The 225,322-nt window shown below is 65.2% G+C and carries 218 protein-coding genes and 1 pseudogene (1 of these 219 only partly in view); 111 read left to right on the top strand and 108 right to left on the bottom strand.

Features of this window, described 5'->3' with window-relative positions:
* Positions 1–140 precede the first annotated feature (140 nt).
* The 4 genes from flgA (at position 141) to V3B64_RS02290 (ending at position 2,825) form a co-directional block, all read left to right on the top strand.
* Positions 141–797, top strand: coding sequence for a flagellar basal body P-ring formation chaperone FlgA (flgA, locus tag V3B64_RS02305; RefSeq protein WP_329913551.1), 657 nt, complete (start codon positions 141–143; stop codon positions 795–797).
* 75 nt (positions 798–872) lie between these two features.
* Positions 873–1,178: a flagellar biosynthesis anti-sigma factor FlgM gene (gene flgM / locus V3B64_RS02300; protein WP_132810066.1), complete on the top strand. Its 306-nt coding sequence runs from the start codon at positions 873–875 to the stop codon at positions 1,176–1,178.
* On the top strand, positions 1,175–1,513 hold the full coding sequence (locus tag V3B64_RS02295) for a flagella protein (protein ID WP_049399388.1): 339 nt from the start codon (positions 1,175–1,177) through the stop codon (positions 1,511–1,513). The genes flgM and V3B64_RS02295 overlap by 4 nt, the downstream gene beginning before the upstream one ends.
* A gap of 91 nt (positions 1,514–1,604) precedes the next feature.
* Complete coding sequence (locus V3B64_RS02290) at positions 1,605–2,825, top strand: ATP-binding protein (RefSeq protein ID WP_019337422.1); 1,221 nt, start codon at positions 1,605–1,607, stop codon at positions 2,823–2,825.
* A gap of 199 nt (positions 2,826–3,024) precedes the next feature.
* On the opposite strand, the gene V3B64_RS02285 is transcribed toward V3B64_RS02290, so the two are convergent.
* Both V3B64_RS02285 and V3B64_RS02280 read right to left on the bottom strand, forming a co-directional pair.
* The gene (locus tag V3B64_RS02285) at positions 3,025–4,797 is read right to left on the bottom strand and encodes an EAL domain-containing protein (RefSeq protein WP_032127372.1); all 1,773 of its coding nucleotides are present in this window, start codon (positions 4,795–4,797) and stop codon (positions 3,025–3,027) included.
* Between the two features lie 4 nt (positions 4,798–4,801).
* Positions 4,802–6,904 (bottom strand): PAS domain S-box protein, encoded by a 2,103-nt coding sequence (locus V3B64_RS02280; protein ID WP_329913550.1) that lies wholly within the window; start codon positions 6,902–6,904, stop codon positions 4,802–4,804.
* 131 nt (positions 6,905–7,035) lie between these two features.
* On the opposite strand from V3B64_RS02280, the gene V3B64_RS02275 reads away from it, so the two are divergent.
* Positions 7,036–9,795: an EAL domain-containing protein gene (locus tag V3B64_RS02275; protein WP_329913549.1), complete on the top strand. Its 2,760-nt coding sequence runs from the start codon at positions 7,036–7,038 to the stop codon at positions 9,793–9,795.
* Between the two features lie 117 nt (positions 9,796–9,912).
* Here the strand turns inward: V3B64_RS02275 and V3B64_RS02270 are convergent, their stop codons facing one another.
* The 9 genes from V3B64_RS02270 to V3B64_RS02230 all read right to left on the bottom strand — a co-directional run bounded on the left by V3B64_RS02270 (position 9,913) and on the right by V3B64_RS02230 (position 15,957).
* Complete coding sequence (locus V3B64_RS02270) at positions 9,913–10,440, bottom strand: hypothetical protein (protein WP_121503218.1); 528 nt, start codon at positions 10,438–10,440, stop codon at positions 9,913–9,915.
* A 139-nt stretch (positions 10,441–10,579) separates the two neighbouring features.
* Positions 10,580–11,044 (bottom strand): hypothetical protein, encoded by a 465-nt coding sequence (locus V3B64_RS02265; RefSeq protein ID WP_121503219.1) that lies wholly within the window; start codon positions 11,042–11,044, stop codon positions 10,580–10,582.
* Between the two features lie 112 nt (positions 11,045–11,156).
* A complete protein-coding gene (locus tag V3B64_RS02260) occupies positions 11,157–11,504 on the bottom strand; it encodes a hypothetical protein (RefSeq protein WP_121503220.1) in 348 nt (115 codons plus the stop codon).
* Between the two features lie 97 nt (positions 11,505–11,601).
* Complete coding sequence (locus V3B64_RS02255) at positions 11,602–11,817, bottom strand: hypothetical protein (RefSeq protein WP_049399379.1); 216 nt, start codon at positions 11,815–11,817, stop codon at positions 11,602–11,604.
* A gap of 98 nt (positions 11,818–11,915) precedes the next feature.
* Positions 11,916–13,106 (bottom strand): methyl-accepting chemotaxis protein, encoded by a 1,191-nt coding sequence (locus V3B64_RS02250; protein ID WP_121503221.1) that lies wholly within the window; start codon positions 13,104–13,106, stop codon positions 11,916–11,918.
* A 164-nt stretch (positions 13,107–13,270) separates the two neighbouring features.
* Complete coding sequence (gene hflD, locus V3B64_RS02245) at positions 13,271–13,885, bottom strand: high frequency lysogenization protein HflD (protein ID WP_032127363.1); 615 nt, start codon at positions 13,883–13,885, stop codon at positions 13,271–13,273.
* Positions 13,882–15,024 (bottom strand): tRNA 2-thiouridine(34) synthase MnmA, encoded by a 1,143-nt coding sequence (gene mnmA / locus V3B64_RS02240; protein ID WP_329913548.1) that lies wholly within the window; start codon positions 15,022–15,024, stop codon positions 13,882–13,884. The genes hflD and mnmA overlap by 4 nt, the downstream gene beginning before the upstream one ends.
* Positions 15,021–15,482, bottom strand: a complete 462-nt coding sequence (locus tag V3B64_RS02235) for an NUDIX hydrolase (RefSeq protein WP_071227431.1) — start codon at positions 15,480–15,482, stop codon at positions 15,021–15,023. The genes mnmA and V3B64_RS02235 overlap by 4 nt, the downstream gene beginning before the upstream one ends.
* A 1-nt stretch (position 15,483) precedes the next feature.
* On the bottom strand, positions 15,484–15,957 hold the full coding sequence (locus tag V3B64_RS02230; protein ID WP_032127360.1) for a hypothetical protein: 474 nt from the start codon (positions 15,955–15,957) through the stop codon (positions 15,484–15,486).
* Positions 15,958–16,069: 112 nt separating this feature from the next.
* Here V3B64_RS02230 and clpS point away from each other — a divergent pair, with 112 nt between their 5' ends.
* Positions 16,070–16,396 carry an ATP-dependent Clp protease adapter ClpS gene (clpS, locus tag V3B64_RS02225; protein ID WP_006444529.1) on the top strand — a complete coding sequence of 109 codons (327 nt, stop codon included), beginning with the start codon at positions 16,070–16,072 and terminating at the stop codon, positions 16,394–16,396.
* Between the two features lie 138 nt (positions 16,397–16,534).
* On the opposite strand, the gene V3B64_RS02220 is transcribed toward clpS, so the two are convergent.
* Positions 16,535–17,347 carry an APH(6) family putative aminoglycoside O-phosphotransferase gene (locus V3B64_RS02220; RefSeq protein ID WP_329913547.1) on the bottom strand — a complete coding sequence of 271 codons (813 nt, stop codon included), beginning with the start codon at positions 17,345–17,347 and terminating at the stop codon, positions 16,535–16,537.
* A 138-nt stretch (positions 17,348–17,485) separates the two neighbouring features.
* On the opposite strand from V3B64_RS02220, the gene clpA reads away from it, so the two are divergent.
* The 3 genes from clpA to V3B64_RS02205 all read left to right on the top strand — a co-directional run bounded on the left by clpA (position 17,486) and on the right by V3B64_RS02205 (position 20,529).
* Entirely contained in the window at positions 17,486–19,771 is a 2,286-nt protein-coding gene (gene clpA, locus V3B64_RS02215; RefSeq protein ID WP_049421950.1) for an ATP-dependent Clp protease ATP-binding subunit ClpA, read from the top strand.
* 183 nt (positions 19,772–19,954) lie between these two features.
* Entirely contained in the window at positions 19,955–20,233 is a 279-nt protein-coding gene (locus V3B64_RS02210) for a type II toxin-antitoxin system RelE/ParE family toxin (RefSeq protein ID WP_125895706.1), read from the top strand.
* Between the two features lie 8 nt (positions 20,234–20,241).
* A complete protein-coding gene (locus V3B64_RS02205) occupies positions 20,242–20,529 on the top strand; it encodes a HigA family addiction module antitoxin (protein ID WP_032127356.1) in 288 nt (95 codons plus the stop codon).
* A gap of 48 nt (positions 20,530–20,577) precedes the next feature.
* On the opposite strand, the gene V3B64_RS02200 is transcribed toward V3B64_RS02205, so the two are convergent.
* The 4 genes from V3B64_RS02200 to aat form a co-directional block, all read right to left on the bottom strand.
* Positions 20,578–20,955, bottom strand: a complete 378-nt coding sequence (locus V3B64_RS02200; protein WP_032127355.1) for a hypothetical protein — start codon at positions 20,953–20,955, stop codon at positions 20,578–20,580.
* A 129-nt stretch (positions 20,956–21,084) separates the two neighbouring features.
* A complete protein-coding gene (locus V3B64_RS02195) occupies positions 21,085–21,357 on the bottom strand; it encodes a hypothetical protein (protein WP_049399363.1) in 273 nt (90 codons plus the stop codon).
* 171 nt (positions 21,358–21,528) lie between these two features.
* A complete protein-coding gene (gene infA / locus V3B64_RS02190) occupies positions 21,529–21,747 on the bottom strand; it encodes a translation initiation factor IF-1 (RefSeq protein ID WP_005409596.1) in 219 nt (72 codons plus the stop codon).
* Positions 21,748–21,833: 86 nt separating this feature from the next.
* Positions 21,834–22,574, bottom strand: a complete 741-nt coding sequence (gene aat, locus V3B64_RS02185) for a leucyl/phenylalanyl-tRNA--protein transferase (protein ID WP_329913546.1) — start codon at positions 22,572–22,574, stop codon at positions 21,834–21,836.
* 72 nt (positions 22,575–22,646) lie between these two features.
* On the opposite strand from aat, the gene V3B64_RS02180 reads away from it, so the two are divergent.
* Positions 22,647–23,915, top strand: a complete 1,269-nt coding sequence (locus V3B64_RS02180; RefSeq protein WP_329913545.1) for a hypothetical protein — start codon at positions 22,647–22,649, stop codon at positions 23,913–23,915.
* A gap of 85 nt (positions 23,916–24,000) precedes the next feature.
* Here V3B64_RS02180 and V3B64_RS02175 read toward each other — a convergent pair whose 3' ends face one another.
* Positions 24,001–25,125: a GNAT family N-acetyltransferase gene (locus tag V3B64_RS02175; protein WP_329913544.1), complete on the bottom strand. Its 1,125-nt coding sequence runs from the start codon at positions 25,123–25,125 to the stop codon at positions 24,001–24,003.
* A gap of 101 nt (positions 25,126–25,226) precedes the next feature.
* Positions 25,227–26,198 carry a thioredoxin-disulfide reductase gene (gene trxB, locus V3B64_RS02170; protein ID WP_014037154.1) on the bottom strand — a complete coding sequence of 324 codons (972 nt, stop codon included), beginning with the start codon at positions 26,196–26,198 and terminating at the stop codon, positions 25,227–25,229.
* A 233-nt stretch (positions 26,199–26,431) separates the two neighbouring features.
* Between trxB and V3B64_RS02165 the strand changes: the two genes are divergently transcribed.
* The 5 genes from V3B64_RS02165 to V3B64_RS02145 all read left to right on the top strand — a co-directional run bounded on the left by V3B64_RS02165 (position 26,432) and on the right by V3B64_RS02145 (position 33,612).
* Positions 26,432–28,792, top strand: a complete 2,361-nt coding sequence (locus V3B64_RS02165) for a DNA translocase FtsK (RefSeq protein ID WP_032127351.1) — start codon at positions 26,432–26,434, stop codon at positions 28,790–28,792.
* A gap of 39 nt (positions 28,793–28,831) precedes the next feature.
* Positions 28,832–30,775, top strand: a complete 1,944-nt coding sequence (locus V3B64_RS02160; protein WP_121503226.1) for a DUF3857 domain-containing protein — start codon at positions 28,832–28,834, stop codon at positions 30,773–30,775.
* Positions 30,776–30,886: 111 nt separating this feature from the next.
* Positions 30,887–31,525 carry an outer membrane lipoprotein chaperone LolA gene (gene lolA, locus V3B64_RS02155; RefSeq protein WP_049452651.1) on the top strand — a complete coding sequence of 213 codons (639 nt, stop codon included), beginning with the start codon at positions 30,887–30,889 and terminating at the stop codon, positions 31,523–31,525.
* Positions 31,526–31,755: 230 nt separating this feature from the next.
* Positions 31,756–33,033, top strand: coding sequence for a replication-associated recombination protein A (locus V3B64_RS02150; RefSeq protein WP_329913543.1), 1,278 nt, complete (start codon positions 31,756–31,758; stop codon positions 33,031–33,033).
* Between the two features lie 189 nt (positions 33,034–33,222).
* Positions 33,223–33,612, top strand: coding sequence for a DUF805 domain-containing protein (locus V3B64_RS02145; RefSeq protein WP_121503228.1), 390 nt, complete (start codon positions 33,223–33,225; stop codon positions 33,610–33,612).
* 126 nt (positions 33,613–33,738) lie between these two features.
* On the opposite strand, the gene V3B64_RS02140 is transcribed toward V3B64_RS02145, so the two are convergent.
* Positions 33,739–34,509 (bottom strand): methyltransferase domain-containing protein, encoded by a 771-nt coding sequence (locus V3B64_RS02140; RefSeq protein WP_329913542.1) that lies wholly within the window; start codon positions 34,507–34,509, stop codon positions 33,739–33,741.
* A gap of 278 nt (positions 34,510–34,787) precedes the next feature.
* On the opposite strand from V3B64_RS02140, the gene V3B64_RS02135 reads away from it, so the two are divergent.
* The 10 genes from V3B64_RS02135 to V3B64_RS02090 all read left to right on the top strand — a co-directional run bounded on the left by V3B64_RS02135 (position 34,788) and on the right by V3B64_RS02090 (position 45,551).
* Positions 34,788–35,816, top strand: a complete 1,029-nt coding sequence (locus V3B64_RS02135) for an alpha/beta hydrolase-fold protein (protein ID WP_329913541.1) — start codon at positions 34,788–34,790, stop codon at positions 35,814–35,816.
* Between the two features lie 122 nt (positions 35,817–35,938).
* Entirely contained in the window at positions 35,939–37,315 is a 1,377-nt protein-coding gene (locus tag V3B64_RS02130; protein ID WP_329913540.1) for a YncE family protein, read from the top strand.
* Between the two features lie 51 nt (positions 37,316–37,366).
* Positions 37,367–38,413: an ABC transporter substrate-binding protein gene (locus V3B64_RS02125; RefSeq protein WP_329913539.1), complete on the top strand. Its 1,047-nt coding sequence runs from the start codon at positions 37,367–37,369 to the stop codon at positions 38,411–38,413.
* On the top strand, positions 38,410–39,453 hold the full coding sequence (locus V3B64_RS02120; protein ID WP_329913538.1) for an iron ABC transporter permease: 1,044 nt from the start codon (positions 38,410–38,412) through the stop codon (positions 39,451–39,453). Before V3B64_RS02125 ends, V3B64_RS02120 begins: the two co-directional genes overlap by 4 nt.
* On the top strand, positions 39,450–40,211 hold the full coding sequence (locus V3B64_RS02115; RefSeq protein ID WP_329913537.1) for a heme ABC transporter ATP-binding protein: 762 nt from the start codon (positions 39,450–39,452) through the stop codon (positions 40,209–40,211). Before V3B64_RS02120 ends, V3B64_RS02115 begins: the two co-directional genes overlap by 4 nt.
* A 148-nt stretch (positions 40,212–40,359) precedes the next feature.
* Entirely contained in the window at positions 40,360–40,845 is a 486-nt protein-coding gene (locus V3B64_RS02110; protein ID WP_329913566.1) for a hypothetical protein, read from the top strand.
* Between the two features lie 74 nt (positions 40,846–40,919).
* The gene (locus V3B64_RS02105; RefSeq protein ID WP_329913536.1) at positions 40,920–41,669 is read left to right on the top strand and encodes a hypothetical protein; all 750 of its coding nucleotides are present in this window, start codon (positions 40,920–40,922) and stop codon (positions 41,667–41,669) included.
* A gap of 453 nt (positions 41,670–42,122) precedes the next feature.
* Positions 42,123–44,159: an elongation factor G gene (gene fusA / locus V3B64_RS02100; protein WP_329913535.1), complete on the top strand. Its 2,037-nt coding sequence runs from the start codon at positions 42,123–42,125 to the stop codon at positions 44,157–44,159.
* A 253-nt stretch (positions 44,160–44,412) separates the two neighbouring features.
* Positions 44,413–44,685 carry a hypothetical protein gene (locus V3B64_RS02095; protein ID WP_005409616.1) on the top strand — a complete coding sequence of 91 codons (273 nt, stop codon included), beginning with the start codon at positions 44,413–44,415 and terminating at the stop codon, positions 44,683–44,685.
* A 110-nt stretch (positions 44,686–44,795) separates the two neighbouring features.
* Entirely contained in the window at positions 44,796–45,551 is a 756-nt protein-coding gene (locus V3B64_RS02090; RefSeq protein WP_279911945.1) for a SapC family protein, read from the top strand.
* Here V3B64_RS02090 and V3B64_RS02085 read toward each other — a convergent pair whose 3' ends face one another.
* From V3B64_RS02085 to V3B64_RS02030, 12 genes are all read right to left on the bottom strand, one after another.
* A complete protein-coding gene (locus V3B64_RS02085) occupies positions 45,552–47,876 on the bottom strand; it encodes an ATP-binding protein (protein WP_329913534.1) in 2,325 nt (774 codons plus the stop codon).
* Complete coding sequence (locus V3B64_RS02080) at positions 47,873–48,499, bottom strand: response regulator transcription factor (RefSeq protein WP_125894067.1); 627 nt, start codon at positions 48,497–48,499, stop codon at positions 47,873–47,875. Before V3B64_RS02080 ends, V3B64_RS02085 begins: the two co-directional genes overlap by 4 nt.
* Positions 48,500–48,663: 164 nt before the next feature.
* Positions 48,664–49,191 (bottom strand): GNAT family N-acetyltransferase, encoded by a 528-nt coding sequence (locus V3B64_RS02075; RefSeq protein WP_032127338.1) that lies wholly within the window; start codon positions 49,189–49,191, stop codon positions 48,664–48,666.
* 135 nt (positions 49,192–49,326) lie between these two features.
* Complete coding sequence (locus V3B64_RS02070; protein WP_329913533.1) at positions 49,327–49,860, bottom strand: lipocalin family protein; 534 nt, start codon at positions 49,858–49,860, stop codon at positions 49,327–49,329.
* A gap of 8 nt (positions 49,861–49,868) precedes the next feature.
* Complete coding sequence (locus V3B64_RS02065) at positions 49,869–50,942, bottom strand: class I SAM-dependent methyltransferase (protein ID WP_121503239.1); 1,074 nt, start codon at positions 50,940–50,942, stop codon at positions 49,869–49,871.
* Positions 50,939–51,724 carry a DUF1295 domain-containing protein gene (locus V3B64_RS02060; protein WP_329913532.1) on the bottom strand — a complete coding sequence of 262 codons (786 nt, stop codon included), beginning with the start codon at positions 51,722–51,724 and terminating at the stop codon, positions 50,939–50,941. Before V3B64_RS02060 ends, V3B64_RS02065 begins: the two co-directional genes overlap by 4 nt.
* Positions 51,721–52,266, bottom strand: coding sequence for a DUF2878 domain-containing protein (locus V3B64_RS02055; RefSeq protein WP_329913531.1), 546 nt, complete (start codon positions 52,264–52,266; stop codon positions 51,721–51,723). Before V3B64_RS02055 ends, V3B64_RS02060 begins: the two co-directional genes overlap by 4 nt.
* 1 nt (position 52,267) lies before the next feature.
* Entirely contained in the window at positions 52,268–53,527 is a 1,260-nt protein-coding gene (locus V3B64_RS02050; RefSeq protein ID WP_329913530.1) for a cyclopropane-fatty-acyl-phospholipid synthase family protein, read from the bottom strand.
* Entirely contained in the window at positions 53,524–54,291 is a 768-nt protein-coding gene (locus V3B64_RS02045) for a DUF1365 domain-containing protein (protein WP_329913529.1), read from the bottom strand. Before V3B64_RS02045 ends, V3B64_RS02050 begins: the two co-directional genes overlap by 4 nt.
* Positions 54,288–55,565 carry an FAD-dependent oxidoreductase gene (locus tag V3B64_RS02040; RefSeq protein WP_329913528.1) on the bottom strand — a complete coding sequence of 426 codons (1,278 nt, stop codon included), beginning with the start codon at positions 55,563–55,565 and terminating at the stop codon, positions 54,288–54,290. The genes V3B64_RS02045 and V3B64_RS02040 overlap by 4 nt, the downstream gene beginning before the upstream one ends.
* A gap of 1 nt (position 55,566) precedes the next feature.
* Positions 55,567–56,517 (bottom strand): acyl-CoA desaturase, encoded by a 951-nt coding sequence (locus V3B64_RS02035; protein WP_329913527.1) that lies wholly within the window; start codon positions 56,515–56,517, stop codon positions 55,567–55,569.
* Between the two features lie 82 nt (positions 56,518–56,599).
* Entirely contained in the window at positions 56,600–57,367 is a 768-nt protein-coding gene (locus tag V3B64_RS02030; RefSeq protein WP_329913526.1) for a hypothetical protein, read from the bottom strand.
* Between the two features lie 135 nt (positions 57,368–57,502).
* Between V3B64_RS02030 and V3B64_RS02025 the strand changes: the two genes are divergently transcribed.
* Genes V3B64_RS02025 through V3B64_RS02015 form a run of 3 tightly spaced genes read left to right on the top strand, consistent with a single transcriptional unit; the run spans position 57,503 to position 59,503 of the window.
* Complete coding sequence (locus V3B64_RS02025; protein WP_285302503.1) at positions 57,503–58,126, top strand: sigma-70 family RNA polymerase sigma factor; 624 nt, start codon at positions 57,503–57,505, stop codon at positions 58,124–58,126.
* Positions 58,123–58,797: a ChrR family anti-sigma-E factor gene (locus V3B64_RS02020; RefSeq protein WP_329913525.1), complete on the top strand. Its 675-nt coding sequence runs from the start codon at positions 58,123–58,125 to the stop codon at positions 58,795–58,797. The genes V3B64_RS02025 and V3B64_RS02020 overlap by 4 nt, the downstream gene beginning before the upstream one ends.
* A 13-nt stretch (positions 58,798–58,810) precedes the next feature.
* Entirely contained in the window at positions 58,811–59,503 is a 693-nt protein-coding gene (locus tag V3B64_RS02015) for an oxidoreductase (RefSeq protein ID WP_121503622.1), read from the top strand.
* A 2-nt stretch (positions 59,504–59,505) separates the two neighbouring features.
* On the opposite strand, the gene V3B64_RS02010 is transcribed toward V3B64_RS02015, so the two are convergent.
* The 3 genes from V3B64_RS02010 to V3B64_RS02000 are packed head-to-tail and all read right to left on the bottom strand — an operon-like array spanning position 59,506 to position 64,599.
* Complete coding sequence (locus V3B64_RS02010) at positions 59,506–61,905, bottom strand: response regulator (RefSeq protein ID WP_125894041.1); 2,400 nt, start codon at positions 61,903–61,905, stop codon at positions 59,506–59,508.
* On the bottom strand, positions 61,898–62,365 hold the full coding sequence (locus V3B64_RS02005; protein WP_032127326.1) for a response regulator: 468 nt from the start codon (positions 62,363–62,365) through the stop codon (positions 61,898–61,900). The genes V3B64_RS02010 and V3B64_RS02005 overlap by 8 nt, the downstream gene beginning before the upstream one ends.
* On the bottom strand, positions 62,362–64,599 hold the full coding sequence (locus V3B64_RS02000; RefSeq protein WP_329913524.1) for an ATP-binding protein: 2,238 nt from the start codon (positions 64,597–64,599) through the stop codon (positions 62,362–62,364). Before V3B64_RS02000 ends, V3B64_RS02005 begins: the two co-directional genes overlap by 4 nt.
* A gap of 252 nt (positions 64,600–64,851) precedes the next feature.
* Here V3B64_RS02000 and V3B64_RS01995 point away from each other — a divergent pair, with 252 nt between their 5' ends.
* Positions 64,852–65,145, top strand: coding sequence for a hypothetical protein (locus V3B64_RS01995; RefSeq protein ID WP_121503249.1), 294 nt, complete (start codon positions 64,852–64,854; stop codon positions 65,143–65,145).
* A gap of 16 nt (positions 65,146–65,161) precedes the next feature.
* On the opposite strand, the gene V3B64_RS01990 is transcribed toward V3B64_RS01995, so the two are convergent.
* Entirely contained in the window at positions 65,162–65,647 is a 486-nt protein-coding gene (locus V3B64_RS01990; RefSeq protein ID WP_121503250.1) for a TspO/MBR family protein, read from the bottom strand.
* A 70-nt stretch (positions 65,648–65,717) separates the two neighbouring features.
* A complete protein-coding gene (locus V3B64_RS01985; RefSeq protein WP_329913523.1) occupies positions 65,718–67,859 on the bottom strand; it encodes a hypothetical protein in 2,142 nt (713 codons plus the stop codon).
* Between the two features lie 260 nt (positions 67,860–68,119).
* On the opposite strand from V3B64_RS01985, the gene V3B64_RS01980 reads away from it, so the two are divergent.
* A complete protein-coding gene (locus V3B64_RS01980; protein ID WP_180854411.1) occupies positions 68,120–69,058 on the top strand; it encodes an alpha/beta hydrolase in 939 nt (312 codons plus the stop codon).
* Between the two features lie 66 nt (positions 69,059–69,124).
* On the opposite strand, the gene V3B64_RS01975 is transcribed toward V3B64_RS01980, so the two are convergent.
* Both V3B64_RS01975 and V3B64_RS01970 read right to left on the bottom strand, forming a co-directional pair.
* Complete coding sequence (locus V3B64_RS01975; RefSeq protein ID WP_329913522.1) at positions 69,125–69,994, bottom strand: oxidoreductase; 870 nt, start codon at positions 69,992–69,994, stop codon at positions 69,125–69,127.
* A 34-nt stretch (positions 69,995–70,028) separates the two neighbouring features.
* The gene (locus V3B64_RS01970) at positions 70,029–70,802 is read right to left on the bottom strand and encodes an SDR family oxidoreductase (protein WP_329913521.1); all 774 of its coding nucleotides are present in this window, start codon (positions 70,800–70,802) and stop codon (positions 70,029–70,031) included.
* Positions 70,803–70,924: 122 nt separating this feature from the next.
* Between V3B64_RS01970 and V3B64_RS01965 the strand changes: the two genes are divergently transcribed.
* Entirely contained in the window at positions 70,925–71,851 is a 927-nt protein-coding gene (locus tag V3B64_RS01965; protein WP_329913520.1) for an AraC family transcriptional regulator, read from the top strand.
* Between the two features lie 6 nt (positions 71,852–71,857).
* Here the strand turns inward: V3B64_RS01965 and V3B64_RS01960 are convergent, their stop codons facing one another.
* Entirely contained in the window at positions 71,858–72,835 is a 978-nt protein-coding gene (locus V3B64_RS01960) for a LysR family transcriptional regulator (RefSeq protein WP_110712296.1), read from the bottom strand.
* On the opposite strand from V3B64_RS01960, the gene V3B64_RS01955 reads away from it, so the two are divergent.
* From V3B64_RS01955 to V3B64_RS01925, 7 genes are all read left to right on the top strand, one after another.
* Complete coding sequence (locus V3B64_RS01955; protein WP_329913519.1) at positions 72,821–73,864, top strand: alpha/beta hydrolase; 1,044 nt, start codon at positions 72,821–72,823, stop codon at positions 73,862–73,864. The genes V3B64_RS01960 and V3B64_RS01955 overlap by 15 nt on opposite strands.
* Positions 73,865–73,908: 44 nt before the next feature.
* A complete protein-coding gene (locus V3B64_RS01950; RefSeq protein WP_329913518.1) occupies positions 73,909–74,952 on the top strand; it encodes an NAD(P)-dependent alcohol dehydrogenase in 1,044 nt (347 codons plus the stop codon).
* Between the two features lie 32 nt (positions 74,953–74,984).
* Positions 74,985–76,088 (top strand): FAD-dependent monooxygenase, encoded by a 1,104-nt coding sequence (locus V3B64_RS01945; RefSeq protein ID WP_329913517.1) that lies wholly within the window; start codon positions 74,985–74,987, stop codon positions 76,086–76,088.
* A 25-nt stretch (positions 76,089–76,113) separates the two neighbouring features.
* Positions 76,114–76,539 carry a VOC family protein gene (locus tag V3B64_RS01940; RefSeq protein ID WP_329913516.1) on the top strand — a complete coding sequence of 142 codons (426 nt, stop codon included), beginning with the start codon at positions 76,114–76,116 and terminating at the stop codon, positions 76,537–76,539.
* Positions 76,539–77,513 carry an SDR family NAD(P)-dependent oxidoreductase gene (locus V3B64_RS01935; protein ID WP_329913515.1) on the top strand — a complete coding sequence of 325 codons (975 nt, stop codon included), beginning with the start codon at positions 76,539–76,541 and terminating at the stop codon, positions 77,511–77,513. The genes V3B64_RS01940 and V3B64_RS01935 overlap by 1 nt, the downstream gene beginning before the upstream one ends.
* Positions 77,513–78,574: an AAA family ATPase gene (locus V3B64_RS01930; protein WP_121503258.1), complete on the top strand. Its 1,062-nt coding sequence runs from the start codon at positions 77,513–77,515 to the stop codon at positions 78,572–78,574. The genes V3B64_RS01935 and V3B64_RS01930 overlap by 1 nt, the downstream gene beginning before the upstream one ends.
* A gap of 149 nt (positions 78,575–78,723) precedes the next feature.
* The gene (locus tag V3B64_RS01925; RefSeq protein WP_049399295.1) at positions 78,724–79,521 is read left to right on the top strand and encodes an SDR family oxidoreductase; all 798 of its coding nucleotides are present in this window, start codon (positions 78,724–78,726) and stop codon (positions 79,519–79,521) included.
* Positions 79,522–79,539: 18 nt separating this feature from the next.
* Here the strand turns inward: V3B64_RS01925 and V3B64_RS01920 are convergent, their stop codons facing one another.
* Positions 79,540–80,469, bottom strand: coding sequence for an AraC family transcriptional regulator (locus V3B64_RS01920; protein WP_183080166.1), 930 nt, complete (start codon positions 80,467–80,469; stop codon positions 79,540–79,542).
* A gap of 263 nt (positions 80,470–80,732) precedes the next feature.
* Between V3B64_RS01920 and V3B64_RS01915 the strand changes: the two genes are divergently transcribed.
* Genes V3B64_RS01915 through V3B64_RS01900 form a run of 4 tightly spaced genes read left to right on the top strand, consistent with a single transcriptional unit; the run spans position 80,733 to position 85,118 of the window.
* Complete coding sequence (locus V3B64_RS01915; protein WP_329913514.1) at positions 80,733–82,583, top strand: FUSC family protein; 1,851 nt, start codon at positions 80,733–80,735, stop codon at positions 82,581–82,583.
* Positions 82,580–82,798 carry a DUF1656 domain-containing protein gene (locus V3B64_RS01910; protein ID WP_107431840.1) on the top strand — a complete coding sequence of 73 codons (219 nt, stop codon included), beginning with the start codon at positions 82,580–82,582 and terminating at the stop codon, positions 82,796–82,798. Before V3B64_RS01915 ends, V3B64_RS01910 begins: the two co-directional genes overlap by 4 nt.
* Positions 82,795–83,694, top strand: coding sequence for an HlyD family secretion protein (locus V3B64_RS01905; protein ID WP_121503260.1), 900 nt, complete (start codon positions 82,795–82,797; stop codon positions 83,692–83,694). The genes V3B64_RS01910 and V3B64_RS01905 overlap by 4 nt, the downstream gene beginning before the upstream one ends.
* Positions 83,691–85,118, top strand: coding sequence for an efflux transporter outer membrane subunit (locus V3B64_RS01900; protein WP_121503261.1), 1,428 nt, complete (start codon positions 83,691–83,693; stop codon positions 85,116–85,118). Before V3B64_RS01905 ends, V3B64_RS01900 begins: the two co-directional genes overlap by 4 nt.
* 55 nt (positions 85,119–85,173) lie before the next feature.
* Here V3B64_RS01900 and V3B64_RS01895 read toward each other — a convergent pair whose 3' ends face one another.
* Both V3B64_RS01895 and V3B64_RS01890 read right to left on the bottom strand, forming a co-directional pair.
* A complete protein-coding gene (locus tag V3B64_RS01895) occupies positions 85,174–86,466 on the bottom strand; it encodes an FAD-dependent oxidoreductase (RefSeq protein WP_121503262.1) in 1,293 nt (430 codons plus the stop codon).
* 49 nt (positions 86,467–86,515) lie between these two features.
* Positions 86,516–87,274 (bottom strand): SDR family oxidoreductase, encoded by a 759-nt coding sequence (locus V3B64_RS01890; protein ID WP_071227386.1) that lies wholly within the window; start codon positions 87,272–87,274, stop codon positions 86,516–86,518.
* A gap of 200 nt (positions 87,275–87,474) precedes the next feature.
* Here V3B64_RS01890 and V3B64_RS01885 point away from each other — a divergent pair, with 200 nt between their 5' ends.
* Positions 87,475–87,954 carry a GNAT family N-acetyltransferase gene (locus tag V3B64_RS01885; protein WP_121503263.1) on the top strand — a complete coding sequence of 160 codons (480 nt, stop codon included), beginning with the start codon at positions 87,475–87,477 and terminating at the stop codon, positions 87,952–87,954.
* Positions 87,955–87,974: 20 nt separating this feature from the next.
* Here V3B64_RS01885 and V3B64_RS01880 read toward each other — a convergent pair whose 3' ends face one another.
* Positions 87,975–88,823, bottom strand: coding sequence for a helix-turn-helix transcriptional regulator (locus tag V3B64_RS01880; protein WP_329913513.1), 849 nt, complete (start codon positions 88,821–88,823; stop codon positions 87,975–87,977).
* An 89-nt stretch (positions 88,824–88,912) separates the two neighbouring features.
* Here V3B64_RS01880 and V3B64_RS01875 point away from each other — a divergent pair, with 89 nt between their 5' ends.
* Positions 88,913–89,374: a DUF6265 family protein gene (locus V3B64_RS01875; protein ID WP_329913512.1), complete on the top strand. Its 462-nt coding sequence runs from the start codon at positions 88,913–88,915 to the stop codon at positions 89,372–89,374.
* Between the two features lie 25 nt (positions 89,375–89,399).
* Here the strand turns inward: V3B64_RS01875 and V3B64_RS01870 are convergent, their stop codons facing one another.
* Together V3B64_RS01870 and V3B64_RS01865 are read right to left on the bottom strand one after the other, a co-directional pair.
* A complete protein-coding gene (locus tag V3B64_RS01870) occupies positions 89,400–89,837 on the bottom strand; it encodes a DUF3693 domain-containing protein (protein WP_329913511.1) in 438 nt (145 codons plus the stop codon).
* A gap of 127 nt (positions 89,838–89,964) precedes the next feature.
* On the bottom strand, positions 89,965–90,672 hold the full coding sequence (locus tag V3B64_RS01865; protein WP_329913510.1) for a hypothetical protein: 708 nt from the start codon (positions 90,670–90,672) through the stop codon (positions 89,965–89,967).
* Positions 90,673–90,710: 38 nt separating this feature from the next.
* Between V3B64_RS01865 and V3B64_RS01860 the strand changes: the two genes are divergently transcribed.
* The 11 genes from V3B64_RS01860 to V3B64_RS01810 all read left to right on the top strand — a co-directional run bounded on the left by V3B64_RS01860 (position 90,711) and on the right by V3B64_RS01810 (position 97,269).
* Positions 90,711–90,986, top strand: a complete 276-nt coding sequence (locus tag V3B64_RS01860) for a hypothetical protein (RefSeq protein ID WP_329913509.1) — start codon at positions 90,711–90,713, stop codon at positions 90,984–90,986.
* 70 nt (positions 90,987–91,056) lie between these two features.
* Complete coding sequence (locus tag V3B64_RS01855; RefSeq protein WP_329913508.1) at positions 91,057–91,668, top strand: hypothetical protein; 612 nt, start codon at positions 91,057–91,059, stop codon at positions 91,666–91,668.
* The gene (locus tag V3B64_RS01850; protein ID WP_329913507.1) at positions 91,668–92,756 is read left to right on the top strand and encodes a replication initiation factor domain-containing protein; all 1,089 of its coding nucleotides are present in this window, start codon (positions 91,668–91,670) and stop codon (positions 92,754–92,756) included. The genes V3B64_RS01855 and V3B64_RS01850 overlap by 1 nt, the downstream gene beginning before the upstream one ends.
* Before the next feature lie 6 nt (positions 92,757–92,762).
* Positions 92,763–93,065 (top strand): single-stranded DNA-binding protein, encoded by a 303-nt coding sequence (locus V3B64_RS01845; protein WP_049450729.1) that lies wholly within the window; start codon positions 92,763–92,765, stop codon positions 93,063–93,065.
* A gap of 81 nt (positions 93,066–93,146) precedes the next feature.
* Positions 93,147–93,326, top strand: coding sequence for a hypothetical protein (locus tag V3B64_RS01840; protein ID WP_258011534.1), 180 nt, complete (start codon positions 93,147–93,149; stop codon positions 93,324–93,326).
* 47 nt (positions 93,327–93,373) lie between these two features.
* Positions 93,374–93,508, top strand: coding sequence for a capsid protein (locus V3B64_RS01835; protein WP_329913506.1), 135 nt, complete (start codon positions 93,374–93,376; stop codon positions 93,506–93,508).
* 50 nt (positions 93,509–93,558) lie between these two features.
* Positions 93,559–93,696: a hypothetical protein gene (locus V3B64_RS01830; RefSeq protein ID WP_329913505.1), complete on the top strand. Its 138-nt coding sequence runs from the start codon at positions 93,559–93,561 to the stop codon at positions 93,694–93,696.
* 9 nt (positions 93,697–93,705) lie between these two features.
* Positions 93,706–93,975, top strand: a complete 270-nt coding sequence (locus V3B64_RS01825; RefSeq protein WP_329913504.1) for a hypothetical protein — start codon at positions 93,706–93,708, stop codon at positions 93,973–93,975.
* Between the two features lie 1,020 nt (positions 93,976–94,995).
* Positions 94,996–95,394 carry a hypothetical protein gene (locus V3B64_RS01820; RefSeq protein WP_329913503.1) on the top strand — a complete coding sequence of 133 codons (399 nt, stop codon included), beginning with the start codon at positions 94,996–94,998 and terminating at the stop codon, positions 95,392–95,394.
* A 4-nt stretch (positions 95,395–95,398) separates the two neighbouring features.
* Positions 95,399–96,694 (top strand): zonular occludens toxin domain-containing protein, encoded by a 1,296-nt coding sequence (locus tag V3B64_RS01815; RefSeq protein WP_329913502.1) that lies wholly within the window; start codon positions 95,399–95,401, stop codon positions 96,692–96,694.
* Between the two features lie 89 nt (positions 96,695–96,783).
* Positions 96,784–97,269 carry a hypothetical protein gene (locus V3B64_RS01810; RefSeq protein ID WP_329913501.1) on the top strand — a complete coding sequence of 162 codons (486 nt, stop codon included), beginning with the start codon at positions 96,784–96,786 and terminating at the stop codon, positions 97,267–97,269.
* A gap of 43 nt (positions 97,270–97,312) precedes the next feature.
* Here the strand turns inward: V3B64_RS01810 and V3B64_RS01805 are convergent, their stop codons facing one another.
* Positions 97,313–97,636, bottom strand: a complete 324-nt coding sequence (locus tag V3B64_RS01805) for a DUF3653 domain-containing protein (RefSeq protein ID WP_329913500.1) — start codon at positions 97,634–97,636, stop codon at positions 97,313–97,315.
* 205 nt (positions 97,637–97,841) lie between these two features.
* On the opposite strand from V3B64_RS01805, the gene V3B64_RS01800 reads away from it, so the two are divergent.
* Positions 97,842–98,222, top strand: a complete 381-nt coding sequence (locus tag V3B64_RS01800; protein WP_329913499.1) for a DUF3653 domain-containing protein — start codon at positions 97,842–97,844, stop codon at positions 98,220–98,222.
* A 35-nt stretch (positions 98,223–98,257) separates the two neighbouring features.
* Here the strand turns inward: V3B64_RS01800 and V3B64_RS01795 are convergent, their stop codons facing one another.
* From V3B64_RS01795 to V3B64_RS01745, 11 genes and pseudogenes are all read right to left on the bottom strand, one after another.
* A complete protein-coding gene (locus tag V3B64_RS01795) occupies positions 98,258–98,683 on the bottom strand; it encodes a hypothetical protein (RefSeq protein ID WP_329913498.1) in 426 nt (141 codons plus the stop codon).
* A gap of 20 nt (positions 98,684–98,703) precedes the next feature.
* Positions 98,704–99,390 (bottom strand): TraX family protein, encoded by a 687-nt coding sequence (locus tag V3B64_RS01790; RefSeq protein WP_329913497.1) that lies wholly within the window; start codon positions 99,388–99,390, stop codon positions 98,704–98,706.
* Positions 99,387–100,571: a zonular occludens toxin domain-containing protein gene (locus tag V3B64_RS01785; protein WP_329913496.1), complete on the bottom strand. Its 1,185-nt coding sequence runs from the start codon at positions 100,569–100,571 to the stop codon at positions 99,387–99,389. The genes V3B64_RS01790 and V3B64_RS01785 overlap by 4 nt, the downstream gene beginning before the upstream one ends.
* Entirely contained in the window at positions 100,568–100,879 is a 312-nt protein-coding gene (locus tag V3B64_RS01780; protein WP_329913495.1) for a DUF2523 family protein, read from the bottom strand. The genes V3B64_RS01785 and V3B64_RS01780 overlap by 4 nt, the downstream gene beginning before the upstream one ends.
* 8 nt (positions 100,880–100,887) lie before the next feature.
* Positions 100,888–102,174 (bottom strand): virulence factor TspB C-terminal domain-related protein, encoded by a 1,287-nt coding sequence (locus V3B64_RS01775; protein ID WP_329913494.1) that lies wholly within the window; start codon positions 102,172–102,174, stop codon positions 100,888–100,890.
* A 229-nt stretch (positions 102,175–102,403) separates the two neighbouring features.
* Complete coding sequence (locus V3B64_RS01770) at positions 102,404–102,646, bottom strand: hypothetical protein (RefSeq protein WP_329913493.1); 243 nt, start codon at positions 102,644–102,646, stop codon at positions 102,404–102,406.
* Between the two features lie 240 nt (positions 102,647–102,886).
* The gene (locus V3B64_RS01765) at positions 102,887–103,183 is read right to left on the bottom strand and encodes a hypothetical protein (protein WP_107432616.1); all 297 of its coding nucleotides are present in this window, start codon (positions 103,181–103,183) and stop codon (positions 102,887–102,889) included.
* 230 nt (positions 103,184–103,413) lie between these two features.
* Positions 103,414–104,007: pseudogene (locus tag V3B64_RS01760) on the bottom strand (hypothetical protein); the annotation flags it as partial.
* On the bottom strand, positions 103,997–104,326 hold the full coding sequence (locus V3B64_RS01755) for a hypothetical protein (protein WP_329913492.1): 330 nt from the start codon (positions 104,324–104,326) through the stop codon (positions 103,997–103,999). The gene V3B64_RS01755 and the pseudogene V3B64_RS01760, both read right to left, overlap by 11 nt.
* Complete coding sequence (locus V3B64_RS01750; protein ID WP_329913491.1) at positions 104,323–104,493, bottom strand: hypothetical protein; 171 nt, start codon at positions 104,491–104,493, stop codon at positions 104,323–104,325. The genes V3B64_RS01755 and V3B64_RS01750 overlap by 4 nt, the downstream gene beginning before the upstream one ends.
* Positions 104,490–104,729 (bottom strand): hypothetical protein, encoded by a 240-nt coding sequence (locus V3B64_RS01745; protein WP_329913490.1) that lies wholly within the window; start codon positions 104,727–104,729, stop codon positions 104,490–104,492. The genes V3B64_RS01750 and V3B64_RS01745 overlap by 4 nt, the downstream gene beginning before the upstream one ends.
* A gap of 163 nt (positions 104,730–104,892) precedes the next feature.
* Between V3B64_RS01745 and V3B64_RS01740 the strand changes: the two genes are divergently transcribed.
* A complete protein-coding gene (locus tag V3B64_RS01740; protein WP_329913489.1) occupies positions 104,893–105,255 on the top strand; it encodes a DUF3693 domain-containing protein in 363 nt (120 codons plus the stop codon).
* A 201-nt stretch (positions 105,256–105,456) separates the two neighbouring features.
* Positions 105,457–106,443 carry a CBS domain-containing protein gene (locus tag V3B64_RS01735; protein WP_329913488.1) on the top strand — a complete coding sequence of 329 codons (987 nt, stop codon included), beginning with the start codon at positions 105,457–105,459 and terminating at the stop codon, positions 106,441–106,443.
* Positions 106,444–106,924: 481 nt separating this feature from the next.
* Here V3B64_RS01735 and V3B64_RS01730 read toward each other — a convergent pair whose 3' ends face one another.
* From V3B64_RS01730 to V3B64_RS01720, 3 genes are all read right to left on the bottom strand, one after another.
* Positions 106,925–108,412 (bottom strand): hypothetical protein, encoded by a 1,488-nt coding sequence (locus V3B64_RS01730; protein WP_329913487.1) that lies wholly within the window; start codon positions 108,410–108,412, stop codon positions 106,925–106,927.
* Positions 108,409–108,696 carry a hypothetical protein gene (locus V3B64_RS01725; protein ID WP_329913486.1) on the bottom strand — a complete coding sequence of 96 codons (288 nt, stop codon included), beginning with the start codon at positions 108,694–108,696 and terminating at the stop codon, positions 108,409–108,411. The genes V3B64_RS01730 and V3B64_RS01725 overlap by 4 nt, the downstream gene beginning before the upstream one ends.
* 559 nt (positions 108,697–109,255) lie before the next feature.
* Complete coding sequence (locus tag V3B64_RS01720) at positions 109,256–109,966, bottom strand: hypothetical protein (protein ID WP_329913485.1); 711 nt, start codon at positions 109,964–109,966, stop codon at positions 109,256–109,258.
* A gap of 167 nt (positions 109,967–110,133) precedes the next feature.
* Here V3B64_RS01720 and V3B64_RS01715 point away from each other — a divergent pair, with 167 nt between their 5' ends.
* From V3B64_RS01715 to V3B64_RS01705, 3 genes are all read left to right on the top strand, one after another.
* On the top strand, positions 110,134–110,889 hold the full coding sequence (locus V3B64_RS01715; protein WP_329913484.1) for a tetratricopeptide repeat protein: 756 nt from the start codon (positions 110,134–110,136) through the stop codon (positions 110,887–110,889).
* Between the two features lie 458 nt (positions 110,890–111,347).
* On the top strand, positions 111,348–111,704 hold the full coding sequence (locus V3B64_RS01710; RefSeq protein ID WP_329913483.1) for a hypothetical protein: 357 nt from the start codon (positions 111,348–111,350) through the stop codon (positions 111,702–111,704).
* Entirely contained in the window at positions 111,705–112,175 is a 471-nt protein-coding gene (locus V3B64_RS01705) for a hypothetical protein (RefSeq protein WP_329913482.1), read from the top strand.
* A gap of 17 nt (positions 112,176–112,192) precedes the next feature.
* On the opposite strand, the gene V3B64_RS01700 is transcribed toward V3B64_RS01705, so the two are convergent.
* The 5 genes from V3B64_RS01700 to V3B64_RS01680 all read right to left on the bottom strand — a co-directional run bounded on the left by V3B64_RS01700 (position 112,193) and on the right by V3B64_RS01680 (position 115,823).
* A complete protein-coding gene (locus V3B64_RS01700; protein ID WP_329913481.1) occupies positions 112,193–113,044 on the bottom strand; it encodes a hypothetical protein in 852 nt (283 codons plus the stop codon).
* 9 nt (positions 113,045–113,053) lie between these two features.
* Complete coding sequence (locus V3B64_RS01695; protein ID WP_329913480.1) at positions 113,054–113,569, bottom strand: Ohr family peroxiredoxin; 516 nt, start codon at positions 113,567–113,569, stop codon at positions 113,054–113,056.
* Positions 113,570–113,590: 21 nt separating this feature from the next.
* On the bottom strand, positions 113,591–114,358 hold the full coding sequence (locus tag V3B64_RS01690) for an SDR family oxidoreductase (RefSeq protein ID WP_329913479.1): 768 nt from the start codon (positions 114,356–114,358) through the stop codon (positions 113,591–113,593).
* A 128-nt stretch (positions 114,359–114,486) separates the two neighbouring features.
* The gene (locus tag V3B64_RS01685; protein WP_329913478.1) at positions 114,487–115,518 is read right to left on the bottom strand and encodes a LysR family transcriptional regulator; all 1,032 of its coding nucleotides are present in this window, start codon (positions 115,516–115,518) and stop codon (positions 114,487–114,489) included.
* Positions 115,515–115,823 (bottom strand): sigma factor-like helix-turn-helix DNA-binding protein, encoded by a 309-nt coding sequence (locus V3B64_RS01680; RefSeq protein WP_087922603.1) that lies wholly within the window; start codon positions 115,821–115,823, stop codon positions 115,515–115,517. Before V3B64_RS01680 ends, V3B64_RS01685 begins: the two co-directional genes overlap by 4 nt.
* Before the next feature lie 89 nt (positions 115,824–115,912).
* Here V3B64_RS01680 and V3B64_RS01675 point away from each other — a divergent pair, with 89 nt between their 5' ends.
* From V3B64_RS01675 to V3B64_RS01665, 3 genes are all read left to right on the top strand, one after another.
* A complete protein-coding gene (locus V3B64_RS01675) occupies positions 115,913–116,392 on the top strand; it encodes a carboxymuconolactone decarboxylase family protein (protein WP_043033451.1) in 480 nt (159 codons plus the stop codon).
* 55 nt (positions 116,393–116,447) lie between these two features.
* Complete coding sequence (locus tag V3B64_RS01670; RefSeq protein ID WP_329913477.1) at positions 116,448–116,852, top strand: cupin domain-containing protein; 405 nt, start codon at positions 116,448–116,450, stop codon at positions 116,850–116,852.
* A gap of 75 nt (positions 116,853–116,927) precedes the next feature.
* A complete protein-coding gene (locus tag V3B64_RS01665) occupies positions 116,928–117,809 on the top strand; it encodes an RNA polymerase sigma-70 factor (RefSeq protein WP_329913476.1) in 882 nt (293 codons plus the stop codon).
* A 114-nt stretch (positions 117,810–117,923) separates the two neighbouring features.
* On the opposite strand, the gene V3B64_RS01660 is transcribed toward V3B64_RS01665, so the two are convergent.
* The 3 genes from V3B64_RS01660 to V3B64_RS01650 form a co-directional block, all read right to left on the bottom strand.
* Positions 117,924–118,844: an MBL fold metallo-hydrolase gene (locus tag V3B64_RS01660; RefSeq protein ID WP_032127294.1), complete on the bottom strand. Its 921-nt coding sequence runs from the start codon at positions 118,842–118,844 to the stop codon at positions 117,924–117,926.
* Positions 118,845–119,116: 272 nt separating this feature from the next.
* Complete coding sequence (locus V3B64_RS01655; RefSeq protein ID WP_329913475.1) at positions 119,117–119,593, bottom strand: nuclear transport factor 2 family protein; 477 nt, start codon at positions 119,591–119,593, stop codon at positions 119,117–119,119.
* Positions 119,594–119,654: 61 nt separating this feature from the next.
* Positions 119,655–120,224 carry a TetR family transcriptional regulator gene (locus V3B64_RS01650; RefSeq protein ID WP_329913565.1) on the bottom strand — a complete coding sequence of 190 codons (570 nt, stop codon included), beginning with the start codon at positions 120,222–120,224 and terminating at the stop codon, positions 119,655–119,657.
* A 169-nt stretch (positions 120,225–120,393) separates the two neighbouring features.
* On the opposite strand from V3B64_RS01650, the gene V3B64_RS01645 reads away from it, so the two are divergent.
* Positions 120,394–121,347, top strand: coding sequence for an alpha/beta hydrolase (locus tag V3B64_RS01645; RefSeq protein ID WP_329913474.1), 954 nt, complete (start codon positions 120,394–120,396; stop codon positions 121,345–121,347).
* A gap of 828 nt (positions 121,348–122,175) precedes the next feature.
* Complete coding sequence (locus tag V3B64_RS01640; protein ID WP_329913473.1) at positions 122,176–123,684, top strand: S1 family peptidase; 1,509 nt, start codon at positions 122,176–122,178, stop codon at positions 123,682–123,684.
* A 72-nt stretch (positions 123,685–123,756) separates the two neighbouring features.
* On the opposite strand, the gene V3B64_RS01635 is transcribed toward V3B64_RS01640, so the two are convergent.
* The 10 genes from V3B64_RS01635 to V3B64_RS01590 all read right to left on the bottom strand — a co-directional run bounded on the left by V3B64_RS01635 (position 123,757) and on the right by V3B64_RS01590 (position 138,583).
* Positions 123,757–126,405 (bottom strand): excinuclease ABC subunit UvrA, encoded by a 2,649-nt coding sequence (locus V3B64_RS01635; RefSeq protein ID WP_329913472.1) that lies wholly within the window; start codon positions 126,403–126,405, stop codon positions 123,757–123,759.
* A 196-nt stretch (positions 126,406–126,601) separates the two neighbouring features.
* Positions 126,602–128,212: a PepSY-associated TM helix domain-containing protein gene (locus V3B64_RS01630; protein ID WP_329913471.1), complete on the bottom strand. Its 1,611-nt coding sequence runs from the start codon at positions 128,210–128,212 to the stop codon at positions 126,602–126,604.
* A gap of 11 nt (positions 128,213–128,223) precedes the next feature.
* Positions 128,224–128,523, bottom strand: coding sequence for a hypothetical protein (locus V3B64_RS01625; protein WP_107433257.1), 300 nt, complete (start codon positions 128,521–128,523; stop codon positions 128,224–128,226).
* Positions 128,510–128,794 (bottom strand): hypothetical protein, encoded by a 285-nt coding sequence (locus V3B64_RS01620; RefSeq protein ID WP_329913470.1) that lies wholly within the window; start codon positions 128,792–128,794, stop codon positions 128,510–128,512. Before V3B64_RS01620 ends, V3B64_RS01625 begins: the two co-directional genes overlap by 14 nt.
* A 67-nt stretch (positions 128,795–128,861) precedes the next feature.
* Positions 128,862–131,042 carry a TonB-dependent siderophore receptor gene (locus tag V3B64_RS01615; protein ID WP_329913564.1) on the bottom strand — a complete coding sequence of 727 codons (2,181 nt, stop codon included), beginning with the start codon at positions 131,040–131,042 and terminating at the stop codon, positions 128,862–128,864.
* A 178-nt stretch (positions 131,043–131,220) separates the two neighbouring features.
* The gene (locus tag V3B64_RS01610) at positions 131,221–133,104 is read right to left on the bottom strand and encodes a PepSY-associated TM helix domain-containing protein (protein WP_329913469.1); all 1,884 of its coding nucleotides are present in this window, start codon (positions 133,102–133,104) and stop codon (positions 131,221–131,223) included.
* 46 nt (positions 133,105–133,150) lie between these two features.
* The gene (locus tag V3B64_RS01605) at positions 133,151–135,607 is read right to left on the bottom strand and encodes a TonB-dependent siderophore receptor (RefSeq protein WP_329913468.1); all 2,457 of its coding nucleotides are present in this window, start codon (positions 135,605–135,607) and stop codon (positions 133,151–133,153) included.
* Between the two features lie 108 nt (positions 135,608–135,715).
* A complete protein-coding gene (locus V3B64_RS01600) occupies positions 135,716–136,759 on the bottom strand; it encodes a FecR domain-containing protein (RefSeq protein WP_329913467.1) in 1,044 nt (347 codons plus the stop codon).
* On the bottom strand, positions 136,756–137,358 hold the full coding sequence (locus V3B64_RS01595) for a sigma-70 family RNA polymerase sigma factor (RefSeq protein WP_071228350.1): 603 nt from the start codon (positions 137,356–137,358) through the stop codon (positions 136,756–136,758). Before V3B64_RS01595 ends, V3B64_RS01600 begins: the two co-directional genes overlap by 4 nt.
* Before the next feature lie 343 nt (positions 137,359–137,701).
* Positions 137,702–138,583: a LysR family transcriptional regulator gene (locus V3B64_RS01590; RefSeq protein WP_329913466.1), complete on the bottom strand. Its 882-nt coding sequence runs from the start codon at positions 138,581–138,583 to the stop codon at positions 137,702–137,704.
* Between the two features lie 151 nt (positions 138,584–138,734).
* Here V3B64_RS01590 and V3B64_RS01585 point away from each other — a divergent pair, with 151 nt between their 5' ends.
* Positions 138,735–140,282, top strand: coding sequence for an MFS transporter (locus V3B64_RS01585; protein WP_329913465.1), 1,548 nt, complete (start codon positions 138,735–138,737; stop codon positions 140,280–140,282).
* Positions 140,283–140,321: 39 nt separating this feature from the next.
* Here the strand turns inward: V3B64_RS01585 and V3B64_RS01580 are convergent, their stop codons facing one another.
* Positions 140,322–140,849, bottom strand: coding sequence for a DUF6622 family protein (locus V3B64_RS01580; RefSeq protein ID WP_329913464.1), 528 nt, complete (start codon positions 140,847–140,849; stop codon positions 140,322–140,324).
* A gap of 88 nt (positions 140,850–140,937) precedes the next feature.
* Positions 140,938–141,771 carry a trypsin-like serine protease gene (locus V3B64_RS01575; RefSeq protein ID WP_329913463.1) on the bottom strand — a complete coding sequence of 278 codons (834 nt, stop codon included), beginning with the start codon at positions 141,769–141,771 and terminating at the stop codon, positions 140,938–140,940.
* A gap of 189 nt (positions 141,772–141,960) precedes the next feature.
* On the opposite strand from V3B64_RS01575, the gene V3B64_RS01570 reads away from it, so the two are divergent.
* Entirely contained in the window at positions 141,961–142,239 is a 279-nt protein-coding gene (locus V3B64_RS01570) for a hypothetical protein (protein ID WP_329913462.1), read from the top strand.
* Positions 142,240–142,270: 31 nt separating this feature from the next.
* On the opposite strand, the gene V3B64_RS01565 is transcribed toward V3B64_RS01570, so the two are convergent.
* Both V3B64_RS01565 and V3B64_RS01560 read right to left on the bottom strand, forming a co-directional pair.
* Positions 142,271–143,140: a methylenetetrahydrofolate reductase gene (locus V3B64_RS01565; RefSeq protein ID WP_329913461.1), complete on the bottom strand. Its 870-nt coding sequence runs from the start codon at positions 143,138–143,140 to the stop codon at positions 142,271–142,273.
* Complete coding sequence (locus V3B64_RS01560; protein ID WP_032127269.1) at positions 143,140–144,054, bottom strand: LysR family transcriptional regulator; 915 nt, start codon at positions 144,052–144,054, stop codon at positions 143,140–143,142. The genes V3B64_RS01565 and V3B64_RS01560 overlap by 1 nt, the downstream gene beginning before the upstream one ends.
* Before the next feature lie 175 nt (positions 144,055–144,229).
* Between V3B64_RS01560 and msuE the strand changes: the two genes are divergently transcribed.
* The 3 genes from msuE to V3B64_RS01545 are packed head-to-tail and all read left to right on the top strand — an operon-like array spanning position 144,230 to position 146,920.
* Positions 144,230–144,811 carry an FMN reductase gene (gene msuE, locus V3B64_RS01555; RefSeq protein ID WP_329913460.1) on the top strand — a complete coding sequence of 194 codons (582 nt, stop codon included), beginning with the start codon at positions 144,230–144,232 and terminating at the stop codon, positions 144,809–144,811.
* A gap of 58 nt (positions 144,812–144,869) precedes the next feature.
* Positions 144,870–145,847 (top strand): DUF1852 domain-containing protein, encoded by a 978-nt coding sequence (locus V3B64_RS01550; protein ID WP_329913459.1) that lies wholly within the window; start codon positions 144,870–144,872, stop codon positions 145,845–145,847.
* 38 nt (positions 145,848–145,885) lie between these two features.
* Complete coding sequence (locus tag V3B64_RS01545; RefSeq protein WP_329913458.1) at positions 145,886–146,920, top strand: methionine synthase; 1,035 nt, start codon at positions 145,886–145,888, stop codon at positions 146,918–146,920.
* A 55-nt stretch (positions 146,921–146,975) separates the two neighbouring features.
* Here the strand turns inward: V3B64_RS01545 and V3B64_RS01540 are convergent, their stop codons facing one another.
* The 3 genes from V3B64_RS01540 to V3B64_RS01530 form a co-directional block, all read right to left on the bottom strand.
* Positions 146,976–148,004 (bottom strand): tetratricopeptide repeat protein, encoded by a 1,029-nt coding sequence (locus V3B64_RS01540; protein ID WP_329913457.1) that lies wholly within the window; start codon positions 148,002–148,004, stop codon positions 146,976–146,978.
* A 114-nt stretch (positions 148,005–148,118) separates the two neighbouring features.
* Complete coding sequence (locus V3B64_RS01535) at positions 148,119–148,574, bottom strand: hypothetical protein (RefSeq protein ID WP_164160391.1); 456 nt, start codon at positions 148,572–148,574, stop codon at positions 148,119–148,121.
* Positions 148,575–148,665: 91 nt separating this feature from the next.
* On the bottom strand, positions 148,666–148,878 hold the full coding sequence (locus tag V3B64_RS01530; RefSeq protein WP_121503314.1) for a hypothetical protein: 213 nt from the start codon (positions 148,876–148,878) through the stop codon (positions 148,666–148,668).
* Positions 148,879–149,129: 251 nt separating this feature from the next.
* Between V3B64_RS01530 and V3B64_RS01525 the strand changes: the two genes are divergently transcribed.
* The gene (locus V3B64_RS01525) at positions 149,130–150,377 is read left to right on the top strand and encodes an arsenic transporter (RefSeq protein ID WP_329913456.1); all 1,248 of its coding nucleotides are present in this window, start codon (positions 149,130–149,132) and stop codon (positions 150,375–150,377) included.
* A 26-nt stretch (positions 150,378–150,403) separates the two neighbouring features.
* Here V3B64_RS01525 and V3B64_RS01520 read toward each other — a convergent pair whose 3' ends face one another.
* Together V3B64_RS01520 and V3B64_RS01515 are read right to left on the bottom strand one after the other, a co-directional pair.
* Positions 150,404–151,555 carry a serine hydrolase domain-containing protein gene (locus tag V3B64_RS01520; protein WP_329913455.1) on the bottom strand — a complete coding sequence of 384 codons (1,152 nt, stop codon included), beginning with the start codon at positions 151,553–151,555 and terminating at the stop codon, positions 150,404–150,406.
* 104 nt (positions 151,556–151,659) lie between these two features.
* The gene (locus V3B64_RS01515) at positions 151,660–153,312 is read right to left on the bottom strand and encodes an ABC transporter ATP-binding protein (RefSeq protein WP_329913454.1); all 1,653 of its coding nucleotides are present in this window, start codon (positions 153,310–153,312) and stop codon (positions 151,660–151,662) included.
* 113 nt (positions 153,313–153,425) lie between these two features.
* On the opposite strand from V3B64_RS01515, the gene V3B64_RS01510 reads away from it, so the two are divergent.
* Genes V3B64_RS01510 through V3B64_RS01495 form a run of 4 tightly spaced genes read left to right on the top strand, consistent with a single transcriptional unit; the run spans position 153,426 to position 159,361 of the window.
* The gene (locus V3B64_RS01510) at positions 153,426–155,816 is read left to right on the top strand and encodes a TonB-dependent receptor (RefSeq protein ID WP_329913453.1); all 2,391 of its coding nucleotides are present in this window, start codon (positions 153,426–153,428) and stop codon (positions 155,814–155,816) included.
* A gap of 27 nt (positions 155,817–155,843) precedes the next feature.
* Positions 155,844–157,286, top strand: a complete 1,443-nt coding sequence (locus tag V3B64_RS01505; protein ID WP_329913452.1) for a DUF3526 domain-containing protein — start codon at positions 155,844–155,846, stop codon at positions 157,284–157,286.
* A complete protein-coding gene (locus tag V3B64_RS01500; protein ID WP_329913451.1) occupies positions 157,283–158,638 on the top strand; it encodes an ABC transporter permease subunit in 1,356 nt (451 codons plus the stop codon). The genes V3B64_RS01505 and V3B64_RS01500 overlap by 4 nt, the downstream gene beginning before the upstream one ends.
* A 12-nt stretch (positions 158,639–158,650) precedes the next feature.
* The gene (locus V3B64_RS01495) at positions 158,651–159,361 is read left to right on the top strand and encodes an ABC transporter ATP-binding protein (protein WP_329913450.1); all 711 of its coding nucleotides are present in this window, start codon (positions 158,651–158,653) and stop codon (positions 159,359–159,361) included.
* Here the strand turns inward: V3B64_RS01495 and V3B64_RS01490 are convergent.
* The 3 genes from V3B64_RS01490 to V3B64_RS01480 all read right to left on the bottom strand — a co-directional run bounded on the left by V3B64_RS01490 (position 159,358) and on the right by V3B64_RS01480 (position 162,149).
* Entirely contained in the window at positions 159,358–161,199 is a 1,842-nt protein-coding gene (locus tag V3B64_RS01490; RefSeq protein ID WP_329913449.1) for an asparagine synthase-related protein, read from the bottom strand. The two genes, V3B64_RS01495 and V3B64_RS01490, sit on opposite strands and share 4 nt — an antisense overlap.
* Before the next feature lie 11 nt (positions 161,200–161,210).
* Positions 161,211–161,912 (bottom strand): lasso peptide biosynthesis B2 protein, encoded by a 702-nt coding sequence (locus V3B64_RS01485; RefSeq protein WP_182266094.1) that lies wholly within the window; start codon positions 161,910–161,912, stop codon positions 161,211–161,213.
* A 75-nt stretch (positions 161,913–161,987) separates the two neighbouring features.
* Positions 161,988–162,149: a hypothetical protein gene (locus V3B64_RS01480; protein WP_162292259.1), complete on the bottom strand. Its 162-nt coding sequence runs from the start codon at positions 162,147–162,149 to the stop codon at positions 161,988–161,990.
* A gap of 205 nt (positions 162,150–162,354) precedes the next feature.
* On the opposite strand from V3B64_RS01480, the gene V3B64_RS01475 reads away from it, so the two are divergent.
* Both V3B64_RS01475 and V3B64_RS01470 read left to right on the top strand, forming a co-directional pair.
* The gene (locus V3B64_RS01475) at positions 162,355–163,281 is read left to right on the top strand and encodes a hypothetical protein (RefSeq protein WP_329913448.1); all 927 of its coding nucleotides are present in this window, start codon (positions 162,355–162,357) and stop codon (positions 163,279–163,281) included.
* A gap of 374 nt (positions 163,282–163,655) precedes the next feature.
* Positions 163,656–164,435 (top strand): helix-turn-helix transcriptional regulator, encoded by a 780-nt coding sequence (locus V3B64_RS01470; protein ID WP_329913447.1) that lies wholly within the window; start codon positions 163,656–163,658, stop codon positions 164,433–164,435.
* 49 nt (positions 164,436–164,484) lie between these two features.
* Here the strand turns inward: V3B64_RS01470 and V3B64_RS01465 are convergent, their stop codons facing one another.
* A complete protein-coding gene (locus V3B64_RS01465) occupies positions 164,485–165,489 on the bottom strand; it encodes a PHB depolymerase family esterase (protein WP_329913446.1) in 1,005 nt (334 codons plus the stop codon).
* A gap of 221 nt (positions 165,490–165,710) precedes the next feature.
* Here V3B64_RS01465 and V3B64_RS01460 point away from each other — a divergent pair, with 221 nt between their 5' ends.
* The 4 genes from V3B64_RS01460 to V3B64_RS01445 are packed head-to-tail and all read left to right on the top strand — an operon-like array spanning position 165,711 to position 172,623.
* Positions 165,711–167,873, top strand: coding sequence for a TonB-dependent receptor (locus V3B64_RS01460; RefSeq protein WP_329913563.1), 2,163 nt, complete (start codon positions 165,711–165,713; stop codon positions 167,871–167,873).
* A gap of 32 nt (positions 167,874–167,905) precedes the next feature.
* Entirely contained in the window at positions 167,906–168,784 is an 879-nt protein-coding gene (locus tag V3B64_RS01455) for an alpha/beta hydrolase (RefSeq protein WP_329913445.1), read from the top strand.
* Positions 168,781–169,257: a MaoC family dehydratase gene (locus V3B64_RS01450; RefSeq protein ID WP_329913444.1), complete on the top strand. Its 477-nt coding sequence runs from the start codon at positions 168,781–168,783 to the stop codon at positions 169,255–169,257. The genes V3B64_RS01455 and V3B64_RS01450 overlap by 4 nt, the downstream gene beginning before the upstream one ends.
* Positions 169,258–169,293: 36 nt before the next feature.
* On the top strand, positions 169,294–172,623 hold the full coding sequence (locus V3B64_RS01445) for a PAS-domain containing protein (RefSeq protein WP_329913443.1): 3,330 nt from the start codon (positions 169,294–169,296) through the stop codon (positions 172,621–172,623).
* Between the two features lie 4 nt (positions 172,624–172,627).
* On the opposite strand, the gene V3B64_RS01440 is transcribed toward V3B64_RS01445, so the two are convergent.
* Positions 172,628–173,302 carry a response regulator transcription factor gene (locus V3B64_RS01440; RefSeq protein ID WP_032127250.1) on the bottom strand — a complete coding sequence of 225 codons (675 nt, stop codon included), beginning with the start codon at positions 173,300–173,302 and terminating at the stop codon, positions 172,628–172,630.
* Positions 173,303–173,431: 129 nt separating this feature from the next.
* Here V3B64_RS01440 and V3B64_RS01435 point away from each other — a divergent pair, with 129 nt between their 5' ends.
* Positions 173,432–175,078 (top strand): fatty acid--CoA ligase, encoded by a 1,647-nt coding sequence (locus V3B64_RS01435; RefSeq protein WP_329913442.1) that lies wholly within the window; start codon positions 173,432–173,434, stop codon positions 175,076–175,078.
* Positions 175,079–175,222: 144 nt separating this feature from the next.
* Here the strand turns inward: V3B64_RS01435 and V3B64_RS01430 are convergent, their stop codons facing one another.
* The 3 genes from V3B64_RS01430 to V3B64_RS01420 all read right to left on the bottom strand — a co-directional run bounded on the left by V3B64_RS01430 (position 175,223) and on the right by V3B64_RS01420 (position 179,630).
* Complete coding sequence (locus V3B64_RS01430; RefSeq protein WP_329913441.1) at positions 175,223–175,714, bottom strand: hypothetical protein; 492 nt, start codon at positions 175,712–175,714, stop codon at positions 175,223–175,225.
* A gap of 178 nt (positions 175,715–175,892) precedes the next feature.
* A complete protein-coding gene (locus V3B64_RS01425) occupies positions 175,893–176,636 on the bottom strand; it encodes a FadR/GntR family transcriptional regulator (protein WP_049401514.1) in 744 nt (247 codons plus the stop codon).
* A gap of 102 nt (positions 176,637–176,738) precedes the next feature.
* A complete protein-coding gene (locus tag V3B64_RS01420) occupies positions 176,739–179,630 on the bottom strand; it encodes a TonB-dependent receptor (protein ID WP_329913440.1) in 2,892 nt (963 codons plus the stop codon).
* A 241-nt stretch (positions 179,631–179,871) separates the two neighbouring features.
* Here V3B64_RS01420 and V3B64_RS01415 point away from each other — a divergent pair, with 241 nt between their 5' ends.
* The 6 genes from V3B64_RS01415 to V3B64_RS01390 are packed head-to-tail and all read left to right on the top strand — an operon-like array spanning position 179,872 to position 187,882.
* The gene (locus V3B64_RS01415) at positions 179,872–181,311 is read left to right on the top strand and encodes a polysaccharide lyase 6 family protein (RefSeq protein WP_121503334.1); all 1,440 of its coding nucleotides are present in this window, start codon (positions 179,872–179,874) and stop codon (positions 181,309–181,311) included.
* Positions 181,308–183,536, top strand: a complete 2,229-nt coding sequence (locus V3B64_RS01410) for an oligoalginate lyase (protein ID WP_329913439.1) — start codon at positions 181,308–181,310, stop codon at positions 183,534–183,536. The genes V3B64_RS01415 and V3B64_RS01410 overlap by 4 nt, the downstream gene beginning before the upstream one ends.
* Positions 183,533–184,837 carry an MFS transporter gene (locus tag V3B64_RS01405; RefSeq protein WP_329913438.1) on the top strand — a complete coding sequence of 435 codons (1,305 nt, stop codon included), beginning with the start codon at positions 183,533–183,535 and terminating at the stop codon, positions 184,835–184,837. The genes V3B64_RS01410 and V3B64_RS01405 overlap by 4 nt, the downstream gene beginning before the upstream one ends.
* A gap of 60 nt (positions 184,838–184,897) precedes the next feature.
* Positions 184,898–185,650 carry a glucose 1-dehydrogenase gene (locus V3B64_RS01400; RefSeq protein ID WP_180837175.1) on the top strand — a complete coding sequence of 251 codons (753 nt, stop codon included), beginning with the start codon at positions 184,898–184,900 and terminating at the stop codon, positions 185,648–185,650.
* A gap of 14 nt (positions 185,651–185,664) precedes the next feature.
* On the top strand, positions 185,665–186,852 hold the full coding sequence (locus V3B64_RS01395; protein ID WP_329913437.1) for a GDSL-type esterase/lipase family protein: 1,188 nt from the start codon (positions 185,665–185,667) through the stop codon (positions 186,850–186,852).
* Between the two features lie 10 nt (positions 186,853–186,862).
* Positions 186,863–187,882 (top strand): sugar kinase, encoded by a 1,020-nt coding sequence (locus V3B64_RS01390; RefSeq protein ID WP_329913436.1) that lies wholly within the window; start codon positions 186,863–186,865, stop codon positions 187,880–187,882.
* A 213-nt stretch (positions 187,883–188,095) separates the two neighbouring features.
* Here V3B64_RS01390 and V3B64_RS01385 read toward each other — a convergent pair whose 3' ends face one another.
* On the bottom strand, positions 188,096–189,547 hold the full coding sequence (locus tag V3B64_RS01385; protein WP_329913435.1) for a hypothetical protein: 1,452 nt from the start codon (positions 189,545–189,547) through the stop codon (positions 188,096–188,098).
* An 86-nt stretch (positions 189,548–189,633) separates the two neighbouring features.
* Positions 189,634–191,208: an alpha/beta fold hydrolase gene (locus V3B64_RS01380; protein ID WP_121503340.1), complete on the bottom strand. Its 1,575-nt coding sequence runs from the start codon at positions 191,206–191,208 to the stop codon at positions 189,634–189,636.
* A gap of 143 nt (positions 191,209–191,351) precedes the next feature.
* Here V3B64_RS01380 and V3B64_RS01375 point away from each other — a divergent pair, with 143 nt between their 5' ends.
* A complete protein-coding gene (locus V3B64_RS01375; protein WP_329913434.1) occupies positions 191,352–192,665 on the top strand; it encodes a hypothetical protein in 1,314 nt (437 codons plus the stop codon).
* Between the two features lie 289 nt (positions 192,666–192,954).
* Complete coding sequence (locus V3B64_RS01370) at positions 192,955–193,695, top strand: DNA/RNA non-specific endonuclease (RefSeq protein WP_121503342.1); 741 nt, start codon at positions 192,955–192,957, stop codon at positions 193,693–193,695.
* 77 nt (positions 193,696–193,772) lie between these two features.
* Here the strand turns inward: V3B64_RS01370 and V3B64_RS01365 are convergent, their stop codons facing one another.
* The gene (locus tag V3B64_RS01365; protein ID WP_329913433.1) at positions 193,773–194,795 is read right to left on the bottom strand and encodes an NAD(P)-dependent alcohol dehydrogenase; all 1,023 of its coding nucleotides are present in this window, start codon (positions 194,793–194,795) and stop codon (positions 193,773–193,775) included.
* Between the two features lie 131 nt (positions 194,796–194,926).
* Here V3B64_RS01365 and V3B64_RS01360 point away from each other — a divergent pair, with 131 nt between their 5' ends.
* Both V3B64_RS01360 and V3B64_RS01355 read left to right on the top strand, forming a co-directional pair.
* Entirely contained in the window at positions 194,927–195,856 is a 930-nt protein-coding gene (locus V3B64_RS01360) for a LysR substrate-binding domain-containing protein (RefSeq protein ID WP_329913432.1), read from the top strand.
* 34 nt (positions 195,857–195,890) lie between these two features.
* The gene (locus tag V3B64_RS01355) at positions 195,891–196,586 is read left to right on the top strand and encodes an HAD family phosphatase (protein WP_049401501.1); all 696 of its coding nucleotides are present in this window, start codon (positions 195,891–195,893) and stop codon (positions 196,584–196,586) included.
* Positions 196,587–196,593: 7 nt separating this feature from the next.
* Here the strand turns inward: V3B64_RS01355 and V3B64_RS01350 are convergent, their stop codons facing one another.
* From V3B64_RS01350 to V3B64_RS01335, 4 genes are read right to left on the bottom strand one after another with little or no spacing between them, the layout of a single operon-like run.
* Entirely contained in the window at positions 196,594–196,824 is a 231-nt protein-coding gene (locus tag V3B64_RS01350; protein ID WP_329913431.1) for a hypothetical protein, read from the bottom strand.
* On the bottom strand, positions 196,821–197,246 hold the full coding sequence (locus tag V3B64_RS01345) for a VOC family protein (protein WP_329913430.1): 426 nt from the start codon (positions 197,244–197,246) through the stop codon (positions 196,821–196,823). The genes V3B64_RS01350 and V3B64_RS01345 overlap by 4 nt, the downstream gene beginning before the upstream one ends.
* A gap of 10 nt (positions 197,247–197,256) precedes the next feature.
* Positions 197,257–197,718 (bottom strand): AraC family transcriptional regulator, encoded by a 462-nt coding sequence (locus tag V3B64_RS01340; RefSeq protein ID WP_329913429.1) that lies wholly within the window; start codon positions 197,716–197,718, stop codon positions 197,257–197,259.
* Positions 197,715–198,641, bottom strand: a complete 927-nt coding sequence (locus V3B64_RS01335; RefSeq protein WP_329913428.1) for a LysR substrate-binding domain-containing protein — start codon at positions 198,639–198,641, stop codon at positions 197,715–197,717. The genes V3B64_RS01340 and V3B64_RS01335 overlap by 4 nt, the downstream gene beginning before the upstream one ends.
* A 91-nt stretch (positions 198,642–198,732) precedes the next feature.
* Here V3B64_RS01335 and V3B64_RS01330 point away from each other — a divergent pair, with 91 nt between their 5' ends.
* The 4 genes from V3B64_RS01330 to V3B64_RS01315 all read left to right on the top strand — a co-directional run bounded on the left by V3B64_RS01330 (position 198,733) and on the right by V3B64_RS01315 (position 201,557).
* Complete coding sequence (locus V3B64_RS01330; protein ID WP_329913427.1) at positions 198,733–199,773, top strand: hypothetical protein; 1,041 nt, start codon at positions 198,733–198,735, stop codon at positions 199,771–199,773.
* A complete protein-coding gene (locus tag V3B64_RS01325; RefSeq protein ID WP_121503350.1) occupies positions 199,770–200,651 on the top strand; it encodes a PD40 domain-containing protein in 882 nt (293 codons plus the stop codon). Before V3B64_RS01330 ends, V3B64_RS01325 begins: the two co-directional genes overlap by 4 nt.
* Positions 200,652–200,833: 182 nt before the next feature.
* A complete protein-coding gene (locus V3B64_RS01320) occupies positions 200,834–201,256 on the top strand; it encodes a hypothetical protein (protein WP_329913426.1) in 423 nt (140 codons plus the stop codon).
* Positions 201,249–201,557, top strand: coding sequence for a hypothetical protein (locus V3B64_RS01315; protein ID WP_329913425.1), 309 nt, complete (start codon positions 201,249–201,251; stop codon positions 201,555–201,557). Before V3B64_RS01320 ends, V3B64_RS01315 begins: the two co-directional genes overlap by 8 nt.
* Here the strand turns inward: V3B64_RS01315 and V3B64_RS01310 are convergent, their stop codons facing one another.
* Complete coding sequence (locus V3B64_RS01310) at positions 201,558–202,913, bottom strand: sigma-54 dependent transcriptional regulator (protein ID WP_107431931.1); 1,356 nt, start codon at positions 202,911–202,913, stop codon at positions 201,558–201,560. It abuts the gene before it with no gap.
* A 396-nt stretch (positions 202,914–203,309) separates the two neighbouring features.
* Between V3B64_RS01310 and V3B64_RS01305 the strand changes: the two genes are divergently transcribed.
* The 6 genes from V3B64_RS01305 (at position 203,310) to V3B64_RS01280 (ending at position 208,720) form a co-directional block, all read left to right on the top strand.
* Entirely contained in the window at positions 203,310–203,840 is a 531-nt protein-coding gene (locus V3B64_RS01305; protein ID WP_164079503.1) for a hypothetical protein, read from the top strand.
* Positions 203,837–204,454, top strand: a complete 618-nt coding sequence (locus tag V3B64_RS01300; RefSeq protein WP_329913424.1) for a hypothetical protein — start codon at positions 203,837–203,839, stop codon at positions 204,452–204,454. The genes V3B64_RS01305 and V3B64_RS01300 overlap by 4 nt, the downstream gene beginning before the upstream one ends.
* A gap of 43 nt (positions 204,455–204,497) precedes the next feature.
* The gene (locus tag V3B64_RS01295) at positions 204,498–205,814 is read left to right on the top strand and encodes a hypothetical protein (RefSeq protein WP_012511147.1); all 1,317 of its coding nucleotides are present in this window, start codon (positions 204,498–204,500) and stop codon (positions 205,812–205,814) included.
* Between the two features lie 99 nt (positions 205,815–205,913).
* Positions 205,914–206,618: a C39 family peptidase gene (locus tag V3B64_RS01290; protein ID WP_032127221.1), complete on the top strand. Its 705-nt coding sequence runs from the start codon at positions 205,914–205,916 to the stop codon at positions 206,616–206,618.
* Positions 206,619–206,631: 13 nt separating this feature from the next.
* Positions 206,632–207,381 (top strand): hypothetical protein, encoded by a 750-nt coding sequence (locus V3B64_RS01285; RefSeq protein ID WP_125894789.1) that lies wholly within the window; start codon positions 206,632–206,634, stop codon positions 207,379–207,381.
* Positions 207,382–207,427: 46 nt separating this feature from the next.
* Positions 207,428–208,720 carry a transporter gene (locus tag V3B64_RS01280; RefSeq protein WP_329913423.1) on the top strand — a complete coding sequence of 431 codons (1,293 nt, stop codon included), beginning with the start codon at positions 207,428–207,430 and terminating at the stop codon, positions 208,718–208,720.
* Between the two features lie 12 nt (positions 208,721–208,732).
* On the opposite strand, the gene V3B64_RS01275 is transcribed toward V3B64_RS01280, so the two are convergent.
* Positions 208,733–210,088: a hypothetical protein gene (locus V3B64_RS01275; RefSeq protein ID WP_197615903.1), complete on the bottom strand. Its 1,356-nt coding sequence runs from the start codon at positions 210,086–210,088 to the stop codon at positions 208,733–208,735.
* Positions 210,089–210,310: 222 nt separating this feature from the next.
* Between V3B64_RS01275 and V3B64_RS01270 the strand changes: the two genes are divergently transcribed.
* The 4 genes from V3B64_RS01270 (at position 210,311) to V3B64_RS01255 (ending at position 215,018) form a co-directional block, all read left to right on the top strand.
* Positions 210,311–211,450: an SPFH domain-containing protein gene (locus V3B64_RS01270; RefSeq protein WP_049401484.1), complete on the top strand. Its 1,140-nt coding sequence runs from the start codon at positions 210,311–210,313 to the stop codon at positions 211,448–211,450.
* 20 nt (positions 211,451–211,470) lie between these two features.
* Positions 211,471–212,823: a membrane protein gene (locus tag V3B64_RS01265; RefSeq protein WP_049461047.1), complete on the top strand. Its 1,353-nt coding sequence runs from the start codon at positions 211,471–211,473 to the stop codon at positions 212,821–212,823.
* Positions 212,820–213,077, top strand: a complete 258-nt coding sequence (locus V3B64_RS01260; RefSeq protein WP_032127215.1) for a hypothetical protein — start codon at positions 212,820–212,822, stop codon at positions 213,075–213,077. The genes V3B64_RS01265 and V3B64_RS01260 overlap by 4 nt, the downstream gene beginning before the upstream one ends.
* 276 nt (positions 213,078–213,353) lie before the next feature.
* Positions 213,354–215,018, top strand: a complete 1,665-nt coding sequence (locus tag V3B64_RS01255) for a tyrosinase family protein (RefSeq protein WP_329913422.1) — start codon at positions 213,354–213,356, stop codon at positions 215,016–215,018.
* Between the two features lie 54 nt (positions 215,019–215,072).
* On the opposite strand, the gene V3B64_RS01250 is transcribed toward V3B64_RS01255, so the two are convergent.
* Together V3B64_RS01250 and V3B64_RS01245 are read right to left on the bottom strand one after the other, a co-directional pair.
* Positions 215,073–215,978, bottom strand: coding sequence for a tyrosine-protein phosphatase (locus tag V3B64_RS01250; RefSeq protein WP_329913421.1), 906 nt, complete (start codon positions 215,976–215,978; stop codon positions 215,073–215,075).
* Between the two features lie 17 nt (positions 215,979–215,995).
* On the bottom strand, positions 215,996–218,284 hold the full coding sequence (locus V3B64_RS01245; RefSeq protein WP_329913420.1) for a TonB-dependent receptor: 2,289 nt from the start codon (positions 218,282–218,284) through the stop codon (positions 215,996–215,998).
* 123 nt (positions 218,285–218,407) lie between these two features.
* Here V3B64_RS01245 and V3B64_RS01240 point away from each other — a divergent pair, with 123 nt between their 5' ends.
* Together V3B64_RS01240 and V3B64_RS01235 are read left to right on the top strand one after the other, a co-directional pair.
* Positions 218,408–219,049, top strand: coding sequence for a helix-turn-helix domain-containing protein (locus tag V3B64_RS01240; RefSeq protein WP_329913419.1), 642 nt, complete (start codon positions 218,408–218,410; stop codon positions 219,047–219,049).
* A 323-nt stretch (positions 219,050–219,372) separates the two neighbouring features.
* On the top strand, positions 219,373–221,082 hold the full coding sequence (locus tag V3B64_RS01235) for a PAS domain S-box protein (protein WP_329913418.1): 1,710 nt from the start codon (positions 219,373–219,375) through the stop codon (positions 221,080–221,082).
* Positions 221,083–221,159: 77 nt separating this feature from the next.
* Here the strand turns inward: V3B64_RS01235 and V3B64_RS01230 are convergent, their stop codons facing one another.
* Both V3B64_RS01230 and V3B64_RS01225 read right to left on the bottom strand, forming a co-directional pair.
* Positions 221,160–223,103 carry a MacB family efflux pump subunit gene (locus V3B64_RS01230; protein WP_121503361.1) on the bottom strand — a complete coding sequence of 648 codons (1,944 nt, stop codon included), beginning with the start codon at positions 223,101–223,103 and terminating at the stop codon, positions 221,160–221,162.
* 2 nt (positions 223,104–223,105) lie between these two features.
* Complete coding sequence (locus V3B64_RS01225) at positions 223,106–224,287, bottom strand: efflux RND transporter periplasmic adaptor subunit (RefSeq protein WP_121503628.1); 1,182 nt, start codon at positions 224,285–224,287, stop codon at positions 223,106–223,108.
* Between the two features lie 236 nt (positions 224,288–224,523).
* Between V3B64_RS01225 and V3B64_RS01220 the strand changes: the two genes are divergently transcribed.
* Positions 224,524–225,090 carry a hypothetical protein gene (locus tag V3B64_RS01220; protein WP_329913417.1) on the top strand — a complete coding sequence of 189 codons (567 nt, stop codon included), beginning with the start codon at positions 224,524–224,526 and terminating at the stop codon, positions 225,088–225,090.
* A 53-nt stretch (positions 225,091–225,143) separates the two neighbouring features.
* Positions 225,144–225,322 carry the beginning of a response regulator gene (locus V3B64_RS01215; RefSeq protein ID WP_253143204.1) on the top strand. 535 nt of this gene lie beyond the right edge of the window, so only the first 179 of its 714 coding nucleotides appear in the window; it begins with the start codon at positions 225,144–225,146; its stop codon lies off the right edge, out of view.

Genomic DNA, 225,322 nt, shown 5'->3' with positions numbered 1-225,322 from the left:
CCCGCCCCCCCCCCCGCCCTTCCCACGCGCGCCCCCCCCCCCCCCCCCCACACCCCCCCCCCCCCCCCCCGACTCTACACAAGCCCCTCTGGCACACCCCTTGCACGCACCTGGGCCAGATCCCATCGACAGGAGGCGCCATGCGCCGGGTCACATCGCTCTTCGCCATCGCGCTGGCCCTGGCCTCGCCGTGGGCGGTTGCCGCCGACTGGCAGCCGGTGGCCAGTATCCGCACCGCCGCGTTGTCGACGCTGCCGGCAGGCAGCGAGGGCGAGGCCCAGGTGGCCGATGCGCTGCGCTTGCCCAGGTGTGGTGGCGCGCTACAGGTGCAGCCCACCGCCAACACCACGGTTGAAGTCAGCTGCCCGGATGCCGGCGGGTGGCGCCTGTTCGTGCCAGTAAAGGTGCGGCGCAACCAGACCGTGCTGGTGCTGAACCGTGGAATCGGTACTGGAGAAACCCTCACCGCCGCCGATATCACCACTGCCCAGCGTGATGCCGCCCGGATTGCCGGTGCGGTGCTGGCCGATCCGAATGCAGCGATCGGTCGCATCGCCCGCCGTCCGTTGCAGGCCGGAGCCCTGCTGTCGAGCAACGATCTGGTGGTGCAGCGTCTCATCAAGCGAGGAGACAATGTGGCCCTGGTTTCGCGTCGCGGCTCGGTCGAGGTCCGTATTGCAGGCCGTGCGATGGGCGATGCCGGTGAAAACGAACGGGTCTCGGTGGAGAACCTGTCCTCGCGGCGGATTGTGCAGGGCACGGTCGATGCCGCCGGTGACGTAATCGTGGCGCGTTGATTTACCGCAAAATATCCCTAAAGATCACGGCCCTGCGGCCGTTATCCCTTGTGAACGGCAACTCCAGGACACCCCATGAGCCAGAAAATCGACGGCAACCTGCAGGTCCCCCAGGCACTGCGCAGCGTGACGACCACGGCCAACAAGCCCGGCGTCAGCACCGATGCGGCGGCGCGCCCGGTCGAAGCGGCCGACAGCCTGCGCCTGACCGGCGAGGCCACCAATCTGCAGGCCATCGAGCGTGAGCTGACCACCGCCCCGGCAATTGACGCCCAGCGTGTGGCCGCAGTGCGCGAGTCGCTGCAGAACGGCACCTACAAGATCAATCCGGACGCGATCGCATCGCGCATGCTTGAGCTGGATCAGCAGCTGCACGGATGACCGCGCCGATGAGCGAACAACTGCAGCGGCTGGCCCAGGCGCTTGACGTTGAACGTCAGGCGCTGGTCGATCATGACGTACACGCGCTGATCCGGGCGACCGGTGCCAAGCTGGAGGCGCTGCGTGCACTGGAAGGCACGCCGCCGCTTGGTGAGGGGGATCACCTCCAGGAACTGGCCGAACGCAACCGAGCCAATGGCGTGCTGCTGTCGCGCCGGCGCCGCGAGGTCGATTGGGCGCTGCGCCAGCTCGGGCGTACCGAGGCCTCCTCCTCCTATGATGCCAAGGGCCAGTCGCATACGGTCACTGCGCGGCGCCCACTCGCCATCGCCTGACGCGACGGCGGTCGCACATCCCACCCCCGCGGGCTGAAGCCCGCCGCACGACCGCGTATATTGGGCGCCTGTTCGAATGCCCCGAGTCGCCGTGTCCGCTGCCAACGCCCTGGTTACCGCCCCCCTTCCGCCGCAGCCGGTGCTGCAGGCGCTGCTTGAGCGCCTGCGCGAAGGGCTGCTGCTGTTCACCGAAGACGGGCAGGTGGCCCTGGCCAACCCGGCCGCGCAGAACCTGCTGGCCAGCGGTGAGGGCGGCGGCCTGCCACCGCCGCAGCGCCTGCGTGAACTGCTGCCGCCTGATGCATTGGAGCAGGCGCGCCAGCATGGTCACTGGAACGGCAGCCTGCCGCTGGGCGAGGGCGTGGTCATCGCCCATCTGTATCACCACGGCCCGGTGGGCCAGGGGCACTTCCTGGCGTTGTTCCGCCATATCGAAGGCCAGGAAGACTACGAACGCGAATTGCAGCAGCGTCATGCAGAGCTGCGGCAGGCCTACCTGCGCCTCAACGGTACCCAGGAAAAACTGCTGCAGTCGGAGAAAATGGCCTCGATCGGCCAGCTCGCCGCAGGCGTCGCGCACGAGATCAACAACCCGATCGGCTACGTGCACTCCAACCTGGGCAGCCTGCAGGAGTACCTGCGCAGCCTGTTCACCGTGATCGAAGCCTACGAGCGCGCATTGCGGGCGCCGGACCCGAAGGCGCTGATCCCGGAGATCGACGATATCCGTGACCGCCTGGACATCGATTTCATCAGCCGCGACCTGCCGCAGCTGATGGCCGAGTCGCGCGAAGGCATCGAGCGGGTGACGCGCATCGTGCGTGATCTGAAGGACTTCTCGTATTCCGGCCGCGACGAGTCGTGGAAGCTGGTCGACCTGCACGCGGGCCTGGAATCGACCATCAACATCATCTGGAACGAGCTGAAGTACAAGGTCACCCTGGTGCGGGAGTTCGGCCAGTTGCCGTTGGTGGAGTGCCTGCCGTCGGAATTGAACCAGGTCTACATGAACCTGCTGCTCAACGCCGGCCACGCCATCGCCGAGCGCGGCACGATTACGGTGCGCACCGGCGTTGATGGCGATCATGTGTGGGTCGAGTTTGAAGACACCGGCGGTGGCATCTCGCCGGAACTGCGCCAGCGCATCTTCGATCCGTTCTTCACCACCAAGCCGGTCGGCAGCGGTACCGGCCTGGGCCTGTCGATCTCCTACAGCATCATCAACAAGCACCACGGCCGCATCGACCTGGACAGCACCCCAGGCGTGGGTTCGCGTTTCCGCGTGGTGCTGCCGGTGAAGCAGCCGCGCTGACTGCTCAGGGTAGTGCCGGCCGCTGGCCGGCAACCTCATTGAACCCGGCATCGAGAGCAGCCGGCCAGCGACCGGCTCTACCAGGGCTTGTCCCCGACCTGGATTCGCGCTTCGGGTAGTGCCGGCCGCTGGCCGGCAACCTCATTGAACCGGGCATCGAGAGCAGCCGGTCAGCGGCCGGCGCTACCAGAGGGGATCGTTACCGCAATGGGCGATCCTCCCCGCCATCTCCGCTTTCCACCGGCGCCGGACCGGCGTTGCTGCGGCGCTGCTCCTCGTAGGTGCGGAACGCCTGGTGGATGTGCTTGCGCAGCTCGTCGTCGTTCCACGGCTTGGTCAGGAAGCGATAGATCGCACCGCGGTTGATCGCGTCGGTCACGGTGTTCAGATCGGTGTAACCGGACAGCACCAGGCGGATCGTGTCCGGGTACAGCATCTTCACCCGGCCCAGGAACTCGGTGCCGCTCATGTCGCTCATGCGCTGGTCGGACAGGATCACCTGCACGTCATTGATTGCCAGCAGGTCGAACGCATCGCGCACGTTGCCGGCGGCCAGGATGCGGTAGCCGTCGCGACGGAACAGACGCACCAGCGAGCGCAGTACGTTCTCTTCGTCGTCCAGCAATAGCAGCGTGCGGTCGGGACGGGTCTCGGCAAAGGCTTCCGGACGCAGGTAGCGGCGGCGCAGGGTCATGCCGGCGGCATCGGCCGACATCGGTTCGCCGAACAGATAGCCCTGGAACACATCGCAGTCGTTGCGGCGCAGGAAGCCCAGCTGGGCCTGCGATTCCACACCGTTGGCGATCACGGTCATGCCCAGCTGGTGGCCCATGGCGATGATCGCGCGGGCGATGGCCGCCTCACGGTTGCCGGCCGGCGCGCTCTTGATGAAGCTGCGGTCGATCTTGAGCTTGTCCACCGGGTAGCGGACCAGTGCACTCAGGCTGGAATCACCGGTGCCGAAATTGTCCAGGCTCAGGCTGATGCCTTCGTTGCGCAGATTGGCCAGCGTCTCGTGCACGAAGTTGACGTTGTTGGTCAGCGCGCTTTCGTTGATCTCCAGCGTCAGCATCTGTGCCGGCACGCCCGCGGCCTGGATCAGGCCCATGACTTCAGCGAAGAAGTTGGGCCGCAGCAGCTGCAGGGTGGAGACATTCACCGCGATGGTGAAGTCGTCGAAGCCCTGGTCGCGCCACAGGCGGGCCTGCTTCAGTGCGCCTTCCAGCACCCAGGTGCCGATCTGCACGATGATGCCCAGCCGCTCGGCGGTGCGCATGAAGCGCTCCGGCACCAGCATGCCAAGCGTCGGCGACTGCCAGCGCAGCAGCGCTTCCATGCCGACCACGTGGCCATCGCGGGCGCTGACCAGCGGCTGGTAACGCAGTTTCAGTTCGCCGTTGGGAATGGCGTCCACGATCTGGCGGGCGATGATGCTTTCGCTGTGCGCGCTCGGTGGCGTATCCACGGCGTGGATGCGCACCGCGTTGCCGCCTTCGCGGGCCGCCTGGTACAGCGCATCCTCGGCGTGATCGAGCAGGCGCGAGGTGCTGCTGGCATGGTCCGGGCACAGGCTGACGCCCAGCTTGCCGGTCATGAACAAGGTGTACGGCAGCACCGACAGCGGCAGCTCCATCTGCTGCCGGATCTCCTCTGCGAAGTCCTCCGGCAATGGCACGTCGGCAGTGCGTGGCACTGCGATCAGGAACTCATCGCTGCCGTGGCGCCACAGCTTGCCGCGACCACGCAGGTAGGACTGCAACCGCTGCGCCACCAGCACCAGGGCCTGGTCACCCACCTCGGCGCTCATGTTTTCGTTGACCGAGGCGAAGTGGTCGATGTCCACGTGCATCAACATCAGTGCGGTGCCGCCCGAGGCCGCCTCGGCGACCATCGCCTGCAGCTCGGGGTTGCCGGCGCCAAGGCGATCAGGCGCATCATCGATGCTGACCGGGGGCTGGTTGGGATTCCACATAGGCTCAGTAGTCCGGTGACTCAACGGCGGCCATGCTGGCCGCCTGGTAGGGGAGGTGTACGTCGATCAGGGTGCCTTCGCCGTGTGCGGATTCGATCCGCACATGGCCACCGACGCTCTGCGCACGCTCACGCATCACGATCAGGCCCAGCCCGCGCGGACCGTCCGGGTCGAAGCCCTCGCCATCATCACGGATCTGCAGGTGCAGGCCGCGCTGGCCGACATCGCGCAGCTGCAGCAGGACCTGGCTGGCGCGGGCATGGCGCAGGGCATTGGTCAGGCTCTCCTGCGCGATGCGGAAGCAGGCCTGCTCGATGCTGTTGTCAGGACGTTGTGGCAGCGGTTCGATCTCGGCCAGCAGTTCCACCGGCGAGGAACGGAACAGCACCCGTGCCTGCCAGCTCAGTGCGGCCTCCAGGCCCAGGGCATCCAGCTGCGGCGGGCGCAGCAGCGTGGAGATGTCGCGCAGCTTGGCCACGGTGGTGTCGGCCAGGCTGACGATCTGCGCCAGATCCTCGGCGCGGCGCTGTGGATCATGCTCGTCCTGCGCAGCATGGGCGGACAGCTTGATTGCGGTGATCGCCTGGCCGATGTCGTCGTGCAGGTCGCGCGAGATCGCGCGGCGTTCGTCTTCCTGCAGCGAGAACAGTCGGCCGGCCATCGCCTGCAGCTCACGGTTGCTGGTTTCCAGTGCAGTGCGGGTGCGTTCGGAATCGCTCAGGTCGCGCACGATCAGCAGCTTGCAGTCGCGTCCGCCATAACGCACTTCGCCCACCGCCAGGCCGGCATGGAAGCTGCGGCCATCCGCGCGCTGCATCGCCACCACGCTGCTGTGACCGGGCCCCAGGTGTGGTTGGCCTGCACGCAATTGGCTGCGCACGCGGGCCAGATCGGCGCTGTCCACCAGTGCTGACAGGGGTTCGCCCAGCAGGGTGTGGCTGCCATAGCCGAACAGGCTGGCGGCCCAGGCGTTGGCGTACAGCACGTGTTCGTCGGAGAGGATGACCACGCCGTCGGGCAGTACCCGTACCAGCTCGCGGAACTGTTCCTCGCGCTCGCGCAGCAGGCGTCGCGACTGCTCGCGCTCGGTCACGTCCTGCAGGGTGCCCAGCACGCGGTTGCGGCCGGCCTCGTCGATGCCGCTGGCCGCACGCAGATGCACCATCAAGGCGCGCCCATCCATCGACAGCAACGGCAACAGCACGTCCACCTGGACCGGCTCGCCGGAGCAGAGCTCGGCCAGCAGCTGTTCGGTCTGGGTGGCGGTGGCCGGGTCGGCCGGCACCAGCAGTTCGTCGAAGCGATGCCAGCGCCGCGCCTCGGGCGGGCGGCGACCGAGCAGGCGATAGACCTGGTTCGAATAGCGGCCAAGTCCCGTGGAGGGGTCCAGCTCCCAGGCGCCGATGCGTGCCAGCTCGTGGGCTTCTTCGACCCGCGCCAGCGCCTGGTCACGGCGCAGCTGGGCCAGGTCTTCGGCGGTGCGGTCGATGGCAATCAGCAGGCGGGCGTTGTGGCCGTCATAGCTGATGGCGTTGGAGCGAAGTTCCATCTGACGCAGGGAGCCGTCGCGCAGCTGCAGCTGGGTACGCAGGATGCATAGTTCCTCCGGTGCCTCGCGGATCGCCTCCAGCTTGGTCTGCAGTGCCTGGTCCTGGCCTGGCGGCCACAGCGAATCGATGGTCTGCTCCAGCAGTTCGTCACGGTCCCAGCCGAAGGCCGTACAGGCCGCCGGATTGGCATCGAGGATCGCCAGTGTGTCCAGGTCGTAGACCAGGATCGGGCCGGGGTTGCCTTCGAACATCTGCCGCAGGCGCAGCTCGGAGGCCTGCTGGCGTGCATGGGTGTGCAGCACATGCTCGGCCAGCGGGCGCAGCAGCAGATACAGCAGGCCGGCGCTGGCAAGGGCGAAGAACGAGCCCTTCAGGCCCTGCCACAAGGCCGCCTGCTGCGGGTCGGGCACCAGTGCCTGCACTGCAGTGTCGGTGGAGATCATCCAGGCCAGCGCCATCGCCAGGTAGCTCAGCACCACCCGGCGCCGGTCGCGGCTCAGCGCCTGCGCCATCCGCGGGTCGGGAACTGGGGCGTTGCCGGTCGGTTCTGCGGGCATGGACAGGGCGGAAGAAAGGGGCGCCGGCCATCTTACCGCGCAGGTGCGCCCAGACCACTCAATTATCCGCCGCAGGCGCCGTTAACCACTGCGTGCCCCGCTGACGGGCGTGTCATCCGGAGCAAGATCGCGTGGACCAAGGGATCATCGCCAGCCTGCTGCAGCACCCGCTTGCGTCGGCGCTGGTCATCGTCGACCGCACGGGCCGCCCGCTGGCGGCCAATCCAGCTGCGCGCGAGCATGGCCTGCCGGCGACCGTGGCTGCGTATGCGCCGATGCTGGAAGATCTGCGCCTGATGGCCGCCGATGGCGGCATCGTGGCCTGCACGCTGCCGGGTGGCCCGCACGGCCACTACGACGGCCACCTGCGCGCCGTGCATGATGGCGCCGGCAACCTGCTGGCCTTCACGCTGAGCATTCCAGAGCCGGTGCCGCTCGGCGGCGGTGGGCGCTGGGAGCTGGCGCTGGACAGCGCCGGGCACAGCCTCTGGGACTGGGACATTCCCAGCGACCGTGTGGTGCGCACCCCGGCACTGGGCGATGAAACCGCTACCGAGATTCTGGCCCGCGTGCACAGCGAGGACATCGCACAGGTGCGGGCTGCACTGGATGAGCATCTGCGTGGCTTGAGCGAACAGTACAGCGCACAGTTCCGTTTCCGCCAGGGCGACGGCCAGTGGCGTTGGGTACTGGACCGCGGCCGCGTGATCGCGCGCACCGCAGATGGTCAGCCGCTGCGCATGGTCGGCACGCATACCGATATCGAACAACAGAAGCAGCTGGAAGGGCTGCTTCAGGAGCAGCAGCTGCACCTGAGCGAGGCCCAGCGCATCGCCAGCATGGGCAGCTGGTCGTTCGACCCCAACAGCGGTCATTTCTGGTGGTCGCCGGAGCTGCGTTCGCTGCTGGCGTTGGAGCAGGGGGCCGTACCCGGCCAGCGGCGCTGGCTGAAGCAGCTGCATCCGCGCTCGCGTGGTGCGCTACGCGCAGCATGGCGACGCTTGTGGCGCGATGGCCGGGCCGCCAACATCGAACTGGAACTGACCCGGGGCAACGAACCGTCGCAGCATCTGCGGCTATGGATGCAGCCGCTGCTGGACATGGATGGCCAGCCCAAGCGACTGCTCGGCCAGGTGCAGAACATCACCGAGCAGCACCAGACCGATGCACTGATCCGCTGGCGTACAGAACTGCTCAACCGCGTGTCCGCGCTGGGCCGCATCGGCGGCTGCGAGATCGAAGTGCAGACCCGGCACATGCAGTGGACCGAGGAGTGCTACCGCATCCACGGCCTGCGCAAGGAGCCGATCACCCTCGACCAGGCACTGGCGCTGTACACCGAGGATTCGCGCAATGCCTTCGACGCCGCGTTGGTCCGGATTGCCGGCGGCGGGCTGCCCGAACAGTTGGACCTGTGCTTCTACCGCCAGTCCGGCCTGCGCGTGTGGGTGCAGGTATTGATCGAGCTGGATCGTCGCGATGGCCTGCCGCCGCGCTTCGTGGTGCTGTTCCGTGACATCACCCGCGAGCGCGAGGCCAACGAGCGCATCGAGCTGCTGGCCCACTACGACCTGCTGACCGGCCTGCCCAATCGCGTGCTGCTCGGCGAACAGACCGCCGAAGCCATCGAGGAAGCGCGCGACCGCGGCACCTCGCTGGCGATGTTGTTCATCGACCTGGACGGCTTCAAGACCATCAACGACAGCTTCGGTCATGCCACCGGTGATGCGCTGCTGAAGGCCGCCGCCACCCGCCTGCACCAGAACCTTCGCAACAACGACCTGTTCGGCCGCTTCAGTGGCGACGAGTTCATCGTCGTGCTGCGCGACCTGGCCGAGCCGGAAGACGCCGGCCACGTGGCGCGGAAGCTGATCGCTTCGCTGGCCGAGCCATTGCGCCGTGGCGAGACCACGTTGAAGGTCGGTGCCAGCGTCGGCATCGCGATGCTGGGCGATGCGCAGACCGATTTCGATTCACTGCTGCGTGCCGCCGACGCCGCGATGTACGCGGCCAAGGAAGCGGGGCGCAACACCTACCAGTACTACAGCCAGGACGCATTGGCCCGCATCCAGCGCAAGCTCGAGTTGGAGCATGCCCTGCACGGCGCGATCGAACGCGAAGAGTTCAGCCTGGCCTACCAGCCGCTGCTGCATGCGCACCAGGGCGAGCCACCGGCGATCGAGGCACTGCTGCGCTGGCATCGGCCCGGCATCGGCTACTGCAGCCCGGCCGAGTTCATCCCCATCGCCGAGAAGTGCGGCGAGATCGTGCGGATCGGCGACTGGGTACTGAATGAGGCCTGCCGCCAGGCGATCGCCTGGGACCGGGCTGGCCTGTGTTTCGACCGCATCGCGGTCAATGTGTCGGCGGTGCAGTTGCGTGATCGTGGCTTTGCCGAGCGGGTGATCGAGATCTGCCATGCCCACGGCTGGCCGCCGCAGCGGCTGGAGCTCGAGCTGACCGAGTCGGCGTTGATCCGTGACACCGACATCCTGCGTCACTGCTTCGACGTGCTGGAACGGCATGGCGTGCCGCTGGCGGTGGATGACTTCGGTACCGGCTTCTCGAACCTCAATTATCTCAACCGCTTCCCGGTGGGCCGCCTGAAGATCGACCGCAGTTTCGTGCAGGGCATGCTGCATGACTCGGGCACGGCCGAAGTGACCCAGGCCATCGTGCACCTGGGCCACGCGCTGGGCATGAAAGTGGTGGCCGAGGGCGTGGAAACGCACCAGGAAGAAGACATGCTGCGTCGCCAGGGCTGCGACGAGATCCAGGGCTACCTGTACTCGCGCCCGCTCAGCCCGCGCGACCTTGCGCAGTGGCTGCGCCAGCAGCACGCCGCGCCCGGGCGCACCGACGCTGCCAGCGAGGTCGTGCTGGCACGCTGAAGTTGGCGCCGGGCCTTGCCCGGCGGGATCGCCGTACGCCGACGCACCGCTCTGGTAGGTGTCGACCTTGGTCGACACGGATGCCGGTGCTCGCGATCATCCACGCATGGCGTGGATCTACTGCGATGCGGCAACCATTCGCTGCGGAAATTCGGAGCGAAGCCGTGCGCGCACTGCTTCCACTACATGTGCATAGCGTCGGCGCTGGATGAAATAGCCCATGTAGAACAGCAGCAGGGCCACCAGCATCGGCGACGCAGCCGGGCGGACCAGGATGATGGGCACCAGCATCAGTGTCAGGCCCAGCGCGAACCAGCTGCACCGCCCGACCACCCGCACCTCCCTGCGTTGCGCGTCGATCATCACCCGCCCGCGCATCAGCGGAAAGTAGCGACCGGCAAAGCTCGGCGTGAAGCTCTCGCGAAAGGCGACACTGCCGTCCGGCAGCGCGCGGAATACCAGGCGCAGCCAGGTATCGGCCGGCAGATCATGCTCCAATCCGGCTAGCGAAAGCTGCGCCAGCTCTGCGGGCGTAGCGGCGATGCGCTGATTGAACAGGACGATGCCTGTGCGGAAGAAGAACGGCGCCCACAGCACAAGCAGCAGGACTTCGATCAACAGCACGGCGATCAGGGCGATGGCCATCGGTCTTCCATGAACGGGACCGGGGCATCATGCCATAGCGAATACGCCACGCCAGTAGATCCACGCCGTGCGTGGATGTTGCCCGGAACCAGCTACCGTCCTCGCGGGGCGGTCCAGTGAATCGAGCAGTCTCCTGGATTCAATCGTCTTCCACCAGATCGCTGAGATCCAGAATCTGTGGATCAACACTGTGCGCGACGATGCTTCGGAGCATTCCAGCCTTTGGCCGTAGGGCGTAGCAATGCATCGTATGGATGGGATTGAATTCCAGCCACGGGCAGGACGAGTGCCCCACGATAACCGGCATGTTGAAATTGATGTCTTTTGGATCATCCAGTGGAAGGGTCCATTTGCCGCCGTGATGCTCCCACACTACATCGCCCAGATATCGTGCAAACACAATCCTCAGGCCATCCTGTTCGTCCTCCGACAACGTTGCAGCCATCGTCGTGTACAGCGTCTCCAGGCGATCAAGGCTCTCCAGGCTGCCGTCAAGGTCGACGCCGCGGAGCTGTGCTTGTTCGATCAGCCATTCAATCTGATCGTCCATGATGATCAGAAACTGTTCGAAGGTTTCTCGCGCTTCTTCCGGATTGAATGCCATGCGGCCACCAGGGAGGGAGAGCGACGAGTGTGCCCCGGGCCTGTGATCCACACCATGCAACAAGTCCGAAAGGGTGGAGGGGCGATCGCATGCACCCACGCATGGCGTGGATCTACCGTTTCATCAATGCGATGCCTGCAATGGAATAGCTGGCGATCAACAGCCCGAACACGTACTCCGCGACGATGATCAGCCAGAAGGTCATCGGCTCGATGTCCCGCCATGCATCAATGGTGCCGGAGCGGTGATGGCTCAGATGAACATGCCCGGTGTTGATGGCAGTTGCCGGCGCCCAGGCAAATAGAAAGGCCATCAGCATGAAGAGCAGGCTGCCGAACAGGAATGCGACAGGTCTATGCCGGGGTGGCCGCAAAGTGGCGTAGGCGGGGCGCCAGGTGAAGGTGACCGCGATGAGCACCATCACAGCAAATCCCAGCCAGGTCATGAACGTGGTGCTCATGCGACGACACTCCGTGTCCAGCCGTAGGTGGCATGGGCGGATCATGCCATGGGTTTGGAGCGGGTGGTGGTGAAGACCATCCACGCATGGCGTGGATCTACCTCAAGGCTTCCCCATCCAACCCCAGGTCCCACGCCAGACCCAGCAGCGCGTCGTCCGTGCGGGACAGGGCAGGGCGCGCATCGGCCAGCTGCTGCAGTTCGCGGATCTCCTCGCGGGCCACCTCTTCCAGCTGCTGCAGCTGCTCACGCACGCTCGCGTTGCGCGGGCGCTCGGTGTCGGCGAGGGAGGGCAGGGCGCGGATCAGGGTCATGGTGCGTGTACAGGATGCATCCAACGGCGGGTTACAGGCAAAGGCCCCGGACGAACCGGGGCCTTGCGGGCTGCCGGCGGCGGCAGCGGACATCAGGATCAGAACAGCTCGACGGTGCCGGCGCCCATGCTCTGCTGGGCAACCGGCTTGTGCGGCGGGCGTTCCCATTCGCTGCGCAGTTCGCGCAGGCGGCTGCCGGTGCGCTGCAGGGCGGTGGCGATCTCTTCGTCGAACACGCCGCCATTGCGGTGCAGCAGTTCCTGCAGGGCCACTGCCTCGCGGTTGATCGCGGTCAGGCGGTCCAGGTGGGTGTGCACGCCGCCCAGCGCCTGGGTGGCGATGTCTTCGAACTGCAGGGCGCGCACGGCTTCGGCCACGCTGCCATCGATCGAACGGGCGCAGTCGGAGACTTCGCGCATGCCATCACCCAGCGACGCATTGATCTGCGCGACGTTGTCGAGCATCGCCGCCGCTTCCTGGCGCGCTTCGCGGGAGCGGTCCATGTCACGCGAGGCCATGTGCGAGACCGTCTCGCGCACCTTGGCAATGGCGTCCTTGGAGCTGTGCGCCAGCTTGCGGATCTGCTCGTTGAAGGTGGTCGAGCGCTCGGACAGGTTGCGCACTTCGTCGGCGACCACCGCGAAGCCACGACCGGCTTCACCGGCACGCGCGGCTTCGATGGCGGCGTTCAGCGCCAGCAGGTTGGTCTGGTCCGCGATCGACTTGACGTCTTCCAACAGCGCGAAGATGCCATCCAGGTGCTGCGCCATCTGGTCGATGTGCTGCACGGTGGTGCTGCTCTGGCCGCTCACCTGTTCCAGTGCTTCCACCAGCTGTTCCATGCGGTTGCTGGCGTGCTGGGCGAAACGGGCAACGTCGAGGCCGGCATTGCCTTCATCACCGGCGCGGTCGACGATGCGCGACAGGGCCTGGCTCTGCTGGCGCGACTTGCGGTTCATGGCGTCGAAGCTGCCGCCCAGGCTGGACACCGCCTGGCGGATCAGGTCACGGGCGCGTTCCACTTCGCCGCGCGAGCCGTCGATCTCGTTGCCGACGAAGTTGCGCAGTTCGGTCAGCAGCTGGTCCTGCTCACGCAGGACACGGGCGTGTTCCGGGGAACGGTGCGCCTGGGCGCGGGTGGTCCACCACGCAAAGCCGAGCCAGCTCAGCGTCATCGTGGTCAGGATCGCCCAGCGCAGGGCGGCCGGCCATTCGAAACCGATGGCGAAGGGGAGCAGCAGGGTCAGAGCCAGGGGGGCGGCCAGACGGATGAAAATGCGTGAGTACATGGACGTTCTCGGGAGGTGCACGGAGGATGTATCGGCCGTACCCCCTTTCTCTTTAACGTCGAAATGCCTCGAAGTGCATTCTGAATGCGCCGGTTTTCCGACGCCTCGGCGGCTTCGGGGTCAGAGCCCTTTCCTTGCCGGAAAGGGATCCGACCCCATGGGGCTCAGGCCAGCTGCCGGTCCACGGCCTCGATCATTGCCTTGCGGCTGAACAGGAAGTCCCAGTAGCTGCCGCCCAGCTGGCGCCACAGCACCGCTGAACGCACCGCGGCCAGCAGCAGGGCGCGGATCTCGGCGACCACACCGGCCTGGCCCAGGTAATGCGGGTTGCCCTGCACCATCACCCGCGGCTTCAGGTGGCTGATGGTGTCGGCGTACAGGCCACCCAGGTTGGCCAGCACGTCCGGGTGCCCACTGTCGCCCAGCTCGACGGCCTGGCGCTGGGCGCGTTCGATGCCCGAGGCGACCTTGTTCACGGTGGCGCCGTCCTGCACGAAGCGGCGCTCCAGCTGCAGCACCGACAGGGCCAGCTTGGGCAGGATCGGGTCCTGGCCCTGGCTGCGGAAGTAGTTGTGCAGCAGGCGCAGCCCAGCCTTCAATGCATGGCGGTCACCGAACACCTCCTGCGGCGAAGACGCATCGACGCGGAACACGCTGTCCACGGCGGTGCGCACGGCGGCGGCGTCGGAATGGCCGGTATCGGCGATGCGGCGTACCTGCTGCAGGGCCTGGGCAATGCCGGCCAAAGCCAGGACGCGGTCGTCGACAGTGAAACTCATGCAGCGATTACCTCAAAAGGGGAAGGGGTGGTGCGCAGGCGCTGTTCCAGCGGCGCATCGGTGGCGGCGATCACCGCGCCACCCAGGCACACATCACCGTCATACAGCACCAGTGATTGACCGGGAGTAACGGCGCGCTGCGGGCGCGCAAAGGTGACCAGCACGCTGCCATCGTCCAGCACCTCGACCGTACACGGCTCGTCGGGCTGGCGGTAGCGGGTCTGCGCGGTGCATTCGAAGCGCCGTGCCGGCGGCGCGCCGGCAATCCAGTGCGCGGTTTCCGAACGCAGGCGGTCGGACAGCATCCACTTGCTGTCGCGGTCCTGGTCCACGTACAGCACGTTGCTGGCCACATCCTTGCCGACCACGTACCACGGCGCGGCCGGGCGGCCGCGCACGCCGCCGATGTTCAGGCCCTCGCGCTGGCCCAGGGTGAAATAGAACACGCCTGGGTGCTCGGCGATCACACTGCCGTCGGCCGGGTCGAGGATCTGGCCGGGTTTGGCCGGCAGGTAACGGCCGAGGAATTCACGGAAGTCGCGCTCACCGATGAAGCAGATGCCGGTGGAGTCCTTCTTGGCGTGGGTCGGCAGGCTGACGTCACGCGCGATCCGGCGCAGGTCGGTCTTTTCCAGGTCGCCGATCGGGAACAGGGTGGCCGCCAGCTGCGCCTGACCCAGCTGGTGCAGGAAGTAGCTCTGGTCCTTGGAACGGTCGGCGCCACGCAGCAGCAGCCACTGGTGGCCGCGCTGGGTCACCCGCGCGTAGTGGCCGGTGGCAATGCGCTCGGCGCCCAGCTCGCGGGCGGCATCCAGGAAGTGCTTGAACTTCACTTCGCGGTTGCACAGCACGTCCGGGTTCGGGGTGCGGCCGGCCGCGTACTCGGCCAGGAAGTGCTCGAACACCCCCTGCCAGTACTCGCTGGAGAAATCACGGAAGTGGAACGGGATACCGAGCAGGCCGCAGATGGCCACCGCATCGCGGCGGTCGTCCTCGGCGCGGCAGTCGCCGCTGCCGTCGTCGGCCCAGTTCTGCATGAACAGACCGGCTACGGCCTCGCCCTGCTGCACCAGCCGCCAGGCGGCGACCGAGGAGTCGACGCCACCGGAGACGCCCACCATCACGCGCGGAGTGCTCATGCGACCTCCCGGACCAGCGAAAGCGGATGGCGCTGGCCACCCAGGAAATCAGCCACCACCTGCCAGACCAGTGGGCTGCGCAGTCGCTCCGTGGCGGCCTGCAGCTCGGCCGGGGTCAGCCACAGCGCGCGATCGATGCCGGTGTCCAGCGGCTGCGCCGGGTCGTGCGAGACCGGACGCGCCGCATAGCAGAAGCGCAGGAAGGTGGTGCCGTCGCCGGCCGTCCACTGGTAGCAGCCGATGAAATGGGTCAGCTGCACCGTCCAGCCGGTTTCCTCGCGGGTCTCGCGCAGGGCTGCCTCGGCCAGGCTTTCGCCCGGCTCGAGGTGGCCTGCCGGCTGGTTCAGCACCTGGCGGCCGTCGATGGTCTCCTCGACCAGCAGCACGCGGCCACCGTCGACCACCACGGTGGCGACAGTGGCGTGCGGTGCCCAGCGCGGGTCCGGCGTGGTGTTCAACTCAGAACTCGTCCTTCTTGGTCAGTTCCAGCTCCATGGCGTCGGCGGTGCGGATGGCCGCATCGATGGCGTCGCTGAGCTGGTCGGCCGTGGCATCGGCGTCGATCTTGACCACGAACATGGCGGTGGTGTCCTGTTTCACCCAGCCGCCCATCTTGGCGTCCTGCGAATCTTCCAGCAGGCGGTTGGCTACGGCCACCGGGAACTGCTTGGTCTTGGCGTTGTAGGCCGGCGACCAGATCTCGCGGATGTTGTGGGTGCCGAAATCTTCCACCGACGAGCGCACGTAGACCATCTGGGTGCGATCACCCTCGACGTCGAACACCATGCGGTAGTCGCCGTCCTCGTCGACCTCGTAGGTATAGCCCAGCTTGTCCAGGTGGCGGGCCACGGCCTTGTCGGCCTGGGTCTCGGCGGCGGCGGAGCCGGCGGCGGCCAGGGCGATCAGCAGGGCGGGAAGAAGGGTCCTTTTCATGAAGATCCTGTGAAACAGTGTTGAGAGAGGGTGCAATTGTGACGGTGGGCGTGCGTGCCGTCCAATCTGCGGCAGGCCGACGCAGGCTGGCCCGTGCCTCTATAATGGGCAGATGCCCCATGAGTCTTCCCCCGATTCCCATCACGAGCACGGCGTTGCCGTGGAGCCCGCGCGCCCGGAAGTGGCGCCGCCGCCGTTCTACCAGGTGATGCTGCTCAACGACGACTACACCCCGATGGATTTCGTGGTGGACGTGCTGCAGCAGTTCTTCAGCATGGACCTGGACAAGGCCACGCAGGTGATGCTGCACGTCCATACCCGTGGCCGCGGCGTGTGCGGGGTGTTCACCCGCGAAGTGGCCGAGACCAAGGTCGCCCAGGTCAACGAGTACTCGCGGATGAACCAGCACCCGCTGCTGTGCACGATGGAAAAGGCCTGACCGGCTGCCGGTTTTCGTCCGGGCACATCGACTCCGGACCCGGTGTGCCCACCAAGGTGGGCACCTACCAAGGCAGGGGCCTGTATCGATAGTGGATGGGGCGTGCCCACCAAGGTGGGCATCTACCAGAGCGCGGGATCAGCCCTCCGCCAACGCCTCCAGCGCCATCCGCGCCACCGCCTCGTCGACTTCGGCGGGGTCGCCATCATCCCGGAACCACACCGCTGACAGCCCCGCGCTGGCTGCGATCCAGCGCAGCAGGCGCGTGCGTTCCAGGCCCGCCAGCGCGCCGACCTGTTCCAGCCGGGTGGCAAACCGCTCGGGTCGGGTGGCCACATGGATGCCGGGGCCGCACAGGTCCGGATTGCTGAACATCGTCGTGTAATCGAACGCGCGGTCGCCCAGCAGCCGCTTCGGGTCGATCGCCAACCAGCCGCGCGCGCCGAAATCCAGCACGTTGTCGTGGTGCAGGTCGCCGTGCAGCGGCCGGATCTCCTGTTCCTGCTGCAGCAGTCCCTCCGCCAGTGATCTGCACTGTTCCAGCAGTGTCGGCAGCGCAGCCCTTGGCTGCAGCAGGTCGGCGAACCATGTTCGCAGGCAGACCAGTTCCGCTGGCGGCGCGCCCCGTGGCCGGTGCAGCCGTTGCAGGACCTGGCACAGGACCGTGGTGCAGGTGTCATCGTCGCCCTTGATCGAGCGTTGCCGCAGTGAGTCGCCGCCGGCACGTTCGATCAGGATCGCCGGCCCCTCGTGGGCCAGCAGGCGGGCGGCGCCGTCACCGTCCCACCAACGCAGCAGGCGATGGCTGTTCTGCTCTTCGGTTTCGCTGCTGATCTTCAGCATGGCCGGCTCGCCGGTGGCGGTCAGCACCGGCCAGAGCCGGGCATGGGGCGTTTCGATGGCTGCGCCATCACGCCGCAATCGCCAGCGGCTCAGGTAGGGTTCGCTCATGCTGGGTGGGCTGTCCTGGAGTGAATGAAGATCAAGCGATTCGCACTGATAACGCCATCTGAACGCAGCAATCCGCTAGGGTGATGGAAATCGCGTAGTCAGGCCGCATATTGTCCCCATCTGCCGCCGGAGTAATCCATGTTCAGCAAAGACCTCGAACACACCATCGGCCAGTGCTACAAGCGCGCCCGTGAGGCCCGGCATGAGTTCATGACGGTCGAACACCTGCTGTTGGCACTGCTCGACAACCCGTCCGCCCAGGCCGTACTGAAGGCCTGTGGCGCCGACGCCGAACGCCTGCGCCAGGAGCTGGAGCAGGCCATCGAGGCCTCCGTGTCCCGCCTGGCCGAAGATGACGGCCGCGATACCCAGCCGACCCTGGGCTTCCAGCGCGTGTTGCAGCGGGCCGTTTACCACGTGCAGTCCTCGGGCAAGAAGGAGGTCACCGGCGCCAATGTGCTGGTCGCCATCTTCGGCGAGAAGGACTCGCACGCCGTCTACTACCTCAACCAGCAGGATGTCACCCGGCTGGATGTGGTCAATTACCTGTCCCACGGCATCGCCAAGCTGGGCGAGGAAGGCGAGCAGCCGTCGTCCTCCTCCGAGGGCGAAGGCCGCATCGAAGGCGGGGAGGGCGAGCCGAAGGGTGATGCCCTGACCGAGTTCGCCAGCAACCTCAACGAACAGGCCCGGGCCGGTCGCATCGACCCGCTGGTCGGCCGTGCCGACGAGATCGAGCGCACCATCCAGGTCCTGTGCCGCCGCCGCAAGAACAACCCGCTGTACGTGGGTGAGGCGGGCGTAGGCAAGACCGCCATCGCCGAGGGCCTGGCCCGCCGCATCGTCGAGGGCTCGGTGCCCGACGTTCTGGCCGATGCGGTGATCTATTCGCTCGACCTGGGCGCGCTGGTGGCCGGCACCAAGTACCGCGGCGACTTCGAGAAGCGCCTGAAGAGCGTGCTGACCGCGCTGAAGAAGGTGCCCAATGCGGTGCTGTTCATCGATGAGATCCACACCATCATCGGTGCTGGCTCGGCGTCGGGCGGCACCATGGATGCCTCCAACCTGATCAAGCCGGCGCTGGCGTCCGGAGAGCTGCGCTGCATCGGCTCGACCACCTTCCAGGAGTACCGTGGCATCTTCGAGAAGGACCGGGCGCTGGCCCGCCGCTTCCAGAAGATCGACATCGTCGAGCCGACCGTCGGCGAGACCTACGAGATCCTGCAGGGCCTGAAGTCCAAGTACGAGCTGCACCACGGTGTGACCTATTCCGACGAGGCTCTGCAGGCGGCGGTGGACCTGTCGGTGAAGCACATCGGCGACCGCCTGCTGCCGGACAAGGCCATCGACGTGATCGACGAGGCAGGCGCCCGCCAGCGCCTGCTGCCGGAAGGCCAGCGCAAGGAACTGATCGACGTCGAGGAAGTGGAGGCGATCGTCGCCAAGATGGCGCGTATCCCGACCAAGCAGGTCAGCGCCACCGACAAGGATGTGCTGCAGCACCTGGAGCGCAACCTGAAGATGGTGATCTTCGGCCAGGACCCGGCCATCGAGACGCTGTCCTCGGCGATCAAGCTGGCCCGTTCGGGCCTGGGCAACCCGGAAAAGCCGATCGGCAACTTCCTGTTCGCCGGTCCGACCGGTGTCGGCAAGACCGAGGTGACCAAGCAGCTGGCGCTGCAGCTGGGCATCGAACTGGTCCGCTTCGACATGTCCGAGTACATGGAGCCGCATTCGATCAGCCGCCTGATCGGTGCGCCTCCGGGCTACGTCGGCTTTGACCAGGGTGGCCTGTTGACCGAGAAGATCGTCAAGACGCCGCACTGCGTGCTGCTGCTGGATGAGATCGAGAAGGCGCACCCGGACATCTTCAACATCCTGTTGCAGGTGATGGACCGCGGCGTGCTGACCGATACCAACGGTCGCGAGGCCAACTTCAAGAACGTCGTGCTGGTGATGACCACCAATGCCGGTGCGGCGCAGGCCTCGCGGCGTTCGATCGGCTTCACCAAGCAGGACCATGCCACCGACGCGATGGAGACCATCCGCCGCAGCTTCACCCCGGAATTCCGCAACCGCCTCGACGCGGTGGTGCAGTTCCAGGCGCTGGGCTTCGAGCACATCCTGCGCGTGGTCGACAAGTTCCTGATCGAGCTGGAGATGCTGCTGCAGGACAAGCACGTCAGCCTGTCGGCCACCCCGACCGCGCGCGACTGGCTGGCCCACCATGGTTTCGACCCGCTGATGGGTGCCCGCCCGATGGCCCGCGTGATCCAGGACAAGATCAAGCGTCCGCTGGCCGACGAGCTGTTGTTCGGCAAGCTGGTCAACGGTGGCAAGGTCAGCATCGATGTCCGCGATGACGAGCTGGTGGTCGAGACCCAGGCTGAGCCGGAGCGGCTGCTGCCGGTCACGGTGGAGTGAGCTGATGCCATAGGCTTGGCGTGAAAGACTGGAAATGACAAGGGCGGCTTCGGCCGCCCTTGTTGTTTCCAGTGGGGCTGTCGTCCGCGGCCTTGCTTGAACGGAACGGAGGTGCCAATGCTGTCTTCTGGTCGCGATGGGGTGTTGTCCTGTTTGTATCGCGAAACGATACAGGATACAGTGATGATCATCGGTTTTCGCCACAGGGGCCTCGAGCGGCTCTACCGTTCCGGCAGTAGTAGTGGAATCCGCCACAGTCACGCCAGCAAGGTGTTGTTGATCCTGTCGATCCTGGATGTTGCTTCGGGTCCTGAGGATCTGGCCATGCCTGGATTGCGTTTGCATAAGCTCCGGGGCGGCCTGAAAGGGCATTGGTCTGTATGGGTCAATGGAAACTGGCGGATTACCTTCCGTTTCGCCGGCAGCGACGTGGAGCTGCTGGATTACCTGGACTATCACTGAGGCCGCGCATGATTCATCACCATCCGCATCCCGGGCAGGCGATCAAGGCAATGGTCTTTGATCCAATGGATCTGTCTGTGACCGAAGCAGCCGAGCGCCTGGCAATGTCGCGGGTAGCCCTTTCGCGGGTTCTGAACGGCAAGGCGGGCATCAGTCCTGACCTGGCCATCCGCCTTGAGATGGCGGGGGTGAGTACTGCGGTTTTCTGGATGGGGCTGCAATCCAGCTACGATCTCTGGTTGGCACGGCAGCGCGCGCAACCGAGAGTGTTGTCGCTGGTTGCCGCGACGCGTTGACGTATATCGCGACAAGGGCGGCTTCGGCCGCCCTTGTCCTGTCTGGGCTCAGCGGCTGCGGCGGCGCGCCTCACGCTTGAATCGCTCGGCATCGATCGGCTCGATGCGTGCAACCTCGCAGCTGCCGCGACCTGTGTCCAGTGCGCTTCGGCCCTCGCTGCAGAGCTCGTCAGCTTCTTTGCCGTCGGTCTTGAAGCCGAGGCGGGTGGCCAGTACGGCAGAAGGGCAGCTGTTGCGGAAATGCACAACATAGTGGTCTTCGCCGGAGCGAAGCAGGATGTTCTTGTCGGCGCCGGCGCGAACGATCTGCTGTTCGCCGGTCAGTGATACGCACTGTGCCGGCGCGGTGTCGGCGGCATGGGCGGACGACGCCAGCAGGGTGACGGCAGACAAAGCCAGGGGGATGAGCAGGGAAGACAGGTTCATGGCGGGGCAGGGGGCAGCGATCCGGACTGGATCGGATCCCAAGATGCCGCCGCCGCTGCAAATGCGAATCTGCCGCAAGCAGGGCTGACCGACGCCACGGTGAGATCGGTCACGATGACCTTTGGCGCCTCAGGCCGCGATCGAACGGAATCCCTGCTGGCGCCCCTGGTCGCCGCCGTCTTCGATGACAAAGGCGACCGCCTCGTGCGGAATGTGCAGGCGCTGCTTGAGGGTGCTGCCCATATGCGGAATCTCGCGCTGCACGGCCAGGTACAGCGGGTGCGAGGCGTCCATGCTGGTGCAGACCAGGCAGGGCTGGCCGAACCAGGTGCCGTCCGGGCCCTTGCTGGCGTAGCAGCGGCTGGTGACGGACTGGGGGTCCAGGACGATCAGGTAGGTCATGCGCGCAACGCCTTCTGTGAAGAACGCATTGAGTCTAGAGTCGCGGCGCGATGCGGTATTTCGGACAGGGACGAAAATCGAGCGGTCCCGGTGCCGGTCGCTTTCTTCCGCGCACGACAAAGGGCCAGCAGCGAGGCCGGCCCTGTCGGAGTGGCGCAATGCGCCGACCGCTTACTTCATGCGGTAGGTGATACGACCCTTGGTCAGGTCGTACGGGGTCATTTCAACTTTGACCCGGTCACCGGTGAGGATGCGGATGTAGTTCTTGCGCATGCGGCCGGAGATGTGGGCGATGATTTCGTGCCCATTTTCCAGACGAACGCGGAAAGTGGTGTTCGGCAGCGTCTCGCTGACGGTGCCCTCGAACTCGATGGAATCGTCTTTCGACATGTAGTCCTGTGCGGTTCAGAAAACGGCCACGCTGGGCCTAAGGCGCGGTATTTTACGCGTGATGGGCCCGGCTTGCAAAGTTTGTGTTAACCCCCGGCCAAACGCTGTGCTGGCAAGCGTCCTACCGCCTGGGTCCAGGGGCCTTCACGGCCGTCACGGTGGACGGCCTGGCGGACGTGTTCCAGAAAGTCCGCGCGCGGCAGGTGCTCGGCGCCCATCCGCAGCAGGTGCGGATTCTCCACCTGGGCATCGATCAGTTCCCAGCCCCAGCCACACAGGGTGGCTGCCAACGCGGCCAGGGCGATCTTGGAGCCGCCACTGGCGCCACTGAACATGCTCTCGCCGAAGAACATGGCGCCGATCGCGACGCCGTAGATGCCGCCGACCAGTGTCTGCCGATCCCAGACTTCGAAGGAATGGGCGAAGCCAAGGTCGTGCAGTTGGCTGTAGGCCTCGACCATCGCCGGGCTGATCCACGTACCGTCCTGGCCAGGGCGTGGTGCGGCGGCGCAGGCGCGCATCACCTGGCTGAAGGCGGTGTCGGCGGTGACCTCCCACGTGCTGCTGCGCAACTGGCGGCGGAAGCGGCTGGACAGGTGCACGCCATCGGTGCGGAACACCATGCGCGGGTCCGGCGACCACCACAGGATTGGCTCGCCCTCGCTGAACCACGGAAAGATTCCGCCGGCGTAGGCATTGAGCAGACGCACCGGATGCAGGTCGCCGCCCACCGCCAGCAGGCCATCGGGCTGGCGCAGTGCGGTCTCGGCCGGAGGGAAGGGGGCGTCCGGCGCATCCGCCAGGCGCCAGGGCAGCTGGCGGGTCATGGGGCCATTGTATTCGTCGTGGTGATTCGTGATGTCTGGCACCATCACTGTTCACCGGCAAGGAGCCTCCGAATGAGTGACTCGATCAGCGCCATCCTCGACCTGCATGACGCCCCGCGCACGCGCAACGACAGCCAAGGCATGCTGCTGTCACTGGCCACTGAACAGCCGCGTCAGCTGGGAGAGTTGATGCTGCAGGCGCTGGCGCGGCCTTCGCCGGGCTCGGCCTTCCTCGACATGGCACTGGACCTGCTGCCGGATGACGCGGTGCCCGCGGTCGCGGCCGATGCGTGGCGCCGCTATCGCGCGGGCGAGCGCGGTGACGTGTTGACGAGCGTGATGGAGTTCGCCAGCTATCAGGCGCCGCAGGTGCTGCAGGGCGATTGGGAGGCATTGCTGGCGGTCGCCAGTGAGGATGAGGTGCAGTTGGCCGCGCAGGTCTGGCAGGGCCTGCCCAGCGCGACGGCCGCGCATTGGGCGCAGATCCTGGCCGAAGCCGATGACGATCGCGAAATGGCGCGGGCCAGGGCGCTGCTGCTCGCCGCCCAGTCCGAGACCTACGCCATTGCTCGCGGCTACCTGGTCGACTGGGGGCGGTTGGATGCCGAGGTCTGGGCGCACTGGGCCGGCGTCGCCGAAGGTCCGCAGCCGCGTCGCCTGCATGGCGAGCGGCCATTGCACTTCCGCTTTGGCCGCGAACAGCATCGCGCGCAGCAGGCGGACGAGCCGAGCTGGCGCAGGCGCATCTGGCGGCTGCACCCGACCTGGAATGGTGGGCAGGTGCATCACGCCGGGCACATGGGAGGACCACTGGAAGCGCTGTGTGGCAGCTGCCATGCGCCGCTGCAGCGCCTGCTGCGGACCGATGCTGCCGCGCTGCAGCCGGGCGCGTCGGGCGAGATCACGCTGGGGCTGTGTCTGGACTGCTGCGGCTGGGAAGACCCGCCCGTGCGTTTCTATCGCCATGATGCGGCCGGCCTGCCCAGCTGCCACCCCAGCCAGCACCGTGAGGTACCGAACACACCCACCGACAGTGGCGACCTGATGCAGGCCGAGGTGGGCCTGGTGGCGCTCGAAAGCGCGCGCTGGCAGCAACAGGACTGGGGCCAGTCCAATCATCGGCAGAACCTGTCGCGCGTGGGCGGCGCGCCGAGCTGGGTGCAGAGTGCCTGGTACCCGGCGTGCATCGATTGCGGCGAAGAGATGCCGTTCGTGATGCAGCTGGATTCGACACTGCCGACCACGGGTGAGGGCACGCTGCTGTGGGGCAGCGGCGGCATGCTCTATACGTTCTGGTGTGCAAAGTGCCGGGTGAGCGGGCACTTCTGGCAGTGCACCTGAGCACAGCGCCCTCGCTATTGCCTTGGTAGGTGCCAACCTTGGTTGGCACGCTTTTCGGCACCGCGCCAATCGAGCAAGCGCGCCTCTACGGTTCTACGCGGAACGGCCCATGCCCCTGCAGCTCCTGCTGGTAGCGCCGCACACTCTGTCGCTCCTGCCGGCACCACTCCTGCAGCGCTTCCGCGAAGTCCGGATCGGCCACCCAGTGCCGGCTGTGCACCTGCGTCGGCAGGAAACCGCGTGCCAGCTTGTGCTCGCCCTGTGCGCCCGGCTCGAAGCGGGTCAGCCCTTCGCGCAGGCAATACTCGATGCCTTGGTAGTAGCAGGCCTCGAAGTGCAGGCCGGGCAGGGTGGCGCCGCCCCAGTAACGGCCGTACAGGGTGTCGCCACCGCGCAAGCACAGCGCGCCGGCAATCGGCTCGCCGTCCTGTTCGGCCAGGAACAGCACCAGCTGGCGGCCCAATGAAATGGCCAGATGGCGCAGGAAGGCCTCGGTCAGCGCCGGGGCGTTGCCGTACTCGAGGAACGTCTGCAGGTAGAAGCGATACATCGCCTGCAGGTCGGCACGGCTGGCTTCATCGCCGTGCACCACGCGGAAGGTGATGCCCTGGCGGGTGACCTTGGCCCGTTCCTGGCGGATGTTCTTGCGATGCTTGTGGTCCATCGCGCCGAGGAACTGCTCGAACGTGGCCCAGTCGCCCGGGTTCTGCCACTGGAACTGCACATCCTCGCGCAGCAGCCAGTCATCGCCGAACAACGCCTCGTCACCTGCGGTGTGGAAGTTGATGTGGGCCGACGACACCCCCAGTGGCGGCAGTGCGTCGCGCAATGCCGACAGCAATGCGGCGCGCTCTGAATCGTGACGGGCCAGCAACCGCGGGCCAGTGACCGGCGAGTACGGCACGGCACCCAGCCACTTCGGGTAGTAGTCGCGGCCGTGGCGGGCATAGGCGTTGGCCCAGGCGTGGTCGAACACGAACTCGCCGTGCGAGTTGGTCTTCAGGTAGCCCGGAATGGCGCCGACCAGAGTGTCCCCCTCCCACAGAGTGAAATGCTGCGACTGCCAGCCCCAGTCCTCGCGCAGGCAGCCATGTTGTTCCAGGCCCGAGAGGAAGGCGTGGCTGACGAAAGGGTTGCGGCCGTCGTGCAGGGCATCCCAGTCGGTGGCGGAAACGGACTGCAGGGAGTCGAGGAAACGGGGGGAGGGCATGAGGAAAGGATAGGGCAGATGAAACAGAAAGGCCGACGCACTGGCGTCGGCCTTTTGCCTGAGTCGAACCTGGCTCGACGCTACAGCAGCGGGTTCGCCTCTCAGCTGGCCTTGCCCTGTGCGTCCAGGTAGCGCTCGGCGTCCAGTGCGGCCATGCAGCCGAAACCGGCCGAGGTGATCGCCTGGCGGTAGTGCTGGTCGGCCACGTCGCCGGCGGCGAACACGCCTTCCACCGAGGTCTGGGTGGCGTTGCCGCCCAGGCCCGAGCGGATTTCCAGGTAGCCGTTGTTCATCGCCAGCTGGCCGTCGAACAGGGTGGTGTTCGGGTGGTGGCCGATGGCCACGAAGAAGCCGTGGGCGTCGATGTCGCGGGTGCTGCCGTCCAGCGTGGACTTCACGCGCACGCCGGTCACGCCGGCATCATTGCCCAGCACTTCTTCAACCTGATGGTGCCAGACGGTCTCGATCTTGCCTTCGGCGACCTTCTTGAACAGCTTGTCCTGCATGATCTTTTCCGCCTTCAGGGTGTCGCGGCGGTGGACCAGGTAGACCTTGCGGGCGATGTTGGACAGGTACAGGGCCTCTTCCACGGCGGTGTTGCCGCCACCGACCACGACCACGTCCTGGTCGCGGTAGAAGAAGCCGTCACAGGTGGCGCAGGCGGACACACCGCGGCCCTTGAACTCGTCTTCGGTCGGGATGCCCAGGTACTTGGCGGTGGCGCCGGTGGCGATGATCAGCGCATCGCAGGTGTACTCGTGGCTGTCGCCGATCAGCTTGAACGGGCGCTGCGACACGTCGGCGGTGTGGATGTGGTCGAAAATGACCTCGGTCTCGAAGCGCTCGGCATGGGCCTGCATGCGCGCCATCAGGTCCGGGCCCATCAGGCCGTGGGCGTCACCCGGCCAGTTGTCCACCTCGGTGGTGGTCATCAGCTGGCCGCCCTGCTGCAGGCCGGTGATGACGACCGGCTTCAGGTTGGCGCGGGCGGCGTAGACGGCGGCGGTCCAACCGGCCGGGCCGGAACCGAGGATGACGAGGCGCTGGTGGCGGGAGGGCAGGCTGGTGCTCATGTAAACTCGCGAAAAGGTAGATGGGACAAGGCGCTGGCGATGTTTGCGCAGCATCCTTGGCTGGTCATAGAGTGGCGGCTGGGGCAGGGCGATTCAAGCCGATGAACGGAACGCCGTCATCCAGTAGTGGTTTCGGCCCTCGGATTGCCCTGTCAGATGTCGCATAACTGAAAACTGACGCCGTCTCATTTATTATCAATCACTAACAGCGCATTCCAAAGGTATGGTCTAAGGTGGCGAAGCAGGTCCCCGAACGCTCCAAGTCCGACGACAGCAAGGCGTCACGTCGCACGGCCGCGGCGGCGACGACCGACAATCCACGCCGCCAACGCCTCTGGCGCGACCTTGGCCTGATCGCCATCGCGCCGGCGCTGCTGTATCTGGCGGCCAGTCTGTTCACCTATTCAGCGACCGACCCGGGCTGGTCGCACACCGGCAGCGTGGTCGCGCCGGTGCACAACCTCGGCGGTCGCGCCGGCGCCTGGATCGCCGACGTGCTGCTGCAGCTGTTCGGCTACATCGCCTTCCTGCTGCCGGTGGTGCTGGGCGCGCTGGCGTGGATCGCCATGTTCGGCCTCAAGCGCGAGAGCAAGGGCGAGAACGATCTGGACCCGGCGCTGCGCCTGGTCGGCCTGGTCGGCTTCCTGATCGCCGGCACCGGCTTCCTGCATGTGCGCCTGTTCAGTGGCGATGTCTCCAGTGCTGGCGGCATCCTCGGCAAGCTGGTCGGCAATTCGCTCACTGTGGGCTTCGGCGCGCTGGGGGCGAACCTGTTCGTGCTGGTGCTGCTGCTGGCCTCGATCACCCTGGCCACCGGGCTGTCCTGGTTCACGGTGATGGAGAAGATCGGCCGCGGCGTGATGTCGCTGGCGCCGTTGCTGGCGCGCAAGAAGGAAGAAGTCACCGAGTGGCAGCAGACCCGGGTGATGCGCGAGGAACGCCAGGAGGTACGCAAGGCCGATGCCGAGGTGCGCGCCAAGCGCGAGCCGGTGAAGATCGAGCCGCGCCCGGAACCGGTGATCGAGAAGAGTGACCGGGCCAAGCGCGACACGCAGATCCCGATGTTCCGTGGCGTCAACGGGGATGGCTCGGACCTGCCGCCGCTCGCGCTGCTGGACGACCCCAAGCCGCAGCCGGTGGGCTACGACAAGGAAACCCTGGACGCGCTGTCGCGGCAGATCGAGTTCAAGCTGAAGGATTTCCGCATCGACGCCCAGGTGGTCGGAGCCAACCCTGGTCCGGTCATCACCCGCTTCGAGATCGAGCCGGCGCCGGGCATCAAGGTCAGCCAGATCAGTTCGCTGGACAAGGACATCGCGCGCGGCCTGTCGGTGAAGTCGGTGCGCGTGGTCGACGTCATTCCGGGCAAATCGGTGATCGGCCTGGAAATTCCCAACGTCACCCGCGAGATGATCTACCTCTCCGAGCTGCTGCGTTCGAAGGAATACGACAAGTCGGCCAGCGTGCTGACCCTGGCGCTGGGCAAGGACATCGCTGGCCGCTCGACCGTGGCCGACCTGGCGCGCATGCCGCACCTGCTGGTGGCCGGTACCACCGGTTCGGGCAAGTCGGTGGCGGTCAACGCGATGGTGCTGAGCCTGCTGTTCAAGGCCTCGCCGAAAGACCTGCGGATGCTGATGATCGACCCGAAGATGCTCGAACTGAGCGTCTACCAGGGCATCCCGCACCTGCTGGCGCCGGTGGTCACCGACATGAAGGAGGCCGCCAACGGCCTGCGCTGGTGCGTGGCCGAGATGGAGCGCCGCTACAAGCTGATGAGCGCGGTGGGCGTGCGCAACCTGGCCGGCTTCAACAAGAAGGTGAAGGAAGCCCAGGACGCCGGCCAGCCGCTGATGGACCCGCTGTTCAAGCCGAACCCGGAACTGGGTGAGGCGCCGCGTCCGCTGGAGACGCTGCCGTTCATCGTCATCTTCATCGACGAATTCGCCGACATGATGATGATCGTCGGCAAGAAGGTGGAAGAGCTGATCGCGCGCCTGGCACAGAAGGCGCGTGCGGCGGGCATCCACCTGATCCTGGCCACGCAGCGCCCGTCGGTGGACGTGATCACCGGCCTGATCAAGGCCAACATCCCGACCCGCATCGCCTTCCAGGTCAGTTCCAAGATCGACTCGCGCACCATCCTCGACCAGTCCGGCGCAGAAACCCTGCTGGGCCACGGCGACATGCTGTACCTGCCGCCGGGCACGGCCATGCCCGAGCGCGTACACGGCGCCTTCGTCTCCGACGAGGAAGTGCATCGCGTGGTTGAACACCTCAAGGCGATGGGCCCGGCCGACTATGTCGATGGCGTGCTGGACGAAGTGCAGACGATGGGCGACGGCGTGGTCGTCGGCGCCACCGGCCTGCCCGAGAACAGCTCTGCCGGCGATGAGTCCGACCCGTTGTATGACGAAGCGCTGCGGGTGGTCACCGAGACCCGCCGTGCCTCGATTTCCGGCGTGCAGCGCCGGCTGAAGATCGGCTACAACCGTGCAGCGCGATTGATCGAGGCCATGGAAGCGGCCGGCGTGGTCAGTCCGCCCGAGCACAACGGCGACCGCACGGTGCTGGCACCGCCGCCGCCGAAGTAAGACCCGACGTATCCCCCACGACGTCCAAGGAACCGACGCATGCTTCACCCCGTACCAAGCGCGCTGGCACTGGCGCTGGCAGCCTTCCTGGCTGCCGGCCCGGCACTGGCAGACACCGCCACCTCCGCGCCCGCCACGGCGCCGCCTTCCACCAGCGGCGATACCGAAGCCAGCAATAATTTCAGCATTGTCCGTTACCGCGCCGACTACCAGGTGCGGCCGGATGCGGGCAATGTGCAGACCGAAACCTACGAAGTCCTGCTCAAGACCAAGGCCTCGGTCGAGCAGTTCAGCCAGGTGCGGCTGAGCTACAGCGAGAAGATGGAGACGCTGGAAGTACTCGGCGCCTACACCATCACCGCCGACGGCCAGCGCCGCGACGTGCCGGCCGACCGCATCTACACCCAGGAGAGCTATTCCAGCGCCTCGGCGGCGATGTATGCCGACCGCAAGGTGCGGGTGATCGTGTTCCCGAACCTGGCCCCGGGCACGCGCCTGTTCTACCAGGTACGCCGCATCCAAGCCACGCCGTACTTCCCCGGCTACTTCGGCCTGTGGGAGACCTTCAACGTCTTCACCGAGTACGAGGACGCCGAGGTCACCCTGAGTGCGCCGGCCAACCTGCCGATGTTCGTCGACAGCCGCGGCGTGCAGGGCAGTGATCGCCCCACGGTGAAGAACGGACAGGCACAGTGGCGCTGGCGCTACCAGCGTCGCGAAGCCATGCCAGCACAGAACTGGTCGGCGGCGGGCTGGGAGTTCGGCCCGAACATCATGGCCAGCACCTATCGTGACTGGTCGCAGATGGGCCGTGCCTACCAGCTCAAGGCCGGCCCGGCGGCACAGGTCACGCCGGAGCTGCAGGCGCTGGCCGATGAGATCACCGCTGGCATCAGCGACCGCCGCGAGCAGGCCGACGCGTTGTACCGCTGGGTGGCGCAGAACATCCGCTACGTGGCCGTGTACCTGGGCAATGGCGGCCTGGAGCCGAACAGTGCGCAGAGCATCCTCGACAACCACTATGGCGACTGCAAGGACCACGTGACGATCCTGGAGGCGCTGCTGGCGGCCAAGGGTATCGCCAGTTCGCCGGTGCTGATCGGTGCCGGTGGCGGGCCGACGCTGCCGAAGATTCCGGTGCTGGGCCGCTTCAACCACGCCATCACCTACATTCCCGAATTCGATCTGTACCTGGACTCGACCACCGCTTGGGCGCGCTTCGGTCAGTTGCCGGAAGGTGACCTGGGTGCGCCGGTGATGCGTACCCGCGACGCCACGCTGGCACGCACCCCGGCCAACACGCCGGAGCGTAACGCCACCTCGATGGAGGTGCGTTTCACCTTCGACGCCAACGGCAACCTGCGCGGCGAGACGATTCCGAGGCTGGGCGAGAACGCCGAGATCGGCATGCGCGCCCAGTTCTCCCAGCTCAACGCGCAGAACCGTGCGCGCGCTGAAGAGCAGATCATGGCTGCGTCCGGTTTCGATGGGCGAGGGCAGCTGCAGATCCAGGGCGTGCCGGTGGACCTGACCCGGCCGTTTGGCTACCGCATGGCGTTCCAGGCCGAGGACTACGCCGACTTCAGCGTGGCCGGAGGCATGGCCGTGCCGGACCCGCCGGGTGGTGAATCGGTGCGCGGCCTGTACGCCACCGCCTCGGCGCCGGCCAACGAGACGCCGTTCTACTGCAATGCCAGCCTGCGCGAGGAAACCTATCGCCTGCAGTTCCCGGCCAATGCGCCGATCATCGCCATCCCGGCCAGCCAGCGTTTCACCAACGCCGCCGGCGAGTATCGCGTGGACTGGAGCCGCGAGGGCCAGGACGTGATCGTGCATCACCGCCTGCAGCAGAACGCGGTGCGTGGACCAGAGGCGCTGTGCCAGCCGCAGGACTATCCGGCGTTCCGCGCGCTGTACCGCGAAGTGCGTCGTGGCTTCCGTGGGCAGGTGCTGTACGGCAAGCTGCCCGGCTCGGGTGGCTGAATCGCCGATGGACGTTCGGGGCGGCATAATGTCGCCCTGATCGCCCATTCATCTTTGTCCGGGCACACTGGCAACCACCTTTCCTGGCGCCCGCGCCCACAGGATTCCCGCATGAACTTCCGCTTCCGCCGTTTCCTTGCCACCACCACCCTGGCCGTGGCCTGCGCCGCCGCCGGCAGCGCCTGGGCAGGCGCCCGCGATGACCTGAAGACCTTCACCAGTGGCCTGAAGGGCCTGGATGGCCAGTTCAGCCAGCAGGTGTTCGACAGCCGCGGCAAGGTCAAGGAATCGACCAGCGGCCGCGTGGCGCTGTCGGCGCCGCGGCTGTTCCGTTGGGAGTATGTACGCCCGCACGAACAGCTGATCGTGGCCGACGGCAGGAAGGTCTGGATGTACGAGCCGGACCTGGAACAGGCCACCGTGCGCGAGCAGGGCAAGGAAGAGCAGAACAGCCCGCTCACCGCGCTGATCAACCCGGCGCTGCTGGAGCAGCAGTACGACGTCAGCGAAGAGGCCGCGCAGCGCGACGGCCTGCAGTGGCTGTCGCTGTCGCCGAAGCGCGAGACCGAAGCCAGCTTCCAGTACGCCGCGCTGGGCTTCAATGCCCAGGGCCTGGCCAAGATGGAGATCACCGATGCCGTCGGCCAGCGTACCGTGATCACCTTCAGTGGCTGGAAGCGCAACCCGGGCTTCGCGGCGGGCACCTTCAGCTTTACCCCGCCGAAGGGCACCGACGTCATCGGTAACTGATCTCTGGGCGGAAACGCCTTGGTGGGTGTCAACCTTGGTTGACACGCTTTTGATCTGCCGGCCAGCGGCCGGCACTACCGGTTCCTGTGGCCTGGCGCTGGTGGGTGCCAACCTTGGTTGGCACGCTCTCGCGGTACAATGAGCGTGTGGCAAGACATCGTTCAACTTCCTTCCCCGGCCCCGATCTGCTGAGCGTCGATCGGGAACATCTGCGCCCGCTGGCCGAGCGCATGCGCCCACGCACCCTCGACGAAATGGTCGGGCAGAAGCGCCTGCTGGCGCCGGACAGCGCGCTGCGTCGCGCGGTCGAGTCCGGTCGCGTGCACTCGATGATCCTGTGGGGGCCGCCGGGCTGCGGCAAGACCACGCTGGCGCTGCTGTTGGCCGAATATTCCGACGCCGAGTTCCGTGCGATCTCCGCCGTGCTGTCCGGCCTGCCGGAAGTGCGCCAGGTGCTGGCCGAGGCGGCGCAACGGTTCGCCGAAGGCCGGCGCACCGTGTTGTTCGTCGATGAGGTGCATCGCTTCAACAAGGCGCAGCAGGATGCGTTCCTGCCTCACATCGAGCGCGGCACCATCCTGTTCGTCGGTGCCACGACCGAGAACCCATCCTTCGAACTGAATTCCGCACTGCTGTCGCGCTGCCGCGTGCATGTGCTGGAGGGCGTCTCGCCCACCGACATCGTCGAGGCGCTGGAACGTGCGCTGGGTGATCGCGAGCGCGGCCTGGGCGAGGAGGGCATCGAGGTCGCTCCCGAACTACTGCTGGAAATCGCCACCGCCGCCGATGGTGACGTGCGTCGTGCGCTGACCCTGTTGGAAATCGCTGCCGAGCTGGCGGGCGGGGAGGGTGGTCGCATCACCCCGCAGACCCTGACCCAGGTGCTGGCCGATCGCACCCGTCGCTTCGACAAGGGCGGCGAGCAGTTCTACGACCAGATCTCAGCGCTGCACAAGTCGGTTCGCAGTTCCAACCCGGATGCCGCGCTGTACTGGCTGACCCGGATGCTCGATGGCGGCTGCGATCCGTCCTACCTGGCCCGCCGGCTGACCCGCATGGCCATCGAGGACATCGGTCTGGCCGATCCGCGCGCGCAGAGCATGGCGCTGGAAGCCTGGGACATCTACGAGCGGCTGGGTAGTCCGGAAGGCGAGCTCGCCTTTGCTCAGCTGGTGCTGTACCTGGCCAGCACCGCCAAGTCGAATGCAGGCTATGCGGCCTTCAACCAGGCCAAGGCCGATGTGCGCGAGAGCGGTACCGAAGAAGTACCTCTGCACCTGCGTAATGCGCCGACCAAGCTGATGAAGGAGTTGGGCTACGGTGCCGAGTACCAGTATGACCATGATGCCGAAGGCGGTATCGCACTGGACCAGACCGGCTTCCCGGATGCGATGGGCGAGCGCGTGTATTACAACCCGGTGCCGCGCGGCCTGGAAATCAAGCTGAAGGAAAAGCTGGACCGGCTGCGCGCCGAGCGTGAGGCGGCGCGGGCCGTGAAGGGCCGCTGAGCCGGCTAATGTAGCGTCGAGCCATGCTCGACTTCGCTCTTTGACGGACTGCGGGTGCCTTCTGGAACAGCAGCCGAGCATGGCTCGGCTCTACAGGGGGCAATGGCAGTCGAGCATGGTTCGTCGCCACATTGTCCTGTGCGCCTGCATTTGGCACACTGCGCGGCTACTTTTTCAAGGATTGATGCCGTGCAGGAAATGATTCTGCCGTTGAAGCGTTACGCCCAGTTCGAGGGCCGCGCCAACCGCCGCGAATACTGGATGTACCAGCTGTTCCTGTTCCTGGTGGCAACGGCAGTGATGCTGCTGGCCGGTGTGCTGGCGATCCTCCTGCGCAACAATGCTGATGCGCTGGCCGGCATTCTGATCGGCATGGTGGTACTGCTGTGCGTGATGTGGCTGGCCACGATCGTGCCGCTGATTGCCGTGACCGTGCGCCGCCTGCATGACTGCAACCAGTCGGGCTGGCTGTTCCTGCTGGCGCTGGTGCCGGGCGGTGGGATCGTGATCATGATCTTCTCGCTGCTGCCGGGCACGCCGCAGGAGAATGTTTACGGTCCGGTGCCCACGGGGCCGTGAGGCTGCGGGAGTCGAGCATGGCTCGACTCTACCAGGGCAATGAACTGAAGCCGGCGTTTCGCCGGCTTCGTCATTTCCATGGGGGTGCCGGTTGCGCGAGGGAGGATGCCGGAGGGGGCTGACGGCCTATGCGGCGCGTGCCGTGATGGGCAAGCCCAGCAGGCTGTCGTGGATGATGCCCCATTGCGGGTACTGGCTATCGTGCAGCTTGACGTCAACAAAGCCGGCTTCCCCCAGCAATCGCACCAGGTGAGGATACGAATAGATCCTCAGTTCCAGAGTTGAGCCGTCACCACCATGGAAGGATAGGTCAGAAAATCGTTGCTCCCTGCCATCACTGGTGATGTTGACAAGAACCCGATCCGCACCTTCGCCCTCGATCCGGTAGTCATTGAGCTCAGGGAAGTGCTCAATCGTGACCTCGTGAAATCCATAGGGAACGGTGAGTACAAGCAGCCCACCCGGCTTCAGCAATGCACGCAGGTTTCCGAGCGTGCGCTCGCAGGGCCCATCCACGTGTTCCAGCACATCTGAGCTGACAACAAAGTCATATTTTCCCAGGTAGTGTGCGGCTGGGTGACGGATGTCCAGCATGGGGCGCTTGTGGAAGTAGGTATTGATGTAATCGAACTTGCGCCGCAGGGCATTAGTGTAGATATGGGCGTCGGTCATGCCGATTCCCTTGATCTGTCCGCGCCTGGGGATCCGCTCAAGCACGCGGATCTCCCGCGCTTGGTCCATCTCCGACTGCAGGGCTGCCATGAGGGCACGGAAGCGCAGAGTGGATCCGCAGCCAATACAGCTGCGGGCTTCCCTTTCGGCGATGGCTTCGCGGGATGCTCGCAGGCGGAAACCGCAGATGTTGCACGCGGGCCTCTCGGTGGTCGGGATGCTCACGGGGAAGATGTGTGGGCGAATCGTGTCGAGCCCTTTTCGGGCAAGGCTGCGGCAAATGGCGTACACGCTATGACAGTCCCTGTTCTTGTTGATACCGCTTAGCTTGCCGTATGGCCGTCGCGCGAATCCAGCCTGCCCATTGCCTCGTTCCGTGCCGAAGGCCCTCATGCGCGCGTGATACACAGTGTGACGTTCGATCGATGTGATAATCATTCGCGTTTAAGGTAGACTGCGGTCCCTTGTGAACCGGCGGCCGTGAGCCGCTTCTGCCGCCGCTGATGAAGCATTTCGTCCCGCCTTCGCGCCGTGGTCCACTGGCCCGCGGCCTGGTCGCCTTGATGATGGGTCTGCTCCTGGCCACCCCGTACGCCCATGCCCAGCAGCGCAATCCGCTGCAGAAGATCGGCCACACCGTGCTCGACGAGCCGGCGGCGAGCTATCGCTTCGAGCAGTTCGTGGTGGACAGCCCTGACCAGCAACGCCGCTGGCGGGTGAATGTGGCGATCCCGGCCAAGGCCGGCAAGGCGCCGCTGCCGGTGTTGTACGCGCTGGATGGCAATGCGGTGGCGATGGTGCTGGATCAGCCGTTGCTGGCCGAGCTGGCGGCACGCAAGGCGCCACCGGTACTGGTGCTGATCGGCTACGACAACGACCTGCGCATCGATTCCAAGGCGCGCACCCGCGACTACACCGCGTGGATTGACCGCGCCGACGACGAGAGCGGTACGACCCAGGCGGTCGGTGGCGGTGCTGCCGCGTTCCTGGATGTGATCGAACGCCGCATCAAGCCGGAAGTCGAGCGCCGCGCACGCATTGATACGCAGCAGCAAGCACTCTGGGGCCACTCGCTGGGTGGGTTGTTCGTGCTCAATGCGCTGTACACCCGTCCCGCCGCCTTCCAGTCCTATCTGGCGGCCAGTCCGTCGCTGTGGTGGAGCCAGGGCGCGGCGCTGGGTGATCCGGAACAGCAGTTCGTGCAGAACGTGTATGGCCAGCCAGCAACGCTCTGGCTGATGCTGGGCGGTGCCGAGCGTGTCGGTGATCGCGGCAAGCGCGACATGAACAATCCGCGCGTGGTCGCGCACCTGCGCCGCATCGGTGGTGCCACCCCGGATGCGGCGATGCAGCTGTCCGAGCGGTTGGCCAAGGTGCCGGGCATGCGCGTGCAGTACCGCGAGTTCGATGGCCTCGGCCACGGCCCGATGCTGCCTGCGTCGTTCCATGCCGCGCTTCATGAACTGTACGGCGTGACCGACCGCAGTGCCGGTGACGGCGCGCCCAATAGCGGTGACAACGCCGCCGAATGAATCCCTTCGCATGCCAAGGCGTGCGACCCCACTACCCAGGCGAGGCTGCCGATGTGCAGCGGCCCAGGCAACCGATGAATCCCGCGTCACGTGGCGCGGCCTACGTGTGCAAGGAGCCTTCCATGTCGTTCCGTCCGTCTTTCCGTCTCACCTCTCTCGCCGCTGGCCTGTTGCTGGCCGTGACCGCCACCGCACAGCCGGTGTTCGATCAGCCGGCCAACGCCACCTTCAAGGGCGAGGTCGTCTCGCGCGGTGAGAACGTGGTTCCCGGCAGCATTGCCGACGTGGTCGGTCGCGGTTTCGTGCCGGGCCAGAAAGTCAGCCTGCTGCGTGGCGACAGCGTGCTCAACACGCAGCCGCTGGTGGTCGATGCCGATGGCAACTTCAAGACCCAGCTGAGCATTCCGGCCGACGCGGTGCCGGGCACCCACCCGGTGGTGGTGCGCGCCAGCCAGCCGGCTGCAGCCACCGTGCTGAAGCTGCGCGTCTCGCCGCAGCTGCCGCTGTCCGGCCAGGCGCAGTTCGCCACCCAGTCCAACAAGCTGGTGCCGGGCCTGTACCAGTCCGCCTACAGCGCCGCCAGCAACGCGGTGTTCGTGACCTCGGCCGTGGGCCGCCCGCCGGTGACCCAGTCGCAGCTGTTGAAGCTGGACCCGAAGTCGCTGAAGGTGACCAAGGCGATCACCCCGGCGCAGGTGCCGGGCAGCACCAATGGTGCGGTGTACGCGGTCTACGGCGTCGGCGTGGATGACACCAACGGCAACGTGTGGGTCACCAACACCCGCCAGAACTCCATCGCGGTCTACCGCCAGAAGGACCTGTCGCTGGTCCATCAGTTCCCGGTCGATGCCGTGCCGCACGCGCGCGACGTGGTGGTTGATGGCACCCACGGCAAGGTGTTTGCCTCGGCCACGGGTGAGGACCACCTGTCGGTGTTCGACGCCAAGACCCTCAAGGAACTGCCGGCGGTGACGCTGGAGTCCGGCGTGGACGACGGCAAGTTCACCCCGATGAGCCTGGTGCTGGACGAGAAGGGCGGCAAGCTGTTCACCGTCAGCATCGGCACCCCGGAAGCGGCAGTGATCGACGTGGCCAGCGGCAAGGTCGAGAAGGTCATCGACCTGGGCAATTCGATCAGCGCCTCGGGCGTGGCCTTCGACGCAGCGCGCAACCGCCTGTACGTGGCCTCGCAGGGCACCGACAACCTGCTGATCGTCGATGTGGCCGCCGGCAAGGTGCTGCACGATGTGCCAGTCGGCGCCGGCGCGCTGAACGTCGCCTTCGATGATGCCTCCGGCCTGGCCTACGTCAGCAACCGTGGCGCTGGCACGGTCACCGTGGTGAACGGTGACGGCAAGGTGGTCGCCAACCTCGACGGCGGCACGCTGCCGAACCACGTCCGTGCCGATGGCAAGGGCAACGTGTTCGCGGTGAACAAGTCGCGTGGCGCCGAAGACCCGAAGGGTGACCGCATCACCCGCATCACCCCGAAGCAGTAAGTCACACGGCGGGGCGGCGTGCGCATCGCCCCGCCAGCAAGGAGAACAAGCATGAACATCGCGTCCCGTCTGCGCCTGTGTGCGCTTCCATTGGCTGTCTCGCTGGCACTGGCTGCCTGTGGCGGTTCATCGACGCCCTCGGACACTGGCAAGCTGGCTGAGCCTGCCGCCGCGACCGCGGCTGGCGAAGCCGCGTTGCCTGCAGGCTGGCAGCGCGTGGCCGGCACCGACATGCCGGCCGTGCGCGACCAGAAGGCAGTGCTGCCAGCCAAGGTGCATTCCGATGACGGCGCCGACGTCGAGGTGGCCGATACCAGCCGCATCATCGCCGGTGGTGACGACGTGATCGCGGTGATCGAGGCGCTGGGACTGGACAAGCAGGTGTTCGCCGCGCCGACCAATACCACCACCCAGGCCGGCCTGGCTGCCCCGCACCAGTTCCTGTTCAACCGCACCACGGGCGTGGAGGGCGTGCTGAGCCTGCAGGGCTCGCTGTTCCTCGGCAACAGCCTGCGCCGCCACACCGAACTGGCGAAGAAGCTGCGTGAGGTGGGTGAACCGGCGGTGGTCATCGATGACCTGCAGCCGGCGCCGGACAAGGTGCGCAAGGTCGCCGCCGCACTAGGGCTGGCCGAGGCAGGGCAGGCACTTGCCACGCAGGTGCAGCGCCAGCTCGATGAGGCTGCAGCGATTGGCAAGGGCCTGGGCCATGCGCCACGACTGATCCACGTGTCGGCTACCGGCGCCGGTGGCTCACCCACCGTTGCGGGTGCCGACAGTGCGTCGGCGCAACTGATCGCACTGGCGGGCGGCATCAACATCGGTACCGAAGCGGGAGTGAAGAACTACTCGCAGCTGAGCAATGAGGGCGTGGTCGCGGCGGCACCGGAAGTGATCCTGGTGACCGAGCATGACCTGCAGCTGTTCGGCGGTGCCGAAGGCCTGTGGAAGGCGTACCCGACGCTGAAGCAGACGCCGGCCGGGCAGGCCAATCGGGTCTGGGTGATGCCGGATGTGCAGCTGAAGTACACCAGCGTCGGTTCCGGTGCTGGTGCGCTGGCGCTGGCCAAGGCCCTGGCGGCGTTGCCGAAGGCATGAGTCCGGCGGATCGGCGCCGCCGTCGCGGGCGGACGATGCTGCTGGTGGCGTTGCTGGCACTGCTGGGGGCAGTGCTGGCCTCGTTCGCCGTGGGCCCGCTGCGGCTGCCGCCGATGGAGGTGATGCAGGCGTTGGCGGTGAAGCTGGGTCTGCTCGATCCACACGCGGTCAGCAGCCGCGACCTCGCTGTGGTCTGGCAGCTGCGTATTCCGCGTGCCCTGTTGGGCGCGATGGTCGGTGCGTCGCTGGCGATGGCCGGTGCCAGTCTGCAGGGTCTGTTCGGCAATCCGCTGGCCGATCCCGGCATTGTCGGTGTCAGCCAAGGCGCCGCACTGGGTGCAGTTGCCGCCATCGTGCTGGGTGCTGCGGGCGCGGCCGGTTGGCTGGTGCCGGTGGCCGCGTTCGCTGGCGGCGCACTGGCCATCGGCCTGACCTACGCATTGGCTCGGCCCGGCAAGGGCTCGGGCAACGCCACGCTGCTGCTGGTCGGTATCGCGATGGCCGCGTTCTGCTCGGCGTTGATCGGTTTCCTCACATATATCGCCAGCGAAAGCGAGCTGCAGTCGCTGGTGTTCTGGCAGATGGGCTCGCTGGCGCGCGCCAACTGGGCCGATGTGGCGGCCGTGGTGCCGTTGTTCGCCATCGGTGTGTTCGCACTGCAGCGATTGGCTACGCCGCTGGACATGCTGGCGCTGGGCGAACGCCAGGCACAGCACCTCGGGCTGGATGTCACCCGCACGCGTCGCCGCCTGGTGGCGTTCAGTGCGCTGCTGGTGGGTGCGGCGGTCGCGTTTGCTGGTTCGATCAGTTTCGTTGGCCTGGTGGTGCCGCACGTGGCGCGCCTGTTGGTCGGCCCTGGTCATCGCTGGTTGCTGCCGTTGTCCGGGCTGCTGGGTGCGCTGCTGATCGTGGTGGCCGACACCGCCGCGCGTACATTGGATCCGCCGGCGGAGATTCCGCTGGGCCTGTTTTCGGCCGCACTGGGCGCACCGTTCTTCCTGTGGCTGGTGCTGCAGCAGCGCCGCAAGGCCGCACCATGAGCGTGTTGTTGAAGCTGCACGAGGTGGTGGTCCGCCGCCAGCAGCGCGAGATCCTGCACGGCATCTCGCTGGCGTTCGAACCGGGTACGGTCACCGCACTGGTTGGCCCGAATGGCGCGGGCAAGTCCACGTTGTTGGCGGTCGCCGCCGGTGACCTGCGCGCTGACGCGGGCGAAGTCAGTCTGCGGGGCCGGCCGCTGACCAGCTACAAGGCCGGGCCACTGGCGCGCGAGCGCGCGGTGATGCCGCAGGAGCACGGCGTGCGTTTCGCCTTCAGTGTGGAAGAAGTGGTGGCGATGGGGCGGCTGCCGCATCCGCCGGATCCAGCCGTGGACGACGCCCAGGTGGAAGCGGCAATCGATGCCGCCGAGCTGCAGGCGCTGCGCCTGCGCGAGGTGCAGCAGCTGTCCGGTGGCGAGTCCGCCCGGACGACGTTCGCGCGCGTGCTGACGCAGGACACGCCGCTGCTGCTGCTGGATGAGCCGACCGCAGCGCTGGATCTGCGTCACCAGGAACGCACGCTGCGCAGTGTGCGCGCCTGTGCCGAAGCCGGTGCGTGCGTGATCGTGGTGCTGCACGACCTCAATCTGGCCGCGGGCTATGCCGACCGCATCGTGCTGCTGGAGCAGGGCAGGGTGGCAGCCGATGGCACGCCGTTGCAGGTGCTGACTGAAGAAAACCTGCGGCGGGTCTACCAGCAGGATGTGGTGGTGCTGGAGCATCCAAGGCGTGGGGTGCCGCTGGTGGTGGTGACGTAGTCCGGAACTGCCTGCGAAGGTGGAGGGCGCACGTAGTTGCGCCTCTCAATTTTGACGCAAATGGACCGGCGTTAGTGGCTTGCTGCTTTGGCAGCTACATTGCGCCCAACGGGCGATGCTCCGGCGGGCGGCGGTACTCTGCGTGGCAATGGGGCTCTCATTCCCGACTCAAGCGCAGCAGGATGTATCGTCGACCCTGTCCCGCTTGTTGCAGTGCCAGCTGACTCACCAGGAATTGGACAACTTCACTGATCGGATTGCAGCGGGCGACCTGACGGATTTCAGTCAGAGCAAGAAAGGTAATGGCGCGGCACTGATGCTCTGGGAGGCTCGGGCTCCTGTCATGGCGTGGGGAGAATCCTCGAAGCTTGTGCATGCTTCGGGTGTTCAGGAGATGCTTCTTGCAATTCCGGTGCCCGTTGGAGAAGAGATGGAGCGGGGGAGGTCCATTGCGAACCATACCGGGGGTATGTCATCGCGCTGGGATGCCGAGGCCATGGAAAGAGTGTATGGCTGGAAAGGACTCAATCTGTACAAAACGCTCCCTGGTGATCGACATGTACGGATGATTGTTGATCTTTCGTATTCACCGGGATGGGTGACGGTAGGCTGCACCTACGGGGAAATGAGCTGATCAGGGCCGCACGGGCGCATCGTGCCTTGCTCGACTTATCATGGTGCATCTGAATTTCTCAATGGACTGATGCAATGATCTGTAATGTTTCGCGTGGCGTGCTGCTGGCCGTGATCGCCGCCTCCGCAGGCGCCGCCAATGCGGCATCGACTTCGCCGGTGTCGCTGATGAGCGCGGGCGAGCAGGCCTCGCTGATCGAGAGCCGGTATTCCGCCGGCGGGGGCGCTCCGGTGGTTCCGGTGACTACCCGCTATTTCGCCAGTGATGAAGTGCTCATCAGCTGGGATGACCAGCAGGTGCTGATGCTGTGCAGGGAGGCGGTGTACCTGCAGATTCCTGCCGGCAAGGCAGGTGACGTTGCGCTGGCCGCTGAACAGCGGCAGATGATTGCCTATCAGGCAATGATGTCCGGCCTGGGTTCGCTTGCGACCGTGGCCGAAGCGGCGGGGGATTCGGTGGTGGTGGCAGACGACGGTAGCGAGACCCGTCGCGCAGGTGAAAGCAGCTGGGCCTACGGGGTGGAGCGCCATGACGTCACTACCCAGCGCATGGCCGATGGCGCGCTGCGGATCCGGGCGCGCAAGACCGAGACCGTGAACAAGGCCAAGCCTGCGGAGCCGGACGACATGTTCAGTACCGAAGACGACCAGGCGGCGCGACTGTCGGAGCTGGCGCCGGTCGGCAGCTGGACCGAGGTGGTGGTCCATGGCGGCCCGCGCCAGGCGCAGGTGGATCCGGCGATGTCGTTGAAGGGATGGATCTCGATGGGGGACGACCAGGCTGCGACCGTGGCTGAGGCGCGCAAGCTGCATGAGTGCAAGTGAGCTGAGCTGGGGTCAGAGCCCTTTGCCCCTGGCAAAGGGATCCGACCCCGAGATCCGTCGGCCTCATTGTTCTATTAATGTGCGCAATATTCACTTGCGCGCCAGATTGGCAGGTCTAGAATGCGCCCCATGAACCGGATGCCGCTCCTGAAGTTTTTCACCCTGACCCGCGCAAGCGCGGAACGGGCGTGTCTGCCTGGAGCCCCACGAGGCCGTTGAATCGGCCATCGCTGGACCTTCGACAGAGCGCCCTCCGGGGCGCTCTTTTCGTTTTCGTTTCTTGTGAGTCGACTAACAGTCGACTCTACCCAGTCGACCCTACCCAGTCGGCCCTACCCAGTACCCAAGGAGAACGTGCCATGCACCAGATCGCCGAGACCAAACGCTAGCCGCGCACCCTGTCGCCAACCGGGGTGCGCGGCCCCCGAAGTTGGCTTTGCAGGAACCTTTCTCATGAACACCCAAGTCCTTTCCCGCCGTCGCAACCTTGGCATCATTGCCCACATCGATGCCGGCAAGACCACGCTGACCGAACGCCTGTTGTGGAAAAGCGGCGAGATCCATCGCGTCGGCGAAGTGCACGATGGCAACGCGACCACCGATTTCTCGGCGATCGAGCGCGAACGTGGCATCACCATCGGCGCCGCCGCCGTACAGGCGCAGTGGGCGCCGCGCGACCTGCCGCCGCATCGGCTGACCCTGATCGACACTCCCGGCCACATCGACTTCGCCATTGAAGTCGAGCGTTCGCTGCGCGTGCTCGACGGCGCCGTGGCTGTGTTTTCGGCCGTGGATGGCGTGCAGCCGCAGTCGGAAACCGTGTGGCGCCAGGCGCGTCGCCATCGCGTGCCGCTGATCGCGTTCGTCAACAAGATGGACCGCGTCGGCGCTTCGTTCGAGCGCGTGCTGGAGCAGCTGCAGGACAAGCTGCAGGCGCGGCCGTGGGCGCTCGGTGTGCCACTGGGCAGCGAAAGCGACTTCAACGGCTGGGTCGACCTGGTCGGTGAGCGCGTGCTGCACTGGCAGGATGGTGCCGTAACCACGGTGACCCCGTGGGACGCCGCCGCGCGCACCCTGTGGCAGCCGCAGCGCGACGCACTGGTCGAGGCCGTGGCCGACCACGACGAACTTCTGGCCGATGCCTGGCTGGAAGGTCGCGCGATCGATGCCGAACAGCTGCGCGCGGCGATCCGACGGGCGACGCTGGCCGGTGCGGGCGTGCCGGTATTGGCCGGTGCCGCCTTCAAGGACAAGGGCATCGAGACGCTGCTGGACGCGGTGGTCGATTACCTGCCGTCGCCGCTGGATCGGCCTGCCGTGACCGCCGAAAGCGAGAGCGGCGAGGTGGTGCTGCCGCCGGATCCGGACGGTCCGCTGGCCGGTCTGCTGTTCAAGATCACCCACCAGCAGCACGGTGCGCTGAGCTTCGTGCGGCTGTACTCGGGCACCTTGAAGGTCGGTGATGCCGTGGCCAGTTCGCAGCATCCGCAGGGTCGACGTGTCAGTCGCCTGGTGCGGGTGCAGGCCGACCAGACCCACGACATCGAACAGGCCGTGGCCGGTGACATCGTCGCGGTGCTGGGCTGGAAGGATGCGGTCAGTGGCGAAACGCTGAGCGGCCGTGCGCAGCCGCTACGCCTGGAGAACATCCAGGCACAGGCGCCGGTGCTGGCCTGGCGGCTGGAGCCGGCGCGTGCGGCCGACCTGATCCGGATGGCGCAGGGTCTGGCTAGTCTGGCCCAGGAAGATCCCTCGTTCCGCGTCGAAACCGATCGCGACACGGCGGAGACCCTGGTCTGGGGCATGGGCGAGCTGCACCTGGAGGTGATGGTCGAGCGGCTGCGCAGCGAGTGGAAGGTCGAGGTGGGCGTAGGTTCGCCGCGCGTGGCCTACCAGGAGACACCGCTGCGTGCGATGGCCGGCGTGGTGGGGCGGCTGGTCAAGCAGACTGGTGGCCAGGGCCAGTTCGCGCACGTGGTGCTGGATGTATCGCCGCGCGAGGACGACCAGGTGGTGTTCAACGACCGCATCGTCGGTGGCGTGGTGCCGCGCAGCTTCATCGCGGCGGTGGAAAAGGGCGTGCGTGCCGCGCTGTCGGAAGGTCCGCAGGGCCATCCGGTGGTCGGTATCGAGGTCAGTCTTGTCGATGGCCAGACCCATGCCAAGGACTCGTCGGAGATGGCGTTCCACCGTGCCGGTGCTGAGGCGATCAAGGTGGCGCTGGTGGAGGGCGGTACGCAGCTGCTGGAGCCGGTGATGGCGGTGACGGTGCATTCCCCGTCAGCGTCGGTGGGTGATGTGGTCGGCGACCTCAATCGACGCCACGGCCGTATTGCCCGCATCGAGGACCAGGACGGTCGCGCCGAGGTCAGCGGCTTTGCGCCGCTGGCGCAGCTGGTGGGTTACACCACATCACTGCGTTCGCTCAGCCAGGGGCGGGCCAGCAGTGAGGCGCACCTGCATGGTTACGAGCCGGTACGCGCTGCGTAAGGAAAGGCGAGGGGAGCCCGTGAGCGGGCTCCCTTTTTTTGTCGTCGGGAACGCCCATCCACGCATGGCGTGGATCTACCGGGTGATCGGGTTGCAGGCCCTGCAGTAGATCCACGCCATGCGTGGATGAATTCGCATCGACACCGGGATAATGCACTGCATCGCAACAAAACTGCAGAAAAAGCTGGATTAAAGTGATGCCTCACGATAAATTGCGCACCCCCCGTTGCTCGCCACCGCCCGCACCCCTCTCATGCGTGATGACAAAGACCCCGGAACCCTGGAGCTGACCCTGCCGCGAAAGCGCGGTCGTCCGCCCAAGTTCGGGTACGCAATGAGTGACGCGCAGCGCGCAGCGCGCTACCGCGCGCGCCGGGCCGGGCAGGCCAACCACGCCGATGTGCGCTCCTGCTCGGACATGGTGCTGCTGGACAAGATCCGCGCTGCTGTGAGCGCGCGCGACACCGAGCTGGCCGGGTTCCTGGTCCACGTCCTCTGGCAGCGCTACCCCCTGCAGTTGAAATAGGCCGTCGGTGGGGTGGCCGTTGTCATCGAGCTTGTTGATAATGCGGGATTCAGGTTGTTCCCGCTGGCGCGCCCGGGATGGCAGGCGCGCATGATCGAACGGTTCCCAAGATGACGACCACCAGCGACACCACCACCGAAGCGGCGCCGAGCAGCGCCCCCCTGTTCTACACCCGTCCGGTGCCGCTGCAGGCCGATGTGCATGCCGATCTGCGCATCCTGCCGGGCAGGCTCGAGTTTGCCGCCGGCAACAACGCCATTCCGCTGGTGCTGGGCGAGTTCTCGCTGGCCCTGCACCACTTCCCGATCCTGTTCGCCGGCCCGACCGCCGTGCCGATGGCAGCCGTGGGCGTGTCCGACCAGAACCTGTTCATCAAGGACGGCCTGTGGGAAGACGAGGCCTATATCCCGGCCTACCTGCGTCGCCACCCCTTCATCTTCATCGACACCGGTGCAGACAACGACTTCCTGCTGGGCATCGACGAAGAGAGCTCGCGCGTGGTCAAGGGCGGTGACGAAGGTCAGCCGCTGTTCGTGGACGGCAAGGCCACCGACATGGTGCAGCAGGCGTTGGAGTTCTGCGGCCAGTACACCCGCGAGCACGAACAGACCCAGGCCTTCTCCAAGGCCCTGATCGACAACGGCCTGCTGGTCGAGCGCAACGCCACCGTCCGCACTCCGGATGGCCGCGAGTTCAATCTCAACGGCTTCCTGGTGGTGGACGTCGAGAAGTTCGTGGCGCTGCCGGAAGCGACCGTGGTCGAGTGGCACCGCAGCGGCTGGCTGGCGCTGATCCACCAGCACCTGATGTCGCTGGGTCGCTTCAATGACCTGACCCGTCGCCAGGTCGAGCGCCTGGCGGCCTGATCAGGCCAAGGGTGCGGCTTCCGCCTCGCGGGAGCCGTGCCACTGCTGCAATCCCCGCAGCAATCGCCGTGCTTCGACCCAGTCAGGCGCGGCCTCATGCCCCAGTTCCCACAGGTCGGCCGCTGTGCCGGCCTGATCCGTTGCCCGGCACATCTGCAGCGTTCCCTGCAGTCGGTGTGCATGATGGCGCAGTGTCGAGGCATCGGCGTCCTGCACGGCCTGCTCAATCCTGGCCAGCTCATGGGCAATGTCCGCAGTGTAATCCGGCTCGGCGCCAGGGGTGTCATCGGGCGCAGTGCCGTGCGCCGAGGGCGGCAGGTCCAGCGCCTGCAGCAGGCTCGCAACCTGCAGTGGCTTGATCAGGATGGCGTCGAAGCCGGCCCTTCGGCAGCGTGCCGCGTGCCGGCGCCCCATGCGGGCGGACAGGGCAATCACTCGCAGAGGTGCCTGTGCCTGCGCGCGCAGCTGCTGCGCCAGTGCATAGCCATCCGAGCCGCGAAGCCCGATATCCAGTACGACCGTGCCGCGCGGTCGTAGCGCATGCTCGGCCAATGCGGCATCGGCATCGGCAACCGCGCGTACGTCGGCGCCCAGCCGACGCAGTTGCTCTGCGACGACATGCCGGCTGAGTGCATGATCTTCGACAAGGAGCAGGTCGACGCCGGTCAGTGGCGTCTGCTGCAGCGGCTCGATGGGCGGCTGATCGCCGTGAACGGCGCGGACCGGCAATCGCAGGGTGAAGCGGCTGCCGCGCCCATGCACGCTGTGTGCGGTCAGGTTGCCGCCCATGGCAACGGCCAGTTCGTGCGCAATCGTCAGGCCAAGCCCGCTGCCGCCACGTCTCTGGCCATCCTCGTTCTGCTGGAATGGTCGGAACAGAAGCGCCAGTTGAGCGGGTGCGATGCCGATGCCGCTGTCGATCACATCCAGCAACAGCTCCCGGGGAGACAGGGCGGGTTGTAGTTGCAGGCGCACCTCGATACCGCCGACATCGGTGAATTTCAATGCATTGCCCAGCAGGTTGTCGATAATCTGGCGCAGTCCATCAGCATCGAGCACAACCACCGGCGCTGGATCGGGCGCGCGATCCAACTGGAGTGACAGCCCTCTCCGCAGTGCCTCCGGCCGGATTGCTTCCAGTGCACGGGCACAGAGTTGGCCGACGTCGCAGGGCGTGGGATGCGGCCTGAAGCTGCCGCTGGCAAGGCGCGAGAACGCCAGCGAGCGATCGAGCAGCCTGCGCAGCGAGTGGCCGGCGGCAAGGGCAGCCGCGAGCAGTTCACGCTGCCCCTTGGGCAGGTGTGACTGGCTCAGCAGGTCGATCGAAGCCAGTACTGTCTGCGCGGAATTGCGCACTTCATGGCTGATCATTCCCGCCGCGCGCCCGAGGCGTTGTTCCGCGCGGCCGATTCGCCAGCGTAACGCCTGCCAGAGCGCGGGCAGGCCGATGAGTGCCGCGGTCAGACACAGCAACCAGAGCAGGAGCGGGGAACGCACCCGATCCAGTGCGCTCTCGATGGATGTGGGCAGCATCTGCTGCGCCCACAACTCCAGCAGGCCTGCGTGCTCTTCGAGGGTGATGGCGCGCAGCGCCTGATCGATGCGCGCCAGCAGCTGCTGGTCCTCCCGGCGGACAAGCAGGTGCAGATCGGTAGAGAATCCGCTGTCGAACGGGTGCAATTGCAGGTTTCCCGTGAAGTGCTGCCGGATCATCGAGTGCAGCGTTGCTTCCAGGCCGATCGCAGCATCGGCGTTGCCGCTTTCAACAGCGGCCAGGGCCGCATGGCGGTCGGGGAGATGCAGGAGGTGGATCCGGGGGTGGTGGATCGTCAGCCAGTCGGCATAGGGGCCGCCGTCAACCACGGCCAGCAGCTGCGCCCTCACGCCGGTAATGTCACGGGGCGGGTGCTCGCCTTTACGCACAGCCAATACCGTCTTGCCGCCATGGAAAGCGCCGGAGGCCCTCAGGTCGGGACAGGGAAGCGGGTGATGCGAGGGGCTGCCCATGACCAGCACCAGGTCGGCCTCGTCCCGGCAGACGGCAGCGACCGCTGCGCTCGTGCTGGGGTAGTTGAGATCGAGGAAGCGCAGGCCGGAATGCCGAGCCACAAGCCTGGCATAGCCATGGGCGAGGGTGGGCAGTGCGCTTGAATCCGCCAGCGTTGGGGGGAGCGGTCGCAATGACGGCGCGGTGGCAACCCGCACTTCGCGGCCGGCGGACCATCTCCGCAACTGTGCATCCTCGGCCGATGCAGCCGGCAGCAGGATCAGGGCCAGCAACAACGTGCACGACGTGCGCAGACGGAGGCGAACGCGCCGCCTCATTGGAGCTCCAGCTGCTGCCGCAGTGCATAGATCTCCACGTCATTACGCAACCCGAGCTTGCGCAGGGCGGCGACCTTCTGGGTGCTGACCGTCTTGACGCTGCGGTGGCGGCGCAGCGCGATCTCCGAGACAGTCAGGCCGGCCAGGAGCAGGTCCAGCACTTCGCGTTCATTGCGGCTGAGTTCCTCGCGGCACGCCGGGAACAGGCAATCGGCAGGGAGGCGGCACAGCCCCTGCGAGATGCGCACGATGGCATCAGACAGCATCTCCAGGGGCTCGGACTTGCTGACTACGCCGGAGATGCCGCTCGCCAGCAGGTGGTCGATGCGGGTGGTTGGCGTCAGCGTGGCGAAGGCGAGCAGGGGAATATGTGGAAAACACTTGCGCAGCAGGGGAACCAGCTCATCACTGCTGCGGTCGCCAGGCGCCAGGGTGAGATCGATGATGGCGACATCGACTGCCAGCTGGCGGAGGCTGCCGATGAGCTCGTCGCTGCGGGTGTGGCTGGCGACAATGCTGAAGCGAACGTCGCGAGACAGGTGCAGGACGGTGCCGCGGCGGACGATTTCGTGATCGTCCAGGAGTGCCAGCCGCAGTCGGCGCGGTGCAGGATATCCATTCATGCGCAGGGAGGTGATCGGCGCCCGCAGGGCGTGGCGATCATTCTGGCGCCGCTATCGCGTCGAGCATCGAACTTGTTGGAATTTTGCGATTATTCCTAAGAATCGATGCGTAAAGCCCATCAATTCAATGCCGCCGATTGATGAGGTGGATCGTCAGTACCCAATCAAGCGCTTCGGGGTACTTCGCTCGCGCTGCGCAGGTCGCGGGCCATTTCGCTGGTCGCAGCCCATCCGAGATCCGCATACAGTGGTTTCCCTTGGGTGGTAGCGTGCAGCACCGCGTAGGCCACCGCTCGTCCGGCGAATGCATGGTCGGCCAGTTTCATCAGTTGGCGGGCGATGCCGCGACGCCGATAGCCGGGCTCCACGTAGACATTGAGTACGTAGCCGCGCGTGTCCTGCTCTGGATGGGCGGGGTGGGGCGGCCAGTCGATCAGCATCAGGCCAATGCCTGCGATGGGTTGTCCATTGTCGGAAAGGACATGGCCGAAGTAGTCGCCTGACACCAGGCGCGGTTCGAGCCAGGTACGGAACGGGGCCGCCATCTGCTGAAGGATCTCTTCGCTCCGGCCGCTTTCACGGAACATCGCTTCTCGGTGAGCGCAGATGAGGTCGAGGTCGCACGGAAGGATCTGCCGGACTTCGAATCCATTCCAGGAGGTTGTGATGGCATCGTCCGCGGGGCTGTTCATCGATCGTGTATCCGTTCCGGCCTTGCTGGCCTGCCCAGCATCGTATCTGCAGGGCGCGTCGCGAGTGCACCACGTTGCAATGATTGATGATCGACTGATGCTCCAGGACGATCGACCCGGGCAGAAGGTGCCGCGTCATCGCACCGATTGCGGCACCCGCCTCAGCTTGCGGGTGTCGTAACCCATGGCCGCAATCCGCTCGACCGCCTGCTGGTAGTCACTGTCCGACACCTGCGGGGTGCGGGCCATGTACCAGACGTAATCGCGCTTGCTTCGTGCCACGATGGTCTGATGGTAGCTTTCATCGAGCCAGGCGATCACGTACTCAGCCTGGATCGGCCAGATGAACTGCATGCCCCAGATCGCGCCGTTGCCTTCCTTCTCGACACGGCCGACGGGGTGCATCGACTTCTGTGGCGCGTCGAAGCTGCCTTTGCGGTAAGTGAAGGTGGTCTGGATGCGTCCATCGGGCCGCAGGGCATAGCTCTCCACGGCGTCGAAGGCCTCGCGCTCAGGGCGCGACGGGATATGCGCGATTACGTACCAGTCGCCCATGAAGCGCGGTACATCCACCGACGGCGGACGCGGCAACGGGCGGGTGTCGCTGGAGCTGCAGCCGGAACCGAACAGGCCGACCGCGATCAGGGGGAGCAGCGGAAACATGCGCATCGGGCACCTCAGCGGGGTCGGAACAGATAGTGGGCCACCAGCCACTGCTGGCCGTCGTCGTAGCCGAACAGCTCGGCGCATGCCATCCAGAACATGCGCCAGCGCTGCCACCAGACCTTCGCTGCAGCCTGGCCATAGGTGGCGATCAACACCGGCATCACCCGCTCGCGGGCTGCATCCTGGTTGGCCAGCCAGTGGTCGGCCGTGCGCTGGTAATGGGTGCCGTCCAGCAACCACCGTTGCTCCAGGCGCAGGTCGCGCTGGAAATGCAGCAGTGTGTCGGCCGCCGGCATCAGTCCGCCGGTAAAGAAGTGGCGACCCATCCAGTTGTCGCCGCCGTCTGTCTCGAACGGATACATCAGTGTGCGATGGGCGAAGATGTGCACGAACAGTGCACCGTCCGGTTTCAGCCACCGTGCGATGCCTGCCAGCAGGCGCTGGTAGTTGCGTACGTGCTCGAACATCTCCACCGAGACACAGCGGTCGAACCGGGCCGTCGGCAGGTCAAGCTGGTTGACGTCGCGGGTCATCACCTCGACGTTGCCCAGGCCGCGCGCCTGGCACTGCGCCATGATGTACTGGCGTTGGCTGTGCGAGTTGGAGACGGCGGTGATATGCGCCTGCGGGTAACGTTCGGCCATCCACAGGGTCAATGAGCCCCAGCCGCAGCCCAGCTCAAGTATCTGCTGGCCATCGGCCAGTCCGGCGCGCTGGCCGTACAGTTCCAGCATGGCGTCCTCGGCCTGGTCCAGCGTTTCGCGCCCGGTGGCGTAGTAGCAGCTGCTGTACTTCAGCCGCTTGCCCAGGCAGGCCTGGAAGAATGCCGCGGGAACTTCGTAGTGCTGGCGGTTGGCCGCTTCGGTATGTAGCGCGAGTGGGCTGTCGGCCAGCTCGGTGATGCGCTGGCTGAAGCGTGCCGATTGGCCTTCGATGCCGCCTTCGCTTTCCTCATGCAGGCGTTGCGCGCACAAGCGGCGGATGCCCGCACGCAGCGCCGCATCGGGCACCAGCCCACGTTCGGCCCAGGCGATCAGCCCGGTTTCCGCATCTTCGGCCGGATTCAGTGACGGGATCGCGCTCATGCGGAATGCTCCTTGGAAGAACGGGGGAACCAGGGAAAGAACATCGATGTAGTGCGCTGGTAGGCGCGGTAGTCGTCGCCTCGGCTGCGCAGCGCTTGCTTTTCAGTGAAGGGAATGCCGCTGAGATAGCGCAGGAACACGTACATCAGCAGCGGGCCGGCCCAGGCCAGCCACCACAGTGGCGAGCCGACCGCGAGCAGGACATAGCTGAACCAGTGCAGCCACTCGAAGAAGTAGTTGGGGTGGCGGGAGTAACGCCAGAGCCCCTCGCGGCAGGTGCGGCCCTTGTTCGCCGGGTCGGCGCGGAAGCGGGCCAACTGGCGGTCGGCCAGGCTCTCGCCGCCGACGCTCAGCAGCCAGACAAGTGCGGCGGCCACGATCCACAACGTCGTGCTTGTCTGCGGATTTTCAGCCACCGCGAGGAAGGGCAGGGCGAACAGCACGACCAGCAGCGCCTGGGCCATGAAGAAGCCGAAGATCTTGCCTTGATGCCCTTGCCAGTGCTCGCGCAGATAACGGTAGCGGCCGTCTTCCTGTTCGTGGCGGACCCGGCGCCACAGGTGAAAAGCGAGTCGACTGCCCCACAGGCCACCGAGCATGCCGAGCGCCATCCGTGGCGCCGCCGCACCATCGCCGAGCCACGCCAGCAACAGGGCTGACGCGCCCACGCCCTTGGCCCAGAGCACATCGACCACGCCGATGTTGTGATGGCGGCGCTGCCAGGCCCAACCCCAGCTCATCACCAGTACGGCATACAGCAGGACCCACAACAGATTGATCATGACGGTGCTCCTGCCAGGGGCGGCGGGAAGGTGCGGGAGCCGCGACGAGCGGCCATGCACAGCAGCGAAAGCGCGATGCTCCAGCCCACACCCAGCACCAGCAGGCCCTGCCACAGCGGCGCAGTGAAACGCACCGCCTCGAAACCGCGCGCTGCGGAGAGATACGCCAGCGGGGCCAGCAACAGGCCAAACAGGGCTGGCAGGGCAGGGTGGCGCAGCAGGAAGCGCATCGAAGTGGTCAGCGTCATCGCAAACGCGGCCCACAACGCCATGATCCAAAGGGGCGGAGCCCAGCCCAGCGGGGCAGCAGCGTAGCGCACGGCGCCGCTGGCGGCGGCACTGGCGTCGACCAGCCACGCGCAGGCCAGCGCCAGCAGCATCAGCCGAAGGTCCAGTCGTGGCTGCGGTGAAGTGAGCAGCTGGCTGCCGATATAGATCGTTGCGGCCAGCAGCGCCGGCCACTGCCAGCCTCGCCCGGCGCCGGCCACGGCACACAGCCAGACCAGCTGGTTGCCAAGCAGATTGGTCCAGAACCGGCGCATGTCAGCGGCTGTCGCCCGCAGCGAGGACGGGCCGGTGGTCCGGACGGGCCAGCAGCAGATGCGAGACGCCGATCGAACGTTCCAGGAAGCCGCCCTCGCAATAGGCCAGATAGAACTCCCACAACCGGCAGAAGTGCGCATCAAAGCCCTGCGCCTGCACCGCAGGCAGCTGGGCCAGGAAGCGCTGGCGCCAGGCGCGCAGGGTCAGTGCGTAGGAGTGGCCGAAGTCCTGCTGGGCGATCAGCTGCAGGTCGCTGGATCGGGTCTTGGCGGCCATGATCGCGTTGATCGATGGGATGAAGCTGCCCGGAAATACATAGCGCTTGATGTAGTCGACGCTGCGCCGGGCCTGTTCGTAGCGATGGTCCTCGATGGTGATGGCCTGCAGCAGGGCAACGCCATCCGGCTTGAGCAGGCGTTGCAGTGTAGCCATGTAGGTGTCCAGGTACTCGGCACCGATCGCTTCGATCATCTCGATCGAGACCAGCTTGTCGAACTGGCCCTGCAGGTCGCGGTAGTCCTGCATCAGCAGCGTGATCTGATCCTGCAGGCCCGCCGCCTCTACGCGTTGGGCGGCCAGCGCATGCTGTTCCGCGGAGATGGTGGTGGTGGTCACATGGCAGCCAGAGTGCTGGGCGGCGTGTACCGCGAAACCGCCCCAGCCGGTGCCGATCTCCACCACACGGTCGCCTGGCTTGAGCTGCAGCTGCTGGCAGATGCGGTCCAGCTTGCGCCGCGAGGCGGATTCCAATGACTCGGATTCGCTGGCGAACATCGCCGACGAATACATCAGGTCCGGCGACAGGAACAGGGCAAAGAAGTCGTTGCCCAGGTCATAGTGCGCGGCGATATTGCGGCGGCTGCCTCCACGGCTGTTGCGGCGCAGGCGGTTCCAGACCCGCAGCATCCCCCCGCCCAAGCGGGCCGGGCCACGCTCCATGCCGTCGAGCAGATCGCGATTGCGCACCAGCAGCCGGATCAGTGCCACCAGATCATCGCAGTGCCACTCGCCCTGGATGTAGCTTTCACCTGCGCCCACGCTGCCTTGCGCAGCAACCTTGCGATAGAACGCCGGGTCATCGATGGTGACGGTGACATGCAGTTCACCACGGGCATCGCCCAGCCAGACTTCGCCCAGTGCATCGCGCACGCACAGCCGACCGTCGCGCATCGGGGCAAGCTGGGCCAGCAGGCGGCGGCGCAGGAACGCGTCCAAGGCACCGGGGCGCGGCAGGGCAACCCAGGGAGTCATCGAGTTCATCGCGGTTTCTCGGCAAGAGTGGGGTGGTCGTGCACCGGGTTGCGTTTCAACCACAGCCGCAGTGCGTGCCAGTGAATGGCGGCCACCACCTGGGTGGTCATCAGGGGATAGCAGGCCAGGACCCGGGCCAGCCCGCGGCCATCCAAGGCACGCCGCTGCATGGCCTGGGTGGCATCAAACTGGCGCACGCCGTCCCGCCAGACCTGCATGTGCACGCGCAGATCCTCATCCGGGCAGTTGAACCGCCAGTCGTAATGGCAATCCATCGGCATGAAGGGCGAGACATGGAAGCACTTGTCGAACCGCCAGCGCAGCGAGTTGCCTTCGTGCGTGGCCGTCGCGACCGGCAGCACATAGGCGTGCCGTTCCTTCCAGGGCGTGTTGGTGATCTCGGCGACAATGCAGTCCAGCGTGCTGCCGTCGGCCTGGTAGCAGTAGTAGAAACTGACCGGGTTGAACACGTGCCCGGCAAAGCGAAGATGGGTGAGCAGGCGCACCGGGCCGGTCGGCCGGTAGCCAAGCGTGTGGGCAGCGTGATCGCGGATGGCATCGGCCAGTGGCCGTGCGGGATCGCCGAAGTAGTCGCTGCGGCGGAACTCGGCCAGGTTGCGGCGATTGACCGACCACAACCAGCGCCCGGCGAACACCGTATCGAGTTCGTCCAGATCGAGCAGCAGCTGGGCGATGGGGTAACGGAAGGCATGCGGGTGCGGATGATGCCGGCGATGCATCACCTGCCCGATGTAGAGCGCGCTGGCACTCATGCCGCCACCTCATCCGAGGCGGATGCCAGCCGATGTGGAGCGCAGGCCTGCAGGGCATCGACCACACGGCGGGCGCTGCGGATGCCATCCTCATGGAAGCCCCAGCCCCAATAGGCGCCTGCGAACCACGTATGGCGACGGCCCTGCAGTTCCGCCCAGCGCTGCTGTGCCCGCACCGCGGCGTGGTCGTGCACCGGGTGGGCGTAGCGCAGCGTACGCAGTACTTTGGCCGGATCGATTGCCTCGCTGCGGTTGAGGGTAACCACCAGGGGCGTATCGCCGGGCAGGTCCTGCAGCAGGTTCATGCAGTAGCTGACCGTGCAGGGCGCGGCGCGATCCTCTGGCACGTGCGCGTTCCATGCCGCCCACGCCTTGCGGTTGCGCGGCAGCAACGAGGCATCGGTATGCAGTACGGCCTCGTTGGATTGATAGCGGATGGCGCCAAGGACCTCACACTCGATGGCATCGGCGTCGGCCAGCAACGCCAGCGCCTGGTCGCTGTGGCAGGCCAGGATCACTTCGTCGAAGGCCTCCGCGCCGGCCGCGCTGTGCACGCGTGCACCCCAGGGCATGCGTTCGACCATCCTGACCGGGCATTGCAGCCGCTCATGCACCCGCCAGCGGCGGCGCAGCGCATCCACGTAGCGCGCCGATCCCCCGCTGACCACCCGCCAGCTCGGGCGTCCGGTCATCTGCAGCATCTGGTGGTTGGCCATGAACTGGGCCAGATAGCGCGCCGGGAAGTCCTGCACGGTGGCGGTCGGTGAGGACCACAGTGCCGAGGCCATCGGCAGCAGGTGCTCGTCGATGAAGGCCTCGCCATAGCGCTGGCTGCGCAGGTACTCGCCGAGCGTGGGGCCGTCTTCCTCGGCCAGCAGCAACGGCGCATCCCGATAGAACCGGCGCAGGTCGGCCAGCATGCCCCAGAATCGAGGTGACACCAGGTTGCGGCGCTGGCAGAACAGGCCATCCAGCGAGGTGGCGTTGTACTCCACGCCGCTGCGCTCGCTGTGCATCGAGAAGCTCATCGTGGTCGGCTGCGAAGCCACACCCAGCTCGTCGAAGAGCGCGGTCAGCAGCGGATAGTGCTGGGGATTGAACACGATGAACCCGGTATCCACCGTCATGCGTGTGCCATCCACCTGCACGTCGTGCGTGTGGGTATGGCCACCGAGGTAGTCGTTGGCCTCGAACAGCGTGACGTCGTGCTGGCCCTCGAGCCACCAGGCACTGGCCAGCCCCGCGATACCTGAGCCGATGACGGCGATGCGCATGTCAGTACCTCGCCTTGGCCAGGACCCACTCGGGGATGGGCTTGAGACCTTTGACCAGGCCCAGGGCCGCCATCGCGCGCAGTCCGTACCAGGTCAAATCCACTTCCCACCAGCGGAAGCCCTGGCGGACAGTGCCGGGGAAGAAGTGGTGGTTGTTGTGCCAGCCTTCGCCGAAGGTGAGCAGCGCCAGCCAGAGGTTGTTGCGGCTGTCATCGCGTGTGTCGAAGCGGCGGCGGCCGAATCGATGCGCCAGCGAATTGATGGTGACCGTGGCATGGAACAGCACGATGGTGGAGATGAAGAAGCCCCACACCAGCAGCTGTGGGCCGGAGGTGTGCAGGCCCGGTGCCCAGCGCTCCAACCCGGCGCCCAATGCATACAGCGCTGCGGCCAGCAGTACCGGTACGGCCGTATCGAAACGGTCCAGCCAGCGCAGTTCGGGGAAGCGCGCCAGGTCCGGTACCCGTGACAGATCGGTGGCGAACGCCTCGCGGGTCAGGAACCAACCCATGTGGCTGCGCCAGAAGCCGCCCTCGCGTGGCGAGTGCGGATCCAGCGGCTGGTCGGCATGCCGATGGTGATGGCGATGATGGGCGGCCCACCAAAGCGGCCCACGCTGCACGCTGGAGGCGCCGATGACAGCGAACACGAACTGCACCGGCCGCGATGCCTGGAAGGTCCGGTGCGAGAAATAGCGGTGATAGAACGCCGTGATGGCAAACATGCGCACCGCATAGAGCACTGCGGCGACGATCACCGCTGTCCATGAGATTCCGATCCAGAGCACAGCGATGCAGGCCAGGTGCATCAGTGCAAATGGCACGGCGCGCAACCAGTCGATGCGGCCGGGCTGTTCGCCGGTGGTCTCTGCGACGTTGCCGGTGTCGATCCAGCGCTGCAGCGTACGCAGCAGGCGCGAGCGTCGACGGGGGAGGGGCGCTACAGAGGCCATTGGGGGATCTCGGCGGGTGTCGTGTCTACCTGTACGCAGCAGCGCGTGCAATGGATGCGCTGCGACGCGAAGAATCTCGACTTCACCTGGGCGTCACGGCGCAGCGGTCGACCAGAGGACGCGTCCAGGCCTGCTGCCATTCCGCGGCAGTTTGCTCGGCAGCTGGCGAGCTGAAGCGCACCGTCACCTGCGGGTAGCTGCCGCGGGCATCGCGCAGGTTGCTGGTGCCGCGGAATTCCAGCAGGCGGCGGTCGGTGCTGGCATAGACCAGTGACAGACGCGGGGCGATGCCGCCGTACCAGGTGTCCAGACTGACGTCGATCGACTGGCCATCAATACCCTGCCAACGTACCGGACCGATGCGCCGCACCTGCACCGGGAAGTAGCGCTGCCGCCCCGGCACCAGAAAGGGCAGACTGATGCGTTCGCCGCGCAGCAGCGCCGGCCAGTGCAGGCGCACCGCGGCGTCGAACCCTGCATCGATCACCGCGTCCGGCGGCAGTTCAAGCCGGCGCTGATGCGGCTGGCTGGCGGCATCTTCCTTCCAGGCAATCGACACGGAGTCGCCAGTGGCGTCGACTTCGGCGGTCTGGCCGCTGCGGCGGTCCTGCAGCGAATAGCTCCGTGCCTGCGGGCGGGCGCTGGCGGGCAGATGCTTGCGGGCGAAGGGCTGGCCATCCGGGCACTGGTACAGCACCCAGCGTTCGGCACCCTCCGTTGCCTCGCGCCACCAGTGCACTTCACGGTAGAGGATGTCGCCCTGCGCGGAGGTGGCCACACCCTCACTTCGCAGCCAGGGTGCCGCCAGCGCGGCATGGGGCAGGCACAGCAGCAGCCAGGCAGTGCGCATGGTGTTCATCCGGAAGGGTAGGTCTCTCAGGTCATACGGCGGGGGCGCCCGGTTGGATGCGCAGTGCCGACTGCATCCAATGGCTGCCCCTGCACGTACAGAGGACAGACCTTCACCCGCCCGCCGCGAACGCAGATGTACCCTGACGCCGCCAGCACACTCCTCAACTTCGATACCGCACGTACCGTGTCCAGTTCCCAGCAGCCGAGCAGCGAGCCGACGAACTGGGCCGGTGACATGGACGGCGTGGCGCGGCTGCGCGACCGCGAGTGTTTCATGCGGATCTACGACTACTTCATGCCGCGGCTGTGCGTGTACCTGCGCGGCCTGGGCGCACCCGATGCCGTAGCCGAGGAGCTGGCGCAGGAATGCCTGTTGCGCCTATGGCTGCGGGCCGCCGATTTCGATCCGGCACAGGGGGCGCTGAGTACGTGGCTGTATCGCATCGCCCGCAACCTGCATATCGATCGAGTGCGCCGCGAGCGCAGCTGGATGCAGGTGCAGGCAGCGGTGGAGGACGCGGCGACGCTGGATGTGATCGAGCGCAGCAGTGCCGAACAGTTCGCCGACCAGGCGCGTCTGCGCCAGCGCATCAACGAGCTGCCTGCGGTGCAGGCGCGGCTGGTGAGGATGTCCTATTTCGAGGCCAAGAGCCACAGCGAGATCGCCGAAGCGCTGCGCATGCCGCTGGGGACGGTCAAATCGCACCTGCGCCGTGCCTTCCTGCAACTGCAGGCGAAAGTGGGAGGTGTGCTGTGAATCCGCACCACCACCTGCACGAATCCACGCTGATGAGCTATGCCGCGGGTGCGCTGCCGGCGCCGTTGAGCATCGTGGCCGGTGCCCATCTGGAGCAGTGCCCGCATTGCCGTCAGCGCCTGCGCGATGCTGAGGCGATCGGTTCGGTGCTGCTGGAGCAGACCCAGCCGCCTGCAACCGACACGCGGCGCGAACAGTTGCGCGAGGCCATGCTGATGCAGCTGGCCACGGAAACGCCGATGGCCATGGCGGAATCCCTGCGCCCTATGCCGATGGAGCGGCCCGAGGCCGATCCCGATCATCTGCCGGTGTCACTGCATCCCTACTTTGGCACCTCGCTGGGTGACCTGCGCTGGCGTTGGATGGCGCCGGGGGTGCACTGCATCCGGGCCGAGCAGATGCCCTCGCTGATCATGCTGAAGATCGCCCCCGGCAAGTGCCTGCCCATGCACAGCCATGGCCGCAGCGAGCTGACCCAGATCCTGCGCGGTTCCTACAACGACGCGCTGGGGCTGTTCGCGCCGGGTGACGTGGCGGATCTGGACGAGGAGGTGGAGCACCAGCCGGTGACCGCGCCGGGTGTGCCGTGCATCTGCGTGTCTGCGTTGGATGCGCCGTTGGTGTTCAGCGGTTGGCTGGCGCGGAAGATCCAGCGTTTCGTGAAACTGTGAGGCGGGTGCGATGATGGTCGGGACGGGTGCATTGCGGATTCTGTTGACCGGTGCCGCAGGCCTGGTCGGGCAGGGCGTGGTGCTGGCCTGCCAGCGCTCACCGCAGGTCTCCCGCCTGACCGCGCTGGTCCGCCACCCGGGTAGTCTGCGCGGCACCGGCAGCGAACTGATTGTCCCGGACTTTCTGCGTATCCAGGAGCGGGTGGAGGAGCTTGCCGGGTTCGATGCATGCCTCTACTGCGCCGGTGCGCCACCGGTCGGCACCGCCGAGGCCGAGTACCGACGCGTTACCGTGGACACCACGCTGGCGGTGGCCCGTGCCTGGGCGGCCGCGAATCCCGAGGGATGCTTTCTGTATGTATCCGGTGCGGGTGCAGACCCTCAGAGCCGGCTGATGCCGCTGAGGGTCAAGGGCGAGACCGAAGTTGCTTTGCAGGCCCTGCCGGTGCGCTCGGTGATGCTGCGCCCGGGTGGCGTCAGGCCGGTCGCGGGAACCGGCACCCGTCATGCCCTGTTGAAGCCCTTGTACTGGGGCGGCGCGCCGTTGATGAAGCTGGCCGGTGCGATTGCGCCTTCGTTGATGACCAGCAATCTGGCCCTGGGCCAGGCGATGATTGCACTGGCCGCCAGGGAGCATCCGCCGGCCACGGTGGAGTGCGCGGACATCAACCGGATCGCCGCTGGCATGCGCGATCCGGCGTCCTGACCTCAGTGCGGCGTCGCCTCCAGCGCGGTGCGCACCGCCGCTGCAAGATCACTGCGGGTAAACGGCTTTGGCAGCAATGAAACGGCGCGTCCCTGGCTGCCCACCTGGTCGTGGTCGCGTGGATAGCCCGACGTGAACAGGACGGCGACTTCCGGCCAGCGTTCACGGACTTCGTGCACCAGTTCCCAGCCCGACATGCCGGGCATCACCACGTCCGAGAACAGCAGATCCACCTTGGTATCGGGGCGTTCCAGCAGCCGCAGTGCGGAGGGGCCGTCGTGGGCTTCCAGCACGCGGTAGCCGAGCAGCCGCAGCGCATCCACCGTGTGGGCGCGGACATCGTCATTGTCCTCGGCCACCAGAATGGTTTCCTCGCGCGGTGAGTAACCCGCCAGGCCGGTCTGTGGGGTGCGTGCTTCGCAGGGCAGGGACAGCGGAGAGCGCGGGAACATCATGGTGATGCTGGTACCGCCGCCTTCCACCGAGTCGATCAGCACGTGGCCGCCGGACTGCTTGACGAAGCCATGCACCATCGACAGGCCAAGCCCGGTGCCGCGGCCAACCTGCTTGGTGGTGAAGAACGGCTCGAACACGCGCGCCAGGGTCGCCGCGTCCATGCCGTGGCCATTGTCGCGCACCCGCAACATCACGTACTCGCCCGGCGTTGCATCGGGAAACAGGGCGGCGTAGTCGTGGTCGAGGTGGCTGTTGTCGACTTCGATCACCAGCCGGCCGCCATGCGGCATCGCATCGCGGGCATTGACCGCCAGGTTCAGTACGGAGGCCTCCAGCTGGCTGATGTCGATCTCCACACACCAGATGTCCTCGGCATTGCGGATCTCCAGCTGCACCAGCTCACCCAGTGCACGCTGCAGCATGTCGTGCATGTCCAGCAGGCGTTCGTTGAGGTTGGCGGCCTGGCTGTGCAGCGGCTGGCGACGGGCAAACGCCAGCAGGCGCTGGGTCAGGCTGGCGGCACGGCCGACGCCTTTCAGTGCATTGTCCAGTGCACGGCTGACCATTGCCCCGGGTTCTCCGGCGCGTTCATTGAGCAGCATGGCGTGCTCGACGTTGCCGGAGATGACCGTCAGGATGTTGTTGAAATCATGGGCGATGCCGCCGGTGAGCTGGCCGACCGCCTCGATCTTCTGCGACTGGCGCAGTGCGTGTTCTGCCTGAAGCCGCGCGGTGGTTTCCACCGCCTCGGAAACCACGGCGGTGACCACGCCTTCGGTATCCAGCAGCGGGCGGAACGAGAAGTCGAAGCTGCGCCGCCCGGTCGGGAGTTCCAGTTCCAGTGCATGCAGCGAACTGCGGCCCTGTACGGCTGCGGCGACGGCCTGGTCGATCAGCGCACTGATGCCATCGGTTGTGGCAAACCAGAGCGATTCACCGAAGCGCGCGCCAACAGTGTCCTTCTTGTCCGCAAGCACCGCGGCCAGTGACGCGTCATTGGCATCAACGACGCGTCCGGACAGATCCAGCAGCACCTGATGCTGGAAGCTGGATTCGAAGATCGCCTGCAGGCGCCGCTTGCTGGCCCGCAACTCGGCGGTGCGTGCCTGCACCTGTCGCTCGAGAACCTGGTTGTCCTCGCGCAGCGCCAGTTCGGCCTGCTTCAACAGTGAAACATCGCTGCCCATGCAGATGTAGCCGACCACGCTGCCATCGGCCGCATGTTCCGGTACGCAGTCCATCTGCACGAATCGTGATTCGCCGCTGCGGTGGACCAGTTCGACCTGGAAGCTGGTGCGCTCGCCCTGCAGTACCCGCTCCAGGCTGGGCAGGGCGTGCTCGAAGGCGGAAATGCCGCTGACATCCCGTGCCGCGCGACCCAGCAGTTCGGCCAGGCTGACGCCGTGCCAGTCCAGGAACGCCTTGTTCGCGAAGCGGTAGCGATGCGCCGTGTCGAGCTGGGCGATCAGCGCAGGGACGGCATTGGTTACCTGCTGCAACTGCGCCTGGCTGTCGTTCAGTGCGGCCTGCGCCTGCACAAGCTGGGTGCGTTCATGGGCCTCCTGCCGCGCACGACGGATCGCATCCGGCAGGCGCTGCAGGCGCTGCTTGACCACGTAGTCGCGCGCGCCGCGGGTCAGCGCCTGCACGGCCAACTCCTCGGTAAGCGTACCGGAGACGAAGATGAAGGGCGTCTGCGGAATCCGCTCGCGTGCCAGTGCAAGGGCCGCATCGCCGTCGAATCCGGGCAGCACATGATCGGCCAGGATCACATCGAAGGCGCGATTCTCAATTGCCTCGATGAAGGCATTGCGGGTCCACAGGCGCTCGGCCTCGAAATCGAGGCCGGCACGCTGCAGCTGTGCGCTGATCAGCTCCGCATCAAGCGCGCTGTCCTCCAGCATGAGGATGCGCAGGCGCTCGCTGCGGCGCGATCCATCACGCATTGTGCTGCCCCGAGCCGTTGGGCCGATGCGGCGGGGGCTGGTTGGTGATGCCCCAGAACATGCCCAGCCCCTGGATGGCGTCGAAGAACTCCTTGAAGTCCACTGGCTTGACCACGAATGCGTTCACGCCCAGTTCGTAACTGCGCACGAGATCCTGTTCTTCGCGGGAGGAGGTCAGCATCACCACCGGGGTGCTGCTCAGCTGTGGGTCACCACGCACCTGTTCCAGCACTTCCAGGCCGTTCACCTTGGGCAGCTTCAGGTCCAGCAGCACCACCACCGGGCCGCCGTGCATGGCGCCGGCGAACTTGCCTTCGCAGCGCAGGTAATCCAGCGCCTCGGCACCATCGCGTACATGGATGACATCGTTCAGCAACTGGCAGCGCGACAACGCGGCCAGCGTCAGCTCGGCATCCTTGGGGCTGTCCTCCACCAGGAGGATCGGCCGCAGGTCCCTCATGGGTGATCTCCTGTGGAACGGGGTAGGGTGAAATGAATCGTGGCGCCCTTGCCGGGCTCGCCCTCGGCCCAGGTACGGCCGCCATGGCGGCCGATGATGCGGCGTACATTGGCCAGACCGATGCCGGTGCCTTCGAATTCTTCGACGTGATGCAGGCGCTGGAACACACCGAACAGCTTGTCCACGTAGCGCATGTCGAAGCCGCAGCCGTTGTCACGCACGAAGAAGTGGTCTTCGTCGACGTTGCGCTCGTGACCGACCTCGATAACGGCCTGCTCGCGCTCGCGGGTGAACTTGATCGCGTTGGCCAGCAGGTTCTGCCAGACCAGACGCAACATCGTGGGATCGGCCTCCACCTCCGGCAGCGGCGCCAGCGTCCATTGCACGTCGCGTCCGGCGTAGTCCAAAGCCAGGCTCCGGTGCACATCTTCGGCCAGCGCCGCCATATCCAGCCGTACCCGGCCGAGCGTGGAACGGCCCATCTGCGAGAAGCTCAGCAGATCGTCCACCAGTGTCCCAGCGGATTTGGCCGACTCCACGATCGTATCCAGGAAGCGGCGCTCGGTATCGTTGAGGCGTTCGCCGGCCGAGCTGCCCAGCAGCTCCGAGTAACCGACGATGTGGCGGAACGGCGCGCGCAGGTCGTGGCTGACCGAATAGGAAAACGCTTCGAGTTCCTTGTTGCTGCGGACCAGCTGCTCGTTGAGCTCGGCCATTTCCTCGGCCTTGCGCAGCACGATATCGACGATGGCCGTGCGCATTTCGTGTGCGGCATCGCAGTCGGCGTCGGACCACGGCAGGCTGCGCTGCTGCACGGTCTCTTTCCAGGCTTCGAATGAACTGCGCGGGGACAGTGCCACGCCGGGCGCCGCCGCTTTGCGTGGGTCGCCACCCCAGCGCACGGTGCGCACCACTTCCGGGCGGAACCACATCAGATAGCTGTCGTGCAGCTGCGAAATGGACACCGCCAGTACGCCGCTGGCCACATCGGACAGGCGCGCGCCGGGCGCCCAGTCGGCTGCCAGATGGTCACTGCAGTACGTTTCCTGCCCGGTCTGCTGGGTAGCCAGCCAATCAGCCAGGGCCAGCACGTCGCTGGCGGGTGGGCACTCCCCCACGCGCATGCAGTCGCCCTTGTGCACGATGGCCGCACCGGCAGCGCCGGTCAGCGACAGCAGGCTGGCTTCATCGTGGCGCAGCGCAGCCATGAAATCCTCGTCGCCGGCCATGCGTGCCAGCAGCTTGACCAGCACCGAACGGCGCGCCACGCGCTCTTCGATGGCGCGTGCACGCTCCTTCAGGGCGATCTGCAGTGAGAGGATCTGGCCCATGAACTCGCAGGCAGTGCGCACGTGGTAGGGCAGGCGGCGTGGCTGCACCGTGTGGCAGGACACCAGACCCCACAGCTGGCCCTCGTGCACCAGTGACACCGACATCGACGCGCCAGTGCCCATGTTGCGCATGTACTGCAGGTGCACGGGCGAAACGCTGCGCAGCACGGCCAGGCTCAGGTCGGTAGCCGGCGCGTCGCGATGGTCCTCGGCCCGCATCAGCGGGGTAGGGGTATAGCTGTTGTCCGCGATCAGGCGCACCCGATTGCGGCGGTACAGCTCGCGGGCCTGCGCAGGAATGTCCGACTCGGGGAAGCGCAGGTCCAGGTAGGACGGCAACAGGCCGTTGCCATCCTCGGCGACCACGATGCCGTTCCAGCCGGGATCGAACTGGTAGACCAGGGTGCGATCGAAGCCGGTCAGCCGGCGCATGTGCGCGGCCGCCAGTTGGCACAGATCTTCCACGGTGGTGGCCGATTCGATGCCGTTCATCAGTTCGCGGATCGACGGATACAATTCTTCCAGCGAACCCGGCTGGCCGGGAACCGGTGCCTCCAGCTCGATCAGCAGATCGGTGGCGGAGCGATGCACCAACAATTGATGGCGGCCGTGGCCATCCAGGTGCACGGCGCCGACATGCGCGCTGCTGCCCACCGCGGCCTGCTGGAACAGCGCCTGGAAGGGCGCCAGCACGCCGCCCAGTACCTCGCTGACATGCTGCATCAACGGTTCGCCGAACTGCTGCAGCAGCCCGGGATGACTGACGGCGCGCTCGCGCACCCGCAGGGACTGCGGTTCAACGACCAGAAGCACGCCGTAGGGCTGGATCGCACCGGGCGTATGAATCGGTTCGCGCGCACAACGGGACTGGGCAGTGTCGTGCGTGGACTCGGCAGAAGGCATCAAAGGCGGGACTCAGGATTCGTGGATGGCTGGAATGGCCCAGCGTTGCATCCGGCATGCACGGATGGTGACGCAAAATCGTGCATTCGCATACCAGCACGTGCGTGTGAAGAACGTTTCATTCAAACCTGAATTCTTCATCTGAGCATTCCAACAGCACTTGCATGTTTCGCGAAAGGTACATGTGCGCTGCACGCGCGCTCGACACCCACTTGCCTAGGGTGAACGCACATTCCTGAGTGACTACGCCCCGTGAACCTGCAGACCTTGCTTTCAACGCCATACCGCATGCTTGCCGACAGCTGCCAGTTTGAGCTGCTGGATGTGGATGCCCTGCAGGATCCGGCCAGCGGGCGCCTGCTCCACCTGTACTCGCTGGTTGCGCGGTGCATGAGCTGCGACACGGTGTTCAAGGCGGAGGAAGGGCAGGGGTTGGTCAGCCACACCGCCGCGCGGGTGGTGCGATGCCCAACGGGCTGTGGCCAGCAGGCGTTCAAGCCGGCGTTGCTGCGTGCATGGCAGCCGCAGCGCGTCGCGCAGGCCTGAGAGCACTGATACGGGGTCACAGCACCCCGGGATTGGCGCGCCACACCGCGAAGTTCAGCGCGGATGCGAACGATATCCAGGCCAGGTAAGGCAGCAGCATCACCGCCGCACCGCGATGGAGGCGGGCGAATGCAACGATCGTTGCGCACACCAGCGCGATCAGTATCAGGATGTCGACGAAGGCCAGCGCGCCCAGCTTCCAGCCGAAGAACAGCCAGCTCCAGAGGGCATTGACGGCCAGCTGTACCAGATAGAGCACCAGGGCCGGTTGCGCGTTGCGCCAGCCGCGTTCGCGCCAGACCAGCCACGCCGCAATGGCCATCATGGCGTAGAGCAGGCTCCACACCGGGGCAAACACGGTGGCAGGCGGTGCCCACGCGGGCAGGGCGAGGGTGGCGTAGAAGCTGGCGGCGGAGGCCGATGCCCATGCGCCGACTGCGGCCGCCGCAAAGGTGACCACGCCCCATCCCAGAAGACCTAGAGCCTGTGAACGCCGCTTCATTCCGTACCGCTCCATCCTGCGTTTACCGCTCATACGAACGGAAGCGGCAAATGGATGCAACCCGGAGCGATCAGTCTGAAGAACCCGCGGCGCTTCCACGTTCGGCAGCCGGCAACAGCGAAGGGCGCTGATCGAACCATTCACGCGCCTTGGCCAGATGCCACTGGCGCTGTTCGCCATCAAGCTCGATGCCCGCGCCCAACAGCCCCCAGCGCAGATAGAGATCGCCCCGCTTGCGCTGCTCCAGCAGATCCAGCCGCGCACGTACCGACAGGCGATCATTCTCGGCCCGCAGGCCGTCGATCAGCAGATGACCCGGACGCCAGCGCAGCGTGGCCTGTGCATCGACCTGGCCGGAATCCAGCAGGGACAGCGTCCAGCGCGGGTAGTCGGTGCGCTTGGCGAACACGGCCAGCAAGGGGCGTGCATTGCTCAGGGTCAGGTCGGTGGTAGCGTCCACCTGGAACGGGGACTGCGCGTCGATGCGGCCCCGCTTGAACACAGCACGGCCTTTCCACGCGCTGCTGGAATCGGTGCCCGCCACCTGCACATTGCGCAGCTCCACGGTGGTGCCGGACAGATCGAAATGACGCTGGTTGAAGTCCCCGCGGCGAAGCGTCGCGTTCACGTCGACATCGCCGCCCATGTCCAGGCCCGCCACCTTGGCGCTGGCATTGCGACCCAGCAGCCGCGCGGTGCCATGGCCGACGCGGCCATCGGTGTCGAGCGTGGCGTCGCCGCTGAGGCTGCCGGTGCCACGCAGCAGGCGCACCTGTTGGGAACCAAGGTAGCGGTTGTAGGCGGCCAGGTCCGGGATGGTCGCTTGGCTGAAGCGCAACCGCGCACGAACGCCCTTGCGTAGTTCCTGCAGGCGGCCATCGCCGGTGAGGTCCACGGCCAGGTCGCGACCGTCGAACAGGCGTACATCCTTCGCATCGCTTGGGCGAGCGGTGAAGCGGGGCAGCCGGATCGCCAACTGTGCCTGAGTGGGGCTGCCGGCCTTCAGCTCGCCATGCGCACTGGCCGTGCCGGCCAGCCGCACGCCAGCGACCTCGGCCACGGCGGCAGCCGAAGGGATGTCCACGGTACTGCCTTCGATCAGTTCGCCATTGCGCAGGCGCAGATCTGCTTTCAGGGTGCCGCCGCCATCCAGCTGCAGCCACGGCTTGCGCACGAACAGGGCAGGGATCCAGTTGAGCGAGGTGAAGGCCCATTCGCCACGCACAGTGCCGGAGCTGCGCTCCAGCAGCTGGGCAGGGTGCTGGAAGGGAATCTCGCGCCCGGTGATGTGCAGGTCGGCATCGATGCCGGCGGCCGAATCCGGACGTGGCGGCAGGCGGGCCTGCAGGCGCAGGTCGTTGGCCACATTGAGCTGCAGGGCCAGCACACCGCGATTGGGCGCGCCATCGCCGAGGAAGAGCGGCACCTGCCAGAGCGCGTGGTCACCGGGTTGCAGTTGGCCGTCGATCAGGTGGACCGCCAGTTGCAGGCGTCCGGGCACGGGCGCGCTGGAGATCTTTGGCGTTGTGGCGTCCGTATCCATGCGCAGCCCCTGGCTGCGCGCTTCCAAATCAAGTTGCGCATGCAGCAGCTTCAACTTGGCCAGGCCGGGCGCCTGGTCGCGATAGTGGCGCGGATAGCTGAAACGCGCAGTCAGATTCATGTCGCCCAGCAGCTGCACGCCGTCATAGCTGGTGTCTGCCTTGCTGAACGAGACCTCGGAATCGAACAGTTCCGATGGGCCGCCGCGCAGCTGCTTGAGGAATCCGACCGTGCCCTGGCCCTTGCCGATGATCAGCAGCTTGCCGAGCCGGGCGCTGCGGATGCTGTCGCTGTGGATGGCGTCGAAACGCAGGGTCCAACCCTGGTCGCTGCGCGGGGGCGACGGAATGGCGTCCTCGACGCGGCTGATTTCGGCCGACACGCCTGTGGCCTGCAATCGGGGAACCCGCACTTCGCGACGGAACAGGGGCAGCACGGCCAGCCGGGCGCTGGCGCGTTCGGCGTGCAGTACGTAGACGGTGTGGTTGACGTGGCCGCGCATATGCACGTTCCAGGCAATGACGTGGCCGGGCAGCAGCGTGATGGCCGGGCCGGTGGTCATCACGAACTTGTGCGGCTTGCGGTTGGTAACCTGGTCGAACAGCGGGGTGTTGAGGAAGATGTTGCCGGCCAGCAGGTAGGCAGCGTACACGACAAGCAGAATGCGCACCGTGAGGCGCGCATGGCGAGGCCATTGAGGGTAGCGAACGGAAATCAGCGGCTTCAACCTTCATCACATGGGGAGCCAGCGCACTATTGCGAAGTGTTGGGTTGCACCGTGTGAATGCGGGCGTGGAGGCGGCCTGAAGTCGGCTACCTGGAGCAATTAGGTGGCACTTGGAATAAGTGCAATGCTTTTTTCCGGGATTATCAACCCAATAGCGGCGGCCTACGCTTTGCCTGCCGAATCCAATCCCCTGGAGAACTGAAATGAGCACCCAACAGACCGTCAGTTTCAAGAACCGTAGCTGGGATGTCGCCGCCACCCTGCGCTTTCCGGAAGGCTTCGACCCTGCCAGCAAGTACGCTGCCATCGTCTGCGCGCACCCGATCAGCAGCTGCAAGGAGCAGACGTCGGGCGCCATCTATGGTGAGGCACTGACCGCCGCTGGTTTCATCACTCTCGCTTTTGACGCCTCCACCCAGGGCGCCAGCGGCGGTGAGCCCCGCTTCATGGAAGATCCCGCTACCCGAGTAGAGGACTTCCGCTGTGCCATGGATTACCTGATGACGCTGCCGTACATCGATGAAGATCGTGTTGGCGTGCTGGGCGTCTGCGGCGGCGGTGGCTATGCGGTGAGCGCGGCCACTACCGACCACCGTTTCAAGGCAGTCGGCACGGTGGTGGCTGCCAACTATGGCCGGCTGATGCGTGAAGGTGACATGTCGCCGGATGCTGCGTTGAAGACGTTGGAAGCGCTGGGCAAGCAGCGCACTGCCGAGGCACGGGGTGCTGAGCCGTTGATCGTGGGCTACATTCCCGGCTCTGAAGCGGAGCGCGAAGCCGCTGGAATCAACGACATCGACATCGTTGAGGCGGTGCAGTACTACTGCACGCCGCGTGGCCAGCAGCCGGGCTCGCCGAACAAGCTGCGCTTCACCAGCACCGGCGCCGCCCTGAGCTGGGATGCCTTTGCGTTCACCGAGCATCTGCTGACTCAGCCGCTGCACATCGTCATCGGCGGTGTGCCCGGTGGCTTCGGTTCGTATCGGGACGGCCTGGAGCTGTACGCAAGGGCGCGTTCGGCGCAGAAGAGCATCCAGATCGTGGCCGGCGCCAGCCACTACGAGCTGTATGACCAGCCAGCAGCCACCACCCAGGCGCTGCAGCAGCTGATTCCGTTCTACCGGACGCATCTTGGCGCTTGATGCAACAAGGCCAACCAGAGCAGCCTACGTCCCGCCGGCCCATTTCAGGCCGGCGGGACGTTTGCTTTACAGCTGGATCTGCACCGTAGCGGCGCCCTCGAACGCGGTATCGATGCCGCGCTCACGCCACCTGGCCAGATCGGCCTGGCGGTTGGCCAGGGTGGTCTCCCAGATCGAATAGGCATCCGCACCCAGCATCAGCCGCACCGGCGGATCATTGCTGGCTACAACGTCCAGCATGCGCTGTGCGGCCTTTGCCGGGTCACCCATCTGCTGCCCGGAGGAGGATTCCAGGTAGGTTTCGAATGGCTCCACAACCGGCCGATAAACATCGATGCGGTGTGCTGGCCGCATGTTGGCATCACCGGCGAATTCGGTGCGGAACGCGCCCGGTTCCACCAGCGTCACCCGGATGCCGAGCGGCTTTGCTTCGATCGCCAGTGCTTCGGTCCAGCCTTCGATGGCGAACTTCGCTGCACAGTAGGGGCCGGCCGCGTTCATTGCCACCAGCCCGGCAATACTGCTGACAGTGAGGATGTGGCCAGCGCCCTGCTTCCGCATCTGCGGCAGCACGGCGCGACTCATTTCGGCAGCAGCGAAGAAGTTCAGTTCCATCTGCTCGCGCAGCTGTTCCAGGCTGAATTCCTCGCAGGCGCCCACCACACCGCGGCCAGCCACATTGGCCAGCACATCGATGCGCCCGAAGCGTTCGATGGCCTCGGCCACGGCACGTGCACGGCCATCGGCATCGTTCACGTCAAGCGCCAGCGGCAGGACGTGGTCCTCATGGCCTGCGGCGATCGCGCGAAGGCGGTCCAGCCGCCGCGCGGTGAGGATGGCGCGGTCACGCCGGGCAATGACCGCTTCGGAAAGGGCCTTGCCCAGGCCGGATGACGCACCGGTGATGAACCAGGCGCGTGGTTGTTGTGTATTCATTGGAGAATCCTGCGGAATGTTGTGCAACACGCGATCAGATGATGGTCAATCCACCGTCGACCACCAGTTCGGCACCGATGACGTAGGACGCGTCATCGCTGGCAAGGAACAGCGCGGCCTTGGCGATTTCCTCCGAAGTGCCGACGCGGCCGATCGGAATGCCCTTGAGCAGGCTTTCCAGGAGTTGCGGATCCCCGGTGAAATGGGTGGCCATCGGCGTGTCGATCAGCCCCGGGTAGATGCCGTTGACGCGGATGCCGCGGCGGGCGAAATCGACGGCGGCGGCCTTGGTCAGATGACGGCTGCCGCCCTTGGAGGCGCTGTAGCCCGGCGGCACGTCGGGGAAGACGATGATGCCGGCGGCAGACGAGATGTTGATGATCGCGCCACTGTGCTGCAGTTCCATCTGCGGCGTGACCGCCTTGATGCCATGGAACTGGCTGGTCAGATTGACGTCGATGACGTGGCTGAAGTCCTCGGCCGTGGCGTTGTCCCAGCGGCCGTCGCGCGGCCCCGGCGTGCCGGCGTTGTTGACCAGGATATCGATGCGGCCATGGCGCTCGATTGTGGTGGCGGCCACCTCGGCCCATTGTTCGGGCCGGGTCACATCCAGGAACGCCGATGTTGCACGATGGCCCTGGGCGGTGAGGTCCTGCACCAGTGCGTCAAGGTTCTGTTTGCGGTCGGGGGTGCCGGTAGCAACAACGACGGCGCCTTCGCTGGCGAAGACCCGGGCGATGACCGCACCCATGCCGGTGCCGCTGCCGGCGCCGGTGATGATGGCGACTTTGTCCTGCAGGCGTTTCATGGGCAATTCCTGTGTCTGATCGGGAGCGGGGCGGTGATGTGCCGCCATGGAATGCACGATAGGCCCGGGGTTCTGTACGATCCATGCCGTGGCGTTCGCCTGACTTCTTCGAGCGTACGGATATGAGCGCTGATCCGCTGTCCGATGTGCTGTCACTGCTGCAGCCAAGCAGCCAGTTCTTTGCCGGATTCGATGCCGCCGGCGACTGGGCATTCGATTTCCCGGCGCACGAAGGCATCAAGTTCACGGCAGTCATGGGGGGCGGCTGCTGGGGCCGCGTCGAGGGTGAGCCCGCACTGTTCCACTTCGAAGCCGGCGACTGCTTCCTGCTCAACAGCCGCTGCCGGTTCGTGCTCGCTTCGGATCCTGCAGTGGCCATCGCCAGCGGCGAGCCCATCATCGAAGCGGCGGCGCGGCAGGGCGTTGTCACTCACAACGGGGGAGGAGAGACCTTCCTCATCAGCGGCCGATTCGCGTTTCCCGGGCGGCATGCCGCCGTGCTGTTCGATGCGCTGCCACCCCTGATCCATGTGCCACGTGCTTCGGGACAAGCAGGCGTGCTGCGCTGGGCGCTGGATCAATGGGCCAATGAACTGCACGCGCCGCTGCCGGGCGCAGGGTTGATGTCCACCCATCTGGCCCATCTCATGCTGGTACAGGTGCTGCGCCTGCACCTGGCTACCCCGGGCCGGGTGCCGAAGGGCTGGTTCCTGGCCCTGACCGACAGCCACATCAGCCTGGCCCTCGGGGCGATGCACGCAGCTCCGGCCCAGTCCTGGACGCTGGAATCACTGGCGCGTATCGCAGGGGTTTCGCGCACGGTGTTCGCGCAGCGCTTCAAGGCACTGGTCGGGCACACGGCAATGGACTATCTGTCACGTTGGCGGATGCTGCTTGCGGCGGACCGGCTGTCCCATGGCGCCGATGCCGTGTCCAGTATTGCCTTTGCCGTGGGCTACGAATCGGAGAGTGCGTTCAGTACTGCGTTCAAGCGCATCATGGGGCAGGCGCCCGCGCAGTATCGCAGGCAGGCCACCTCGCCCAGGTAAGAAGTATCAGGTCGTGCGCCGGCGAGGCCTGGCCGGTGCACGCTGGGTGGCGGCACGTGTCGCACTCGTTGCGGTGCGCTTCCTGCTGTCTTCCAGGTTGTCACGCAACGCTTGCAGCAACAGTGTGAACACCGGCGAAGCCAAGCGCCGGTTCGGGTAGTAGAGGTGATACCCCTCGTAAGTCTTGCGCCACTCGGTCAGCGCCTCGACCAGCTCTCCTGACGCCAGCCAGTCCTGCACGTAATGCAGTGGAAGATAGGTAAGGCCGACGCCCTGCAAAGCTGCATCGCGCATGGCCGAAATACTGTTGACCACCACCTGGCCTTCGGACTTCACCCGGTGGTCGCGGCCGGCGCGAGTGAATGTCCAGGCATAGATCTCGCCATGGGTGGGCAGGCGCAGGTTCACGCACTGATGCTCTACCAGCTGCTGCGGCTGTTGGGGTGCCGGGTGGCGGGCGAAGTAGGCCGGTGATGCCACCACCACCATCGGTATCGGCAGGCTGATCGGCACTGCGATCATGTCCTTGGCAACCAGGCCGCCGCGACGCACGCCGGCATCGAAGCGCCCGCTGACGATGTCGGTCAACCCGTAGTCGGTGGTGATTTCCACACGGATGTCGGGGTAGTCCGGTACCAGCCGGGCGATGGCGGGCATCAGTACAGCGTGCACGGCATATTCGTCTGCGGTCAGGCGCAGGGTGCCGGCGGGCTTGTCGCGCAGTTCACCGATGCGGGCCAGCCCGGCTTCCAGTTCGTTCATGGCCGGGCCGATGAGTCCGAGCAGGCGCTCGCCGGCCTCGGTCAGGGCCACGCTGCGGGTGGTGCGAGCGAACAGGCGCAGCCCCAGGCGGGTTTCCAGCCCGCGGATGATCTGGCTGAGCGAAGACTGGGTGATGCCCAGCCGGATTGCGGCGCGGGTGAAGCTTGCCTCTTCGGCAACCATCAGAAAGGCCGAGAGATCCTTGAGGTGACTGCCTGCCATTGGGTGATCCTGCTTATAAGTCCATTACGATTTTTGCGGATTATCACCGCGCCATGCCAGCCCTATCGTAGCTGTCATTCCACACAACGTGGACAGCAACCTGTGAGGACGGCAATGAAAGCAGTGCAATTCCCCAATGGCAACATCACCATGGCCGGCCAGCTGCATGTGCCGGAGCACGCCGCACTGTCGGCCCGTCATCCGGCCATCGTGGTCGTTCACCCGGCCGGTGGCGTGAAGGAGCAGACCGCAACGGTGCATGCGGCCAGCCTGGTCAAGCAGGGCTTCGTGGTATTGACCTTCGATGCCTCCTGCCAGGGCAACAGCACCGGCGCACCGCGCGGCAATGAGAACCCGTATGCGCGCGTGGCCGATATCAGCGCGGCGATTGACCTGCTGGTCACGCTGCCGATCGTCGACGCCGATCGGATCGGTGTGCTCGGTATCTGTGCCGGTGGCGGCTATGCGGCACACGCCACGATGAACGATCGCCGCATCCGCGCGGTGGGCACCATCAGTGCCGTCAATTACGGCCAGATGTTCCGCCAGGGTTGGGATGGCGATGCCGATCCCCGGAATTCAGTTGCGCTGCTTGACGCCGCAGCGCAGGCCCGCAGCCGTCAGGCCGAGGGCGGACAGCTCCAGTACCAGGATGCGCTGCCAGCCAACCGCGAAGCCGCCACACACCCGGACTTTGCCGAAGCCTTCGACTACTACCGCACACCGCGTGGCCAGCATCCGAACGCCACTGGGCTGTTCCCGCTGCAGAACCTGGCCGAACTGGTGGGCTACGACGCCTTCAACAACGCGGAACTGTTCCTCACCCAACCGTTGCTGGCGATCGCCGGCAGCGAGGCCGGCACCCGCTGGATGAGCGAAGAGCTGCACCAGCGCGCGGCAAGCACCGACAAGCACCTGCTGATCCTGGCCGGTGGTACCCACGTGGCGCTGTACGACCAGCCCGAATTCGTGGCGCGTGCGGGCGCGGCACTGGGCGAGTTCTACCACCAGGCGCTGGTTGCGCGCTGAGCACGCCAGTACGGCGTTTCGTTGAATTACTCAAGGATCTGCAGATGAAAACCCAGGCCTACGCTGCGCTGTCGGCAACTACGCCAATGGTGCCGCACACCATCGAACGTCGTGAACTGCGTGACGACGATGTCGCTATCGAAATCCTCTACAGCGGCGTCTGCCATTCGGACCTGCATATGGTCCGCAACGACTGGGGCAGGGCGATCTACCCGGTCGTGCCTGGCCACGAGATCATCGGTCGTGTGGTGGCCACCGGCGCGTCCGCGCATCGCTTCAAGGCAGGTGATGCGGTGGCTGCCGGCACCTTCGTCGACAGCTGCGAGCACTGCGACCAGTGCCACAAGGGCGAAGAGCACATGTGCCGCGAGGTGCTGACCGAGACCTACAACGGCCTGGACCGCGTCACCGGCCAACCGACCCTGGGGGGCTATGCGCGGCACATTGTGGTGAAGGAGGCTTTCGTGCTGCGCGTGCCCGAAGGATTGGACCTGTCTCGGGCCGCACCGCTGCTGTGTGCCGGCATCACCACGTATTCGCCGCTGCGCACCTGGAACGTTGGTCCCGGCAGCCGGGTGGCCGTGGTTGGCCTGGGCGGGCTGGGCCACATGACGGTCAAGCTGGCGATCGGACTGGGCGCACACGTCACCGTCATCAGCCGCTCGCGCGCCAAGCAGGCCGACGCGCTTGCTCTGGGTGCAGAGGCACTCCTGCCGACCGACGATGCGCAGGCATTGGCGGCTGCGGCTTCCAGCTTCGACCTGATCGTCGATACCGTACCGACCAAGCACGACATCAACCCGTACATTCCGCTGCTGGATATCGACGGCACGCTGGTGGTCGTCGGGCAACTGGGCGATCTGCAGGAGCCGTTCACCGTGCCCATGATCATGGGCCGCCGCCGCGTAGCAGGCTCGATGATCGGCGGAATCCGCGAGACCCAGGAAATGCTGGATTTCTGTGCGCGACAACAGATCCTGCCGGACTGCGAGCTGATCCGCATGGACCAGATCAACGAGGCCTTTGATCGGCTTGAGCGGGCCGACGTGCGGTATCGCTTCGTCATCGACATGTCCACGTTGGCCTGAAGGCCTGCGGTAGAGCGGACGAGGAGCACAGCATGCGCACGGCATTGATCATTGGTGGTTCGCTGGCAGGATTGTCAGCGGCCCTGGCACTGGCCAACGTCGGCGTGGCCTCCACCGTGCTCGAGCGAGCACCGGCGCGCGGGCGTGCTGGTGTGGCCATCCGCGCCGGCGGCACTGCCTTGCGGATGGCATTCACTGTACCGGCGAGCCAGCAGGTGGTGGATGCATTGGGCGGTGATGCCATCGAACAGGCCGTGCTGCCGCATGCGTGGTCGGACGTCTACAGTGCGCTCCGCCAGGCGGCCAGCGTTGAGCCCGGCATCACGCTGGTGGACGGCGAGGCGGTGGCCACCGTTGGTGAGCGTGTTGACGCGGCATGGGCCCGTAGCGCAGAAGGGCGGGAGTGGACGGCCGACCTGCTGATCGGGGCCGATGGCCATCGGAGCGTGGTTCGACGGTGCGTCGCTCCGGAGCAGCCCGAGGCCTCCTACGCAGGCTATCTGGCGTGGCTGGGGCAACTGGACGTGCCACCCCGGAACGCGCGTGCGCTGAGCGGTGTCGAGTTCCATTCGGCCGGCCACGATGTGCTGGCCATCTACCCGTTGCTGGAGGCTGCACACGCCACCCCGCGACGCGTGGGTTGGGCGTGGTTCGAAGCGCGCAGCACCCGGCTGTTGCAGGCCCTCGGTGCGGTCTGCGAGGACCGGGTGCGGTTCACGCCGAGGGCGGACGCAGTGCCCGCAGACGCCCGCATTGCGTTGGCCAATCGTGCGCGGGTGCAGTGGCCTGCACCGTGGGGCAAGGCACTTTCGCGGGCGATCCGGCAGGCGGGCGCGCTGCCGATGCCCATCTCCGAGTACGTCCCAACGCAGGTCGCGCGCGGGCGCCTGGCCCTGGTGGGGGACGCTGCGCATGCGCAATCGCCGATGACCGGCGCGGGATTCGCTGAGTCCATGCTCGATGCCCTGCACGTGTCACGGGCGTTACGCCTGGAACCCGGCGTGGTGGACGCCCTGGCGCTCTACCAGCAACGGCGCCTGCCCCACATGCGCGAGCAGGTGCTGCAGGGCCAGGTCTTCGGGCGCTCCTTCCGCGACGCCACTTCGCCGGGTGCGGCGCGCCAGCGCTGGGCCTGACTTCATTCCGAACCGAGACAGAAACATGTTCAGTCACGTAACCCTTGGCAGCAACGATCTTGTGCGGTCCCGTCGCTTCTACGACGCCGTAATGGGAGTACTGGGCGCCCGCCCGGCACTCAGCCTCAACTTCAATTCCGAGCGCATCCTCTACCAGCACGCAGGTAGCCTGCTGGTGCTGGCCACGCCGCTGAACGGCGAAGCTGCCTCGGCGGCCAATGGCGGCACCATCGGCCTGCTCATGGCCAGCCCGGCACAGGTGGATGCCTTCCATGCTGCGGCGCTGGCCAACGGTGGAGCCTCGTGCGAGGAACCGCCCGGTGTGCGCGAGACTCCGGCGGGCTCGCTGTATCTGGCCTACCTGCGTGACCCGGACGGCAACAAGCTGTGCGCGTTCCATACGCTGGCCGATTCCGCCCCCACGCTTGACACTGCGGGGGCGTCGTCGTGATGAGCCCTCAGCGCCCCCTGAACTCCGGCTTCGACCGGACGAGTTCCGCAGCCGATGTGGTGCTGGGTATCGATCTGCGCGGCAAGCTGGCCATCATCACTGGCGGCCACGGTGGCCTCGGCCTGGAAACCACCCGGGCCCTGGCCAGCGCCGGCGCAGACGTGCTGGTACTTGCGCGCAACCCGACGGCGGCCCGGGCCACGCTGGCCGATGTTCCCGGGGTGGAGGTGGACATGCTTGATCTGGCGGACCAGGCCAGCGTGCGTGCCTGTGCCGAGCGCTTCGTCGCCAGCGGACGCAGGGCGGATATCGTGATCTGCAATGCCGCGGTCATGGCCAACGATGAATCGCGCGTGGGCAACGGTTGGGAATCGCAGTTCGGCACCAACCACCTGGGTCATTTTGCATTGGTCAATCTGCTGTGGCCGGCCATTGCGCGAGGTGCCCGCATCGTTTCGCTGTCCTCGATGGGACATCACTATTCGCCCATGCGCTGGACGGACCTGCAGTTCGAAACGGGGTACGACAAGTGGCTGGCCTATGGGCAGTCCAAGACCGCCATCGCGCTGTTCGCGCTGCACCTGGATGTGCTCGGTTGCACCGCTGGCGTGCGTTCCTACTCGGTCCATCCGGGCAAGATCCACACGGCGCTGCAGCGCCACATGGCACTGGAAGAAATGCAGGCATTGGGCTGGCTTGATGCAGAGGGCCGGTTGATCGACCCCAGTTTCAAGACGTCCGCTCAAGGTGCGGCGACCACGGTGTGGGCGGCCACATCGTCGCTGCTGGATGGCATCGGTGGGGTGTACTGCGAGGACTGCGACGTCGCATGGGAGGAAGACCTTCCCGTCCCGAGCGAAGGGGGTGTTCGCCCGTATGCGGTGGACGCCGCGCAGGCAGAACGCCTGTGGCGGCTGTCGGCCGAGCTGACCGGTATCAATGCTTTTGCTGGCGTGACGTCAGGCGCGGAGTGATGTCGCAGGCACGCGCTCCCTTGGCCGAACGGCTGCGCCCGGTATCGCTTGCCGGCGTTGTCGGGCAGTCCCATCTGCTGGCGGATGGACAGCCGCTGCAGCGGGCACTGGAAGCAGGCCTGCCACGTTCGATCATCCTGTGGGGGCCGCCAGGGTGTGGCAAGACCAGTATCGCGCAATTGCTACTGGGGGCATCGGGGCATCGCCACACATCGCTGCCTGCAGCGGTGATGACGCCCTCCGAACTGGGCCGGGCGCTGGCCGTGGCCAGCCACCAGGCAGGCCGCGGCCACCTGCTGTTCGTCGACGAGGTTCATCGTCTGGACCGTGCCACGCAGGATGTGCTGGTACGTCATCTGCAGGGCAACGACGCCCGCTTGCTTGCTGCCACCACCGAGAATCCGTCGTTCCAGTTGCGACCGTCACTGCTTCAGCGCTGCGACGTTCATGTACTGCAGCCGCTGCAGCCGATCCACATCATCGGACAACTGCGGCGTGCGCTGGTGGATGGGATGCAGGGGCTGGCCCACTGCGATCTGAAGATCGACGACGACGTTCTGGGCGCCATCGCCGTTCGCGCTGATGGAGATCTGCGCAGGGCGCTGAATGCTCTGGAGATCCTGGCGGATCTGGCGCCCGCGGATGGTCGGATCCCACATTCGTTACTGGATGACGCGCTGCCCCGCCAGGTGCGCCGCTTCGACAAGCAGGGTGAATTGTTCTACGACCAGATATCCGCGGCGTTCAAGTCGGTGCGCAGCACGAATCCCGACGCGGCCCTGTACTGGATCTGCCGGATGCTGGATGGAGGCTGTGATCCGCGGTACCTGGCACGCAACCTGAGCAAGATGGCCATCGAGGACATCGGCCTGTCCGACCCGAGAGCGCAGACCAGGGCCTTGGAGGCCTGGAAGGTACTGGAGCGATTCGGCGACGAACTGGGCGCGGTCGCACTGGCCAACACGGCCCTGTACCTGGGGGCCACCCACAAATCCAACGCCACGGTGATGGCATGGCTGAACGCGCGCTCGCGCAGCGGGTCACCTGCGGACGCTGGCTAAGTGATCGCGGTCAGACACGCATGGCCTGAGCGTTGCTCGCGGCGCTTAATGACCTGAACACGACGCTTGCGGCCATGGCATGGAATCCAACGCCAGCCGCAGCTGTTTCAACCCGCGCACGATGTGCGCCTCAACAAGGTGAATGTGAGATGCAACTTGGTATCCAGAACAAGGTCGCCGTGGTTACCGGTGCGACCCAGGGCATCGGTTATGCCATCGCCAGCACGTTGCTGGCGGAGGGCGCTACGGTGGTGGTGAATGGCCGCAGGAGCGACCAGGTGGACCAGGCTGTTGCGCGGCTGAAGGCCGAGCACGGCGACGCAGCACCGGTGCAGGGCGTGGTTGCGGACCTGGCCAGCGCGGCAGGTTGCAACGTGCTGCTGGCACAGGTGCCGGCGTGCGACATCCTGGTCAACAATGCCGCTGTCTTCGAAACCGCAGACTTCTTCGAGATTGCCGATGACACGTGGGACACCTACTGGGCGGTGAACATCATGGCTGGCATGCGCCTTGCGCGTTCGTACCTGCCGGCCATGGCAGGCAAGGCCTGGGGCAGGGTGGTCTTCATCGGCTCGGAGTGCGGCATCAGCACGCCTCCCGACATGTTGCACTACGCAACCACCAAGACCGCACTGCTGGGTCTCTCGCGTGGCATGGCCAAGCGCATGGCCGGTACTGGCGTGACCGTCAACGCGGTGCTGCCGGGGCCGACCCTGAGCGAAGGTGTGGAGGCGATGTTGCAGGATGAGATCCGCCGGACCGGCAAGAGCATCGAGGAGCAGGGCGCGGCGCTGGTGAAGGCCATGCGGCCTTCGTCGATCACCGAGCGCTTCCAGACTGCGCAGGAAGTGGCCAACCTGGTGGCCTACACATGCTCAAGCCTCGCATCCGGCACTACCGGCGCCGCGCTGCGTGCGGATGGTGGCGTGGCTGACACGCCATTCTGATGCACCTGGCTGCCGCCGTCAGTCCGCATCGATACTGGTGCGGACCTGGCGGCGATAGCGGCCAGGTGCGACGTCCATCACCCGGGTAAAGGCTGCGATGAAGGAGAACTCGGAGCTGTAGCCCACGTCTGCCGCGATGCGTGCCAGCGTCTGCTGGGTGCTGCGCAGGCGGGAGGCGGCCAACAGCATGCGCCAGTTGGTCAGGTACTCGATGGGCGAAACACCCATCAGCTGCTTGAAGCGGCCGGCGTAGACCGTGCGTGACATGGCCGCGATGCTGGCAAGATCGTCCAGACGCCAGGAACGGGCCGGCTCGCCGTGCATGGCGCGGATGCTGTCGGCGATACGTGGGTCGGTCATGGCCTGCATCCAGCCGGGCGGCAGGGCAGGGTGCTCGGAGGACAGGAACAGGCGGAGCATCTCCACCAGCATCAGATGGGCAAGGTGCTCGACCACCAGCGCAGCCCCCGGGCGTGGCTGTACCAGTTCTTCGGCAAGGCGGGCCAGCGCACGGCGCAGCAGGATGGCCTCGCTGTCGCCATGTGACACCTGCACGATACCGGGCAAGGGGTCGAGGACGCGCACCGCATCGGTATCGGCGAAGCGGAAGCTGCCGCTGACGATCAGGTGGTCGCCGCCACCGTGCAGCGTCCTGCGGCCAGTGGCTTCGAGGTCGAGCACCGAGGCGGCATCAACAGGGGCGAGTTGAGGGTCGCTGCACAGGACATACGAGCCGGCTTTGCTGAGCAGGAAGCAGTCACCTTCCTGCAGGCGCTGCGGCTGTTGGCCGCCATCTGCGGAGATCCAGCATTCCCCGCGCTCGACGGCACAGAACTTGATGCCCTGCCGGTTGGGAAAACGCAGTGACCATGGGCCCGCCACATCCAGCGCTGCGGTACGCGTATGGGTGGGGCGGAGCAGGGTTAGTACTTCAGACAGAGGATCCATGCACCAGAACGGCAACAGAAGGGCCGCACATAGCGTACCGCGCCAACCCCGTCTCCGGCGCGAAGCGGGCGGACGAATGCACATCAACCACGAACGGTGGCGAATGGTACAGCCCGTGTTCCGTTCCTAGAATTTCCGGCTGGACGTGCCGGTCGCCGGCCTGCGTCCCGGTCCATCTTTCCACCTCGGCGGCATGGTGCTTGCCGCCCTGCGCCTTCCGGGCCCTTCCTCGTGAACCCACTTCCAGAATCGCGGTGGCCGGCATGAATGCGGCGGCTACCCTGTTGTTCGCATTGAAGCTCTATGTGGCCTGCATGTTGGCGTTCGTCGCCTCCGTGCACCTCGGGCTGGAGCAGAATTACTGGGCCAGCGTGACCTGCGTCGCGTTGGCCAATCCAATCTCGGCCAATGTCCGCTCCAAAGCGCTGTACCGTCTACTGGGCACCCTCGGTGCCGGCGTGACTGCGCTGGCCATCGGCGGCCTGTTCGGCATTCTTTCCTTCCCAGTGGTGCTGGCCAGTGGTGTGGTTGCCACGCTGGGCTTCACCGTGGCGGCGGCCAACCGCACCCCACGGGCATATGCGCTGCAGTTGTTTGCCGTCACGTTGTGCCTGATCGCCGTGGGCAACGTGGAACACCCGGGGCGCCTGTTCGACATCGCGCTGCTGCGCGTCACCGAGATCTGCATCGGCATCGCCGCGATCACCCTGGTGGACGGCCTGGCGCCAACCGCATTGGGCCCTTCGGTGAGAACCCGACTGCGCCGCTGGCTACCAGAGGTCAGGCAGTGGCTGGACGACGCGGTCGCTGGCAACGTGGCTACGGACGTGGCTGCGCAGCATCGGCTCAAGGCCGTGGCCGACCTTTCGGCGCTCTCGCTGGTGGCCGAGCAGCTGCGTTTCGACAGCACGGTAAGCAATCGCCAGCACCGGCTGCTGTTTGCGCTGCAGCGGCGGCTGGCGCGTCTTGTGCCCTTGATCGGAGCGTTGGAAGCGACTACCGCGGGCAGCTCGCGCCTGCATGACCCGGCCTGGCGCGCGCGCATCGTGGCAACACGCCAGCGCGACCTGGCCCGTGCACAGCAGGCATGGACCGATATCCAGGTGCTGGATGATGCCCTGGAGAAGGGTGATCCGCTGCCGCCGCATCTGGAGCGCAGCCTGGCCACGAGCCAGCCACTGCCGCTCGCGCCGGATCATCATCACGCACTCCGCATCGGCGGTGGCTGCGCCCTCGCGTATGCGCTGATCTGCCTGCTGTGGTGGGCCACCGGTTGGGCACAGGGGCCGAACATGCTGATCATGGGTACCGTGACGCTGGCCTTCTTCGGCATCTTCGATGGTGCCAACCTGGCCGCGATGAAGTTCGGTCGCTTCGCCGCGTTGTCGGTCGCGTTGTCGGTGGTACTGGGATACCTGCTTTTACCCATGGCCCAGAGCTTCTCTGGATTCGCACTTGCGTGTGCACTGGTGATCCTGCCATTGGCGGTGTGGAGCATCGAGGAGCCGCTGGCGATCCTGCTGCTGGCGCTGACACTCAGTAATGCAGGTCTGGCCAGTCACTACCAGCCCCAGGACTTCGGCACCTTCCTGGACATGGCCGCGGGAACCCTGATCGGCATCTTCATCGGCTTCTTCTGCCTGCTGCTGGTCAAGCGCATGGGCGCCGAAGCGGCCTCGAAGCGATTGCAGGAGGACGGGCGGCAGGACCTGGCGACGCTGGGCCGGACCGCGGGTCGCGACGTGGAGGACGCCTTCCTTGAGCGCGATCTCGATCGCATCGGGCAGCTTGGCGCCCGTGCCACAGGCGCGAATGCGGTGGCGGCAGCGCACCTGTTTCGGCAGCTTCGCCTGGGCCACAGCCTGGTGCACCTGCAACGTGCCACCCACCATGTGGCAGGGATCGAACGCGACTTGCTGGATGCGCTGATGCGTCGACTCCACCGTGAACTGGCGGGCGCAGCGTCGCCCGGAATGCTGGGCGATCACCTCGACCGGGTGCTGCGACGCGACATCCTGCTGGGCAGCCCGGAAGGCGACGCACTGACCGATGCACTGGTTCACCTGCGCCTGGCCCTGGAGCCGGTGCCGGCGCAGAACGGAGAGGCAGCATGATCGGAGAGCTCGACCTGGCTGGACTGTTTGTCTCTCCGTTGCTGCCGTGCCTGCTGATCGGATTCGTGCTGCGCATTGCGTTGTCGCGCGTGCTGGATCGGATTGGCGTCTATCGGCTGCTCGGCAATCGCCCTCTGTTCGACCTGTCGCTGCTGGTGATGCTCGTCGGCGCGCTCATGGTTCTCTTTCCGCTTGTCTGGCGCACATCGTCATGAAGAATCTGCAACCCCTGCTGCTTGCCGTTGCCCGGCAGGCCCTTACCCTCATGTTCAGTGCCATTGCTGCGTTCGTGGCCTGGCACATCTACAGCTACTACATCAGTGCGCCACAGACCCGTGACGGCAAGATCCGCGCAGACGTGGTGGCATTGGCCACCGAGGTCTCCGGCCGCGTCTCTGAAGTACATGTGAGAGACAACCAGCAGGTGCAGCGTGGGCAGGTCCTGTTCGTGCTGGACCGTGACCGCCTGGCCAATGCCCTGGAACGGGCGGACGCCGCGGTGGCACTGGCTGCGGAGCGATCCCGCTCTGCGCGCCGTGAGGCGTCGCGCTACGGTGGATTGGTCGGCGTAGCATCCGACCAGGACATCGCTGCCCGCCGCACGCAGGCTGAAGAGGCGGCGGCCAGTCATCGCCAGGCCATCGCTGAGCGGGACCTGGCGCGCTTGAATCTTGAAAGCGCTACCGTGCGTTCGCCGGTGAACGGCACCATCAGCAATTTCTCGTTGCGCCCCGGCACCTACGCCAGCGCAGGCCAGCCGTTGGTGAGCATCGTCGACAGCGAGAGCTATCACGTCGCAGGCTACTTCGAGGAAACCAAATTGCCACGCATCCATCCAGGTGCACCGGTCCAGGTTCATGTGATGGGTGAGGCCGCCACGCTGCGTGGCCACGTGGTCGGCCTGGCACCGGGCATCGATGACCGTGAGCGTGTGACTGCAAATGGCACCCTGCTGGCGAACGTCAATCCGACGTTCACCTGGATCCGGCTGGCCCAACGCATTCCAGTGCGGGTCGAACTGGATGAAATCCCTGAAGGGATGGCGATGATCGCGGGGCGCACCGCCACGGTGACCCTGATCGAAGATGATTCGCAGGGGAGGGCCCCATGATGCGCGCCGTTCCCTGTGGGCATGTCGCCCGGTGGGTACTGCCGGTGTGCATCGTGCTGGCCATCAGCGCGTGCCGTACCGCAGGGCCGGACTACCGGCCTCCGAGACTGCCGGCTGCAGGCCTTGGGTTACCAGTACAGGGAGCGTCGGCGGCCGTCAGCAATGCTCCGTTGCCAGAGCGATGGTGGCGGCTGTACGACGACCCCGCGCTCGATGCCCTTGTGCAGCACGCCCTTGCCGCCAACACCGATCTGCGGATCGCACAGGCGCGGCTGGAGCAGGCCCGGGCTCAGGCGCGGGAGGTCCGCGCCGCAGCGGGTGTGGGTACTGCTGTCAGTGCCGGGGCAGGTGCCGGCCAGGCTTCCAGCCTCGGAATTGGACCCAGCGCAGGCGTGCATGCCAGTTTCGATGCTGGCATCAGCATCGACTACGATCTTGATCTGGCCGGGCGGGTAAAGCGGCTCCTCGAGGCGCAGGACGCGCAGACCGAGGCCGTCGCTGCGGCGCGGGACCTGGCCACCGTTGGTATTGTCAGCGACGTGGTGCGTGTGTACACCGACAGTTGCGCCGCCGGCGCGAGCCAGCAGGTGGTGGCACGTTCCATCCAGCTGCAGGTCTCGGAGCTGGCATTGATCGAGCGTGCATGGAAGGCCGGGCAGCAGCCAGCCATCAATGTGACCCGCGCCAGGGGCTTGCTTGGGCAGCTGCAGGCGCAGATGCCGCCACTACAGGCCGGCCAGCAATCCGCACTGTCACGACTGGCGCTGTTGCTGGGACAGGCACCCTCGCAACTGGATGCGCAGTACCAGCACTGCACCTCGATTCCGACCATGGCCGGTGTGGTGCCAGCGGGCGAGGGCGCCGACCTGATCCGACGACGCCCGGACGTACGTGCGGCCGAGCGTCGACTGGCAGCGGCCACGGCACGGATTGGTGTGGAGACGGCGGGCCTGTATCCCAGTGTGCATCTTGGCTTGAGTGCGGGTGCCACATCGCGTCGACTGGACCATCTGTTCGACGATTCCGCACTGCGCTATTCGGTAGGCCCGCTGGTGTCATGGAGCTTTCCGAACCGCTCCGTGGCACGGGCGAGGATAGACGCTGCCGACGCGGCGTCACGGGCTGAACTGGCCGCCTTCGACGGTACGGTTCTCAAGGCGTTGTCGGAAACAGAGACTGCCGCGGCAGCCTATGCCAAGGCATTGGAAGAGAACGCCGTACTGGTGGATGTGCGCGCGGCGGCCCGACTGGCGCATGCGCAACAGCAGCAGATGCTGAAGGCAGGAACAGTATCGGCATTGGAAGCGCTGGATGTGGCGCGTAGCCTTGCGGCCGCCGAGCAGGCCGTCGCCACCTCCGATGCGACGGTCGCTCGAAGCCGCATCGCCCTGTTCCTGGCGCTGGGAGGAGGGTGGGAGTCGTAAGGAAGGGCCGCAATGCAATCGGGGCCATGGCTGGCCCCGATGCACCGTCTTCTCCTCAGGCAAGACGAACGCGCGGTTGAACGCAGCCGTTCAAGCGTTCGGCCATCCACAGCAGGGTCGCCTTGCGGAAGCCGTGCAGCGCATGCTGGTGGCGGCGATACAGCAGCGCATGGCTGAGATGTGCGAATCGCCCCTTGATTGACGCGCCACGGAAGAATCCGAAGTCTCCCAGCGTGCCAAAGGCGTTGTAGTCGCTGATCGAAACGAGTGCACCGAAGTCACGGAACACGAATTCGGGAAGCGGCCGGCCCTCCAGCCAGGCCGGAAGGTAACGGGCCAGATGCTGTGCTTGCTGGGTGGCCACCTGCGCCGTGGGTGGCAGGGCGCGTGTGGCACCAGCCAAGGTCAGGCTTGCGGCATCCCCGAGCACGAAGACCGTGTCGTCCATTGTGGATTGCAGGTTGGGGCGCACCCGTACCTGATTTGCGTGATTGAGCTCCAGTCCATCCAGTCCCCCTGCAAACGTGATGCCTTTCACCCCAGCCGCCCAGACCATGAGGTCGGCTGGAACCAGGTTGCCATCGGCCTGACGGAAGCCTTTGGCCTCGGCGGCGATCACGGATGCCCCGGTCAGGACCTGGAAACCGATGTGGCGCAACTGGTGTGTGGCCGACGATGAGATCGCTGGGGTAAATGCCTGCAGGATGCGCGGGCCTCCCTCAAGCAGGGTCAGATCCAGGCGATCACGCAGGGTAGGGTCTGCATAGCTGGAAGCGAGTTCCAGCAACCGACTCAGTTCCGCAGCCAGCTCCACACCGGTGGCACCGCCCCCGACGATGGCCACACGCAGGCGCTCGTCCTGGGCCATGGCACGCATCACCCGGGTTCGAAGTGCATCGTTGAAGACTTCGGCCTGGGCCAGGCTGTCGATGAAGTGGCAGTGCTCCCGGACGCCGGGTGTGCCGCAATCATTTGCATGGCTGCCCATGGCGAGGATGAGCACGTCGTAGGGGATTCGATGCGCAGGTACCCGCAACTCTCCGTCGGGTGAGCGCAGGTCGCCGATAAGGACTTCCCGCGATTCCCGGTCCAGGCCGCGCATTTCCCCCGGCTGGTAAGTGAAGCCGTGCTCGCTGGCATGCGCAAGCAATACCACCTGTTGCTGCTGCAGGCTGCGCGTGCCCGCTGCCAGCGTGTGCAGCATGGGCTTCCAGATATGGGTGGGGCTCTTGTCCACCACAGTGATGGCAGCACGACCGCTGCGACCCAGCTGTTGGCCGAGCTGGGTCGCAAGCAGCAAGCCGCCGATGCCACCGCCGACGATGACGATTCTCTTCTGATCTGACATGGGGTGTGCCTGATGGCGCGAGGGCGAGGCCGTCCCGCGCCGGATGGGCTCAGACAATGACGTAGCCGCCATCGACAACGATCTCGGCACCGGTGACATAGGACGCTTCGTCACTGGCCAGGAACAGCACCACATTGGCAACTTCCTCTGCACGTCCGAAGCGACCGAGCGGGATGCGTGAGCGCATGCCATGGTTGGCGCCATCGTTGGCGATCAGGTCCTTGTTCTGTGGCGTATCGATGATGCCCGGGTGCACGGAGTTGACGCGGATGTTGAAGCTGGCGAATTCGGCAGCAGCCCCCTTGGCAAGCAGGCGATTGGCGCCCTTGGACGGGCAATAGCCAGGATGGATGCCGGTGATGGCCACGAGCCCACAGATGGACGACATGTTCACGATCGAACCCTTGCCCGCGCGCTTCATGTGCGGACTGACCGCCTTCATGCCGAGGAAATGGCTGTTGAGGTTGAGCTGGATGATGGCGTTGAAGCCTTCCAGTGTGGCGTTGTCCCAGGTATCAAAAGGGCCGGGAAGCCCCGCATTGTTGACCAGGACGTCAATGCGGCCGTGCGTTGCGATGACCTGGTCGACCACGTCGTTCCAATGGTCTTCGCGGGTGACATCCAGGGGCAGGGCCGTGGCCGACAGGCCTTCAGCACTGAGCTCCGCCGCAATGGCCTGTGCCGCGTCGGCGCGGATGTCAGTGATGAAGACGTGGGCGCCCTCGCGCGCGAACAGGCGGGCATCGGCCGCCCCCATGCCGGCACCCGCGCCGGTGATGATTGCTACTTTGTCCTTCAAACGTGCCATGTGAACGCCTCTGTGCTGTGGATCATGGGTTGAGAGGCCCATGCGCTACGGCTCACTGGCCGGCGCCGGGTTCTGCATCCATTGGGCGCTCTGGCAGCTCTCAATCCCATGTGCAGGCGTCCGCATTACCTGCGGGATTGTTCGTGCCTGGATTCTGCTAGTGTCCGCCTTGTCCATCACGCCACTCCGCGAGGAACCGCATGGAAATCCGGCCCGCCAGCGCGGACGACATCGAGACCATGTGGGCGATCTTCCAGGCCGCCATTGCGACGGAAGATGCGCTTCCGTTCGCCGGCACCTTCGAGGCCGGGACCTTTCGGAGCCATTGGTTTGGAGTGCAGCCGGCCTTTGTGGCCGTTCTGGAAGGGCGCGTGGCCGGAATGTACAAGATGGGCGCCAACTATCCAGACCTGGGGGCGCACGTGGCCAGCGCTACCTATGTGGTCGATCCTCGGGTACAAGGTCGCGGCATTGGCCGGACGCTGGTGGAGCACAGTCTTGATCGAGCCAGATCGGAAGGCTTCCTGGCCATGCAGTTCAATTACGTGGTCAGTACCAATGCGCCAGCGGTTGAGCTGTACCGGAAGCTGGGCTTTGCCGTGGTCGGGACGCTACCGGAGGCGTTCCGGCATCGGTCGCTGGGGTTGGTTGATGTGTATGTGATGCACCGCTTTCTATAGGGCGACGTGGAGGAGGGGGCTCACAGTAAGCGGCCGCCGCTGGTGCCGCGCACGAAGGCGGCAGCCAATCGCAGTGCATCGTCGCTGCCACGATCGCCACGCAGGGCATTCGCCAGTCGGCCGGGCGTGACTCCTGTCCAGCGGACAAGGTCGCGCGTGGCATGGGCCTGGTCGCTGTAGCCATGGCGTGCGGCTGCAGCGGCAATGCTCGTGGCTTCCTCATCAAGTGTGTGCAGAATTGCCTGCAGACGGCACACACGGGCGTACTCCTTCGGAGTCATGCCCACCGCAGCCAGAAAGCGGGATTGCAGGCCGCGCAGGGACATGCCAAGCTGCCGCGCCAGTTCGGCGATGCGCAGGTCACCCTCCATCGCATCCAGATCTGCTACGGCCTGTTCAACACGCTCGTCCAGGATGAAGCTGGCGCAACGATCCCGCAGGGCCTGCCAGAGAGGCTCGGGCGTGTTGATGACCGCACTGGCGCGTGCGGCGGCACGGAAGGTCTCGGCAAAGGAGGCATCCAGCGTGTACAGGTCCGGGGCCTGGTCACGAAGGCCGGGTAAGCGGGCACCCGCGATCAAGGCGCTCGCGGCCGGCTGCAGGCGCACACCGATGCAGAACACCGCACCAGCGGCTTGCAGCCGGATAGGCCCGCACTGCTGTGCAGCGAAACAGAACGGTAGATCGGAACGGATACGGCCATCTGTGCCATGTAGCTGGAGCGGCACGCCCAGTTCAGCCAGCAGCTCGCAACGGCCATCGGGATAGATGACCTGCATGTCATTCCCGGGTGCATCGTCGCGCAGCCACCAGATGCACTGTACGTGACGGCTCAGGTCGTCGGGGGCAGGGTGCTCGCGGTAGTCCATGCGGCATCGGACGCCATCCTGCGCGTTTTTACAAGCGCCCGAGGTGCCACGTCGATAGCCTGCAGCCAACCCATCCAGGAGGTCAGGACATGTTGAAGTCGAAGGTGGCGGTGTTGGGTGCAGGCCTTGCGTTTGGAAGTGGCGTGGCTATGGCCGCACCGGCCGAGTTTGACTGGCTGGCCGGGCATTGGTGTGGCGGTACCGAGGAGCGCAGGCTTGATGAGGTCTGGCTGCCCGAGGCCGGCGGCGCTTTGCTTGGGATGTCGCGCACGCTGAGCCACGGCGACATGGAGTCATTCGAGTACATGCGCCTGGTGCCTGCAGGCAAAGCGGCTGGCCTGCATGTGCAGCCCAATGGCGTGGCGCCAACCACGTTCGTCATTGCTGACCATGGCGCGAACTGGGTGGTGTTCGAGAATCCGCAGAATGACTTCCCGAAACGCATCGAGTACCGGCGTGATGGCACTGCGCTGAAGGCGAGCATCTCCGGTCCGGGTGATGACGGGAAGATCCTGCGGATTCCGTTTGACTATCAACGCTGCGGGGATTGAGTGGGAACGCTGGCCAGGAGTGAAGTCAGGGATCTGAGGACTGGGGAGGCTCTGGCTTCTTGGGTAGCGATCTTGCCTGTAACATAATATACATACTGCCGCCGCCAGAGTCGCTAAAGCTCTGAATTTGAACGGGATTTGCGCGTGCGACGCTTGGTGCTGCGACGACTACCAGCATCAACACTGCCGCCGCCGCGCTGAGTCTGTCCAGGACTGAACGCCACACCTTTCGCTCGACCGGGGATGTCGCGCGTTCTGCGTGTATCTGTGCCATCCACATCGGTCCGTCCAGCTTTGCCATCTCGCATAGCTGCGCAATTCGCTCATCCGGCACCGGATACAGCTCTTTCCGCCATCCGCTGATCACGGCCCGGGTGATTCCCAGTCGTTGGCTCAAAACGTTGTCGGACGGGATGTTTGCGGCTTCCCGCACCCGGTCCAGTAGTTCGGCAGTAGCTGACATGTCTTGAATTCCCTTGACAGCGGTGTATGGCCCCAACTATACATGCGGCCGTGTGTAGATATTTCTATACACCCCGCCACCGGCACCCCAAGGCTGTTGGCGGGTTCTCTTGGGACTAGGGGAGGGGCTAATGATCGACAAGGGAAGGATCAGCAGGAGCGAGCTCCGCCCGGCGTTCGGCAATTTCGGCATTCAACGCCAGCTCCAGACGTCCGGCCTCTTCCCGGAACTCAAGCAGGGAGGACAAGAGCCCATCGAGAAGCCCCTTCCAAGAATCCTCGCCAAAGCTCTCCTTGGATCTCATAAGCGCATCTTTTCCATTCCGAACAATCATCACAGTGAGCTCCATGTCACCCATGATCGATTGCGCTTCCTCGGATACCAATGCGAAGTCCTCGGTCGACCACACGAGCGTTTCCAGCATATGCGCGAGCGCTTCGCATTTAGCCACGAAGAAGTCGAAACCCATTTCCTCGAACTTTTCATCATCACCGACCGCGATAAACGCGCTGTGCTGCCGCGTCGCCCTGTAGGCACGTGCAACGAGAACTTTAACCCGCCTCTCAAACCCCTCCATGTCCCGTCGCTGCCTCGCCGCCTCCTCGGAACGCGCTCGATCAGCCGCTGTCTTGGCAATGCGATTGGCTGTGTAGCCAATCCCAAGCGTAGCCAGAGCTGCGATCCAATCTGCAAGACTTCCAGAATCCAGAACGCCTGTGCCGGCGTCACGCCATACGTAAAAGCCCCACGCAATTCCAGCACCCGCCATTGCGGAGACGCACGACAAGGCGACCGCACGAATCAACCCCGCATTGAGTCGATACCCCTTCCCCATATCCCTCTCCTTTGCACGTCCATGGCGGGGATTCTGTCATGACCCAACCTGTTCTGGCCCTCGCGTTGCTCGGGGCGGTCGTGGCCATTTCCATCGGCTGCGCTCGCATCGTTTCGTGGTTGCTCGACCGGCATGACTACATCGCCTCGCGGAAGTCGTGCGAAGCCGCCTTCGTCGCCCAGGCACGTGCCGACCTGGCCGCAACCGTCTGGACCCCGGAGCACGAAACCCTCTATCAGGCAGAAATCGCCGCCACCAAGCGCGGCGATCTACTGGCCGCCGCCCGCTTCGCCGAAAGGCAGGAGGCGCTGTGATTTTCCTCATTCCGGTTCTTGTCGTTGCGTTCGTTGCATGGATCGGCTGGTGCCGTAGAGGGCCTTTCGAATGAGCCAGGTTGCCGCCCTTTTCGTCCGTCGTGACTCGATCTACAAGGCAATGCCTGGCATTGATGCGTTCGACTTCGACCGCAACGCGTTGAGCTTTGCCGGAGGCATGCCGGTAGTAGCCCATCCCCCTTGTCGGTCATGGGGCCGTCTTCGTGCCTTCGTCACCCCAGCACCTGGCGAGCGCGACTTGGCCATGTTCGCCGTCGCGCAAGTGCGGAAGTGGGGCGGGGCACTGGAGCATCCAGCCGGTTCGACATTGTGGGCAGCAGCCGGCCTGCCGGCACCTGGCCAGCGTGATGAGTTCGGTGGCTGGACCTTGCCGATTCTCCAGAGCGCCTGGGGACACCGCGCCGACAAACCGACCTGGATCTACATCGTCGGCATTGAGCCTGGTGATCTGCCGGCGATGCCCCTGCGTCTCGGTCGATCCACCCACGTCATCGCCCAGGGGCGGACCCGCAAGGACGGCACACGCATTCGCAAGGGTGATGCCGAATGGCGCCCTGAGGTCACCAAGGCTGAGCGCGAACACACGCCGGCTGCGTTGGCAGCCTGGCTGGTTGACCTGGCCCGGCTTTGCTCGCGGGTTGAGCAGCGGAGGGCTGCGTGATGGCCAGCGAGTTGGGACTCCCCTCGTCTAACAGGGGAGTCAGTGAATTCAGGAACGCCGATGGAACCCTGACGGTCGGCATTGACTGGTTTTCCGCTTCCATCGACATGTTGGAAACCCTTCGACAGGTCGGCTTCCTTGATGGCGACTCGTATGAAGATATTCGGCAGTGGATCGACTTGACCGGCGACAACGCCCGCGTCGTGGCGCTCCAGGTGTTCTGCTGGTTCTTCGCAGGCCTTGGCCTTGAACTGGACGAAACGGCGAGCCCTGGCCGCTTCTATCAGTGGCGAATCAAGATCATCAACGCTGCCAAAGAGTTCGTGGGGATGATCGAGCTGGGTGGCGAGCATTGCCGTCGCGCAGATGGCACGTACACCGTCCGCATCGAACTTACAGGCGATGGATGCAAGGCCATTGGCGCAGCGCGCTGCGGCCATGCGAAGCGGTGGCTGGAGCTTCGAGCGAAGCTCGAAAGCTGCGCCGGAAGAATCACCCGTGTGGACGTGTGCGCCGACGACCTGGTCGGGAACTACCCGCTGCGGCTGGCACAGACCTGGTACAACCAGGGCGAATTCGACAACCGCGGCCAGCGCCCCAAGGCACAGACGATTGACGATCACGATAGCGGTGACGGCAAGACGTTCTATGTCGGCGGTAAGAAGTCAGAAAAGCAGCTGCGCGTCTATGAGAAGGGCAGAGAACAGGGCGACAAGACCTCACCATGGGTGCGCTATGAGGCCCAGTTCCGTGCGTCCAACCGCAAGGAACTTCCCTTGGACATTCTGCGTGACCCCGCGTCCTACCTGCTTGGCGCGTATCCGGTGCTGCACTTCCTCGATTGCGTCGCCACACGCATCGATATCACCAAGGCCGCAGTTGAAGCGACCTGGAAGAGCGCCCGCCGACATTTCCGACGCCAGTACGGCGCGCTCTTGAACTTCATTTCAAAGAACTGCCCGGACGATCAGTCACTACGGGCGGTCATCGAATCCTGCACCTCGCCAAAGCTGCCGAGGTGGGTCACAGGCGACACAGCAGCGCATTGGCCCGAAATCGCGGCCGTACAACGAACCCAAGAGGGGTAACAGCACATGAGCATCAAGGTCACCGTCCTGAAGAACGAAATTGACGAACGCGGCGGTAGCTTCAAGAACGACGCCGGCGAGAACGTCGAGTACACCACCCGCAAGCAGAAGGGCAAGCTGGAAACGGGCGGTTTCGCCTATCCGTTCGACGTGCGCCTGGACAAGGGCCAGCCTGGCTACCCCGAGGGCGAATACGAGCTGGACGTGGAATCCATGATCCAGGTCAACAAGGGCGTCGCAACGCTGAGCAAGTTCACCGTACTGCGCCAGCCGCAGAAGGCCGCACCACGCGTGGCGGCACAGGGCTAAGCCGTGGCCATGTGCGTGACTCTGACCCCTGAGGGGACGCTCGTACCCACCGGGGAGCCTGCATCGCAGTGTGGTGGCTACGTGCTTGTGTCAGGGGCTGAGCACGCACAGGCCTCGATTCTCATCGAGCTTTTCCAGTGGCCGGAGCCGGAAGTGGCCGCTGGCTGGTTCTCGGGGGTGTTCACCCTGGTACTTGCACTGAACGTGCTGGGCTACGTGGTGGGCGCCGTCGTGAAGTCGGTCAGTACAGAACGGGATTGACCACCCCACCCAACGCGCATATCGCGCATCACAGAAGGAGTAGTGCAATGGATTTCGACAGCATCCTGACCGGCCTTGCCGCCACCAGCGCCGTTACCGCGATCATCGGCGCCGGCGCCATCAAGGCCGCACCTGGCTTTGCTCGCTGGGCAACCAACAAGGTCGCGAACTTCTTCCGCTGATCGCGGAAGAGTCACAACGGGGAGGGGCTGGGCAACCGGCCCCGATTCCTATGCACGTACAGCCCGATGACGCCAGCACCGAAGAGAGCCAGGACGACTGGTGTCCTGAGTGCGGCGGTGATGACGTGATCGTGTTGGACGACGGCAACTTGTGGTGTTCCGAGTGCCGGACCGTCATCGACTACTAAGGGGATGCGATGGATTTCAGCGGGGTTTTTCTCGGGCTTTCGGTCGCACAGGCAGTAGCTGCAATCGTGGGTGCCGGAACTGTCCTGGCGCTTCCGCTATTTGGCCGGTGGTGTGTCGAGAAGATCTCGGGTTTCTTTGAGGATCGCGAAGACCTGGACGCCGATGAGCACGCTGACGACGAGGCCGGCGAAGTGGAGGACACAGTGTGCGGTGAAGCCGGCCACGACTATGACGGCGGCGAGTGCGTGTACTGCGGCGCGCCAGAAAGGGAGGATTGAGGATGCTCGTATGTATGGTCTTTGCGTTCATTGGCGGCCTTGCCGGCCACGCTGTCTCCTTGGCATTCAATGAGGCAAGCCAGTGAAGACTGTCGTCAGGGTTCTTGGGCTGCTGCTGACGCTATTGGCGTCAATGTCTGCTCATGCTGCTATGTACCCAGATCAGGGTGCGGCTTATGCAGCATGCGCTCGGGATACAGCTGCAGGCCCTTCCTATTGGCAGCCCATGCGTTGCAACGGGGCTCCTAGCAATGACGGCTCTGGCTGGTACGACGCATGGGATCGCACCGGCCGCAGCGTGGGCTGGGGTCTATATAGCTGGGGCAAGGGAACCAGCTGCAGCAGTCGCCCGGAGCAAACGGGATGGAAGGGCAGCGGAGAAAACGGAATGGGTAGCGTCTGCCATGACGGCTGCACCTATGAAGGGTCGTTGTACGCCGGGTCACCGGTGGGCCGCTTGTTCGCGCCTAGCGGCCAGGCATGCACCGAGAACGATCATCCGAAGCCAACTACTCCTGACCCGGGCGAAGGCGATGGCGGCGGGGACGGTGGAACAGACCCGGGCGGTGGAGACGGCGGCGGTGATGGCGGAACCAATCCGGGGGGAGGGGATGGTGGGGGACCGGGCGGCGGTGATGGCGGTGGCGACGGTGGAGGTACCGATCCAGGTGGTGGAACCGGTCCGGGTCCGGGACCGGGCAATGGCGAAGGCGGCGACGGGGGCGGGGCAGGGCCCACGACAGGACGTCTGTACAAGAAATCGGACAAGACTGTTGCCAAGGTTCTCGCCGAGTTCAAGGCAGGCATTGAAGGTGCCCCGATCCTGTCAAAGGTCAAGGGATTCTTCGGGAGCTGCACTGGTGGTGGCTCATGCCCAACCGCTACCTGGGACGGTGGCGAATACGCCGGCAAGTTCGATCTGAGTAGCTTGTGTAGCGGTCCGCTGTTGCAGCTGTTCCAGTACGCCGGCTTTGTGTTTCTCGCAGGAATGGGCGTTGTTGCTCTGAGGTGGGCATTGCTATGAAGCGCAAACACCTGGTTGTGCTGGCCGCGGCCCTAGCCGTGCTGGCCCTATCGGCGTCCTGGGCTTACGCCGATGGTGTAGGTCCGGTGACTGCGGTTACAGCCTGGGCCAAAGAGCAGATCACATCGCTGTGGGCAGATTTCACCGACTTCATGACGGACCTGCAGACGGACTTCATTGAGCTGGTGCTGTCCTACGTCAAGGCTTTGGTCTACCTGATCCCAGCACCAGACTTCCTGTCTCAGATGAGCTTCTGCGCGATGCTCAGCGCGGCAGGTCCGTGGACGGCTTTCATCGTGGCTCAGCTGCGCGTTGGCGAGGCCATAGCGCTGCTTACGGCGGCACTGGTCTTCCGGCTCGTGCGCGTGTTCCTGACCCTATTCCAGTGGACGTAACGACATGATTTTCGGTCACGAAGGACTGCCGCGGAGCGGCAAGAGCTACGAAGCGGTGCTGCATCACATCCTGCCAGCTCTACGCGCCAAGCGGCATGTGTATGTGCGGTTGAATGGGGTAGGGGACAACCTCGACAAGATCGCCGCGCACCTGGAAATGCCAGAAGAAGAGGTGCGCAGTCTCGTGCACGTGATGGGCGACAGGGAGGTTGTGGAATGGTGCGTGTGCGACACTGACAATGACGGCGGGGTTACCTTTCCCTACATCGAGAAGCACGCCCTGGTCGTGATCGATGAGGCGCACGAGTACTGGCCAACCAATCGGGCGAACCTCCCAGAACGCGCGGCTAATTTCTTTGCAAAACACGGCCATATCAGCCTGGACATGGTGATCATCTCGCAGGACTGCAAAGACCTGCACAGGCTCATTATTCGCCGCATGGCGAAGAAGAACACGTACACCAAGCTCGACGCTCTTGGAGCAGACAACCGCTACTCGGTCAGGTTCTACGCCGCCACCGGTACCGGCAAGTACGAGACGGTCGGCACCGAGACCCGGAAGTACGATCCGGCTATCTGGGAGCTGTACCACGGCGTTCAACCTGGCATCGAAAGCAATGATGTCTACAAGGGCAACACCCGCACGCTGTGGAAGACCTTGCGGGCACCCTCAATATTTATGGGCCTGGCTTTGATTCTGGGTGTCTATATGCTCGGCCGGTTCTTCTTCTCGGGCGGGGATTCAACGGGCACAGCTGGCAAGGTGAAAGAGGCCGTGGCTTCGCAGAAGGCGGCTATACCAGCAATGGGCCATGCACCTGGAGCGCAACCTGTAACGGTGGTCACCAAGGTTGCCGAGGCACCCAAGCAGAAAGAGGCACTTCCAGCCGGCGTGCAGTACATCCTGGATATGGCAGTTCAAGCCAGGGCGCGGCACGCAGGCTGGTACGGACACCGCGATATTGTCGAGTTCCGGGCATTGGGCGGTGGCCAGGTGCTTGACCGGTTCACAACTGAGCAGCTTTGGGCGCTGGGATGGTCCGTCAAACGGACGGAGTTCGGCGTACTGCTGTCGGCGAAGGGGCACGAGATCATCGCGACGACCTGGCCCGTTGATCCGTTCGGCGAACAATCCGAGTCAACCACCGAGCGCATAAGGGCTGCGGCGGGGTCGCCTGTGACGAGCGTGAGCGAGACACAGCCGACCACCGCCGCTGCGAACGGGAGCACCCTGATTGCAGTGGGTAAGAGGCCGATGGGCACGTTCCCCGAGACGCCGCCATATCCGGCTAGCTTCTGAATCCACGGCTGCTGACTGTTCCGTACGTTTCGATGTACGCTCTTCACTCCGATATCCGTCATTACTGCGCCGGGCGTTGAGGGTACTTGGTGAGGCTTCCCGACAATCTCTCTCTAATGGGTTTTGACGTCCCGGTTCAAGACTCTTCAACGTCAGCCTGGACTAAGGAGGACATTGCGGAGGCACTGCTCAACTCCGCGTGCGAGCTTTTTCAGCGCGGTGGCCACGCGGTTGCGGTCTGGCACCTGGCAGCCGCTGCTGAAGAAATCTTCGGAGCAGTCCTTCAGCACCGGGGGGAGTCGTCGGATCGTGCGATCACAAAGCTTGCCAATAGGCTGACGGCCAAGATTCCCGGAATCGATGCCACTGATGTCTACAACTTCGTTTACGAGGGGAAACGAGCGATCAAACATTACAATCGGCCAAACGAGGCGGTTGTGATTGCCGAAACTGATCAAGTTGTCTATACGCTAGCGATGGCTCTTCTTAATAGAGTCGCAACTGGTGTTCCTGTCAGCAGGCCCATGTGGCTGGTGCTGGATTGGTTGCTCAGAAGGGATCTCGAAAGGGAGTGAGCGCGTACCCGGGGTGTAGGGGCAGCGCCCCTACGGAAGCGCCTCACACGCGCTGGCTTGGTCTCGGCCCCGGTATAGAGAGAGCGCCCGCAACAGGATCGGCGTCAGGGCCAGCCATCACCGTGGTAGACCTCTTTGCGCGACGTTGAGCAACCTCGGCCAGGTCAACGATGCCCGCACGCCCGAATGGCCGTTTCTGACCGCCTCGGGCGATCTCCATCATTCGACGCCATTCCTGCGCCTGTGCGGCCAGCAGGGACAGCCACGCAAGGTCCTGCGGTTCCAACTCGCGGCCTTCGGGTGTGACCAGTCGGCCGCCCTTAAACGAAAAACCGGCCCAAGGGCCGGTCAGGTTGCGATCACGCACGATCAGGCTCCATGCCAGAGTAGATGCCGGGGCAGCGGCAAGAGACGTGCCAGCCATCCCCGGATTGCCTTGAACATAATATACATTATGCGAAATCATGGATCGGCCGAATCCGAGCCTTCGTCTCTTCCGCGTGGCAATGGCTGGGCCTCTGGCTCGGCTCTTGCCTGCGTCCTGGGACCCCGGCCAAGGATGAGATCGCGGCATGATTGAGTTCGACCCGCACCACCGTATTGACTTGACCGGCCCTTGGGCCGGTTTTTCTTTCCTGGGCGACCGTCTGATTACGCCCGAGGGCCGTGAACTGCTGCCTGAGGATCTGGCCTGGCTGTCGCTCACTGCCTGCCAGGCGCAGGAATGGCGCCGGATGATGGAAGCTGCCCGCTCGGCACCGTCGATCGACAGTTCCAGGAATGTGCGCAGTCGCGACGCCGGCATTCGCCATCATCCTGCCACTGTCGTCAATCTCCGGGATGTGGTGAGCAGACGCAAAGAGCGTTCTGCGGTGATGATGGCTGGCCCTGACGCCGAGCCGCCAGCAGCAATCCTGCCGGTATCGGGGCCGAAACGTCGCGAGCGCGTGTGAGGCGTTTCCGTAGGGGCGCAGCCCCTACACCCCTGTCACTGCTCGCGGCAGCGCTGCCAGCCGCCTGCGGGAGAAGAAACCTGCTCCCATCCGTTGGGGAGCTTTCGGAAGGCCTGGCCGCCAATGCAGGCGAGTCCGGAGCGCTTGGAAGCGTCAGACCCGAGCGAAGGAAGCCCGACGACGCTATCGGAAGGACCAGGACGACCGGCGCGGCGCGCCTCATCTGAAAGTACGCGGGCTTCAAGGTGCTCGCAGTACGTCTTTACGCCCGGATGTGGGTGGTTCGGCCAGGCCAATTCGTGACAATTGAGCGGCGTGGTGGTCTTTGACATCGAGTTGTAAGCAGGCTTCGGGGCAGCAGGGAGAGGCTTCGGTTTGGGACCGGTAGCCGACTGCAGCTGCGCTGCGGCGGGCAGAGTGAATGCCAGCAGCGCGAAAAGAAGGCCAGCGCGGATATCCATACCCTACCCCTGTCAAATAGTCACCCGCCGACTATAGCCGCAAGCACAACCAAAAGCGCCAGGTGGCCCACGTAGTACACGTAGAAGGCCCTGCCAGCTCGCGGGATGCGTGCGGAGAGTTCTCCCAGGGTCATCACAGGCAAGGCCAGCAACGCCCAAGCGTTGCCGTTGTAGAGGCACAGCAGGCCCATGCATGCCCATACCCAGATCGGCAGCACCAGGTAGAGCCGCTGCCGGCGCCAGTCCCAAGAGCCCAGCAGGAAGTGCATGCGTCTTCCATGATTCTTGAACCACGCCCAGGCCGCCAAAACGAGCCATACGCCGGGCCAAGCGTAGTCCAGGACAACCGGAGCAACGATGCACAGGAGCGCAACAAGCGCCCACTGGCGGCGTTCCAAAGCCCAAATGCAGGCAGCCGCGGCAGCGAACGTGAGCAGTACGTTGAGTGGCAGTGCCTGGCCGAATGCCAGCACAGCCGCGGGAGTGGCAACCAGGCCCCAAAAAACTAGGCGACGCGCTGACTTCCCCGCATCAGCGCCAGACTGAGCAAGGTTGTAAGCCATGACCAGGGCGAACACGGGGAACGCAACACGACCGAGCTGGGAGACGCCTGGCACGTGACCAATGCCGAAGACAGTCATGATGTGATCGCCGGTCATCAGCACCAGGGCGAGCCATTTGAGCAATTCACGACCGCCACTGGTCATAGCCGATTCTCCCCGGGTGGACTGGTCAGGTAGGTGGCCGACTGTTGCTGAGGCGACTCGGGAAAAGTGCCCATGGCACGGGGCTGACGCTCGACAGCAACGCCCTGCCCGCGCTGCTCAATCTGATCGAGAGCGCGATTCATCTGCGTATTGGCATCCACAAGCCTGTTCTCGCGCCGAGGTAGATAGGGCTCGTATTGGCCGCGCCGTGCAACATAGCGGCAGGTCGGTTCGTCCAGGTCGTAACGACTACCCTGCTCCGTCACGCAATTGCAGCTGGGTTCGTCGTGCCCACCGAGACCATTCTCGCCACCGAGCGACGACATACAGAACACGCGAGGCGGCTCGCTGGGAACGCTCAGCGCGTCGTCATAAACGGGCGCGCTCCAGGGTTGCGACGGGACACGCGGTAGGAACTTGTCGACGTACTCCTTGAGCGGTTGTGCCGACTTTGCCGCCACCGCTCCGCCCGCCGTCGCTAACGCTCCGTCGCGCGGAGCGCTGACGCCACTGGCACCACCTGGTGCGGGAAGGTCGCCGCCGCCCATGCGCTTGTCCATCCGCCCGAACGCGACGTACAGCATCACCACCGCAGCCACAATCAAGATCGGAAGCGCGATGTAGTACCAAGGGATTTTGCGCTCGGTGGTATCGAGTTCGGTGGACTTATACATGCCCATCGGACGCTTCGGCAGCGTCTTGCGCTTGATCGTCAAAGGCGTGGCCTTCTCAGCCCGTGCCTCGAACTTGTCGAACTCGCGCAGATGAACGAACTTCGTTCCGAAGCGGCGACGCACATGTACGTGGCGCTCAATCAGATCATGTACGAACTGATCGCACTGCTTGTCGGGGGATTGGCTTACGAAGATGAAGTCCAAGCCTTTATGCCGATGCTTGGCAAGTTGCTCCACATGATGCGGCACCTTCGCACCGGCTGGCCGCTTCGGGAGCATGCCATGCTCATACGCCTCATCGACCAGGGCGACCGCGCCATCAGGCAGGAAGCTCGGCCAGTCGCGGAACTGCTCCGGCGTCATTTCTAGAACGCCAGTCTTCGCATAGTCAAACTCGCGAATGTTGCACGCGTACACGATGCGGCCCTGGTCTTTGAACTCAAGCAGGCGCTCGATGGCATGGAGTGTCTTGCCATGCCCTGGCTGGCCGGTATACCAGTAGATCATGAGCCCGCTCCCAGCTGGTCAGCGACAGCCTTGGGTACGATGAAGACCTTCCAAGCCATGCGGACCGTCAGCGCCGAAAGGATCATTGAGAAGGAAATACCGACACCCAGGTAAGAGAGCATCTGCATTGCAGGGCCGTCCAGCCCACCAATGAACTGCATCACGAACTCCTTAAGCTTCGGCAGCAGCGCATTGAACGTGACAGTGGTCAGGCCGAATGCTGCGAGCATCTTGCCAAGCATGCCCGCAGCGGCATCCTTAAGCTTGCCAACGAGCGACGTTGTCGCATCTATGATCCAGTCAGACACCATGCCCATCAGAAGACCCGTCCCATAAGGATTTGAATTGCCGTGTATGCACCGAAGATCAAGATCAAGGCGCGGAAGATCGCTGCGATTCGACAGAAATAGGGGAACTCGGAAGCGCTTACGGTTTTGCCCATAATCGTGATCGCCGGAGGCTCAGGGCATGTGCCGCCACCACCGAACATATTGCTCGTGTCGAGGTTGCTCGTTGAAAGCCCGATGCCCCACTTCTTGGCGCTGGCAACGTCGGCTGCGCCGTCACCAATCGGCGTCACGTCTCCCCTGCCCTCCAGTACATCGGCCACACCATTGCCGTTGGCGTCTCCGTTCGTGCCGCCCTGCCCAGGCGTGTCCTGCTTTGAGGCGAGCTTCTCCACCGCGCAGGCAGAACGCCATTGCATCAGCAGCTGGGTGTACTCCATCGCATTGCACTTCTCGCCAGTACAGGTAGGCATCCCCGCTTGCGAGCAATGGCCGCCGCTGATGTTGTTGTTGCGCCGGGTGTTGCAGTCGATCCGCCACTGAATCCGTGCCTGACCACACATGATTGGCGACCCACTACATGACGGAGGCGATTCGCATGTGTCGCCACCGGAGAAGCTCTCCGGATCGTCGGCGTCCGGCTGGCCGTCGTTGTTCTTATCCTTCTTGCAGGTCCCATCGGCGCCGCGCACCTCGCCCTGGGCGCACTGACCATCGCCAGGGATGCAGCTGCCGAGCGGGCTGCGAATCATGCCAGATGGACACTCGTTGTCTTCCTTCTTGCATGAGCCGGCAACGAGGGCCATGCCGTCCGGGCAAGGCTTCTCTTCCGCGCAGGCATTGCCGACCTTCACCTTCCCCTGGGGACACTCAGGCTCAACAGGCTGACATACGCCAAGGGCACCATTCCACACCATGTTTCTGCCCTGGGCTGCGCAATCGGGCTTCTTGTCGCAAATTTTTCCCGTGCGCGAATAGGTCGTGGTGTCGTCGCCATTATCGCGATAGGTGACCTCGCAACCGCCCATGCAACGGGTGGAGCCAGACGGCGGGAAGAATGGCGTTACCTTCCCAGGCTGAGCGCTGCAATCCTGATAGTAGTCAGTGCTGACCGCAGCACCTGTCCACGGCGTAGTGCTGCCATTGTGTCGCTTGGCAATGTACTCCCCGTGGAACCGACCAACGGTGCCGCTAGCGTTACGCTTCTCAAGAACGCATCGCCGCTCAATGATCTGAACCCAGTTATCCCACGGCAACGGATCATATGCCTCGCACTCAGCACGTGCCTGTTCCATGTTGCAATATGGCTCAGTCATGCCGCACTTGATGGGGCCTCGCGCCTGCGCAACGGTTGGAACAACAAGACCTGCAACGCCGGTCACCAGGGCGAGCAAAAGTAGGCATGCACGGACCATCACACGCCCTCGAACGCGATCCAGCATGCGCCGCAGAAGGCAACAATTACGAAGTACCCCATGACACTTCTCCCTAACAAAAAGGGGGCGAGCGTTTCCGCGCACCCCCGTGAGTGAACTTGCGCCCCGATCAACCCTTGGCGGCGCGCTTGGTGAAGGCCCACACCACCAGGATGCCCAGCAGCAGGGCGATGGCACCGATCACGAGTGCCATGTCCGGGCCGCCCTTGGAAATCTCGCCAGCGATGGCTGCGCCGGGCGAGCTGCTGCCCGATGCCAGGGCTGCACCCGATGCAACCAGCGCACCGGCACCTGCGCTGATCTTGGTGAAGGTGGAAGCGCCAAAACGGCGCAGGGTGTTCATATGCTTCATTGCGGTTTCCTCATCATCAGTAGACCCCTATGCGCGCAGCGCGGAATACGAGGCGCGCCTTCAACCCAATCGCCCAAGACATAACAATCGCTCCTGCAACGAGGGTTCCATCGGCCAAATCCAGGGGAGGCAGAATTGGCTGGTGGTATGGCATCCAGACCGGCACCGAACACGTGCCGTCCTGCTGCACGTTCTCAGCAGCGCAACCGACCACGTAGAGGGGTGCCGGGCCGGACATGATCAGGCCGCCTTGTTAGCGGGCTGCGGCTTGACGCCCTCGGGCTCAACCAACGTCATGCGGCGAGCCAGCTCGGTACCGAAGCGACCCGGCACCAAGTCAGTGACAACGTCCCATTCCTTCACCGCGCCGACCGGGTAACCCTTGTCCAGGCCGTCGACTTCAACTTCGATCTGGATGCGCATGGCCTCGGTCTCGAGCGTTGCACGCTGGCTGTAGATCGGCTTCTGCATGCCCTTGCTGGTGGTGACAGTGCGGGTCTCGACAGCGCTATTGATCGTGATCTTGGGAGCTTTCATTTCGTTTCCTCGTTCGGGTCTGTGTGTGATTTCGTCGTTTCGGCTTCGGCAAATTTCGGGCGGTACTGTGGGGTCAAGCTAAGTCCCCCCCTACCCCCCCCGCAGGGAGACGTGGTGGACCGCTTGTTGCCCCGTTGCGCGATGCTTGCATCAGTCCGCCCGGTGACCAGGTGTCGCCCTGGCCGGTCGGATCGCGTGTTGCTGTCGCCTGCGATCAAGGCGTCTTGCTCTGGGCGGTGGGTGTAGTCGATGGGCGGCGGGTTCCATGCCCCGAAGTTCCGCGAGAAATCGACCACACCACCTTTCGTGACGTACTTGCTTACGTAGCCGGTAATGTCTGCCTGGCTGCGCGGCGCTTCGATCCGATTACGACCGAACTCCCGGTACCACCATTCGTGCCACTCGTAACGGCTGGCGAGACGGTTGAGGTCATCGGTAGGTGCAGCTGCAACGGCGTGGAAATGGAGGCGGCCATCGCGGTGGAACTCCTGCCCGCGTGCCCACTGAATGCCGCCGTGCCAGCGCGATGCCCACTTGGGACCGTAGATGCTGCGGTTGAGGCAGCTGACGAAGTAGCGGAACGCTTTATCAGCCGCTTCCTCGTGCATGCCGCCTGTTCGACTGGTCTTACTGAGCTTGAACGTGAGCGTCCAAAATTGTTGCCAGGGAACGCGCTGGAGTAGCTCGGCGTATCCCTGCGCTTGGTAATCAACGTGCCGCAGCTGGTGCAGCAGTTCAGCGTCGCATCCGATGCTCGGAGGGTCTGTAGGCTGCCCCCGCACAGGTAGCACGGACTGTTGGGGTAATGGCTCGTCATGGCTCATTGCCCCGTCCATGCGACGATTTATGTGGGCACCTGGTCCAGAAGATGTTGAGCAGGCGGCGGAACTCAACACCACACGCGCGATGCACGCCCCACCAGAAAGCAATCAGCTCGTCATCGGATGCCGGCGCAAATAAATCCATCTGTTCAAAACGAGCAACGCGATCACGCTTGAGTGCAAACACCGTTTCCAGTGCCTGGTGAACAAGCTCCATCGCATGGTCTGCGCGAGCGACTCGCGCCGCGCACTGGTCGCTGTGCTGATAGCCCAGGGTGCAGAACTCAAGATCGAGAGGATGCGGAGCAACGTTAGCGGTCATCGCACGCCCCCTTTGCGATCCTTGAACAAGCGGCGAAGTGCGAGCCACGCCTGCTCAATGACTATGGAAGTGATCGCCAGCCCGACTACCAGGGCCACAAAGGCGGTCACTGCGGCAAGGCCCATATCGAACTCAGCCAACTCAGCGAATGACGGATACCTGCTCATGCGGCACGCTCCTGTTCTTCTGCGAGCTCGGCTGCGGCGAGCAAGTTGCCGCGCTTCGTAGCTTCGATTTCCAGGCGACGCAGGTCAGCGACCGACTGGGCAATGAATTGGCTTTCGCGTGCAGTGCGACCAGCGGAGAACGCACGCCGATCAACACACCACGTCACGAATTTGGCTAACCCCAACGACACGGCTGCGATACACCCCAGCAGCACGGCGAGAACAAGTGCGTCCATGTGCCCTACCCCTCCCCAAGCCCCAAGGGGCCCCCGGGCGGCCTTGGGGTGCCGACCGGGGGTATCGGCTACAGGCGTAGTCGATGGGGCGCACCATAACCGGCTACACCCGTAGCCGTCAACACCTGTAGTCTTCGCCCGTAGTCAACGGGTGGAGACGGTCATGGACTGGGTAGAGTTTTTCGAGAAGACGCGGCAAGCAGCAGGCGTTGAGAGCTTTGCGAAGCTCGCGCCGAAGCTCGGAATTTCTGACGGCGCCATTTCTCATTACCGCACCGGGAAGCGTGTTCCCCAGGTATGGGTTGTCGCGGAATGCTTGAAGATTCAAGGGCATCCGCAGCCGGAGAAAGCGGCAATCCAGATCATGAAGTCAGAGGCCCAAACTTCGCCGGAGCGACACTTCTGGAAGAGACTGGCGGCGACCGCAATGGCGCTGATGCTGGCAGTTGGGTTCGCCCTGCCCCATGACGTCCAGGCAATGACGCAGCCAGGTAACGCCTTGCACGATATACATTATGCGAAATGATGTGGCTAGTCTGATCCGGCCCTTGGGCTTCGCCTGGCAGTGATTCCTGACGAAACAGGTAAATCTGTTATCCAGCGCCACGTAAAAGTGTTATCTGTAGGGCCGCAGGCCGATAATGGCCCAGGACGCATTCAGTGCTCCCGCCAGAGTAACCGACGCCGAGGAATACCAGCGATACACAGTTAGAAAGGAAGCTCAATAATGTCAAGTTTGAACGAACGACTCGCTGCAATTGCTGTAGAGCTCAACAAAGGCGTGACTGCCCCGTCAGACACCGTTCGGACCATCCTTTCCTGGCTCGGGGCTGAGCGTCGCGGCACTTGGGTAGTTAAACAGATCAACTCTGCCCTGGAGGCAAATGGTCTCGTCACCAGTCCGAGCTTCGAGTCTACGTGGCTAGATGGAACCGTCACCTTTGGCCTAAAACCTAGCGTCGCCGCAGGAGAGACTCAGCTTGACCCGACGTTTCGCCTTGGACGCTTGGAAGCAGCCAACAAACCTGTTATCTCCGTTGCACCGAATGATAGCCTCGCCAAAGCAGTTACCCTTATGCTTACGTATGATTTCTCGCAGCTGCCCGTGATGGTTGGCGCGCGCGACGTTAAAGGGACCGTTAGTTGGAAGACAATCGGCGCTCGGCTGGCAATGGATAAGAGCTGCCAGGAATGCCAGGAGTTCATGGAGACCGCTCAGATTGTTTCGGAGAACGTTTCGCTACTTGAAGCTGTGGACGTCATCGCAAAGCATGATTACGTGCTTGTGCAAAGAGTTGATAAGACGATCGCAGGGTTGGTTACTGCGAGTGACTTCAGCTCACAGTTCCGTCTGATGTCGGAGCCATTCCTGCTTGTTGGCGAGATCGAAAACGGAATCCGGCACCTTCTTCATGGTCGATTCAGTGCGGGGGATCTTCAAGGAGCTCGCGCGGATGGTGACACGACGAGAGTAATTGAACGTCCGAGTGACCTCACATTTGGCGAGTACGTTCGTCTTCTTCAAGAAGAGTCCAACTGGAATAAGTTGGAGGTCAAAATGGATCGACGAGAGTTCGTCAGACAACTCGACCGGGTTAGAGGCATCCGAAATGATGTCATGCACTTCGACCCAGATGGCTTAGATCCGGACGACAAGGCCTTCCTCGTTGAGTTCGCGCAGTTTCTAAAGCGCGTGCGCGAGATCTGCCGTTGAATCCCAGCGGCAGGCAACTGCTATTCCCACTACCCAAGCGGGGCGCGGCTACTCCAAGTAAGGCAACCCTACCCTGCTCACTTGCATGGTCTCGGGCACTGTGTTTGCCGGCGTGTCCGCGTCTGCGGCCGCAGCAGCGGTGCGGAAGATTCCCGCGGTCTTTGTCTTGACGGGGATGGTCAGGTGCATGCCCTGCTAGTGGCCGCGGGTGGCTGATCGATGGATTTCAGCCAATTGCTTGCCTTGCCGCAACGCAACGCAACGCAACGCCCAAGATCTATATGGTGCGGTACGTCCCTGATGCAGTTCGATCTTCTGGCGACCGGGCTCCGCTAGTAAGCTAACACGTAGCCGGATCCGCCTGACTGGCGCTAGCAATATCTGATGTTTGTTTTGTGCCGAAGACGGTCGCGCCCTACCCCGGCTAGTTCTCCCTAATACCCTGCCCCGTCGATGCCCCCTTTCGGCCCAAAGCGGTCTTTCAACAACTTGGTGGCAGGTACAGAGGCAGGGGCACGGCGGCTAGCTCTTGCCGATTTACCGTGTCCCTGGTGGTAAGCCCGAGCCATTGTGCCGGAAGAGCGCTACGATCCGGCCCGAATCGCACGATCACGATCTCGGGATGCAACGTCATACCATTCGAAAAAGTCAGAGTCTGCATGCCACTGTTATTCTGCGCGGAAGTGAGCGTCACGTTTCTGGTTACCTCCAGAAAAGGGGATACGCCCGCACCGACTGCCTTCTTCGTGCATTGCTCTAGCAGGTGCACCAGGAAGCGGTTGAGCGCATAAGCCTTGGAAAAGCACGCATCCTTGATGCACAGGTGCACGCTGCTCACGTCCTCGCGCAAGCTGGAAAGCACAGCCAGCTTGACGTACTGATCTCCCGCGAGCGATGTGGCCAGTTTTTGATAGGCGGCGTCGAGGATGGGTAGCTCCTGGTTACGGAAAGGATCCGTCGCCGTCCAGATAGCGTTGAGCCCATGCTGTGCCTCCATGGCTTGGATATCAGCCAGCGCCTCGGGCAATACCTTGTTCGTGTCCTTGGCCAAGAGCCGATCCCAAGTGGCGAGAGGATGGTCGTCAATCGTCGCCGCTCGAAGCGCATCTTGCAGGCCACCATCGCCACCGCCGATCACTACCACTCGCGGTGGTGAGGACAGGCCACAATTAGGTTTTCGAATGTCGTCATTCGCCCAGAAGGCGTTCCCCTGCAGCAAGACGTTACCGCTGCTGTCAGTGACGATGTTGTTCTCCGCTCCCATGCCCGCAGCCAGTAGCACGAAACGTGGTATTAGCGGGGTGTATGGCTTATGGCTTCCACCCCAAGGAGTGCCGCCATAAATGGTGACCGCACGCGTTTGCTTGCGTGGATGTCGCTTTTCCGCGATACACCGTTCGGTTTGGAGCCAACGCTTGACGTCTCGATTGGTTGCGAGGCTGTTGATCCCTACCTGTAGCCTAAGTCGGCCGCCCGAATTGGCGATGGCCTGCTTGAGGATCGGCTCCCAATCCTTGACAAGAACATCTGGATTGGCCGGCAAGCTGGTGCTGAATGGCAACGCCGTCGGTTTGCCAGCAGCCCAAGGAAACAGCGCCTCATTCACTGGCGGAGGCATTTCTTGGCAGCCATGTACCGCCAGTGGCCATTCGTACATGTACGGACCCACGCATCGCGTGGCAACACCGCGCTGCAACCGGAAAGGCGCATCTACCGAAGCATCGACGATTTGGACCTCCACACGGTGGCGCGCAAGCACCATGCCCGCCACGACGCCAGCAACCCCGGCACCGACGATCAGCGCCTGTTGGCCGGGCTGGAATTGGTTGCCCGCCACAAGTGCTTCCGCAAGCGCCACGGCGCGATGGATCTGATCGCGTATGCTGACGTGATGCAAATTGCTCGACAGGTCAAAGAGGTTCGGTCCGACCTTGTAGGCCAACAGCGGTAGCGCTGAGACACTGATCATCCGTGAGCTCCTTCTTCCGGAAGTCCGGCTCTGAATGCAGCGTCAAGCAAGGCATCCTGCGCGTCATCGGATAGGCAGAACAGTACGCCGTGCCCAAGGATCTCGGACAATCCCGCCCCGCCGCCGTCACCGGACTGGGGTCCGGTGGGTCCTCCAGGTGTACCACCTTCATCACCACCACCGTCAAAGCTTGGCGAGGGCAAATCGTTGTCAGGCAAGATGCGACCGTCGCTCCCAATTGACAGCACGCCGATTTCCGCGAGGCCGGCGAGCACTTCTTCCATTTGCTCAAGTCTCTCTGGGCCTACTAAGTTCTTCCCTTCCTTCGACCGCATGTTCTCGCGCTCCACCTCGAGCAGTCGGAGCAGGTCGCGAGCCGTTCGGGCCTGTCCGTTCCTAAGGAATTTCAGGACGTGGTAGACGTAGCTGTGTCGAAGAGCCAATGCGTTCCCCTGGGTCGAAGGGTGCCCCCTGATGGGGGTCGTAAATCAAATACTAGTCGGAAAGACGCCATAGCGCTTTCAATGGCCGATGCATGCTTCGTCCCGCCCAATTCTAATTTGGCACCTATGAGCTAACCATGATCCGTTGAGGTGCATCGCAAATGTGCAAGCGGGGCAACATAAGCGAAGCCCTTCGAGCGTGTCTCATCTCGAATGGCTGTTGCGGGTCGGAAGCTGCCATGCCCTACCCCCGATAAATCTTCCTAATCCCCTGCCCCGCCGATGTCCGCTTCCGGCCAGAAGCGGGCATCCGCCCTACCCTCGATAAACAGCCCTTATCACCACTCCCCGTACTGAAGTGCACTGCCACTCTCAGTTTGGCGCTCGCCGAGATCCAGCCCTATTGGGCAGCCGAAACAGGAATCACACCCTTTCGCAGAATCTCCAACCTCCCAGCATCGCCAACAGGCACAAGCACTGTAGCCTTCCGCGACGGGTCCCACAGTGCATAGCTATCACCAAGACGACCAATCAGGCTTAGGTCGCCCTGCACCTTTCCCTCAACAGTCACAGCCGTCACGTGGTTGCCGCCGCCAGAGGAAATCTTCTCAGCACGCTGGGAGCCAAGCATGCTTGAAGCTATCGAGACGTAGACCAGCATCACCAAGGCGTAGATCAGCCAAGGGGAATCTTTCACTGCGGTGGGCACCACCGGCGAAAGATGCACGATCAACGCACAAATGACCGTCAGAAGAACCCCTATCAGAAGAGGAGACGTGTTCGACCACCAAAGCAGCAGCCCTAGGGCAGTGAAGAAAAGCACTGGAACCAGCCATGCAAACAGCTTGCTTTTGGAGCTGCCGCTCGTGACCTTCATCTCTACCCAGCCGCCAAACAGCGAGGCCAGCAGCATGAGAAATAACACCATGCCGATCCCAGCGAGCCCTGCCAGCGCAAGCTCACTCACCGCAACAAACTGAAAGGGATCCAGGCCGAAGTGGCCCCAATACGCCTTCAGATAGAAGGCGCCTTGAATCAATCCGAACGTGACGAGCGCCGAACCCCATCCAGCAACATCGGCCATCGTCAGTGTCTTTTTCGTACGCTCCATGTATCCCCTTCCATCGATGCAGCCCCGCCACATAGTGACATGCAGCGCTCTACCTCGCAGAACCCAACTCAATTAACGTGACGCGTCACGCCGGGTCGCGCCCACCCCATTGGCGCCCCACCCCACGCCTACTATAGTGCCACCCCTTACAAGGACGAGGCGCGCACATGCCCTACATCGGAATCGGACTCCACGTACTGGCGGCCATCTACTTCGCGGTGCACGCCATCCGCTCGGGTCAGAGCCTCTATTGGCTCATCCTGCTCTTCTCGTTCCCGCTGCTCGGCAGCGTCGTCTACTTCCTTGCGATCTACTTCCCGGAAGCCCGCAACTCGCGCGGAGCGCGGCAGGCAATCCGCTCCGCCAAGCAGCTCATGGACCCGGGTCAGGACCTGCGCAACGCACGCGCTGAGCTGTCGCGAACGCCCACCGTGCAGAACCGGGTTCGTCTTGGCATGACGCTGCTGGATGCCGGCCAGGCGGAGGAAGCCAGAACTCTGCTTGAGCAGGCGGCCAGCTCGCCACTGGGTGACGACCCCTACATCCTTACCGGCTTGGCGCGTGCTCGCCTCGAGTCCGGGCACGCCGTGCTTGCAGTTGAGACGCTGGACGGCCTGTTCGGCCGCCATCCGGATGTGCGTCGCAAGCCGGAACAGACCCTGCTCCATGCGCAGGCGCTGGCTGCTGCACAGGCACCTGGCACCCGCGCCGCGTTTGAGCGCGCCGTGGAATGTGGAAATGATGCGGCCGCCCGCTGCCTGTACGCTGAGTGGCTGATGGCACAACCGCAGCCTGCTGACCGTGAGCAGGCTCGCAGCCTGTTCGCCAGCATCATCGACGATGCCCAGCATTGGTCGCGCCATGCGCGCAGCCACAATGCCGCATGGCTGGAGCGGACCAAGGCCGCGTTGAAGGGCTACTGACGTCTGACAGCCTTTGGCAATCCTGTCGCATCCGCCTCGCTCATGGCTCCGCCGGGCGGATGCCGACACTCGTCAGGCTTGGACCGCCGACATCGCCGACAGCCTTACAGCGCAACGCTCCAGCCTCATTGCGCCGTATGCAACGATTCTGAAAATGTTGAAAGTGGTGTCGGCATCGGCCTTACTGCATTGGCATCACGCATAGGTCCGCGTATTCCTTGCCGTGCCACCGTGCATCGGTGGTCGGGATTCGAAACCCCGGTTCTACGCTGAAGTAAACGCTTGCCAGCCGGCATCACCCATCAGGTGGTGCCGGCTGGCAATCCGTCGGCCGGCTATGGCGGGCGGTGCGCGGAGGCCTTGTGCCTGCCGGTTTTAGCGTAGACCGGGTTTCGAACCTCGCACCGTCCGCCACCTTTATCGGTGGCGGCTTCTGCATGCACGCAAGGAGCCCAGCCATGACCCAGCACCACTCCCCTGCCCCGCACCCGGTCCACGATGCGCCTGCCAACGGACTCGCGCTGGACCCGAACACGCTCATCGCCCTGCTGCACAGCATCGGCTCCGGCGCTGCCTCCGATGGCCAGCCTTGGCCTGAGCGCCATCAGATGCCTGGGCGGCGCATTGCTCTGGCAGACACCGATTGCTCCTTGGCCGGCCTTCGTGTGGTGCTGGAAATCCTGTTGGCCGCACAGCGTGCCCGCGAGAACGGCGAGTTGGAGCAATACGTCGGCCCGCGCGTCATGGAAGGGCTGATCATGGCCGGGTTGGGGCTCGTGGCGCACGCCAGCACACGGGTACGCCCGGACGGTTGAGTGGCGCGGCATCGCTGGGCGGCCACCGCGCTCTGTCTTGTGGCGGTGATTGCGGTACAGGCGCAGTGGCCGGCGCCACCGGTGCCCTCGCCTGTTGGGTTCCAACGCATCAACGACGATCGATTCTCACAACTGCGCCGCCAAGCAATGCAGTTCGTGGCGTCTCGGCCGCGACAGGGCTTCCAGTTTGTCGAGCGGCATCGAGATGCCGAGTTCCAGGTTCATTGCCGAGGCATGCCAGTGCTGTGGCTGGAGAGACGCTCGAAACATCTGCTGTTGCAGGTCTCACTGGACGCGGAGCAGCGGGCGCCCACCGTTCTGCAGCTGCGGGCAATCCTCCAATGGCAGTTGGAGCCATTGGATTATCTGGAACAGGTGCTGGCTGGTGTGCCGGAGCCTGTTCTGATGGACCGGATGCTGCAGGTTCTCGCTGGCGATGTGCCTGATGGGGCGCGATGTGGTGTGCCGTAGTCGGGCATGGCTCGACGCTACAGAGGCGCGGGCTGCGGCGGCTCGGGTTCGTGGATGGAGCCTTCCAGCAAGGCCACGTAAGTGTCCAGGCGGGTGCGCAGCCCGATCAACAACCAGCCCGCAAGGTAGAGCAGCACCAGCGCGTAGATAAGGAAAGCACCAAGCATGCCGACATCAAAGGCGCTGGTCCAATCTCCCCATTTCCATCCACGGAACTGCAGGTAGAGGGCAATCAGCAGCGGAAATGGTCCAAGGCGCTGCAACCCGCCGTACATCAGGCCCATGCGTTCGATCATGCTTGCGCGCAGGTGGCTTACGTACTTCAGTCGACGCTCACGCTCGACCCTGGGAAATCCTCGAAGGTCAGCAATCACAGCTTGCCACTGGGCAAACTCGCCATCCATTTCCTGAGCATGCGACAGTCGCGGCTGGCTGAACTGGCGGATTCCGCGGCCAGCCGCAAGCAGGCCCCCTATAACGAAGCCACCGATCTCCACCGCCAGGCATAGCCTGACCAACAACAGCGTGGTCGTGAGTGGAATCCATCGCTCGGGCAGCTGACTGCCGAGAATGCCGATGGCAGCGGCCATCACGGCTACGCGGAACGACCACCTTTCCAGCCTGCCGGCCTTCGGGTAGATGCTGTGTTCAACCAGCCCCTGCACCCGCTGGTAGAGCCAGTGGAAGGTCAGTTCCTGTCGCTTCGTCTGGTCCGGCGAATCGAATCCACCCTCTGCCTGCATATCCATTGCATCCCCTGCCCCGCCGGCGCAGATGCCGGCGCCACCATCGTAGCCGAGCTTGGTTGGGGGCGGCATACGGCCTTGCCATGTAATCGTCAGGGCCAGGATCTTCCCGTAGTCCAGCATGGCTCGACTCTACAGTGGCGGAGCCTGCGGGCCGACCCGCACATGTACCGCATGGCTGATGCCACGATGGAACATCTTGGCGTACGGGCAGACGCGTTCGGTGTTGCGCACCAGTTCGCAGGCCAGGTTCGCATCCATGCCGGGAAGATGGACCACGATCTCGGCCGACAGCAGGTACAGCCCATCTGCCGGATCACGGGCGAAGGTGACCGCCACTTCGACGCTGGGGTTGTGCAGCAGCAGGCCGGCACGCGCGGCCACCAGTACCATGGCACCGTGGAAGCAACCGGCGTAGCTTGCGGCCAATAGCTGCTCGGGATTCGATCCGCCGCCAGGCCCACCGAGTTCTGGCGGCAGGCGCAGGTCCACCGCCAGTGCACCGTCGTCCGATCGCACCACGCCGGACGCGCGCCCGTGCTGGGCCTGGCCACCGCTCACCCGCACGCGGCCGGTGTACAGCGGCTGCACGTCGACGCCCTGGTAGCGGTCCAGCATGGCGGGCGAAGGTGGCTTCAGCTCGGTCATTGGCAAGTGATCGATGGCCGCTCAGGCGGGCTGCCGCTGCAACAGGCCGGACTGCTGCAGCCAGGCTTCGAAGCCGACCTGCCCCAGCCACGCCTGCCCCACCGGCACCAGCGTATCGATCTGCAGCGGCGCACCGAAGTACAGGGCCTCGGCGTCTGCCACGACCTGCCGCGGGTCGCCGGTCCGCTGCAGATACTGCCTGGCCAGATCCGCCATCGCGGCGCGCTGGGGGCCCGCAATTTCCACAACGTCATTGCGGGGTGGCTGCTGCGCGATGCGTGCCACCGCCTCGGCAACATCCTCGGCGGCAATCGGCTGTACGTCGGCGGCGGGCAACCGCACGGTCGCCCCATTGCCGGCGGACTGGATGATGCCCGGCAGGAACTCGAAGAACTGCGTGGAATGGATGATGGTGTGTGGCAGGCCCGAATCGCGGATCAGGCGCTCCTGCGCGATCTTGCCGCGGAAGTAGCCGCTGGCCGCAAGCTTGTCGGTGCCTACGACGGAAAGCGCAACGTGGTGGCGTACGCCGGCACGGGCGGCGGCGGTCAGGACGTTGTGGCCAGCGGTCTCGAAGAACGAAAGCACTGCCGCGTCTTCGAACGAGGGCGAGTTGGCGAGGTCCACCACCACGTCGACGCCTTCCATGGCGGCGTCCAGGCCTTCGCCGGTCAGCACATCCACGCCGGTGGAGGGCGCTGCCACCACGATGTCATGCCCGGCGGTGCGCAGGCACTCCACCACCTTGCTGCCGATGCGGCCGGTACCACCGATGACGAGGAATTTCATGACGTGTCTCCTGGAATGTAGAAGGGGCGACCGGCTGTGGCCGGGCATGCTGGAAGCGTAGACAGCGTGGGTGCGGGGCAGTAGGTCCGCGCTGGGGCGCGCACTGTTGCCCGGCACGCACCAATGCTTCAGGCCCAGGCGGGCTGTGCGCCTGGTTTCATGGGCGTGGCCTGTTGGCGCGCCTCCCAGTGCGAGATCACATCCAGTTCGAGCGCGCGCACCCGCTGCGTGCTGAAGTCGATGAAGGCCCGCACGCGCTTGGGAAGCTGGCGGCGGCTGAGGTAGCACAGGTAGTGGCCGCGATCGAGCGGCGCATGCCGATCCAGGCAGGTCACCACCCTGCCCGCCCACAACGCTTCACGCACCTGATAGCTGGGCAGCTGGGCGATGCCCAACCCGTCGATGACGGCCTGCAGGGCCAGATCGGCATCGTTGAACACCAGTGCGGCCGGCGGCTGCAGGTGCACATCGATGCCGTCGACCCGGAATTCCCAGGGCTGCATGCGCCCACCCGGCAGGCGCCGCCCGATGCAGGCATGCGTGGACAGCGCATCCACCGACGACGGTAGACCATGCGCCTGTACGTACGCCGGAGATGCACACACGACCAGCTGCATCGGCACCAGCTGCTTGGCGATCACCTGGCTGTCTTCCAGCAGGCCGTCGCGAAACGCTACGTCGATGCGGTCACCCGCCAGGTCGGGGGCCTGCTCGTCCAACAGCAGTTCTACCGAGACCTGCGGATACTCGGCGCGGAAGGCGGCCAGCAGTGGGGCGATCACCCGCCGGCCGAAGCCGTGGCTGGCACTGATGCGCAGGTGCCCGCGCGGCGGGCCCTCGCGCAGGTCGCGCATTTCCTCCAGCGCCTGCAGGATGCAGTTCACGCCCGGGTTGCAGCCCTCCAGGAACAGCTCGCCTTCGCGGGTCAGCGTGGTCGAGCGCGTGGTGCGCAGGAACAACCGCACGCCCAGCTGGCTTTCCAGCTTCTGCACGCTGCGGCTGACGGCCGAACGGCCGATGCCGAGGCGGTCGGCCGCGCGGGCGAAACTGCCCTCGGCCGCCACTGCAATGAAGGCCAGCACGCCGGCGTAGCTGGTGGAGAAGGATGCATTGAGCGCATCGTGGCCGTCGCTGGCCGGGCTGGGCTGTGCGGTGTTCATGGGCGGCCTGGCTCCAGGCGGGCACGGTGTGCGTGCAGGTGGTTCCGCGCCAGCGCCAGGCGCTGTCTGCACGCGGAAAGGTCGAGCCCCAGCAGGGGCACGATGTCCTCGAACCCGGCGCCCAGCACGTCGTGCAGCAACAGCACCGCACGTGCATCGGGCGGCAATTCACGCAGTGCGGCCAGGAAGGTCTGCCAGACCTGTTCGCTGGCAGGGCGGAATGCGGTGCGCAGGTGCGTTGAGGTGTCCATGCCCGGCAGACGGCCGAGCATCGGCCGCTGTGACAGGCCATTGGTGTTTTTCATGCAACAGCGTGCAGCCCGGCCCCGGCCTACCGGCAGTGCGGGCGCAGGCCTAGCCTCGCTGTGTCCTTCACTCGCTACAGGAATACACCATGACCGCACGTCTGGATTACGCCGCGCAATCGCCGGAGCTATTCAAGAAGCTCGGCCTGTACTCGCATGCCGCCCATACCGCCTCGATCGAAGCGGCCATCATCGACCTGGTCAACATCCGTGCGTCGCAGCTCAACGGCTGCGGCTTCTGCCTGGACATGCACGTGAAAGAGGCCACCCTGCGCGGCGAGCGCCCACTGCGCCTGCATCACCTGGCGGCATGGCGTGAATCGACGCTGTTCAGCCCGCGCGAGCGTGCCTGCCTGGCCTGGACCGAGGTGCTGACCCAGCTGCCGGCGCAGGGTGTGCCCGACGAGCTGTACGCGCGTGTGCGCGGCCAGCTGTCCGAGCAGGAGATCGTCGACCTGACCCACGCGGTGATGGCGATCAACGCCTGGAACCGCGCCAACGTCGCCTTCCGTACTACGCCCGGCACCTTGGATACGGCCTTTGGCCTGGACAAGGCCGGCCTGGCCTGATCGTTCCGCCGCTGCCCGATGCAGCGGCCCTCCCCTACCGCACTGGAGACCTGCCATGCGTCGTTCTGTTCTGGCCATGCTTGCGTTGCTGCCACTGTGCAGCGCTGCCGCCACCCCGCCCCCTGCTGCGCCCGAGCCCCTGGTGCGCGAGGTCATGACCCGCGCCCTGCCGGAGCAGCCCGGCAAGGAAGCGCTGATCCTTACCGTGGAATACCCGCCGGGTGGCGCCGATCCGGTGCACCGCCACGATGCCCATGGCTTCGTCTACGTCCTGGAAGGACGGATCGTGATGGGCGTGGCCGGCGGCAAGGAAGTCACCCTCGGCCCGGGCGAGGCCTTCCATGAAGGCCCAGCCGATCTGCACACCGTGGGTCGTAACGCCAGCGCTACCGAGCCGGCGAAGTTCGTGGTGTTCCTGATCAAGGACATAGGCAAGCCGGCGGTTCTGCCGCCGCACTGATCACACGTCGGGCGCTGGCACCAACGACAGGTCCCCGGGTGTCACAATCCGGGGACCTGTCCCGTCTACGCTGGCATGGACGATTCCACTGCGCTGTTCTCCCGCCTCCGCCCACGCCTGTTCGGCGTGGCCTACCGTATGCTCGGGTCTTCGCACGAAGCCGAGGACGTGGTGCAGGATGTCTGGCTGCGCTGGCATGGCGCCGACCTGTCACAGATCGAGAATCCCGAAGCCTGGCTGGTGGCCACCACCACCCGTCGCGCCATTGATGGCCTGCGCCTGGCACGGCATACGCGCGAACACTATGTCGGCATGTGGTTGCCCGAGCCGCTGCTGACCGATGACACCAGCACCCCTGAATATGTGCTGGAAACCGCCAGCGATCTGTCGGTCGCCTTCCTCAGCGTGCTGGAGCGGTTGGCCCCGGATGCGCGTGCGGCCTTCCTGCTGCACGACGTGTTCGATCAGGACTACGCGGTGGTCGCGCGCACCCTGGACAAGACAGAAGCCGCCTGCCGGCAGATCGTGCATCGTGCGCGCCAGCAGCTCAGGCAAGAGCGCCCGCGCTACAACGTCCCGCAGGACGTACACCAGAGATTGCTGCGCCGTTTCGCCGAGGCCGCATCCAGTGGCGATTTCCGAACGATGAAGGCACTGATGGCCGAGTCGGCCGAGCTGGTGGGTGACGGCGGCGGCATCGTCACCAGCTTCCCCAAACCGATGGTCGGGGGCGCTCGCATTGCCCAGCTGCTGTATGCCCCGCACCTGCGGCGCAGCGCGCAATTGCGGATGGTGCCGGCCATGCTCAACGGACGGCTGGGACTGCTGCGCTATTTCGATGGCGAGCTGGAAGCGGCGATGGCCTTCGAGACCGATGGCGAACGGATCACGCAGATCCTGGTGCAGCGCAACCCGCACAAGCTGCAGCGGCTGGCACTGCCCACCTCCATCCAGTAGATCCGCGCCCCGCGTGGATCGCATCCATTGCGACCTCGTTCTTGCGGGATTCGACCGGGGCGCCGATGCGCCCCGATCGTGAACGCCTGCCTGCGCAACGGCCGCAGGACCCGATCAGAAGTCCCAGAACACCGGCACCCAGCGGAAGGTCTCGCCCTCCAGCGACACCCGGCCCACTGACGGGAACGGAAGATGCGTGGCCACCAGCATTTCGCCGGTGCCTGCCAGTTCCTTCAGCAGGGCGATGCGTACGCGCGCGGATTCCTCCGGGTCGTGCTCGAAGCCGTTGTGCCAGTTCGGCTGGTCGAAGCCGACCGCGAACACCGCGTCACCGGCGAAGGTCAGGGCCTGCCCGGCAGACGCCACGCGCACCACGCAGTGGCCCGGGGTATGCCCACCGGTGCGGCGGGCCGTCACGCCCGGCGCGATCTGCTGTTCGTCCTGGAAGGTGTGCACGTAGCCGCTGTACTCGGCCCAGAAGTGCTTGGCCGTGGCGCGCAGCGCATCGGGGAACCCCTGCGGCATGTTGGTGCGGCTGAAGTCCGGCGACTTCCAGAACTCCACCTCCGCCGCGGCCACGTGGATCTTCAGGTCCGGGCGCAGCTGTTCCTTCACGCCTTCAACCAGCAGCCCGCCGACGTGGTCCATGTGCATGTGGGTGATCACCACGTCGGTGATTTCGCCCAGGTTGATGCCGGCGGCACCGAGGCGGCGGATCAACTGGCCGGCGCGTGGCAGCTGCAGGTCCGGGTCCATGCCCAGGCCGGCATCGATGAGGATGGTGCGATCACCGCTGTGCACCACCATCACGTTCAATGCCCAGTCGAAGGCATCCTGCGGCAGGTACATCTCTTCGAACCATTCGGCACGGTCGGCGGCCGGAACGTTGTGGCCGAGCATCTGGGTGGGCAACGGCAGGACGCCATCGCTGATCACCAGCACTTCGACGTCGCCCACCTTGAGGGCGTAGCGCGAGGGCACCAGTTCATCGAGGGCGGGGGCAATGGGCGCGGCGGTGTTTTCCAGACTGAACATGAGGGATCTCCACGAAGGGGCATTGGGCGGGCAGCGATGCAAGGCTGGCGCGAACGATTCCGGGCGCTTTCCCACGGCGCAGGGCGTGGCGTTGCCAGGGCACGGATGCCTGGCAGGCCAGCGCTGCAGGGTTCATGGGAAGACGGGCCACTGCGCAAGCGGTGGGCCCGGAACACGGCATATGCCGTGTGCGATCAGCCTAGGCAGCACACCGTTGCCGCGGTAGGCCCGTGGAGGGGGACGTGATGTTGCATTCCGGGAAGCAATGCGAATCACATACCCAGATCAGACAGCCCCGGGTGATCATCCGGGCGACGCCCCAGCGGCCAGTGGAACCTGCGGTCGCTTTCCTTGATCGGCATGTCGTTGATGCTCGAGAACCGGCGTTGCATCAGGCCATCCGCACCGAATTCCCAGTTCTCGTTTCCATAGGAACGGAACCAGTTGCCGGAGTCGTCATGCCACTCATAGGCGTAGCGCACGGCAATACGATTGTCGGTGAAGGCCCATAGCTCCTTGATCAGCCGGTACTCAAGCTCCTTGTTCCACTTGCGGGCCAGGAACTGCCGCGCTTCCTCGCGGTCATGGGTGAACTCGGCGCGGTTGCGCCACTCGGTGTCCAGTGAATAGGCCAGCGCGACTTTGTCGGCATCGCGGGAGTTCCAGCCATCCTCGGCAAGGCGCACTTTCTCGATGGCCGATTCACGGGTGAAGGGGGGAAGTGGCGGACGGGGTGCTTCAGTGGACACGGTGGGGCCTCCAATCAAGTGGATGAGCGGGGTGCTTCGACGGGTTTCGATCACTCAGGCGTCAGCGCCTGGACTGCTCCAACAACACCGCTGCAACATCCCTTGCAGTGTCTGCGGCGTCGTAGTCGCCCATTACGCGTGAAACGGTGATGGCGCCTTCCATGAGAACCAGCAGCTGCCGCGCCAGTGCTTCCGGCTGCTTGATATCCAGTTGCGTGGTGAGTTCCAGCGTGTAATCCAGCAGCTTCTGCTTGTGATGTTTGGCGATGTGGCGAATCGGATCGTCGGGATTGCCAACCTCGCCTGCGGTGTTGATGAAGGCACAGCCGCGATAGCCCTCGGACTGGAACCAGCCCTTGAGCACGGTGAACATGCTCAGGATGCGTGCTTCCGGGGTGTCGGCCTTGTTGCACTCCTGCTGGAACCAGGTGAGCCAGCGCACGTCACGCGCATTCAATGCCGCAGCGGCCACCTGGTCCTTGTTTTCAAAGTGCCGGTAGATGCTCTTCCGGGCAACGCCGGAGGTCTTCACCAGCAGGTCCATGCCGGTGGCGTGGATCCCGTTCTGGTAGATCAGCGCCTCGGCCGTGGCCAGGATCTTCTGCTGGGTGTCGGTGGTGATTGTGCTCACGGCGCCAAGGTAGAACGATCGTTCTACCCTGTCAACGGGCGGCATCGCGACCTCCCGGCTGCGTGCATCCGCTCAGGACGATCTATCAAGAAATTCGTACATGTCATCATCCAGACGCCCGATTTCGGCCGCAAAGTACGTCTCACCACCCACCCATGAGACGCCCCGCATGAACACCTTTGCCCGTTCCCTGGCCGTTGCCGCCCTCGCCCTCTCGGTCCAGGCCGGCCTGTCCGCGCAGGCCGCCGAACCGGCCAAGCCGGCAGCAGTCACCAGCATTGCGCGCACCGCCAGCTACATCACCACCGCCGATGGCGTGCAGCTCTACTACAAGGACTGGGGCCCGAAGGACGGCCCGGTCGTTACCTTCAGCCACGGCTGGCCGCTGAACTCAGACAGCTGGGAATCGCAGATGATCTTCCTGGCCAACCACGGCTACCGCGTCATCGCGCATGACCGTCGTGGCCACGGCCGTTCCAGCCAGCCGTGGGATGGCAACGACATGGATCACTACGCCGATGACCTGGCCACGGTGATCAACACGCTCGACCTGCACGATGTCACCCTGGTGGGCTTCTCCACCGGTGGCGGCGAAGTGGCGCGCTACATCGGCCGCCATGGCACCGGCCGGGTGAGGAAGGCGGTGCTGATCAGCTCGGTGCCGCCGCTCATGCTGAAGACCGCCGACAACCCCAATGGCCTGCCGATGGAAGTGTTCGATGGCATCCGCAAGGCGCAGATGGACAACCGCGCACAGCTGTACAAGGACATCCCGTCGGGCCCGTTCTACGGCTTCAATCGCCCGGGCGCGAAGGTGTCGCAGGGCCTGATCGATGCCTGGTGGGCGCGGGGCATGCAGGGTGGTCACAAGAACACCTACGATTCGATCGCCGCGTTCTCGGCCACCGACTTCCGCGCCGACCTGAAGAAGTTCGACGTGCCGACGCTGGTGATCCACGGTGATGACGATCAGATCGTGCCGATCGACATCTCCGGCCGCCAGTCGGCGAAGCTGATCAAGGGCGCCAGGCTGATTGTTTACCCGGGCGCGCCGCATGGCCTGACCGACACCCACAAGGACAAGGTCAACCAGGATCTGCTGAACTTCCTGCAGGAGAAGTGAGTAACCGGGGCTCCGGCATCGCGCCGGAGCCCGTCTCACATCAGAGTGTTTCTGCCCCGCCGCGTGTCCGTTCCCGGTCAGAGTCGCCCCGGTGCGGATTCGGGCGGTGCAGAATTTCATCCGGGCCCGGCTGCAAGGGCGTGGAAATGGCCATGCCAGAACCTCGGCACCTGGCAGTAATCCTCTACCTCTCGTTCGCAAGATAACTCGGCTTTACACGGAGCGAGCGGGTAATCTGAAAACACGCGTTCGTGAAGGTGGTAACGGTTAAGTCCAGGGAAAGTCCATACCTTCAATTTCGCTGTAACGTAATTGTTGAAGATGCGAGTGGATTCCGGGCGGGCCAACAATCAGCTGTGACATGGAGGTGGGGATGTGCACGGTATCTTGCAGGTCTTCAGCAAAGCTTGCGGCTCTCCTTTATTTGATGATTGCCTCCTGCATCGCCGCGATCATGCCGGTTGGCGCCAAAGAGGGCCGATCACTTGTGCTTGTCAGACTCTCATCTGAGCAGGGGACAGTCCTTGCAACCGGGCTACTGAGAGGGATGCTGAGGCCAATCAATGGCTGTGTCTACTTCGTGGATCCAGGCGGCACGGCATATCTTGCAGCATGGCCTCACGATTACTCGCTCGCCATGAAAGGGGGCGTTCCCGTAGGCGTGCAGGACGAACGATCGGGGGAAATGATGGAATTCGGAATCGCCGCATCATTCGGAGGGGGACATGGAGGTGAATCGCTCCGTTCGAGTCTTGCTGCGTCCATTCCGGATGCCTGTACTGGCCCACTCATGACGATTCACTTGGTGCGTCAGGCAAAGGAGCAGCCATGATCAATCTGCGCACGAAGCTATCCATGCGTGCCCTGACATTGTCCGCCCTCGGTGCGTTCGCATTCTCCCTGTACGGCCAGCCGATAACTGGCAACCCCACGGCACACACCTACTCGCGAACGTTCAATGTATCTGAGGCCGAAGCAAAATACAGGTCGATGAAATCGATCTCTGCGGCAGGTCTGGAAGCCAGGATTCAGGCATCTGAGCCGGATACGTTTGGTGGCTTGTACGTTGAGCATGAGCCAGAATTCAAGATCGTAGTGCTGTTCACGAAGAAGCCGACAGAGACCTTGGCAAAGTACACGCAGGATCCTGTATTTGCCGGCCGCACTTCCGCTCAATCGCTCGAGATGCTCTTGGCGACCCAGGCCGAGGCAGAGGCCCAGCTTCTCGCAAAGAAGGTTGAGTTCGAGTCGGGCGTTGATATCAAGCGGTCCATTGTGACCTTTTACGTGAAGGACGAAGCGGCCGCTAGACGCGCACTCCGGCCATTGCTGGGCGCTGTCGATTTCATGGCGATCAAGCAAGTGAAAGGCTTTACTGTCACTACCGCAATCTCCGGCGGCCATAAGTTGACCGGTACTGCCTTCAGTTGCACTACTGGCTTCAACGTCTTCGACGCAGATCGTGAGCTTGGCGTCCTCACGGCCGGTCACTGTGACAATACGCTGACCTATCAGGGCATTGCCGCGCCTCTCGTTTTCCAGAGCGAGCAGAACGTAGGCGACTACGATGTCCAGTGGCATAAAGAGCCGCCCAGGGGCCCGCGCCACGCGCAGACAAATGAAATCTCCCTGATCAATGGTCCGTCGCAGACGCTCGAAATAACCAGCACGCTCCCCTCCAGTTCGACGCATGTGGGGGATGTGATCTGCAAGAGTGGAATTCATGGCCACTACGCATGCGGGACCATTGAGGATATGAATTCAAGGTCCAATCATAATGGGGCCATAGGCAGGTACATTCGTGCACGCAACCTTTCTCCAGGTCCTCTCAACGTCGAAGGTGACAGCGGTGGGCCGGTCTTTTCCAACAATGCGGCCGTCGGCGTCATTCACGGCCGGGGCGGTGAAGACACGGGATTTGAGAACGACCTGTTCTACATGCCCATCGAGCGGGTTTCAGCACTTGGCGTTTCCGTATTAACGGAGGCCTTTGAAGTTACCGGCATCGCAGATCGCACTGAAAATTATTTCAGGCCATTTTCCGTTCCGGTTGCGTACAAGGGAGTTCCGAAGTTCCCTATAGAGTTGACGCTGGAGCGCCCGGTGTGCCCGAGCGGGCCCTGCGAACCCGCCACGGAAACGTTGCCGGACAAGATGCCCTCCCCGCTCAACTACACATGGGCCTGCTTCTACCCCATCGTGCTCTACCCGCCTCCCGTCATTCCCCCTCCCCCGTTGACCTGGAGGGAGCGGATTACCTTGAAGGATGCGTCTGGAATCACCGCCGAGCCCGTTGAGTACAACCTGCACTGCAGTGGATGCCCTGATTGTCCATAGCCCGCATCTGTTGATGAGTGCAGTGCTGGAACCACTTGCGTGGATTCTTCGTCAGCCGAGCATGGCTCGGCTCTACATAAGAGCCAGCTCCCTGGCAAGGAACGGCGCCGTCCTGCTGCCTTTGGCGCGCGCCACCTGTTGCGGCGTTCCCTTCGCGACGATGGTGCCCCCTGCCCCGCCAGCGCCGGGGCCGACATCAATCACCCAGTCCGCCTGTGCAACCGCGCGCATGTCGTGCTCGATCATCACCACCGTATTGCCCGCGTCCACCAGCCGCTGCAGCTGCACCAGCAGCCGGTCCGCATCCGAGGCATGCAGGCCGGTAGTGGGTTCGTCCAGCACGTACAGCGTGCGCCCGCGCTGGCTGCGCTGCAGCTCGGTGGCCAGCTTGATGCGTTGCGCTTCACCGCCTGAAAGTTCCGTGGCCGGCTGGCCCAACCGCAGGTAGCCCAGGCCGATCTCCTGCAGCAACTGCAGCGGCCGGGCAATGGCCTCTTCCTGGCTGAAGAACGCATGCGCCTGGTCGACCGTCATCTGCAGGACCTCGGCGATGTTGCGGTCATTCCACTGCACCTTCAGCGTGGCTTCGTTGTAGCGGGCGCCATGACAGGTCGGGCACGGCGCATAGACGCTGGGCATGAACAGCAGTTCGACACTGACGAAGCCCTCGCCTTCGCAGGTCTCGCACCGGCCCTTGGCCACGTTGAACGAGAAGCGGCCCGCGTCGAAACGGCGGCGGCGCGCGGCGGGTGTCGCAGCGAACAGCTTGCGTACGTGATCGAACAACCCGGTATAGGTGGCCAGGTTGGAGCGTGGCGTGCGGCCGATGGGCTTCTGGTCGACCTGCACCACCCGCTGGATCGCGTTTACATCGCCTGCCAATGTGCCCCGCGTCGTTTCAATCACGGTTGGCCCGTCGGTGGGCGCGCTATCGGCGTTGTCGTCCGCAGGCTCATGCCCGAGGTGCAGCAGCAACAGCTCGGGCAGCGCCTGCGCCATCAGGCTGGACTTGCCGGAGCCGGAAATGCCGGTCACGGCTGTCAGCAGTCCCAGCGGCACCTGTGCGTCCACGCCCTGGAGGTTGTGGCGGTGGATGCCCTTCAGTTCCAGCCAGCGGTTGGCGCTACGCTGTTGGCTGGCAGGCGCCGGCACCTGGTCGAACAGATACAGGGCCGTGCGTGAATCCTGGATCTGGCGCAGGCCGTCGGGCTCGCCACTGTAGAGAACGCGCCCGCCGTGTTCCCCCGCCTGCGGACCCACATCCACCAGCCACTGCGCGCGGCGCATCAGCTCCAGATCGTGTTCAACAACGAACACCGAGTTGCCGCCGTCGCGCAGCCGTTCCAGTGCGTCGTACAGCGCCTGGCTGTCGGCCGGATGCAGGCCGGCCGAGGGTTCATCAAGCACGTACAGCACGCCAAACAGCAGCGAGCTGAGCTGCGTGGCCAGCCGTAGGCGCTGCAGTTCGCCGGCTGACAGGGTTGGCGTCGCACGGTCCAGCGAGAGATAGCCCAGGCTCAGGTCACGCAGCTGGCGTACACGCGCCATGACTCCGCCTGCCAATCGTTGTGCGGCGAGGCGCTTCTCTTCGGACAAGGCCGAGGTCAGGCGCACGTCCGGAGCGCCCTCGTGGGTCGCCTGGCCACTCGCGGCCCGCCGGGCGCGATCGCGGGGTGTCGCGCTCCTGCGGGTGCGAGCGCCCTTGCTGTGCGCGCCGAAATCACCTTGTGCGATGGGCTCCAGCAGCGCCGCCAGCTGGTCCAGCGGCAGCCGCATGAACTCACCGATATCCACGCCGGCAAAGGTGACCGAAAGCGCCTCCGGCTTCAGGCGTTTTCCATGGCAGGCCGGGCACAACCGGTCTTCCATGTAGCGGGAAACGCGCTTGCGCATCAGCGCACTCTGGGTGTTGGCAAAGGTGTGCAGCACGTAGCGGCGCGCGCCGGTATAGGTGCCCATGTAGCTGGGCTCCTGCTTGCGCTTCAGTGCGGCACGGGTCTCTGCGGGCGTGAAACCGGCATAGACCGGCACGCTGGGCGCTTCCTCGGTGAACAGGATCCAGTCGCGGTCCTTCTTCGGCAACTTCTTCCACGGCACGTCGATGTCGTAGCCCAGCGTGACCAGGATGTCGCGCAGGTTCTGGCCATGCCATGCCGGCGGCCAGGAGGCGATGGCGCGCTCGCGGATGCTCAGCGAGGGGTCCGGAACCATCAGCGCTTCGGTCACTTCGTAGACATGCCCCAGGCCATGGCAGGTGCTGCAGGCACCCTGTGGCGTGTTGGGCGAGAAGTCCTCGGCGTACAGCATGGGCTGGTTGGCCGGGTACGCACCGGCGCGCGAGTACATCATGCGCACCAGGCTGGACAGCGTAGTCACGCTGCCCACCGATGAACGTGCATTGCTGGCGCCGCGCTGCTGCTGCAGCGCTACTGCCGGCGGCAACCCGTCGATGGCATCCACGTCCGGCACGCCCGCCTGGTCGATCAGGCGCCTGGCATATGGCGCAACGGACTCGAAGTAGCGCCGCTGCGCTTCGGCGAACACGGTACCGAAGGCCAACGACGACTTGCCCGAACCCGACACCCCGGAGAACACCACCAGTGCATTGCGTGGGATGGAGACGTCGACATTCTTGAGGTTGTGCTCGCGTGCGCCGCGCACCTCGACGCAACCGCTGGCGGCGGCAGCGCATGACGATTCACCAAAGGGGGTGTTGGACATCGTTACGATCCTGCAGGCAGTGAGTGGCGCGCGCCAGGGCGCGCCCAATGATGCATTTTCGCTGCTGCGGGGTGAATGTGGGTGACGGACGATCCTGCAATGCGTGATCTGCTGGCTGCAGAACACCTTCTCAGGCGATACACGCTGTCCGCCGCCGCCCATTCAATGTGGCCGGCCAACGGCAGGCAGGACGGATCTACTCCCCGGCCGCTTGGATGTGCCCTGCCCTTGTGGTCGCATTTCCTTCGATGGCCCAAACGCTGTCCTTGTGGCCCATCTTTGCGCGCTTCCTGGATCGCCTCGCCAGTTGCCAGAAAATGGCAGCAGCGACAATTGCGGTCGCGTCCACGGCCACCCCGGCACTTGAATGGTTCCAGGTGCCGGGGACGCCAGCCAACGCCGCAAGGCTGCCGACCGGGATCAGTGCCGTCACTACTGCGCCAACGTACAGCAGCTCATAAGCGGAGCGCGCGGCCCCACGCAGGAATGCCCAGGCCACTGCCAGCAGGAAGGCCGCATAGTAGATGCCTTCGTGCCATGCCGGGACATTGGCAACCAGCCCAGGCAGCCACTTGGTAGCTGCCAGTGTTGCCGATATGCCGATGATACAGCCCAGGGACACACCGATGGTCAGCGATCCCAGCACACGGGTGGATCGCTTCTGCTCGGGAAGGTTGGCATCGCGCTGCTTCTTGCGTCGTGACTCGATCCACAGCAGGTTGCCGGTGTAGAACACGATCGCACCGCCAAGCCCAAGGAGCAGGTACATCCAGCGCACGGGGTTCCCGCCAAAGCTGCCGAAGTGCAGCATGAAGAAGGCATTGACCGCCGTATCCCAGCCGCCCATGTGTCCTGGCAGGTCATGTGTGTCCACCACGCCAGTGTACGGATCGAGATGGGTACTCATGTAGGTGCGGGCACGGGTCCCGTAGCGGATATCCAGGCCGGTGACACGCCCCTCGACCACACTGCCCTTCTGCTGGAAGCCCAGGCTGTAGACCTCAAAGCCCGGCAGCTGTGCCTTTACCTTTTCCAGCAGTGCAGGAGCAGGCAGAGGCTGGGCGCCCGGAGCGGGCCGGTCATCGTGCTCCTCGCCCCATTGGATGCCGTTGGGATAAACCACCTTGTCCTGGATGTCGTAGATCTGATCGTGGAACGCGAATACCACGCAGGTCACGGCCATGATCAGGTGGAATGGCAAGCTGACAATGCCCAGCGCGTTGTGCGCATCCAGCCACATGCGCTTGATGTTCTTGCCTACCCTCACGGCGAAGAAGTCTTTCACCAACGTCGGCAACAGCACGATGACGCCGGAGATCAATGCGACGGCATACATCAGCGCAATGATGCCCATGATGGGGCGCGAAATCGCATCAGGGAACGGCAGGCCGACGAACTGATGCAAGGTGTCGACAAGCTGCGCCACCGGTGCCTTTCGCAGCTGCTCCACCTGGAGCCGCCCTTCCGCGTCGAAGCTTGCGCCAAACTCCGTGAACTGCCGTGGCTTGTCGCCACGTACTCGCCAGATCACCCGGGCAGGCGCTTCAGGCGACGTCTGCACCATCACGCTGTAGTTCTTCGCCGCCTCGGGATGCGCCTTGAGCACCGCGGCCAGCAGTTCAGGTGCACGTTCCATCGGGACCGGCGCAGACAGCGCAGACGGGGGTGTTGCCCATCGCTCCAGCGGCTTCTCGAACATGGTGATCGAGCCGGCATAGAAGGCAACGAACAGCATCAGGCCAGCAAAGATGCCGACCCAGATGTGCACGTCCTTGTAGACCTTGATGATGTCGTTGCGGATCTTCATGTGAGGTCCAGTCAGCCCAGATGGCTGCGCGCCAGCCAGAGCGCGCCAAAGGCGACCACGTTGGCAGCACCGAGCCACAGCCAGGCGCGTGCGCTGCTACGGAAAAGGAAAACAAATGACAGGATCGGGGCCCACAGCAGCGCGACCAGCCACATGTTGAACTGGGCCTTGCCGCCCCCGCCATCGATGCCGCCGGGCCCGAACCACGCGAACAGGCCGGACAAGGCCAGGGAGAGCCCGAAGCCCAGCAGTACACCGGCACACGTCTTCCCGAACCAGTGCCGGCTCTGCAGCTTGTCAGGGCCGGCCATGGGCACCTCCACGCTGTCGAGCGCGCCAAACGCCCAGGAAGGGCGCGGCCGACCAGACCAGCATCAGAATCGTCAGCCAGGTGAAGAAGGCCGCACCGCTTCCCATCAAAGACAAGAACATGGCCAGCGAGACCAGCGAGAAGGTGCTGCCGGGAATCCATTTCCCACGGACAGGCCAGGGGCCGGCGTGCCGCCACTGCTGCTTCGGCGACGCCAGATAGAACAGCCATGCCCCAACCACACCCGCGGCTGAAGCCAGCACTGCCATCACGACTGACATTCTGGAAGTCTCATAGGAAAGCCCCGTGACCTGGCTGGCCTGTCACGGGGCGGAAGGGTTACCAGGTGAACCGGGCAGTAGCCGTGACGGTGCGTCCTGTGCCGAAGAAGCACGACGAGACACCGCTGCACGTGGTCACGAATCGCTTGTCGGTCAGGTTGCTGACGTTCAGTGCGAACTGCGTGCCCACACTCCCGATCGCACCTACGTCATAACGGATAGCCGCATCCCACATCGTGTAGGACGGAATCAGGTAGACATTGGCGCTGTCGCCGTAGCTTTCGCCGTTGTAGCGGACGCCTGCGGCAAGGCTGAGGCCTGCGAGTGCCCCGCCCTGGAAGGTGTAGTCACCCCACAGCGCAGCGGTCCAGTCCGGAACCATCGCCAGCTGCTTGCCCTGATAGCCGTTGTTGCTCTTGGTGACTTCCGAGTCCATCCACGATGCGGCACCGATCACGCTGAAGCCATCGAGGGGGGTGATGCGGCCTTCCAGCTCTATGCCACGTACGCGGCCTTCGCCATCCTGGACCTGGCACTGGCTGTTCCCGTCGTTGCCACAGGTCTGCCGATTCTTACCAGGGTCGTTGGTGAGGATGTTCTGCTGGCGCAGGTCATAGGCGGAAAGCGTGATCAGGCCGTCGAAGTGGGAGGGCTGATACTTCACGCCAGCTTCCCACTGCTTGCCGGTGACCGGATCAAAGGGCGTGCGGTCGTACGACTGCAGTGCTGAACTGCCGGAGGGCTGGAACGACTCGGCGTAGCTGAGATACGGCGTCAGACCATTGTCAGCCACGTACAGGATGCCAGCATTGCCACTGAAGGCCTCGTTGCTGATCCGGCTGGGCACCCATTTCCCAAAGCTGTTGCTGGCCACGGTATAGGACTGGCTCCAGGTATTGTCCTTGGTCCAGTCATAGCGGCCACCCACGGTGAAGCGCCACTTGTCGAGTGCGATCTGATCCTGCAGGTAGGCGCCCGTCTGGCGGTTCACACCACCGGTGTAGCCGATGCTGTTGGTGACAGGAACGTAACCGGTGTAAACGGGATTGAAGATGTCGATCGCCGCCGGATCGCGCATTCCGCCGCGAGCAGCGTCCCAATCGGCCTTCTGCCAGTCCACGCCCACCAGCAGCGTGTGCTCGGCTTTGCCGGTCTGGAACTTGCCGGTAACTCGCGTGTCGATCGTGTCGCCCTGGGAGTCGCCCTCGCCCCACGTGGCGCGCCGCTTCTGGGTGCGCCCATCCGGGTTCAGGCCACCATTGGTCACCACGGTGCGGAAGGTCGATTCCACGTTGGTGCGGCGGGCACCCTGGCTCAGGGTCCAGTTCTCGTTGAAGGCATGCTCGAACAGCCAGCCGGCCGTCCAGATGGTGCGGTCGTAGGTGTTCCAGTTCGGCTCGCCAATGAACGTGGTGTTCTTCATACGTCCATAGGGGGTGGCCTGGAGCGTGCCCTTCATCGGCAGGAACTGGTACGTGGAGCCACCATCGTCGCGCTGGTACAGGCCCAGTAGCGTCAGTCGCGTGCGCTCGGCCATCTGGAAGGTGTAGCTGGGGGCGAGGAACCAGTGCTGCTGCTGGGTGTGCTTGATCTGGGTGTCGCCGTCGCGATACAGGCCTACCAGGCGCCCGAGGTGACGCTTGTCGTCCGATGCGATGCCCAGGTCGAACGCGCTGCTGTACTGGCCGTTGCCGTCCAACCCCACCTGCAGCACCTGCTGCTGGTCGGGCGTGGGGGTCTTGCTGACCTGGTTGACCATGCCCCCCGGAGCCACCTGACCATACATCACGGCCGACGGCCCCTTCAGCACCTCGACACGGTCCAAGTTCCAGCTGTCCACCATGGTCCGGTTCCACTGGCCACCCTGCGGCGCACGCATGCCGTCGACGGTGACGTTGTTGCTCCAGCTGCCGGCGTCGAAGCCGCGGATGCGGAAGTCATCGACGCGATTGTCGATGCCGCCGCTCTCCAGAACCACGCCGGCCACGTAGCGCATCGCCTCGTTGAGGTTCTGCACACCGCGGGCATCGAGCTCTTCGCGGGCAATGACTGAGACCGACTTGGCCATTTCCGCAACCGGCGTGTCGGTCTTGGTAGCGCCGGAGGTGTGTGTGGTTGTGCGATAGGCGTTGACGCGTACCGCATCGAGCGTGGTGGCGCTGCCATCGGGAACTTCTGGCGAGGGCGGTGCTTCAGCGTGACCGGCCAGCGGGAAGGCCAGCATGAGGGCAACGGACACGGACAACAGAGAGCGCCTCGGGGCGCGGGAAGTAGTGGCGATCTTGTTCATTTGGGGGCCTACGGTAGGAAGTGCGCCCTAGGCGGCAGCTGCGGCGGCGTTAATTTCGCGTTAAATAATACCAAATGCAAATCGTTCGCACTAGCAACCGCAGGCGCCTGCCCTGTCGGGAGCGCCCTCACCCTGTCCGAAGCATCGCCACCAGCAACCCCATCAGGGCACTCCCCGCCGCCAGACTCAGCCACACCTTCCCAACACTACGGGCACTGAAGACGCCCACAGCAACGGCAATGAACAGCACGAACCCCAGCAGTGAACTGGCCAGGACCGAAACGGCTGTCCTTACCCCCACCAGCACGGGCAACAACAACGCCAGTGACGCGGCAGTAGCGGCGGTGAACACGTAGCCGCCCAGCGAGGCGGCCAGCACGCGGCTCGCCACCTGCCAGCGATAGACCGCTTCCCGCCCGGCCGGAGGCTTGGCAGGGCGCGCCGCCTCCTGCGCCCGGGGCCAACGGCGCTGCAGCATCAGGGCCATCCTTGCCAGCATCAGCCCGAAGGCCAGTGCGACCAGCTCCACCCCAGCCTGCTGCCATGCGCCCCGCTGCAGGTACATCAGCAGCCCCTGCCCGGTGGTTGCCAGATTCACCAGCGGCAGCGCCAGGCACAGTGCTGCGGCCAGCCACAACTGCTCGATCCAGGCCAGGCGCGGTGGGCGCCACAGTGCGTGTAGCACCGAGGCCGCGCAGGTCAAAAGGAAAATGCGTATTTCCCACGCACTGCGACCGCTCATTTCCAATGGCAGCAACCGATTGCCATACAGGTAGACGATGCTTGCCAGCGCCACCCCAGCCAGCGATGCCACGTTGAAGGCTTCCACGCAGCGATAGATGCCTGCCGTGGCCGCGCCGAACTCATGCTCGCTGCGCTTGCGCCGCTTGATGGAGAACAGCAGCGTGCCGATGGCGATCATCACCGTGCCGAGCAGACCGCTGATGAAGTACAGCCACTTCATCGGCCAGCCGCCGAAATCGGCCTTGTGCAGTGCTTCGATGGTTTCGTGCACCTGTACGGCGCCAATGGCATGCGGATGTGCGCCATGCTGTTGCAGCAGCGTGCCGCTGGCAGCATCGAACGCCGCCCGGCTGGCCTCGGTCAGCAGATGCCTGTCTGTGCGCCCCTCGGGCTTGCGACCGATCACCTCCACCACGCTGTGCACGGTGCCGGGCGCCTGGATCACGATCAGTGCCGGCGGCTGCCCGCTGATGGCCTGCGCGCGTGCCAGCAGGTGCTGCAGGTCTGGCAGTTGCGCGGTGGATACCAGGATGCCTGGCGGAGCCGGCTGTGCAGGCGCCAGCTCGGCTTCATAGCGCGCATAGGCGTCATCGGCATCGCAATAGGCCGCGTGCACCGGCCACGGAAGATAGCTGCTGTAGAAGAAGGTCAGCCCGGTGTAGCCGATCATGAACAGGAACGGCAGGGTCAGCACGGCACTCAGGTTGTGCGCATCCAGCCAGCTGCGTTGTCCCTTGCCCGGGCGAAAGGTGAAGAAGTCCTTGAAGATGCGTTTATGCACCACCACGCCGGACACCAGTGCCAGCAGCATGCAGGCGGTGATCCAGCCCACCAGCCAGTAGCCGGCCATGCCGCCGTGCAGGGTGTAGTGGAAGGACATGAAGTGGCGCCCGCCTTCGGTTTCCCGAAGGCGAGGTGGAGGCCGTGGCATGCCGGTGCTGGCATCCACCCAGCGTTCGTGCGCGGTGCCGTCGCCACCCTCCCATGACAGCTCCAGTGGCCAGCCCGGCTGGGCAGGCCAACGGATCTGCCACGCCCGGGCATCGGCGGCGTTGGCGGCCAGCCAGTGCTGCGCACGTACCGCCTGCGTTCCCGTGTCCACCGCCGGCGAGGAGACCGGCACGGGGCCGGCCTCCATCCATTGCGTGATCGGCTCACGGAACACGCTGAGCGTGCCGGTCAGGAAAATCGCGCACAACAGCCAGCCACAGGTGAGGCCGCACCAGGTGTGCAGCCACGACATGCTCTGCCGGAAGCCCGCTTTCATGCCTGCCCCGTGGCGGGCAGGCCGTTGCCCCGCCGGTTGCGGAAGATCACAGCGAGCCGCGCAGCGTCAGCATCACATTGCGGGGTTCGCCAAAGAAGTTGCCGCGGCGGATCTGGCTGATCATCGCGTAGTAGCGGGTGTCGAACAGGTTGGCCAGGTTGACGCCTACGCTCCAGCGCGGATTGATCCGATAGCCGGCCCGCAGGTCCCACACGGCACGGCCCGCTGCGCCCATGCGCCAGTCCGGGTCGTCGTAGGCCGGATAGGAGTAGCTGCTCTGTGCCGATACACCACCGCCCACGGAGAACGCGTTCCACTTGCCCGGCAGCTGGTAGGACGTCGACAGGCGCAGCAGGTGGCGGGGCGTCTCCGCGCTGATGGTCGCGCCCTCATCGTCGCGGCTGGTGACGTGGGTATAGCCCGCCATCATCTGCCAGCCCGGCGCCAGTTCGCCGCTGGCTTCCAGCTCAAAGCCCTTGCTGCGCAGCTTGCCGCCATTGCGGTAGCAATCGGACGACGCCAGCGAGCCACGGCAGCTGCCCGGGTCGGACTCGTCCACCACGGCGTTGCCGGTCTTGCGGATGGAGAACACTGCGGCGGAGACATTCAGGCGGCCATCGTTCAACTCACCCTTCACGCCCAGCTCGTAGTTGGCGCCGATGGCCGGATCCAGCACCGAGCCGGACGCGGTGACGTACGAGCTCTGCGGCTGGAAGGTATCGGCGTAGCTGGCATAGACCGACCATTGCGGACCCAGGTCGTAGACAAGGCCGGCGTACGGGGTGAATTCGTGCTTCTGTTCGTAGTCGCGGCTCTTGGCGCCGGTGAAGCCATCGCTGGACTGGTACTTCACCCAGCTCAGCCGGCCACCCAGCGTGAGGTGCAGCGGTTCTGCCAGCTGCAGGCGCAGGTTGCTGTACACGCCGCTCTGCTGGGCGCGGGCGTTTTCTGACCAGTCCCACGCGGGCTGCAGCGGCTGCGCGATGGCGCTGTGGTCGGGTGCGTAGACATCAATCGGCACGTCGATGGCCAGGTCCGCCGAGCTCTGGCGGGTACGCTGGCGCGACCACATCGCGCCCAGCAGCAGCTGATGGCTGCGGCCGAAGGCGTCGAAACTGCCGGTGGTGTGCAGGTCGATGCCATCACTGCGCACGCGCGAGCGGTTGAAATAGATATCATAGAAGCGCGAACCGATGCCGCTGGCGCGGTCCACCCCGCCCAGCGGAACCGCGACACGCTGGTCCAGGTCCGACTCGGTGCGGTTCACCGACAGGCGTGCCTTCCAGCGTTCGTTGAAGCGGTGCTCCGCCTCTGCAAAGGCTTCGTCGACGGAGCCCTCCTGCCGGTTCCAGTCCTGGATGAGCGAGGTGGAACGCTTGATGTCCAGCGCCCCGCCATCGGCGTAGCGCGGCAGGCCGAACAGCCAGTAGCCGTCGGTGTCACTGGCCTGATGACGCAGGCCAAAGGTCAGCGTGGTATCCGTGCCCAGATCGGCATCGATCACCCCATAGGCCACCGGCGTCTTCGATGAGGTGCCCCGCTGGAAGTAGTCGCGGTCCTGATAGGCGGCGACCAGTCGGCCGCGCACGCTGCCGGTAGCATTGAGCGGGCCACCGCCATCCACCTCGACGCGGTAGTTGTCCCACGAGCCCACGGTTGCGGCCAGATCCAGATGAGCCTGGTCGCGCGGGCGCTTGCGCACCATGTTGATTGCTCCGCTGGGGTCGGCCGCACCCAGCATCATGCCACCGGCCCCGCGCAGCACTTCAACGCGCTCCAGCACCGCGGTGTCGATCGGCAGCCAACCCACGGGGGCATACACGATGCCGGCCACGCCATCGACCAGATAGTTGCTGTCGTCCACGGTAAAGCTGCGGATCGAGAACTTGTGGTTGCCGAAGTTGCGGGCGGTCTTGGTCACACCCGTGGTCTGCGCCAGGGCCTCGTCCAGCGTGGTGAGGTTGCGGTCGTCCAGCTGCTGGCGGGTGATCACGCTGACCGACTGCGGGGTCTGGCGGATGCTCTGTCCCAGCTTGCCCAGGCTCAGTTCACGTGCCGTGTAAGCGCCATCGCTTGGGGCATTGGCGGTCACGTTCACCGTCTGCAGGGTGGTCTGGGCATCCTTGCTGCGCGCAGGCGCTGCTGCTTCCTGCGCCAGGGTGAACACGCCCGGACGGGTGGCATTGACACGCACGCCACTGCCCTCCAGCAGGCGCGCCAGTGCTTCCTGCGGCGTGTAACTGCCGGTCAAGGCCGGAGCGCGACGGCCCGCCACCGCCGATTCGCTGAACAGCACCTGCTGCCGGGACTGCTCGGAAAAGCGGCGCAGTGCGGCATCCAGCGGTTGCGCCGGAATATTGAACTGCACGCGTGCAGCCGGCTGCGACTGTGCAATGGCCGGCGCTGCCAGCGCGCTGGAAATGCACAGTGCCAGCAACGGCAGCCGCTTGGCGTGTACCCCCGTAGAGAACGCGCGAGCAACAAGTGCGCGCTTGATCTTCATGTACCCCATTACCGCTCCATCATGCTTGGCCGCTACTGGCCTCACTGGGGTAAACGGAAAATGGCGGTGGGGTGGGAACCCGCGCCGGAAGAAATTTTCGTTCCGGCGTCAGCGGGTCACAGGCCGTTCGTCGATGCGGTAGCCGCCCTGGGCATTGCGGGTCACCTGCACCGGCAACAGATCCGGCAGTGCTTCCAGGAAGGTGGCCGGGGCATCGGTGGCTGCGTAGCCGGAGACCGGCAGGAACTTCAGCCCTGGCTGGCCCAACGTGACGGGATGGCCCAGATACTGCCCGACCTCCTGCGCCACTTCCTCCAGCGGGGTGCGCCGGAACACCAGGCGTCCATTGCGCCAACCGCCAATGCTGTCTGCGCTTGCGGCGATGGGGCGATAAGCAGCGGTGAGCGTGGTAACGGCCAAGCCCTGTTCGGCGCGCAGGCTGACCGGCGAGGCACCTTCGGCGCGATCCGGCTGTACTCGCACGTGCCCATGCAGCACCTTGACCACGACTTCGCCCGGCCCATTGCGCACATTGAAGGCCGTGCCGACCACCGTCACCCGGCTGCGCTGGGCATCAACGGTGAAGGGCCGGTCGGCCGCCGGGGCGACCTCGAAGAACGCCTCGCCCTGGCTGAGCACCACTTCACGGCGGGATCGATAGAAATGCACGGCCAGCGTGCTGCGTGCATTGAGCGAAATCCGTGAGCCGTCCGGCAATTGAAGATCACGTATCTCGCCCGCGCCGGTGGCCACGTCCTGTACGTAGCTGGGCGCGGTGTACCAACCGTAGCCGACGTACCCCAAGGCCAGCATTGCCACGGCGGCAGCCGCCGCAATGCGGGGCAGGCGCCACGAGCGAGTGTGCCGCACCGCCCTGCCCCGCCGTTGAACGGCAGGCGCAGGTACTGCTGGGGTGATCACCGCATGCGCGTCCGAGGCCAGTACGGGGCGCGGAAGCTGGCCCAGGTCGTGCCAGGTTCTGGTCACATCGGCGAACGCCTGTCGATGTGCTTCGCTCCCGGCCAGCCAGTGCTGCAGGGCCGCCTCGTCCTTCGGTTGCCAGTCCGCATCCTGCCGCCGTACCAGCCACGCGGCCGCCGCCTCATGCAGGGCAAACGGGTCGGAACCTGCGGCAGAAGGGAGATCGGTCATCGGCAGGGAAAATCAGCATCGATGGCAGGCGCCAACGCCTCGCCCGCCTTGGTCGGACGATGCAGTTCCTGCATCTGTGCCAGAGACGCATAGCGTACCCGCACTTCGCAGTAGGCAACCGCTCGCGACAGGTGCTTGACCACCATGCGGCGGGAGATCTGCATGCGAGCGGCCACGTCCTCCTGGGTCAGGCCATCGAAGCGGCAGAGCACGAAGGCCTCGCGTTGACGTTCCGGCAGCTCGGCCAGCGCTTCTCGCAGGCGCTCCAGGCGCTGCCGCTGGGCGCTGAGCTGCAACGGGCACTGTGATTCATCGCTGGTGATGGCCTGGCCCGCATCCTCGGCATCTGCCAGTGGCAGGGTCTGGAGACGGCGGCCTGCGGTGTGCTCACGATACTCATCGGCCACGGTGTTCATCACCGTTCGCCGGAAATAGGCGCCTTGCTGGTCGCACGAGGCCAGTGCAGGGTTTGCCGCCAGCCATTTGACTGCACCGTCGTGCAGGGCGTCCTCCCCGTCCGCACCTCTGACACGCGCAAGGCTGCGCAGAATGGGCCCGCGCCAGCGGGCATAGGCTTTCGCAAGGAGGTTCCCGCCCATTGGCGAGGCGTCTTCCGGAATGCCCGCCTCCGTGGACGAGGCCCGATCCGCGTTGCTGCCCGTGCCCCGGCCTAGCGTGGACACATCACCCTCAGGGCAAATGCCAGCGGTCTGCACAGGTGGGGCGGGGAATTCACGTTGGGAGCCGGGGTTCTGGCCGCCATAGGCGGCGGAAGGGGTGGGATGCCGCAAGTGTAGTGAGAGTCATTTGCAATTGGAACTCCCCTGGCCCGCTCTTGCCGTGATGAGAAAGCGAATCCAGGTCGTGCGGAGATCAACCCGTCCAGCGCACGCGGATATCCGTTACCGCCCGTTACGAAACGTACTGTCCAGTCGCTGGGATTCAGCCCACCGCGCTGAGTGCGCGGACCGAACACGCGCCATCGCCTGCGCGAAGCAATTGTTCCTCCAACGCTTCGATCGCAGGCGTCCGCACGGCTGCACTGCGCATCAGCCGGAAGCTCGCTGCGGGGAGCACAGGAAGGCCCAGTCCACTGCCCGCAATCATCAGGCCATCCTGGATGTCATCCTGAAGAGCGACAGTGATGGCGAGCCCGGACTTTGCAGCCGATCGCAGGCCCTGCTGGTTCGCCGAGGTAAAGGTGACGCGCCATTCCAGGCCGGCTTCAACAAGTGCTCCGATGCACACGTCGCGGTGCATGCACGGGCTGGGCGCGAGTGCGAGTGGCAGCGTCTTTTCCGGTTCGTGCTCAAATCCCGAACCGATGGCCCAGACGAAACGTGTCCGCCTCAGAACCGGCCACTCAACGTCCTCCCGCAGGAACAGGTTCACCGCCAGATCAAGTGTTCCCGCCTGTATCTGTTCGCCCAGTGCCCCATAGGACTCCACGGCTACATCCAGCCGCACCGCGGGGAACCTGCGGGAGAAGCGCGACAGCATTGCCGTCAGCCGGTCGCCGGCATAGGTCTCCGGCACACCCAGTCGCACTGCCCCGGTAACAGGAGCCCTCTGGAACCGGCGAACCAGCAGGCTCTGGGCAGCAAGAATCTGCTCGGCATGTCGCAGGAAGTCTTCGCCGTCTTCGGTGAGTGTCACGCTTCTCGTGGTCCGTTTCAGCAAGGCGCTGCCCGCCTGCTCTTCCAGCTTCCGGATCTGGTGGCTGATGGCGGACTGGCTGAGGTTCATGCGCTCACCCGCCTTGGTGAAGCCGCCGGTCTCTACGACGGCGACAAAGGCGCGCAGCAGGTCGGGGTCAAAGAACACCGGGGCAATCCATGATGAAGATTGATCAATTCTATTAAATCAAATCATTTTTATCATCATGGAAGTCCCTCCAAGATGGCCGCTCACTTGAAACGCGCAGCTGCAGTCGACCCGGCAGTGCGCCAGATCCCGGACCTGCCTGAGGAGACCCATGACTTCCCTTTCACCTGCCGCTCGAGACCGCCTGACGCTTTCTGCGGCGTGCTTGGCTTCCCTGATGTTCGGGCTGGAAATCTCCAGCGTGCCGGTCATCCTGCCGATTCTGGAGACAGAGCTTGGCAGCAGCTTCAGCGGCCTGCAGTGGATCATGAATGCCTACACCCTCGCCTGCACGACGGTGCTGATGGCGGCTGGCGCACTGGCGGATCGGTACGGGCGCAAGCGCATCTTCGTGATCAGCCTGTTGCTGTTCGGCATCACATCCCTGGCCTGCGGCCTTGCTCGAAGCGGAACGGCGTTGATCGTGGCTCGATCGCTGCAGGGTGCGGCGGGAGGCGCAATGCTGGTCTGCGTGTTTACAGTGCTTTCCCATCAGTTCAGTGACTCCGCACAGCGCGCCAAGGCCTTTGGCATCTGGGGCGTGGTCTTTGGCATAGGGCTGGGTTTCGGGCCGGTCATTGGTGCTGGCGTTGTTGTCATCAGCAGCTGGAGCTGGGTGTTCCTCGTGCATGCGCCCCTGGCAGTGGGCGCGACGGCTCTCGCCGTTCTGGGCATCCGGGAATCGCGGGCGCCAAGCCAGCGGAAACTGGACCGTGCAGGAATCGTCTCGCTGTCAGTGGCCGTCTTTTCCTTCACCTGGTACATCACCCAGGGCATTCCTGCAGGCCTTGCAAGCGCCTCTTCCATGGCGGCCGCTCTGGTTGCCGTCATCAGCCTGGCGGTATTCATCGCGGTCGAGCGCAGGGTGCCGGACCCGATGTTCGATTTTTCCATCTTCGGCAACCGGCGCTTCTCGGGCGCATTGCTGGGCTCGATGGGCATGAACTTCAGCTTCTGGCCACTGATGGTGTACCTGCCACTGTTCTTCCAGCACGGACTTGGCTACTCAAGCATCGCGACCGGCCTGTCTGTCCTGGCATACACATTGCCGTCGCTGCTGCTGCCGCCTTACGGCGAGCGTCTCGCTGTGCGCTTCGGGCCTGAGCGCGTGATCCCCGCTGGGATGTTTGCCATGGGCGGCGGGATGCTCATGATGGCGATCGGTGCAGGCGCGGAAAACGCGAGCTGGTTGACCCTGCTGCCAGGCTGCATTCTTGCAGGCTCGGGCCTGGGCGTGATCAATACGCCCGTCACCAACACGACGACCAGTTCCGTGCCCAGCGATCGCGCCGGCATGGCATCCGGCATGGACACCAGCGCCAGATTCATCAGCCTGGCCATCAACATCGCGGTGGTGGGGTTGATTCTGGTGAAAGGTACCTACTACGCACTTGAAACGAACCTGCCCGGCGGTGACCCTTCGCATCTGCGGTCGCTTGCGGAGGGATTGTCCGCAGGTACTGCGCACCTGGATGAGCTGGCGGCCACTGGCCAGGCAGTGTCCCTTGACGTAGCCCATCAGTCGCTGCTTTTCGGCTACCGACTGGCCATGGTTTACGCGGGCGCTTGTGCCTGTGCCCTGGCCGTTGTCAGTGCGCTTACGTTCCGGGGCGGTCGAAGTTCGCTGGCATCGTGCGCCAACGAATCGAACGGGCAGTGAGGGGGGGGTATTAATGTGACGTGTCACGCCGCCGCGAATTCAGCCTGCGGTCTCCAGGCCCTTAGCCGCCGCATCCAGTCGCAGCGAAGCCAGATAGCGGCAGTACTTGCCGATGAAGAGGCCAGTGAATCCGCCTGCCAGCAGCAGGTAGGCGGCACTGAAGCCGGCGTTGGCGGTCAGCGACGGCGACACCGCAAATGCGACTTCGAAGCCGTACTTCACCAGGAAGGTGATCAGCAGCAGCGGCAGCAGGCTGAAGTCCGCGTTGCGCCAGAGCTTTCCGGTAGCGCCCTCCAGGGTCAGCTTCACGTGGCCCAGCAGCAGCCATCCCAGTGCCGCCCCGGTGCCGATGCCGACCAACCACTCGCCCCAGGCGGTCAGCGAGGCGCCGAAGCGATGACTGATCGACCACGCGCCCCACACGGCGAACAGGACGGGCACGATCGCCAGCTTCTGCAACGAAGTCTCACCCGGTTTCATGGCGGCGATGCCACGCGTGACCAGGAACGCCAGGAGCAGCCAGACCCAGATCGGCGTCTGCGAGGTGAGTTGCTGGAGCATGTTCATGAGCGGTCGCCTTGGTGGTTGGTGGCGAGGTGCCCTCGCCTTGGCGCCCACTATTCGCTTCCGCCCGGGTTGCAGCCAGTGACAGCTGTCAGTCTTCGGGTGTTACTGGGCGGTAATCGGGCGCACTCAGGACGCTCTCGATCCAACCCACATAGCGCGATACCCGAACGTTGTGCACCACCTGCCCGTAGAAGCCGGCCTCAAGGGCATGCTCGGGAACGGCGGTGATCCAGGAGCCCAGCCCCACCAGCTGCCAGACGCCGTGATCCTTGATCACCAATGGGCCGCCGCTGTCCCCGTTACCGAGCACGCCTTCCAGTGGGAGGCCCTGTGGCGGGGCATCGAACCGATACCAGAGATAGCGATCATTGCCGCCGGTAATGGCGTTGTATGCCCGCCGCAGCGTGGTGCGATGCGGCCCGCCCGGCACCAGTCCAACCGTACCATTGCCAGTGGCGCCCTTCCCGATCAAGGCGGCGATCTGCGTGACCTCGGCGCTGCCGCGATACAGCGCCACGGGCTGCACATCGTTCACGGGCGCTGCGAGCCGGATCAGTGCAATGTCATCTGATCCGGCCAAAAACGCGTGGATCTTCGCCGGGCTTCCCGTTGCCATAGCCTCCTTGCCCAATGCGTCGGGCATTCTCCTGTAGCCGGGGTGCACGAACACGCGCCCCACGCCGTAGTCCCTGCCGTTGATGGCGATGGTCAGCCCCATCCCTTCCATCGGTGCGGCATGCGCTGCCGTCAGCACCCACTGTGGGGCGATCAGAACGCCCTGCCCTTCACCCGGCATGTCGGCCAGGGCGGGAAATTCTGATCCCTCGATCCGGTAGCGGGCATCGTCCACGTCGTGGCGGATGACCACGGCCCCGGCAGCGAACGGCAGCGCGGCAAGCGCGAGGAACAGCCAGCGGATCATGGGTGCCTTAATCCTTGCGGTCAGTCGCTGCAGCCTAGCCGAACACCTCCCGCGAAGGGAAAACGTCCGACCAACCTCACGTGTTCGACGACGAATGCCGCAGAACCGGCCACGAAACCGGGGCGGCCACGGGCCGTTAACAGCCTGCCTCTATGCTGGGACCTCATTGCAGACCCACGAGGTATGACCATGACCAAGCTGCACACCCTGATGTTGACCGGCTGCCTGTTGGCACTGAGCCCCCTGGCCTCCGCCGAGACCGTGAACCTGACCAACAGCGCCGACGGTGCCAATCGCGATGCGGGCATCGCGACGGTCAAGAAGAAGCTGCAGGACGCGTGCACCGACCGCAAGGGCTCGCCCGATGCGGCTTCGTTCGAGGTGGTCTTCGAGAAGACCAGCGAGAACCCAAACGTACCCAAGCCGTACTACGTGGACGGCAAGATGAAGTGCGAACTGCCGGGCTGAAGGGCCCAGCCACGCGATCATCGATAGAGCATCAAACGCTGGCGGCCGACGTGCGCCGCCGGTACCGCTCCATCCAGTCCAGTGATGGGGCAATGCCGCCGAACGGGAAGAAGTGCGGGCTGACCGGGCCATGGGCGTCCGTCAGCCCACTCAGCAGGCGATCCATGAACACCTCCGGCCCTGCCGTTCCCAGCAGCCGGCCGATCGAGATGCCGTACCGCGCCAGCATCGATGCACTGGCACCCACGCCGCACATCGCGGCGTAGCGCGCCAGCCGCGCAATGCTGGCCGGGCCCGGCACGCCCACCAGTACCGGAACCGTGATGCCACGGGCGCGCAGCGCATCCAGCCAGGCCAGCACGATATCGGCATCGAAGGCGAACTGGGTGATGATCAGCGGTGCCATGCCTCTCGCCTCGATGGCCTGGCATTTGCGTTCCAACACGTGCCACCGGTCCTCGGCGGTCATCACCGGATGGCCTTCCGGATGCCCGCCGATGGCCACAACCTTGATGCCGTAACGCTCAAGAAGGCCGGTCTCGATGATCGAGGTACTGTCGGCAAACGGCCCTGCGGGCGCGGAAAGATCACCGGCGATCAGCAGGCACGTCTCGACCCCCGCTTCGCTGGCGGCGCGTTCCAGGAACCGCGCAAGCGCCGCACGCGACCCGATGCGGCGGGCAGAGAGATGCGGCATCGGCTCGAAGCCGAGTTCGCGCACCGTGCGCGCGGCCGCCAGCCGGGCGTCGTCGTCCTCGCTCGCCAGGTAAGGGATCGAGATCGTCGTTCCGGGGGCGATGCGGGCCGCTTCGGCGCGCAGTGCCGGCATGGCCTTGGCGCTCACTTCCAGAGAAAACGCGTCGATGAAGGCGTCCGCCCGCTGCGATCCAGGTGCGGGCATCAACGGGCTCCGCCTGCATTGCCGGCGATCGGCGTGCTGTTCCGCGCCAGCTCGACGAAGGCCTGCAGATAGTCGATACCCGTATCCGCCTCGCGCGCGCCCAGGTAGATCTGCTTGGGAATGCCCTTCGCCCCCAGGCGCACCGGCACCACGTCCATGCGCGCGGCATACTCCTCCACCAGCCAGCGCGGCATCGCGGCCACACCACGGCCGCTGGCCACCATCTGCATCATGATGTCGGTGGTTTCGATGGTCTTGTGGCGCCGCGGCGTGATGCCGGCCGGCAGCAGGAACTGGTTGTAGATATCCAGGCGCTCGAACGGTACCGGGTAGCTGATCAGCACTTCCTGGCCGAGCTGGCGCGGCTTTACGTGGTCCACCTTGGCCAGTGCATGGCCCTTGGCCACCACCAGCACCTGCTCGTAGTCAAAGACGGGCACGAACTTCAGACCCGGCTTCAGCAGCGGATCGGGCGTGACCAGCAGGTCGATCTCGTAGCCGAACAGCGCGCCGATGCCACCGAACTGGAACTTCTGCTTGACGTCCACATCCACGTCCGGCCAGGCGGCCAGGTACGGCGAGACGATCTTCAGCAGCCACTGGTAGCAGGGATGGCATTCCATGCCGATGCGCAGTGCGCCGCGCTCGCCCTGTGCGAACTGGCCCAGCCGCTCTTCGGCCAGGTCCAGCTGCGGCAGCACGCGGTTGGCCACCGCCAGCAGGTACTGCCCGGCCTGGGTCAGGCGCAGGCTGCGGCCTTCGCGCAACCAGACATCGGTGCCGAGCTGCTGCTCCAGCTTCTTCATGCTGTGGCTCAGGGCTGACTGGGTCAGGTTGAGTACGCCGGCGGCAGCGGTCAGCGAGCCCTGCTGCTCGACCTGCTGCACGATGCTGAGGTGGATCCGTTCCAGCATGACGATGAATCCCGCTCATGGATTGGTGAAGTAATACCATTTTACGTCATGGAAGGGCATGACTAGGATCGGGTCATGCCTTCGGTTGCCTGCCAGCCCGGTCACCTCGCCGGCCTGCAGGACTGCGCCCCCGCAGATTGCCCGAAGGAGCCCCTCCCCTGCTGAAAGCGAACAGATGACCCGCCCCCTCCGTATCGTCGCCGTTTCAGGCGGACTGCAGCGCCCCTCCAGGGCTGCAACCCTGGCCGAGTACCTGCTGGACCTGATCGGCGAGGACGTTCCCTGCGAGCCGCACCTGATCGAGCTGGGCGAACTGGCGCCGCAGCTGGCCGGTGCGCTGTGGCGCTCGCAGCTGCCCGAGGCTGTGGAGCGGCAGCTGGTGGCCGTTGAACAGGCAGACGTACTGGTGGTGGCCACGCCGGTCTACCGCGGTTCGTATACCGGCCTGTTCAAGCACTTCTTCGACTTCATCCACCAGGACGCACTGGTCGACACCCCCATCCTGCTGGCCGCCACCGGCGGCAGCGAGCGCCACGCACTGGTGATCGACCATCAGCTGCGGCCGCTCTTCAGCTTCTTCCAGGCGCGCACCCTGCCCCTGGGCGTGTACGCCACCGACCGCGATTTCGCCGAGGGCCGCGTGCACAACGAGGCCCTGATCCAGCGCGCACGGCTGGCGGTGCAGCGGGCGATGCCCCTGCTTGCCCTGTCCCATCGCGCAGTGCCTGCCACTGCCGAGACCGCTGCAGTCCTTTGAATGCCGAATGCCAGCGACCCGCATTCGGATGTCACCCCCGCAACCCGGAACGCCGCCCATGACGACCGAGAACTTCACCTTCAGCATCACGCGCATCCCTTTCAACGAGGACTACCAGCCCGCTGACGGCACGCGCATCACCACCAACTTCGCCAACCTGGCTCGCGGCGAGTCCCGCCAGGAGAACCTGCGCAACACGATCAGCATGATCAACAACCGCTTCAACGACCTGGCGCATTGGGACAACCCCAGCGCGGACCGCTACGCCGTTGAGCTGGACATCATCTCGGTGGAGATGCACATCGATGGCGATGAGGGCAGCGATCCGTTCCCGCTGATCGAGGTGCTGCGTCCGACCATTGTCGACACGCGTACCGGCGCTCGCACCGAGGGCATCGTCGGCAACAACTTCTCGTCCTATGTGCGTGACTACGATTTCAGCGTGGTACTGCCGGCCAGCAACGAGGGCAAGGCCACCTTCGGCATTCCGGAGGGCTTCGGTGATCTTCACGGCAAGCTGTTCCAGCACTTCCTGGAATCGGAGGCCTACCGCGCCAATTTCAGCAAGGGGCCGGTAATCTGCATCAGCGTCTCCAGCAGCAAGACCTACCATCGTACCGAGAACCACCATCCCATCCTGGGCGTGGAGTATCGCCAGGGCGAGTTCTCCCCCACCGACCAGTACTTCGACAAGATGGGCCTGCAGGTGCGCTATTTCATGCCGCCGGGCAGCGTCGCGCCGCTGGCGTTCTACTTCCAGGGCGACCTGCTGGGCGACTACTCGAACCTGGAACTGATCGGCACCATCAGCACGATGGAGGCATTCCAGAAGATCTACCGGCCGGAGATCTACAACGCCAATTCCGTGGCCGGCAAGGTCTATCAGCCCAGCCTGAAGCACCAGGACTACTCCTCCACCCGCATCGTCTACGACCGCGAAGAGCGCAGCCAGCTGGCGGTCAAGCAGGGCAAATTCACCGAAGAGCACTTCATCAAGCCGTACCGCGCCGTGCTTGAGCAGTGGGCTGCCCGCTGATTTACCGATTCTCCATTCGCCCCAGGACACAGAACGCAATGTCGACGAAGAAACTGCTCCCTACCTCCACCGCCGGCAGCCTGCCCAAGCCCTCCTGGCTGGCAGAGCCCGAAAAGCTCTGGTCGCCCTGGAAGCTGCAGGATGAAGGACTGACCGAAGGCAAGCAGGATGCCCTGCGCCTGTCCCTGCAGGAACAGCAGCACGCCGGCATCGATATCGTCAGCGACGGTGAGCAGACCCGGCAGCACTTCGTCACCACCTTCATCGAGCACCTCAGCGGCGTCGATTTCGAGAAGCGCGAAACCGTGCGCATCCGCAACCGCTACGACGCCAGCGTACCGACCGTGGTCGGCGCCGTGAGCCGCCCCAAGCCGGTGTTCGTGGAGGATGCGAAATTCCTGCGCCGGCAGACCACGCAACCGATCAAGTGGGCCCTGCCCGGCCCAATGACCATGATCGACACCCTGTACGACGCGCACTACAAGAGCCGCGAGAAGCTGGCCTGGGAATTCGCGAAGATCCTCAACGAGGAAGCGAAGGAGCTGGAAGCCGCTGGCGTCGACATCATCCAGTTCGATGAGCCGGCCTTCAACGTGTTCTTCGACGAAGTGAACGACTGGGGCGTGGCCGCACTGGAGCGCGCGATCGAAGGGCTGAAGTGCGAGACTGCCGTGCACATCTGCTACGGCTACGGCATCAAGGCCAACACCGACTGGAAGCAGACGCTGGGCTCGGAATGGCGCCAGTATGAAGAGTCGTTCCCGAAGCTGCAGACCTCCAACCTCGACATCATCTCGCTGGAATGCCACAACTCGCACGTGCCGATCGATCTGATCGAGCTGGTGCGCGGCAAGAAGGTGATGGTGGGCGCCATCGACGTGGCTTCCAGCACGGTGGAGACGGCTGAGGAAGTGGCCAACACCCTGCGCAAGGCGCTGCAGTTCGTGGATGCCGACAAGCTCTACCCGAGCACCAACTGCGGCATGGCGCCGCTGGCCCGTGACGTGGCACGGGGCAAGCTGCGTGCGCTCAGCGAAGGGGCCAGGATGGTGCGTGAGGAGCTCTCGGCGTAGTCGCTGAAAGAGATCAGCGTCCGGACCTCTATGCGGGGTCCGGACGCATCGGCACTCAGCGCTTGCGCGCGCGTCGCTCGGGGCACTCCTTCGGATCGAACAGATCGTAGGTCTGCTTGATGGCCAGATTGCGGATCGCCCTGCGGTTTCCCTGCGCTGCAGCCTCACAGGTCCAGTAGATATCCTCATCCTGGTCCTTGGGCACCCCACGCCCGATGGAGTACAGGTATCCCAGCTCGGCCTGTGCAGGCGCGTAGCCCGCCATTGCCGCCTTGCGATACAGGTCGGCGGATCGGGCCTCATCCTTCTCTACGCTGATACCCTTGGCATACATCAGGGCGAGCCTGGTCTGCGCCTCCACATCACCGCCATCGGCAGCCGCTGTGAATGCTTCAAGCGGGCCAAACGCGCCGGGCGTGTCCATCTCGGCACACCACACCTCGTTCTCCTTGCGATTCAGGCACAGCTCCAGACGGGCCTCCTTGACTCCCGCTAGGCCGAGCTCCTGCACGGCTGCCCTGGCATACCACTGCATGGCCTGGGCCTCGTCTTTCGTGAGGCCGGCGCGTCCCTTCTGATAGAGATTGGCAAGGCTGTACTGCCCGGCTGGCGAGCCGAGCTCAGCGGCTCGGCGGAGCCACAGGACAGCCTGGGCATCATCCTGCTGCGGGCCCAGGCCCTGCAGGTACATGATCCCGAGATCGGACTGTGCGTCCGCATTGCCCTGATCGGCAGCCTTGCGTACCCAGTGCAGGGCCTGAGCGGGATCCTTCGGCACGCCATTGCCTCGCAGATACAGCACACCCAGCATGGACTGTGCCGGCGCATAGCCCTGATCGGCCGCCTTGCGGTACCAGTCCGCTGCCTTCGCTGCGTCCCTGTCGACGCCTGCGCCGCGCAGATACCTGTCTCCAAGTTCATTCTGGGCTTCCGCGTTGCCGGCCTTCGCCGCAGCCATCACGCGATCCCGCTCGGCCGCGTTGTCATTGCCAAGTGCCGGCGTGCTGCAGGCCAGGGCAGCCAGCCCCGCACAGAGTGCAACGCGCCGCAGGGCGCCAATCCATTCTTCCGTGAACGTCTGCATTCTTGATCAACTCCAGATGGATGCCGCAGGTAGACCCGGCAGGTGCCTCGATCAGCAAGTGATCGAGGCTGGGGGCGGCATTATAGGTGCGCGCAGGACCACGTGGCCGAGGTTCTATCTGGGTAGCGGGCGTGCCTGCTCCTGCGCTCGCGACATCGCAGGGGTCCGTCTCAGCGCCAGCGCCTCCTTGATCCGGCCCATCTCACGCGACCCGGCCTCGGCCAGGCGGCGGGCCTGCTGCCGCTGCTCCCGCGTGAGCGCGGAAGGTGGTGGAGTACCGGCATCCAGCAGCCGCGCCACCGCATCGCGCAGCCGCAACTGCGGGCAGAGCCGGGCGGCGCACCAGCGTTCGGCGTAGCGCTTGGCCTGCCGCGCATTCGCGGCAGCCACCACCTTGGTCTGTGACATTTTCCGCGCGTCGAGGAACAGGCGGACACCGAGCACGGCATGCGGCACGACGTTGGCCACGCAGCGACCGTTCCACCACAGGTCCCAGCGGTCACCGCTCTGCACCCAGCCGGAGGGCCGGCGGGTCGTCATGAAATCGGGAGGGCTGGAGGGCGAATGCATGGCCGGAAGAATACGGTCGGCCGTCGCATGGACTGAGATTGCGGAGTGGCGCTGGCAACCTCACAACGCTTCTGCCGCAGCGAAGCCCTCTTTACCACTCTGGGCCGAGCAGTTTCTCCACCTCGGTTTCGAGCCTCTTGGCGGCTTCCTCCTGCGAGGCTACCTTGATGCACAGCCCGGACTGGGCAGGCCCGGGGGACAGCCGGTAACGGTTGATGGTGCCGCCGCCGTCGCCATCCAGTTCCACCCGGGCCACCAGGGTTCGGCCATTGGCGTTGAAGGTCCAGTCCTGGTATTCGAACATCGTTGAGTCCACCGCAACGCCTTGAATGGCTCCCACCTTATGCGGGGTGGTGGTGAAGAACGCCCGAAGAAAACGTTCGCGGAGCGTGCGTGCCAGCGGCACGCGGCACGCGGCAAGCAGACGAGCATGGACTGGGCTCCACAGCTCGGGCGCGGCTCACGGAGTATGATGCCGCCTTCCCCGAACTGCCGTGATTGCAGCGGGCGCGCTCCTGCGAGGTACGCGTCGGCGCCGCTGAGACACCCCGCCCGATGCTCGTTTCCTACTCCTCTTTCCTCATCTGGGCGGCCGTGGCCGTTGCCACCGTAGGCCTGCTGTTCCGGCCATTCCGCATTCCGGAGTACGTGTGGGCACTGGGGGCTGCCCTTCTGCTTCCGCTGCTGGGAGCGATGTCGGTCGGCACGACCTTGCACGCGGTGGCCGAGGGCCGCGATGTCTATCTGTTCCTGGTCGGCATGATGGTGCTGGCCGAGCTGGCCCGGCGCGAGGGCCTGTTCGACTGGCTGGCGTTGTACGCGGTCCGCCATGCGGGTGGCTCGGGACGACGCCTGTTCGACCTGGTGTTCCTGGTCGGCACGCTGGTCACCGTGTTCCTTTCCAACGATGCCACGGCGGTGGTGCTGACCCCGGCGGTCTACGCCGCCTGCAAGGCCGCCCGTGCCAACCCCCTGCCCTATCTGTTCGTCTGCGCCTTCATCGCCAATGCGGCCAGCTTCGTGCTGCCCATTTCCAACCCGGCTAACCTGGTGGTGTACGGCCAGCACATGCCACCCTTGATGCAGTGGCTGGCACAGTTCGCGATGCCGTCACTGGCCGCGATCGGTGCCACCTATCTGGTGCTGCGCTGGGTACATCGGCGCGAGATCGCGCAGCCGCTGGTGGCGGCGCCGGAGCATCGCCCGCTGACCGAAGCCGGGCGTCTGAGCGCGCTGGGCGTGCTGTTCACCGGCACCGTGCTGCTGGTGACGTCCGCACTGAATGGCCCGCTCGGCCTGGCCACGTTCTGCGCAGGCACGCTGAGCGTGGCAGTGGTGGCGATGCGCCAGCGGCGCAGTCCGTTGCCACTGCTGCGCCATGTGTCATGGGGCGTACTGCCGCTGGTGGCCGGCCTGTTCGTGTTGGTGGAAGCAGTGGCCCAGACCGGCGCCATCCAGTCAGCAGCCAGCGCGCTGCAGGCCGTTGCGCAGACTTCCCCGCACCAGGCCAGCTGGCTGGCCGGTGGCGCGGCCGCGCTGCTGAGCAACGTGGCCAACAATCTGCCGGTCGGCCTCGCCGCAGGCTCGCTGGGCCAGATGGCCGATCTGCCGGCACAGACCCGCGCCGCATTGCTGGTCGGCGTGGACCTGGGCCCCAACCTGTCGGTGACCGGCTCATTGGCCACGATGCTGTGGCTGGTGGCGCTGCGCCGCGAGGGCGAGCATGTCAGCGCGCTCGACTTCCTGCGCGTCGGTGCGCTGGTGATGCCGCCTGCGCTGATCGGGGCGCTGTTGCTGCTCTAGTCGGGCGCTGCCGGGCGCCACCCGGACTATGGGGTCTCGCTTGCAGCAATCTTCCCGACCAGGGCATCGATCGCCGCTTCCATGGCATGCGCGGTCTGGTCGCCACTCTGGTTGGTGATCACGAAGATGCCCAGATCGTGCTCGGGCATGATGTAGATGTAGCACTGTGAGCGCGGTACGCCACCGTGGTGGGCATAGTAGACGCCCTTCTGGCGATCGCCGGCGACGATGTTCCAGAAGTAGCCGATGCTGAACTCGTCGTCGAATCTGGCCAGGGCGCGATGCGATTCCTTTACCACCGGCCCATTGGCCAGTTGGAACTGAAGGTACTTCACCATGTCCGGGACGGTTGCTTTGACGTTTCCGGAAGCGCCCCATGGCAACTGCGGCATCGGCGTGGTCGGTACGGGGTTGTCGCTGTGATAGCCGGCCGCCAACCGCGGCGCTTCGGCATCATCCAGCCTGATCCGGAGGCCGGTCATCGCCGCGGAGTCGCTGAAGAAGCCACGCAGCAGTGATGCGTAGTCGGTCTTGTAGGCCACCTCCAGAACATGCGCCGCCAGCTCGGTCCCTGCGCTGGAGTAGGCGTATTCCTTGCCTGGCATCCGCGGGATCTGCACGGCGTGCAGGTCCCGGAGGAAATCCGTCTTGCCGTAGTGCGCGTAGAGCGCATTGAGTTCGCCCGGCGTGCGGTGATCGGTAAAGTCCTCCAGTACCGTGTTCGCGCGCTCCGGCAGCATGTTCGGCAGGCCACTGGTGTGCGACAGCAGGTGGCGGACGCGGATGGGTTGGCCCTGGTACTGCAGGTTGGGATAGTCGCCCTGCAGGTACGTGCGAACGTCATCCTCCAGGCCCACCCTGCCTTCCAGCACCGCATTGGCCATCAAGGTGCCGGCCAGCGTCTTGCTCAGTGAGCCGATCTCATAGAGCGTGGCATCGGTCGGCGCGCCGGCTGTACCGGCCACCATGTCGCCGCGATGGCGGATGAAGGTCCTGCCCCGGTACATCACGCCAATGGAGGCCGAGTGCAGCAAGGGCTGCTCGATCAGGGTCTGCGCAACCTCGTCGATCTCTGCCCCCGGTTCCTTCGATGGCGCCTTCCCGCCCGTGCATCCGGCACCAAGGAGTACGACGGACACGACGAAGGCATGAAACCAACGTCTGTTTCGAACGGTCATCGAAGTGGCTTCCATGCGTTGGCGCTTGAAGGGCGATCAGGAAAGAGCGCTCACGATAGCCGATTGTGGAGACGAAAACGCTGGCTGCGGAGCGCCTCCTGGCCCTAAGCATCGCCCCCGAGATCAATCACCCGGTCAGTCGGGCTCACGATGCCTCGCCGATGGGTGATGGCCACCACGGTTACATCATTCGCCAGTGCGCGGATGTGGTCCATGATCTCGCGTTCAGTGGCTTCATCCAGGGCAGAGCTTGCCTCGTCCAGGAACAGGATCGCCGGCTCGCCATACAGTGCACGGGCAATCGCGATGCGTTGGCGTTCACCGCCAGACAACTTCAGGCCGCGCTCGCCCACCGTGGTTTCCAGCCCCTCGGGCAGCGCCTCGATCAACGGCAGGATCGCAGCCTTGCGTGCGGCACGCTGCAGCCGATCATCATCGCGTGCGCGCCCCAACAGGATGTTGTCGGCCAGGCTTTCGTTGAGCAGGATGACATCCTGCGGAACCACCGCGACAGCGGCATGCCAGGCCGCACGGTCGATCCGGGACAGGTCAAGGCCATCGACCAGGATCCGGCCACGCTGGGGATCGATCGATTTCAGGGCGAGCTTGAACAGCGTCGACTTCCCTGCCCCGGTCGGCCCGATCAGGAAATTGATGCCGCCACGTTCGGCCTCGAAGGACACATCGCTTACCCCGCGACCGTTGCCATAGCGGTGGCTGACCTGCTGGAACTCCAGGCCACCGCTTTCCCCGGCGAAGCGCTGGGCATCGGCCACCTGCTGCTCCTCGGGCGCCGCCCACAAGGTGGAAAGCGGAGCCAGCATGCTCCACGAGCGCGCGACGTCATCGATCGAACGGGCGATCATCTCGAACGGCATGTTGAGCTGGAGCAGCAGCAGATTGAACAGGACGATGTCGCCGACGCTCAGACCGCCGCTCTGGTAGCGCGGCAGCAACAGATGGAAGGTAACGATGAACTCGACCGCCAGGCTGATGCCCAGCAGCGCAATGAAGCCGATCCGCTGCAGTACGTAGGCGCGCCAGCTGTCGCGCACCTCCTGGGCCTTCTGCTCGAAGCGCTGCACCATCCAGGCGCTGCCGCCGAACTGGCGCAGCGTCTCCATGGCATTCATGGCATTGCCGACGAAGCGCGCGTTCTGCTGGCCGGCCTCGACCGCAGCTTCGCGATGGATGCGTGCGCGCCGGGTAGCGATGGCGGAAAGCGTGACGGCTACCGTGCCGTAGGCCAGCACGATGGCCACCACCTGCAGGTTGATCAACGCACCCAGCGTTATCAGCGTCAGCAGGATCTGCAGCGCACTGGGAATGAAGGCCACCAGCCCCAGCTGCACCACGATCTTCAGCGCGCCACGGCCTTTCTCCCCTGCCACCTGCAGCTCGGCGGCGTTGTAGTCCAGGAAGAAACTGTTGGTCTTCTTCAGCAGGCGGGCGAAGTAGCGGGTACTGGTGATGAAGCCGAGGTTCTCGCCGCTGAGGAACGACAGGTACTGCACCGTGTTCTGCACGGCGCTGCCCGCGCCCAGGATGATGGCGTAGAGCAGGAATCCCCACGCCAGGGCACTGGCCCCGTCGATAGGCAACCGGTCGATCAGGCGCGAGAAAAGGTACGGCGCAGCAACGCTGGCCAGGCTGGACAGCACGACACTGCTGGCGATGAGCAGCAGCAGCCTGCGGTCAGCCTTCCAGTACGCGCCCAGGATTTCAGCGACGGGCGGCGGAACAGCAGTCTTCTTCATCGGCCTTGTTCCGGCGTGGACTCCACCCTTGAATGATATGCTATAACATATCCATTCAGGGGCGACGTCGCCACGTCGCAGGCCACTTTCGGATGGGATCGATGGACCGGGGAATGACGAACGTATCCGCTGCCATGCCACGCGCGCTCATGGCCCTCAGTATTGCCGCTGCACTGCTGGCCAGCCTGCCCGCACTGGCCCAGAACCCCGGCGATGCCCGGCGTTCGCGGGCCGCAGGCGTAGCACCCGAGGGGCCGACCGCCACCCTGGACAAGGTGCTGGTGGTCGGCAGCAACATCCGCGATGCCATTGGCGGTGGCGCCTCGCCGATCATCGTGATCGACAAGGAGGCCATCGACCGCACCGGCGTGGCCACCGTGCAGCAGCTGTTCGAGAAACTGCCGCAGAACTTCGGCGGTGGCGCCAATGGTGCCAACGTCGCCAACCTTGGCGTCGACCGCGATACCGGCAACAACTTCGGCCAGGGCACCGCCATCAACCTGCGCGGTCTGGGAACCGGCACCACGTTGACCCTGATCAACGGCCACCGCGTGACCTCGTCGAACCGCTACCAGTACGTGGATGTCTCGCTGATACCGCTGAGTGCGGTGGAACGCGTGGAGATCCTCACCGATGGTGCCTCGGCCATCTATGGCACCGATGCGGTCGGCGGTGTGGTCAACATCATCCTGCGCCGCGACTTCATCGGGTATGAGACCGCTGTGCGTTACGGCGCCGTGACCACCGGCGGCATGGAGGAACACCAGGCCTCGCAGTCGGCAGGCTGGTCGTGGGATGGTGGCCATGTGCTGGCCAGCTACGAGTTCCTGAAGCAGAGCAACCTGCCGGCGGTGGACAAGGATTTCTCGAAGAACGTGCAGGTCAAGCCGTACGACCTCTACCCCGGTTCGAAGCGCCACAGCCTGTACGTGGACGGCGTGCAGCAGCTCAGCGATGTGCTGACCCTGAACGTGACCGGCTCGTTCGCCAAGCGCGAGATGGACACCACCATTTCCGGCACGGCCGACGAAACCCGGTTGTTCCCGCACACGCGCCAGTTCGACCTGTTCGCCGGCCTGACACTGGACCTTCCGCGTCAGTGGCAGGCGCGCCTGGATTCGGGGTTCGGCAGGAGCGATGTGTCCTATCAGCGCACCACCATCACCGGCAGCTCGGCCAGTACGGCGCCGCCCACCAATACCAACTCCGAATCGCGTTACCTGGACCTGGTCGCCGACGGTGAGCTGTTCAGCCTGCCCGCCGGTGGGGTTCGCGCGGCATTCGGCGCGGGCTACCGCCGCGATGGCTATGAACTGATCGATCACCGCGGCCTGGAAAAGCCGCTCGACCTGCAGCGCACCGTGAGATCCGCCTTTGCCGAGCTCAACGTTCCGCTGCTGAAGGATCTGCCGGGCGTGCGCAGCCTGTCCTTCACTGCGGCAGCGCGCTATGACGATTACAGCGATTTCGGTTCCACGCTGAATCCCAAGCTCGGCCTGCTGTGGGAGGCGACCCAGGGGCTTTCGTTCCGTACCAGCTATGGTCGTTCCTACCGGGCGCCGGTGTACCAGGACATGCAGTTGAACAACACCGTGGTGGTGGCGAACGTGCCCAACCCGAGTGCAGCCAATGGCAACACCATCCTGATGATGCTCTCCAATGGCAATCCCGATCTGGGCCCCGAACGGGCCAAGACCTGGACCGGCGGTTTCTCGTTCGCGCCGCCGTCGCTGCCGGGGCTCAAGATCGATGCGAACTACTACCACATCGAATACGCCGACCGTATCGGCAGCGGCTTCGGCGGCAGCTTCCCGTCGCTGTTCCTGCAGTCCACCGCACCTTACGCAGACATCCTGACCACCAATCCCACGCAGCAGCAGATCCAGCAGGCACGCCAGCTGGGCGTATCGGGGCTGGGCCTGTTCGTCTCGCGCGTGGGACCGTATGCGTTGCCGCCAGGCATGGACGAAACCAACAGCCAGGTGATCCTCGACAACCGCTTCCGCAACAACGCCTTCACCCGGCAGCGTGGTGTCGACTTCAGCGGATCCTATGGCTTCGATGCCGGCCAGACCCACATCGGGCTGAACCTGGCCGGGCAGTACATCATCGAGTCGAAGCGGCGCGTGACCAGTACGTCGCCCGAGGTGGATGCGGTGAATTCGGTGTACTACCCGGTGGACCTCAAGATGCGCGGTGGCATCGCGCTGAGCCGGCAGCAGGCCGCGGCGGGGATCTTCGTGAACTACGTGGACAGTTATCGCGACCCCGCCAATGTCGCCCGGCCCCACGTCAGCTCCTGGACGACCGTAGATCTGAACCTCGCCTACCACTTCGGTGCATCGGCGGACCCGCAGCGTGGCACCTCGCTTGCGTTCAACGTGCAGAACCTGCTCGACCGGGATCCGCCGTTCATCGTCAACAGCATCAACACCGGCTACGACCCCACCAATGCGACAGCGCTGGGCCGCTTCCTGTCCATGTCGCTGACCCACCGCTGGTAAGCCGCCATGCGCGCCGAAGCCCCTGCCTTGTCCCGGTCCGTCATGGCCATCCAGCAGGCGTTTGCTGTTGCGGCAACCCAGCTCACGTTGATGTGGCGCGAGCGGCGCGTGCTGTGGCTCGCCCTTGCCCTGTTGCTGATTGCGGGAGCATCGGTGCTCAGTGGTGCTGCACGCCTGACCCTGCAGGCGCAGGAGCGCCAGGCAATGAGCGAGGAAGAGGCGCGGCTCTGGGACAGCCAGGGCACAATCGACCCGCATAGCGCCGCACATGTGGGGCGTGCCATTGCTGCCCCTGTGCGGCCACTGGCTGCACTGGACCCGGGGCTGACGGACTACCTCGGAACCTCGGTGTTCATCGAGGGCCACGCGCAGAACCCGGCCCGGCACCGTGCCGTGGATGGTGGCACCGCACTCAGCCGTTTCGAGGGTTTCTCTGCGGCGTGGGCGCTGCAGGTGGTGGCGCCGCTGCTGATCATCCTGGCCGGGTTCGCCACACTGTCCGGCGATGTGGCCCGCGAGACGCTGCGCCAGGAACTCGGCACCGGCGCCTCGGCCGGCGTGCTGATCTGTGGACGCTTGATTGCCCTGGCGACCGCCTCGTTGCTGCTGGTGATGGCCATGCTGCTGATCAGTCTTCCGGGGCTGTCCATCCAGTACGGCGACGCCACGGATCTTGCCGCCCTGCTCGCACTGGCGGCCGCCTACCTGCTCTATCTGCTGGTGTTCTGTGCACTTACCGTGGGGGTGTCGGCACTTGCCGGCTCGGCACGGACGTCACTGGTCGTGCTGCTCGGCTTCTGGGTGGTGTCCACACTGCTGCTGCCGAGGGTGGCGCCTGCGGTTGCCGAATCCCTGTACCCGACCCCTTCGGCACCGGCGTTCAGGACCGGCGTGACCGAAGAAGCGGAGAACGGCGCGGATGGCCATGACCCGGCCGACAAACGCCTTGATGCCCTGCGCACGGCGTTGATGGCGCGCTACCGGGTCGACAGCGTTGACGACCTGCCGCTGAACTTCCGCGGTGTGGCGCTGGAGTTTGCCGAGGCCAACTCGACGCGCGTCTACAACCGCCATTTCGATCGCCTGCATGCCACCTACCAGCAGCAGGACGCCACCCAGCGCCTGTTTGGTCTTGCCTCGCCAACGCTGGCGCTGCAGTCCTGGTCGCGCGCCTTCGCCGGCACGGATTTCCCGGCGCATCTGGCGTTCCTGCGCGGCGTGGAGGACTACCGCTATCGGTTGATCCAGGCACTCAACCAGGAAGTGAAACTGCACAAGGCACCACAAGGCGGGAAGCACGTGGCCGACATCGCCGGCATCACCCGTTCAGTGCACTACCGGCCACCGCAACAGACCCTGGCCGGTACCGCTACCGCGCAGCGCGGAAATCTCGTCATTCTGCTGGTCTGGCTGATGCTGGGTTGCGTGGTGGTGCTCATCTCCGCTCGGAAGCTGGGGAGATCGCCATGAACGTTGTATCGATTGCCCGCTATGAGATCCGCCGATTGCTGCGCGATCGAGCGCTGCCGGTGCTGCTTGTCCTGCTGCTCGGGCTGGGTGCCTACGCCGCGTGGAACGGCCGCGCATGGGTGGACCAGCGGGAGGCGGCCATCGCCCTGATCAAGCAGGAAGAACAACAGACGAAGGAACGCAGCCGGGCATTCGTCGGCAAGGCGCCCTCGGTGCTGCCCCGCGCCCAGCCGGTGCTTGCGCCTGCCGCCATGGCACCGCTGTCGATCGGCCAGGCAGACGCCTACCCCTACACCGCCGATGTGGTCGCGCTGGGCGATCCGACCCAGCTGCTCAAGCACGTTTGGGCCGACATCGGCAATCCAGCGGCACGGGCTGCGGGACGGTTCGACCTCGCCTTCGTCATCGTCTTCCTGCTGCCGTTGGTCATTCTCGTGGCCACCCACGATCTGTGGTCCCGTGAGCGCGAGCGCGGCATCGCGGCGCTGGTGCTGTCACAGCCGGTGTCGGCAACGCGCCTGCTGATGGTCAAGGTGCTGGCCCGTGGCCTGATGGTGCTGCTGCCCGCACTGGCCATCCTCCTGGCGGTGACGATCGGGGCCGGCGCGCGCAGTCCTGCGGGCCTGGCCATGCTGGCCCTGACCGTCCTCCTGTACGGCGCGTTCTGGCTGGCCCTTGCACTGCTGATCGGCTGCCTTGCCCGGCGCACCACCGAGGCGGCCATCGCCGCCGGCGCGCTGTGGCTGCTGATCGTGGTCATGGCGCCGTCGCTGGCGCTGGCCACGGTGAATCTGATCGCGCCGCCGCCGTCACAGATGCAGTTCGCCACCGAAGTAAAGGCGATGCAGTCCGACATCGCCACGCGCCAGCGGCGCGAGCATGCGACGTCGGCGCCAGTGAATTCGCCGTCCCCCGTCATCTCCGACACTGTGCGCCAGGCCTACGCCGATCGGGTTGCAGCTGACCGGGAACTGGAACGCCTGATCGCCTCGCATGCGCAGGCCGAGGCCGCACATCGCCAGGTTCTGGACAAGGTGCGGCTGCTGCTGCCGGCCGTCGCGACACAGGACGCGCTCGACCGCATCGCAGGCTCGGATGCCGACCGCGCGCTCGACTTCCAGGGGCAGGTCCACTCCTTCTGGCAGGCGCGGCGGCTGTTGCACAAGGCCTATCTGGATCGTGACGCGCCGCAGACCTTCGAAGAGTACGACACCCTGCCCCGCTTCCAGTTCCACGAAACAGCCGGCGTCGCCCAACGCGGTGTCCTGGCCGATCTCGCCGCACTGATCATTGCCACCCTGCTTGTCCTGCTTGCAGCCGGTGCATTGCGCAGCCGGCTGACAACGCCCTGAGGAGACGTCCACATGCTGTCTGCAAAAAGCCTGGTCATGGAACACGGTGCACATCGGGCGCTGGATGACGTCAGCTTCAAGGTGAAGCCCGGCGAGATCTTCTGCCTGCTGGGCGCCAACGGCGCCGGCAAGTCGACCACCATCAAGCTGTTCCTTGGCTTTCTGAAACCCACCTCCGGTGCGGCCGAAGTGGACGGTCTCAGTGCGCACCAGCAGCCGCAGGAGGTACGCCGGCGGCTGCTGTACATCCCCGAGACCGTGGCGCTGTACGACGAGCTGACCGGCTACGAGAATCTGGACTACTTCGCCCGCCTGGCCGGTGTCGAGGAACGCTCGCCAGCGCGGTTGAAGGACGCACTCAGGTCCGCCGGCCTGGCGACCGACGCATTCGGGCGACGCGTGGGCCTCTATTCCAAGGGCATGCGGCAGAAGGTCGGCATCGCACTGGCCATCGTCAAGGAAGCCAGCGCCCTGTTGCTGGATGAACCCACCTCGGGCCTGGACCCAACGGCGTCAGCCGAATTCCATGAGTTGATCGTGCGGGAACGCGATCGCGGCACGGCGATCCTGATGGCCACCCACGATCTGTTCCGTGCCCGGGAAGTGGCGACCACGATCGGCCTGATGCGGGCCGGCCGCCTGCGCAGGACGCTTGATGCCAGCACGATCACCGCGAACGATCTTGAGAGCCTGTACCTGGAAGAAATGAGCCGCAGCGCCTAGGCCACGGCGGCCGCCTGCGCGCCACGCTGGCCGGACCAGCGCCGCAGCCACGCTTCGATGTTGATCTGCGGGCCGAAGATGCCGAGCACCTGCGACGAGTGGTCCGGGCTGACCTGCTGGATGCCCGCATCGGCCAGCGCGCTGTCGAGATAGCCGCGCCTGGCCAGCATACCGTCAACCAGCAGATTCCTGATGAACTGCTGGTGCCCCTGGGTGACCACCACGGAATGATCATCCAGATAGGATTTCACCTTCCGCGACAGCAGCACCTCCGGCAACAGGCCTTTCATTGCACGCCGCGCGATGGTGCGGTCTTCCGCGTCCGCGATGAGCAGGTGCAGCGGAATGCGCGCGAACAGTTCGACAAGCGGCTGCGCACTGATCGGCGATACGCCATGCCAGTGGCCTGCACCTTCGAAGGGATCAAGGACGCTGGTCGGAAACACCATGCGGCCGATATGGGCCAGCTTGTAGGGTGATACGTGATGGCCCTGCGCCTGCGCATGCCGCAACCAGGCCGGCTGCAGGCCATCCTGTTCGGCGCGGTCCACCCGCACCCATGGGCAGGGTTTGCCCCAACGGCCATTGATGCTGCCTGGCCGCTTGAGCAGACCATGGACCATCGCATCCTTCAGCACGCCGTACAGTGAATCGCCGGACTGCGCGGTTTCGAAGGCGACGCGGAAGAAAACCCGGTCGATGCCGCGCCGCCAGGCGTAGTCGATCGCAGCGGCATTGCCCTTGAAACGCAGGAACACCGCATCACCGCCAACGCCGGTGAACTGCACTGTGTCACCGTCGAAGGCCACGTCACGGCGGTGGAGAAGATAGCCGGAACAATGCGCCGGCCGGGCTGTACGCGGGAAGGTCATGATCTCTTCCAGCGCGCAGTGAGGTTGCCTTCGATACTCGATGTATTCGCAACGCCTGCCCGAGGAATCACTGGCCCCTTGCACTGCCATCCGCGCGAACAGCCGTTCGTCGGCGCCGATGCCATCATCGTAGTGGTGGACACACGTCACCTCCGGTGCCGACGGCGCCTGCAACAGGCCGGCCAGGATGATCGAGGAATCCAGACCGCCCGACAGCTGCAGCTGGATGCGCCGGTGCGGGCTGGCCAGTGCACCGATGCAGCCCAGCAGCGTGGAACGCGCCAGCGACACGGCTTGCTGAAGATCTTCGATCGGCGCGTCGCGGGCCAGCCGCACCACGTCCCACTGGCAGTGCCGGCCCACCGGCTCTCCATCGCGGATTGAAACCGCTTCACCCGCTTCGACCGCCGTGACCTCCTCGAAGCCGGTATGCAGGCCATCACGAAACGGGTACAGCAGCGAGTACGACAGGAAGGACCAGTCAACGCTGAATTCGCGCAGACCCAGCATCAGGCAGTCTTCCATGTTGGAGAAGACCAGCGTCAACTGGCCCACCGTGGTCATATAGCACGGGATCTCCGCAGTGGGATCGCGCAGGACGAACCAGCTCGACGTTTCCTGCTGGAAGCCGAACGCCACGTAGCGGCCCCAGTAGTGTTCTACGATGCTGCGGCCCTGGCTGCTGCAGGCGGCGTCCGCTGTGGCGGGATCCAGGTTCACGCAGCAAGGCACTTTGCCTTCGCCGAACGTCTTGTGGAACAGCTTGCCCAGTACCACCAGCGCGTTCGAGCGATTGCATTCGAAATAGCCGTGGTTGTCGCTCTGCACATGGATCGCCGCGCCGTTGTCGTTCAACACGCAGGCGATGCCGGGCAGCCTGGCGCCGATCCTTTCCACGATGCGTTCCGCCTGCGCCGTCGCGGATTCCGAGTGGGTGTTCCAGAGCACGGCAATGTATCGGTACATGGCAGGTTTCGTTACAGCACCAGGATGGGAACCATCCGGCGCAGGTTGAAGGGAATGTCGGTCAACACCTGATCGCCGTGCTGCAGCCAGCAATGCGCGGCGAACGGCTGGGTTCTGACGGCGAACACCCAGGCCGGAACGATGCCGTAGTTCGACAGGAATCCGCGCATCGCCAGGCAGTAGAGAAAGCACTCATCGGTTTTCCTGAAGGCCAGGGGCCGAAGCCAGTCGAACACCCGCACCCGCAGGGCCAGTTCTTCAGCGCCTACCGGCCGGCTGTGGCCGCGATCCGCCCGACGGCGCACGGCCGACACCGTGGAACTGAAAGGAAGGAACGTTCTGCTGCAGGCGGCATAGGCGCACGAGGCGATGAATCGACGCAGGTCACGCGCCACGATTGGTGGACGGCCACGCGGCGCGCCTTCGCGCGCCCAGTACCGAGGCAGCGCAATGGCAGGGCTGGCAGCGGATTTCCCCTGCTGCGGATCCGCGGTGATCAGGCGGCGGTCGATCAATGCCTGCAGAAGCCTGGGCGTGCTTGCGTCATCGGACTGCAGGGGCCAATCGAGAACGAGCTTGCCAAGGCCTGCGGCGCCGCGTTTTTCAAGGGAGAGATACTTTCCCGTGGCCTGGTCCAGAATCACCATCGCATCGCCGGTGACACAGACGTGGGCGTGCTTTGACAGGAAATACGGGGCGGCAGCCTGCTCCATCATGCGCTCCTGCGCCGGAACCGGAGAAGCGGTGCATGCAGGGCATGCACCGCAGATGCGACATTGCGCGACAGATCAGGGCGACGTGGTCGGGAACACGCCATCCCACAACGTGCCGTGGTTGTGCGCCTTCGTTTCCGAAACCACCGAGCCCAGCTCGATCAGTTCGCCACCCATGCCCTGATCCTCAGGGTTCTGCTGTCCTGCCACTACACCCAGCTCAATCAGCTCGTTCATGAACATCTCCTATCGTCAGTGGATGTACCCGCGCATTGCGTTGGATCGCGTTGCATTGGATACGGAGCAGCCAAGCCACCATCGCCGCGACATTGCAGGGCGATTGCCGCCAAGGCACCTGAATGTTACGATATAACATATTATTTTGGCGTGACGAATGACGCCAGCGGGCCGTTGTAGATACGACCTACGAGAGGCGAGAGGGATGAGTAGCGAGATCAGAGACGACGGCCTGGATCCCACGCTTCTGCTGAAGGGGATGTTTCCCCTGCCGAAGTTCATCCGTTTCGTACGGGAGCGTTGCCCACCGGGACGCTTCGACGAGGCTGCGCTGGTGGAGGAATGGCGGACGGCACGTGCCGAGGTGCTGAGGCTGCAGCAGGAGGAAGCCGGTGAGGCCGACGCCATCAATGTCCATGCGTTGCCGGATGAGATGCTGCCGCTGGCTGAGCAGGCGCTGCGGCAACCCTCGATGCACCGCATGACGAGTGTTTTGCCACGCAGTTGGCAGATGGTCGAGATCGATCGACTGGTGATCTTCCAGGAGTGCATCAACCTGCGTCACATCGACCAGTTGGCGGCGTCCCTGACCGCCTCGCCCACCGCGCAGGAGGTCATGCAGCTTGTCGCGCGCAGCGGCGGCCATGCACATCCGGAAGTGCGCTTCACCCAGTCCGATGGCAGCTACACCTTCGCGTCCACCTCGAACGACCTGCGCTTCCTCGATGTGGCGACCCTCGATCCGGCTGCCATCACCGACTACGAGCCGTTCGGCGCAGCCAGCCACGCCGTCGTCATCTATCTGGGTTTCAGTGACAACCTGATCAGCGCCACCCGGTTTGGCAAGCGCATGGTGCTGACCAATGGCTCCCACCGCCTGTACCTGCTGCGCCGGCTCGGGTTCCGCCATGCGCCCTGCCTCGTCACCGATGCCTCCGACAGCGACCTCAGCGAGGTTCTGCTGCCGGCGGCGGTCAAGCAGGATCGCGGATTCTACCTGTCTTCCCCGCGTCCGCCGCTGTTCAAGGACTATGTCGATCCTCGCCTGACCTGCGTCGTGCCGGTCACCCGCAAGCACTACGCTCTGAGGGCCAAGCTCGACCTGCAGAGGATCACGGTTCCGGCGCTGTAATCCTGTGCCGAACCCTCCCCTCCCTGGGGCCACGTCGACAGAGATGGCCGGATTGGTGAATCACCTGGCGGAACTGTCGAATGACGCCTGCGGGCTTGCCGCATACGCTTCCCATCCTCAACAAGAGAGGATGTCAGCGTGATTGAACAGCCACGGACCACCGAAACCACAGGAAAGGACGCGCCGATCGTCCATGTCCTGATGGGACTGATCTGTGTCTGGCACAGGCGCGAAGCGGTGTCGGCACGCGATGACGAGTAAGCGCCGCCGTACTGCCCGGCGTAGCTCTGAGTCGTAGGTCCGGCGTGGAGATTTCGATTGCGGGGCTGAGCGAGGTTGGGCCCGACTATCCGGACCGTGTCGATATTCCGGTGATGGTGCTTGGGCTGGACCCCATTCCAGATGCCTGGCAGATGCCCTTCCATGCGCACCGGAAGGCACAGCTGCTGGTTGCCACGCGCGGCTTGATCATGCTGGAGACTGCAGCCGGCCTGTGGGTGGTTCTCCCACAGGGTGCGATCTGGATTCCCGGTGGCCTGTCCCATCGGGCCAGCAGCAGTGGGCGGCCGCACGGGTTCGTGGTGTTCGTGGAACCCGGTGTGGTGCCGGGGCTGCCGACGCACTGCGCTGCAATGGCGATCACCCCGTTCATGCAGGCCCTGCTGGAGCGGGCGTCCGCCCTTCCCGGGCACTACGAGCCCGGCAGCGCGCAGGACCGCCTGATGGCCGTGTTCCTGGATGAGCTGATCGCCGCGCCACCGGAGTGGCTCCATCTGCCCATGCCATCCGATGCAAGGTTGCGCCGGCTTGCCAACGCAATGCTGGACACGCCAGCCGAACGGGCAACACTTGAAGTCTGGGCGAGCCGGATTGGAATGAGCGAGCGCAACATGTCGCGCCTGTTCTCTGGAGAAACCGGTTTAAGCGTAAGGCGCTGGCGCAGGCAGTTGCATGTTGTGGTCGCGCTACCGCTGCTGGCCAAAGGCAGGACAGTACAGGCCGTTGCGGACCACCTGGGCTATGACAGTGCCGGAGCGTTCGTGACCATGTTCCGCAAGACCGTGGGTGCGCCGCCCAAGCGTTTCCTGGCGGAGCGAGGCACTCGGCAGCGGGCATCGGACGCCGACGATCAGCGGCCGCAGGAGCCACGTTGACGGATGCGGGAGCGCGTGGCTCCCGCACCGGCAAGGATTGTCCTTCCTCTCAGCGCTGGTAGTCCTTCAGGAACAACCAGGTGATCAGCGTGGCATCCGGTCCCTTCGGGTCGGTGAACGGCAGGCCGGACTGGCTGCCGCTCCACGCATGGCCCATGCCCTGCACCACATAGTGCTGCACCAGCGTCCTGCCACCGTAGGCGTAGGTATCCACTGTATACGCACGTCCACCCGGCACCTGGCCGTGATAGGTGCTGGTCGGCAGGTACTTCACCGAGTCGTTGTCCAGGCCGTCGTCGGCCAGATCATTGGTCTGCAGGAACTGGCGCACGGCCTGCTGCCCGTTGACCGGATTGACGGTGAGATCGGCGCTGCCATGGAACACCAGCACCGGGATCGGACGCGGTGACGGCGAGCCCGAACACTGCCAGGCCAGCCGGCCATTGCTGTCCGGCGAATAGATGCTGCCGGCCAGCAACGCATAGGCGCTACCGGAAATCGTGGTCGCACCCTTGAACATGCCGCCGGAATGGATGGCGCCGGCGGCGAACACATCCGAGTAGCAGGCCAGCATGATCGAAGTCATCGCACCGCCCGCGGAAATGCCAGTGACGTAGACCCGATGTGGATCGACGCTGTAACCGGACTTCACCTTGTCCACGATGCCAGCCAGGATCGAGGCCTCGCCGCTGTCGCGGGCCTGGTTGATCGGCAGCTGCCAGTTCCAGCAGCGGGCCGGATTGGAGGTGACGTTTTGCCGGGGGTAGACCACGATGAACCCCTCCGTGTCGGCCACATCGTTGAAGCCGGAGGCCTCGCCCATCAGGTTCGGCCCGGTCACACAGCCGTGCAGCACCAGCAGCAGGGGCAGTGGCTGGGCCGCGTCGTAGCCGGCCGGCACCCAGACCTGGTACTCGCGGGCGCCGAACAGATTGCCGTACAGGCCGATATCCCAATGACCGGCCGGGCCAGCGGCAACCGCGCTGCCCGCCATCGCCAGCCAGCTGCACAACACCAGCAGTACCGCCTTGATCGAATCGATTCCGGATTTCATGGCCAGATCCTCGTGCGTGAGTCGTGGATGAAGGAGTACCGGGGACCGCTTCCGGTTGGGGGCGCGCCCAGTATCCGCATCCACGGGCCGCTGCCGACTGGACCTAGGTCCACTCGCTGCTTGCCCATGACACCGCTAGCCTTGGCTGCAGGGGTGGCAATGGGCCATCCGCACGCTCATGCCTGGGGGAGGACCGAATGAAACGGAATTGTTTGAGTCTCATGATCGGCGCGCTGCTGGCCACGGGGCCGGTACTGGCACAGGAATCACCGACGGCAGGCAGATCCGCTTCGCCGACCAACCTGGACAGCATCAAGGTCACCGCGCGCAAGCGTGAGGAAACCCTGCAGGAGGTGCCGGTTGCAGTCACCGCCTTTACCTCCGAGGCGCTGGACAAGATGAATGTCCAGGACATCAGCGACCTCGATGCGCAGGTGCCGAACCTCACCATCTACGCCGCCCGTGGCGCCAGCAGCACGGTCACCGCCTACATCCGCGGCATCGGCCAGTCCGATCCCACCTGGGGCGCCGATCCGGGCGTAGGCATCTACCTGGATGACGTCTACATCGCGCGCCCGCAGGGTGCGCTGCTGGATGTGTTCGATGTCTCGCGCATCGAGGTGCTGCGCGGCCCGCAGGGCACGCTCTACGGCAAGAACACCATCGGCGGCGCGATCAAGTACATCTCGCGCGGCCTGCCCACCCAGACCGAGGGCTTCGCCCAGATCACCGTGGGCAACTACAGCCAGCTGGATGCGAAGGCGGCCATCGGCGGCCCGATTGGCGGCGCCGACAGTGGCCTGCGCGCCCGCGTGGCGGTGGCCAGCATGAACCACGACGGGTTTGGCGAGAACACCTTCAACGGCCAGCCGGTCAGTGACAAGCAGATCAACGCGGCACGCCTGAACCTGGGCGCGTACGCGGGCGATGACTTCGACGTGCAGTTCGCACTGGACTGGATCGACGACCAGTCCGGCATGCGCGGCTCGAAGATGCTGGCGCCCAATCCGTTCCTGCGCGCCTATCCACCGATGGACAGCCGCTACGACATCCGCTCGGGCATGCGCAACCTCAACAACGTGGAGAGCAAGGGTGCCTCGGCCACGGTGAACTGGCGGCCGAACGACGACATTGCATTGAAGTACGTGGTCGCCAAGCGTGAATCGGACAGCGAGGCCAACATCGACTTCGATACCGCGCCGGTCAAGCTGGCCGACGTGGGTGGCACCTATCACGACGACCAGGTCAGCAACGAAGTGCAATTGAACTACGATGCCGGCGGCCGGGTACGCGGTGTGGTCGGCCTGTACCAGTTCAGTGGCGAGGCGGGCGGCCAGATCCAGAACAACTACTTCAGTGCGCAGTTCGCCGACAACCAGGGCAAGGTGTTGACCGACAGCATCGCGCTGTACGCGGACTGGACCTTCGACCTGACCAGCAAACTCAAGCTGGATGTAGGCGCCCGTTACACCGACGAGGACAAGCGCGCGATCGTGCTGAACCGCCTGTACGCCGACCCGGGTTTCAGCCGGCCGGTGGCGGTGACCGCGGACTTCGACAAGAAGACCAACTTCAAGAACGTCTCGCCCAAGGTCTCGCTGGACTACCAGATCACTCCGGACATCATGGTCTACGGCCTGGCCACGCGTGGCTTCAAGTCCGGTGGCTACAACATCCGCGCCAACGCGGTGGCCGTGCCACGCTCGGCCGAGCCGTTCGACGACGAGACCGTGGACAGCTACGAGGTCGGCAGCAAGATGGCCTTCCTCGACCAGCGCCTGTTCCTCAATCTGTCGGCCTTCTACAACAAGTACAAGGACATCCAGTTGTCGGTGTTCACCGGCCTGGATACCAATGGCGATGGCGTCGATGACTCCTTCTTCGGTGATTTCACCAATGCCGGCGCAGGTACGGTCAAAGGCCTGGAAGTCGAGTACCAGTACCTGCCCAGCCAGCACTGGCTGATTTCCGGCAACCTGGCGTGGCTGGATACCAAGTACGACGAGTACATGGATCGTGGCGTCAATGTGGCCAGGCAGATGAAGTTCACCAATGCACCGGAATTCTCCGGTGCGTTCAACGTGGAATACCGCACCGAGCTGGCCAATGGCAGCAACCTGTCGGCACGGGTGAGCTACAGCTATCAGAGCGAAGTGTGGCCGACCACTGATCTCAGTCCGGTGATCCGCCAGCAGGGTTACGGGCTGGTCAATGCCGGCGTCATCTGGCGCCTGGATGATGCGTGGACCTTCTCGCTGCAGGGCACCAACCTGGCCGACAAGGAATACCGCACCACCGGCTACAACATCCCGGCGGTCGGCACGCTGATTGGCTTCTATGGTCCGCCACGCCAATATAGCCTCAGCGTCCGTTACGATTTCTAGCGCATCCGTTACGATCTCCAGGAAGCTTCTGCATGACGCAGTCTTACGACGACCTGTACTGGAACAGCAATGATGGGTTGCGCCTGCACGCGCGCGACCATGCACCCGATGCGGGGCAGGCAGCGCGTGGCACGGTGGTCTGCATTCCCGGGCTGACCCGCAATGGCGCCGATTTCGATGCGCTTGCCGATGTGCTTACCGCCGAGGGCTGGCGCGTGATCGCGGTCGACCTGCGCGGTCGCGCAGGGTCGGAACGCGCATATGACCCGTCCAGCTACAACCCGCGTGCCTATGCGGATGACATGGTTGCGCTGCTGCGCTCGCAGAACATCGCCAAGGCGGTATTCGTCGGCACCTCGCTGGGCGTGCTGGTGACCATCACCCTTGCCTCGCGCGCGCCCGAGCGGATCGCGGGCGCGGTGCTCAACGATGCCGGCCCCAAGGTGCCGCGTGAGGCGCTGGCACGGATCGGCAAGTACGCCGGCAAGCCGGTGCCACCGATGGATCTGGAGCAGGCCACGGCCTATGTGGCGTCGATCGGCAAGGCCGCGTTCCCTCGCTTCAGTACCGACGACTGGCGGCAGATGGCGGTGCGCACCTTCCGCCCGCGCAGCGATGGACTGCTGGAGCTGGATTACGATCCGGCCGTGATCCGAACGACACGTCCGTGGCTGCTGTGGTTGCTGCGGCCGGTGCTGTGGCGTGCGGTTCGTGGGCTGACCGCACGGGTGCCGGTACTGGTGGTGCGCGGTGCGCTGTCCGACATCCTGCCGGCCGATGTCGCGCGGCAGATGGCGGCCACCTCGGAAAGTGCCCGCCTGGTGGAAGTGCCGGATGTGGGCCATGCGCCGATGCTGTCCGAGCCAGAGGCACGTGACGCGATCCTGACCTTGCTGGAGCGTGTGGCGTGAGTGCAGACAGCAACCTGCCTCCCGCGCTGCAGGCGTTGCAGCAGTGGGCGGCCAGCGAGCGGGTGAGTGGCGTGACCCACGTGGACCAGGCGCGCATCGATGCCTTTGCCGACGCCACCGGCGACCACAACTGGATCCACGTCGATCCAGGCCGCGCGCAGACGCAGCTGCCGGGCGGGCAGACCATCGCGCACGGCTTCCTGCTGCTCTCGCTCACCGTGCAGGACGATGTGGCCGCCCTTACCGGCTTCCCCGGCATCGCCCATGTGCTCAACTACGGCCTCAACAAGATCCGCTTCCTGGCGCCGGTACCCAGCGGGTCCGGGGTGCGGGTACGCTCGCAGCTGCTGTCGCTGGACGCGCGCCAGCCCGGCCAGTGGCTGCTGACCCAGCGCAAGGCCGTCGAGCGGGTTGCCGATGGCGAGCTGGCACTGGTCGCTGAGCAGCTGTCACTGATCGTGGTCGCTCCCTAGCACCACCCTGCCCGGTTCTCTCCCTACACTGGAGCGATGTTGACGCCCTCCATCGTCCTCTTCGCCTGCATTGCATGGACCGCACTGCTGTTTGGCGTGGCGCTGTGGGGTGAGCGCCGGGGGCACCGGCTTTCGAAGGCATGGCCGCTCATCTACGCGCTGTCGCTGGCCGTGCACTGCACCGCGTGGACCTACTACGGCGCGGCCTCGCAGGGACTGCAATGGGGCTTCCCGATTCCACCCACCCTGGCCGGCATGGCGTTGATCTTTGCATTCGGCCTGCCCTTCCTGCTCCGCCTGGGGCGGCTGGCCAAGCAGCACAACAGTGCCACCATCGCTGATCTGGTCGTCGCACGACTGCGTGCCGATCGCGGCCTCGGTTTCACCATCACCCTGGTGGCACTGTTCGGCATCATTCCCTACATCGCCCTGCAGTTGAAGGCTGTCAGTCAGGGCCTGGGCGCGCTGCTGGGCGATCGTTTCGCGCCTGCTGCCGCGCAGCTGGACATGTCGTTCTGGTTCGCCCTGACAATGGCGGCGTTCACCCTGCTGTTCGGTGCACGCAAGGCATCGGCCACCGAGCCCAATCGTGGCATCGTGGTCGCCCTGGGGCTGGAGTCGGTATTGAAGCTGTTGGCGCTGCTCGCCATTGGCCTCTATGCGGCGCTGTCGGTGCGCCAGGCGGGCACGCCGCTGCTGGAAAAGATGGCGCAGCTGCCGCCACCGGCCATCATGCCGGACTATCTGACCATGGTCGCGCTGGGGGCGATCTCCGCGTTTACCCTGCCGCACCAGTTCCATGTCGGCGTGGTCGAGCTGCGCCAGACCTCGGACCTGAGGACGGCACGCTGGTTGTTCCCGGTCTACCTGCTGCTGATCGGGCTGCCGTCGGTGCCGATGGCGCTGGCCGGTGCCGCGCAGGTGCCCGCATCGGTGTCGCCTGACCTGTACGTGCTGGCGCTGCCGCAGGCCGGTGGCCACCACCTGCTGGCCTTGCTGGCCTATCTGGGCAGCCTGAGCGCCGCCACCGGCATGATGATCCTGTCCGGGCTGACCCTGTCGATCATGCTCGGCAACCATGGCTTCGGCTCACGGTTGCTGGACGGTATTGCCGGCGGTGCCGCGGCGGCCGACCTGCGTCCACGCGTGCTGGCCTTCCGCCGTGCCGGCATCCTCGCCGTGTTCCTGATGTCGTGGCTGTACAGCCGGGCGATGAGCGACACCGAGGCACTCAGCGATTTCGGCCTGATGTCCTTCACCGCCCTCTCGCAGCTGGCGCCGGCGGTCCTGCTGGCGGTGTATCGCCCGCGCACGCCCTCTCCGGCCATCATCGCCGGCATCGTGCTGGGGTCGTTGGCCTGGCTGTGGCTGGTGCTGCTGCCGATGGTGATCCCTGCCACGCCCCCCGCCTCGGGGCCCGATGACCTGCACTGGCTGTCCGTGGTCTCGCTGCGCCTGCAGTCGGGCCATATCGCCATCAGCATGGGCGCCAGTCTGGCGGTCAACCTGCTGACGGTTGCGCTGGTGTCGCGCGCGGTGCGTCCCTCGTTGCCGCGACGACGGGATGCGGTGGCAGCAGCCTCGCTGCGCAGGACGGCCGGACGCTTCCTCGGCCAGGAGCGGGCCCGGCAACTGATGGATGGTCATGCCGGGCAGCTGCTGGACGACGACCGGGTCATCACCATCGAACGCGAACTGAGCGCCGTGGTCGGCGCGGGCATGGCGCGCCTGCTGGTGGAGGCCGCTCGCGATGGCGGTGCCGCGCCCTTGGATGTGGTAACCCGTGCTGTAGGCGAAGCCACCCAGGCGCTGCGCTTCAACCAGCGCCTGCTGGAAGCGGCGCTGGAAAACATGAGCCAGGGCATCAGCGTGGTCGACGCGCAGCTGCAGCTGGTAGCCTGGAACAGCCGCTACGCCGCGTTGTTCAAGTTTCCGCCCGAGTTGCTGCAGGTCGGGCAGCCGGTGGTCAATCTGACAGCGTGGGCGCTGGCCGAACTGAAGATCGGCGACGGCCCTGGTGACTCTCGCGACAAGGCCCTGCAGCGTCGCGCCGCACACATGCGGCGTGGCACGCCGCATCTGTCCGAACGGATCTTCCCCGACAACACCATCGTCGAGATCCGTGGCAATCCGATGCCCGGCGGTGGCTACGTGGCCACCTTCACCGACGTCACCGCCTTCCGGCGTGCCGAGGAAGCGCTCAAGCGCAGCAACGAAACCCTCGAGCGCCGCGTGCAGGACCGCACCGCACGGCTGGAACAGGCAGTGCACGAAGCCGAGCGCGCGAACGTTGCCAAGACACGCTTCCTGACGGCGGTCGGCCACGACCTGATCCAGCCACTGCATGCGGCGCAGCTGCTGACCGATGCGATGTCGCAGCACATCGAATCGGAGTTCCTCGACAGTTTCCTGCGCCAGATCCGAGGTGCGCTGGACTCCACCGACGACCTGCTGTCCGGGCTGCTGGATATCTCCCGTCTTGAGGCGGGCGGGCTGGTCGCCGATCCGCGCCCCTTCGCGCTGTCGACCGTCCTCGATCCGCTCGCGCAGGAGTTCGCGGTACTGGCGGCGGCGCGCGGCCTGCAGTTCCGCCATGTGCGGAGCCAGGCCTGGGTCCATAGTGACCCCCTGCTGCTGCGCCGGGTGCTGCAGAACTTCCTGGCCAATGCCATTCGTTACACCCGCCATGGCGGTGTGTTGCTCGGTGTGCGCCGCCAGGGACAGGCACTGCTGATCGGTGTGCATGACACTGGCCCCGGCATTGCTCCGGAGCAGCAGGCGGTGGTGTTCGAGGAATTCCACCGGGTCGATCGCAGCAACGGCCAGGGACTGGGCCTGGGCTTGACCATCGCGCACCGCATCGCCGACCTGCTGCACGCACCCCTGCACCTGCGCAGCGTGCCCGAGCACGGCTCGGCCTTCTCGATCAGCGTGCAACGCGCAGCACCCCCTGCGACCCCGCGCAGCTCGCCGCCGGCAGCCGGCAGCAGCGCGCTCAAGGGAGTCCGCGTGCTGGTGGTCGACAACGACCCGGACGCATTGGAGGCGATGCGGCAGCTGCTGCTTTCCTGGGGTTGCGATGTCATCGCGGCAGGCCAAGCCGATGACATCGGACCGTCAGCGCACGAGGCGGCGCTGTGGCTGTTCGACTATCACCTGGATGATGGCGATACCGGTGTTGCGCTGTGGAAGCGGCTGGTAGGCATGCATGGGCCGCGTCCGACGGTGATCCTCAGTGCGGATGCCGGCAGCGATACGCGCGAGGCGGTGCGCGGCGTTGGGCTGTCCCTGCTCAACAAGCCGTTCAAACCGTTGGCGCTGCGCTGGGCGATCAACCACCTGCTGGCGGCCAGCACCACGCCCTGACCGGTCAGGGCTCAGGCAGTTCTTCGATCTGCCGGGACGGATCGGCCAATCCCATTTCGTGCAGCACGCGGATGGCCTGCGCGCGGTTGCGCACGCCCAGCCGCTCCATGATGCGTGTCATGTGTGCCTTGACCGTGCGCAGCTGTACGCCCAGCCGGTCGGCAATCTGCTTGTTGAGCAGGCCCTCGGCCACCAGCCCCAGTACCTTGTACTGATGTGCCGACAGGCTGGCCAGGCGCGCGGCCAGGTCGGCATCCCTGCTGAACGTCGCCACCCGGGCCACCGGTTCGCGCAGCAGCGCCGGGATCCAGCGCTCGCCCTCCAGCACGGACTGCAGCGCGGACTGCAGCTCGTTCAAACCCGAGCTCTTGGGCAGATAGCCCGCGGCGCCAAGGTCGATGGCACGCCGGATGACCTGCGGCTCCTCGTTGGCGGAGACGATGATGATCGCCAGGCCCGGCTGCAACGCACGGATCGTGGCCAGCCCGGCCAGTCCGTGGTTGCCCGGCATGTGCAGGTCCAGCAGCATCAGATCGATCGACTGGTTCTCGATCACCTCCAGCACGCTGTCCAGCGAATCAGCTTCGCTGATCTGCAGATCGGCGACCGCCTCTTCCGCCGCGCGATGCAGTGCCGCGCGGAACAAAGGGTGATCGTCGGCGATGAGCAGGGTGGGCATGTCCTGGCGAGATTATCAAATCGGGTGCGCGCGCGAACAGGTACCTAGGTACGCTGGTGCAGCGGGAAGGGCTTGCTAGTGTGGTGCGGAGAAGGCCGGCGACCGCAACGCCGCCCACGAGGAAATGCCATGTCATCCGCCCCCACTCCCGATGCCCATGCCTATCCACTGCTGATCAAGCAGTTGCTGCTGATGCCGCTGGCGGTGAGCCCTGAACAGGAGATCGTCTACGGCGACCAGGTCCGATTCGACTACCGCACCCTGCAGGCGCGCATCGGCCAGCTGGCCGGCCTGTTGACCTCGCTGGGAGTCGGCCACGGCGACACGGTGGCGGTGATGGACTGGGACAGCAACCGCTACCTGGAGGCCTACTTCGCCGTGCCGATGATCGGTGCGGTGCTGATGATGGTGAACGTGCGCCTGGCCCCAGAGCAGATCGCCTACACGCTGAACCACAGCGGGGCGCGGGTGATCCTGGCCAACCGCGAGTTCCTGCCGCTGCTGGACGCCATCGACGAGCGGATGCCGGACCTGCGCACGCGCATCCTGCTGGACGATGCAGGCGGTCCGCTGCCGCCAGGCTTCGCCACCGAGTACGAAGCGGGGTTGCGCGATGCCACGCCGATCGTCCGCTTCCCGGACTTCGACGAGAACGCCCGTGCCACGGTGTTCTACACCACTGGAACCACCGGGTTGCCCAAGGGCGTGTATTTCAGCCACCGGCAGCTGGTGTTGCATTCGCTGGCGGCGATGGCCGCGCTTGGCGGTGCACCCCGTCAAGGCCGCCTGCATCGTGACGATGTCTACATGCCCATGACCCCGATGTTCCATGTGCACGCGTGGGGCCTGCCCTACGTGGCTACGGCGATGGGCATCAGGCAGGTCTATCCGGGGCGCTACCTGCCTGCGACGCTGCTGGCATTGATCGCCCGTGAGAAGGTGACCTTCTCGCACTGCGTGCCAACCATCCTGCACATGCTGCTGGAGCATCAGGACGCGGCGCAGACCGACCTGGAGGGCTGGAAGGTGATCATCGGCGGTGCGGCCCTGCCGCGTGCGCTGGCGCAGCGTGCGCTGGCGCGGGGCATCGACATCTTCGGCGGCTATGGCATGTCCGAGACCTGCCCTCTGCTCACCATCGCCCAGATCGACGTGGACAGCGTGACCGATGCCGATGAGGTGCTGTCGCTGCGCACCAAGGCCGGCATACCGGTACCGCTGGTGGACCTGCGCATCGTCGATCCGGACATGAAGGATGTCGCCCACGATGGCATCGCCACCGGAGAGGTCGTGGTGCGCGCACCCTGGCTCACCCAGGGCTACCTGCACGATCCGGATGCATCTGCAGCACTGTGGGCAGGAGGCTATCTGCATACCGGGGACATCGGCAACATCGATGAATACGGCTACCTGAGGGTGACCGACCGGATCAAGGATGTGATCAAGACCGGCGGTGAGTGGATCTCCTCGCTCGCCCTGGAGGACATCATCGCCCTGCATCCGGCGGTCAGCGAAGTCGCGGTGATCGGCATCGCCGACACGAAATGGGGCGAGCGGCCGTTGCCGCTGGTGGTCAGGCAGCCTGGCAGTGAGGTGACCGAAGCGGAGATCATCGAACTGGTCGCTGCGCGAAGCCGCTCAGGGGACATCTCACGGTATGCGATTCCGGAACGGGTCAGTTTCGTGGAATCGATCGAGCGGACCAGCGTGGGCAAGATCAACAAGAAGAAGCTGCGTGGGTTGCATGACCCAGCGACTGGCTCAGGCCGTGGGTGATCTCCGCCCGATCGCCGAGGTCAATGCTCGAAGGACACGATGCAGGGCACGCCAAGGTATGAAGCGGCGCCCCGGGACGATGATCTCCCGGGGCACCACTGCTCTGCAGCAGACCTGGTTCAGTTCCGCCAGGACCGGTCACCCTCAGTCGATGCAGGGTCCCTTCGCAGCGATCTCCGTGCCGGATCCCTTCGCACCGATGCTGGCCGGGCCCTGGCATGCATCAAAGCTGTACTTGATCAGCTTCCACGACCCACTCGACCATCGGTATGTCCACGACTCGGAAGCACCGCTCGGCAAGGTATTGGAGATCGAGATGACCTCGCCCTCCACACCGCGTGCAGGCAATGGAACAGGCGGGCCCGCCGCACCGGCCGGCTTCAGGCTGCCAGCAGACTGATAGCTGTGCGAGATGGCCAGTTCGCCCGTCTGCAACGCCGGCGCGTAGGCGGGCGAATTCCGTTTGATCCAATCGACGATGTAGCCGGCTTCCAGCGAATCCGGCGCGTACGTGGCCTTCGTAACTACAGTGGCGGTCGCGGTGCCCGCGATCGGTCCTGCATTGACGCTTCCACCGGGGACTCCACTCAGTGCCAGCACCAATGGCAGCGCCGCGCCCAACTGCGAGAACTTCATACCCTGCTCCTTGTGTGTATGCAGCTTTCTCAACGGGCCGTCTATGACCCGCGGGCAGTGTAGGCATTGCGGACAGGCTGGGCATCGGCGCAGTCATGCCCATTTCTCATATCCATCAGGCTTCGAGCGCGAGCTGCCCTGCTGAAGGTCGCAGCGCCGATTGTGTTGAACGCGGCGCTCAGATCCGCGTCGTTGCCATGAACCGTTCGCGGTCCTGCTGCGTGCGGCGGCGGATCTCCTCCAGCGCCTGGCTTTCGGTCGCCTGCAGCATGGCTTCGAACAGGCGCTGGAAGTGAAGGCGCATCGCATTGCGCGCGGCCACCGGATCACGCGCGCGCAGGGCTTCGAAGATCGCCATGTGCTCGTCCGCACGGCTGGCGCCATCATCATGGCAGACCCGGGCATAGACCTCGGTCACCCGCGGCAGTTCGCTGCGCATGCGCCAGATCTGCTGCACGAAGAATTCCACCACCGGGTTGCCGGAAAGCCGTGCGATGGCCAGGTGGAAACGGCGGTCGTACTCGCCGGCTTCCGCGTCACTCAGGTCGCGACGGCACAGCGCTTCGGCCAACGCCTGCAGCTCGGCAATGCCGGCATCATCCAGATTGCTGGCAGCCAGAGCGGCGGCCTCGGCCTCGAATACCGCGCGGGCGGCGGTGAGGTCGAAGGCGCTGACATCCGGCAGACCGCCGGACGCCTGCGTCGGGCGCGGTTTCACATGCACGCCCGAGCCGATGCGGATGGCGATCCAGCCCTGCGCTTCCAATGCGATCTCGGCTTCGCGGATGGTGACCCGGCTGACACCGAACCGTTCGGCCAGCTCACGCTCGCCCGGCAGCCGCGAGCCCGGCGGAAATTCGCCGTCCTCGATCAGCTTGCGGAGCTTGGCAGCGATGGTCTGGTAAAGGCGGTTGGCGGACATGCGGCTGACCCTTGGCGATTCCTTCCGGGTCCCTGCCCTGCCACCGCGGCCGGCAAGGGTCCGGTTGGAGCGACGGCGCGACCACTGGCCGCGCCGCCCTGTTCAGAACTTGTATCGTACACCGAAATACGCACGCCGCCCGTAGGTCACCACTTCGCGGAAGTTCCCATAAAGCGGCTGGTAGGCCACGCGCGGCTCGTTGGTCAGGTTCATCAGCTCCAGCGACAGCGACAACTGCTTGTTCACCCGGTAGCGCAGGCGCAGGTCCACGCTGGTGTTGTCATCGTAGTAGCGGTTCTGCTGCGCGGTGTTGCCGGTGAAGTCCTGGTAGTAGTGCGAGCGGAACTTGCCGATGGCCTGGATGTTGAAGCGCCCGACGTCCCAGTAGATCGAGCCGGACAGGACGTGCCGCGAGAAGCCGCTGAGGCCCGCCGGCGGCACGATCGCCGGAATGATCGTGCCGTCACTGGCCAGCTGCTCGCCCAGTCGCGAGTCCTGGGTCCGGTAGTCGGCATCGGCGTAGTTGTAACTGACCTTGAAGCCCAGCCCGTCGAACGGCTTGGGCAGGTACGACAGTCGATGGGTGGCGGTCAGCTCGAAGCCGGTCAGCGTGCTGTCCTCGTCGGTGGTTACCTGCTGGCGTACCGGCACGGTCACGCTCTGGCCGTCGATGGTGTAGGTCTCCGGCACCAGCGCAGTGGCGGTGCCGCCGTTGAACTGCTTCCAGTACACCGCGCCGGCCAGCATCGTGTCCGGGTTCGGGTACCACTCCAGGGAAAGGTCGCCGTTCCAGGACATCAGCGGCTGCGCGGCGGGGTTGCCGCTGGCGCTGATGTCATCCAGCGCGTCGGCCAGGTTGCCGTAGGTGGCATCACTGCTCACGTTGATGGTGCGCCCGGCACCCAGCGCGGCAATGTCCGGCCGTGACATCGCGCGATATGCACCGACCCGCAGCAACACGTCCGGGCGCAACTCGAAGGCCGCGTTGAGGCTGGGCAGCAGCTTGTCGTTGCCCGCCTTGAACACCTGCGTGCTGTACTCGCCGGTGGGTTGCAGGCGGATCGTCCCGTCACCGTTGTCCTCGATGCGCAGCCCGGTACGCACGCCTTCAGAACGAACATCGGTCTTGACCCAGCGCAGGCCGAGGTTGCCGGTCACCGGCAAGCCGAACAGGGTGCTGCTGAACTCACCCATCAGATAGAGCGCGCGTGTCTTCTCGGTGATATCGACATTGTTCGGATCCTGGAAACCCGGATCCAGCCCGCTGTCGAGGCTGCCGCGGAACGACTGGTACAGGCAGTTCGGATCGAAGTACGCCCACGAGGAGATCGTGTTGCCGCTGGCGGCATCCATGAAGTCATCCTGCGGGAAGGGTGCACGGCAGGCCTGGTTGGCGGCGATGATCTTCGCTTTGTCGGCCGCCACGCGCTGGTCGTAGTCGGTTACCAGGGTGTTGTCGCGCAGGCGGTAGTCGGCCTGGCTGGCGCGCACGCCGCCCTTGATGCGGGTGAAGAAACCGGACTCCGGCATGAAGCTGGCATCGAAGCGGCCGGCCTTGATCCTGTGGTCATTCTCGGTGGCGCTGGAGGTCACCCGCGCCGCCCCCGTATAGGCGTCCCAGTTGTTGGGGTCGAAGTTCGGCGCCAGGGCAACACTGGGCACTTCGCCGTGCCAGTCCCAGTCATAGTCCACGTAGCCGGTGGCACCACTGCTGATACCGGGCACGACGGCATTGTTGACGTCGCGCTGGTTGGCGCGCAGGCGGGTCATGCGCTCGCTGTCGAGGCGATTGGTGTGCGAGTAGGAAAGATCGGTAGACAGCTCCCAGGCCGGGGTCGGGCGCAGGATCAGGTTCAGGCCACCCCCGGTGTATTCCTCGCCACGCCAGTAGCGGTTGGAGGTGGAATCAATCGAGGTGCTGCCGTGCAGGTGACGCACGATACCGTCTTCGTCAACCTCGCGCTGGGTGATGCCGCGTCGTGCGTTGGACAGGCTCAGATCGCTGCGGTTCTCATACCAGTTGCGCTCGGTGTGCTCGAAATCGAGGTTCACTTCAACCACATCATTTGGCCGCCACTGCAGCGCGGCGAACTCGCTCTGCCGGTCGTTACGCTCCTGCTTGAGCCGGTAGATGCGGCTGCTCGGCACCAGGTAGTACGGCGCGCCGTTGGCGATGGCCTGCGCGGACACTTCGTTGCAGTTGGCATTGCCCACGTTCTGCGTGCCATCGCAGGCATACCAGGTGGAACCGCTGGTAATGCTCTCTTCCGGATCGGTGCCGTCCAGGCGCTGGAAGCCCAGCGAGATGCCCAGCTTCTGCCCGTTGCCGAACTCGAACTGATCGATGTAGCTGGCGGTGCCGCGATAGCCGATGCCGTCCTTGTCACGGTACTTGCTGTCGTACTCCGCCCAGCTGCCGCGCAGGTCCAGCTGCACTGCACGCTTGCCGTACTCCAGTGGGCGCACTGTTTCCAGGCCGATGGTGCCGGCCACGCCGCCTTCGATGATGTCGGCGCGCTGGGTCTTGTAGATGGCCACCGTGTTGATCAGCTCGGCCGGGAACATGTTGAAGTTCACCGAGCGGTCGCCGCTGCCGTTGGTGATCTCGCGGCCATTGAAGTTGGTGCTGCTGAGGAAGGCGCCCAGGCCCCGGATGGAGATCTCCGAGGCGCCGGTCTTGTCGCGGGTCGAGGCGGCGCCGGTCAAGGTCTCGATCGCATCGGCCAGCGACGGTGCCGGCAGGTCGCCGATGTCATCGGCCGAGAGCACGTCGGCGATGACCGTGTCGTCGCGCTTCTTGTTGATCGAACTCTGCATGGACTCGCGGATGCCGGTGACCTGCACCTGGTCCAGCGTGGTGGGATCCTGCCCTGACGCGTCCTTGCTGGACTGCGCCTGGGCCGCGGGCATGCCCGCAAGCACGGCAAGCAGCGCCACGATCAGGGGTGTGGGGGACAACGAGATGCTGTGCACTGCTCCGGCGGGTCGCCGCATGGTTTCCTCCTCCCAAAGGATCGCCTGCATGCCAGGCGTGGGACGCAGCTTCGGCACGGCGACATGAAAATGTCAACCAATTGGTATGCGAATTTTCAAATGCCTTTCATCCATACCAGTTGAATGCAATTTAATGTGCTCATGCAGCATGACTTTGCGCGAAAGCTGGCTTACAACGGACCCGGAAGTGGTATGCAGACCCACCCTGAAACGACGGCCCGGCCGTCTCTGGAAGGATTTCATGCGCATTCGTCCGCTTGCTCGACATCCGCTCAACAATCCATCACTGTTTTGCCTGACCACTGGTCTGGCAATGTGCCTGACCACTTCAGCGGCAAGTGCAGCCAGCTGGCTCGTCCACGATGTCGCGGAGTTCACTACCGCCGCCTCGGCGCTGCAGCCCGGCGATGAGATCGTGTTGGCTGACGGCACCTGGACCGACGCGCGGTTGCTGCTGAAAGGCCAGGGCACGGCAGCCGCGCCGATCGTGTTGCGCGCGCAGACCGCCGGCAAGGTCGTCCTCAGCGGACGTTCGGACCTGCGCCTGGCGGGCAGCTACCTGCAGGTGTCCAACCTGGTGTTCCGCAACGGCTATACGCCGGGTGATGCGGTGGTGGCGTTCCGCGAATCCAGCAAGGCGGTGGCACGCCACAGCCGGGTGACCGGCCTGGTGATCGATGACTACACCAACCCCGATGCCAGCGACCAGGACTACTGGGTATCGCTGTATGGCAGCAACAACCGGTTGGATCACAGCCAGCTGCGCGGCAAGACCAACGCCGGGCCCACGGTAGTGGTGGTGCGCGATGCCACCCAGGGCCTGGACAACCAGCACCGTATCGACCACAACTGGTTCGGGCCGCGCCCGGCACTGGGCGTCAACGGTGGCGAAACCCTCCGCGTCGGCACCAGCGACACCTCGTTGAGCGATTCCAACAGTACGGTGGAGAACAACTGGTTCGAAGGCTGCGACGGCGAGACCGAGATCATCAGCAACAAGTCCGGCGGCAATACCTACCGCGGCAACGTGTTCTACCGCTCGGCCGGCGCGCTCACGCTGCGCCATGGCAACGGCAACCGGGTGATCGACAACGTGTTCCTGGGCGACGACAAGGCCGGCACCGGCGGCGTGCGCATCATCAATGCCGACCAGACCGTCAGCAACAATTACTTCGAACGACTGGCCGGCTCCAGCAACCGTTCCGCGCTGGCGGTGATGGACGCGCAGGCCGATCCGCCGCTGTCCGGCTATGCGCCGGTGGTGAATGCCACGATCAACCGCAATACCTTCGTGGACGTGGCGAAGATCAGTTTCGGCGTCGGCCATGATGAAGCCAAGGGCATCGTGGTCGCCGCCAGCAACAGCCGCTTCAGCGCCAACCTGATCGTCAACCGCACCAGCAGGAACCCGCCGAATGCCGCCAGTTCGCTGGCCGGCATCGACTTCAGTGGCAACGTGCAGTCACCGGCAGCCAGCACCGTATTCCCGGGCGGCGTAGAGGGGCGTGGCGTCAGCCTGCAGCAGGCTGCCAGCGGATTGTGGGTGGCCGCGCCTGCCCTGCCCGCCGTGGGCGCCGATCCTGCCCTGGCGATGACCGCGCGCGAGGCGACCGGCATCGACTGGTATCCAAAGGTGGGCGAAGTTGCCCTGTCACGCACCCGCAATGGAGTTGATCGATGAGGTTGCAGCCGCTGTTCGTCTCCCTGGCCCTGGCCACCCCCTTTGCCCTGCTGCCGGCCGCGCCGCTGTTCGCAGCCCCCGCTGCCGCAGCGAGGCAGGCCGACACCGCGCCGGTGCTGGTGACCGCAGCGCAGTGGCAGCGGATGGCCAGCGAAGGCGGCCGCTACCCGTGGTTCGCCAAGGAACAGGCGCGCACGGAAAAATCGCTGAAGAAGATGATGAAGGCCGGCATCGACGTGCCGGTACCGAAGGACAAGGGCGGCGGCCGCACCCATGAACAGCACAAGCGCAACTACCAGGCCCTGCTGGCGGCCGGCACCCTGTACCGGCTGAGCGGCGACAAGGTCTATGTCGACTACGCGCGCGACATGCTGCTGCAGTATGCCAAGCTCTACCCCACCCTGGGCCCGCACCCCGAAGGCCGCGGACAGATTCCAGGCCGCGTGTTCTGGCAGGTGCTCAACGATTCGGTGTGGCTGGTCAACGCCATCCAGGGCTACGACGCGATCCGCGACGCGCTGTCCGCCGAGGACCGCGACACCATCGAATCGAAGGTGTTCCGGCCGATGGCTGAGTTCCTCGTCAGCGAGCCGAAGAACTACGACCAGATCCACAACCATGCCACCTGGGCGGTGGCCGCCACTGGCATGACCGGCTACGTGCTGCGCGACCCTGAGCTGGTGGAGAAATCGTTGCGCGGCAGCCAGAAGAACGATCAGTTCGGCTTCCTTCGCCAGATCGACCTGCTGTTCTCGCCCGATGGCTATTACGAGGAAGGCCCGTACTACCAGCGCTACGCACTGGCACCGTTCCTGCTGTTCGCCAACGCCATCGAACGCAACGAGCCGCAGCGCAGGATCTTCGCGCGCCGCGACGGCGTGCTGCTGAAGGCCGTGGATGTGCTGGTGCAGTCCAGCTATGACGGCCTGTTCTTCCCGATCAACGATGCCATCCTGGACAAGGGCATCGATACCGAGGAACTGGTGGCCGGTATCGGCATTGCCTATGCGCGCACCGGTGACGACCGCCTGTTGTCGGTGGCCCAGCAGCAGAAACGCCTGCTGTTGTCCCCCGAGGGACTACAGGTGGCGCAAGCACTGGCCGCCAACAAGGCCAAGCCCTTCGATTACCGTCCGATGCTGCTGCGCGATGGCCCGGACGGCGACCGCGGTGGCCTGGCGATCCTGCGCATGAACGGCGAACGCGGCCAGGCGCTGGTGCAGAAGGACACGATGCAGGGCATGGGCCATGGCCACTTCGACAAACTCAACTGGCTGTTCTACGACAACGGCAATCCGGTGGTGACTGACTACGGCGCTGCCCGCTTCCTCAACGTGGAAGCCAAGCGGGGTGGCATCTACCTGGCCGAGAACCGCAGCTGGGCCAAACAGACCGTGGCCCACAACACCCTGGTGGTGGACGAACAGAGCCACTTCAAGGGCGACTGGAAGCGCGGCGAGGAGCATGCCCCGCAGGTGCGCTTCTTCCAGGCCGATGCCGATACCCAGGTTGCCTCGGCGACCATGCACGATGCCTACCCCGGCGTGGTGTTCACCCGCACCCAGGCGCTGCTGCGCCACCCCGACCTGGGCCTGCCGGTGGTGCTGGACCTGCTGCAGGTGCACGGCGACAAGGCCGCGCGCTACGACCTGCCGCTGCACTTCAACGGCCACATCGTCACCACCGGCTTCGAGGCAGAACACTTCCCCACCCAGCGCCCGGTGCTGGGCAAGGACAACGGCTACCAGCACCTGTGGCTGGATGCACGCAGCACGCCCGCCAGCGAACCGCGTTCGCTGGCGTGGCTGCTGGATGGGCGCTTCTACACCTTCCGCTTCGGCAGCAGTGCGCCGGCACAGGCGCTGCTGGTGGAAAGTGGTGCCAACGATCCGGAGTTCAACCTGCGCCGTGAACCGGCCCTGCTGCAGCGCGTGGAAGGCCAGAGGGACGTGACCTTCTTCAGCGTGCTGGAGCCGCATGGCGAGTACAACGGCACCGCCGAGTACGTGCACGGTGCGGACAGCCGCATCAAGGACATCGTGCGCAGCCGGGGCAGCGATGCAGAGGTGATCGAACTGCGCCTGGCCAGCGGCGCACGCATCGCCCTCGGCGTGGCCGACGACAGCAGCGCCAAGGGCGAGCACAGCGTCACCGTGGACGGCCATGCCTACCGCTGGAGCGGCAGCCATGCGCGCATGGACCGCAGCAATGGTCACGGAAAATGAACGGCCCTGCCGTGGTGGCCAACCTGCGCAAGGTGCCGGTGCGTTCAGCAGTGCGCTGGTTGATCGTGGGCCTGATCGCCGTCGCTACGGTCATCAACTACATCGACCGCAATGCACTGGCGGTGATGTGGCCGGAAATCGCCAGGGAAGTAGGCGCGACCAAAGACGACTATGCCCTGCTGGTAACGGTGTTCATGCTGTTCTACGCCGCCGGCCAGTTCCTGTTCGGGCGCCTGTTCGACATGATCGGCACGCGCCTGGGGTTCGCCCTGTCGATCAGCGTGTGGTCGATCTCGATCGCGCTGCACTCGATCACCCATTCGATGCTTTCCTTCAGCCTGGTAAGGGCGATGCTCGGCATCAGCGAAGCGGGTGCGTGGCCCGGCGCGGTCAAAGCCAATGCCGAGTGGTTCCCTGCGCGCGAACGCGCGTTGGCGCAGGGCGTGTTCAACGCGGGTGCGTCGATCGGCGCGATCGTCTCCGCACCCGCCATCGCCGGCCTCTATCTGTGGCTGGGCTGGCGCGGCACCTTCGTGCTGGTCGGTGCGATCGGCTTCCTGTGGCTGCTGCCGTGGCTGTTTGTCTACCGCGCCGGGCCGGACAAGCATCCGTGGGTGAGCGATGCCGAGCGCCGGCTGATCCAGCAAGACCAGGCCGGGCAACAGACAGAGGCGGCGCCCAAAGCCAGCGTGCGCGAGCTGCTGGCCCATCGCCAGAGCTGGGGCATGCTCGCCTGCCGCTTCCTGCTGGATCCTATCTGGTGGCTGTTCGTGTCCTGGCTGCCGATCTATCTCGCTGAAACCTTCGGCTTCGACATCAAGCAGATCGGCCTGTTCGCCTGGGTACCCTTCGTCGGCGCGATGCTGGGCAGCCTCAGTGGCGGCTGGCTGTCGGGTCGCATGATCCGCGCCGGACACAGCGTGGACCGCGCCCGCAAGCTGGCCATCACCCTGGGGTGCGTGATCATGGCGCCTGCCCTGCTGGGTGCTGTGCTGGCCAACCAGCCGCTGCTGGCGGTGCTGGCGATCGCTGCGGTGCTGTTCGGCTTCCAGGTAGCCATCGGCAACATCCAGACCCTGCCCGGCGACCTGTTCGACGGCCGTTCGGTGGGCACGCTGGCAGGCCTGGGTGGCCTGGCGGCGGTCGCCGGCACCTTGATCACCACCTGGCTGGTGCCGGTGCTGACCCGCCACTCCTACGCCCCGATCTTCATCCTCGTTGCCGCGCTGGTGCCGCTGTCGCTGGCTGCGCTGTGGTGGTGGACCGGACCTATCCAGAAGCTCGACCGTGGCGGCGGCTGAGCCTGGGTCTCCTTCTTTTCCAAGTACTTCCATTCCCCCGCAAACCAAGGAGTTTTCCGCATGTCGTTCCAGGACAAGGTGGCCATTGTCACCGGTGGTGGCCGCGATATCGGCCGCGCCGTTTCGATCAAACTGGCTGCCGCCGGTGCACGCGTCTGCATCAACTACGCCCATGATGAAGCCAGTGCCCAGGAAACGCTGGCAAAGATCCAGGCGGCCGGTGGCCAGGCCATCGTGCATCGCGCCGACGTCACCGATGCCGCCGCCGTGGCCGGCCTGGTCGCTGCGGTACAGGCCGCGTTCGGCGAGCGTATCGACCTGCTGGTGAACGTGGCCGGTGGCATGGTGCAGCGTCGGCCGCTGGCTGACATCGACCCGGCGTTCTTCCACGCCGTGATGGACCTGAATCTGACCTCGACCTACCTGACCACGCACGCGGTGGTGCCGCACATGCGTGACGGCGCGGCCATCGTCAACTTCGCCTCGCAGGCAGGTCGTGATGGCGGCGGCCCGGGGGCATCGATCTACGCCACCGCCAAGGCGGCAGTGATGACCTTCACCCGTGCCATGGCCAAGGAGCTGGGGCCGAAGGGCATCCGCGTGAATGCACTGTGCTGCGGGATGATCGCCACCCGTTTCCATGATGAGTTCACCAAGCCGGAAGTGCGCACGGCCGTTGCCGGCGCTACCCCGCTGCGCCGCCAAGGGGCGCCGGACGAAGCCGCCGACGCTGCGGTATTCCTGGCCTCGGATGCGGCGGCGTTCATCACCGGTGCGAATCTGGACGTCAACGGCGGCACCTACTTCTCCTGACTGGAATCCTGACCATGCAGCGCTGGACGCTCCTGCTTTCATTGACGATCTGTTCCGCCGCGGCCGCACCCGGCGCGTTGGCCGCACCGGTCTGGGTCACCGCGTGGACCGCCTCGCCGGCACCTGACCGCAAGGATGGCACCGCCGAGGCCCCCGTACAGTTCGCCGCGCAGACCGTGCGCCAGGACATGCGCATCGGCAGCCGTGGCGATGCGTTGCGGCTGCGCATCAGCAACGAACTCGGCACGGCGCCGTTACGGGTCGAGGACATGCGCGCAGGAGTGAAAAACGGCAAGTCCGCCCCTCTGCCGGTAACGGTGGATGGCCGCGCGGTCATCGAGGTGCCGGTGGGTGCCGCGCTGCTGAGCGACCCGGTACCGATGCCGGTGGCGGCGCTGCAGGAGATCAGCGTAACGGCCTACTTCCCGCAGCCTACCCATCCCGCCGTGCGCCGCACCGAAGTGCGGGTAGCGGACGGCAGGCAGACATCGGTTGCCGACAGCGTGCGGCTGAGCTACCAGCAAAACGTGTTCTCGGCCGTGATGGTGCAGCGCGCTGATCGTCCCCAGGTGATCGTGGCACTCGGCGATTCCATCACGGAAGGTGCCACCGCCCGTCGCGGAACCTTCAACCAGTGGCCGGAGCGATTGGCGCAGCGCCTGCAGCAGGCCTGCCCGAACCGGTTCGTGGTACTCAATCAGGGCATCAGCGGCAACAAGCTGCTCGACCATGGCCGCAGCCACAGCGCCCTGTCACGATTGGATCGCGATGTGATCGCGGTGGCCGATGCCGATCAGGTCATCCTGTTCGAGGGCATCAATGACATCCGCCACGGTGGTGGCGCGCAGCCGCTGCCTGGACGCAGTGCGGCGGACATGCTGCTGGGCTATCAGCAGGTTGCAGCGCGACTGCATGCGCACGGCATCCGCGCCTGGCTGGGTACGTTGACCCCATTCGGTGGTTCCGAGCGCTACGAGCCCGTGTCCGCAGCGACCCGCACCTCGATCAACCAGTGGGCACGCGGTGGGAAGACCGGGTTCGATGGCATCATCGATTTCGATGCCGCGCTGCGTGACCCGAAGGCCGTGGAATCGTTGCCCAACGACATCACCCGCGACCACCTGCATCCCAATGACGAAGGCTACCGGCGCATGGCCGATGCCATCGATCTGCGCATGCTGGGCTGCACCCCCACCGAGTGAGAGAGAACCGATGAGCCGCGTCGTTTGTTTCGGTGAACTGCTGCTGCGCCTGGGCGCACCCGGTCGGGAACTGCTGCTGCAGACGCCGCAGCTGCAGGTCCACGTGGGGGGCGCCGAGGCCAATGTGGCGGTCTCAATGGCCTGTCTCGGCCACGATGTACAGATGGTCAGTACGGTACCCGGCAACGCGCTGGGCCGGCATGCCGTGGCCGAGCTGCGGCGGCATGGTGTGGGCGTGGCAGGTGTGCGTGAAGTGGAGGCTGACCGCATGGGCCTGTATTTACTGGCCACCGGCGCGCTGCAGCGCGCCAGTGAAGTGGTGTATGACAGGGCGGGTTCGGCATTCGCCAACACTGCCCTTGCCGACCATGATTGGCCAACGCTGTTGCGTGATGCGCAGTGGCTGCACCTTTCCGGCGTCAGTCCGGCGCTGGGTGCCAATGTGGCCGAATCCGTCTTGAGCGCTGCACGGGCCGCACGCAGGTCAGGCGTGCGAGTGTCCTTCGACGGCAACTACCGACCTTCGCTCTGGCAGCGTTGGGGCGGCAACGCCGCCGCCATCCTGCGGGAGCTGTTCGCAGAGGCGGATATCGTCTTTGCCGACCATCGCGATATCGAACTGGTGCTGGGACTGCGCTTCGCCGAGGACAGCCCCATCGCGCGGACCGAGGCGGCTGCAGCGGCAGCGTTCGCGGCCCTCCCGCACCTGCAGTGGCTGGCCTGCACCCAGCGCGACGTGGTGAGTGCAGACCATCACATCCTGGGCGCGCTGCTGTTGGGACGCGACGGTACCCGTGCGCAGGCCCCCTCGCGGCCATTGCCCGGTATCGTTGATCGCATTGGCGGCGGCGATGCGTTCGCGGCAGGCATCCTGCACGGGCTGGCGTCCGGGTTCGATGCAGAGAGCACCGTGCGCTTCGGTCTGGCGGCAGGTGCGCTGAAGCACTCCATTCCCGGAGACTTCAGTCCCGTGCGCGAGGCCGAGGTCTGGGCGCTGCTGGAGAGTGACCAGTTCGACGTCCGGCGCTGATCTCGCTCCGCCGTACATGCCGCTCGGCCTGGCCAGCGGCACACGCACGCCGACCATGTACTTCAGCAGCGCCATGCCGAGCAATGCACCGGGCGTCAGCATTCAACGACGGAAGGCTCCTGCCCGCGATGGCGGCCTGGCAGCGCTGGGTGGCGGTATGTTCATGCGATCCTCTCCTGCGGAATTCAGCCCTGCACGAGGTCCTGCGCGCACCTACAGCGTCAGCAGCCACGCTTCAAGCGCCCGGGTGTCGCGCATGTCGCCCGTATAGCGATGATCGGGCACGTGCGGTTCATTCGAACCACGTATCCGCCCACGGAACACCTTCATCGGCACCGAGATCCTGGCCAGCCCGCTGGGCAACCGCTCCGGCCGCACGTCCATGTACAGACTGTCGGCCGAGGTCTCGACGCCCACCTGCACCGCGCCCAGCCGCTTCCAGAGGTCCAATGCATCCAGGCAGGCCGAGCCACAGGAAGCATCGGCCACAACCAGGACCCTGCCCTTGCGCACAGGTCCGGCCTGGCTTGCGGCGGATGCTGGATCTGCGCTGGCCTCGGATGGCTCGCGCCACAAAGCCTCACCCCGGCCGCGAGCCTGCGCCATGCCTGCCGTCACCGATTCCAGCATGCGACGCAGCTCGGGCGACGCGTCGGGCGCCTGTTCCAGCTTCTGCAGGAAGCCGCGAAGCTGGGCGATGTTGCCCTCCGAGGTCCGCCACTCTACCCAGCTGCGGTCGGGCAGCGCATCGACAGCGGCCCGGCCCCAGATCAATCGCGCCAGTTCGATGCTCCATTGCGAAGCACCACCAGTGTTGCCACGCACGTCCAGCACCACCGTCGGTGCCTGCTGCATCCCTTCGGCTTGCGGTGCAAGCTGCTCAAGCAGCGCGGTCAGTTCCTTGAAGTTCTGCCCCGCAGGGTCGGCATTGAAGCTGCTGGTGGTGATCCAGTAACTGCCATCGGGCATCGCGTGCCAGCCGTTGGGGGGACGGAAGCTGCGCCGGGTATCAGCCAAGCGCTCCTTGCGCTGTGCTGCCTGCAGCGGCTGCCACCGCAGTGCATAGGATGTCTCGCGTCCGCCCACCTGGAAAACGCAGGTACGCAATGCAGGCACGTATGGATTGCCCTGTTCGAGCAGCACTTCACCACCACCCTGGATGCGGCTGGCCTGCAGGTTCCAGCGACCGCTGAAGTCACCCACCCGGCGTACAGCCAGCGTCTGCGCATCAATGCCGTCACACGACAGCAATTGCGCGCCCAGCGGCGGATGGCCCGGACCACCATCCACGGTCATGACCACCTGTGCGTCGCCATCGAAGCCGGTCAGGAAGCCGGGCCACTGCGTTGGAAGATCGGGAGCATCGGCAAGCGCATTGAGGCTGACATGGCCATCATTGAAGGAGGCCGCATAGCCCTTCATCGCCCACCAGTAGCCCGGGTAGCTGGCGACCCGTTCCGCGCGCGAGCGTGCAAGCGCCAGGGCATCGTCCAGCTGTGCGCCGAAACCAGGATTCCGCAGGTCCACGGCGCCCGGATGGCTGCCGCGCATGGCGGCGTCGGCAGCGTCCAGATCCTTCAACAGAGTATCCGACCAGTCGATCGGCGCGCCTTGCGCGGTAGGTGCCGCAAGCACTGCACCGAGCAACAGCCATGCAATGACCATGGATTCTTCCCTTCCCGGAACAAACGCCAGTCTCGCAGTTCTACTGCCTGTCGTACCGCGCCCGCCGCAACGGGCGCGGCACCCCATCAATGCAAGGGCACCTTCAACACTGATGGCGCATTGGCCGGCGAACTGAAAGTCACCGTGCCACCCAGCTGGCTGATGCCCGCGTACCGCAGGTCCACGGTGTCCACCACCAGGGTCAGGCGGCTGCCGGCCGGAAGGTTCCAGCTGCTGGCTTCCAACCGCAGGTCGATGGTCTTCGCCTGCCCCGGTGTGGCACCACGCAGCGTATAGGGCTTGTGGCTGATCAGCTGGCCGTTGCCCAGCACATCCTCGGCGTACAGGTAGGCGTACAGCGTGGTGTTGGCGCGGCTGGGCGTGACGGTCAAGCGTACCTCCGGCGTTCCATCCAGGCGCTGCGCACTCCACTGGATCGGCCCCTGCCAGACACCTGCGGCGTTGCGGCCCACGAAGGGCACATAGGCACCCGGCGGCAGGTTGATCATCTGCAATGCACCGGAGGCCATCGCCACGCCGGAATTGGCGGCGGTCAGCAGCCCGCTGCCGATCCGGTAACTCCAGCCGGTGCTGCTGCCGCTCGCGACCAGGCCGCCCGTGGGCAGCAGAAGTCCTTTGGGTGCGCTCAGCGCATAGCTGACAGCGCCGGCATTGGTCGCCTGCCAGTTCGGATAGGTACTCCAGCTGCCCTTCTGCGATTTCAGCTGTACTGCAGGCTGGCGATCGATGCCATTGGCTTCACCCTTGAGGTAATGGTCGAACCAGTCGCCCACCGAATCGTAGACCTCGTTGGGAACACCCAGAGCGCCAAAGGCTTCGTTGAGCGCATGATCGCCATGGCGCAGCTGCAACTGCTTGGGGCCTTTCAACCGGGTGAAGAAATCGACCAGCTGGCCCGGCGGGAACAGGCTGTCGTTGAAGGCGTTGGCGAGGAACACCGCTGGCTGGTTGGCGTTGATCTCATCGATGCTGGACCCGGGGCTGCGCTGCGCCGCCACCGGCAACAGCGAATCCACCGCGCCCTGGTAGTTGCCGACCAGTACATTGCGATTGATGGTCGTCAGTTCCGGTCCCGGGCGGCCGGTGGCCAGGCCGGCTGCCACCAGCAAGGCGATGCCCTGCGCGCTGGGGGTGTCGTTGCTGTACAGCGAGGCCTGCAGATCGGCCCAGCCACTCAGCGCCGCCACGGCCTTGATGCGTGGATCGCGCGCCGCCGCCAGCAGGCTGGTGCCTGCGCCGTAGGAGATGCCCGAAACGCCGATCCGGGCGGGATCGGCGCGGGTGTTGTCCAGCGCCCAATCAATCAGGGCGCTGACATCTTCGACCGTGGCTGGCCCTGCGATGTCGATGCTGCCGCCGGACTCCCAGAAACCCCGCGAGCTGTAGCTGATCACCACATAGCCGCGCCGCGCCAGCGACTGCGCCACCCCCACATACTCCACGCTGGGTACCGCCCAGCTGCTGGGCATCACCAGCAGTGGATAGCGCCCGCTGCCCGCGTCCTGCGGTTCGATGACGAAGGCCCCGAGAGGCGTTCCATCCCAGCTGGGAATGGTCCGGTGGGTGGTCTTGACCGTAGCGGCCCAGGCGGTGGGCGCCAGTCCGGTCAGCAGGATCAACAGCAGCAATACCTTGCGCATCGTCGTCTGTCCCCGTCGGTGGTGGTGCAACGGGTTGGACCGTACCAGTGCGAATGGTGGGTGGCACCTTGCGACGCAACATGACGTTTGCTGCATTGCCGGCCTATGGGATCGATGCTATGAGAGCTGGGCCCCAAGGATGAATGGACGTCATGAGGTCACGCTTCCTGCTCTTCGCTGTACTGGCGCTATGTGCGCAACGAACCGTGATGGCCAACGAGCAGGCGTTCTCCGATGCGGCGGTCCGTGAGGTCTTCCGGCGCGCCGAACAGCTCTGCAACGGAGACCGGGGTCGATTGTGGGGTCAATCCCTGTGCGGGCCGATGATGCTGGTGGATCCAAAGAGCCGGCAGGTCATCGCCTCGCAGGCAGACGCACATGGTGCGCTGAAGGAGCGCGGCGATGTGTTCACAGGCCAGCTTCCGTCTGATGCGATCGTCGCCAACACCGCCGTGGACTGGTCCGGCACACGCTGGACGCAGCTGCTCTGGCCATTGCCGCAGGACGCGTCCCGACGCAGCACGCTGCTGGCTCACGAAATGTTCCATCGCCTGCAGCCGGCGCTGCCCATCATCGCACCGGCGGCAGGTGGAAACGATCACCTCGATACGCTTGAAGGACGCTACTGGCTGCAACTGGAATGGCGCGCGCTTGCGGACGCACTCGAATCCACCGATGCAGTAGCGCAGCACACTGCGATGACGGACGCACTCGCATTCCGCGCCGAGCGCTACCGCCGGTTCCCTGCGGCCGCGCAGGAAGAAGCGGCGCTGGAATTGAACGAGGGCCTGGCCGAGTACACCGGCGTGTTCGTCGGCAATCCGACGCCGTCGACACGTATCCAGGCGGCACTGCATGACCTTCGCGCACACGTGGGTGATCGCAGCTTCGTCCGCTCTTTCGCCTATGCCACCGGCCCGGCCTATGGCCTGCTGCTGGACCAGGCGGCACCTGGCTGGCGCGGCGACCTCGCCCACCAGGCTCGCGATCTCGGCACGCGTCTGGCCGAAGTGACGCAGGCCCCATTGCAGCTGGACGCGACCACGCTGGGAGCGGCTGCCGCGCGCTATGACGGGCCGGAGCTGCACGAAGCCGAAACGCTGCGCGAGCAGCAGCGCCTTGCGCAGCTGGAACACAACCGTGCGCGCTTCGTGACAGGCCCGGTCGTGCGCCTGGATCTGCGCAACATGCGCATCCAGTTCGATCCCAACACCATGCAGCCGTTGCCAGGCCAAGGCATGGTGTATCCAGCAATGCGGCTGTCCGACATCTGGGGCAGCCTGGATGTCACCGACGGTGCGTTGCTGCAGAGCGACTGGAAGGTCGTATTCGTGCAGGCCCCGGCAAGTGCTGAACCGCCACTGGAGGGGCCGGGGTGGTCGCTGAGCCTGAAGCCGGGATGGTCGCTGGTGCCGGGAACACGCAAGGGCGACTACGTGTTGAAGACGAACCCCTGACCATTGCTACAGGCAGCGCGATGTCCTAGCACGCCTGCGTTTCATCCACGCGCCGCATGATCTGACACATCTCCAGTGCTTGCGCGCTGTCACAGCTTCGTCGTTTCGCCATTGACCGAAAGACGACAGCTTGTGACGCTTACGACACCGCACGGCCTCCGCGGCCCTGTCATCGCGGTCACGTCCCACGCATTCCGCACTACCCGACTCCGCAGTGTCCTCACATGACCTCGCTCCGGCCCGGTCGTGGCGGACGGCTGCGTCCTGAATCCTCTGCTGGAGAATCGCAATGCGCCTTGCAGGTTTCTTCTTCGCGTTCGTCCTCAGTACCTTCGCCGGTGCCGCCCAGGCCCAGGTCGTCACCCTCAACAAGGGCGGCTTCGTGCTCACCTACGACTGCAGCATCCACAGCGCCACCCGCTACGAGTACACGCTCACCGCCGACACCGGCTCCGCCGCGCGCCCGTCCAGCTTCTACAAAGACCCGGACCTGCCGGCCGGCTGCCTCGGCCAGAACAGCACCGCGTCGTATGCCAGCATCCGCAGCGGCTATGACCGCGGCCATCTGGTGACCTCCAACCACATGGACTACAACGCGACCTACATCCGTCGCGCCAACTACATGACCAACATCGTTCCGCAGGTTTCCAGCTTCAACCAGGGCGTCTGGGTGAAGGCCGAAAACGTGGCCGAGTGCTACCGCGACATCGCGCCGGTGGATGTCTACGGCGGCGTGGTCTACGGCGACGCGTCCAACGATTACTTCCTTGCCAGCCACGGCATTCCGACCCCGGAGTTCTTCTGGAAGACGATCATCACCCGCGACCCGAACACCGGCACCGCCAAGGCGATCAGCTGGATCATCCCGAACGAAGCGAACCTGGGCAGCCTGGACAGTTACCTGGTGACCATCGCCGACCTGGAAGAGCTGCTGGGCGCCAGCTATGTGGCCATCAACGCGCCGGCCTCGCTGAAGGCCATGCTGCCGGCCACGACCTGGCCGCAGCCGGCGGGCTGTGATCTGAGCTGATCCGCCAGGACGCCCGTGCGGTCGCGAATCCGACCGCACAGGCGCACTTCGCCTGGACAGGTACGGCGCAGTTGGATTCAGTGCTCTGCCACCTGCATCACCACTTTGCCGAACGGCCCCTGCTGCAGTGCTGCCAGTGCCGCAGGCAGGCCGGCGAACGAATGCACGCTGTCGATGACAGGCTGCAGGCGCTCGCGTTCGATGAAGACGTTCATCGCCTCGAAGGCCCGGCGATGGCCAACCGAAACCCCCTTAAGGGTCGCGCGGCGCAGCATGAGAGGAACCGCCGGCATGTGCAGGTCGGGATCCTCGAGGAAGCCGATCTGCAGGATGTGCCCGCCCACTGCGAGCGCCTCCACGCTCTGGGCGAGGTTGCCGCCTCCGAGCAGCTCAAGCACATGATCGACGCCCTGCCCTCCGCTCAGCTCCATCGCTCGCGCGCCCCATGCAGGATGTTGCCGCGTGTTGATCGACGCCCATGCACCCAGCCGTTCTGCAAGGGCAAGCTTGCTGTCACTGCGTGAAGTCACGATTACCCGGGCTCCCAGCCGCTGGGCGAACTGCATCCCGAACAAGGAAACACCACCGGTACCCTGCACAAGCACGGTCTGGCCAGGAGCGAGTTGGCCGACCTCGACCAGTGCAAACCAGGCCGTCAGCGCCGCCACCGGCAAGGTGCTGGCCTGCAGGTCAGACAACGAGGGGGGCGTAGCGACTGCCACGTCCTCCGGCAGCACCACATACTCCGCCAGCACGCCCGGCAGCGGACCGCCCAGGGACAGTCCGTGCTGCAGCATCTCGGGCGGAGGCGCGCCATCGAGCCACTGCGTCCAGAAATTGCCCATCACCCGCTGGCCAACGCTGAAGCGTCGCGCTGGGCTTCCGGTTTCGACAATGACACCGGCCATGTCCGAAGCGGGAACAAACGGGTGTGGCAGCGGACCGGACAACAGTCCGCCGTCGATCACCAGGCGATCGCGGTAGTTGAGCGACACGGCACCGACCTTGACCAGTACCTCACCAGGGCCTGGCCTGGGAATGGGGCGCCGTACGCAGCGCAGGTGAGCAAGGCCCGGGGCATCGAGCTCCCAGACCTTCATGGTCGAAACAGACATGGGAAATCACTCATTGGCGCGCGGAAGTGCGCCAGGAAAGTCTATTGACGCATGGATGTGTTCAGTGACGGGATATTGTCGATACACTGAATCCATAAATTCCCCAATTGACGCATATGACCAGCTACAGTGCGGCGCGCCTACAGGGCATCAGTGTGTTCGTCCAGGCCGTGGACGCCGGCAGCTTCACCGCAGCCGGTCTGCGCATGGGGCTGAGCAAATCGGCCGTTGGCAAGAGTGTGGCCACGCTGGAGCGGCGACTGGGCACCCGGTTGCTGGATCGCACCACGCGCAGGCTGGCACTCACTGTCGAGGGTGCCGAGTTCTACCAGGTCTGCCGGCGCATCCTGGCCGAACTGGACGAAGCCGAATCCAACGCAGCGTCGCGGCGGCAGGAGGTTTCCGGCCTGTTGCGGGTCAGCCTGCCGGTAGCGTTCGGGCAGCGCTGGGTGATGCCGGTACTGATCGGACTGGCGCAACGCCATTCGCGGCTGCAGCTCGATGTCAGCTTCACCGACCGCAGGGTTGATCTGCTCGAGGAAAACGTCGATCTGGCCGTCCGCCTGGGGCCGCTTGACGACAGCAGCTCGCTCTCTGCCCGGGCGCTCGGCCGCCAGCATGCCGTGATATGCGCTGCACCCGGATACCTGGCGGCACGTGGCGTCCCGGTGCGCGCCGAGGATCTTGCCGGACACGACTGCATCACCTTCGGCCGGCAGGGGCACGCGCTGCCCTGGACGGTGCCGGACGGCTCCGGCGGGCTTGTCCAGCACCGCATTGAAGGGCGCCACCGCATCAGTGACGGCGATGCGCTGCGTAGCGCATTGCTGGCCGGGCTGGGCATTGCAGAAGCGACCACCTGGCTGGTGGGGGACGCGCTGCGCAGCGGCGCACTGGTGACCGTATTCCCTGCCACGGGTAGCGCGGGCGCGCCCCTGCATGCGCTCTGGCCTACCACCCGCGACCTTGCTCCCAAGGTGCGTGCCGCAGTGGATGCGCTGGTCGAGGCGTTCGTTCCGTCTCCACCGTGGGAAAATACCCGCTGATCGCCCCCATGGCTGTTGTTTCAAGGAGCTGTAGATGTCCCGTTTCCCCTTCGATGCCGTGCTGTTCGACTGCGATGGCGTACTCGTTGATTCCGAGCCGCTGGTCGCCCGCGTGCTTTCGGAAATGCTGACCGAGCGCGGCTGGCCGCTGACCCCGGCGCAGGCCGGTGAGGTGTTCCTGGGCCAGTCCGTGGCCCATCTGGCCGGCCTGATCGAAGAACGCACCGGCAAGCCGTTCACCGAGGAATGGCTGGAAGAGTTCCGCCAGCAGCGCAACCGCGCGTTGGAACGTGACCTGGTTGCGATCCAGGGTGCGCCCGAGGCGGTGCGTGCGATCGCGGTGCTCACCGGCGGCCGGATTGCCTGCGCGTCCGGCGCCGATCTGCACAAGGTGAAGCTGCAGCTGGGCAAGGTCGGCATCCTTGATGCCTTCGGGGCCCACGTGTTCAGCGGCCAGGACATGCCGCACACCAAGCCGCATCCGGATGTCTATCTGGCCGCCGCCGCTGCGCTGGGCGTGGACCCGAAGCGTTGCGCGGTGATCGAGGACACTGTTACCGGTGCAACGGCCGGTGTGGCCGCTGGCGCAACCGTGTTCGGCTTCAGTGAAGGCGGTCCGCACCACAGTACGCCGGAGGCCCTGCGTGCGGCGGGTGCACAGGTGATCTTCCAGCGCATGGAAGACCTGCCCGCCCTGCTTGCCGCCCATGCGGTCGACGCGGTCGCCTGACCTTGCCTCAGCCCGCAGCGCCGAGTGCGGCGCTGCGGCGCCTTCCGGCGTAGTGCAGCACGAACAGGTAAAGGCCGGTGAACAGTTGCAGGAACAGGGGGGGCAACGGCGAGTAGGTGAGCCACACCGCAGGCTCGCCCTGTCCCATCGCGCGCGCTACGAAGTTGGCGATCACCGCCAGGGTGAACACGATTGAGGTCCAACGGTGCACGGGCCGTGCCCAGCCACCGCGGCTCATTGCCGGCGCCTCGTCTCGGAGCGGGCTTCGATCATCTTCCAGCCATTGCCTGATGGATCGCGGAATCCGGCGTCCACGGCGCCATAGCGCTCGATCGGCTCCTGGGTGAATTCCACGCCCAGCGCCAGCCATTGCGTGTAGCGCGCCTGGCAGTCATCCACGGCCAGCACCAGCGGCGGCATTGCGCCCTTGGCCACCAGCTGCTGCAGCGAAAGCGCGGTGGCCGCATCGTGGGTGGGCGGGCCAGGCACGAACAGGCCCAGCTGGAAACCGTCCTGGTCCGGGCTGCGTACCGTCAGCCAGCGGTAGCTGCCGTTGCGTACATCGGTATGCACCTCGAAGCCGAGCTTGCCGACATAGAACGCGAGCGCCTCATCCTGGTCGCGCACATACAGGCCGACCGTGTTCACAGTGTTCGTCATGGGACCTCCCTCAGGTGGGGTCCACGTTAGCAACCGCCTCGCGGCGACGCTTCTCCAAAACTGCGATCTTAAGGTCCGGTCGCTGTGCGGCACGTGCGTGGCATTCCGGCACGCTGGTCGACGCCGCCTGGCCTGCACGCTCACGCTCACGCACATTGCCCGGGCTGTCACCGGTGATGTCACGGAAGATGCGGCCAAAGGTGCCCAGGCTGCTCCACCCGGTCTGCACGGCGATTTCGGTGACCGGCATGTCGGTGTCACGCAACATCGCCACGGCCCGTTCGATGCGGCGGCTGAGAAGATACCGGTGCGGCGGCAGCCCGAATGCCTGCTTGAACGAGCGGGCGAAGTGCGCCGGCGACACCGCACTGACCTCGGCCAGGCGTGTGACTGGCCATTCCTCATGGCTGGCCCGGTCCATCCGGTCCTTGGCACGCAGCAGGCGTCGCAGCAGTTCGGGGCTCTGGTTCACGGCGTCACCGCTTGGGCCAGATGATGGCGTGCTGCGTGCCGTGCCTCGGCGGCCTGTTCGACCACCCAGTCACGGAATGCGATGACCTTGGCGCTCCCACTCCGTGCCGAGGGCGCCACGAACCAGAAGCTGCGACCGTCGCTGGCGACACCCGGATGCGCCTGCACCAGGCGCCCGCTCTCCAGCTCGGCCTGGAACAGGATCGGCGAACCGATGGCGATGCCCTGCCCTGCGATCGCGGCACCGACATCCAGATGCTCGACGGCGAAGGGCGTGACCAGACTCCCTGGTGCCGGCGGTGGAAGGTGCCCGTGCGCGGCGAACCACAGGGCCCACCAGTCCGGCCGACCGAGCAGCGGAATCTCCAGCGCGGTGCTGCCCAGCCCACGGGCCGCCGGCAGCAGCGCCGGCGCACACAACGGCATGAAAACGCTGGGGAACAAGGGCGTGGCCTGCAGCCCAGGCCACTCGCCATTCCCGTTGCGGATGGCGGCATCGAAGTGGCCGGCGGCAAGATCCTGCGGCTCTGCCGACAGATCCAGTTCCAGCAGGAGCTGCCGATGGCGGGCGCGGAACGTACCCAGCCGCGGCGTCAACCAACTGGTGCCCAGCGTTGGCAGTACGGACAGGCGCAGTCGCGCCGCATCCATGCCAGCGGCGCGCATGAAGCTGGCGCGTAGTGCGTCGAATGCCCGGGTGGCTTCCTGCGCGACACTGGCACCCACCACCGTCAGTTCCACGTGCTGTGCGTGGCGCAGGAACAGGCAGGTACCGGTCTGGGCCTCCAGCCGCCGCACGTGATAGCTCACCGATGCCGCAGTGGTGTCGAGCTCCTCGGCGGCACGCGCGAAGCTGCCCAGCCGCGCCGCCGCCTCGAAGGCGCGGATGGCGGCAAGCGATGGCAGCTGGCGTTGGGTGACCATAAGTGTGGCTTAGCCTGAGCCCCGATATCTGCGTGGTCAATCCCCTTCGTACCCGCAACCATGGGGGCACCTTCGGTAGGGGATCACGCATATGGATCGACGGCAGTTCCTGGTCACCCTGGCCGCCACGGCCGCGTCCACCGCCCTGCCCGCCGGGTGGGCCCTGGCCAGTCACAGCGAAGACTGGAAATGGTTGCAGGGCAACTGGCAGGTCCGGCACCAACGCCTGAAGGAGCGGCTGGTGGGCGATACCCGCTGGGAAGCCTTCACCGGCGCCAGCGCGGTCTGGCTCACCCTGGGCGGGCTCGGCACCATCGATGACAACGTCATGGCACTGCCTTCGGGTCCCTACAGGGGCCTGGGCGTGCGTGCATTTGATCCCGTGTCTTCCACGTGGTCGATCTGGTGGATCGATGGCCGCAATCCTGTCCATATCGAAGCCCCCGTACGCGGCGGTTTCAAGGGCGATGCCGGCGACTTTCGCGGTACCGACCAGATCGACGGACGCCCCATCGACGTGTGGTTCCGGTGGCACGCCATCCACGGCGAGGAGCCGTGGTGGGAACAGGCATTCTCCGACGACGCCGGTGCGCACTGGGAGGTGAACTGGCGCAACTGGTTCCGCCGCACGGCTGCGGCCCCCTCTCCGCTTCCGGAGCTGCCGGATGCACCGGGCGATTTTGATTTCCTGGTGGGCCATTGGAACGTGCGCCATCGTCGCCTGCGCGCCAGGCTGGCAGGCAGCGATGCGTGGGACGCGTTCAACGGCACCCTGCACAACTGGCCGGTACTGGGAGGATTCGGCAACGTAGGTGACAATCTGATGGACGTGCCAGGAGCGCCGCTGCGCGGCATGGGCATCCGCGCCTGGAATGCGGCTGAGCGGCACTGGCTGAGCTGGTGGCTGGATGGCCGGGAACCGACCCGGATCGGCGCGCCACTGCTCGGCCGTTTCGAGGCCGGTGTCGGTCGCTTCTTCGGCGAAGACCAGCACGACGGACGAGCGATCCAGACGCGGGTGATCTGGTCACGCATTACCCCGCGTTCGGCGCGCTGGGAACAGGCGGCCTCGACCGATGGTGGACGCAGCTGGGAAACCAACTGGGTCAGCGACTTCGAGCGGCAGGCATGAAGGCGCTGCTGGCCGTGATGCTGCTGGTGTCTGCGTCGCCTTGCGCGTCTCCATCCAGGGTGCTGCAGATCGTCGGCCCGGCCGAGCGCTTTGCTCCGGGCATTGCGTCCACGCAGTACGACGAGATTCGACTGACCTTGAGCCCGGACGGAAAGACCGCGCTGTGGTTCAGCCGCAACCGGCCCGGCGGTCCGGGCGGGTATGACATCTGGGTCTCCCGTAACGATGGGCAGCGCTGGCGGCCGGCGAAGCCGGTCTCGTTCAACACGCCGGGACGTGACTTCGATCCCGCCTTTTCCGCCGATGGCCGCGCGGTGTATTTCTGCTCGGATCGAGCAGGCGGCCAAGGCGGCGACGATCTGTATCGGGTCAGCGTGGGGAGCGACGGTCGATTCGGGGAGCCGGTCAATCTTGGCCCCGCAGTGAACAGCGCGGCCGATGAGTTCGCGCCAATGCTCTCGCCAGACGCAGCCACGCTGCTGTTCTCCAGCGATCGCGCAGGCGGTGCGGGTGGCCATGACCTCTACGTCGCAGCGATGGTCCGTGGTGAGGCGCAGCCCGCGCGGCCACTGCCCGGAGACCTCAATACCTCGGCGCAGGAGTTCGATGCCACCTTCCTCGGGGATGGCCGTACTGTGGTCTTTGCCCGCGCTCTCGACTTCGGCAGCGCACCGGTGCGCCAGTTCATTGCCTACGAACGTGGAGGCCGTTATGACGCGGGCCATGCATTGCCCTCGCCCTTGAACGAAACCTCCGGCGACAGCTACGGCGCGATGCTGGATGGCTCGCAACCCGGCACGTTGACCTATTCGGCCCGGCGTGCGGACGGTGCAGGGTTGGACCTGTACCGCATCCGCTACCGGATGAAGCGCCCTTGAAGGCGGATGTTGTCGATTCCCGGCACCCCGGTTCGTCGAGAGGATGAATACCCCAGGAGAAAATGCAGATGCCCTCCCATCAGTCCCTTGCCTGCGCCTGCGGCCAGGTCCGCCTGACCGCCACGGGCCAACCCATTGCCACCGTCGAATGCTGCTGCGACAGCTGCCGCAAGGCCGGCGCCATGCTGCAGTCGCTGCCCCGAGCACCCGAAGTACTGGGCCCGCATGGCCAGACGCTTTTCGTAATGCACCGCAAGGATCGCGTCAGCATCGACGCCGGACATTCCACGCTGCGTGCGTTGCGCTTGTCCAGCAGGGGCGGCAGCCGCCGCGTCCTGGCGGGCTGCTGCAATACGCCGCTGTTCCTGGAGTTCAGTGGCGGCCATTGGCTGAGCCTGTATGGCCTGCTGTGGCCCGCATCGGCAAGACCCGCCGTGGAGATGCGGACGATGGTCAGTGATCTTCCTGATGCGTCTGTCCTTCCGGACGATGTGCCGAACCTGCAGACCCGGTCGCTGCGGTTCCATGCACGGTTGATGAAGGCGTGGATCGCCATGGGCTTCCGCAGCCCACGCATCGAAGTCGCGGGAGATAGCCATGTCTGAGCCCGAGCGGATCGAGATCGAGAGCATCACCACGCCCGGGCACATCCAGCGCGTGGATCGTGCCAAGTATCTCGCCATGCGCCATGCCTTGCTGCAGACCCTGCCTGCGCAACCGCCAGGGTTGACCGTTGCGCAGGCCAAGCAGGCGCTGCTGCCGCACCTGCCCACCGCCCTGTTCCCGGCAGGCGCCACCGCCGGCTGGTGGTTGAAGGCCGTGCAGCTGGACCTGGAAGCCAAGGGCGTGATCGAGCGCGTCACGGGCAAGCCGTTGCGCCTGTTCAAGCACCTGGCGGCCGGCTGATCAGCGCTGCGCAGGCAGCTCCAACCGGTGCTTGCGGCACAGGCGATACACCGTCACCCGCGAGATCTGCATCTGCCGCGCGCACTCGGAAACGTTGTAGCCGGTCTGGCGCAGGGTCTGCAGCAGCACATCGCGCTCGGCCTGCCCCCGCGCATCGTGCAGCATCGCCCCAGGCAGGACCGCCACCGATGCGCCCAGCTCCAGGTCACGCTCGCTGATCAGCTCGCCCTCGGCCATGATCGCTGCACGCTGCACACGGTTCAGCAGTTCGCGTACGTTGCCGGGCCATTCGAAACGCCGCATGGCCTGCAGTGCGGCCGGCGCAAAGCCGCGCGCACGCACGCTGTGGCGCTGCCGGAAACAGCGCAGGAAGTGTTCGGCCAGCAGCTGCACATCGGCACCGCGCTCACGCAATGGTGGCATGAGCAGGCGCAGCACGTTCAGACGGTAGTAGAGATCGCTGCGGAACCGGCCCTGCGCCACCGCGTGTTCCAGTTCCACGTGGGTGGCAGCCAGCACTCTCACATCCGCCCGCAACGGCTGGCTGCTGCCGACGCGCTCGAAGGTGCCTTCCTGCAGTACACGCAACAGGCTGGTCTGTGCCTCCGACGGCAGGTCACCGACTTCGTCCAGAAACACCGTGCCGCCGTGCGCGGATTCGAACACGCCGATCTGCCGTTTGTCGGCACCGGTGAACGAGCCACGTTCGTGGCCGAACAGCTCCGACTGCACCAGGTTGGCCGGAATCGCACCACAGTTCACCGCAATGAAAGGCCTCCCAGCACGCCCCGACAACGCATGCAGCGCATGTGCGGCCAGTTCCTTGCCTGTACCGGTTTCGCCGGTGACCAGCACCGGCAGCTCCACCGGCGCGAACTTGTGCAGCACCGTGCGCACCGCATGCAGCGCAGCGCTTTCACCAATCAATGCGTGCGGTCCCTGCCCGCTGCAGGTTGCGTCGACAGGCGGATCATCTGCGTCGAACTGCTGGCGCATTGCGCAGACCAGATCCTGCAGGCCGAACGGCAGCGTGAAGCGGGCACGGCATCGCTGCAGCAACGGCAGCCAGGCCGCTGAAGCAGGTCCGCCACCCGGTGGCAGTACCGCCAGCCAGGGTAGATGCTGGTGCTGCTCGATCCACGGTACCAGCAGCTGCAGCGCGACCGCATCGAGGTGACGCAGATCGAGCACGGCGAGCAAGCGATCGCGCCCGCGCAGGCCAATCGCCATGGCGGGATCGGGACGGATGCTGCGCACATACCAGCCTGCTGCCGCCAGCGCACTGCGCTCGTTCGCCAACGGCTCGCCAAACCAGAGCACGCAACGTGACGTTGAAGCCTCCGGGACCGCTGCCATGCTTCCCCCAGCATCCGGACACCGTCGGCGGACTGTCAGGCAATCACCGGCGTGCCGCCCCCCGCCGGGACCTCTACGGCCACCGGGGCGGCCTTTGTTGGGCGGATCCTAGCGCTTCCCTAAACGGCGGCGCAATGAGCAGTGCGTCAAGAAATTCCTGGCTGAAGCGGCACCGTTGCAGACCGCGACGCCACCTGTAACACGGATGCGACAGTCGCCCGCGGCCCTTGCCCTGCGGTGCCTGGGGCTTCGAAATCCCAACAATTCCGCGACGTGCCTGTAACAGCGTGGCAGCAGCCCGGTCAGGTGCGGCACGGTGCCGACATTGGCCGGTGGGCACTTCGGAGTTGGCACGGTTGATGCGTGGTTCCGCCGCACCCATCGCGGGAGATCGGCATGGACGGCTCCACCCTGATTCGCGGCCTGGCCGCAGCACTGGCAGTGGCCCTGCTGTCGGTTGGCGCGGGCGCATCCGCATCCGGCGCCCGCCAAGGCGTGAAGGCACAACCGGGCGAGATCGTCCTGCTGCGGGATGTATCCGCGCGCCCGGCATACCGCATGGCACCGCCGGGCATGGCGCTGATTGCCGACCCGAAGCCGCAGCGCGAGATCGCCACCGCATTGGGTGCCGGCGGCACAACAACCGGCATGGACGAGTTGAGCGATGAGGACTATGCCGGCATGGGCGCCGGCCAGGCCGCGTCCATCGCGGCGCCGGGTGGCACCACCGTTGAACGGGTCACCCAGCAGGCCCTGGGCGGCACGCTGGGCCGCAGTGGCGACGGCATGGTTGGCAGCAATCTGGGGGGAGCCATGAGTGGACCGCTCGGTGCGGTCGGCAGCAGCACCCGCGGTATCGCCGATACCGTGCGCGGCGCACTGGCCCAGTTCCCGCTGCAGGGCACGGCCCCGGCAGGTGGAAAATGAAGGCGCTGCACGGGTTGCTTCTGCTGCTCGCTGCCGCGCCCTGGGCGACCCGGGCCGATGACTACAGCGGCATGCTCGCCTATCTCGACGTGGCCCGCATCGACGGCCACGCACTTGCCGGAACGAATGGCGCCATCGCCGTGAACCAGGCCGCCGGCGACCTCAACGTGCAGGCCAACCTACGGGGTATCGCCAAGGGTGATCGCGCCGACATCGCGATCAATGCGCGGCAGCTGCAGCAGGGCAACCGCGTGCTGTCCGGGCCGCTGCAGGCCACTGCATTCATTGGCGGTGACGCACTGGCCGGTGCCAGTGGCATCGCATCCATCAACCAGGCCAGCGGCATCGCCAACACGACGCTCAACGTCGTCAGCGCGACGCTGGCCCGACAGGGCATACGCGAAACCGACGATACGGCCTTGGCCGCCGAGGGTTCCGCGTTGGCAGGGGGGCGGGACGACACCGGTCACGGCGTCGCGACGGGCACCCGCAGCGCAGGTGTAGCCAGCACCGCACTGCGGGGATTCGACGGGGTCCTGCAACTCAATCAGATCGCGGGCAACGGCAACGACACGGCCAACGTATTGGGCCTATTCGTGCAGGACCGCCCGTGACAACCACCCAACCGATGCACCACCTGATGAGAGAGAGGGCACCATGAAAGCGACCGTCAAACAGACCATGCTCGCCATGGCGATTGCCACTGCCTCGACCGCCGCTGCGGCCAATGGCTGGGACAACCAGAACGCCAATGCGAACATCAATCACAACCACACCGTCAGCGAAACCCGCAACGACACCCACAACCACACCGACAACGACGTACGCAACCGCACCGTCAATGTCAATGTGCAGAAACACAGCAACATCCAGGCCGACGAACGCAAGGAAAAGAACAACCACGGCGTCGACGTGAACCTGGAGAAGGACCTGCGGCTGAGCACCGACATCAATTTCTCCGGTGACCCGAACATCACCGGCGACATCGACCTCGACTCGGCGGCCATTGCCGTGATCGACAACCGCCAGTCGATCAGCAACAACGCCACCAGCAACAGCCTGGTCACCAACAGTGCTTCCATCGGTGACAGCGTGGGTGCCGGCGCCTCGGGCAATCTCGGCTTCAACGTTGTCTCCGGCGACAACAACGCGCAGGACAATGCCGCGTCGCTGTCCGCTGCCGACGCGTCCTTCAGCTTCGGCATGGCCGACGCCGAGGTGTTCGTCAACCAGGCCGGCTTCGGCAACGCCACCATGAACTCCGGCGTCACCAACGCCGCAGGTCTCGGCGGCAACGCCTTCGGTGGTGCTTCGGGCAACATCGGCGTGAACATCGCCTCGGGCAACAACAACGAGCAGAAGAACGCGCTCGCGGCCTCGGTAGCGACCACCGCAGTGGCGCAGTCGAGCATCAGCTCCAACCAGGTCTCCACCGGCAACACGGTCAGCAATGCCGGCTTCGTGCAGTCCTACACGGATACCGTGCAGGTCGGAATGCGTGGCGGCGTCAGCGGCCTGACGCTGGCCTATGGCGCGGGCACCTACCGCGGCACCGGCAACGCCTACCAGATGGCCAACTACTATCTGGATACATGGAATGGCGAGCTGCCACATCCGGGTGGCAACAGCACCGGCCACATCGACCTGGACAACGAGATCCAGAACGCCACGATGAACCCCAACCGGCCGGGAGTGGGCGGCCTGGGCTTCGATACGCGTGAGAGTGGCACCAGCCAGTTCGTCGAACTGGGCGTGGCCGATCTGTACGCCAGCCTCAGCGGCACGGTCAGCACCACGCGCTGGGTGAACGTCAACGCCACCAACACCTCGGCGTTGTCCGGCAGTGCCTTCTCCGGCGCCTCCGGCAACATCGGCGTGAACGTTGCTGCGGGCACCGGCAACCTGCAGGCCAACAGCCTGGCCCTGGCCGTCGCCCAGCCCAGCACCGGCGGCGGTGGCGGCAGCGGCGAGTAAGCGCAACACCCCGGCCGTCCGCCAATGGCCGGGTCCCCGGGAGCCCCTGTTCCTCCTCCCCCTTGGGACAGGGGCTCCCCCCTGCTGCCGGAGAACGTGATGATCCGTTGCCGCCTCTCGATGCGCCTGCTGGCGATGCTGTTGCTGCTGGGTACCGCCTCCGCGTGGGCGGGCGAGGTGCGCTTCAGCGGCGTATTGCCCAATGGCGCGTTGCTGCAGCAGAAGGTGGAGAGCATGCAGGAGCGGCGCTACCGCAACGTGGTGCGGCAGCACACCGATTACAGCTGCGGGGCCGCCGCGCTGGCCACCATCCTGCGCCACGCCTACCACCTTGATACCGACGAGGCGACGGTGATCGAGGGAATGATGGGGGTCTCCGATCCCGCTCTGGTAGCCGAGCGCGGCTTCTCGCTGCTCGACATCAAGCGCTACGTGGAATCGCTGGGCATGCGCGGTCGGGGCTACCGCATCGATGAAACACGACTGCGCACCCTTCGCGTGCCAGGGCTGGTGTTGATGGACGTGCGCGGTTTCCGCCATTTCGTGGTGCTCAAGCAGGTGCGCAACGGCATCGTGGAAGTGGCCGACCCGATCCTGGGCAACCGCAGCCTGGCCCTTCCGGAGTTCCTGGCCGCCTGGCCATCGCGCGCGGTCTTCGTGGTGATCGGCAGCGACTTCGATCGCAACACCGCTCTTCTGCAACCCAGCGAACGGCCAAGCGCCCGCGCGCTCTACGCGCGGCAAGGGCCGATCACCGATGCCGAACTGGTCGACTTCGGCTTCAGCCACGCCGACCTGTTCTGAAGGAGGTTCGACCATGTTCCGCCAACCGATGATGATGGCTCTGCTGCTGGCCTTCCCTTCCCTGCCTCTGCAGGCGGCAGAGGGTGCTCCCGGTCGCGGCCTGAAGGAAATTCCGGACCCGGAACTGAGCCTGATGCGGGGGCGCTACACCGTGGGTGGCAACAACGTTGCCTGGTTCGGGGTCACCATGGTGTCGCAGTGGCAGGCCAGCAACGGCGCGACGCTGCAGGGCAGCCTCACCCTGGGCATGGACTTCCGTGGTGGTGGCGCGCCGAAGCTGAGTTTCCAGCCCAGCGTGCATGTCACGGCAGCCGATGCGCCGCTGCCCGATACCCACGGACGCAGCATCGACAGCAGCGGCCTGGCCAACGCCAGCGGCCTGGTGCAGAGCGTGCAGGTGGCCGGCGATGGCAATGTCGCGCGCAACGTCACCACGCTGACCGTCCGCGAGGGTGGCGTGCCAGCCGTTCTCTCTGATGGCGCAGGCAACGTCACCGCGCAGCAGGCAGGCGCCAGCGCGACCGCCATGCTGGAAGGCAACCAGGCACGCCTGCTGCTGCAGGTGGATGGCCAGGGGCTGGTGCAGCAGTGGATCCGCAATGGCAGCGTCGGCCAGGGGATCGCCCTCGCCGGTGACGGCCAGATCGCCAGTAACCAGCTGCGGCTGGAGCTGGTGCGCAACGCCGTGGGCAGCAACCTGCCGTTGAGCCAGAACGTGGCCCAGGCGATTGCGTTGAACCGCGGCATGGGGCCAGGCCAGTAACAGGGCCTGGCATTGGGGGAAACGCTCCACAACGCAGGACACCATCATGCACACCCTGATGAGGATCACCCCGTTGGCACTGGCGGCGCTGGCGGGCACCGCCCTTGCCGCACCGCCGACGTCCGACGATGGCGCTGACGTGCAGGCCCTGGCCAACCAGCTGGAACAGCTGAAGGCCAGCTACGCACAGGAAGTGCGGCGGTTGCGCGAACTGGACATGCAGGTCCAGGCCATGCAGGCGCGCTTGAGCGGGCGGGTTGGCCCGGTCACGCCCCCCCCGGCTGCGCCATTGGCGCAGGCAGCGGCCGCCGCGGTCCCACCGAGCAGCGAGGGCTACGCCAGTACCGCCGCCGAGGCGCAACAGGCCAAGCAGGAGTCGCGGCGCAGCGTGGACGACGTGAAGCAACAGCAATCGGCCCTGTTCTCCCGCCGCTTCACCATCGAGAACAGCCTCACCTACGCCCGCTACGACCGCAAGCAGCTCACCCTCAACGGCTTCCTCGCGCTGGACGCCATTTTCCTCGGCAATATCGCCATCGAGAACGTGGAGTCCGACTCGCTGACCTACAACGTGGCGGCCCGCTGGGGTGTCAGCCCGAACCTGACGCTCAACCTGGACGTGCCCTACCTGGCCCGGCGCACCGTATACCAGAAGGGCGGCGCCGGCGGAGCAGCGGCCGCCATTGCACAGGAAGAGACCAACGGCAACGGCCTGGGTGATATCGGGCTCAGTGCGAACTACCGGTTGTTCGGCGAACGCGGCTGGCGCCCTGAGACCGTGCTTACCGCCGGCGTCACCGCCCCCACCGGGCGCGCACCCTACGGCCTGGACTGGAAGGTGATCGAGCGCGATGACGACGACTACATCCGCTTCGCCGTGCCGCGCGAGCAACCCACTGGCAATGGCGTATGGCAGGCCAACCTGGGCCTGTCGATGGTGAAGACCGCCGACCCGGCCATCCTGTTTGCCAACATCGGCTACGTGCACTCCATCCCGCGCGGGTTCAACGACATCGACAGTAATCCGGACACGGTGAACCCGGGCGATGTGAAGCTGGGCGGCTCGGTGTACTTCGGCGCAGGCGTGGCCTTCGCATTCAACGAGCGGACCAGCCTGAGCCTGTCCTTCAGTGACCGCATCAGCGCACGCGCTTCCACCCGCTTCCAGGGCGGCAAGTGGATGAAGGTGATCGGCAGTGATGCCAATGCGGCATCACTCAACCTGGGCGTGACCTATGCGCTGAACCAGCACACCACGCTGGTGACGCTGCTGGGCATCGGGCTGACCCCGGATGCGCCGGACTTCACGTTGGCGTTCAAGATTCCGTACATGTTGTAGCCAGCTGGAGTCCTATTGCACGTGCGGCAGGCAGATCTGCGCAGAAGTGACAACTCCACATCCACATTCTGGCTGGGTTCCAGCGAGTGGAATGTACTTGTGGCCATGAACGTTGCCGCATCGGCCACAGCTATGTCTTGCATCCGTGCGAGTTACGAACCAGCCGTTGTTCAGCGCATCGGCGATGGTTTGGTCATGGGGCACGCTCGGGTAGGCATTCTCATATGTCGAGAGGACCATGCGACCTGGGCCCCGCACATTTGGTGTCGCTCCGAACTGGATATAACCGCCGTGGTGTGGAGCGACTACAGCAGTTACACCGTCCAAAGCGTTTGAGTCAAATGAGCCGTACTCGGCGTCACCACACAGCACAGCGACGGCGCGCGCTGACTCAACCCTGAGTGCCAGCGAGCTGTTGTTCTTCAGGTAGCTCTGGGTGTTCGGTGAGCCGGCGGAGGGCGAACAGGACCATATTCCGATGCTCGCCCCCTGAATGTGGACACTCCCTTCAGGCCAGACGAAAAGTGAACCATTACTCGCTAGCGTCCGCAGGAAATGAATGTGGCTTCCCCAGTACAGAACACCCTCTGGCAGACGGACAATCCACTTCCTTTGCAGGGCACTATCGCGATACTTCGGGGCTGTTTTCCAGTACTTTTCTGTTGAGTCCCAGGCCGCCCCACCGGACTCCACAGCAAACAGCCAATGGTCCTGATCCAGATGAGAGAGCACGACTGGTTCAGCATGATTGAACGCAAGAGGATTGAAATTGACAAGCAGTGGTTTGGTTCTGGCCTTGAGCCCAATCGGGCGGCCGAAATCAAAGAAGAGGCGAGGATGTTCGTTGCAATCGACAACCGCGTTGAAGTTTGCCTGGCCTACATCATAGATCGCGATGCCATGGGGTGCTCCCGCTTCTGCATTCTTCAGCAGTTTTCTGATGCCAGCCTCACTTGCAGGCCTGCCGACGGAAAACCTGCCTATTGTTCCGCAGACCTCAACATCTTGAGGCGACATCTTCTCAATCGTCATGAACAGCTGCTCTCGCTCGCCGTCACCACGATCGTCCAGAACGGCCGTTGACACCGGGATCGCCCCGTTGGAGGGAGTATCGGAGAGTGTGATCAGCTGGATCGTCTCATACAGAAGCTGGTCGGTTGGCCCCCTCCCCTCTTCCGCATATGCCAGCAGGAAATCAAGGGAGGGGAGATCCGCCCCTGACTCCAGATAGTTCTTCGCTCCATCTACCGGAATCGCATCAATGAGCAACGGCGCCCCTCGATCTTCTTCGCCTTCCTCTGGCTCGTTCAACGGTTCAATAAGCGCGTAGTACTGCGCACTACGCCCTTCGGATATGTGGCGTTGCATGCTCTGCACCCTCCTTGGCTAGACCCGACACAGCGTCGGCTGGGACGTCATTGCCCCTCCACCGATTAGGCCCGGAGTCGGCGGCGGAATCAACGACCGGACTATTACAGAGGTTCCACGGTGCCCATTCACCCACCGGCACCACAGCCGCCCCCGGCCACTGCTATATTCAGTCCAGCTCGGCAGGCATGGTGCCTGCCCTCGAATCACAGGGAGTTGGTCATGGGTCTGGTACAGGCGGTGAAGGGTGCGGTTGGCGGTGTGCTGGCCGACCAGTGGAAGGACTTCTACACCGTGCCGGCGGGCCTGCCGTCCACGGCGGCCCTGTTCGCGGCGGTGCCGCAGGGCACCAACGCCGGCCGCGGTTCCAACACCAGCGGCTCGTCCAACATCATCACCAATGGCTCGAAGATCATCGTGCCGGAGGGCTACGGTCTGCTGCTGTTCCAGGACGGCGCGATCACCGCGTTCGTTGCCGAACCGGGCGGCTACGAGTGGCGCTCTGACGATCTGAACTCGCAGTCGATCTTCGCCGGTGACGGCCTGGTCAGCACCTTCATCAAGCAGAGCTGGGAGCGCTTCAAGTTCGGCGGCCAGCCGGGCTCGCAGCAGGCGGCCTACTTCGTCTCGCTGAAGGAACTGCCGGACAACCGCTTCGGCACCCAATCGGAAATCTACTGGGACGACGGCTTCCTCAATACCCAGGTCGGCGCGGTCACGCGTGGTTCGTACACGCTGAAGATCGTCGACCCGATCCTGTTCGTGAAGAACTTCGTGCCGGCCAGCTACCTGCAGCCGGGCCAGGTGTTCGACTTCACCGATCTGGACAACGCCGCGGCCAGCCAGCTGTTCAATGAAGTGGTCGGTTCGCTGGCGCCGGCCTTCAGCCTGTATACGAACGATCCCAGCAAGGGCAACCGCATCACCAAGCTGCAGCAGGACTCGCTGGGCTTCGCGCAGAGCCTGTCGGCTGCGGTCGAACAGGGTTACCAGTGGAAGTCCGACCGTGGCCTGGCCATCGTCAAGACCGCTATCGTCTCGATTGAATACGACGCCAATACCCGCGAACTGCTGAAGACCGTGCAGCGCGCCGATGCGTTGTCCGGTTCGCGCGGCAATTCCAACCTGCAGGCCAGTGTCGCCCAGGGCATCCAGTCGGCCGGCGAGAACGGCGGCGCGGCCGGCCTGGTCGGCGTCGGCATGGCCTCGGGCATGTTCGGAGTGGGTGGCATGCAGCAGCCGGTCACTCCGGCCGCGGATGACCCGGTCGCCAAGCTGAAGAAGGCCAAGGAAATGCTGGACCTGGGCCTGATCACCCAGAGCGACTATGACGCCCTGAAAGCCAAGGCACTGGGCCTGTAACAGCAGGACCCACAACGAACATGTCCGATCCCCGAAACGGCCCACCGCCGCTGCCCGGATCCGCGCCCGCGACGCCGCCGCCCTTGCCGGCGGCGTCGTTGGATGGGCCCGGTTCGCCGCAGGACGTCCCTCCCCTGCCCGGCAGCTTCCCGCTGGACACCTCGAAGCTGCCGCAGGCGATCCGCGATGAAGTGGAAGCGCCCGATCCTGTGGCCATCGATACTTCGGCCAGCGAGCTGAAGGACGGCCTCAACCGCTGCCCCAAATGCGGCGCCACCGACATCCGGCCCAAGGCCGGTACCGATATCCTGGTCTGCCTGTACTGCCGTCACGAATGGCATGGCGCGCGCGTCGAGGAGGAGTTCGGGCTGGGCGAGGCCATCGACCAGCTGCGCGGCACCGTCATCGCCTCCGGCGCACGCGACATCGATGCCGACACCTCGGCGTTGATGACCTTCAAGTGCACGGGCTGTGGCGCAGAAGTCACGGTCAACACCGAAAGCACGATGACGGCGCGCTGCCACTGGTGCCGCCACGTCTTCGGCGTCAACGAGCAGATTGCCAATGGCGCGGTACCCGATGCGGTGCTGCCCTTCCACATCAAGAAGGACGATGCGGTCGCGCGCATCCGCCAGTTCGTCGACAAGCGCCGGATGTTCGCGCTGAAGGCGTTCAAGGACCAGTTCACCCCTGAAAACGTGGTGGGCGTGTTCCTGCCCTACATGATCGTCGACAGCAATGTCAGCGCTGCGGTGGCCGGCAAAGGCGAGATCAAGACCCGTGAGTACACGGTCGGCAGCGAGAAGAACAAGCGCACCCTCTACGACGCCGATGTCTACCAGGTCGAACGCCAGGTCGATTTCACCGTCGACGATCTTCCGCTGGAATCCTCGGCCGAGCGCGGCAACCTGGATACCCGCGCCAACACCAACAACATCATCAACACCATCCTGCCGTTCGATACCAAGAACGCGGTGAAATGGAACGCCTCCTACCTGGCCGGCTTCACTTCGGAGAAGCGCAACCTGGATGTGGAAAAGCTGCGGCCGCGGCTGGAAGACCAGCTGCTGTCGATTGCCCGCGCACAGGTGGAAGGCTCGGTGAAGCGCTACAACCGCGGCGTGCGCTGGGAGCAGGAACAGCTGGAGGTGCATGGCACCCGCTGGGTGTCGATGTACCTGCCGGTCTGGCTGTACTCGTACCATCAGCCTGGCAAGAACGGCGGCATGCTGCACTACATCGCGGTGAACGGCCGTACCGGCGAAACCATGGGCAGCGTGCCCGTGCAGCAATGGAAGATGCTGCTGGCGGCCCTTGCCACCGGCACCGTCATTGAAGCCCTCGCAATTGCCTTCCTGGTGGCATCGACATGAGCGACGACAGTGGCCTCTGGCTGTTGGCGGCAGGTCCGGCCGGCGCAACCGCGCTGTACTGGGCGTTGTACCGCTATTACCGCAACACCGACAAATCGCATTCCTTCGAGCACGAGACCGAAATCGAGGCGCAGCCCGTGACCGGTTCAGACCAGCAGGTGGGCCGGGTCACCGGCACCGAGGAAAAGCGCATACGCGGTGACAACGTGTACGAGTACCGGAAACGGGTGGCAAGGGTGAAACCCGACCAGTAGAGCCAGGCCATGCCTGGCTGATCGACAACGCCGCAACGACGACGGTGAACAGCTTCAGCCGGGCGGATGTGTACGCGCCTGCGACTGTGGCCTGCTTCGCAGATCAGCTCTGTTTGCCATGCCTATACTACCGCCGCTTCCACCCCGGCCATCGTTGCACCTGCCGGTGGAAGCGGCGGGGCTGGATGTCCCCGTCGGGCCGGCCGCCACGCTGCCGCCGGCCCTGCCAGTGATTTGTAACCCAACGCGGTTCAACCAATCACCAGGGGGAAGGCTATGCGCTACACACGTCGTGATTTTCTTGCCACCACCGCCAGCGCTTCATTGGCGTCACTGGTAGCACCCGGGGCCTGGGCCAGCGGCGCCGCACCGGCCGGAAGGGCCGCGCTGGCGCGCTACCACCGCTACAACGTCACCAGCCCCGAAGGCCAGCGCATGCTGGCCAGCTACGCACGCGGCATCAAGGCCATGCTGGCATTGCCGGCAGACGATCCACGCAACTGGTTCCGCAACGCCTTCGTGCACCTGATGGACTGCCCGCACGGCAACTGGTGGTTCTACGTCTGGCACCGTGGCTATGTCGGCTACTTCGAACAGACCATACGCACGCTCAGTGGTGATCCGCAGTTCGCCATGCCCTACTGGGACTGGACCGAGCTGCCACGGATTCCCCCGGCGATGTTCGACGGCGTATTGACGCCCACTGACAGCGCCTATGCGCCGTATACGCGCAACCTGGCGGTCTTCACCCGGTTCATGCGCCCGTCGCTGCAGCGCTACTGGGACACGCTGGATGCAGGCCAACGCGGCCAGCTCAAGTTCCGCGGCTACCTCACTGCAGACGATGTCTGGAACGATGTGACCGGCTACAGCGTCGCGGAAAAGACCGGCATCTCGGGCAATGCGGCCTATGCGATCACCTGCGGCGCCCGCTACCTCTGGCGCGAGAATCCCGGCTTCGATGCAAAGACCGCTTCGGCCGTGTCTCCCGACACCATCCACGCGGGGCTGTCGCCGGTCGAGTTCTACAACGACGATGTCAGCCGCAGCTTCACCAGCTCGCGTACGGCCTCGCACGTGGTGCAACCTGACGGCGCCACGAAATTCTCGGTACTGGAAGGATTCCCGCACAACAAGGTGCACAACTGCATCGGTGGCGTCGGCGCGGTCGATCCCGGCCCCTACGGCAACATGACCAACTTCCTGTCACCACTCGATCCGATCTTCTACCTGCACCACGCCAACATGGACCGCCTGTGGGATGTCTGGAACCAGCTGCAGCAATCCCGCGGCAAGCCGATCATGCCCATCAACGTCGACCAGCGGCGTCAGTTCATGAACGAACCGTTCCGGTTCTTCGTCGATGCACAGGGCAAGCCCGTTGGCGAGCGTCCGGCCAGCGCGTTCTTCTCCACCGCGGCCTTCGACTACGACTACGTCTACGCGCGCCGCAACGACCTGCTGGAGGCGGTCACGCTGCCAGCAGCTGGCGGCGCGGTGCGGCTGGTGCGCGGCACACGCTCCGATGGCGCCGTCCGCGTGGCTGTCCCCAATGAGGCGGTGCGCGCGCACCTGACCACATCGGGCCCGCGCCAGTTGATTGCCGAAGTGACCCTGGAGCGACCACGCGGTTTGAACAATACGCGCGAGTTCGACGTGCTGATCAACGCACCGGCGGGCACCGCCTCCGTGGCGGCCGACAGTCCGTACTACGCCGGCACCGTATCGTTCTTCGGGCCGACCATGGCCGGGATGGATCACAGCCACCCCACCACGTTCGCGGTGCCGCTGCCGCAGAAACTGGGGGCCCTGCAGGCGCTGAATGCCGCCGATGGGGGAACGACCACGCTGGAGATCCGCCTGGTCGCATCGTCCGGCCAGGCACCGCAGACATTCCCGGTGCTGGATGCCGCCATCCTGGTAGCGCCGCAGCAGCCGTGATGATGCACGGCAGGTGCCAGCGCTCTCCGGCACCTGCCTTCGGCCTGGCAGTCCTCAGCCTGCCTGCCCCAGCCGCACCTTCAGCTGCTGGATCTCCTGTTCGCTAACCCCGATCGACTTCAGGTACCCTTCCGCACCACCGTACTGGCTGTGCAGTGCCGCCAGGAACTGTTCCATGTTGTCCGGTGCGGTACCGGCCATACCGGCCATACCGGCCATCTTGCGGGCGATCTCGGGATTCTGCTTGACCAGCGCCATGATCTGCGCGTTCATCGCGCTGTCCTTCGGCTGCCCTTCCAGGTAGTGCGCGGAGATCGCGTAGTTGTGCACGATCTCGGCCTTCGGCACGCCCGCCAGGTCCAGCAGCAGGCCAGCGATGATGCCGGTGCGGTCCTTGCCGGCCGTGCAATGGAACAGCACGGCACCGTCCTGCTGCGCGGCGATGCGCTGGAACACCTGCTTGAACTGCGGCTGGCTGTGGCCCAGCCACTGCACATAGGCTTCGCCCAGCGAATCCGGGAAACTGGTCATCATCTTCTGCAGGTCCATCTTGTCGGTGCCCATCAGCGAAATGCGCTGGTAGGCAAAGCGATCATCCTTGGCCAGCAGGTCCGGCGACTGCGCCTCTTCATCGGCGGTACGCAGGTCGATATCCAGCTTCACGCCGGCCGCCGCCAGTGCATCACGGTCGACATCGGTCAGGCGGCCGAGGTCGGCGGTGCGCACGAAGGCATCGGCGGGAATCGGCCCTTTGCTGCCCTGCAGGCCAGCGAAGGTACGCACATTCCAGGCGCCCTGCAGCGGGATCACGCGCTGCGCATCGGCAGCGACGGGCTTCACGTTCGCAACGGCCGTCGGCTTCGCGGCGGCGGCCTGCGGCGCATCAGCGGCAACAGCCGTCGCGGCCATCGGCAGGCTGAGCATCACGGCCAGGACAAGTTCGGTAGAGCGGTGCTTCATGGAATTCTCCGTTCGAATCAGAAGTTGACGGCCATTTCCAGGCCGAAGGTACGCGGGTCGTTGAAGATGCCGCTCTGGCCCAGCGCCGCGCTGTTGATCTTGTAGAACAGGTGCTGCTCATCGAGCAGGTTGCGTGCCCACAACGAGAACGACATGGTGGTGCCAGTGCTGTTGACCGGCACATCCACCAGCGCCACCCGTGCGTTCACCACGAACGAGCTGTCGGTCAGCATCTGGTCGTACTCGCTGGTGTAGTAGCCATCGGACCAGTTGCCGTCCACATGGAACTTCAGTGCCGAGAAGTTCGCGAACGCCACCAGGTAGTCGACCGACAGGCTGCCGGCGTTCTTCGGCGCCAGCAGCGGCTGGACCGTTACCTGCACCCCTGCACCGAACGGGTCCGTCGCGGTCTGCGCGTCGATCTTCGTATAGGCGTAGTTGAGGCCGAGGGTGAGGTTGTCCACCGGCATCACGTTGAACTCCAGCTCCGCGCCGCGCGACTTGCCATCGCTCAATGCATTGGTGGTGACCATGGTGGTGCGGGTCTCGCCACTGTTCGGGTCGAACGGCAGCGAGAAGTCCATCTGCTTTTGCGCGATGGTCGAATCGAACACCGCCAGGTTCAGGCGCGCGCGGTTGTCCCAGAACTGCGATTTGAAGCCCAGCTCATAGGCCGTCACTTCTTCAGGACCGAACGCGCTGTAGTTGGTCGAGCGCGAGTTGGCACCGCCGGCCTTGAAGCCGGTGCTGTACTTGGCATAGACCATCGCGTGCTCGCCGAGGTCGTAGGCGATATTGACCATCGGGTCGAAACGGCTCCAGCGATCCTTGAACGCAAGGTTGGTCGCCGCACCATTGACGATGTACAGGCTGCCCTTCTTGTCATCGCGGGTATAGCGGCCACCCGCTGTCAGGTGCAGCCGCTGCATCGCTTCCGGGGTCCACGTGGCCTGGCCGAAGACGCCCAGGCTGTCGGTCCAGGCCTTGCTGGCGCGATCGATGCGTACCCGCGAGAGATCCAGCGGGTTGGTCGCCGGATTCACGGTGTAGCTGTTGCCACCCGGCCCCCACACCAGCATGTTCGGGGTCTGCGCATTGTCACCGGCGGTCTCGTGGTAGTAGAACGCGCCACCGAGGAACTGCACCTGCGAGGTGTTGCCGATGAGCTGGAATTCCTGGCTGTACTGGTGCTGGTAGACCTGGGCCAGGCTGTAGCGACCGAACGGCGTTCCTGCACCACCGTACGCCGAGATCGCGTCAACCAGGCCCATGTCGAACTGGCCCTGGGTGAGTTCGCGGTATGAACTGATCGACTTCAATTCCAGGTTGTCGTTCAGCGTCCACGACAGGTTCAACAGATGGCCACTGGTGCGGCCGGTATTGTCTTCCTGCGGGCCGCCGAGGATGGCGCTGTCGCGGCGATCCTGGCTGGCGCCGACCTTTTGCAGCGGGCTCAAGTAGGCACCCGGCACCAGCACCTGCGTGTGATAGGGCGTGGTGGCATCGAAGGAACGATCGAACGCATACAGCAGCGAGAAGTCATCACGGGGCTGCCACAGCGCGGTCAGGCGTGCGCCACGCTTGTCGTAGCTGTTGAAATCGCGCTCGCCGCGCATCGGGTTGTCGGTGGTGCCGCCACGCTTGGCCTGCACGGCGTCGATCTTGAAGCTGACATCGCCCACCTTGGGCAGATCCAGGTGCAGCGCACTGTTGTAGCCGCTGAAGTTGGACACGCCGACGCTGACGTTGCCGCCAAACTCGCCGGTCGGCGCCTTGGTGACGATGCTCACCGCGCCGCCTTCGGTATTGCGGCCGAACAGCGTGCCCTGCGGCCCCTTCAGCACTTCGATGCGCTCCACGTCGTAGAGCATGCTGCCCAGGCCCTGCGCGCGGCCCATGAACACCCCGTCGACGTAGATGCCGACGCCGGCATCGCGGGCCGGTTGGTTGGCGTCGCCGGAGGCACCGATGCCACGGATGCCGATGTTCAGCGCAGAACTGCGGGTAGCGAACGGCGTGACCCGCAGTGATGGGATGGAGCCATCGGACAAGCTGCCCAGCGAAATCGCGCTTCGGTCCTTCAGCGCTTCGGCATCGACCACCGATACCGAGATCGGGGTCTCCTGCAGGTTGGTGGCGCGTTTCTGCGCGGTCACCATCACCTGGTCAAGGGCGACCACGGTGCGCGCGGCATCGGCGGATGCCTCGGCGTCGGCGCTGGGACTGTCTTCGGCATGGGCCAGCGCCGGCAGTGCGGCGGCAATGGCAAGGGTGAGCAGCGGGCGGTGCAGCAGGGCGTGGCGCATCGGACTCATTCGCGGAAGGAGAAGGCCGGCGCAGTCTGGGAGGAGGGAATTACAAATGAATGACCGTTCATTCACACCTTTTGTGACGTACTATCCCGCCTCTGGACGCCCCGACTTCATGCAATGACGCCGAAAACCGCCCTAGCCGCACCCGCTGACGCCCAAGCCGCCGCCCATGCCGAAGCCCAGCGCCGGCGCATCCTCGATGCTGCCCAGAAGTGCTTCATCACCCGCGGTTTCCATGCCGGTTCGATCGGCGATATCGCTGCCGAGGCCGAGATCAGCCAGGGGCTGATGTACCGCTATTTCGCCAACAAGCGCGCCCTGATCCTGGCCCTGATCGAGCGCCAACTGCGCCACGACCAGGCCTCGATCAGCGAGATGCCGGTGGCGTCCGATCTGATTGATGGGCTGCTGGAGTGCTACCAGCAATGGGCACGCGGCGAGGTGCTGCCGATCCACGGCAATGCCATTGCCAGCGTGGCGCTGTATGCGGAAATCAACGCCGAGGCACACCGCGACCCCGTGCTGGCCGAGGTGCTGCGTACCCATGACAAGCAGACCAGCGCCGCGATCCATGCCTGGCTGCGCCAGCGTGACGTCAATCTGGGCCGCGTCGTGGACGAAGAGCGGATTGCCAGCCGAACCCTGCTGCTGCGGCTGCTGGTGGAAGGTCTGGCCATGCGCGCCGTGCGCGATCCCGACCTGCCGCCGGAACGGGTGCGGGCGCTGCTGGCCGATGCGATTGGTCGTGTGATGGGGTAGTGCCGGCCGCTGGCCGGCATCTGCAGTACCCCGGCGTCACCCAGTTGCCGCCGCCGCGCCCGCCCCGGGGGCCCCCCCCCCCCCCGCCCCGGGCGGGCCCCCCCCCCCCCCCCCACTACCCCGTCGTTACCCCGTCGTTCGACACGCGCTGCACGTCCGCGACCGCCGTCACGTTTTGGCTCGACCCACGTGCGGCCCACCGAAACGCTGATGCCAACGCGTCACACCGGCATCACCCGACGCTGGCGATACATAACGCGGTACGCACTAGCGTAGTGCCCGACAGCCGAAGCCGCCCTTGCCACCCCGCCCTGAAAAGTGCCATGGACGAAGCCGAACGACTGCTTGAACTCGACCGCCTGCACCTGCTCGACACGCCACCAGAGCCTGTTTTCGATGCGATCGTCGCCGCCGCGCGTGCCGCTACCGGCATGACCATGGCTCTGATTTCAGTTGTTGCCGACGAGCGCCAGTGGTTCAAGGCCAACATCGGGCTGGAAGGTGTCAGCGAAACCGCGCGCGAGATTTCATTCTGCACCCATGCCATACAGCAGGACACGCTGTTCGAGATTCCGGACGCGCGCCAGGACCCGCGCTTCGCCAGCAATCCACTGGTCACCGGCGGCCCGCGCATCCGCCACTACGCGGGGATCTCGCTGGGCTCGGCGCATGGCGCGCGCATAGGAACGCTGTGCCTGCTCGACCCGATGCCGGGCGTTCTGTCTCCCTCCCAGCGCGAATTGATGGTGCATCTGGCCCGGGTCACCACCCAGGTGCTGGAGCAGCGCAGCACGCTGATGGCCCAGGTCGGCCAGGCCAAGGCCCTGCATCGTGAGCTGAAGCGCAGCGAGGACTTCCTGGAGCGCACGAACCGCGCGGCCCGGGTGGGTGGCTGGGAAATGGACCTGGTCAGCAACGAGGTCCGCTGGACCCGCGAAACCAAGCAGATCCACGGCGTGCGCAGCAACTTCGAACCGACGCTCGAAACTGCGCTCTCGTTCTATCGCGAGGACAGCCGAAACATCATCCGCACGGCGGTGCAGCGTTGCATCGATGAAGGCACATCGTGGGAGGTGCAGCTGCCGATGACCACCGCCGACGGACGAGCCATCTGGACCCGCGTGGTTGGAGGCCGGCAGCAGGTCGATGGCCGGCCGCGGCTGGTCGGGGCCATACAGGACATCACCGAGGAGCGCGCCGCGCTGGATGCACTGGAAGCCAGCGAAACCCGCTACCGGCGGCTGTTCCACTACAGCCTTGGCCTGATCTGCACCCACACGCTGGAGGGCGTGCTGACCTCGGTGAACCCAGCGGCCGTGCAGTCACTGGGCTTCGATGAGAGCTACATGATCGGGCGCAGCTTGTGCGACCTGATGCCGCCGGAGAAGCGGGCCGCGTTCAAGGCGTATCTGGAACGCATCGCAGTCCACCACACCGATGCCGGCGTCATCGAGCTGATCGCCGCCGATGGTACCCGGCATTTCTGGGCGTATCACAACGTGCTCGACAACGAGGCCACCCCACCCTACGTGCTCGGCCATGCGCAGGACGTCACGGCGCTGCGGATGCAGGAACAGCAGTTGCGCGAGATGTCCTTCAAGGATCCACTCACCCAGAGCTACAACCGCCGCTTCCTGCCCCGCCTGGACGAACTGATCGACCAGCCCTGGGCCTGCCTGATGTTCGATCTGGATCATTTCAAGCAGATCAACGACACCCAGGGCCATGCGCGGGGTGACACGGTGCTGGTCGAGTTCGCCGCCTTCCTGCGCGCTCCACTGGGGTCAATGGAAAGCGTAGTGCGTATGGGTGGCGACGAGTTCATGGTGGTGCTGACTGCACCGGAACCGGGACGGCTGGCCGCGCTGGAGCAGTGGTATGCGCAGCATGCCGGGCAGTCACCCACGCCCTTCTCGCTGGGCGCGACCCATCATGCACCCGGCGAGACGGTGGCCGACACCCTGCAGCGCGCCGACAGCCGTCTGTATCGCGAGCGTGCACGCGTGCGCACGCATCCGCGCCCCTCATCCTGAGGCTGCTCCTGTGGAGCCAAAGGCAACGGCTCCTGCCGTTGCCTTCGGCTCCACAAATGCCCGCACCGGGCCTGCGCCTACTCCGCTGCCAACGCCTGGATCGGGTCCAGTTGCGCCGCACTGCGCGCCGGGAAGTAGCCGAATCCAAGCCCGATCGCAGACGAACATGCCAGCGCGGCGAGCACCGGCCCCGCCGTGAACAGGAACGGCACACCCAGCGACAGCAGGCTGGACAGCGCACCCACGCCGAACGCGAACAGCACCCCCAGCACGCCACCGAACAGGCAGATCAGCACGGCCTCGATCAGGAACTGGCGCAGGATGTCGCCCTGCCGCGCGCCCACCGCCAGCCGCACGCCGATCTCGCGCACGCGCTCCTTCACCGAGACCAGCATGATGTTCATCACCCCCACCCCGCCGACCACCAGCGCCACTGCTGCGATGGCCGAAACCAACGCTGCCATGGTCTGGCTGGACTTCATCACCGCCTTGCGGATCTGGTCGGCGTTGTAGATGAAGAAGTCACGACGGCCATGCAACCGCTCCAGCTCGGCACCCAGCGAGGCTTCGGCGGCGTTGGTGGGTACGTTGTCGCGCACACGCACCGTGATGCTCTCCAGGCGCTCGCTGCCCAGCAGCCGCGAGGCCGCCGAGGTATACGGCACGTAGACCGTCGGGGTTGCACCACCCGCGAACGCATTGGCCCCGACCACACCGATCACCTCCACCGGCATGCCGCCCAGCAGCACCGTGCTGCCGATCGGGCTGCCGCTGAACAGCGCTTTGGCCGCCTTCTGGTCGACCACACCCACGGCACGGTGCGCATCCACTTCGGCGTCGGTGAAGAAGCGGCCGGCCTTCAACCGCAGCCCACGCACGCGCGGCATGTCGGCGCCTACGCCCAGCACCTGGGTGTTGGCACGCCGATTGCCCTGCAGCGCCGCCACCGATCCGCTCAGGTTCGGGCTCACGCTGTCCACGTAACTCAAGGCCGCAAGATGGTCCGCATCGCCCACCACCAGTGTCTCGATCTCCGCCGAGCGCGGGTCACCGAAATCGGCGCCCGGGAAGATCTCCAGCGTACTGGCGCCCAGTTCGTTGATCTGTGATTCGACCTGCGCCTGTGCGCCCTTGCCCAGCGCAACCACGGTCACCACGGCCGCTACGCCGATGATGATCCCAAGCATGGTCAGCAGCGTGCGCAGGCGATGGGCCAGCATCGAGCGCACGGCCATGCGCGCGGCTTCGCGAATCGCATCCATGCGTGCGCGGCGCTCGGTGACCGGCGACACGCCGCGTTCGGTCCCGGGTGTTTCAGCCACAGCACGCGATCCCCGCTCGCCGCGGTCGGTCACCACCCGGCCGTCGGCGATCTCGATCACCCGCGCCGCGTTGGCGGCAATCGCCGCATCGTGTGTCACCAGGATCACCGTGTGGCCCTGTGCATGCAGGCGCTTCAGCTCGGCCATCACCTGCTGACCACTGGCGTGATCGAGCGCGCCGGTGGGTTCATCGGCCAGCACGATCGCGCCGCCGTTCATCAGCGAACGGGCAATGGACACGCGCTGCTGCTGGCCGCCGGACAGCTGGCTCGGCCGGTTCGCCATGCGTTCGCCCAGCCCCAGCGTTTCCAGCAGCGTGCGTGCACGGGCAGTGCGCACGTCCGCCTCCACGCCGGCATAGACTGCCGGCAGCGCCACGTTCTCGGTGGCACTCAGGTTCTCCATCAGGTTGTAGCGCTGGAAGATGAAGCCGAAATGCTCGCGGCGCAGGCGTGCCAGCGCGTCCGGCGCCATCTGCTCGGTGGCCTCGCCGTTCACCCGATAGCTGCCCTCGGTCGGCCGGTCCAGGCAGCCAAGGATGTTCATCAGCGTGGACTTGCCCGAGCCCGAGGGGCCGATGATGGCGATGAACTCGCCGGCATCGATGCGCAGCGAAACGTCCTTCAGCACCACCACCTCGCCGGCGGCGGAGCGATAGGCGCGCGATACGCCATGCAGTTCCAGCAGTGCGTCGGCCATGCTCACATCCCCAGCAGGCTGGTTGGTTCGGATTCGCCGCCGCTGGGCGCCTGGCCGACCACCACGTTCTCGCCCTCGCGCAGGCCGGACAGGATCTGCACGGCGGTGGCGGTGCGCAGGCCGGTCGTCACCGCACGCTGCTGGGGGCGGCCCTTGGTGTCCACCACGCGCACGGTTCCACGGCTGCCGTCCTTGCCATCCGAATCGACCAGCGCCGTCAATGGCACCTGCAGCGCGTTGGCGACCCGCGCCAGCTGCAGGGTCACCTTCACCGTCATCGAGGGCTTCAGCTTCAGGCCGGGATTGGCCACGTCGAACAGGCCGGCGTAGTACACCGCCTTCGGCGTCTGCGCAGAGCCACCCGCATTGCCGGTGGCGACGTCGGCAATCGAGGACGGCGCCGGTTCCAGCTGCTGCAGGTGGGATTCATAGCGGCGGCCGCTCGGCCCCAATGTCGAGAACCACAGCGGTTGTCCCGGTGCCACCAGCTCGACATCAGCCTCGGCGATCTCGGCGCGCACGGTCATCGTATCCATCTGCGCCAGCATCACGATGGTCGGCGTGGTCTGCATCGAGTTCAACGTCTGCCCGGCCTTGGTGACGATGGCCACGATGTAACCGTCGCTGGGCGAAACAATGCGGGTATAGCCCAGGTTGATCCGTGCGGTTTCGACCTGGGTCACGGCCTGGTCGATCTGCGCCTGCAGCGCGGCCACCTCTGAGCGTGCCGCATCGCGCGCCACGCGTGCGGCTTCGAAACCTTCCTGTGACACCAGGCGCGACGCCACCAGCTGCGACTGCCGCTGGTAAGCACGACTGGCCTGCGCATAGCGGGCCTGGCTGGCGGCATGCTGGGCGCGCAGCGTGTTGGTGGCCGCCTCGGCACTGCGCAGCGCGATACGCTGCGGCTGCGAATCGACCTCGGCGATCAGGTCACCGGCCTGTACGCGCTGGCCCAGCACTACATGCAGGCGCTTGACCTGGCCGGACACCTGCGCACCCACCGCCACCAGCTCCTTGGGATGGACCCGGCCGACCGCCTGTACGGTCTTCTCCAGATCCGCCACCCTTGCCGGTGCGGTGATCAGCGCGGCATCATCGCCGCCGGCAAACGCCCACCATCCAGCGCCGGCGGCCAATGTGGCCACCGTAGCGGCAATGATCCAGGTCCTGCGGTTGCTCATCGAAACGCCCGGCTGCGTGCAGTCGCCCAGTGCGACCGCCGAAACCGCAGTCTGGAAGCCGCGGATGGACATTTCTTGGAGCCACTGTGGAGATTGCATGGAGGCGCGGCAGCCGTTCAGGCACCAGCCCCGCGCCTGAATGCTGCGGCCTGCGTCCACGCAATCTCGACACAATCTCGACCGAGTCTCCATCAACGGTCGCTAGCCTCGTCGGCCTCGCCGACTGCCCGCCTGCCGTGTCCCTTTCCCATCCAGACCTGCCACCCATCGATGTGCGCCGTGCCTACCTGGCGTGGTGTGCGCCTTCGCCGTGGTTGATCGCCGTCGTGTTGGCATCGACCACCAGCTGGATGCTGGCCGCGCCGGATCCGTTACCCCCGCTGCTGGCGGGCTTCGGGGCGGCCGCCCTGGTGGGGTTCCGCAGCGATGGGCCCGGTGGCACTGGCCGTTCCGGCGCACTCGCGTCGCTGGCGCTGATTGGTCTGGCGGTCTGGGCGGCAACGCACCCGGTCGCCGACGCCACCCTGCATCTGCTGCTCGCCCTAGCCACTCTCGTGGTCGTCGCCCTGCTGGCACTGCGCCTGCGCGCCATCCTGGCCATGGCCTTGCGGCTGCAGGCCCGGGTAGATACCACTCCCATGGCATCGCGCTGGAGCAAGCTGCCGGCGGCGGTGTCCACCCTGATGCTGCAGCAGCTGCGCGGCGCAGGTGCAGTGGAACCGAGTCTGCGGCGCACGCTGGTGCTGGCCACCCTGGCCTGGGCTGCCAACGAAGAGGCGCAGGACATGCAGTGCCGACGATGACCCTGCCCCAGATCCCGCCCTTGCCCACCCTTGCCCCGAACCCGCAGCACGCAATGAACGATCTCCGTACCCGACAGGCACCCTTGGTGCTGATTGCCGAAGATGAGGGCGAAATCGCCGACATCCTCAGTGCCTACCTGGCCCGTTCCGGCCTGCGCAGCGCCCGCGCCGCCGACGGTGAGGCGGCACTCGCCAGCCACCGCCAACTGCGTCCGGACCTGGTGCTGCTGGA

It is taken from the genome of Stenotrophomonas sp. SMYL86 (genome assembly GCF_036320025.1).
In the GTDB taxonomy this organism is placed as follows: Bacteria; Pseudomonadota; Gammaproteobacteria; order Xanthomonadales; family Xanthomonadaceae; genus Stenotrophomonas; species Stenotrophomonas maltophilia_A.
The sequence above is the reverse complement of the archived record's forward strand: the minus strand, read 5'-3'. Positions and strand labels throughout refer to the sequence as shown.

Coding starts and splice junctions, on each gene's coding strand:
- V3B64_RS01930 (WP_121503258.1), top strand. CDS start 77,513: ATGTCGCAGGCACGCGCTCCCTTGGCCGAACGGCTGCGCCCGGTATCG.
- V3B64_RS01475 (WP_329913448.1), top strand. CDS start 162,355: ATGAGTAGCGAGATCAGAGACGACGGCCTGGATCCCACGCTTCTGCTG.
- V3B64_RS02000 (WP_329913524.1), bottom strand. CDS start 64,599: ATGCCTTCTGCCGAGTCCACGCACGACACTGCCCAGTCCCGTTGTGCG.
- V3B64_RS01330 (WP_329913427.1), top strand. CDS start 198,733: ATGGATCGACGGCAGTTCCTGGTCACCCTGGCCGCCACGGCCGCGTCC.
- V3B64_RS02220 (WP_329913547.1), bottom strand. CDS start 17,347: ATGAGCGAACCCTACCTGAGCCGCTGGCGATTGCGGCGTGATGGCGCA.
- V3B64_RS01260 (WP_032127215.1), top strand. CDS start 212,820: ATGAGCGACGACAGTGGCCTCTGGCTGTTGGCGGCAGGTCCGGCCGGC.
- flgA (WP_329913551.1), top strand. CDS start 141: ATGCGCCGGGTCACATCGCTCTTCGCCATCGCGCTGGCCCTGGCCTCG.
- flgM (WP_132810066.1), top strand. CDS start 873: ATGAGCCAGAAAATCGACGGCAACCTGCAGGTCCCCCAGGCACTGCGC.
- V3B64_RS01580 (WP_329913464.1), bottom strand. CDS start 140,849: ATGAACATGCTCCAGCAACTCACCTCGCAGACGCCGATCTGGGTCTGG.
- V3B64_RS01585 (WP_329913465.1), top strand. CDS start 138,735: ATGACTTCCCTTTCACCTGCCGCTCGAGACCGCCTGACGCTTTCTGCG.
- aat (WP_329913546.1), bottom strand. CDS start 22,574: ATGACCCGCCAGCTGCCCTGGCGCCTGGCGGATGCGCCGGACGCCCCC.
- V3B64_RS02200 (WP_032127355.1), bottom strand. CDS start 20,955: ATGAACCTGTCTTCCCTGCTCATCCCCCTGGCTTTGTCTGCCGTCACC.
- infA (WP_005409596.1), bottom strand. CDS start 21,747: ATGTCGAAAGACGATTCCATCGAGTTCGAGGGCACCGTCAGCGAGACG.
- V3B64_RS01240 (WP_329913419.1), top strand. CDS start 218,408: ATGACGCCGAAAACCGCCCTAGCCGCACCCGCTGACGCCCAAGCCGCC.
- V3B64_RS01415 (WP_121503334.1), top strand. CDS start 179,872: ATGCGCATTCGTCCGCTTGCTCGACATCCGCTCAACAATCCATCACTG.
- V3B64_RS01510 (WP_329913453.1), top strand. CDS start 153,426: ATGACGAACGTATCCGCTGCCATGCCACGCGCGCTCATGGCCCTCAGT.
- V3B64_RS01520 (WP_329913455.1), bottom strand. CDS start 151,555: ATGACCGTTCGAAACAGACGTTGGTTTCATGCCTTCGTCGTGTCCGTC.
- V3B64_RS01915 (WP_329913514.1), top strand. CDS start 80,733: ATGAATGCGGCGGCTACCCTGTTGTTCGCATTGAAGCTCTATGTGGCC.
- V3B64_RS02295 (WP_049399388.1), top strand. CDS start 1,175: ATGACCGCGCCGATGAGCGAACAACTGCAGCGGCTGGCCCAGGCGCTT.
- V3B64_RS01890 (WP_071227386.1), bottom strand. CDS start 87,274: ATGGCACGTTTGAAGGACAAAGTAGCAATCATCACCGGCGCGGGTGCC.
- V3B64_RS01820 (WP_329913503.1), top strand. CDS start 94,996: ATGAAGCGCAAACACCTGGTTGTGCTGGCCGCGGCCCTAGCCGTGCTG.
- V3B64_RS01880 (WP_329913513.1), bottom strand. CDS start 88,823: ATGGACTACCGCGAGCACCCTGCCCCCGACGACCTGAGCCGTCACGTA.
- V3B64_RS01860 (WP_329913509.1), top strand. CDS start 90,711: ATGACCCAACCTGTTCTGGCCCTCGCGTTGCTCGGGGCGGTCGTGGCC.
- V3B64_RS02090 (WP_279911945.1), top strand. CDS start 44,796: ATGACGACCACCAGCGACACCACCACCGAAGCGGCGCCGAGCAGCGCC.
- V3B64_RS01900 (WP_121503261.1), top strand. CDS start 83,691: ATGATGCGCGCCGTTCCCTGTGGGCATGTCGCCCGGTGGGTACTGCCG.
- V3B64_RS01630 (WP_329913471.1), bottom strand. CDS start 128,212: ATGAAGATCCGCAACGACATCATCAAGGTCTACAAGGACGTGCACATC.
- V3B64_RS01350 (WP_329913431.1), bottom strand. CDS start 196,824: ATGAGCCGCGGTGGCTGGGCACGGCCCGTGCACCGTTGGACCTCAATC.
- V3B64_RS01850 (WP_329913507.1), top strand. CDS start 91,668: ATGGCCAGCGAGTTGGGACTCCCCTCGTCTAACAGGGGAGTCAGTGAA.
- V3B64_RS01825 (WP_329913504.1), top strand. CDS start 93,706: ATGGATTTCAGCGGGGTTTTTCTCGGGCTTTCGGTCGCACAGGCAGTA.
- V3B64_RS02120 (WP_329913538.1), top strand. CDS start 38,410: ATGAGTCCGGCGGATCGGCGCCGCCGTCGCGGGCGGACGATGCTGCTG.
- V3B64_RS01395 (WP_329913437.1), top strand. CDS start 185,665: ATGCAGCGCTGGACGCTCCTGCTTTCATTGACGATCTGTTCCGCCGCG.
- V3B64_RS01610 (WP_329913469.1), bottom strand. CDS start 133,104: ATGAAAGCGGGCTTCCGGCAGAGCATGTCGTGGCTGCACACCTGGTGC.
- V3B64_RS01435 (WP_329913442.1), top strand. CDS start 173,432: ATGTCATCCGCCCCCACTCCCGATGCCCATGCCTATCCACTGCTGATC.
- V3B64_RS02040 (WP_329913528.1), bottom strand. CDS start 55,565: ATGCGCATCGCCGTCATCGGCTCAGGTATCGCGGGGCTGGCCAGTGCC.
- V3B64_RS02105 (WP_329913536.1), top strand. CDS start 40,920: ATGATCTGTAATGTTTCGCGTGGCGTGCTGCTGGCCGTGATCGCCGCC.
- V3B64_RS01835 (WP_329913506.1), top strand. CDS start 93,374: ATGGATTTCGACAGCATCCTGACCGGCCTTGCCGCCACCAGCGCCGTT.
- V3B64_RS01315 (WP_329913425.1), top strand. CDS start 201,249: ATGTCTGAGCCCGAGCGGATCGAGATCGAGAGCATCACCACGCCCGGG.
- V3B64_RS02065 (WP_121503239.1), bottom strand. CDS start 50,942: ATGAGCGCGATCCCGTCACTGAATCCGGCCGAAGATGCGGAAACCGGG.
- V3B64_RS01235 (WP_329913418.1), top strand. CDS start 219,373: ATGGACGAAGCCGAACGACTGCTTGAACTCGACCGCCTGCACCTGCTC.
- V3B64_RS02045 (WP_329913529.1), bottom strand. CDS start 54,291: ATGAGTGCCAGCGCGCTCTACATCGGGCAGGTGATGCATCGCCGGCAT.
- V3B64_RS01550 (WP_329913459.1), top strand. CDS start 144,870: ATGACGACCGAGAACTTCACCTTCAGCATCACGCGCATCCCTTTCAAC.
- V3B64_RS01865 (WP_329913510.1), bottom strand. CDS start 90,672: ATGGGGAAGGGGTATCGACTCAATGCGGGGTTGATTCGTGCGGTCGCC.
- V3B64_RS02010 (WP_125894041.1), bottom strand. CDS start 61,905: ATGCGTGATGGATCGCGCCGCAGCGAGCGCCTGCGCATCCTCATGCTG.
- V3B64_RS01265 (WP_049461047.1), top strand. CDS start 211,471: ATGTCCGATCCCCGAAACGGCCCACCGCCGCTGCCCGGATCCGCGCCC.
- V3B64_RS01645 (WP_329913474.1), top strand. CDS start 120,394: ATGAACACCTTTGCCCGTTCCCTGGCCGTTGCCGCCCTCGCCCTCTCG.
- V3B64_RS01775 (WP_329913494.1), bottom strand. CDS start 102,174: ATGACTGAGCCATATTGCAACATGGAACAGGCACGTGCTGAGTGCGAG.
- V3B64_RS02015 (WP_121503622.1), top strand. CDS start 58,811: ATGGTCGGGACGGGTGCATTGCGGATTCTGTTGACCGGTGCCGCAGGC.
- V3B64_RS01800 (WP_329913499.1), top strand. CDS start 97,842: ATGATTGAGTTCGACCCGCACCACCGTATTGACTTGACCGGCCCTTGG.
- V3B64_RS02055 (WP_329913531.1), bottom strand. CDS start 52,266: ATGCGCCGGTTCTGGACCAATCTGCTTGGCAACCAGCTGGTCTGGCTG.
- V3B64_RS02070 (WP_329913533.1), bottom strand. CDS start 49,860: ATGCGCATGTTTCCGCTGCTCCCCCTGATCGCGGTCGGCCTGTTCGGT.
- V3B64_RS02135 (WP_329913541.1), top strand. CDS start 34,788: ATGAAGCATTTCGTCCCGCCTTCGCGCCGTGGTCCACTGGCCCGCGGC.
- V3B64_RS01895 (WP_121503262.1), bottom strand. CDS start 86,466: ATGTCAGATCAGAAGAGAATCGTCATCGTCGGCGGTGGCATCGGCGGC.
- V3B64_RS02280 (WP_329913550.1), bottom strand. CDS start 6,904: ATGCCCGCAGAACCGACCGGCAACGCCCCAGTTCCCGACCCGCGGATG.
- V3B64_RS01430 (WP_329913441.1), bottom strand. CDS start 175,714: ATGAAGTTCTCGCAGTTGGGCGCGGCGCTGCCATTGGTGCTGGCACTG.
- V3B64_RS02180 (WP_329913545.1), top strand. CDS start 22,647: ATGAGTGACTCGATCAGCGCCATCCTCGACCTGCATGACGCCCCGCGC.
- clpS (WP_006444529.1), top strand. CDS start 16,070: ATGCCCCATGAGTCTTCCCCCGATTCCCATCACGAGCACGGCGTTGCC.
- V3B64_RS01390 (WP_329913436.1), top strand. CDS start 186,863: ATGAGCCGCGTCGTTTGTTTCGGTGAACTGCTGCTGCGCCTGGGCGCA.
- V3B64_RS01425 (WP_049401514.1), bottom strand. CDS start 176,636: ATGTCCGCCAACCGCCTTTACCAGACCATCGCTGCCAAGCTCCGCAAG.
- V3B64_RS02030 (WP_329913526.1), bottom strand. CDS start 57,367: ATGCGCACTGCCTGGCTGCTGCTGTGCCTGCCCCATGCCGCGCTGGCG.
- V3B64_RS02005 (WP_032127326.1), bottom strand. CDS start 62,365: ATGAGGGACCTGCGGCCGATCCTCCTGGTGGAGGACAGCCCCAAGGAT.
- V3B64_RS01565 (WP_329913461.1), bottom strand. CDS start 143,140: ATGCCCGCACCTGGATCGCAGCGGGCGGACGCCTTCATCGACGCGTTT.
- lolA (WP_049452651.1), top strand. CDS start 30,887: ATGAACTTCCGCTTCCGCCGTTTCCTTGCCACCACCACCCTGGCCGTG.
- V3B64_RS01710 (WP_329913483.1), top strand. CDS start 111,348: ATGACCCAGCACCACTCCCCTGCCCCGCACCCGGTCCACGATGCGCCT.
- V3B64_RS01755 (WP_329913492.1), bottom strand. CDS start 104,326: ATGACCGCTAACGTTGCTCCGCATCCTCTCGATCTTGAGTTCTGCACC.
- V3B64_RS02085 (WP_329913534.1), bottom strand. CDS start 47,876: ATGAGGCGGCGCGTTCGCCTCCGTCTGCGCACGTCGTGCACGTTGTTG.
- V3B64_RS01905 (WP_121503260.1), top strand. CDS start 82,795: ATGAAGAATCTGCAACCCCTGCTGCTTGCCGTTGCCCGGCAGGCCCTT.
- V3B64_RS01730 (WP_329913487.1), bottom strand. CDS start 108,412: ATGATCAGTGTCTCAGCGCTACCGCTGTTGGCCTACAAGGTCGGACCG.
- V3B64_RS01445 (WP_329913443.1), top strand. CDS start 169,294: ATGTTGACGCCCTCCATCGTCCTCTTCGCCTGCATTGCATGGACCGCA.
- V3B64_RS02095 (WP_005409616.1), top strand. CDS start 44,413: ATGCGTGATGACAAAGACCCCGGAACCCTGGAGCTGACCCTGCCGCGA.
- V3B64_RS01975 (WP_329913522.1), bottom strand. CDS start 69,994: ATGAATACACAACAACCACGCGCCTGGTTCATCACCGGTGCGTCATCC.
- V3B64_RS01845 (WP_049450729.1), top strand. CDS start 92,763: ATGAGCATCAAGGTCACCGTCCTGAAGAACGAAATTGACGAACGCGGC.
- V3B64_RS01335 (WP_329913428.1), bottom strand. CDS start 198,641: ATGGTCACCCAACGCCAGCTGCCATCGCTTGCCGCCATCCGCGCCTTC.
- V3B64_RS01325 (WP_121503350.1), top strand. CDS start 199,770: ATGAAGGCGCTGCTGGCCGTGATGCTGCTGGTGTCTGCGTCGCCTTGC.
- V3B64_RS01515 (WP_329913454.1), bottom strand. CDS start 153,312: ATGAAGAAGACTGCTGTTCCGCCGCCCGTCGCTGAAATCCTGGGCGCG.
- V3B64_RS02130 (WP_329913540.1), top strand. CDS start 35,939: ATGTCGTTCCGTCCGTCTTTCCGTCTCACCTCTCTCGCCGCTGGCCTG.
- V3B64_RS01225 (WP_121503628.1), bottom strand. CDS start 224,287: ATGAGCAACCGCAGGACCTGGATCATTGCCGCTACGGTGGCCACATTG.
- V3B64_RS01765 (WP_107432616.1), bottom strand. CDS start 103,183: ATGAAAGCTCCCAAGATCACGATCAATAGCGCTGTCGAGACCCGCACT.
- V3B64_RS02175 (WP_329913544.1), bottom strand. CDS start 25,125: ATGCCCTCCCCCCGTTTCCTCGACTCCCTGCAGTCCGTTTCCGCCACC.
- V3B64_RS01700 (WP_329913481.1), bottom strand. CDS start 113,044: ATGCTGGACTACGGGAAGATCCTGGCCCTGACGATTACATGGCAAGGC.
- V3B64_RS01270 (WP_049401484.1), top strand. CDS start 210,311: ATGGGTCTGGTACAGGCGGTGAAGGGTGCGGTTGGCGGTGTGCTGGCC.
- V3B64_RS01320 (WP_329913426.1), top strand. CDS start 200,834: ATGCTGCAGTCGCTGCCCCGAGCACCCGAAGTACTGGGCCCGCATGGC.
- V3B64_RS01750 (WP_329913491.1), bottom strand. CDS start 104,493: ATGAGCAGGTATCCGTCATTCGCTGAGTTGGCTGAGTTCGATATGGGC.
- V3B64_RS02205 (WP_032127356.1), top strand. CDS start 20,242: ATGATTCATCACCATCCGCATCCCGGGCAGGCGATCAAGGCAATGGTC.
- V3B64_RS01525 (WP_329913456.1), top strand. CDS start 149,130: ATGCTCGTTTCCTACTCCTCTTTCCTCATCTGGGCGGCCGTGGCCGTT.
- V3B64_RS02115 (WP_329913537.1), top strand. CDS start 39,450: ATGAGCGTGTTGTTGAAGCTGCACGAGGTGGTGGTCCGCCGCCAGCAG.
- V3B64_RS01255 (WP_329913422.1), top strand. CDS start 213,354: ATGCGCTACACACGTCGTGATTTTCTTGCCACCACCGCCAGCGCTTCA.
- V3B64_RS01665 (WP_329913476.1), top strand. CDS start 116,928: ATGGACGATTCCACTGCGCTGTTCTCCCGCCTCCGCCCACGCCTGTTC.
- V3B64_RS02270 (WP_121503218.1), bottom strand. CDS start 10,440: ATGGCCATCGCCCTGATCGCCGTGCTGTTGATCGAAGTCCTGCTGCTT.
- V3B64_RS01295 (WP_012511147.1), top strand. CDS start 204,498: ATGAAAGCGACCGTCAAACAGACCATGCTCGCCATGGCGATTGCCACT.
- fusA (WP_329913535.1), top strand. CDS start 42,123: ATGAACACCCAAGTCCTTTCCCGCCGTCGCAACCTTGGCATCATTGCC.
- V3B64_RS01970 (WP_329913521.1), bottom strand. CDS start 70,802: ATGAAACGCCTGCAGGACAAAGTCGCCATCATCACCGGCGCCGGCAGC.
- V3B64_RS01740 (WP_329913489.1), top strand. CDS start 104,893: ATGGACTGGGTAGAGTTTTTCGAGAAGACGCGGCAAGCAGCAGGCGTT.
- V3B64_RS01400 (WP_180837175.1), top strand. CDS start 184,898: ATGTCGTTCCAGGACAAGGTGGCCATTGTCACCGGTGGTGGCCGCGAT.
- V3B64_RS01530 (WP_121503314.1), bottom strand. CDS start 148,878: ATGTTCGAATACCAGGACTGGACCTTCAACGCCAATGGCCGAACCCTG.
- V3B64_RS01790 (WP_329913497.1), bottom strand. CDS start 99,390: ATGACCAGTGGCGGTCGTGAATTGCTCAAATGGCTCGCCCTGGTGCTG.
- V3B64_RS01495 (WP_329913450.1), top strand. CDS start 158,651: ATGCTGTCTGCAAAAAGCCTGGTCATGGAACACGGTGCACATCGGGCG.
- V3B64_RS01950 (WP_329913518.1), top strand. CDS start 73,909: ATGAAAACCCAGGCCTACGCTGCGCTGTCGGCAACTACGCCAATGGTG.
- trxB (WP_014037154.1), bottom strand. CDS start 26,198: ATGAGCACCAGCCTGCCCTCCCGCCACCAGCGCCTCGTCATCCTCGGT.
- V3B64_RS01360 (WP_329913432.1), top strand. CDS start 194,927: ATGACCAGCTACAGTGCGGCGCGCCTACAGGGCATCAGTGTGTTCGTC.
- V3B64_RS01745 (WP_329913490.1), bottom strand. CDS start 104,729: ATGGACGCACTTGTTCTCGCCGTGCTGCTGGGGTGTATCGCAGCCGTG.
- V3B64_RS01375 (WP_329913434.1), top strand. CDS start 191,352: ATGGACGTCATGAGGTCACGCTTCCTGCTCTTCGCTGTACTGGCGCTA.
- V3B64_RS02075 (WP_032127338.1), bottom strand. CDS start 49,191: ATGAACAGCCCCGCGGACGATGCCATCACAACCTCCTGGAATGGATTC.
- V3B64_RS01465 (WP_329913446.1), bottom strand. CDS start 165,489: ATGAAATCCGGAATCGATTCGATCAAGGCGGTACTGCTGGTGTTGTGC.
- V3B64_RS01245 (WP_329913420.1), bottom strand. CDS start 218,284: ATGCGCCACGCCCTGCTGCACCGCCCGCTGCTCACCCTTGCCATTGCC.
- V3B64_RS02080 (WP_125894067.1), bottom strand. CDS start 48,499: ATGAATGGATATCCTGCACCGCGCCGACTGCGGCTGGCACTCCTGGAC.
- V3B64_RS01940 (WP_329913516.1), top strand. CDS start 76,114: ATGTTCAGTCACGTAACCCTTGGCAGCAACGATCTTGTGCGGTCCCGT.
- V3B64_RS01385 (WP_329913435.1), bottom strand. CDS start 189,547: ATGGTCATTGCATGGCTGTTGCTCGGTGCAGTGCTTGCGGCACCTACC.
- V3B64_RS02255 (WP_049399379.1), bottom strand. CDS start 11,817: ATGACCCTGATCCGCGCCCTGCCCTCCCTCGCCGACACCGAGCGCCCG.
- V3B64_RS01735 (WP_329913488.1), top strand. CDS start 105,457: ATGTCAAGTTTGAACGAACGACTCGCTGCAATTGCTGTAGAGCTCAAC.
- V3B64_RS01885 (WP_121503263.1), top strand. CDS start 87,475: ATGGAAATCCGGCCCGCCAGCGCGGACGACATCGAGACCATGTGGGCG.
- V3B64_RS02285 (WP_032127372.1), bottom strand. CDS start 4,797: ATGTGGAATCCCAACCAGCCCCCGGTCAGCATCGATGATGCGCCTGAT.
- V3B64_RS02125 (WP_329913539.1), top strand. CDS start 37,367: ATGAACATCGCGTCCCGTCTGCGCCTGTGTGCGCTTCCATTGGCTGTC.
- msuE (WP_329913460.1), top strand. CDS start 144,230: ATGACCCGCCCCCTCCGTATCGTCGCCGTTTCAGGCGGACTGCAGCGC.
- V3B64_RS01715 (WP_329913484.1), top strand. CDS start 110,134: ATGCCCTACATCGGAATCGGACTCCACGTACTGGCGGCCATCTACTTC.
- clpA (WP_049421950.1), top strand. CDS start 17,486: ATGTTCAGCAAAGACCTCGAACACACCATCGGCCAGTGCTACAAGCGC.
- V3B64_RS02050 (WP_329913530.1), bottom strand. CDS start 53,527: ATGAACTCGATGACTCCCTGGGTTGCCCTGCCGCGCCCCGGTGCCTTG.
- V3B64_RS01355 (WP_049401501.1), top strand. CDS start 195,891: ATGTCCCGTTTCCCCTTCGATGCCGTGCTGTTCGACTGCGATGGCGTA.
- V3B64_RS02150 (WP_329913543.1), top strand. CDS start 31,756: ATGCGCCCACGCACCCTCGACGAAATGGTCGGGCAGAAGCGCCTGCTG.
- V3B64_RS01675 (WP_043033451.1), top strand. CDS start 115,913: ATGACCGCACGTCTGGATTACGCCGCGCAATCGCCGGAGCTATTCAAG.
- V3B64_RS01460 (WP_329913563.1), top strand. CDS start 165,711: ATGATCGGCGCGCTGCTGGCCACGGGGCCGGTACTGGCACAGGAATCA.
- V3B64_RS01625 (WP_107433257.1), bottom strand. CDS start 128,523: ATGGCCGGCCCTGACAAGCTGCAGAGCCGGCACTGGTTCGGGAAGACG.
- hflD (WP_032127363.1), bottom strand. CDS start 13,885: ATGAGTTTCACTGTCGACGACCGCGTCCTGGCTTTGGCCGGCATTGCC.
- V3B64_RS01720 (WP_329913485.1), bottom strand. CDS start 109,966: ATGGAGCGTACGAAAAAGACACTGACGATGGCCGATGTTGCTGGATGG.
- V3B64_RS01275 (WP_197615903.1), bottom strand. CDS start 210,088: ATGCAACGCCACATATCCGAAGGGCGTAGTGCGCAGTACTACGCGCTT.
- V3B64_RS01795 (WP_329913498.1), bottom strand. CDS start 98,683: ATGGATATCCGCGCTGGCCTTCTTTTCGCGCTGCTGGCATTCACTCTG.
- V3B64_RS01290 (WP_032127221.1), top strand. CDS start 205,914: ATGATCCGTTGCCGCCTCTCGATGCGCCTGCTGGCGATGCTGTTGCTG.
- V3B64_RS01600 (WP_329913467.1), bottom strand. CDS start 136,759: ATGACCGATCTCCCTTCTGCCGCAGGTTCCGACCCGTTTGCCCTGCAT.
- V3B64_RS01945 (WP_329913517.1), top strand. CDS start 74,985: ATGCGCACGGCATTGATCATTGGTGGTTCGCTGGCAGGATTGTCAGCG.
- V3B64_RS01305 (WP_164079503.1), top strand. CDS start 203,310: ATGGACGGCTCCACCCTGATTCGCGGCCTGGCCGCAGCACTGGCAGTG.
- V3B64_RS01965 (WP_329913520.1), top strand. CDS start 70,925: ATGAGCGCTGATCCGCTGTCCGATGTGCTGTCACTGCTGCAGCCAAGC.
- V3B64_RS02210 (WP_125895706.1), top strand. CDS start 19,955: ATGATCATCGGTTTTCGCCACAGGGGCCTCGAGCGGCTCTACCGTTCC.
- V3B64_RS01405 (WP_329913438.1), top strand. CDS start 183,533: ATGAACGGCCCTGCCGTGGTGGCCAACCTGCGCAAGGTGCCGGTGCGT.
- V3B64_RS01410 (WP_329913439.1), top strand. CDS start 181,308: ATGAGGTTGCAGCCGCTGTTCGTCTCCCTGGCCCTGGCCACCCCCTTT.
- V3B64_RS01925 (WP_049399295.1), top strand. CDS start 78,724: ATGCAACTTGGTATCCAGAACAAGGTCGCCGTGGTTACCGGTGCGACC.
- V3B64_RS01480 (WP_162292259.1), bottom strand. CDS start 162,149: ATGAACGAGCTGATTGAGCTGGGTGTAGTGGCAGGACAGCAGAACCCT.
- V3B64_RS01420 (WP_329913440.1), bottom strand. CDS start 179,630: ATGCGGCGACCCGCCGGAGCAGTGCACAGCATCTCGTTGTCCCCCACA.
- V3B64_RS01875 (WP_329913512.1), top strand. CDS start 88,913: ATGTTGAAGTCGAAGGTGGCGGTGTTGGGTGCAGGCCTTGCGTTTGGA.
- V3B64_RS02230 (WP_032127360.1), bottom strand. CDS start 15,957: ATGAAAAGGACCCTTCTTCCCGCCCTGCTGATCGCCCTGGCCGCCGCC.
- V3B64_RS01815 (WP_329913502.1), top strand. CDS start 95,399: ATGATTTTCGGTCACGAAGGACTGCCGCGGAGCGGCAAGAGCTACGAA.
- V3B64_RS01785 (WP_329913496.1), bottom strand. CDS start 100,571: ATGATCTACTGGTATACCGGCCAGCCAGGGCATGGCAAGACACTCCAT.
- V3B64_RS01685 (WP_329913478.1), bottom strand. CDS start 115,518: ATGAACACCGCACAGCCCAGCCCGGCCAGCGACGGCCACGATGCGCTC.
- V3B64_RS01490 (WP_329913449.1), bottom strand. CDS start 161,199: ATGTACCGATACATTGCCGTGCTCTGGAACACCCACTCGGAATCCGCG.
- V3B64_RS02025 (WP_285302503.1), top strand. CDS start 57,503: ATGTACCCTGACGCCGCCAGCACACTCCTCAACTTCGATACCGCACGT.
- V3B64_RS01920 (WP_183080166.1), bottom strand. CDS start 80,469: ATGGATCCTCTGTCTGAAGTACTAACCCTGCTCCGCCCCACCCATACG.
- mnmA (WP_329913548.1), bottom strand. CDS start 15,024: ATGAGCACTCCGCGCGTGATGGTGGGCGTCTCCGGTGGCGTCGACTCC.
- V3B64_RS01560 (WP_032127269.1), bottom strand. CDS start 144,054: ATGCTGGAACGGATCCACCTCAGCATCGTGCAGCAGGTCGAGCAGCAG.
- V3B64_RS01770 (WP_329913493.1), bottom strand. CDS start 102,646: ATGAAGCATATGAACACCCTGCGCCGTTTTGGCGCTTCCACCTTCACC.
- V3B64_RS01470 (WP_329913447.1), top strand. CDS start 163,656: ATGGTGCTTGGGCTGGACCCCATTCCAGATGCCTGGCAGATGCCCTTC.
- V3B64_RS01980 (WP_180854411.1), top strand. CDS start 68,120: ATGAGCACCCAACAGACCGTCAGTTTCAAGAACCGTAGCTGGGATGTC.
- V3B64_RS01540 (WP_329913457.1), bottom strand. CDS start 148,004: ATGCAGACGTTCACGGAAGAATGGATTGGCGCCCTGCGGCGCGTTGCA.
- V3B64_RS01370 (WP_121503342.1), top strand. CDS start 192,955: ATGCGCCTTGCAGGTTTCTTCTTCGCGTTCGTCCTCAGTACCTTCGCC.
- V3B64_RS01870 (WP_329913511.1), bottom strand. CDS start 89,837: ATGTCAGCTACTGCCGAACTACTGGACCGGGTGCGGGAAGCCGCAAAC.
- V3B64_RS01680 (WP_087922603.1), bottom strand. CDS start 115,823: ATGAAAAACACCAATGGCCTGTCACAGCGGCCGATGCTCGGCCGTCTG.
- V3B64_RS01605 (WP_329913468.1), bottom strand. CDS start 135,607: ATGAAGATCAAGCGCGCACTTGTTGCTCGCGCGTTCTCTACGGGGGTA.
- V3B64_RS01640 (WP_329913473.1), top strand. CDS start 122,176: ATGATCAATCTGCGCACGAAGCTATCCATGCGTGCCCTGACATTGTCC.
- V3B64_RS02160 (WP_121503226.1), top strand. CDS start 28,832: ATGCTTCACCCCGTACCAAGCGCGCTGGCACTGGCGCTGGCAGCCTTC.
- V3B64_RS01500 (WP_329913451.1), top strand. CDS start 157,283: ATGAACGTTGTATCGATTGCCCGCTATGAGATCCGCCGATTGCTGCGC.
- V3B64_RS01690 (WP_329913479.1), bottom strand. CDS start 114,358: ATGAAATTCCTCGTCATCGGTGGTACCGGCCGCATCGGCAGCAAGGTG.
- V3B64_RS02250 (WP_121503221.1), bottom strand. CDS start 13,106: ATGTACTCACGCATTTTCATCCGTCTGGCCGCCCCCCTGGCTCTGACC.
- V3B64_RS02035 (WP_329913527.1), bottom strand. CDS start 56,517: ATGGCCTCTGTAGCGCCCCTCCCCCGTCGACGCTCGCGCCTGCTGCGT.
- V3B64_RS01365 (WP_329913433.1), bottom strand. CDS start 194,795: ATGAAGGTCTGGGAGCTCGATGCCCCGGGCCTTGCTCACCTGCGCTGC.
- V3B64_RS01485 (WP_182266094.1), bottom strand. CDS start 161,912: ATGGAGCAGGCTGCCGCCCCGTATTTCCTGTCAAAGCACGCCCACGTC.
- V3B64_RS01440 (WP_032127250.1), bottom strand. CDS start 173,302: ATGCCCACCCTGCTCATCGCCGACGATCACCCTTTGTTCCGCGCGGCA.
- V3B64_RS01300 (WP_329913424.1), top strand. CDS start 203,837: ATGAAGGCGCTGCACGGGTTGCTTCTGCTGCTCGCTGCCGCGCCCTGG.
- V3B64_RS02265 (WP_121503219.1), bottom strand. CDS start 11,044: ATGGCATTCAATCCGGAAGAAGCGCGAGAAACCTTCGAACAGTTTCTG.
- V3B64_RS01855 (WP_329913508.1), top strand. CDS start 91,057: ATGAGCCAGGTTGCCGCCCTTTTCGTCCGTCGTGACTCGATCTACAAG.
- V3B64_RS01660 (WP_032127294.1), bottom strand. CDS start 118,844: ATGTTCAGTCTGGAAAACACCGCCGCGCCCATTGCCCCCGCCCTCGAT.
- V3B64_RS01990 (WP_121503250.1), bottom strand. CDS start 65,647: ATGAAGCGGCGTTCACAGGCTCTAGGTCTTCTGGGATGGGGCGTGGTC.
- V3B64_RS01455 (WP_329913445.1), top strand. CDS start 167,906: ATGACGCAGTCTTACGACGACCTGTACTGGAACAGCAATGATGGGTTG.
- V3B64_RS02110 (WP_329913566.1), top strand. CDS start 40,360: ATGGGGCTCTCATTCCCGACTCAAGCGCAGCAGGATGTATCGTCGACC.
- V3B64_RS01285 (WP_125894789.1), top strand. CDS start 206,632: ATGTTCCGCCAACCGATGATGATGGCTCTGCTGCTGGCCTTCCCTTCC.
- V3B64_RS01345 (WP_329913430.1), bottom strand. CDS start 197,246: ATGACGAACACTGTGAACACGGTCGGCCTGTATGTGCGCGACCAGGAT.
- V3B64_RS01250 (WP_329913421.1), bottom strand. CDS start 215,978: ATGAAGCACCGCTCTACCGAACTTGTCCTGGCCGTGATGCTCAGCCTG.
- V3B64_RS01595 (WP_071228350.1), bottom strand. CDS start 137,358: ATGGGCGGGAACCTCCTTGCGAAAGCCTATGCCCGCTGGCGCGGGCCC.
- V3B64_RS01535 (WP_164160391.1), bottom strand. CDS start 148,574: ATGCATTCGCCCTCCAGCCCTCCCGATTTCATGACGACCCGCCGGCCC.
- V3B64_RS01830 (WP_329913505.1), top strand. CDS start 93,559: ATGCACGTACAGCCCGATGACGCCAGCACCGAAGAGAGCCAGGACGAC.
- V3B64_RS02195 (WP_049399363.1), bottom strand. CDS start 21,357: ATGACCTACCTGATCGTCCTGGACCCCCAGTCCGTCACCAGCCGCTGC.
- V3B64_RS02060 (WP_329913532.1), bottom strand. CDS start 51,724: ATGATCAATCTGTTGTGGGTCCTGCTGTATGCCGTACTGGTGATGAGC.
- V3B64_RS01570 (WP_329913462.1), top strand. CDS start 141,961: ATGACCAAGCTGCACACCCTGATGTTGACCGGCTGCCTGTTGGCACTG.
- V3B64_RS01695 (WP_329913480.1), bottom strand. CDS start 113,569: ATGACCGAGCTGAAGCCACCTTCGCCCGCCATGCTGGACCGCTACCAG.
- V3B64_RS01280 (WP_329913423.1), top strand. CDS start 207,428: ATGCACACCCTGATGAGGATCACCCCGTTGGCACTGGCGGCGCTGGCG.
- V3B64_RS02260 (WP_121503220.1), bottom strand. CDS start 11,504: ATGAGCACCACGTTCATGACCTGGCTGGGATTTGCTGTGATGGTGCTC.
- V3B64_RS01230 (WP_121503361.1), bottom strand. CDS start 223,103: ATGGCCGACGCACTGCTGGAACTGCATGGCGTATCGCGCGCCTATCGC.
- V3B64_RS01910 (WP_107431840.1), top strand. CDS start 82,580: ATGATCGGAGAGCTCGACCTGGCTGGACTGTTTGTCTCTCCGTTGCTG.
- V3B64_RS01670 (WP_329913477.1), top strand. CDS start 116,448: ATGCGTCGTTCTGTTCTGGCCATGCTTGCGTTGCTGCCACTGTGCAGC.
- V3B64_RS01310 (WP_107431931.1), bottom strand. CDS start 202,913: ATGGCAGCGGTCCCGGAGGCTTCAACGTCACGTTGCGTGCTCTGGTTT.
- V3B64_RS01725 (WP_329913486.1), bottom strand. CDS start 108,696: ATGGAAGAAGTGCTCGCCGGCCTCGCGGAAATCGGCGTGCTGTCAATT.
- V3B64_RS01380 (WP_121503340.1), bottom strand. CDS start 191,208: ATGCGCAAGGTATTGCTGCTGTTGATCCTGCTGACCGGACTGGCGCCC.
- V3B64_RS01575 (WP_329913463.1), bottom strand. CDS start 141,771: ATGATCCGCTGGCTGTTCCTCGCGCTTGCCGCGCTGCCGTTCGCTGCC.
- V3B64_RS01935 (WP_329913515.1), top strand. CDS start 76,539: ATGAGCCCTCAGCGCCCCCTGAACTCCGGCTTCGACCGGACGAGTTCC.
- V3B64_RS01960 (WP_110712296.1), bottom strand. CDS start 72,835: ATGGCAGGCAGTCACCTCAAGGATCTCTCGGCCTTTCTGATGGTTGCC.
- V3B64_RS01545 (WP_329913458.1), top strand. CDS start 145,886: ATGTCGACGAAGAAACTGCTCCCTACCTCCACCGCCGGCAGCCTGCCC.
- V3B64_RS01635 (WP_329913472.1), bottom strand. CDS start 126,405: ATGTCCAACACCCCCTTTGGTGAATCGTCATGCGCTGCCGCCGCCAGC.